The organism is Armatimonadota bacterium, from assembly GCA_016789105.1.
GTDB lineage: Bacteria > Armatimonadota > Fimbriimonadia > Fimbriimonadales > Fimbriimonadaceae > UphvI-Ar2.
Genome location: JAEURN010000010.1, coordinates 57,672 through 236,198 on the forward strand (window position 1 = coordinate 57,672; position 178,527 = coordinate 236,198).

Consider the following 178,527-nt stretch of genomic DNA (forward strand, 5'->3'; position numbering starts at 1 on the left):
GCAAACCGCCCGGATTGTTTTGGAGCACCCGGCGGCCATCGCCATCCCCACAGACCGGATTGCCGAAACCAGGCGGTTCCGGCTTGAATTGCCCAAGGCCGCCTACCAAAACCCATCGGATATCACCGAGCCGATCCAGCCGGTGAAGAAGGTGCAACCAGAGTCAGCCGCGCCGACAATCACGCTTTCAGCACCAGCGATTTTGCAAGACGCGAACGGGGGCACCAGCCTTACCATCAGCGCCGACCAATCGCTGAGCCAACCCCCGTCAGTCCAATACTTGACCCCCACCCAGTTGCAGCTTGTGATGCCCAACGCACGGTTTGCCCAAGCCTATTCCAAGCAGTTCGACGATGAGCGGTGGGTGACGGCAGTTTCGACCCTCGGCGACGGCCAAGCGGCGCTGCTGATCCAAACAAAAAGGGCCATGGCCTTTTCGGTCAGCACCAGCGGCTCAAAAATCATCGTGAGGCTCTCAGTCCCGCCGAGTTCCGGTCGGCTGGCCGGCAAAGTCGTTGTTATCGACGCCGGTCATGGAGGGAAAGACACGGGGGCCACGTTCGGTTCAGTCCGCGAAAAGGACCTCACCTTGAAGATCGCTCAAGCCCTGAGGGATGACCTGGTTGCCGCGGGGGCGAGCGTGATCATGACGCGGGACAGCGACGTCTATCCTTCCCTTGGCGACCGTGCCCAGTTGGCCAACCGCAGCAATGCTGCCGTCTTCATCAGCATCCACATCAACTCCATCAACAAAGATGACAGCCGGTCGGGGAGCATCACGTTTTTCCACAACCAAGACCCGATGGACCGCTTGCTGGCCGAATGCCTGCAATCAGAGATCGCCAAGGTCAACCGGATCCCCGATCTAGGGACATGGTCGGACACCCGCATCTACCAAAGCGGATTTAAAGTCTTAAGGGATAGCAATGTGCCTTCTGTTCTGGTCGAAATGGGGTTCATCAACCACAAAAACGATCGGGCCCAGATGACAAGTCCAGACTTTGCTGACCGGGTGGCCGCTGCGATGGTGAAAGGGATCCAAGTCTTTTTGGGGGAAAAGTAAGAACATGGCACGACGCCTGAACCGAAACGGCCTCGCCGTCACCATTATTGCCCTGAGTGCCATCACCCTTGCCGGGTTAGGCATCTATGCTGGCTCGACCAAGCCGGCACCGCATGCCGAAAAGACAGCCGCTTCCGCAACTAAACCAAAACCAACGGTGGAAGTGGAGGTTAAGCCCGACGACGAGCGCGACCAGGTGACGACCCTCACCCCCAAATATGTGGGGGATGATCTGAAGTTCGATAAGCAAAGCTCCACCCCTCCCGCCGGGGTCGACCCCAAGATGTGGGCTGTCAACCAATATTTGGGTACGTTGCAAGCGGTACCCAAAGAAGCCAAACTCCTCAGTTGCAAAGTGGAAAACCTAACGGCGACATTGGACTTCAACCAAGCCATCATGGCTGGCTACGGGACGACCGACGAAGGCGCGCTTGTGAACGGGATTTTGACCGTTATGGGTCAGTTCAAAGACATCCAGGCGGTGAAGTTCACGGTTGAGGGTCAGCCGATCGAATCGTTTGGGAACATCGACCTGAGCGAGGCCCAGCCCGTTCTGAAAATGCCGAATCACTAGACCCCGCCCGATTCGGGCAGATCGTCTGCGGGCTCCCCTTGGCGGGGGGCCCATTTCCTTTTGATGGCCTCCCAAATAGCGGTGGCAGAACCCGCCACAGCGGCGCCAACCGCCCACCCCAACAAGACCTGATAAGGATAGTGGACCCCGACGTAGACCCTGGATATCCCGGTGAGGATGGCTACTGCCAACCAAAAATATCCGGTTCCCCGGCTGTAGTAAAGGAAGGCTGTTGCCACGGCCGCCATGTTGGCGCTGTGGGCCGAGGCCGTACCGTAGCTGGTGAGACGGGCTACCCTTACAATGGCGTCGCCGACCTCGACACTTGGCCGCGGCATTTGGAAGACGTTCTTCAACACATCGCAGAGTTCGTTGGCCAGCGGCCAGGCCACCAGGGCGACGATGGCCGGCGTCCGGAGCTTGGGCTTCCAAAGGCAATAGGCCAAAAACGCCAGCAATGCAATCCGAACCGGCCACCACTTGTTCCCCTCGCTGAGAGAATAGAACAAGGGGTTGAGGGCGTCAGGCCAGCCGTTGACCCATCGGAACAGCACAAGGTCGAACGGGCGCACTCCAAGATTCTACTTGGCCGGGCTGTAACCCTGCGGGCGGCCGGACGATAGAATAGAGACCCCTTAAGATGAACGACCGCGTTACCGATTCCATCCTCGCCGCCATAGCGGGCGTCGCCTTAGGCAGCCCATTTGTCGGCCGGTCCGGGTTCACCCGTTTGACTGGCTATTCACCAATCCCCCACCGGATGACTCCGGATACGGCATTCGATGCGTGGCTCCTTTGGTCTGCCCATCGAACGGAAGTGCGGCCCGCCGACATGTTGGGTCAAGTGTTTTTGGATGGGATCGACGACAATTCCGGTGAGACGGCTTACGGACTGATGAATTTACGGCGGGGGTTCGGCCCCCCCATTTCCGGATCGTTCCAGAATCCTTTGGCTGGGGGGTCGCGGGGGATGTTGCGTGCAGTCGTTTGGGGATGGCTCTGGCATGGCGACCCGATCCAGGCGGCGCGCCATGCCTATCTCGATGCCTCGATCGACCATTCTGGCGATGGGGCCTGGATACCGGCCGCCCTGGCATTTGCGGTCTCATCCCAACATGCCGGATGCGGGTGGCAGCCGTTTTGGGATTCATTTGTTTCGGCCCTTCCCGATGCAAGCCAACTGCATCGGCTAGCTCCTTCGCTCTTGGAAAATCTGGGCCACCCAGAGGCGATCCAGTTCCTGTCAACCCAGTTTTCGGCGAAGTTCCCCGGATTAGACCGGGACTCGGCCTGCGCCACGGCCCTGTTTGCTCTGGCCGGGCTGCGGCACGGAGGATCAGCCGAATCAGCGATGCTCCTTGCGGGCGGGTGTGGAGGGGCGGGTGGGACATCTGCCGGCCTTGCCGCGGCTGTCGGTTCCTGGATTTTTGCGCCGTTGCCGGTCGAATACATCCAAGTCTTCGATGGCCTCTACGTTTCCACCCATGCCTTGCGGGGGGTCGAGCCCCCTCAATCGATCTCCGAATTCGCCGAAATGGTCGCCGCTGCATGCCCGGAGATCATGATTCCCACCGAATCCGCCCCTATTGCCGAATTGGAAGCGACGACAACGGAGACCGAAGCCGGCACGGCCGGTGAGCCAATCCAAAGTGCGGGGGAATCCGGCGAAGGGCCGGTGGATACCCCGGTGGAGATTCCCGCCGATCTGGAACCGGCTGATCCGGCCGAGACGGTTGCCGAAACAGCCGATCACATCCAAGAGTCTGCCGAATCCACGAGTCCAGAATCACAAACCGAGTCGGCTCAACCTGACGTGCCTGGGGAGGCAAAAACTGAAGACCAGGCGTCGCAAGCCGTTCGGCTAATCCTTGAAAAGGAACCCAATTGGTTTGCCACCGATGCCGGTTCGATCCGGGTAGCAACGACCTATTTCTCGCCGCCCGTGGCGGCCCCACCCAACCGTGAGCTCCTCATCAGCATCAAAAACACCGGGGATGTCGAGCGCAACCTGGAATTGGCCCTTTCTGGCCCCGACGGGTGGAAAATTGCCACGGCTCTGAAGCCGGCGAAACTGCCCCCCGGCTCATCGGCGGGATTTCCGGCGGTTGTCCAGCCCCTCCCAAGCACGGACCCCAACCTCCGGCTACTCATCGACAACCTGTGTGTTTTGATTCCGTTGGCGGCTCCTCAATGCTATTGGGCCTTGGGCCCATTTGAAAACATCGAGGGTGCGGCCTATTCCCAAGAGTTTCCACCCGAGAAAACGGCGAACCGCCAACAAGTTTGGGATCAACCGTTTAGCGGTCGCAGCAGCCTCGGCATCCGCTGGCAAATCTACGAGGGCGGGGGGACGGAATTCGACATCGAGCCCTTGTTTGCCGACGGCCCAGGCGTCGCCTACCTTTCTGGCGTGTTGACATGGCCGCTTGGGGGTTTGATTACCGTCCATGCCCAGTTTGCCGGCGGGCTGAAGCTTTGGGTGGATAACACGCAGATCCTCAGTTACAACGATGCCGAGCGGCGACACCATAGCCACCCGCAATATGCCGGACAGTTCACGACGGCCGGGGAAAGCCGGATTTTGGTCAAGCTCGTCCGCGGTCGCCACCCCGTGGAGCCCCTGAACTTGACTTTCTACGACGAATCCGGGCGCATCGTGTTGCCGCATACGGACGCCAGCCCCTGATGGGCCGTTGGATTGCCCGGCGGCTTTGGTTCGCAATCCTTTGGGCCGTTCGACGCCCAAGCTCGCGCCGGTCTCAGCGCCAAATGGTGGCGATGGTGCCGGAACGGTTCCGCGCTTCGTTTGTGAGGCGCATGATGGCCCAAGAACGGTTCGCCAGGCGCATCGGGCTGAAGGTTTTGACATTTGTTGTCAACCTGTTCCTTTTGAGCGTTTCGGCCGGCCTTTTACTGTCGTTTTTCTTGAACGCAACCGCCGAAGGCTGGTTCGTCATCCCAACCCAGGAAGCGTTGGGGCGGAGCCCAGCGCCAAACGGATCGCCTTCTTGGCCGGCGCGGTGAGGGCAATCGAATCCAATTCTTTCGGATCGACATAAGCCAGCCCCGCGTTGGTTTTTTCGAAATGGTGGACAAACACCTGCAAAGTGATTTGGTACCGGGTGACCGTGTGTTTGAAAGACCCCACAAGCCAGCAACCCGGGTAGGCGTCCGCAGCAGCTTCCGCTGTCTCAAAGCGGGGCGTTTGCCACAGCCCGGCCCACCAAGCCCCCGGCGGACATTGTTCAAGCCCGATGAGGCCCTGACAGACCGGGACGACCGCCGCATGAGAGAGTCGCACCCACTCCTTTCTTGGTTTTGGAGCCGGAAAGTCGGCCACGTTGCCCCCCTTTTGAGCCAGGCAATGAACCGAAACGGGGCATCGGCCGCATGCCGGTGTTCTGGGCATGCAAACCGTGGCGCCCAACTCCATCAAAGCTTGATTCCAATCACCCGGTCGTTCGGCCACAAGGTTGCCCCTGGCCCAATCCCATGCGGCCCTTTTGAGGCCGGATCCCGCCGCCGGGTCAGCAGAAATGCGGGCATAGACCCGCTCCACGTTGCCGTCCACAAGGGCCGCCGGCAACCCCTGGGCGATTGAAGCGACGGCTCCCGCCGTGTAGTCGCCAACCCCGGGTAGCGACCGCCACTGCTCAACCGTTGCGGGCCAGCCGTCGTTGGCGATGATTTGGGCGGCTCGGTGGAGGTTGCGGGCGCGGGAGTAATAGCCCAGTCCCTGCCATGCCGCCAGGACGGCCTCCTCCCGGGCTTGCGCCAAGCTGTGGACAGTGGGGAACGCTTGCATCCAGCGCCAAAAAAACGGGATGACGGCTTGAACGGTCGTTTGCTGCAACATGGCTTCGCTGACCCAAACGGCATACGGGTCGCAAGTGCGGCGCCAAGGCAGGTCGCGCCGATTTGCGTCGTACCAGTCCAGGATCGACTGCTGGAACGGGGTCATTCATCTTCGCCAAGACGGAGAGAGGCCAAGGCTGCGACGGGGTCATCGGCTTTGACCAAGGCGCGCCCGATGACCAGGTAATCGGCCCCGGCATCGAGGGCATCCTGCCCGTCCCCGACCCGGCTCTGGTCGTGCCGGTCTCCCCCGTCGGCTCGAATGCCCGGAGTAACGATGACCGCCTTCGGCATCCAAGCCCGCATATCGGTGGCCTCTTCGACGGAGCAAACCAGCCCATCGAGCCCAGACCTGATCCCCATTTCACTGAGTTTGAGCATATGGTCTTTGAGATCGCGCCCGACGCCGAGCTGCTCGGAAAGCATCTCTTCATCGATGGAAGTCAACACGCTGACCCCGACGAGGAGGGGGCGTACGTCTTCGGAATAGAACTTGGCTTCCTCGGCGGCGGCGGTGAGCATTGCCGGCCCTCCGCTCAGGTGGAGCGTGAGCATCCAGACATTGTGCCGGGCGGCCTCGCGAACCGCAATCCCCACACTGTTGGGGATATCGTGGAATTTGAGGTCGAGGAAGATTCTTTCAGCCCCGGCATCTTGCAGGCGATCGACCACGGAAAGGCCGTTGGGCAAGGTCAAAGCGTGGCCGATTTTGAAGGCACCACAATAAGGAGAGAGCCGTTTAACTGCGGCCAGGGCTTCATCCAGATTCCCGGTGTCCAAAGCTGCGATGATGTGGTGTCTGTTGCGCCGTGCCATGCCTTTCCCATTCTAGACGGAGAGCCATGCCATGATGGTTAAGTGCATTGCGAGCTGTTGATTGGCGGGCATTTTGTCGGCGGCCCATGCGACCAGTCGGTTGGCAAATCCCAGCATTACGCCCCCTACAATGGCAAATTGGTCGGAACCGCTGCCGAAGCGGGCTGGCCCGAGTGCAACGCGGCTTTGGATTCTGCAATCGAAGCGTTTGCCGGCTGGCGCCGGCAGCCGGCGCACGTCGTACAAAACCTTTTGGAATCTATCGCTAGGCTCGTCGATGAGCGGGCATCCGAACTGGCTGAATTGATGTCCGCAGAAATCGGCAAGCCTGTCACCCAGGCCGAAGCCGAAGTCCGCCGCCTCAGCCACACCTTCCGCCTGGCCGCCCAACTCCCCAGCCAGGCGAGTCCACGCATCATCGATGTTTCTTATGACGAGCGGTCGGATGGCGTGGTTTGCACGGCAAGCCGAGTCCCCATTGGCCCGGTGCTCGCGATCGTCCCATACAACTGGCCCCTCAATCTGGCGGCGCACAAAATCGCCCCAGCTTTGGCGGCAGGCAACACGGTTGTCGTCAAGGCTCCCACCACCGGGGCGCTGAGCACATTAGAATTGGGAAGGATCATCCACGAGGCCGGCTGCCCACCGGGCGTTGTCAACTTCCTCAACACCCCCGCCGCACTGGCCCAAAAATGTGCCCTCGACGAGCGGGTCAAGATGGTGAGCTTCACCGGGTCGCCCAAAGTCGGCTGGATGCTCAAAGAGATGCTCCCCCGCAAGCGCGTCTCATTGGAACTCGGGGGTGACGCCACTTGCGTGGTCGCGGAAGACGGCGATTGGCAAACCGCCGCGCAAAAACTTGTGGCCGGGGCGTTTGCGTATGCCGGCCAAATCTGCATTTCGGCCCAGCACATTCTGGTGCACCGGTCTGTTTACCTTGAGTTCAAGGATCGGTTTTTGTCCCTGGTCGAAGCTATCCCGACCGGTGACCCGCTCGACCGGGAAACGGTTTGCGGTCCCCTGATTACCGATGAGGCGGCCGAAAACGTGATGGCATTGATCGACGACGCCGAAGAATCCGGGGCAACGATTCTGACTGGTGGGCACCGCGTCGGCCGGGTCGTCGAGCCCACAGTCATCGAAAACCCGATGCGATCCATGAGGATTGGCCGCGAGGAAGCATTTGGCCCCGTCGTCACATTGCAACCGTTTGAGACCGACGACGAGGCGATTGCATGGGTCAACGCCTCCCAGTTCGGAATCCACACAGCTTTGTGGACAGCCGACCAAAACCGGTGGCAACGGTACTTTTCCGAATTGGAAACCGGCGGCCTGATCGTCAACGATTCGCCCAGCCTCCGGTTTGACGCGATGCCCTATGGTGGAGTCAAAAACTCCGGTTTTGGGCGGGAGGGGGTGTGGAGCACGTTTTTGGAGATGACGGAGGACAAGGTCCAAGTCCTCCGCCTTTGACCCAACGTCTCAGCCCTTTTTCCGTTTGAACGGGTCGCTGGAGACCACCGCCCAGCCATCGGGCGATTTGAACTCGAGTTTGAAGGCGAATTCATCATCCGACTTCTTCTTCAGCGTTGCACGGGCCAGCGTTTCTTGCCCCATCGCGACCCACGGATCGGATGTGAAGACGAGTTCTTCTCCCACCCACTTGCCATGCTCCACCCTGGGTTGGTCGGAAAGGTTGGTGTAGCTCGTCATCAAGTACTCTTTCTTGGCGGGATCCCAGGAGATGTAGGAAGTCTCCTTGAGCTCAAACCCCGCAAGCTTTTGGGAGTTGGTGGTCTTGATGAACGGCCCTTCCATAGAGACAGTCCATTCAGCGGTGTAATCCATTGCAGAGCCTTGAACATTGAACTCGCCGCTGGAAGTCCATGTCCCGACCATCCATGCGAGCTTTTGGATCTCAGGGGCAGGAGAAGCGAACTGGGCCTGGCAGCCAACGGCGGCCAGGGTAACGAGGGCGGCAATAGTTGATCTCATACGGCGTAGGTTTACCTGGATGCACTACTGATCTGTTTCCAAAAATTCCAAGCCGTCGACACGGACGACGATGGCGGTTGCGTTGTCTGATCCGCCTCCGACAAGGGCGTCTCCGACCAATCGCCAGGCCGCTTCACTCGGGTGGGCAGTTGCCAATATCCGGCCGATTTGATCGTCGGCGACATGGTTTGTCACGCCATCTGAGCAAACCATGAAGACATCTCCTTCGGCCAATGGGTGTTCAAAGAGGTCGCACGCAACATCCCTTTCGGTGCCCAGGGCGCGGGTGATGACATGCCGGTAGGGGTGGGCTTCGGCTTCTTCCCGGGTCATCATCCCGGCGGCCACGGTTTCCTCAACCCAAGTGTGGTCGGTTGTGAGTTGCTCCACTTCCCCATTCCGGAGCCGGTAAGCCCGGGAATCGCCGACGTTGACAATGAGGACGGCATCTTGCCGGAAGATCAAGGCGACAAGGGTTGTCCCCATGCCTTTGCGGCTGGGGATAGCCAGGCTGATGTCGTGGATGAACCGGGTGGCCGCCGTCACCGCCGCCCGGGTCGCCGCCATATAGTCCTCGCTCGGATGGCTGCGGTAGACATCGATAAAGGTTTTGCAGGCGATTTCGCTGGCGCATTGACCGGCTTCGTGGCCGCCCATCCCATCGCAGACGACGAAGACGTGGCCTTTGGCGGCCAGGTCGCTTTCTTTTTCTGCGATGAAGAACTCGTGTTTGTCCTCGTTGTTTTCGCGGACTTTGCCCATGTCGGTCTTGGCCCCAAAACTTAGGTGAGGTTTGACCCGCAGCCTAATTTGGGGCACGACGGCTTCAACGGTGATTTCTGCCGTGATTTCGTCCATGGGCTAGCCTTGCCCCGCAAATTGGAGATCCAAGACGTACTGCCCAAGGCGGATGCTGTCGCCAGGGTGGATCAAGGTTTTTTGGCCCGCCGCAAGCTTGGCCTCGTTGACGAACGTTCCGTTTGTGCTGCCGGTGTCGGTGATGTGGACGCCATCGTCGGTCACCTCGAATTCGCCATGCTGGCCGCTCACGTAGGGGTCGGATATCTGGATAGCGTTGGAATCTCGGCGGCCGAACGTGTGTTTCCCTTTGACCAAGGGGACTTTGACGCCATCGACAACCAAATGGGCGATGGCCCCGCTGGCCACCGGGGGGGCCGTCATGGCGGATGTTTTGCCACTCATGGCGGCGAGGGTTTTGTTGGCTTCTCCTGGCAGTCCCAGTTTCATCTCATAGCCGCCAAGGCTGACCGTTGCCCCGTTCTCCAAGGCCGTCCGACCGGAAATCCGGTTGCCGCCGACCATGGTTCCATTGGTCGAGCCCAGATCCTCGACGAAAACCGACCCGCCTTCCCAGGAAACCTTTGCATGTTGTCGGCTAACCCGCGTGTCCTCAATCAAGATGTCGGCCTGCCGGCCAATGGTCACCGCGCCGGGCCTAAGCTTGTGCTCGCGGCCATCGGCATCCACCAACACCGGCACTTGGACCGACGGGGCGCCGAATGCGTCCCCTTCCAGAGCCTTGTCGAAAATCAGCCCACATTCCACGCAAAACATCACACCGGGAGGGTTGAACGACTTGCAGACGGTGCATTGGACGGGTTTGATCGTCACCGTGGCTTCATAGGTCGGGGCACCCATGATGGTCCGGTTAGGGTCTACCGGTGTCCCCAATTGGGTTTTGTTGGGGTCAGTTGTTGGCGGCGGGGCCATTTGTGTGCGGTTGAGGTCGCTCATTCTGGAGTGCGTTTCCCGGTTAAAGTATCGGCTTTTTATTGTGACGGCGAAACCTTGGCAAAGGTGCCTTTGAAGAATTCATTGAGACAATGTGACATTCCGTATGGTGTTGGGGGTAGAAACAGGCATGCAAGCCCGCTTGGGCGGCCTCGTTGCCGCAATCCTGCTTTCGTCCCCCGGCTGGGGCAACTACGCGCCCGATGTTGACCAGATTTCGAAGACCAACCTCAAGGCGCACCTTGAATTCATTGCCAGCGACCTCCTCCTTGGCCGCGACACTCCATCGCAAGGATTAGATCTGGCTGCGCGGTACATCGCCTCGCACTTGGAGATGTACGGTGCCGAACCCGGCGGTGATAACGGGACATATTTCCAAATGATCACGCTTGGCCGGTCGGTTCTCAAGGCCGAAGGCACGGTCTGTGCGATCGATGGAAAGACCCTGGAATTGGGCACGGACTATGTGCCCGACACCGCAGTTGCCGGCGATGTCCAGGGACCGGCGGTTTTTGTCAAATCGGGTTGGACGAATGCGCAAAAGGGGATCGACCCGATGAAGGGGCTCAACCTCAAAGGCGCGATTGTTGTCACCGATGGCATGCTGCCGGACGGGGTTGCCCGCCGCGACACGTTCAATGACCCGAATTGGGAGTCCCCCGCCGTGGCCGCCAAACGGTATGGGGCCGCCGCTGTGGTGACGGTTTCGGGCTTGCCGGGTGGACAAGGGTGGAAGCGCCAGGTGGATCGCATGACCCAGGGCGGCAGGTTCGGCATCCAAAGCCCAGACCGCCCCGTAGGAGTTCCCTCGATCACCGTGTCGCCGGAAGTCGGCGAAACGCTCAAGAGTTCGGCCCTCAATGCGGTGCGGGCCGAGTTCCCACCCAATGCCCCGACGGTTTCCATAAAATTGAACGCGGTTAACGAAACCCAAACCACCCAAAACGTGATCGGGATCATCCGGGGATCTGACCCAGTCCTGAAAAACGAATTCGTGGCTCTGGGCGCCCACTATGACCATGTCGGGGTTGGCCAAGCCGACAACCGCGGCGACACCATTTACAACGGAGCCGACGACGATGGGAGCGGCACGGTTGCGATGCTGGAAATCGCGCGGGTCGTCGCCGCCGGCAAACGGCCGAAGCGGTCGCTGATTTTTGTATGGCACTGCGGCGAAGAAAAAGGCTTGTGGGGGTCCCAATATTTTGCGGCACACCCGACGATCGATTTCAGCAAACTGATCATCCAGGTCAACATGGATATGATCGGGATGTCCAAAAAGCCTGGGGACACCAACCCGGCAAACGCCGACCTCACCGACAGCCGCAGCATCTATGTGATCGGGCCCAAGCTCATCAGTTCCGACATCACGAAAACGCTCACCGCCGTGAACGATGCGACCGTGAAAATGAACCTGCTGGACACCTATGACACGACGAGCGACCCGAACCGCTACTACCAGCGGAGCGACCATTACAGCTACATTGCCAAAGGCGTCCCGGCAATCTTCCTGTTCAGCGGTTCGCACGAAAACTACCACCGCCCGAGCGACGAAGTGAGCCAAATCGACTTCGACAAACTCCAGACCACGGCGAAGCTCCTCTACGCCATGGCGTATGAGTTTGCGATGCAACCCGAACGGCCCCGGATCGACGGTCCCCTGAAGAGCCTGTTCGGCGGAACTCAGTAGTCCGCTGATTCAATTGGAGCCTCTCCCGGCCTTCGGAGGGGTGCAACAAATGGGTCGCCCGGGAATAGGGGTTCCTAAGCCCGGGTTCCAAGTCGGCGGCAACCCCTCCCTTCCCTCCCCAGACTTGGGGAGGGTATCCCTTTCCCAATCGATTGCCAAGATCGGCCGGATAGGGGAAATAGGTTTGCCGCATCTCCTTCCCACACTTGAGGAACTGAACTCAATCAAACCGGGGGCAGGACTTTGGTGGCGGCCAGGGCCAAGAGTTCGTTTTGAGAGTTGCGCGACTTGCCGCGCATCTTGGCCATGCGGACGGTGTGGCCCTCGGGCATCATCTGCCAGGCTTTGACGTTGTCTTCAAGAGCCAGGCCGATTGCCTTGTCGCGGAGATAGGCGATTTGGGCCGGATCCGAGACGGGGGCCAAGACCTCGATCCGGCGATCCAAATTGCGACGCATCATGTCCGCACTCCCGATGAAAGCTTCCTCCTCGCCGCCATTCTCAAAATAGTAGATCCGGCTGTGTTCCAAGAACCGCCCAACCACGCTGACGACGCGGATGTTTTCGCTGAGCCCGGGTACGCCAGGCCGCAGGCAGCAGATGCCTCGGACGACAAGATCCACCGGGATCCCCGCTTGGCTGGCTTCATAGAGGGCATCAATGACTTCGGTATCAACCAATGAGTTGAGTTTAAAGGCGATCCTCCCTTGGCCGGTTCGCCGGAACGCTTCGATTTCCCTGCCGATCCGGTCGATGATCTGTTCGCGGAGGTCGAGGGGGGCGACCAAGAGCTTCCGGTATTTGACTTGTCGGCTCTTTCCGGTCAGATAGTTGAAAAGTTCGGTGATGTCTTGGCAGATTTCGGGGTCGCTGGTGAAGAGGCCAAGGTCGGTGTAAAGTTTGGCCGTGCTGGGGTTGTAGTTCCCTGTGCCGATGTGGGCATAGCTCCGGATACCATCCTCGTCTTTGCGTACGATCAAACAAAGCTTGCAGTGGACTTTCATTTCGACCGTCCCGTAGGTAACATGGACGCCGCTCCGTTCCAGCGCGCGCGACCAAACCAAATTGTTGTTTTCATCGAACCGGGCTTTGAGTTCGACCATCACCGCAACCTGCTTTCCGGCTTCGGCGGCGGCAAGCAGGCTTTCGACCACGGGCGATTCTGCGCCGACCCGGTACAGGGTCTGTTTAATGCCAATGACCCGTGGATCGTTGGCCGCCGATCGCACGAAGGCATGGACGGGTTCAAAGTCGTCGTACGGCAAATGGATCAGCACATCCCGTTGGCGGATTTGGCCGAAAAGCTGTTCGGCATTGCAGACCGCTTCTGCCCGGTAGGGCAAGTGGGGTTCGAATTTGAGTTCCGGCCGGTCGAGGTGCGCGATTTCCCATAGGAAATCGAAGCCGATTCGCCCGTCCACCTCCACCGTGTCATCTTCTTGGAGTTCCAATTGCTCCATAAGGAGGCGGAGGCCGGCCCGGGGTAACCCCTGGTCGACTTCCAACAGCACCGGGTCGCCAAACCGGCGCATCCGGAGCGTCTTTTCAACGGCATCAATCAGGTCGGCGGCCTCCAGTTCGCGGATTTCGATGTCAGCATCGCGGACCACCCGGAACAGGTGGGCCCCCCGAACTTCGACCCCGGGGAAAAGATAGGAGAGGTGGGCGACGATCAAGTCCTCCAGCAAGATGAAGGATTGTGGGTCGCCGGGGATCGGGACAAGCCGGGGCAACAGTGGGGGGACTTTGACCCGCGCCCACTGGGTTTCTGCACCATCGCCGAGTTCGACCGCGAGGTTGAGGGAACGGTTGCTGATGAATGGGAAGGTCATGGCCGGTTCCATCATCAGCGGGGTAAGGAGGGCGAAAATCTCCCGTTCAAACGACAAAGTGAGTTGCTCGCGAACCGGCTCATCGAGTTCGGAGAAACCCATGATTCGGATCCCAGCCTCGTCGAGGCTGTCAGAAAGATCCCGCCAGACTTGCGCCGCTTGGGCCCGTAGAGGCTTGACAACCTCGGCGATCATTTGCAGTTGCTGCGAGGCCGATAAGCCATCGGGGGATAGCTGGCTCATGCCCGCGGCCTCTTGTTCGATCAGACCCGAGACGCGGACCATATAGAACTCGTCAAGATTCGACTCGAAAATCGCGAGGAACTTCAGCCGCTCCAGCAAGGGGTTTTCCGGGTTTGCCGCTTCTGCCAGAACCCGGCCGTTGAATTGCAACCAACTCCATTCCCGGTTGACGTAGCGGGGGTGCCCGGTCATTTGCCCTTGCCCACCATCCATTGTTCATCCAACGAATCGCCGAGTTCCAAAATCGCCCCTTCGCGCACGCCGTATTGGCTGACTTGGAATTCACTATGCCCGAACAGCCCCAAGATGTGCCGGAGGACCAGAGATCCGGCGAGCAAAGTGCGGGCGCGGTTGATTTTGACGTCGTACCGATCCACGATGACTTCGGTATCCAGCCGCGCGCAGTCCCAGGCCAAGAAGTCCAATTCTTCGACGTGCATCATCTTTTCGCCATCGGGATGCAAGGCGCGCCACAGCCCTCGGCTGACTCCCCCGCAGGCCACGATGCGTTTTACCGGCGGGTAGCCGGTGAGTTCGTCGCATTCGATCTCGATAATTTCTAGCGCCTTCTCAACGGCGTACCCGGTCGGCGGTTGATCCAGGCCGCTCCGTGCCCTCAATGCCCCTGATCCGATGGGGAGGCTGGCAAGCCTTTGGATCGAGCGGTTCTCGCATAGGGCGACTTGAACGCTCCCGCCCCCGGCTTCGACCATGAGCATCGGCTCATCCCCTTTGCAGTCGATCTGGCAGCTGCGGTAGCTCAACTCCGCTTCCCGGAGCGGGGAGATGATTTGGATAGCGATACCGAACCGCCGGTTCGCTTCTTCCAAGACTTCGTCGTGGTTTTCGGCTTGGCGCATCGCCTCGGTGGCGAAAAAAGCCGAAGCTTCGACTTTGTATTCGTCGAGAAGCGACCGGAATTGCGCCAAAGTCGCCATCAACTCTTTGACTTTGTCATCAGGGATCTCGCCATGCCGGCTGACGACCTCCCCCAAAGAAAGCCATTCGCTTTGGTTAACGAGCCGTTTAAGCCCCGAATTGGTGAGATGGCCGATCAGCAGGTGTGCGGTATTACTCCCCACGTCTGCGGCAGCGATCAGTCGGCCCATCCCCTCAGAGTATGGCAGACGCCGCCCGGGGCCTTACCAACGGGTGGTAACGGTGTATTTGATGGTTTTGACTTCGTTCGGTTTGAGATCGACGGTGAACTCGTACGTGTTGGCGTCCAGTTTCTTGGGCTGCATACTCATCTCGCTAAGTACGTGTTCCCACCAATGGCGTTCCAGGACGGTGACGCTTTCGGCGGATTCTTTACGGTTGCGAACCTCGATTTCAAAGGTTTCGACCGCGCCATGGATGTTGCCGTCGACCCGGAACCATTTGAAAGCCGTTCGTTTGCGTTCAGCGCGGATATCGAAAGCGCGGCCAACGGTGAGCGTGACTTCCTCATCCTTGGGGGTGTGGTCGATGTTGTCTTCGCCCAGCAACTGCAAAGAACCCGAACTATCGCGCTGGTAAACCTTCACCGTCCCCATGGGGAGCGGCATGCCCAGGTTGCTGGCTTTGTCGTTTTTGATCACCAACTGGATGAGGGGTTTGATCTCGCCCATCCCGACCTGCCCTTCGTTGGGTTGGTAGCCCCGGTAGTAGCGCATGGCGTCCACGACGAGCTTCTTTTTGACCGGCACGTTGAGGGCCTCTAGGAGGCTGACCTGCTTGATTTCGCGGTTGCGGACTTCGGTCGGCCGGGTGAGGGTGTACAGGTGGTAATCGGCAAACTGCTCTTCTTCGAATTGGTTGGCATCAGCGGCTTTGGCGGCCATACGGGCTCCACCACCCCCAAACCCCCCGGTGGGTTGGTTCGTCACCCGTTGCACGTCTCCCGCTAAAAGCTTGAGGATCCGGACGGAGAAGCTGGTTCCGCAGTTGTTGGTGAGCGTAACCCACCCTTTGAAATCGCCCTTCTTCCCTTGGTCATCCAAAGAAAGCACATAGTCCGACTTCCAGGACATTCCTTGGGTGATGTAGCTGAGCTCGACGTTGTTCGTCCCGGCTTGGGCAGAATCGAGCTTCCACACCAGGGTCGGCTTGGTGATGAGCCCGGCGGGGATTGAATCCACTTCGATCTCTCCACTGGGGTTCAAAATCACGCGGCCATCGGCCGTTTGAATGACCATGCCGTTCCATGTGTGGCTTTGCCCGCCGTTGGCATCGGAGACGATCTGGGTGGGCGCACTCATCAGGGTGCCGGTGAGGCGTTCCCGGCTGCCATCGGGGAATACACGGTTGAACGTGATCTGCGACCCAACTGCCTTGTTCAAGATCGCGATCGGGGAGATGAGGTCATATTGGTAGTTCTGCTCAAGAACGCTAAAACTGCCTGGCGAACTGAGGCTGCGGATCGCCACGCTGTTAGCCTCGATCATTTGGGCGACATCTTGGACGGCGACGTCTTGCAGGCCGGTCTTAAGTTCCAGGTTGCGGCTTTCCCGGACGAGCGCAAATCCGCCGTTGTAGATGGTGAGGTCGGTCGAAGTCGGCGGATTGGCGGCGATCATGCCCAAAAGTGCCCCGGCAATGCTCATACCCGAATGGACGGCCAACCGTTGCAGCCGGTTACGGTGACTCGGAGAAGGTCTGGGTTTGACGGCACAAGCTCACAAAATCGCAATGGGGGCAAAGCCTTTCCTTGAAATAAGGGTCAACATCCACCCATTCCCGGTTCAAAATCCCCTCTCCGAGTTCGGTGACCTCCAACTGGAATTGGGTGAGTTCATCCGATGAGAGTTGGGCGGTGGCCTTTTGGCCCGTCCGGACGGCGATGATGGAGGCAGTGACCGGGCGGCCCGGGAAATGCTCCTGCAGGATGAGTTGGTAGCACGCCATCGCCAGGTCGTCCCGGACTTCGGATTCGGTGACCGATTCCCGGCCCGATTTGTAATCGATAATCTCGATCGTGCCGTCTTCGTGCTCGTCGATGCGGTCAACACGACCAATGAGAACGAATGGCCCAAGGTCTCGGCGGAACAACTTTTCCACGACGATGGTTTGTGCGGTGACCGGTTCCCGGAGAGACCGTTCAACGTGCATTTCGACGATCTGTTTGCCTTCGGCCAGGCTTTGCATCATGTGATCCTGACTGGCATATCCGGCTTCGATCCAGCTTTCTTCCAAAGCAGCAACGGCTTCGGCGGTTGTGGTCACGCCTTGGTCATTCGAATCATGGAACCGCTGCAAGACGGAGTGGAGGCTTGTGCCAAAGCTGAAGTAGCTCTTGGACCGCAAATACCATTTGCCTTTGGGATTGACGTAAGTCCAATAGTATTTGACCGGGCAGGCCAGGTAGGTCGTCAGTTTGGTGGGGCTGAGGGTGGGTCTGCGAGCCATGGTCAAAACCCATCAAAGAGGGAGTCGCGGGTTTCGCCTGCGACAAGGTGGGTGCGGTGAGCGAGCGTGATCGCCTCGTCCAAGGGGATGTCGTCGATTTCTGTGTGCTTAAAGGCCAAAGCTGCCGAACTGAACCGGGCGGTTGCCAGCCCAAACAACCTTTGGGCGGGGTTCTGGGTCACTTCGGTCAACTGGATCTTTGGCATGGGAAGGAAGTTCCACCGGGTTTTGAACCACCCGGTTCTGGTGGCGATGACATGGTTGCTCTCGCTCCAACGCATAAACCGAGAGTAAACAACACCCGCCACTATGGCGAGGCCGGCCAGCAGCGTAGCAACAGCGAACGGCAACCAGGGCTGGGCCAGGAGCGGAGCGGTTTTCAAGGCGTCCGGTACATTGCGCCGAAACAGGGTGGCCAAGCCAAAGAGTCCGCCGCCGACGAGCAGAACGGGCCAAATTGCCGAACGCAAATGCCTCCAAACCGTTTTGGGGCTCACCGGCCTATATTCGGGATGATTGAGGTCGTATTTGGGGAGAGTGGATTTCAGCAGGTGCTCCCGCATCGGGTCTCGCAAGACCGGGGTTAGCAGGGGGGCGCTGTGGGTGTGTTGCTGGCTGCCCTCGCCCTCGCCGCCTTTAGATTCGTAAGCCATCCCGCCGGCGGTTGCCGCATACATCTTGCAAACCCCCAGCCATCTTTGGAACAAGTTCTGGTCGATGTGGACGGTTTGGATCCGGTTGACGGGGATCATGTTTTCGAAATGGTTGATTAGCCCATAGGCCCGCCTGAGCTTTCCATCCCGCTCGCTGAGCTCGAATCCGTAATACTTGACGAACGTGCCAATGATCGAGACCAGCCAGCCGAAGACCAGGAAGGCGAGGATTCCCAAGATCATGAATTTGAAGACCTCTGCCCCCTGCAAGTGGCTGGACTTGATCGAGCCCGACTGGGATTCCAACGCTTTGGTGAGCAGGGGTTGGAAAAAGCTCAGGCCCGCAACGGCCGCAATCATTGCCCCGGCCCGGTTTTCGCTCACACCCACCAAGAACAATTCGTAGAGGGTGGGTTTGTAGAGGATGAGCCGTTCTTCGCCCCGGTTGATCCGGCTGTAGCTCCGGGCTTGCTGGCCAAGGAGTTGGGCCTGCAGGATATGGGCCTGCTCTTCGTTCAGCGAGGAGATTGTCGCCTCGGGCTTGGCCCCGGCAGCGGTTTCAATTTCCAATTCGACGAGTCCAAGGATCCGATGGAGCCAATCCCGCTTGACGTTGATGTTTTGGATGCGGTCGAGCGGGATGGTGCGCAAGTTCTTGACGAAAATCCCGGACCTCACCAGCAATTTGCCCTCTTGCACGGCATACCCGTAGCTGAAATACCGGAGCAACGCGGGGATCACGACGAGCGCACCGACTGCCCCGGCAATCAGTTCCCCACTCATTTCGTCGCGGCGGCCGCCGTTCAGGACCATGTAGATCCCTGTGGCGATGACCAAAGCAAACCGTCGGATGAACCTTTGGAGTTCGATGACGGCGGTCAGCGGGTTGAGGCGGTTGAAGACGGTTTCAGGCATCTGTCGCCCCGGCTTCTGGTTGGGGTGCCGCCCCGGCGTCCGATGCGCGCACCAGGCTGCTGCGTAGAACTTCGGCCTCGTGTTGGCTGACGCCGGGAATGTAGGCAGCGGCAGTGTGCATGCCCCCGACAAAGATAGAAACGTGGACCAACCCGAGGGCCCGGGCGACCGGCCCGCTCGTGACGTCGACATGTTGCACACGGTTCCGGTTGACGAACCGCCAACTCTTCCAAAAAATCCCCTTGGCGACCGCCAGGTCTTCTTCACCCAACTCAAACCGGTAGCAGTCAAAGCTCTTGTCCACCAAGAATTGTCCGATGCCACCGACAAAGACGATGACAATAACCGGGAGGGCAAAGGGAAAGATTTTCCAGCCCGGCACTTCGTGGCGGAAAAGGACATCCAACCCGGCGGCAAGCCCGGCGAGGACGAGAGTCGCTATGGCATTACTAACCCGCCACAACGTCCGGACTTTTGGGTCGAGTTTCTGCCAAGTTTGGATGTCAATCGATTTCGGCATGGGCCGCCATTCCTTACGGAATGCCATTCTATCCGGCTTCGGAGTCCTTGAGCCATGCCATCACGGGCGAGGCATCGGCAGCTTGAGCAAGAGGCTCGATCTTCTCATCCCCGCGCACCCAACGGAGGATTTGGTGGGGGACTAGCTGGAGACCCATTTCGGCAACCGGGGGGGGCCAATCGAAATGGGCGTAGGGCCTCTCAACGGGGAGCAGCACGCCACGGGTCAATGAAAGGAGTCTTGCTTCTTCTGGGATGATTTCCAGAATCTGGGCCATGGACTCGCGGATCGCATCTTCGCGGCTGCCCGATTCTAGACCCGGGTTTTCCAGGAGCCGCCGCGTCTGCTCCGAAAGTTGTTCCACCGGGGTTGGCCGGTTCCGATCCCCTCCGCCATAAAGATCGAGGGTATTGGCGGATTCAAAATATTCGAGGTTAGGCGACCAACCGCGGCTGGTCATCCGTCGGGCGCAGTCCTCGTGCATGGTCACGATGACCTCGGTTGCCCCGTCCAACGCATCGGTTGCCGATTGGCTGGATGCCACTGGGATCTCATCGTTCCAATCGTCGAGCAACCGCCGCAGCAGGAGGTCGGCAAGGTCGAGCCTTTCGGGATTGGCGTCAAACAAGCGGATTCCAAACGGGACGTCGGGGTACCACCGGGCAAGGGTTGCGCTGACAAGGGGGGCGGTTCGCATGTTCCCAGCTCCCAGGACGGCGACGATGCGTTCCCTCACGCCGCAAAGTCTACCGGGGAGGCCGCACCGGGTCAGCGCAGCAGGCGCAGCCCATTGAGGATGACGATCAGGGTGGAACCCTCATGGCAAACCACGGCCACTGGCAGCGGCAGGTTGATGAGGAAAGACCCAAAGGTGAGGAAGCAGATCACCGCGCCGGCAAACACCAAGTTTGTGGTGACCACTGCTTTTGTCCGGCGGCCCAACCGGATCAGTTCCGGGATCCGATCCAACCGGTCGTGGCTGAGTACCACGTCGGCCGCTTCCAACGCCACGTCCGACCCGAGGCCACCCATCGCCACGCCCAAGGTGGCCAGGGCCAAACTGGGGGCGTCGTTGACGCCATCGCCGACCATCAGAACCGAACCCTGGTCAGAGAGGGCTTTGATCCTGTTGACCTTGTCTTCCGGCAAGAGCCCGGCCGAGATATCCGTCACCCCGGTGGCCTGCCCTACGGTTTGGGCGGTTTCGGCCTTGTCGCCCGTCAGCATCACCACCTGCCCAACCCCCAACCCTTTGAGATCTTTGACCACGGCCGATGCCTCCGGCCGGATTTCATCGGCGAACCCGAAAACAGCGCGGAACCCCTCCCCGGCCGCAAAAACGGTGGTTTCGCCCTTTGCCTTCCACTCGGCCGCCCGGGATTCCAAGAGTTCGGGGATGTCAAATCCGTTTTCGGTCAGCAAGCGGTCGTTGCCGACCCAGACTTCCCCGCCGCCGACGGTTGCGGAGAGTCCTTTGCCGGGGATGGTCTTGGCATTGTCGGCTTCGGGGATCTCGATGCCAGAGGCTTTGACTTCCCGCACCAAGGCGACGGCGAGCGGGTGGGTCGAATAGTTCTCGGCGGCGGCAACCTTGGCCAAGATGGGGGCTGACGCGCCGGGATCCTCACCCGGCTTCCAGATCGTGCCCCCGATTGCCGCCTCATTCAGCCGCGGGCGGCCCAACGTGAGCGTGCCCGTTTTGTCGAGGGCGACAATTGTGATCGAGGCGGCTTTTTCGATGAACTCTCCCCCCCGGACAAGGATGCCCCTCCGTGCGGCATGGGCAAGGGCAGAAAGCGTGGCCGCCGGAACGGAGATGACGAGGGCGCAGGGGCTCATCCCGACAAGCAAAATGAGGGCGGAGTAGAAGGAAGCCTGCATCCCCTGGCCCAACATCAACCGAATTCCCCAGCTCAGGGCAAATGCCGCCAAGACGACGATGGTGTAGGTTTGCCCGAACCATTGGCTGATCCGTTCGCCGCTCGCCTTGTTTTCTTGGGCGTCTTGGACCAATTCGACGATCCGGTCCAACGCACTGTTGCCCACCTGTTTGGTCACCCGAACCGTGAGCATCCCTTCCAGGTTTTGGGTGCCGCCCATGACCTGCCCGCCCACGGCAGCCGCGACGGGTGCCGATTCTCCCGTCATGGCGCTTTCGTCGATCGAGCTGATTCCGGAGACGATTTCACCATCCGTCGGCAAGCGGTCGAACGGGTTGACTTGGATGAGGTCACCCAGTTGAAGTTGCTCAACCGGGACTTCGACTTTTTGGCCGTCTCGGATGAGGAGGGCGTTTTGTGGCCGGAGCCGCACAAGGGCCTCGATGGCCGACTTGGTTTTGCCGAGGGCGAACTCTTCCAGGGTCGAGCTCAAACTGAACAGGAAAAGGAGGACGGCGGCATCCTCTGGGTGTCCGACTACGATGGCACCGGCAGCAGCAAGAACCATGAGGAGGTTGACATCGAACTGCCGCTCTCGCAAGGATTCCCAGGCTGATTTTAGGGCGAACCAGGATCCGGCGGCGATTGACACATAAGCCGCGGAGCGGAAGGATGGAAACCAGCACACGGCCATCCCAATTCCGCAGATGGCGGTCAGCACGGTTTGCAGGTTGATCCAATCAGGCCGCCGGCTCAAGACTGACACACATTACCCGCTCACCTTTCGGGAAGGGGGTTCTAAGCGCGTTGGCCCAGAACCCCCTCGGTCATTGGGCTTAGCGGTTGCCAGCCGCGCCCGCGGCCGCTAACGCACCCGTCATCATGATGTTGACAATCTGCAGGGCACAGCCGACGCAGAAGATGATGACGCCCCACTTGGCCCAGATGGCCTGGCATTTCTTCATCTCTTCGACATCAGGGAACCGGCCACTTTCCCAGGCGATCTGGTTGCCCTTGATGCCCATGTAAATGGCCATAAAGAACCCGACGCAAGGGATGAGCGAGACCAACCCCAAGTAGTACTTGTGGTTAAGGGCCCAGATCCAGTTCAGAAAGAATGCGCCCCAGTTCCAGCCTCCCAGGTCGGCTTCGGTTGGTTGCGATCCGCGCGGATAGTTGCTTTCCATGTTGTCCATAGTTTTCCTTCCTCAAGTCAGGCGGTTACCGTCCGCCTCGCATAAGTTCTTGAAAAGCCGGGTTGTTCATATTCACGGCCGCCCCGATGACAAAGCCGAGCACTAGGCTTACGATGCCAATGATCATGGCGACCTGTCCGTTCTTGTGCCCTTTCTTTTGTGCCATGTTCCCCAGGACGATTCCAGCGGTGCTGAACAGGCATGGGCAGCAGAGGAGCCCGATGACGGAGCAGATGATCGAGATGATGAATTCTGTGTTGCCCGCGTTCGGGTCGCTGAACTCGCGGGGGTAGTTGGTCGGGCCGGCGCTGTAGCCTTGGGACTGTCCCATCGGCTGGTTGGGGCTGAGGGGGCTGGCGGCCGCCGATGCGGCGGTTGGGAACATGATTCCGGCAACCATCGAAGCGACCACGCGGGCACCGGTGGCGGCATTTTCGAGTTGCGAATTGGGGGAAAGACGGTTGTCGGCCGCCCATTGCGAGAGGGTCGCCACGTCGGCAGGCCCATATTTGGAGCCATCGTTGCCGATGACAAAATACTGGTCGCCGCCCGATGGGGCCGGAGCCATCGCCGGTTGCATCGGCTGCATCGGCTGCATGGGCTGTTGCGGCTGCACAGGCTGCTGCGGCTGCGCCGCCATTCCGCCGCCGAAATTGAGCCCCGGCAGGCTGCCGGCTTGGAGCCGCGAACCGTCAGCCACAGATTCGAGCTCGGTGGCCGGGGTGATCCGCCCTTGGGCGATCCACTCGTTCAACACCTGGATGTCGGCGGGGCCAAATTTCTGCCCGTCATTCCAAATCACGAAGTACTGCATTTTCTCGTCCTCAACCAATCCCGGCCCAAACCGCCAGGGGCATGCGGGCGTTCCCAGTTACGGATTCAGGACGGTCGATCCCCCTGATTCGCTTCCCACCGCCACGCGCGCCACCAACCATCTTGAACCAAACCTATCGCAAAATGCCGCAATTTTGCCGACATAATGGTTAAAGTCGATGGCGTCGCGCAGCTACTTTTCCCGTATCCAACGTTCTCAGACTCCCGGAACGATCGGGCTGATCATCGCCTCCCTGGCTATGTTCATTATTCTGTGGATCCCCCAATTTGGCATTGCCCTAACCCTTGCGCTCGCTTTCGGATACGACCTGGGCAAGCCTTGGCAGCTCTTAACCTACCCCTTTGTCGAGCAAGGCGGATTCGGCCTCGGTCTGATCTTCTATGCGATCATCCTGGTCTGGTTTTACAACTTTGCGGGTGAATTCGAGCGCAAATTCGGCCTCAAATCGCTGCTTGCGCACTTTTTCGTGGCGTCGGCGTGTTGCGGGATTGTGGCGGCCCTTGTCCAACGGGTTGCGCCATCCCCAATCCCTTACCTTTCCAGCTTTTGGCTCCCGACCACTTTCTTCGTGGTCACGGTTTGCGGGATGGATCCGAACCGGTCCATGAGTTTGATGGGGTTCCCATTGACGTTCCGAACCTTGGCGATCCTCGAATTGGCCTTGTGCATTCTTAGTTACGGGATGGGCAACCCGATTTTTGGGATTGCCGTGAGCCTCCCGTTGGCTTTGGGTTGGTTTTACGGCCGGGGGCAACTCGGGAAGCTCTACCCTGGCATGGTCGACCGGGCTAAGCGGAAGAAACATGAGAACCGCGAATTCGACGAATTCCGTGGCAAAGTCCGCAACCGCGAAAAAGAACGGGCGGAGCGCGAACGGCTCCGCCAATTGTTTGAAGGGAGCATCGACCAAGATCCTCCCGGGGCCGAACGGTAACTTACTCGGCCAACGATTTTTCAATCGCCGCTACCACTTCTTCCGATTCCGGTTGAGTCCGGGCGCCGAAGCGGGTCACGGTCTTTCCATCTTTGCCAACCAAGAATTTGGCAAAGTTCCACTCCACGTCGTTTTGGTTGCTTGTGGAATGAACCAGCCACTTGTAGATCGGGTCGGCGTTTTCGCCTTTCACATCGACTTTTGCGAACATCGGAAATTTGACGTGATAGGTGGATTCGCAGAATTCCTTAATCTGGGCTTCGGTTCCGGGCTCTTGGCCGCCGAACTGGTTGCACGGGAACCCAAGCACGACCAATCCTTGATCCTTGTATTTTTCGTAAAGCGCTTCAAGCCCAGCATATTGCGGGGTGTTCCCGCATTTGCTGGCGACGTTGACGATGAGGACGGTTTTGCCGACATATTTTTTCAGCGCAACTTCTTCTCCCATGATGTCTTTGGCTTTGAAGTCGGCCAAGGTGGAATCCTTCATATTCTTTGGTGTCGTCTGTTTTGGCAGGAGCGCATAGGCGACGCCCGCAAAAGCGATCAAGATAGGGATGGAGATCAAAGCGGCTTTCATCATCTGTTGTTAATGATACGAGATGTCTTTGCGTTCCGGCAGCAGATCCATCGTACAATAAGGACTCGGCCCAATGCGCACCGCCCCAATTCTCCCCACCCTTGCGGTTTTCGCGTTCTTAGGGGCGGTTTGGGCCCCGACAAAAGGGGAGCCGAGCCCCCAAGATCCGTATTCGTCGCTAGACAAGCAGTATAAGGCCGATGTCGGCAAGTTGTTCGACACGTACTGCATGGACTGCCACTCGGGCAAAAATCCGCCAGCCGGCCTGGATTTTGAAAAATTCACCTCGGCGAAATCGGTGGCCGGCGCGCCAAAGCTGTTCCAAAAAGTCGTCCAGAACATCCGCAGCCAGGTGATGCCCCCGATGGATCCCTCGCCCACTTTGGATGAGCGGAACCGCATGGCGGACTGGATCTTTAGGGCCCTGAGCTTGGACGGCACTGCCGAGCAGCCGGGCCGAGTCACGATCCGGCGGCTCAACCGGACGGAATACAACTACGTGCTCCGAGACCTGCTGTACATCGACGGTGATTTCAGCAAAGATTTCCCGAGCGACGATGTCGGCTACGGGTTCGACAACATCGGCGACGTCTTGACATTGACCCCCCTCCACATCGACATGTATTTGAAAGCGGCTCGGTCGGCCGTTGAAAAGGCGGTTGTGGTGGCCAAACCGAAAATCCGGACAGCCTCCCTGGAAAAAGGCCGGTATGCCGAGCCGAACCGCATGGCTGAGGACGGGTTCGTGTTTTTAACGAACGGTGACTTTGTCTATGACTTCCCCGATTGCGCCCCTGGCGATTACGAGTTGCGGCTCGCGATGGGGGCTTCGGCGATTGCGGTCGGGCCGGCGATCGTCGAGGTTTACATCAACCGACAGCTCCTCCAGCGGATCCAGATCACCAAACCGGGTTTGAACGATATCGGGATCCCAATCCGGCTCCCGGCCGGGACGGCCACGGTCGGCCTGCGCTTCACCAACGACTATTACAACGCCAACGATCCCAACCCTGACCGCCGGGATCGCAACGTGCTGCTGCAAGCGATGACGTTGGATGGGCCGCAAGGCCTTTCCGGGGAAATCCCGGATTCCCACCGGCGCCTGTTGATCGCTTTTCCGACGGCAACCAAAAACCACATGGCGGCCGCTCGGGAGGTTCTGGACCGGTTTGCCTCGCGGGCCTATCGAAGGCCGGTCACCGCTGACGAATCTAACCGGCTTTTGGCCATCTATCAACTTGTGCGGGACAACGGTGACACTTATGAGCAGGGCATCCGAATCGGCATGGAGGCCGTGCTCGTCAACCCCAACTTCTTGTTCCGGGTTGAGTTGGATTCTTCTGCCGGCCCTCGGGAGCTCAGCGGGATCGAACTGGCGTCTCGGCTTAGCTTCTTCCTTTGGCGGTCGATGCCGGACGAAACCTTGGCCAAGCTTGGCGAAAGTGGTCAATTGAAAGACCCCAAGACCTTGGTTGCCCAAGTTAACCGGATGTTGGCCGACCCAAAGGCCGTCCGGTTTTCCCAGGACTTCTCCTCACAATGGCTCGAGATTGGGAGACTGGCCGAGCACACGGCCGATCCCGCTCAATTCCCCGGGTTCGATGATCAGCTTAAAGGCGACATGGCCCAGGAGGTCACGTTGTATTTCCAAGATATGTTGGCAAACAGCCGTCCGGTCACGGAGTTCCTCGAAGGAAAATCGACATACCTGAACTTCCGGCTTGCGCGGCATTACCAAATCCCCGGCGACTTCGACGAAGTGTTCCGCCGGGTCGACGTCTCGGCCAACCATCGAGGCGGGATCCTGGGAATGGGGGCCTTGCTCACGGCGACCAGCAACCCAAACCGGACTTCCCCGGTCAAACGGGGCAAGTTCATCATGGATCAACTTTTGGGCTCTGGCCCCCCGCCACCCCCGCCAAACGTCGGCGTGCTCGACGAAAGCAAAGAAGCGATCACCTCAACCCGGATCCGTGAGAGGCTGGCCCAACACCGGAAGGATCCCGCTTGTGCCAGCTGCCACCGCCCGTTGGACGGCTACGGGTTCACGCTCGAGAATTTCGATGCGGTCGGGGTCTTCCGCACGCAAGATGGGTCATTCCCCGTCGATGCGGCGGGGGAACTGCCCGGGGGGCGGTCGGCCGTTGGGTTAGACGGGCTCAAGGGTGAACTCAGGAGCCGGAACATGGACTTCGTACGCACGCTGACGGGGAAACTTTTGATGTTCTCGCTCGGGCGCGGCATGACGCCGAGTGACGAGGTTTGGGCGAATGCGGTTGCCAAAAAGCTCGGAAAAGACGCCACCCTGCCAAAAATCATCACAGAAATTATCCTGAGCGATTCGTTCCGGAAACGACCAGCCAAACAAGCCGTACAATGAGTAAGCCCGCCATGGATCAAAAGATCAGCCGACGCACCATTCTCCGGGGAGCCGGGGCCTTGGTTTCACTGCCGTTTTTGGAAAGTGTCGCCCCGCGGGCAGCGTTTGGGTCTACCGTGCCATCCCGCCCGGTTCGCATGGCGTTCATGTTCGTCCCCAATGGAATCAACATGGATCACTGGCGGCCAGCGGCACCCGGCCGCCTTGGCGAACTTCCGAGCACCCTGACTTCGCTCAACGGCTTGAAAAGCGAATTCAGCGTGATCAGCGGGCTGAGCCAAATGAAGGCCTTTGCCAACGGCGACGGTCCTGGCGACCACGCCCGGTCGGCCGCCACTTGGCTGACCGGTGTCCAGGCCCGGAAAACCGCCGGCACCGACATCCAATGCGGGATTTCGGTTGACCAAGTTGCGGCGAATGAGCTGGGCAAGCTGACCAAATTCGCCAGCTTGGAATTGGGCTGCGAGCGCGGCGCCCTCGCCGGCAATTGCGACTCCGGCTACTCCTGCGCCTATTCGAGCGCGATTTCTTGGCGGTCGGAAAATACTCCCAACTCCAAAGAAGCCAACCCACGCGTCCTGTTTGAGCGGCTGTTCGGGTCGCCGGACGACATCGAAACGGCGGAAGCTAGGGCCAAGCGCCAAAAATATGACCTCTCCATTCTCGACTTTGTCAGTCAGGATGCCGAAGCCCTCCACAAAAAGCTGGGCACGCGCGACCAACAAAAGGTCGAGGAGTATTTCAGTTCCATCCGGGATATCGAAGCCCGCCTGAAGAACTACGAATCCCAGGCCAAACAAATGAATCTGGATGGGTTGCAGGTTCCCCGCGGCACGCCCCAAGACCGGGGCGAGCACATCCGGCTGATGGGCGACATGATGGTTCTAGCCTTCCAGGCCGACCTGACCCGGATTTCGACCTTCATGTTTGCCAACGAAGGCAGCAACCGCGCCTACAAGGAACTCGGAATCGCTGATGGACACCACGACATCAGCCACCACGGGAATGCCGAGGACAAGCTGGCGAAGAAAGCCCAAATCGATCGGTACCACTTGGATCAATTCGCATACATCCTGGACCGCATGTCAAAAATCGACGACGGCAACGGAACCCTGCTGGACAACTCGCTGATCTTGTTTGGCGGGGGGATCAGCGACGGCAACCGGCACAACCACGACGACCTCCCCCTGATCTTGGCGGGGCGCGGCGGCGGCGGCGTGCCCGTGGGCCAGCACTTGGTTTACAACAACCGAACCCCTCTCACCAATCTGTTCTTGAACATGCTGGACAAAGTGGGAGTCCGCATGGACCACCTTGGAGATTCAACCGGGAAACTCCAAGGTCTGTTCTAAGGCCGACCCGTCAGAACTTTTCGGTTTCGGCCGTCCACACCATGACCGGGGTGCCCATATTGGCGCGGATCGTCCGGCCCTTGAAAATCCCGCGGACTTTGTGATCCACGCTTGAGACGAGGTCGCTTACTTCGCCGACCGCTTGGGCAAGTAATACGGCTTGGGCGCCTTGCATCGATCCGGTGTCGTTGTCGGCCATCGCCCCCAAAACCTGGTCAAGAGTCAGCCCGGATGTTGGATTTTCGGAGAGCTGCTTGGACTTTTCCATGCCGAGCCGGTCGGCCAGGTTTTTGAACTGCGCCTGCCCATCTGCCATCCCTTTTCCATCGACCGCGCTTTTGGCAATCCCGATCAAGGCGTCGCGCGCACCCGGGTCGTTCCATAGGTTATCAACCTTTGCCGCGTTCAATCGCTCGGCAGTGTTCTCTTGGGTGAAGATGTAGGTAAATTCTCCTTTTTCTAGGGAGATCGGGATTTTCCGCCCCCCTTGCAGGATGATGTACTTGAGCGTGATCTCGAGCCGGGCCGGCCGGTTGGTCACCGCCCCCAGCAAACTGGCTCCGCGAGATTTGGACACCTCGGCAACTGCCTTGGTGCCGAGAGGAATCACCGTTTTGCCCTGGATGACGACGTCTTTCAGCACGGCCATATCGACCGTTTCACCCTCTTTTGTTCCGCCTGCGTCGATTCCTTCAAGCAGAATCAACTCAACCGGCGTGCCTTTGGGCAGCGACACCGGAGCCGGCTTGGAACTCCCGGCAATGGCCTTTTCCCACGGCATGTGACCAGTGTTGGCTTGGGCCCATACAACATAGCCGAATCCGGAAAGAACTGCAATCCCGGCGAATGCCTTCCACCACTTCATCGCTTTACCTAAGGTTCAAACGCGCCAGGCCGCGCATCGGTTGCCAACGGCTCAGCGCGGCGAAAGGATTTGGACTTCGGCCCGCGAACCTGCACCCTGGTCTCCGACCACTGTGACGATGGCCGACTTGCCATCTTTGAGCGTCCCCACCAAGAGCGTCCCGGTTTTGCCCGATGGCTTGCCTTTGGCTTTCATTTCCTTTTCATAGAACCGGACCACATTTTCTTGCGGGTCGCTGGTCAACAACGTATAGAACACGGTCACCGATTTCGGGTCGGTTTTGCGGTAGGCGGTGTCGGCCTTGGCCACCGAACCGGGGTAGAGGGTCAACCCGTATTGCGCGAGATCTTGGTCGGGGAGGAGTTCGGTTGTGCTGCCATCGGCCCCTTCGATCTTCTGTGTCCCTTTCGCCTGGTTTGAAAACTGTTCACGGCGCAGGCCGGCACGGCGGGCCGCCTCTTCCGGAGTGACCTGTTTGGAAACCGGGGCGGGGGCACATCCGGCAATGCCCGCCACGGCCAAGACGGCGAAAAGGATCGGCTTCATGTGTTGAACAACAGACGTTCCACACCGGCAATGAGGATGTGGACGACCTTGATATGGAGTTCTTGGACCCGGTCGGCGTATTGTCCACCGGGCGTGGCAAGGCAAAGGTCGCACCGTGCCGCCAACGGGCTATCTGCCTTGCCGGTGAGTCCAAGGACGGTGACGCCGGCGGCCTTGGCGGCTTCGGCGGCGGCCAAGATGTTTTTGCTCGAACCGCTGGTGGAGAACAAGACGAGCACGTCGCCCGGTTTGCAGTGCGCCTGCACGGCCCGGCTGTAAACGTGTTCGAATCCATAGTCGTTGCCGACACAGGTGAGGTAGCCGGGATCAGAAAAGGCAATGGCGGCCAGGGCGGGGCGGTCGTGCCGGTACCGCCCGCTGAGTTCTTCGGCAAAGTGCATGGCGTCGCACATGGAACCGCCGTTCCCTGCCGACCAGACTCGGCCGCCCGACCGCAGGCAGTCGGCCACCATGCCGATCCCTTGTTCGATTTTGGAAAGCGCAGCCTCGTCAGTGATCAGGTTTGCAAGGGCCGCTTGAGCTTGCATCAGTTCCTCCAACACCATCGATCTCACAGGCCCAATCTCCTCTGAAGTGATTCTTGCAACATCCGGTCGGATTCTGGGTCATAGGGTTTGGCGATGGCCCAGTCATCGAGCCAGATCGGCTTGGTCCGAACCACCTCGGGCTCATCGACCCAACGCGGGATGGCGTGGGCATGGAGCGCCGGTTCTTGGTTGCCTAGGATTTCATAATTGACCCGGTCCGCCCCGGTTTCGGCGAGGATCGCATCACCGAGCCGCCCCAAATCGGCCCAGAATTTGGCCCGCGCCTCTGCATCCAATTCGTTGAGGTGCCCGACAACGGGGTCTGGATAGAGGAGGCAGTACCCCGCCCGAATCTGGGGATCGCCCAGGACGGCCCAGCCCGAGGGCATCCGGCCAAGGCAACGCGCCAGTGTTCCGGCTCGGCACTCTTCGACGAATCGGTGGATTGCTGTCATGGTCGAACCTGTTTGGCGACCCGGGCCACGTTGGGCAGCGGGTCTTTGACGAGAGCGACAAACGCTTCCCGATACTGTTCCGGACACCTGCCATTGAGTTCCAAGAGCGCGGTGATGCGGACTCCGGGGCGGGGGTCGCTGAGGGCCGCCCCGACGACATCAAGGCTGTTAAACATATTGAGGCGGCTCATGATGACGACGCCTGTCCGGGCTTTGCGCTCATCGGCCTCGGAAATCAAAACCTTCCCCAAGGCCTCGGCCTGTTGCGGACTGGTCAACACCAACCGGATGGCCGCATCCTTGACAAAGGGGTCGGGGGAATCCACATAGTTTGCCGCCGTCCCGACCGAACTGGGGTCACCGATTTCTGCGAGAGCGGCCATGGCGGTCCGTTGGGTGATGGGGTCGGCCTGGAAGAGCGTAGGCAGGATGGCATCGACGCAGCCCCGGGCTTTGAGGGTTCCGGCCGCCCGGATGGCAAGGTCGCGCAGAGCCGGCTTTTCTTTGATGACCCGCGGGAGGATTGCGGCGATATCGGCGATGTTGCCTTCAGCCCCGATCCTGATCACGGCTTCGAGTTCCTTATCGTTGCCGCCCAATGCTTTCCGCCCGAGCGCAGCCACGGCGTCGATTCCAATCCCATTGACGATTCGGGCCCAAGCGCGGACAGCCAAGCGGTCGACAGAGGCAAGCCGATTGGCCACCATCCATTCAAAGGCGGGAAGCCCGATCCCGATCAATTGGTTGACAGAGTCGTCCACCGCCTTTTGCGATGAGCCGACACGCCATCCGGTTGCGGTTTCATAGAGTTTTGCAATTTCCGAGTCCGCCGGTTTGGGAATGGATCCGGGGGCAGGTGGCGGCGCCGGTGCCTCCGATGGCCCTGGCCTTTGGGTTGTGGGCTCGTCGCTTCTGATCGCGGTTTGGGGGGCAACGACGGCCGCCCCATTGGACATACCACCGGGATACAGGTCGTCGCCATCAAGGTCGACGAACACGCCGAGCGACATCATCGACCGAGCCGCCTGGGCAAACCCGGGCTCCCCGGAATACCGGTCGATCCCGCCGGAATCGACAAAGATCCCGATCCCGTTGCTCACCCCGGTACCTGGCCGGGCATCGCGGGCGGCGTAGACATCATTGCCAGACCGATCGAGGAAAAAGGCCAAACCGTAGTCGTGCCCAATCCCTTGGGCCGCGCCGAACTGGGTCAGGTAGCCGTCATCCCCAGACAAGTCGAATAGGTAGGCGCTTGTCAAATGCATCGCGCTCGATTGGGCATAGTGGTAGGCGCGATAGTTGTCATGCCCTCCGGCATCGTAGAGCGAACCCAGCGAAAACCAGTAGCTGGCCGCCTGGCAATAAGTTTCCCCCAGATAGTTGTCATTTCCTGCGCCATCTGTGAGCAGACCGACACCGCCCGGCACGCCCCCCGCATCGTCCCGGAACCCCATCCCAAAGCCTTGGGCCTCCGAATAGTAGACATCGTCGAACAAGGGGGAGTTCAAGATGAGGCCCCCGGCCTGGTACAAGTCGTCGCCTTTTCCGTCAACCAACCACCCGAGCCCCTGGCTTCGTCCCACCCCTTGGCCCATCACGCCGATCTTATACAAATCGTCTCCGCCGGAATCGGAAAGGATGCCCAGGCCGAACATGCCAAAACCCTCACCGACCGATGACATCCGGTAGTAGTCGTTGCCTGCAGACTTTAACAAAACCCCAACCCCGGCAATCCCAGACCCAAAGTTGACGTTCTGACCTTCAAACCTATCGTCACCACCTTCATCGATGGCAATGCCGACTCCCAAAACCCCAGCCCCGACGCTGAGGTCGGGAACGCGGTAAGTGTCGTTGCCACCCAGGTCGATGAGCACCGACGTGTACCCCACCCCTGCACCATGCCGACCAGAGTAGGAATCGTCCCCGCCGAGGTCGATGGTGATCCGCGCGTCTCGCTCACCGTGGGAATCGGGTCCCACCCCGCCCACGACAACCGGCAGACCGGCGATGGTGTATCGGTTCTTCCCGGTCATGTCCCACTTACCCGCCTTTAATTTGGCCGATGCCTCTTGTGCGGCGGAAAGCACCGAGAGCCCCGCCCGGCAAATCAGGCCCAGGTCGACTTTTTTCAAGAGTTCCTGGCAACCCTCGATCGGCAGGACGGGCCCTTGGACATAGGAAATTGCGATGGAGCGGTCATCAGGCGCGAGCGCCGAAAGGCTCTCGATGAGTTGGCGTTGCTCTGATGGGGTCAGGGCAGAAACCGCTTTTCGGATGGCCGCATCGGCTGAGACCAAGGTTTCGGCAAGTGGCCGGATGGCGGCCAGTAGTTCTTCAGGGCAATTGCTGGTTTCGCCCGGGGGCACGGCAGGGATCGGGTCGCTCAGGGGGATTCCCGTCGCCGGGGTGACAACCTCGGCAAACACCTGCTTCCAATCCCGCGAGATCCCGAGGCGGTGGCAGTGCATGAGCTTGCCGCTGAATCCCATTGGGTCGCCCATCCCGTCGCGGATCCAATCGCTGAGTGCCATGGTCCGGAAAGGAGACCGGTCGCTTTTGAGGTCGTCCAACCGAAAATTGGCAAGATAGAGGGCGTCTTCAAGCCCGCGAACCTCCCGTTCGTCCAATTGGGCAGCCGCCATGCCGACAAGGCTTAGCGCGAGAACGGCCATCAGGGCTCGAGGCACCATCAATTGGCTAGTCTAACCGATGGACGGGTTCATGAGTTTGGCGACGGCTTGGGCAAGCGGGATTGACCGCAAGCGGGGCTCATCCAATGCCCTGGCGTCGAACGGGATTTGGTTGGGGGCCGCGGACGGCCCGATCATCAATCCGAGCCCCCCTGGGCAAAGGATGCCCACACGGATATGTCCAGCTTTGCGGATCGATTCCGCCAGGGGTTCCCAACCGAACCTGTCGAAACGGTTCAGGGCGAACTCGGCTTCCTCTGCCCGACCATCCAGCGACGCGGCTAATTTTTGGTCGATGAGGATGTCCGTTCCTTCCCCGCGGGCATGGGCGGCCACGGCCGATTCCGAAACGTGGATGCCGTCCCGGAATCCCTGTCGGGGCGCATGCCGGTAACCCGCCAAATTCGCCAGACCGGCTGCATAGAGCGAATCCGAATAAAGCGTGGCCGATTCACCTCGGGCGAGGGCCAGGTTCGGCAATTTGGGCATGAACCCAAAGCTGTGAGGCCAAAGGAGATTCGCTTTTGGCATTCCCTCGCCTTCCCGGATGCGGTTGAATTCCAAGCCATCCAACAGATTGAGCGAATCATCGATGAGTTGCCGCAGGGCCGGCTCGCCATCCCCTTGGGGCAAGTGCCGAGTATAGGTTTCTCCGAGGACTTCGCCAACTTTTTGGCAATGGATATCCAAAGATCCCCGTTCCCAAACCAGGGCGTGGACCGTGTCCTCACCGGGGATCGGAGTCAACGTTTTGGTGGCCAGTCGGGTGAATTGGGCGGTGGCTTCAGCCAGTTCGGAAGGCGGGATATGGCCGACCTCGCCAACGATTCCATCAGCGTCCACCGAGAGCAGGGTTAACTCAAAGCACACGCTCCGCTCTGGCGGTTCGATTTTGAGTGCGGCGGCGATCAGCGGGCCGTTTGCAGCCTCTTGCGCACCGTCCAGTCCGAGGAGGGCCAGCCGGCTATCAAGCGGCCCGATCCGGACGACCTCGCCGTAGCCGGCAAGCTGCTGCAATCCAGGCAGGAGGCTTTGCCAGACCGGCTCTTGTCCTTGGGTCATCGCCCCAGGGAAAATCCACACCTTAGCCGGCATTTTTGGGTCTCCGGTTGGCCAGCCAAAACACGAACAAAAACGCACTCATGCCACAAAAATCCAAGACGACATCCGCAACTTGGCCGGTGCGTGTGCCCGGCGAGAACCGTTGTTGGTATTCATCAAAGACCGCGATTGGCAAAGCCCACAGGTAGGCGAACAACACCGACCTGGACAAGTTGCCCGAAACCCTCAGGGCCACGTGGGCGGTGGCCAGCGCGGTCGTCCCGTATCCTATGAAGTGGAGCGACTTCCTCGTCGCGACGACGTAGTTTTGTGCGGTCTGCCACTCGCTGGCCGGCAGTCCGAACAGTCGCAAGTAGAAGTCTTGGAGCCAAGGGGTTGCCCCTTTTGGGCCGCTGGCATAGGCGATGAACAGCCCGAATCCGGTCGCCAAGACCAGGGCCAGGAGCCAAACCATCCCTTGCTGGCCCCGGAGGTTCCACACTAACACGCCGGCCAAAACCGCCAATCCGGCGACCGTCACCAACCAGGTGCGCCCAGGCACCAGTTCGACCATAGGATGCCCCACCGCCCACAAAAGCAAAAAGATGGCGCCATAGGCAAATACAAACAGGGCATGGTTGCGGAACGGAAGGCTTTCGCGGAACCCGGCCACGACCAGGCCGAGCACCAGGATCAACAACAGCGGGGCCTGGATTTGCAGGCCCATCGATCCCCATTTGGCCGACTGCAAAACGGCGAGCAGGGCAAACGCCCCTGCCGCCCACCACCGTAGGTTGCCGTTATCCACAGGATCATCCTACCGGGCAGCCGACAAGGGGCATAATCCCGATGTGCGAATCTTGGTGACCAACGACGACGGCATCCACGCGGAAGGGATCGCCGTGTTGGCGAGGGTAGCCAAGCAGTTTGGCGAGGTCGCCGTTTGCGCTCCAGACCGCGAAAAAAGCGCCTGCGGCCACGGCATGACGCTCCACGACCCGTTGCGGGTACGGCCCCACGAAGTCGAAGGATGCCGCGGCTATGTGGTTAACGGATTGCCGGTGGATTGCGTCAACATCGGTTTGGCCGAGGCATTCCCTGATGGGTGCGACCTTGTGCTGAGCGGGATCAACAATGGGCCGAACCTCGGGTTCGACATCACTTATTCCGGGACGGTGGCCGGAGCCATGGAAGGGTGCATCAATGGGATCGCCAGCATCGCCCTCAGCATGGCGGTTTTTGTCAGCGGCGCGCCGCTCCACTATGAAACCGGCGAAGCGTGGCTCAATGAAAACCTCGGCTGCCTGATCCCGCTGGCCCCGAAATCGGGCAGCTTTTTGAATGTGAACATCCCGGCCATCGCCTTTGAAGAAATCGAAGGGGTGCGGGTCTGCGGAATGGGGAAACGAGTCTATGAAGAGCGTGTGGAACGCCGCGACGACCCTTGGGGCCGGCCCTACTATTGGCAAGGTGGGGTTGCGGTCATGGACGGTTCTGAGCCGGGGACAGACGTCGACGCCATCCGCAACCACTACGTGTCGGTGACCCCAGTGTCTTTGGATTGGACTGACCACGCGGCACTCGGCTCCTTGGCGGAGGCGCTATCCGGGCCCTCGCCCCTCCATGGCAGGTGATTTCACTCATGACGTTTGAAGGGCAGCTGTTGCAAACGCTTTCGGGAGAGACCGTGCTCGAAGTTCTGCTGCGCCACCATATTCCGATTGGCTATTCCTGTCTGGCCGGTGAGTGTTTGAGTTGCACTGTCCGATGCGTTGCCGGGTCTCCACCACCAGAATCGCAAGAGGGCCTGACAAACCGGATGGTGCGGCTCGGGCATTTTAAGGCATGCCAATGCCCCGCCGACAAGGTGGATCAAGTCGCGCGGGCTTGCGGCTAATTCCTGCCCTTTTGACGGTTGAAATACCGGACACCATCGTTAGGCTTGAAGAATGTCCGGATGACCTTATCCCGGTTGTAGGCCAAGAATCCTCCGGTGGAAAAATCGAACTTGGTGATGACGCCATCGGGCCGGTAGGCGATCAAGATTGCTTTGCCGTCCGCCTGGGAATCGCGGAGGGTCTGCGCCATGAGGAGATACTGCGGCTGGGTGATTTGGCCGAATTCGCGGCCATGTTTTGAAAAGTGTTCCCGCAGGGCTTCTGGATCCCGAAACCCGATCTGGGTATTCACGTTGGGTGGCGCGGCAGGCGGCAATTCCGGGGCGGGCGGGGCGGCGGCGCACCCAGTCAGAACCCAAGCGAATGCCAAAACCAGCGGCTGCGCGCGCATTTCCTCAAGTATGCTCGCCGGCACGATGAGACGGGCCGCCATTGTTGCCTCGGTATTGGCCTTTGGGTTTGCCGGTGCCGACCTAACGCCTTTCAAGCCGACGACTTCCGAGTTGGCCGACCTTTACCGGCGCGCCGACACGTTGGGCCAAGGCTCGGCAAACCAAATCCTCAACTGGAACTTAGAGTTCACGTGGATCGACAACGACACGTTTTACTACCGGCGCGACGTCTCGGCTGGGATCTGGCGATTCACCACCTTTTCCGTGTCCTCCAAACAAAAGACCGACCTATTCGATCACAAAAAATTGGCCGACCAGTTGGCAACTCTTTCAGGTTCGGAGATACGCCCGGACCGGTTGGGCATCGAGATCACCCGCGTGACCGGCGAATCGGTCATTTTCAACTTCCAAGGAAAGCGGTACGCATGGAACCGCAAAGCAGAGACTTTGGCGGCCGCCGCCCGGCCCGAACCGGTTCCTTTGCAGAACCAAGGGGTTGTTTCTCCGGATCGGAAACTGGCGGCGCGCCTTCAAGAGGGCCACTTGGAAATTCGGGCAAACAAACCCGATGGGGAGTGGAAGCCGGTTCCAGGGGCCGAAAATCTCCAAACGGTCAAATGGTCGCCCGATTCCCAGTTTTTGGCCGCCCAAAGCCAGATTCCGGGAGACCGCCGCCAGGTTGCGGTTTTCGATTCCAGCAAGCCCGGCACGGTCGCCCAGCTGCGGATGCGGCTTTATGACCAGCCGGGAGACAAGCTCGATACCAGTGAAACGTATTTTTACGGCGTTGCCAGCGGCAAGCTGGTCAAAGCTGCGCACGAGCCCGTGATATGTGGCGGGCACCCCTGGGCCGCACCCCCCGAACTCAGCTGGTGGCGGCCTCCGGGGGCAAAATCGCCGTCCGCCCTGATCGAGTACGACATCCGTGGGTTCCAAGAGCAGAAACTGGTTGAGATCAACCCTGAATCTGGCGCAATCACCCCATGGGTGGACGAGGTTTCCCCGACATTCATCCACCTGAGCGGGTTCTTTTGGCAACGGCTCCCCGGGGATGCGGGGGTCGTTTGGAGGAGCGAGCGGGACGGCTGGGGACACCTTTACCGGTACGACAGTCCGGGCAAACCCTTCCAAATCACACAGGGCCAGTTCGTGGTTCGGTCGATAGAACGGCTCACTTCCACCGAGGTTTACTTTTCGGCCAACGGCCGCGAGCCTGGCGACCCGTACTTCATTCGCTACTATCGGGTCGGATTAGATGGCCGCAACCTGGTGGCCCTGACTCCGGGGGCAGGCACGCACAAGGCCACCTTTTCGCCAGATTTCAAGCACTTAGTGGATGTGCGCAGCACGGTCCAAAATGCCCCGGTGGCAGAGGTCCGCGACAGCGAAGGCAAGTTGGTGGCGGAACTCGAAGCCTCGGACGCCGGGCCCCTTCGGGGAGCGGGAATCCGTGGCCCCGTGCCATTTGTGGCCAAGGGCCGCGACGGGGCGACCGACATTTACGGGATCATCCACTTCCCCACCCACTTCGACCCAGGCAAATCCTATCCCGTGATCGAGGACATCTATGCCGGCCCCCACGATTCGTTTGTGCCGAAATCTTTTCGACCGGTCTTTTACCAACAGCGGCTCGCCGAGCTCGGTTTCATCGTTGTCCAAATCGACGGGATGGGGACGGCAAACCGCGGCAAGGCATTCCATGATGTCTGTTGGAAAAATATTGCCGATGCCGGGTTGCCAGACCGGATCCTTTGGATCAAAGCGGCCGCCAGCCAGTATCCCCAGATGGATGTTTCGCGGGTTGGGATTTTCGGCACTTCGGCCGGGGGTCAAAGCTCCACCGGCGCCCTGTTGTTCCATCCCGAGTTCTACAAAGTCGCCGTCAGTAGCTGCGGATGCCACGACAACCGGATCGACAAGTTCTGGTGGAACGAACAATGGATGGGCTATCCGGTTGGCCCGCATTACGAACAGCAGTCGAACATCACCAATGCGGCCAAACTGCAAGGCGACCTGCTGCTGATGGTCGGCGAATCGGATACCAACGTCCCCCCGGAAAGCACATTCAAGTTGGTCGACGCCCTGCAAAGGGCCGGCAAAGATTTTGAATTCGTTTATCTGCCAGGTTCAGACCATACGGCGGGCGGGCAATATGGAGAGCATAAGCGGAGGGATTTCTTTGTCCGTCATTTGCTAGGGGTTGAGCCCCCGCGGTGGAACTGATTGGCGACTTTCGTCCTGACCGGCCCCCCTGGTGCGGGCAAGACCACCTTGGCTACGCGGATCGCGGAGAAGGTCTGCCCGACCCTCCACATCCCCGTCGACGACTTGCGATCCTGGGTTGCTTCCGGTCTAGCTGAATCGGTCCCATGGACTGAAGAGACGGAGCGGCAGTTCCAAATTGCCGAAGAGGCCACCTTGAAGATTGCCCAAACGTATGCGGGCCGTGGCTTCCATGTCGTGATCGACCATTGCCGCAACATCGAACGCCTCAACATGGTTTTCTCTTGCCTTTCCCCGGTCAAAATCCTCGTCCTCCCCAGTCTAGAAACCACCCTCCGGCAGAACGCGGAGCGCCGAAACAAGGACTTTGACCCCCAAGTCTTGGTGGAGACGATCAAATTCACCCACAACGTTTTTTTAAATGCCGATTATTCTGGGTGGGAAGTTTTGCGGTCGCTCAACGATATCGACCGGTTCTTAGACTCGCTTTGAGATCTATTTGCCAAGCAGGGCCAATTGGCCAGGCCCCCGGCTGCGCACCATGGCCCGGCGAATTTTTCCACACCGGGTGCAAGTTTCTTTCAATTCTGCCGGTCAGTTGGGAACCACAGTGGCCAAAAGGGGATAATTCCGTTAGCGATGTCCGAACTCAAAGATTTCCTCTCCCAAAAAACGGCGCAGGCCGCCGAGTTTTATGTCCGCGACCTTGAGGCGCTGACTCACGAGCAACTCGATAAATCCCCGGGCGGTTCGGCCCGCGCCGGTTACGACTTCACCCATGAGGTGGTGGTGGTCAACAAACGGATCGCCTGCCGGCTGCGCAACGAGGATCCGGGCCCGTGGCCTTTTGGCGAAGGTTGGGCGGTTTGCCCCGATGGCGAGCGCAACAAAGAGCACCTGGCCGCACAGATCAAATCTTCGGCCCAAGAAATCGTCGATGCCATCCCCGGCGTGCCCGATGAAAAATTCAGCGAAGAGTTTGAACTCAACGGCAGCCCGACATCGTTCGCCGACATGGTCGGTTTGGCCTCAATGCACATCATGTACCACGGGGCCCAGCTCAACTACCTCCAAGCCATGGGCGGCGATTTGGAAATGCACTGGATGGATTAGCCCTTGACCTTGGCCGCCCGCTCCTCTATCTGCTGTTGGTGGTAGGCGCCGTGGGCCGTCATGATGCTGAACCCGTCGGTCAGGTTCATCTTGAACAAAGGCAAGATTGGGTTTTGGAAAGTCGCTCCGTTCAAGTCTTTCCCCTTGGCGTCGTCGAACAATGTCAAGAAGCGTTCGGCGTTCTCCAGATACCGCTCGTAGTCCTTGCGGGACCCTAGCCCGTTGGGGCGGAAACCGCCCGGCACGGGAACCGCCCTTTTTTCCGAGAGCGCGCCATAGATAAAACGGCCCAAAAAGGATTTGCGCGGTTCGGCCCCGCCATCTTTCGGGGCCCGAGCGGCGGCGGCCCCCATCCCGGCAATGTAGGGCTCGATCGAAAGGTTGAGATGTTCAAAGACCTGCCCAACAGACCAAACCCCAGGTTCTGGGGCGATGGCGAATTGTTCATCGGCAAACGCTGAGACAGCCCGTTTGCAGGCGTCTACGTGGCTTGCAAAGAGCGATTTTTGCTTGTCGAGGAAGTCTTCGGCGTTCATACAAGGGTTTTCTAAGGCGTCGCACGCGGGAAAAGTTCCGCAGAACCTGTGGAAAACAAATTGACTCGCCCCCGGCGTCTGCCCGGATACTCGCGTCCTTAGGTTCAGCCGCACTTTTCCTCCATGAAACTTAAACGGGTCAAGATTTTCGGGTTCAAGACGTTTGCCGACCGCACCGATGTGGAGTTGGACGGCAATATCATTGCGATCATCGGCCCCAATGGCTGCGGCAAATCCAACATCGTGGATGCGATCCTTTGGGGTCTTGGCGAGACGAATGCCCGGCACTTGCGCGCGCAGACGGCCAAAGAAGTGATTTTTTCCGGCTCAAGCCGGCGAAAGCCGCTGGGGTTTGCCGAGGTTTCCCTCCTGTTCGACAATGAAGATGGCTCGCTCCCGATCGACACGGCAGAGGTTTCGGTCACGCGTCGCCTGACGCGTTCCGGCGACTCGGACTATTCGATCAACAAGCGCGCATGCCGTTTGCGAGATGTGAACGACCTATTGGCCGATTCTGGGCTTGGCCGGGCCGGTTACGCGATCGTCACCCAAAGCGACATCGACCAAGCCTTGAGTGCGAGTGCCTTGCAACGCAGAGCTTGGATCGACGAGGCCGCGGGCGTCCAGCGGTACCGCACGCGCCGCACCGAGTCTTTGAGGAGGCTGGATCACGCCGAGGGCCATTTGCGGCGGATCCACGACATCCTCCACGAAATTGAGGTTCAACGTGAACCGCTCCGCGAAGAGGCCGAAGCAGCCAAACAGTACAAGGTCACCCTCAATGCCTTGAGGGAAATCGAATGTGCCTTGTTGGGCAAGGAGCTCGAGGAATCTCTGGCTGAAATCGAGGAATTGGAAAGGAGGATCTCTGCCACCTTGTCCGACGTCGAGCGGGAAAACGACCGGGCGGAATCGCTCCGATCCGCCCAAAAGCAGATCCTTTTCAAGATCGAGGCATTGGATGCCGAAGCCGAGCGCCAACGGGAAGAGCTGATGACGGCCCAGGGGCGGCTTTCCCAAGCCCAAAACCAGATCGAACTCGGCAAACAAAAGTTGGAGAGCCTCGCCCTGCTGGAGGCCACTCTGGGGCAGGAATCTGAATCCAATGCCGCCCAAACTGCCGAGGCTGAATCGGCGCTGGAACGCGCCCGGAAAGAGGCAAACGAATCGGCAAACGCACTGGAAGCCTTGGAATCCAGCCTCGGATCGGTGGATGCGGAAGCCCGTGAACTCGCCGCCTCCCTGAAAGCCCTTGATGGGGAGTTGGCCAAAGCGCGGCAAGCCCAAGCCGCCTACGAACGCCGGCAGATCGAAGCCGAGCACGCAAAGGACCGGCTCCGGACGGTCAAAAAGGAACTGCAAGGTGTATCAGAGTCGATTCCTGACCTGGAGGGCGCGGTTGCCGAAAACGAAAGCGCCCTTGAAACCTTGGGCTCGGCATTGGAAGGGTTTCGGGCGGAAATCAAAGTCATTGACGGCGAGTTACAAGCGATTGCTGGAAAGGAGGATTCGCATGCGGCTTCGATGCGCAAGCTCTTGGCCCAGATTGCCTCCCTCGACGGCCGACGCCGAGGCATAGAAGCGACAATCGAAGCGAATGAAGGTCTTTCACACGGCTCTCGTGCCGTGTTGGAAGCGGTTAAGGCGGGTCGGTTGCCCGATTCCTACACCCCCGTCGTTCATGCCATCCACTTTGAAGGCAACTTGGTCTCGGCCGTCGAAACGGCCCTGGGCGCGGCGGGCAACGACCTCATCGTCCCCGATGAATCGGCCGCCAAAGAAGCCATCCGATTCTTGAAGGAAAACCGGGCGGGACGGGCCACGTTCCAACCCGTGCCATTGATGCGGCCCCAAACCCCATCCCCCGAATTGCGGGATCTGCTCGGCAAGCGAGGCGTTGTCGGGTTGGCCAGCGAACTGGTCGGTTGCGCCCCGGCCCACCGCCCAGTGATCGACAGCCTGTTGGGGCGCACCGTGATTGTCGAGGATTTGGACACGGCCCTCAAATACGCGAAGTCGCGCGGATGGAGCCGCCTGGTGACGCTTGACGGTGAGTTGATCCACGCCTCAGGGGCGGTGACCGGCGGCACCCAGGCCAGCCGGGGCAACGGAATCATCCATCGGAAAGCCGAACTCGACCAGGTGTCAGACGAACTGGGATCATTGCAACAAAGGCTCTCGGAAATGCAAGCCTGGGATCCCAGTTCGGAGAAGCAAGCCCTGCAAGACCGCCGGTCTGAAGTCGCCGAGGCACTGGCGGCCCAACGTTCGGAGTGGGAGGAGGCTCGCACCTGGCTGATGAGCTTGAAGCACGAACTGGCTCAGACATTGTCCAGCCGGGACATGCTAGAGGCCGAAGCCGCCCGACTCGCTCAACCTCAGGATCAGATGGAGCCGGTGGATTTGGCCGGCATCGAGTTGCGTCGAGACGAGGCAGTGCAGCTCTTGGCGGCAAAATCGAGTTCCGCAGAATCCGCCCAGGCCCGGATTGTCGAAGCGCGGCAATTGGCGGCCGCCGCTGCTAACCGCCTGGAAGAAGCCGATCGGCGGCTGGCCGCCATCCGGGGCTCCGCCGAGCAGCGCCAAGCCCGCTTGGCCCACATCGGCCCCGAGCGGCAAAAATTGGAAACTTCGATCGCCGAGGCCAGTTCGGAGTTAAAAGGTTTGGAAGAGCGCGTCGCCGCTCTACGGGCCAAGAGCCTAACTTCCGCTGAACAGCGGAAGACGCTCAGCCAAGAAGCGATGACGGCGGGGCAGCAATCCGAAGAAGCCCAAAAGAGCGCGCAATCAGGCTCAGAAATCCTCCACCACTGTGAAATCAAGCGGGCCCGGGCCGATAGCCGGAGGTCGGCGGCAGCGGAACGGCTTTTGGAGGAATATGGCCTTTCGCCCGAAGAAGCCTTGGAGGAATCGGCCAGCTCGCTGGTGGCCCCCGACGCCCCCGCCTTGGTGGCCAAGCTTCGACGTGATTTGAAGGCGATGGGCGATGTCAACCTTGGCGCCATCGAGGCATTCGACCGATTGACCGAACGCCATGACGAACTCGCCGGTCAATCTGCCGATGTCGAAGAAGGTATGGCCGAGATCCGGGCCACGATCAAAGAACTGGACGATCGGACACGGCAACGATTTGTCGAGACCTTTGAACAGTTGCAGGCGGCGTTCGGCCAGGTGTTCGTCAAACTTTTGGGAGGCGGAGACGCCGAGATTAGTTTGAGCGACCCTGCGAACATCCTGGATTCCGGGGTGGAGATCGCGGTGACGATCCCCGGCAAACGCCGGCAGCCGTTGGAGCTTTTGAGCGGCGGAGAACGGGCGATGTCGGCAATCGCTTTCCTGTTCAGCCTCCTCAAGGTCAAGCCTTGCCCCCTGGTAATCCTTGACGAAGTGGATGCCCCGCTCGATGGCCGCAACGTTGAGCGGTTCATTTCGATGATGCGCGAGTTCAACGATGTCACTCAGTTCATCCTGATCACCCACAACAACGTGACAATCGAATCGGCCGATGTTTGGATGGGGGTGACCATGCAAGAGCCCGGATGCAGCACGGTCATCCCGTTCCGGGTGCCCGGATCTGGGTCGGGTGCGCCGGATCGAGCGAACCTCAGCCTTGCATAAACTTAACTCGATGTCGAATTTTGGCGGGGCAATAGGCTAAATTCCCGATATGCGCACTCGGATAGCGATTGCCGCCGCCCTCATCGGGGTGGCATCCCTCGGACACGCTCAAGCGGATCAGGCAACTCTGGACAAAATCGTCCAAGAGGGCAAGATGAACAACCAGGTGATGGTTCACTTGCAAGACCTCACAACCAACATTGGCCCGCGGTTGACGGCTTCGACCAACCTAGAAAAGGCCTATGCCTGGGCTCTGGCCAAATTCAAGGAGTACAAATTGGACAACGTCCACCTGGAAGAATGGGGAGAGTGGCCAATGGGGTTTGACCGCGGCCCCAGCACGGGCAAAATGGTTGTTCCCCGGGAGGTCAATTTCCAGTTCACGTCCCCATCTTGGTCCAAGGGGACGGACGGGCCTTTGCGCGGCCCCGCCGTGCCGGCACCGGAAACCATCGCCGAGTTCGACAAGTATTCGTCGCTCTATAAGGGGGCTTGGATCGTTTACAAAACCCCTCCTCCCCGGATCCCTCGGGCACGTCCCGGTGCGGAGCCTCCCCAACTGACGCCGGAGCAGGTGCAAGCCCAAAAAATCGAGGACTCGCTCAAGAAGGCCGGAATTTTGGGGCAGGTATTCCCGAGCCGCGACGAGCTGACCATCACTTCCGGAAACTACAACGTCGATCCGGCGAACATGCCAACCGACGTCACCGTGACGATCCGCAAATCGGACATGGAGCAGGTTTTTGGCCAACTCGACACGGGCAACAAAGTCGAACTCGAATTCAACTTGGACCATAAGTTCGTGCCAGGGCCCCGGAAGAATTACAACGTTGTCGCCGAGATTAAAGGAACGGAAAAACCTGACGAAGTCGTGATCTTTGGCGGGCACTTGGACAGCTGGGATGGCCCGGGCAGCCAGGGTGCGGCCGACAACGGAACTGGGACTTGCACGGTGATCGAAGCCGCGCGGATCCTGAAGGCGGTGGGTGCCAAACCCAAACGGACGATCCGGTTCATTTTGTTCACGGGAGAGGAACAAGGTCTGTTTGGATCGCGCGCCTATGTTGAGCAACACAAGGCCGAAATGGACAAGATCAGTTGCGTCTTCATTGAAGACGGCGGGGCCAACTATGAAGGCGGCACCTATGCCCTGGCAGAAATGGTGCCCATGTTCGACCAGATCATGGCGACGATGAACAAGGCGTTCCCCAACATGCCCGTGAAAATGAGGACCGTGGCCCAGATGCCCAGGGGCGGCGGGAGCGACCATGTCCCATTCAACGCGATCGGGGTTCCTGGTTTCTTTTGGGATGAGACCGGGATGTTCGATTATGGCTATGTCCACCACACCCAGCACGACCGGATCGAGTTGGTGCCCTACAACTACATGGTCCAAAGCGCCACCAACAGCGCCGTCGCGACCTATTCGATCGCTTGCGCCAAAACTCTCATGCCCCGCGCGCCCAAGGCGGCACCGGGGAACTGAACTCCTAAGAACCCGGCGTTTGGCCGAGAAGAATAGAATGCCCCGTGGCTTTTGCCACGGGGCATTTTTTGAGGACATGGAAGAGGGCCCTAAGCTGCCGACGGCTGGGCTTCGGCAACACCGGATCGGAGCGCGCCCAGCACGCTCGCGGGGGTGCAATGGCAATGCGAATTCCGAACGGCCGTGACCGTGGTTCTGGTGTTTAGGTGCTCAAACCAGCTCTCCAAGTCCGAACGCCTATCGCAAACTTCTTGCTCAGACGCTTCGGGCAGGATCAGTAGGAGTTCTGCCGTGGAGATCATCCCAAATACATCGTCTTCGCGGCATGACATTGCGATTTGCCGGCCGGCCTCTTCGGCGGCTAGAGCCACCTCGTCGTGGCTGCCTTGGACAGTGACCAGAACGCACCCGAACGCACCTTGCTTGGCGTAACCGCAGATCGCTTCCAGTAGCTCCATCATTTTTTCGGCGTCGGCGGCACTCTGGGGCGGCTCGGCCTCGACGCCAACCTTCTCCCGGATGGTCAGGACGACCGCTCCGAGCCTCAGGTCTCCAAGATGGTTGGCGGCAAAGACATCTGCTGCAAACGCCTTCTCAGTTCCGATCAGTTGCACACTGGCTTGTTGCAGGTTGCCTGAACTTTCGAGCGTATCCGCCCAAAGCCGCTCGCCGTTCTCCCGCGAATCCTTGTGGAGCAGTTCGATCCAACTCCGTCCAATCAGGCTATCGGGAGAGGCGCCAATCAGCTCTTGGCAGGATTGCGAGGCGAAAACGATGATGCCTTCCGCCGAAACAGTCAGGACGGTATCCACCGAGGCGTCGACCAACGCCTGAAAACTCATCCCGCCGTCTTGTTCGGTTTCCGGACGTTTTTGGCGGTTACTCCAATCCGTAACAACGGCGAGGATATCAGTGGTTCCGGATACCGTCATTCGAAACACCAAATTGCAAGCCCGGTCGGCCACGGTGCCGCAGAAATCAAATTCAAACGGCTTGCCGGTCAGGCGAGCCTGTTTGGCGCCGTGGGCCAATTTTGATTGGAGGTCTGCCGGAAAGACCTTCTGCCACGCCGATCCCCTGATCGCCTCATCGGGTCCAAAGATGCCCCGGTTGTCATAGACTTCGACAAGGCCCATCGCCCGGTCGAACTTCAACAACGTATCGGGAATGGCCTTGATCAAGGCCAGCCGGGCGAGGTCGTTTGCATTCAAAAGTTCGCGTCCAAGCCGTTCGGCGGTCACATCCCGGGCCGTTGCGGAACAGCTGCGGACGGCCCCGCCGCCGTCGATCACCGGCATGATTCGGGCGTCGAGCCACAGGCTCATTCCCGGTGCCGGTGAGAATTCCCAAGCCAGGCTCTCAATGGTCTCGCCAGAAAAGACTTTGCGGATGGTGGATTTGGCGGCTTCGGCGGTTGGGGTCCACCCGAGGCAGTCGATGACATTCCGGGAAACCGCCTTTTCGGCCGGGATCCTGGTGAGCCTTTCCATTTCACGGTTCCAGCGGAGGATCCTGCCATCGGATTCAAATTCAAAAATCGCCGCCGGCAAGTTGTTGACAGCACTCGTGATAGCGTCGGATTCCCTTTGTGTCGAGGCCGAAATGTCAGATTGGAACCCGCGGCTTGCTGACCCCATCACGCTTTGCACAACCAGCGTCGTGCTGCCATGCCGCAACGAAGACCGGATCAGGAATGCCATGCCGAGCATGCCCAAAATCGCCAAGCCCGCCAACCCGGTCGCGGTTTGGCTCAACTGGGCGGAGCGGGATTTGAGGGCGGCAGCCCCCCGGTCGGCGGAAGATTTCGCCGTTCTCAGCAACGTTTGGTCGACCCGAGAAGCCAACGCCTCTCGCCGGACTGCCGTCCAGGCGGATCCTGATTTGAAGGCGATATCCCGGTCTGCGGACCGGATTTGACCTTCGTGCTTTTGCAATCCAACCCTTTCCCGAAGGATGAGGTCGAGTTGGGACGTCTGGTCGAGCGATTCCAGGGTGGTGATGTCTTTTGAAAAATCAGAAAGGTGTTGGGCTGCTTCGGACACCGAACCCGACCAGAATGCCAGGCCTGCCGAGGCCAAAACGCACACGGCCAAAAGCGCCATGGCCACCCCGTGGAACCAAGCCCGGTGCCACAGGCGCACCGTTTTGAACACTTCCCCGGCGCCTTCCAAAGTGACCGGATCCAATTGATCCCAATCCAGTTTGCGGAGATTGGCACCCATTGTCAACCACCTGCCTCCCCAATGCGCTGGAGAACATCATCCAACGAAAACCCGTGGATGGCCAGGGTTTTGACCCTGGATTTGTGCCCGCTGGCGAGCTTGACGGCGGATTTGGGGATGCCAAGTGTTTTGGCTGCCAAAGACACGAGGGCGCTGTTGGCTTCCCCGCCGTGCGGAGGTGCATTCACCCAGGCCTTGATCGTGCCGTCCGGTTGCCGTTCCATTTTCACCAGCGAAGACTTGGGCGTGATGCGGACTTGGATCTCGCAGCCATTTTCGGGGTTCACTTTGCCGCCGCCTCACCGCAAATGTTCGGCAGTCTCACAAAAAGCTTTAGCTTCCGCCGCCGGAAAGCTTGGCTTTGACTTTATCCCGGTTGGCTTTTGCGGCGTCGTCGTTGGGGTCGAGCAAGAGATATTTGTCCCATGTCTCTAACGCCCTTTCGTAGAAGCCAAGCCTTTCATAGGAGTGGGCCAAGATGCGGTAGCTGTTGGCATGGGGCTTGGTGTCGAATTCCAAAGTGGGCTCCAAAATCGCCACGACGTTTTTGTAGGCCCGCTTGAGGAAATAGAACTGCGCTTCAGGATAGTACGCCTCGGGATTTTCTGGAAACTGTTGTTTGAACCGGACGTAGGTGGCCAGTTCGAGGTCGGGGCGCTCGATGTTGCCGTACATCCAGCCGAGGTCGGTGACCGCCTCATAATCATTCGGCCTCCAAATGATTTCCCAAGAGATGATCTGAATGGCGGATGGGAATTCACCATCGTTGAAAAGCGAATCTTTTTCTGCCGAAATGCGCCAATAGGCGGCCGCGGTGATCCGGCTGGCCCCGGGGGTGGAGGTCATTTCCTTGAGTTGTGCAGGCGCCGCACAGACCATGGAGCAGGCGGCAATGGCGGCAATGGCTTGGCGTTTCATTGGCTAAGGAGTTTGCGCAAGGTTTCCTGCACAGTCTTTGGGTCGGCACGACCTTCGGTTTTTTTCATGACTTGGCCCACAAAAAACCCAAAGAGCGATTCCTTTCCGCCCCTGAATTGTTCGACCTGTCCGGGGTTGGCGGCCATCACTTCCTGGACTGCGGCCTCAATGGCCGAAGAATCGTTGATGACGGTCAACCCCTGTTCTTGAATGACGGTTGACGGGAGCTTGCCCGTTTCAAAAATTTCCTCAAAGACTTGCTTGGCGATTTTTCCGCTGATCGTGCCATCCGCAATGAGCTGGATGAGTTCGACGATGTGTCTCGGGCGGACTTTGCTGGCGGGGCGCTCTGGTGTTCCGTCCCCCTGCGCGAGGCCGATTTGGTTGTGCTCGTTCAGTAGCCGGGCAAAGTCCCCGTTCATCCAGTTGCAAGCTTGTTTGGCATCGGCACCTTGGGCCACACACTGTTCAAAGAAGTCCGCCCAATATTGTTCGGAAACCAAAACACCAGCATCGTAAGCGCTGAGACCAAAGTCTTCTTCGTACCGTTTTTGTTTGGCAAGGGGCAGTTCTGGGATGGTGGCCCGGATCCGGTTGATCCGTTCGGAATCCAAATGCATCGGGACAAGGTCGGGGCATGGGAAGTACCGGTAGTCAGCCTCGGATTCCTTGACGCGCATCGGATAGCTACTGAGGGTTTGCTCGTTCCACCCCCTGGTTTCCTGGATCACGCGGCCGCCATCTTCCAGGAGTTTGGATTGTCGCTCCAGTTCATAGGCGATGCCGAGCTGGACGGATTTGAAGGAGTTGAGGTTCTTGAGTTCGGTTTTTGTCCCGTAGGTTTCCGAACCTTTTTTGCGGACGGAGATGTTGGGTTCGCACCGCATCGATCCTTGTTCGAGTTTGCCGTCGCAGACCCCAAGGTAGATGAGCATGGCGCGGAGTTGGACCATGTAGTCGCGGGCTTCGTCGGGGGATTCGATGTCTGGCGGGAATTCGGTGACGATCTCCATGAGCGGGACTCCGGCACGGTTGTAATCCACACCGCTCCCCCCTCCTGGGAGGTGCATGAGCTTTCCGGTGTCTTCTTCCAAGTGGACCCGCCGGATTTTGATCCGCTTGATGGCACCGTTAGTGGCGGGGATTTCCAGCCAACCGTTGTAGCCGATGGGGTTCGTCTCGCCATACTGGCTGACTTGGAACCCTTTGGGGAGATCTGGATAGAAGTAGTTTTTGCGGTGGAAGACCGAATCTTCGGGAACCGTACAATTAAGGGCCAGGGCGGTTTTGATGACCATCTCCACAGCCGCTTCGTTGGGTACGGGGAGGGTGCCGGGGAGTCCCAGGCAGATGGGGCAGGTCCGGGTGTTGGGCATGCCGCCAAATTCGGCCGGGCAACGACAGAACATTTTGCTCTCCGTCATCAATTCGGCGTGGACTTCCATCCCGACGCTGACCACGTATTCGGACATGGGTTTGAGTTTACTGTGCGTTCATGCGGCCTCTGGCCAATGACCCCACGTCTCCCTGAAGCCTGGTGCCATACTGAATTGCACGTTATGGCGTTCCGCGAAGGCCTCAGTTTCGACGACGTGCTCCTGCTGCCCCGGCGCACGGAGATCTTGCCCACCCAGGTGGACACGGGCTCGCAGCTGCTCCCGGGCGTCAACCTGTCCGTACCGATCGTTTCGGCCCCAATGGACACCGTCACCGAGGCCCGGTTGGCCATCGCCATTGCCCGCGAAGGCGGGGTGGGCGTCATCCACCGGAACATGCCGATCGATGAGCAGGCCCGCCAGGTGGATCGGGTCAAACGATCCGAGCACGGGGTCATCACCAACCCGATCCAGCTCACCGCCGACAAAGTGCTCCAAGAGGCTGTAGACCTCATGGAGCATTTCCATATTAGCGGGGTTCCCATCACGGATCAAGCCGGCAAGCTGGTTGGGATTTTGACCAACCGCGATATCCGTTTTGAAACCGATTATTCGAAGCCGATTGCGGACCGCATGACCAGCACGGGCTTAATCACCGGCGAGCCGGGAACCACGCTCGACCAAGCCCAGGAATTGTTGGCCCAACACCGGATCGAGAAACTGCCGATCGTGGATTCTGAGGGGTACCTCAAGGGACTGATCACGATCAAAGACATTGAGAAGGTGAAACGCCACCCCAATGCCACCAAGGATGACAAGGGCCGCTTGTGCGTCGGGGCGGCGATCGGGCCATTGCGCGAACCGTATGAACGGGCCAAGGCGCTGATGGAGGCCGGAGTGGATTTCATCGTTATCGATGCCGCCCATGGCCAAAGCATCGGCGTGGTCAATTGCGTGAAGATGCTCAAGGAAAGGCTCCCCGACCTCAAAGTCATTGCCGGCAATGTCGCCACCAAGGAAGGGGTGCGCGACCTCCACGCGGTCGGGGCCGATGCGTTGCGTTTGGGGATCGGGGCCGGTTCCATCTGCACAACGCGCGTGGTTGCCGGGGTGGGCGTTCCGCAGTTCACGGCGGTTTTGGATTGTTGCGAGGAGGCCAACAAGCTGGGCTTGCCCACCATCGCCGATGGGGGAATCCGGTCGAGCGGCGACATCGTCAAGGCCATCGCTGCGGGTGCGAGCACGGTGATGATGGGCAACATGTTTGCCGGGTGCGAAGAGTCGCCTGGTGAAATGGAGATCTATCGGAACCGGGCTTACAAGGTTTATCGCGGCATGGGGAGTATCGGGGCAATGAAGCAGGGCTCCAGCGACCGATATTTCGCGGTCAAGGAAGCTGGCTCGACCTTGGTACCGGAAGGAATTGAGGGGCGGGTTCCGTTCAAGGGCCCTCTGGGTGATACGGTGGCGCAACTGGTGGGCGGCCTTCGCTCTGGGATGGGTTATTGCGGGGCGTCGACGCTCACGGAATTGCACCGCAACGCCGAATTCATCAAAATCACCAATGCCGGGCTTTTGGAATCGCACCCCCACGATGTGTGGATCACCAAAGAGCCGCCCAATTACAGCAGCCCGTTCAACCAGTCTGGGGAGTGACAGACGGTTCACCTAGCAATTTTATGGGAAACTCCGCGAATATTCTTGTAATTGCTGAATCGGTTCAGTATAGTGATATCTATGAAAGCGCACTGGTGCGCCGCTCTGGCCATGGCGGCCGTAGTCCCGATTTGTTTATCGGGGTGCGGGGACGACAACAAATTGGATCCCAACGCCACGATCATGAATGTGGAGACGGCAAAGCAAGCCCGGACTTATTACGACCGGTACAACGGCGATTACAAGTCTTTGTCGGATGCCGACAAAAAGGCGTACCTCGAATTGTTCAAAGGTGACCAAACCAAGGCCGATAAAACTTGGGAGATCATGTCCACCCCGCCGCCGGGATCCGCCCCAACCGGTGCCAATCCCGATGCCACAGGCACCGTCCCCCCCGGGCCGGGCGACCCTCCTAAACAAGGCGGCAACTAACCCCGACAGGATTGCCCAAAGATGCGCAAACCCACCATTGCAGACGTAGCCAAACTTGCCGGGGTCGGCAAAGTCACGGTCAGCTATGTCTTGAACGGCCAAGCCGAAACGGCACGCATCAGCAAGCCGACGGCGGACCGGGTGGAACGCGCGGCAGCCCAGTTGAACTACAGGCCCAACGCCCATGCCCGAAACCTGGTGCGCCAAAGGGCAGACACGATCGGGGTCGTGTTCCAATATGCCGACTACTTCTCTTCGGCAAGCAGCTTTATTACCGAAGTCCTCAAGGCGGTATGCCAAGCCTGCACGGAGGCGGGAGTGGACGTGTTGTTGCACACCAAGCCGACAACAGACCCCATGGCCGAAGCAAATGCCTTGAGCGACGGTTGCGTGGACGCGGTAATCATGATCCGCGACGAAAACGACCCCGTTCACGAAATCCTTTTGGAGCGCGAGTTCCCCACCGTCCTGTTCTTCTGCCGTTCCGACGACCCGCGCGCCTCGTTTGTCTGTTGCGACAACTACGCCGGTGGCCGGTTGGCGGTCAGCCGGTTCGCCCATTCCGGGCACCAACGCATTGCGATGCTGATGGGTGGCCCCCGATCTGTTGACGCCAGCGACCGTTACCACGGATATTGCAGTGCGCTCAAGAGCGCGGGATTGGAGTTCCGCCCTGAATTTGCCGTCCCCGAAGGGAGGGTTCCCGAGTTGCTCCCCCACCTGATGCGCCGGGACGACCACCCCACTGCCGTTTTCGCATGGTCCGACGACTGTGCGATGGAGTGCATCCGATGCCTCCAACAATTGGGTTTCCGTGTCCCGGAAGACGTCGAAGTGATCGGCTTTGACGGCACCGAGGCCGGCGCCCGGTTTTCCCCACCCTTGTCGAGTATCCGGCAACCGATCCAGGACATCGCCGCCACGGCTGTCCAAGCGGCCAAGGATCTCGTCGAGGAAAACGCCCCCCGGCGGGTCATCCTGCCCCCGACCTTGGTCGAGCGTTCGACCACTCGCATGCAATCCCACTTGCACTCAAACAACTCTGATCCAGAGGTTCCCTTCAAATGAAAAAAAATGCATTCACCCTGATTGAACTGCTGGTCGTGATCGCGATCATCGCCATCTTGGCCGCCATCCTGTTCCCGGTTTTCGCCCAAGCCAAAGCGGCGGCAAAAGCTACCAACTCCATCTCCAACATGAAGCAAATCGGCACCGGTTTGCAGATTTATCTAAGCGATTACGACGACTACAACCCCCTGCGGCGCATGTCGTTGACCACGACGGCGGGCACAGGCGAGCTTTCTTGGAAGCAAACCTGCATGCCTTACATCAAAAACACGCAGATTTTCACCGACACGATGAACCCGGCGGCCCGGTATCCGGATGACACTTCGGACGATGCAATCCGCGCTTTGTGGGGCCAAGTCGTTGTTGGACCGAAGACCTCCCGCGGGTACGCCTACTACGACCAAGCGTTTTTTGTCAACCAAGATTGGAACTCCAAGACCTATTCCATCACCCAGCTGCAACAACCGGCCAACACGATCCTGATTGCCGAGCACAAACGGCTTTGGGTGGACTTGGGGCCGTGGCTGAACTGGACCAAGGTCGATCCCGATCCGGATGGCGTCAACCGTCTTGGCGGCTGGAGTTGGGGTGGCGGCAAATGGGAGGACAAGGCAATGGTCTTGATCTTCGGCGACAGCCACGCCAAACGCACGGCCATGCGGGCCACCTGCGGCAAGGACAACGAGCTGAACATGTGGAACTACCAGCGCAACACCCTGGCCACCCAATCGCTCGGCAACCTGACCTGGGTTGACACGTTCTGCCAAACCATGCCGGCCAACTTTTAGGCTCGCAGAGTTCCAAGCACTGACCTGGGCCGCACCCTTCGGTGCGGCCCAACCCTTCCACCACACCCCCTGATGATCCAGCCCCTCCTCCTGTTGGCCCTCAATTCAACGGCTTCGACCGCTCCTCGCGGAGAGGCCCTTCTGACCGAGCTCTCCAAAAAGTCGGTCGCTTACTTTTGGGAAAACTCCAACCCCCAAACCGGATTCACCCTGGATCGGGCTCCTAACTATCCGGGTGCGGCGGCCGAAAACGCGACGATCAGTTCCATCGCCGCAACGGGCTATGCCCTGAGCGCCTATTGCATCGGCGTTGACCGGGGTTGGCTGGGCAGAGCAGAAGCCAAAAAGCGAACCGTGCTGACCTTGGGGAACGTGTTGACAAAACTGCAAGGCAACAAGGGTTGGTACTTCCATTTCGTCGATTGGACGACCGGCAAACGCGAGTGGAATTCTGAATTGTCCACGATCGATTCCGCCCTGCTTTTCGCCGGGGTGGAAATGGCCCGGGGCTACTGGGCCGACCCCGAGGTGAGCAAACTGTGCGACCAGATCATGGGCCGGGTGGATTGGCACTGGTTCCTGACCGACGGCGGCAAGAACATGAACTCCCTGACCTTCAGTATGGGTTGGTCGCCTGAGAACGGATTTTTGGAAGCCCGGTGGAACGGCTTTTACGAAAGCATGTTCCTGTACATCATCGCGCTGGGCAACGACGACAAATTGGAACCGGAGATCTGGACGGCGTTCCGGCGGTCGCGTTTCCAATGGCAAGGCATCGACCTCTTGCACGGGGCCGCCTTGTTCATCCACCAGATGTCGCAAGCGTATCTGCCCATGCAAGGCAAACGGGACGTCTTGGGCTACGATTATTGGGTTGAGGGCCGCAACATGACCCTGGCCAACCGGCTCTATTGCAAGCTCAACCCCAAGGGCTTCAAGGCGTACGGCCCGGATATCTGGGGGCTTTCGGCGTGCGACATCCCCGGTGGCTATGGGGCACCGGGTGCCCCCGTGCCTTCGGGTGAGCCCTTCGACAACGGGACGCTTGCCCCGGCCTCGGCTGTCGCCAGCGTGATGTATACGCCGGAATTGAGCATGCAGGCGGCGGACGCCTACGTCACCCAATTGCCAGAAAGCTACGGCCGGTATGGGTTCACCACGGGCATCAACCCCAGTCAGGGTTGGAAATCCACCCACGTGATCGGCATCGATATCGGCCAGATGATGCTGGCGATCGAGGCCCACCAAAACGGGAAACCTTACAAGTGGATGATGTCCAACCCCCGCATTGCCAAGGGAATGAAACGCGCCGGATTCCACGAAACCCAAGAAGGCCCCTTGGAATCGCGCCCCCTATACCTGCAGCCGTACTGACCAAATTCAGGCGAACTGGGCGAGGATCTCGGCCGTTTCGGCCACTGCCGCATCAAAAATTTCAAGTGCCTGAGTGATTTGCGCTTCACTGACCACCAGAGGCGGCTCCATGCGGATGACCCTCGGGTTGTTCAGCGTGTACGCCGCAATCATCCCGCGCTTGACCAACTGCCCGATGACGAGTTCGCCGACTTCATCCATGGCGAATTCGACGCCAACCATCAGGCCCTGGCCGCGGACTTCTGAAATCAGTTCGTGTTTGGCGGCGACTTGCCTCAGGCCAGCCATCAGGGTCTCGCCTTTGGCTTGCGATTGCGCGACAAGGCCCTCTTCTTCGACCACTCGAATGGCAGCGAGCCCGGCGGCGCAGGCCAGCGGGTTCCCGCCGAACGTGGACGTGTGGGCCAACGGGTTTTGGCTGAAAACCGCTTCGCATACCGGCTGGGTGAAGCAGGTCGCCCCAATCGGCATGACCCCGCCGCCCAGGGCTTTGGCAAGGGTCATGATGTCCGGCCGGACACCTTCGTGCTCGCAGCCGAACATTTTGCCGGTTCGCCCGAACCCGGTTTGAACTTCGTCCACGATCAAGAGCGCCCCAACTTCGGTGCATCGATTGCGGATTGCTTGCAAATAGCCAGGCGGCGGGACATGGATGCCACCTTCCCCTTGCAGAGTTTCAACAATGAATGCGGCGGTGGTCTCATCAATCTCCGCAGCGGCCGCCCCGGCATCGCCGTAAGGAACGAACACTGCCCCCGGCATCAGGGGCTCAAACGGCTTGCGGTACTTTTCTCGGCCCGTCACGCTCAGCCCGCCGATCGTTTTCCCGTGGTATCCGCCTTCGGTGCTCACGATTTTGCTGCGCTGGGTTGCCCCCTTGGCGAACTTGAGCGCCGCCTCCACGGCTTCGGCACCGCTGTTGCTAAAGAACGAGAATTGCAGCCCCTCCGGTGTGATCTCCGCTAGCTTGGCGGCAAGGTCGGCTTGATTTTTGCTGAAAAATGTTTTGCCGCTGAGAGGGATTTGGTCCAGCTGGTCTTTCACCGCCTGGATCACCGTCGGGTGCCGGTGGCCCAAGGAGTAAACGCCATAGCCACCGAGGAAGTCGAGGAATTCACGGCCTTCGTGATCCCGCAGGATGCACCCTTCAGCCTGAACTTCGACCCCGAATCCCGCAAAGTTCATCAGCCGGGCCAGGTAGGGGTTTATGTAGTCGGCATACTTCCCCACGACCTCGGTGTGGAGCGCATCGGCGTTCATAGCATGGATTATACGGTTGCAGCGCGGCGAAGGTTGGCCCGGCGGCGATCGATGGAATTACTTGACGTTGAAGTACTTTGCCGCCGGATGGTGGACGATGATGGCGCTGGTGGACTGCTCCGGTTCGAGCATGAACTCTTCGCTGAGCTCGATCCCGATGTCTGCCGGTTGCAAAAGATCCATCAATAGGGTCTGGTCTTCCAGATTGGGGCAAGCCGGGTAACCGAACGAATAGCGCGACCCCTGGTACTTGGCCCCGAATAAGCCTTTTACATCCCCGGGGTCGTTGGCGCCGATGCCGAGTTCATGACGCATTTGTTTGTGCCAATATTCGGCCAGCGCTTCGGCCGTTTCGACACCCATGCCATGGGTGTAGAGGTACTCCTGATAATCGCCGGCGGCGAACTGGGCGCGTTCATGTTCGCTGACAGCATGGCCGACCGTGACGATGCTGAACCCAACCACATCCATTTGCCCGCTTTCGATTGGAAGGAAGAAATCCGCGAGGCAAAGGCGTTTGCCGGCGCTTTGGCGGGGGAAGGTGAAACGGCACCGTTCAGTCGCCGCGTCTTCGTGGTAAAGGATTAGGTCGTTTCCTGAACTTTGCGCCCAAAAGTAACCCCACTTGACGGCAGGACGGAGGACATTGGCTAATTCACGGCACTTCCGTTCGAAGATCGGGCGGACATTCATTTCGAGCCAGTCGTTGAACTGCGGATTTGTCAACCCTTCAGGCTTTTTGTATTGCCATTGCCCGCGCCACAAGGCAACTGGATTGATAAACTTATACAATTCGAATATGTCGAACTTCTCGCGCTTTTTAGCCCCATAAAAGGGCAGATCGGGGACGGTTTCGGCTTGTGGAGTTGGACTCTTGACCCCATCGAAAACATAAAGGGCCGGTTCGCGGCCGGGCAACCGGTGGGAGGCGACACGGGTCGCTTCTTTGGCTGGGGCGGCAACCTCATCACCCCCTTCCCCACACAATTCTCCCATCAACCGCAGGCCTTCGAAAGCATCCTGCGCGTAGAAGACCCGGCCTTTGTAAATGCTGCGGAGGTCTTCTTCGACATAGGCCCTGGTCAGGGCAGCACCGCCCAAAATCACCGGATACCCGTCGAGTCCCCGTTCGTTCATTTCCAGCAGGTTGTCCCGCATGACGAGGGTGGATTTCACCAACAGGCCACTGAGGCCGATGACTTGGCACTTGCGTTCTTGCGCCTCGACGAGGATTGTGTTGACGGGTTGCTTGATTCCGATGTTTTCGACCCGGAAACCATTGTTTGTTAAGATGATATCGACGAGGTTTTTGCCGATATCATGCACATCGCCGGCGACGGTTGCCAGCAAGATGGAACCCTTTTCCGATCCTTCGACCCGTTCCATGAGTGGTTCCAAGACTTTGACCGCCGCTTTCATCACCTCTGCGGATTGCAGGACGAAGGGGAGTTGCATTTTTCCGGCGCCGAAGAGCTCGCCAACCGTTTTCATCCCGTCAAGCAGGATCTCGTTGATGATTGCCAGGGGCTCGTAAGTTTTCAGCGCCTCGGCCAGGTGGGCATCCAGGTTCTTTTTGATGCCTTCGACAATATGCTTTTTGAGTTGGTCCTCAATGGTGAGGCCATCGAAGGGGTCGACGGCGGTGTCGGTCGTCCTGACGTCTTCGAACCGGTTCATCAATTCGATGAGAGGATCGTAAATGACTTCTCGGTTGTTCTCCATTCCCCTTGGTTTTGAACCTGGAGTATGGCATCTTGGCCCGACGGCCTAGAGGCTTTCCAGGCACGCGGCGATGGCTTCGCGATCCGGGATGTCGCGCAATGTGGCCGTGACTTCGCTATACCGGATCACGCCCTCCGTATCCACCACAAAGGCCGCCCGCTGGCTGGAAGGGCCAAGGCCGGCAAAATCCTCGAGCACGACGTCATAAGCCTGAACGACCTCGTGCCGGAAATCGCTGAGCAGAGTGATAGAAATCTCTGCACTTTTGGCCCAGGCATGCTGGACAAAGGCCGAATCCACAGTGATCCCATAGACGGCCGCCCCAAGTTCGGCAAAAATCTCCAAACCGCCGCTGTCATCGCAAAGCTGGGCGGTGCATGTGCTGGTGAAAGCCCCAGGGACGAACAGCAACACAACCGGCTGCCGGCCGATATGGTCGTGTAGGCGGACTTCGGCAAGCTTCCCTTTGGCATCAAGGGTCAAAAGGCAGAAATCGGGAGCGAATTCGCCGACTGGCAAGGGCATTTGGCCAAACGTATGGCCGGTTCAGGCGACCCACGGAAGCCAGGGCCGATGCAACCCCTTGGTGCGTTGGCGAGTCCAACTCACCGATGACCAAGTGTTTTGCCATCGCCGTGTTGCTGGCCCTGGTGCTGACCGGGTGCAATCCGAACGACACAAAGGATCTGGCCCAAGATGGCGGAAAGGTCGCCGAAACCGCCGTGCGTGCCGCTGGCAACGCCGGAGTGGCTGCAAAGGTCAACACCATGCTGGGCTTGCACAAAGATGTGGACATGTCTGGCCTGCATATCGAAGCCGATGGGGGAACCGTGACCGTGAGCGGCCATGTCGGTTCGGCCAAAGAGAAGAAACTGGTGTTGGATCTGGCTAATAAGACACGGGGCGTGGACAAAGTTGTCGACAAACTACGGGTGGAGTAGCTTCCACACGGGAGACACTTTCTACGACCCCATCGCTAGTCGCGCGGCTCCTTCCTTTTTTTTGTTTTTGCAAAGAACGAAAGCCCAACGAATGCCCCGCACGCAATTGCCGACAGGCCCATGACCACGCCAATTGGGATCGGGCTTCGGTCTCCTCGATCGATCCCCTTGTTTGCTATCGCTTCGAGCGACGGCAACGCGGATGCCCACTTGTATTGGGCGGGGAATGAATCACTGAGTCGATAATCGCTGACCGTTGAGCCTGTGGGCACAAAATTTTCAAATGCTTCAAACTTTTGGTTTGGGATTTGCCGGTAAGTGAGGGTCTCAAAATTAGCCGGAACCATTTTGACGATCGAAACGGTGTCAGCTTGTTTGAGAACGACCTTGTAGATCAGATTCTTTCCAAAATAGACATCAAATCCGTTGTCGGTTGCTTTTGCATTTTCGTTGTTGGGGTTGGGTTGTCCTACCAAACCTATTTCAGACTGGATCGATTTGACCCGGTCGGCAAGCGTGCCTTCACCGAGGAGCAAACGTTCTTCATAGGCTGTGCAAACGGATCGGTAATGTTCCGGTTTTCGGACGATGAGCATCCCGATGGCATTCTTGCTTCCGTGGTAGCTGGCGAATGCCGTGCTATCAACCATAAACCGATCCGGTTCCAGTTCCAAGGTCATTCCATTCACCGAAAGCAAAGGCCCCTCAAGTCTTTGCCCTTCGCGTTTGTACTGGACGATCTTCTTTGCCGTGTACCCGTTTGTCCTTTTCGCGACGGCGTTGCTGAATTGGGATTGGGTGTACTTGACGCCAAGCCGGTCGAGTTGTTGGCGCAATTCCGCGGCATTCAAGGCTTCCGGCGACCTGGCCATGGTTAACTCATAGGTGCACGTTTGCGCCAGGGCCAAATTGCCCGCGCCGGCCGTGAGTGTGGCGATCAATAATGTCTGTCTAATGGCTTGACGTCGGTTCATGTCTGGCACTCGAAAATCTCTTTACTATACGTGTAGTGGGAGTATTCATAACCGTTAACGTTACATGTGCAACCGCCTGTCGCGAGATTGTTGCACCTTCTCTTTCTCACTGTCACGGTAACGGTGGATGGGTTTGCCAGCTGGGTACACCACCCCGGACCGTTCACACATGCGTTTGCCGTGTAGGTCTCGACTTCGCACGCAAATTCATCTTGGCTGCAGTTATTCTGTCCAGGCACCAGTGGCGCACAGCTTTCAACTATGTTCTCAAAATTCTTAGATTCGCAATGGGTTAGTATCGCATAGGCACTCTGCGATACTCCTAATATCGTTGCAATGCCAATGGTGTACAATGCAATCAAGGGGATCCGACTTATTGTGTTTCGATTGTTCATTTCAGTTTACTCTCATCATTGTTTCGAAAAATACCTTCTGATCTTGACTCAGGTGACAACTTGTTCCGCGAAAAGCAATAGTTGAGCTATGAACCCATTTTGCGCTTCCGTCCCAGAATGAGACCACCGATCCGCCATTGCGTGAATCAGCGAGCCACTTGCCACCAAACGGCTCGGCGCCTGGGTAGAGGCGAGGTGAATAGATATCAAGATGATTACTGGTCAACATTTGAACCGCTGTACCGCTTGGCAATTCAAATGGGGCTGACTCAATGAGCCAGATGGTATTCTCCGTTTCGACAACTTCCGTAAAGAATAGGCACCCATTGAGTCCAAACCCATAACCCAGCGGAGGAATCCCGCCAGTTTTTCCCGTATATCTGGGATTCCTCAAGATTTCGCGTGATTTTGTGTAGGTGTAGAGTTTGTTTGGCCAATCTTGCCCCGGCAAACCCCTATGTGTAATATGTTTTCCATCGTAATCTTCGGAGTACAACCGCAATGCCGTTGTGATCTGATGTTGTTGGGCCAGCATCGCGGCCGTATTCGCCGAATCTTTGGCGCGGTTGTAAACAGGAAGAATGATTGCCACCAAAATCAGAATGATTGCTGACACGACTAAGAGTTCAGTTAACGTGAAGCCGCGTTTCATTTGGCCCCGATCTCCAAATCGAATGGGAGCCTGATCAATTTTTCGCCCTGGCGGTTGGTCATTTTCAGAGTCACATTCTTTGCAAGTTTGGCCGACCCATACCGGCTGGTGTCAAACCTCACCGATAGCTTCTTTGATTGGAACGGCCCAACGATCCACTTTTGCCGAGCGGAGCAACAGTCGCCCTCGTAGTCCAGTATGACTTTGTGGCCTCTCAAATTGATGAAGTCGATTTCCAACGATCCCCCATCCAGATGATTTTGTACATCAACAGAATCTGGTGCCGAAACGAAATAGGGGGGTGACGTGACGCAGATACCAAATGCGCCAGAAGCCATCAACACGGTAGCAAAGACGGCGGTTCGATGAACAACCATGCCGGCAGTATAGGCAAAGGACTTGGTGCCGCCAACAACTTGGGGGGGGGGGGCTAAAGACCTATAAAAACGCCCCCATCTTTCGAAGGGGGCGTTTGAAAATGTATCCGCGCGGCGTCCATATCTCCCGGGCAGTCACCCGCCAAGTACATCCGGCGCTGTAGAGCTTGACTTCCGTGTTCGGGATGGGAACGGGTATTTCCTCTACGCTATGGCCACGCGAAAACTCGTGTTGTGTTTTAGCCTTTCAAAGCGAAAAACACTTTGAAAGCTGCATATTGTTTGTTGACTGCCCGTAAAAGATCACCGGAACCTGCTCTGAAGCTTGTTTAAAAGCCCTCGACCAATTAGTATCGGTTAGCTGCACGTGTTACCACGCTTCCACCTCCGACCTATCACCATGTAGTCTTCATGGGGTCTTACTCTTTCGATGGGATATCTGATCTTGGGGTGTGCTTGGCGCTTAGATGCTTTCAGCGCTTATCACGACCCGACGTGGCTACCCAGCTTATGCCCCTGGCGGGACAACTGGTACACCAGAGGTCGGTTCACTCCGGTCCTCTCGTACTAAGAGCGACTCCCCTCAAATATCCTGCGCGCGTAATGGATAGGGACCGAACTGGCTCACGCCGTTCTGAACCCAGCTCGCGTGCCGTTTTAATCCGTGAACTCCGGAACCCTTGGGACCTTGTGCAGCCCCAGGATACGACGAGCCGACATCGAGGTGCCAAACCATGCCGTCGCTGTGAGCGCTCGGGCAAGATCAGCCTGTTATCCCCGGGGTAGCTTTTATCCGTTGAACCCTGACGTGCCCACGCACAATCAGAGGGTCACTTAGACCTACTTTCGTACCTGCTCGACTTGTTTGTCTCACAGTCAAGCGCACTCTATACCTATACGCTCAGCGGCTGATTTCCGACCAGCCTGAGTGCACCTTTGTACGACTCCGTTACTGTTTAGGAGTCGACCGCCCCAGTCAAACTACCCGCCACAGACTGTTTCCAACCCAGATGATGGGTCAGGTTAGCTGTTCAGATGTAGAAGGGTGGTGTTCCATTGGTGCCGAAGCTCCCACCTACGCTCTACATCCACACCCAAACAGCAATCTGAAGGTGTAGTAAAGCTCCACGGGGTCTTTCCGTCCTATTACGCGTAGCCCGCATCTTCACGGGCGCTACAGTTTCACCGGGCTTCTCGTTGAGACAGTGCCAAAGTCGTTACACCTTTCATGCGGGTCGGTATTTAGCCGACAAGGAATTTCGCTACCTTAGGACCGTTAGAGTTACGGCCGCCATTCACCAGGACTTCAATTCAATGCTTTGGTTACCCTGACATCTCCTCTTAATCTACTGGCATTGGGCAGGTGTCAGCCCCTATACTTCGGTTTTCACCTTAGCAGAGACCTGTGTTTTTGGTAAACAGTCGCCTTGGCTGCTTTGCTGCGGCCTCCCGAAGGAGGCGCCCCTTATTGCGAACTTACGGGGCCCATTTGCCTAGTTCCTTAACGAGAGTTCTCCCGAACGCCTTAGTCTCCTCGACTTCCCTACCTGTGTCGGTTTGCAGTACGGTCGATAACAGCTAGCCTCCAGAGCTTTTCGCGGCCCCGAATCCATCCAAGTGCTTTGCCCCGAAGGGCGAGGCTCACAACAACCAACGGTGTGTCTGGATCTCATCGAAACGTCACTCTTTTGAACTGTTACCGGGGCAGGAATTTTGACCTGCTATCCATCGGCTACGCCTTCTGGCCTGGCCTTAGGACCGCCTAACCTCCGTCTGACGAACATAGCCGGAGAAACCTTAGGGTATCGGCGTTGAAGATTCTCACTTCAATAATCGCTACTCGTGTCTGCATTCTCACTCGAACACGCTCCACCTGTGCTTCCGCTCAAGCTTCACTGCATGCCCGACGCTCTCCTACCGATTGACTTACGTCAATCCCGAAGCTTCGGTGGACGATTTGAGCCCCCTTACATTGTCCGCGCAGAATCACATTCGGCCAGTAAGCTGTTACGCACTTTTTAAAGGATGGCTGCTTCCAAGCCAACCTCCTGGCTGTTTACGCGATTCCACATCGTTTCACACTTAATCGTCACTTAGGGACCTTAGCTGTCGATCTGGGCTGTTTCCCTTTTGACCACGGACCTTATGGCTCGCAGTCTCACTGCACCGCTAATCATATGGCATTCGGAGTTTGGTTGGGTTCGGTAAGCGGGTAAGCCCCCTAGCCCATTCAGTGCTCTACCTCCACATGACAACACGATACGCTGCACCTCAATGCATTTCGGAGAGAACCAGCTATCTCTGCGTTCGATTGGCATTTCACCGTACTTACCACAGCTCATCCCGAGACTTTTCAACGTCAATGAGTTCGGCCCTCCATGAAGTGTTACCTTCACTTCAGCCTGGCCATGGCAAGATCACGCAGTTTCGGGTCTACTGATACCGACTTGACGCTCTGTTCAAACTCGGTTTCCCTCCGGCTTCGTCGCTGAACGACTTAACCTTGCCGGTACCAGTAACTCGCAGACTCATTCTGCAAAAGGCACGCCGTCACCCAGGACCGGATTACTCCGGACATAGGGCTCCGACTGTTTGTGGGTGACATGGTTTCAGGTTCTATTTCACTCCCCTCCCGGGGTTCTTTTCACCTTTCCCTCACGGTATTGGATGCACTATCGGTGACAAATTGTACTTAGCCTTTCCCGGTGGTCCGGGATGATTCACGCGGAATTCCTCGTGCTCCGCGCTACTCGGGTACATCCTGAATCTGATTTGTATTTAAGGTACGGGCCTATCACCCTCTATGGGAACGCTTTCCAACGTTCTTCCCCTATACGCTTCTAGTCTTCTTTTCTATTCCTCTCTAACTTTAGGTGCGAAACACTGATGTGCCTCGTCCCAAAGTTAGGGAGGAATAGTGGATGCCCCACAACCCCAGCCGGCATGCCGACTGGTTTAGGCTGATCCGCGTTCGCTCGCCGCTACTGACGGAGTACCTTCGGTATCTCTTCCACTGGTTACTAAGATGTTTCAGTTCACCAGGTGCCCTTCTCAAGAGCTATGGATTCACTCTTGGATGACGCGGCATTACCCGCGCCGGGTTTCCCCATTCGGAAATCTGCGGATCATCGGTTCTGTGCACCTTCCCGCAGCATATCGTTGCTTACACGTCCTTCTTCGGCAATTTGTCCCTAGGCATTCACCATACACCCTCTTTAGCTTTCGAACTAGCTTCTTTTTGAGTAGCTTCCGGTGTCTTTTACGCGCAGTCAACAAACCACTATGCAGCTTTCAAAATGCTCTCGGCCCAATCGGCCCCGCCTCACTTTCGGTCAGCGGCGAAGAGGAACTATACCAGCGCCCCCCGAGGGAGTCAAGGACCCCTGGGAACATTTCGGAAAACCGGGACCCTTAGCTCAGGGCAGATCCCCGGAGCATCCCTCAAAACCGGCAAATCTCCGCAACCTTGGTTCAAAACTGCCCTCAGGCATAAGAAAGGCGTTCCCGCCCAGGAGGCCCATTGGCCGCCCATTGGCCATCTCGATCGACCCTTCCGGCCCCGGCCCAGGGCTGCCCGGCGTTTTCAACTTCTTCAATGTGCGTTGGTTAAACGACTCCCAATACAAAAAAAGCCCCAAGGCCAAAAGCGAGCCGTGGGGCTATTAGAATTTTGCCGGCTTAAGCGCGGTTACGCCGCCGCAAAGCCGCTAGGCCCGCTAAAGCGAGCACTGCCATCGTTGCCGGTTCCGGCACTGCCGTTGGGTAAAGGAATTGCCGGCCAGCAAAATCGTCGTTCTGCAGGCTGTTCGTCAAAAAGAACGAACTGATGTTGCTCTCCATCATGATGTCCACCCCGGACTGGGCGAAAACGGACGTCGGGATCGAGTAGGTGCTCAAGCCCGCACTGGCCGCCGGGTTTGCGATGTTCACCATCCCGGCAAACGAGTTGGAAAGCGTCGCCGCGGCATTGTTCGGGTTGTAGTTGTCGTCCACAAACGTGCCGCCAGGGCCGCTTTGCAAATCAACATCGGCAAGACCCAGCGTGTGCCCGATCTCGTGGCGGAGGATGGTCTCAAACCAAGGCAGGGTCCAGAGGGCGTTCGTGTTCGCATTCAGGGTCACATCAGCCCCGGAAATGGGGGCCGCGTTGTAGTTCGCCGTCCCCGAGGTCAAGGTCACCGTCCCCGCCACCGCGCTGAAAAACGCTTCCGCCCGCAAGCCCGGGTCGCCATTGGAAAAGGTGCTGCCGGAACTCGCCCCGAACAGGTCGATCATCGCCCCCTGCCGCACGCCGCTGACCACCGATGTGGAGACGGCCGTGCCAAAGTCGGGGCGGAAACTGATCGTCGTCCCCAGGCCGCTGACCGGGTCGACCACTGTCCAGGCACTGAAAGCCCGCTCCACCGCTTGCTGGAACGCCGCGTCGGTCGGGGCCGCGCCAGACCAGGTGAACACGTTCTTAAACGAAGAATAGGATCCACCCAAAACCGAATAGGTCAATCCGCCGGATAGCGAGCGGTCAAGCCCACCCATCTGCCGGGGAGCGGCATCCCAACGATAACCGCCCGAAAGGCCGCTTCCGCCATAAAAACCGAATCCAAGGGCCGATCCGCAACCGGCAACAATGGCGAGGGCCGAAAAAGCAATCTTCATTTTCATATCTTCTCCAAGTTCCCCATCATAGAGGGTTTTGGTTAAGGTTGCCGCAACAATACCGCGTCCCGCGCGGAAATCGACCTCATGGAGACGGTTTGAAGATCAGAAATTGTCTTCCCAACTCCCCTTGGGGGCCTTGACCTTTCCAACCCCCTTTTGGCGGAATCTTCGAATGACTTTGGGGATCAACAATCCTGCGGCAACGGTTGCTAGGGGCGCAAAAGCAACGGCGAACGCGCTGGTCAGCCCAAACGCGAACGGGATTGCGACCAAAGGAACCGCTATGCCAAATAGCGAGACCCCGACCGCCTTCCCCGTCCACTTGGGATACACGGCATAGACAAGACCCGTCATGACGCCTCCGGAGACCGCGCCAGGGAGCAACCCGGTGAAGACCCCACCTGCAAACGTCGACTCCCACTTCATCAGGAAGGTCAGGAACAAGCCGGTGAGGAAAAATGAACCTGCCAGCAGAAGCCCCACCAGATAGGCAACCGGCCAAAGAAGGTACGGGGGCGGTTCGCTGGTTCCGATCAAACGGGCGGCGGCAAGCTCTTCCTGGCTTTCGGAGGTTGCGGAGGGTTCCTCCATCTCTCTCTTCATTCTACTGTCGAAGCGACTTCTCCACCAGGAACGGGGATACTAGAACCGTGCTTTTGGCCGCATTTGGACTTTCCATGCCCCAGCCGACCCTTTCCCCCTATGCCTTGCGGTGCCAAAACCTCGACCAGGCCGATGCCGTGCAGACCGCCTCCCCGGTCTTTTCGTGGAAGCTACGGGCAACCCGAGAGGGATTGCAGGATCTTTCGCAATCGGGCTACCAGGTGGTTGTCGCTACCAGTAAGAAGGCGCTTGAGCAAGGAGACCTTTGGGATTCGGGCCGGGTGGACAGTTCACAAACCTATGGGGTGACCTTCCAAGGCAAGCCCCTCCGGTCGGGCCAACGGGTGTGGTGGAAAGTCAGGAGTTGGGATCAGGCCGGGACAATGAGCGCCTGGTCTGCCCCCGCTGAATTCGGTGTCGGGCTCCTTAACAAATCGGATTGGTCGGCCCAGTGGATCCATGGGGGCAAACCCCAGGCGGTCACCGACCTTTTGGCTGAATCACATTGGATTTGGTACCCCGTCCCCGATCTTTCCCATGCCCCAGCGGGGAGCCACACCTTTACTCAGTCGTTTACCGTGGCTGCCGGGGGCCGGGCAACCGTGTTCGTCACGGCCGACAACCTCTTCTCCTTCCGTTTGAACGGTAAAGAAGTGATCCGCTCAACCGATCCTGAAGCCTGGTCTCAGGTTAAGGAAGCCGATCTGACCCCCTATTTGATTCCGGGAAAAAACCAAATAGAGGTTGTGGCGACAAATGCAACGGAAGGATATGCGGGGCTGATCGCGGCAATCGAAGTCTCTGATCCCGCAGGCTCGCGGATATTCCACACCGACGGCAGTTGGCTGTCGGACGGCCAACCAGCGATGGTCATCGGCAAAAACGGCGTGAGCCCCTGGAACACTATCCGCAAAGTGCAATTTGTTACTGCCCCGGCCCAATATTTCCGGAAGCCCATTCAAGTTGCCGGCAAGGTCGCCCGGGCCACCGCCTACGTCACGGCGCTAGGGATCGTCGATTTCGAAGTCAATGGCCAGCGTGTGAGCGAGGATCTGTTCACACCCGGTTGGACGGACTACCGGATTAGAACCTACTATCGGGCTTTTGACATCACCCGACTCGTCAAATCCGGCAAGAATGAACTGCGGGCGGTTCTGGGCCAGGGGTGGTTTGCCGGCTATGTCGGCTGGGCGGCCCAGCGAGAACACTATGGCGACACGCCGATGCTCAAAGCCCAGATCGAGATTGAATACGCAGACGGCCGCCGCGAAACCGTTGCCACGGATGAAAGTTGGGAATTCAGCGACGGGCCGATCCGCGACGAGCACTTTTTGCACGGGGAGAAGTACGACGCCCGGGTCGCCCCAAGCCATTGGAAGCCGGCCCTGGTCGGCCAGTGGGAAGCTTCATTGGAAGCATTTCCTGGCAACCCGGTTCGTGCCTATCAGGTGAGGACCCCAAAGACGGTCAGGGCGCTCGGCGGCGGAAGGTACTTGATCGACTTCGGCCAGAACCTCTCCGAATACTGCCGCATCCAAGTTCAAGAGCCGGCGGGAACGGTTGTGGCTTTACGCCATGGCGAGCGATTGGACACCCAGGGCAACCTTTACACTCAAAACCTCCGCCTGGCCCAAGCTGTCGACACTTACACCTGCCGGGGAGGCGGGGTCGAGGTGTGGAATCCGCGGTTCACCTTCCATGGGTTCCAATATGTCGAAGTCTCGGGACTCTCTACGGCCCCAGGGCCAGATACCGTGCAGGCGGTGGCGATTTCCTCGGCGACCCCGGAAACTGGATCGATGGAGACCAGCGACCCGATGCTGAACCAACTGCTCAGCAATTGCTGGTGGACTCAAAAAATGAACTTCGTCGACATCCCGACCGACTGTCCCCAACGGGATGAACGGCTCGGATGGACGGGCGACGCCCAGGCTTACATCCAAACGGCAGCGTATTTTTCCGATGTCCAGGCATTCTTCGATAAATGGCTGGTCACCTTGGACGATGCCCAGGGGGCAGACGGCAACTATCCCAAAGTTGCCCCGGTCATTTCGCATTTGGATGACGGCGGGCCAGCTTGGGCGGATGCCGGGGTGATCTGCCCGATGGAGGTCTATGAGACCTACGGGGATATCGCATTGCTACGCCGCCATTACCCGAATATGAAGCGGTTCGTGGACTTTTGCGAAAAGCGATCCAAACCAGACCTGCTGCCGCCGGACAAGTACCACATCTATGGCGATTGGCTCAGCATCAATGCCGACACCCCCAACGACGTGATCACAACCGCCTACTTTGCTGGGAGTGCTGGGCTGGTTTCCCGGGCCGCAGAAGCCCTTGGAAACTCGGGCGACGCAAAGAAGTACCGCGATTTGCGCGACCGTGTCGCTGCGGCTTTCCGTAACGCGTTTGTCTTGCCAGACGGGAAGGTCAAGGGAGATACCCAATGTGGCTATGTTTTGGCTTTGGGGTTCGACCTCCTGACTCCAGGGCAAGCTAAAGCCGCCACCGAACGCCTGGTTGAGAACATCAAATCGCGCGGTTGGCACCTCAGCACCGGGTTTGTCGGCACCCGCGACCTGATGCACGTGCTGACGAAAATCGGCCGCAGCGATGTTGCGTTCCGGCTGCTGCACAACACGAGCTTCCCGAGTTGGGGATTCGAAATCCAACACGGGGCGACCTCGATCTGGGAGCGATGGGACGGGTGGACCCCCGAACGCGGGTTCCAGGATGTTGGGATGAATTCGTTCGCTCACTACGCCTATGGGGCGGTTGCGGGCTGGATGTTCAAGACGGTCGGGGGGATTTCACCCCTTGAGCCCGGCTACGGCAAAATCCTGATCGAACCGCACATCGACCCCAATCTGACCTTTGCCAAAACCCGGTTCGAATCGATCCGCGGCCCCATTGTGTGCGAGTGGATTGGCACTCCGGCCAAGGGTCGCCTGACCGTCGAGATCCCTCCCAACGCCAAGGCGACAGTCCGGTCTCCTGACGGCCGGGTTTTTGAAATCGGGTCAGGGAGGCGGACAATCGCTTACGGTTTTTGATCCTGGCTGCAGTTGGCTGCCGGACGCTTGGTTCTGCCTTTCAAAAAGGCGTATCATCTTTGCCGATGACGCCTGCCATCGCGACCTTCGCCATCTTGGCTTGCATCCAAGAAAAACCCGACCAAAGCGGGCTCGCAACGCTTAAAGAAGCCATGGCGGTTTTGCAGGATGGCGACACATCGATCCTCACTGGCCGCCGCGAGTTCAGCGGAGAATTCGACGGCGATTACGTGGTCTACCGGGAGAAACATTCCCGGCTCCGGTACGACTATTGCGGTTATTTTGGGGACAACTTGGGTTTTATCTTGACTCCCAAGGCCATGGCAGAGATCGATGGCGACGGGAACCAGTCTTTGGTGGCACTGCCGAAATCTTGGGGTGCCCGCTCCGAGAATCCTAACACGGATTCTTACGGAGGGGTCGCCGTTTCGCTCCTCGCCCCAGTGGGGGATATCGGCACATTTGTGGATCTGAAAAAGGATGTCATCCCGGTGAAAGACAATCCTGGGGCGGTTGAGTTCACCCATGTTTCGGGAACCAAAGTCACGGTGACCCTCCTCAAAGACAAATCGGTTTCGATCTCCGTCCCGCAACCCGGGTTTGGCGGGTTCCGCCCGCCAACGACGGCCGTCGATACCATCCGGATCAAGGCCAAGGGGGTCAAGTTTCCCGATTGGTTGTTCGCCGTGAAAGCAACCCCGCCGAGGTAGACTCGCCCTCGCCGACCCGGGAGTGTAGCTCAGCGGTTAGAGCAGGAGGCTCATAATCTCTTGGTCGTGGGTTCGATTCCCACCACTCCCACCAAACTTGGTTGTGACGCGCACAAAATGGTAAATGTTACATTTTAGATAATGTGTAACGAACTCGATCATTTGGCATCTAAGCTGCCATGAGGGCTTTCCCCGCCACCATCCTCCTTCTCTGCGCATGCCTGAGCTTTGCCCAAGGCGGGCAAGGCGGGGCCGTCGGCACGGCCAACGATGGGCAGACGCAAGACTTCGACATGATCCTGACACCTGGCCAAAGCAGCGAGCTCAAGGTCGAGGCCAAGGCCGACGATATGATCTTGGCCGTGGTGGAAAGCGGTGCCTTTGACCCCGCGGTCGCGTTAGTCGCCCCGGATGGCAAGAAACTCGTGGAAAACGACGACATCCGCGAAGGCGACCAACGATCCCGTGTGATCTTCCGGTTCAAAGCCGACGGGACATACAAGCTGACCGTCTCGGGGTTCAAGGGGGCAGCCGGCGGCCCGTTCCGGATCAGCCTCAAGCGGTTCCACGCCCCCCTCTTGGAAGGCGGCTCGGCGTCGGCGGATTTCAGCGGCATCGACCCGGTGTGGAGGGCGATCCCGATCAAAAAAGACACGCCGACCGTGATCGCCACCTACGGTTCGGGCAACCAGGTGCCTTCCGGATACGACTCAACTGGCGAGCGCCTGGCCAACGAGGCGGATGCGATGACATTTGGAATGGGTGGCCGGTTCACCTACACATCACCCATCGACCAAGAGATCTATGTGTTCATCCCCCGGTCTGGTTACCGGGGGTTCACCATCGATGCGGTGCCGGTCAAGTTCCAAGAACTTGCCGTTAATGGCGAGGTTTCTGGGGAATTGGCGCGCAGCCAACAAATGGCATACCGCTTTCACGCGGCCGCCGGGGCTTTGTTGCGCACCCAGGCCGGACCGGGGCGGTCGGGGTTCCAAGTGGCTTTCCGCCCGGTCAAGCTGGATGACCCGAAGTCCGTGAACCCGTTTGGCTCCTTGCCGGGGATCTCGAAGAACTCGAATGCCGGAACGTATTTCGTCCGGGCGTCCGGGGTTTATGAAGCCATCGTGGCCCACACCGGCTTTCAACCCCAGGCTTTCCGATTTTCAATCTCGGAGTTCTCCCGGGCGTGGCAGCCGGAAACACAGTCCGATTCGCTCCCGATCGGCGAAAACCTCTACTACAAGTTCGATCTGCCCTTGGGGGTGTTGTTGGATCTATCGTCCACCAGTGCCGTGTTCGACATGAATATCTCTCTGCTTGACGCCGATGGGAATGCCATTGCCAACCAGGACGACAATGGCGATTCGCCCGACCCCAAGTTCCAGATGCTGGTCACCAGGCCTGGCACATACATTTTGCGGGTGGGATCTTATGGCAACGGCGGGGGCGGCGCGTTTTCAATCGAGAAGCACTTGACTTTCCCCAGCCAATATCGGAGCGGCGAAACGTTTGAACTTGGAGCCGACAGGCCTGCTTTGCGGCTGATCCCCGCTAAAAAAGGGCAGTTCTTCTACTTGGCGGTGACCGGGACATCCCGGGCGGAGTTGGCCTTCTATAATCCGGACGGCCGGATCCTGCCGGCCTCGCAGATGGAGGAACCAGGTGGGCGGCGCATCTTTTTGGTCAATCCGCAAAGCGACGGCGACATCCTGGTGACATTTTCGACTGCTGCCCCGGGCACGGTCACCGTTTCAAACGCCACCATCGGCGGCTAAACCGGCCGGATTGCCAGCCCGGATTCCGCCATGAACGACTTGAGTTCGGAAATCTGGGCCATGCCGTCGTGGAGGATGCCCGCCAGCAAAACCGCGTCGGCTTTGCCAACGGTGACCGCCTCAACCAAGTGGCCGGCATTCCCAGCCCCGCCGCTGGCAATGACCGGGACTTCGACAGCATTGGATACGGCTTCCGTGAGCTTCAGGTCGTAGCCGGACCGGGTGCCGTCGCCATCCATCGAAGTGAGCAGGATTTCGCCCGCCCCGCGTGCAACCAATTCGATGGCCCAGTCAATGGCGTCCAGGCCAGTGTCGTGCCGCCCGCCGTGGGTGAACACATGCCACCGGTCACCTGACCGCTTGGCATCGATGGCGGCGACGACACATTGGGAACCGAATATCTGCGCCGCTTCTTGCACCAATTCCGGGTTTGCGACGGCTGCTGAGTTCAAACTAACCTTATCGGCCCCGGCAAACAATGCCGCCCGGATATCGTCTACGATTTTCAAGCCGCCCCCCACCGTGAAAGGAATGAAGACATTTTCGGCCACCTGCCTTGCCAGGTCGATGACGGCCGGACGGCCTTCGTGGGTGGCGGTGATGTCGAGGAAAACCAATTCGTCGGCCCCTTGCGCAGCATAGAACCGTGCAAGTTCCACCGGGTCGCCGGCATCGCGGATTTCGACGAAGTTCGTCCCTTTCACAACCCGGCCCGCCTTGATGTCCAGGCAGGGGATGAGTCGGATTGGCTTCATGAGACCACCTGCCGGCGGACAATGCCGACGCGGCGACCGATCGGGTCGCGTCCGGCGAGTTGCAAGATGAAAACGTCGCCGTACTCATCGAATTCCCACGGGCCTGGATCCTCGGGATTCCGGAAGATGTGGTGGGCAAGCCGGGTGAGCAGCCCAGTCATCAAAACCTGCCGATCGTCTTCTTGGGGTTCTGTCCGGAGCTCGTCCCAACCGATTTTTCGGAGGCCGAATGTCCGGGCAAAGCTCCCGTCTTCATCCGACATCCACGCGATGCGCAGATGGAAATCTGGCCGTTCCGCGTTGTTGTTTTGTTCCAGGAACCCCCGGAATTCTCCGGCGGTCGTCATGCGCTCGCTGATATGGTCGAAAACGACTTCGCCTCCCATTTTCTCAGCCAAGGCATCGACCATATGGGGCAAAAATTGCAAATGCCGGAAGTCCTTGAGCCGGGCCTCGCTGGCATACCGCACCTTGACTAAGGCAGGGCATTTGGCCAATCTTTCCAAGATCTCCTTGGTTGGTTCAACCCCTTCTTCGAACAGGTCAGGGCGGAAAAAGGTCGGGTTCTTGTCTTTGAGCGCAACCGCCAGATGAACCCGGACATCGGTGAAGAGCAAGCCTTCCCTGGCCCCGATGCTCGCCTTTCCGGGACGGTTGTGGGGGTTTGCACTAATCATCCGATCCATCAATTCGGTTTGATCCGGGAGTTTGGTGCCAGTGGTGTAAAGCCAGTATTCGGTCAGAGCCAGGTATCCGGGTTCCCGTCTGCCGTTGAAGGCACGCCAGGCGAGGAGCCCGAAGGCTGCGAGAATCAAGGCGACCGGGATCAGCCAGATCACTCCGGCATCACCCCGGATGTCCAGTTCAGGGCCAACTCCGTTTCTGCCGCGGTGAGGTAAGTCCAACAGACGCTGCACAGCCCGGCTTCGTTGACCTTTGGATCTCGGCATAGCAGGCACATATCCGTTCGCACGGCCTCCTTGACGATCCTGGCCTGCCCCAAGGCCCAAACCAGTTGGTCGCGGGGGATCCCTTCCGGGTTGATGCGGCCATCCACTCCAGGATTCTACTCGTGCCCCCCTGGGTAACCTGGACTGATGCGCATCGCGACGTTCAATGTGAACTCGATCCGGGCCCGGATCCCCCGGGTTTTGGAATGGCTGGCGGAAGCCCAGCCGGATCTCGTCGCGATTCAAGAGACCAAAGTCGAGGATGCGAAATTTCCATTTGCCGAACTTGAGCCAACGGGGTATGAAATCACGATTCACGGGCAACCCCGCTACAACGGCGTCTGCTTTTTGACCAAAGGGCCGTTAGAGGATGTCCAGACCGGCTTTGGTGACCCCACGATGCCAGAAGATGCCCGAATCATCCGCGCCGTTTACCAGGGGGTCGAATTCATCGACACATACGTACCAAATGGCACCCAGGTCGGCACCGATAAGTGGGATTACAAGCTCGCCTGGCTGGACCGGTTTTCTCGCTATTGCGAGGAGACGATCGGCAAAGACGACAAAGTCGTCTGGCTGGGGGATATCAACATCGCCCCGACGGCGGACGACGTTTATGAAGCGGAACGGCATTTGGGCGGTGTCGGCCATCACCCGGACGAATTTGAACGCCTGAAACGGATCGTCGAGTGGGGCTGGACGGACTGCTTCCGCCGCCAAACCCCGGGGCCGGGTCATTACACGTTTTTCGATTTCCGGATACCGAACAGCGTCCAGCGCAACCTGGGATGGCGGATCGACCACATCTACGCTTCTCCAGCCGTCAAGCGGGCTTGCAAAAAGGTCTGGGTGGATTTGGATGCCCGCAAGAAAGACAAGCCGAGCGACCACGCGCCTCTAGTTGCCGATTTCGAGTTCTAGGATTTGAGTCGAGCCTGGTGAGGCGTTTTGGGATCAGCGCAACTGCCACGAGCCTAGTGCCATTCGACCCCTCCCATTCCCTCCCCAGTCCTGGGGAGGGAATGGGAATGCCGCCAATCAATTTGGGCGCCCCGGGGAACACAAAACATGGCCCGGACTTGCAATAGTAGGGTGCCACTGGCGGAGCCAGTGCCATTCGACCCCTCCCTAACCCTCCCCAGTCCTGGGGAGGGAATCATGAAATCTGCCAGTCACTTTGGATGCCCTGGGATTGCCAAGAAATTGAGAATCTCACGAGTTTCAAAATTCGATAAGCCAACAAAGAAATGAGCCCGGATTGGTGGTCCGGGCCGCATTTGGTTGGAGAGGAAGGAAATGAAGGAAATCGTCAGCGCATCATGGTTTCGGCGTAGGCCGTGAGCTCTTGGGTGTCCCGTTCGCCGAACAGGATGCAGGTGTTGCCTTGGACAGACCAGGACACGCAGTTGGTGTTGTTGAGCGTGCCTGACTTGACATTGGGGTTCGATGTCGCTTTGTCGAGCCCTTCGATCCGATCGGCACCTTGAATCATCAGGATGGCGAGTCCGCCAAGGCCATATTTGTCGCGCAGTCCATAGCGTAAGAACGGCCGGTTATCGAGATAGCCTCCCGAGACGCTTGTGCGTTGGAATTCGGACAGGTCGACGTAGTCAAGGGCCTTGACCCGGGGGGCTTCACCTCGGGGCATCGCGGCCGCCGGGTCAAGGAGCCCGGCGATTTGGGTGTTAGAAACGGTGCGCGACCCAAGGACGCGGTTCACCGTGCCCCCGGCAAATATCATGAGGAGCAAAGCCCCGCAAAACATCCAAGCCCAGCGGCCGACAAATGATTCGGTCGACTTGACGCGATCCAGGGCCTCAAGACGTTCGACGCACTTGTTCCATCCTTCGTCGTTGGCCACCGGCCGGCAATGTGCTCCCAAAGAACTCTTCATCGCGCGCGCCCATTCAAATTCGGCCCGCAGCTTTTCGTTGCTTTCAAGGAGCTGACGTGCCTCTGCCTCTTCGCCCGGCGCAAGTTCGCCGTCTGCTAGGGCGTGCATCAATTCAACTTCTCGACTCATGTTTCGCTTTCCTGTTTAATGTAACCCTCTTGGAGCGCATATCGTTCCAACTCCCGGCGGAGGATTGCCCGCCCTCTTGCAATTCGGCTCCGGACGGTGCCGACCGGCACATCGGTTGCCAAGGCGACTTCGTCGTAGCTGAGCCCTTCAAGGTCGCTGAGGAGAACCGCGACCCGGAAAATCTCCGGCACTTTTTCCAAAGCGGCTTCAAGTTCGGCCCCCACCATTTCGTCAAAGAGCTGGCGGTCGGGCAGGTTTTCTGCCGGCCCCACCGGTTCGTAGGCATTCTCATCGTCATCCAATGAGATGGGGCTCCCAAACCTCTTCCTCCGCCGGTACTTGTTGATGTACAGGTTGGTGAGGATCCTCAAGATCCACGCTTTGAAGTTTTCGCCGTCGAACCGTTCAAACGCCTCATAGGCGCGGACGATCGCCTCTTGGGCCAAGTCTTCCGCTTCTTCCCGATCCCGGGTCAGCCGGAGCGCGGTTCCGTACAGGGACGGATACACGGATTCGGCCAGACTTTGGAATCGGTCGCGGGGGCTCTTGGCTCTGGAGAAGAGCATGGATGCGACGCGATTCTACCTCTGGCCCGGTTCAACCGCGGAGAGGAGGGTTGCGTTCCCTTTTCAGGCAGAACCTGGCAAAATTCCTAGGCGGCCAGGTTGAACGACTGTTGGACTTTGTCCACTTCTTGCGCAACGACTTGCTGGATGATGGCGATTTGCTCGGCCGGCAGGCCGATGGCCCGGGCGAGTTTTTGGACATCGACAGGCGGGACGGCCCCCAAACCCTGGTAGCCGGCAAGGTTGGCGATCTGCACGGCGCTGGCGACGATTTGAGTCGTCTCCCCGTGTTGCGGGTCAGATTTGGGATCCAAGTGGTAACGGATGGCATTGCGCATCATCTCGTTCAGGTTCCAGCGTTCGGCCAATAGTCCGCCAACTTCGGCATGGTCGAACCCGAGGACATCTTGTTCGGCATCCTTCAAAGATTTTCCGGTTCGGATGCTCAGCTCAACGGCGGCATCGAATTCGGTGGGGACGAACCGTTCAAAGACCAGGAGCCCGATGTCATGCATCATGCCGGCGCAATATAGCTCTTCCCCTTTGGCCGGCAACTTGAGTTTTGCCAAGACACGGCAAGCGACAGCCGACGCAATCGAATGCCTCCAAAAGGCGATTTTGTCGAACTGTTTGGATTCCGAACGGCTCGACGAGAGTTGTTGGAAACTGATCCCGACGACCAGGCTCCGGATGCTGGTCATGCCGAGAAAGCTGATTGCCCGGCCGATGGTCGGCACATTAACCCCGCCGTAAAAGGCACTGTTGGCCACCTTCAAGATCTTGGCTGTCATGGCCGGATCTTGCTCAAACGCCTTTTCGAGTTCCTTTTGGTTGGAATTTGGGTCATCCGCCAGCCTCATGACCTCGCTCACCGCCTGCGGGAGCACAGGGAGGTTCTCGCTCCGGGCCATGCGTATTTCGAGACTGGCTAGTTGCACAGGGTAATAGTTGGTGGACTCACGTGCCCTCAATACCGGTATTTGAGGCATTTGCGTTTGATTCTTGCGCAACTTCCCCTGGGCCTCTGGCAAATCAGTGAAACCAATTGGCTGTGCCGGCTGTCTACTTTAGTGTAACAGACTCAACTCTTTGAGCCGGCCAGTTGAACATGGATTACTACAAAACGCTGGGGGTTGACCGAAAGGCATCCGACAAAGACATCAAATCCGCGTACCGCAAACTTGCCCGGAAATACCACCCCGACCTCAACCCGAATGATGCGGCGGCGGAAAAGAAGTTCAAGGAAATCAGCGAGGCCTACGAAGTCTTAGGCGACGAAGAAAAGCGCAAGCAATACGACCTCTACGGGGACGATTGGGAAAGGATCCAAGCGGGCGGGTTCAACCCAGGGTCTGGCGGCCAACAAGTGAACTTTGAAGATTTCGGGGGCTTTGGCTCGGTGTTCGAATCGTTGTTCGAGAACATGGGCCGTGGCGGAGGCCCCTTCCAACAGGCCCGCTCCCAACAAGTGGCCCCAAGCGACGTGACCCAGGCGGTGACGGTTTCTTTGGAAGAGCTGGACTTGGGCACGAAGAGAACCCTCACCTACAATGTCAGCGACGCCTGCGCCCAGTGCCATGGATCGGGACAAGTAACCTTGACCAACCGCGGGTTGGGGGTCTGCCCCAACTGCCAGGGAAAAGGGACTACAACCCGGTCGCGCCGGGTTGAGGTGACAGTTCCGGCGGGCATTGCCGATGGCAAGAAGCTGCGTGTGGCGGGCGGCGGCGGCCGGGGGAGCAACAACAAAGCCGGCGACCTCTTCGTAGAAGTGCGGCAAGCCGCCCACCCGGTCTTCAAAAGATCGGGGAACGACTTGGAGACCGAAGTGGAAGTCGATTACCTAGATGCAGCCCTCGGGGGTGAAGCCAGGGTGCCGACCCTGCGATCCAGCGGCACCATCACCATCCCAGCGGGAACCTCGAGCGGCCGGGTTTTCCGGCTCAAAGGCCAAGGGGTCGCCGGAGGCGACATTTTGGCCCGGGTGAAAGTCACGGTGCCTTCCGACCTTTCCGCAGCGGAACGACGGGCCCTTGAAACGGCCAGGAAATCGAGGGGCAAAGCCAGCGCATGAGGAAATCCCAGCAACCCGTTTTCATGATCGGGGTGGCGGCCCGACTCTGTGGCATCCATCCCCAGACTTTGCGGCAATACGAAAAGCTCGGGCTGGTCTCCCCTTCCCGCGTCGGGGCCAAGAACCGGCTCTACAGTGAAGAAGACATCTCCCGAATCAAGCAGATCCAGCGGCTCACGCAAGACCTGGGCGTGAACCTTGCCGGGGTGGACATCATCCTAAAACTCTTGGACGACATGGAAGATATGCGGGCCGAGTTCGAGCAGCAATTCATCGAATTTGCCCGCGACGCCGAACTGCGCATGGCGGCCATGTCCAAGAATGCGAACGCCCCCGTCCGCGTGGACTCCCCGTTGGTGCCCGTGCCGAAGATTACGGTTCGCCGACGGTTCGAATGAGGGCGGGCCGCCGGCCATAGGCTAGGGCCCGCCAGGCCCACTCGACCGGGCCCATTGTGTGGCGGCGCAGCCACAAATGAGCAAACCCAATGTTCGCCGCCCAAACCCCAAAAACCACAAAGTACAAAGCCCAATAATCCAGCTTGTTCATGAGCCCGAACCCCCAGCTGTAGAACAGGGTGCAACAAATCGCGCTTTGCATGAGGTAGCAAGTCAACGCCATGCGGCCAGGGGCGGACAAGAGCTTTGCCAGGCGGCCAGATGGGCAACGCTCCAACAGAATGGAACCCAGGACGGCAATGCCGATCGCCATTGGGGCATTGAGCCCGAACTCGATCACAGATTCATAGCTAGCATTTTGGGATTGGGCAACCCCCCATGCCGCGGCGACGTTAAGGATGAACCCAACAGCCCCCACGGCAAGGAGCCAAGTGGTCGCCAGTTTGCGTTGGGAAGGCCGCGAAAACAATCCTTGGGAAGCCATCCACATCCCAAAAAGGAACAAACCGCCCATTTCAAACATGAAGATCGGCAGCGAAGCCAAGATGAACCCAGCCTGCTCCACCCGCATCTGCATTTGTTCCAGATAGGTTCCGTGGCCGTAAACGAGCAGCTCCCGGGCCGGAGAGTACCGGTCGTAGAGCCGGCCCGGCGCATCCGAAACGCTCGCAAGGTTGCTCACCGTAATCAACCAACCCACCAAAATTGAAAAGGCCATGCTCAAGCTTGAAAGGACGACCAGCCAGTTGGGCCTGACCCGGGCAAAGAGGATCGCACCAAAAGCGATGAGCGAATACATAAGCAAGATGTCCCCGTACCACAGGAACACGATATGCAAGATGCCGATCAGCGACAAGAAAAGGGTCCGCCTGGCATAAAGCCCCGGCCACTTCCCCGCCGCCGATAGCTTTTGGTATTGCAGATACATCCCGGCACCGAACAGCAAGCAGAGCAATCCCCGCATCTTGCCGGTGACCAAGGCAACCCGGATGCCTTCCACCCAGAAATTCGTGTGCAACGCCCAGGTTTCTGGTCCAAACGAAGAGCCGAACGAAGCCAAACCAAACGACCAGATGTTGGCAAGGAGGATCCCCAGGATCGCCACCCCGCGCAAAACGTCGAGGCTCTCAACCCGTCCTTGGACGGTTGGTGCCGCAACTGGTGGCGGAATGTCACCCGGTGCGTGCAATTTCAAATTTTCCGGAAGTCGTTTTGAGTCGCTCGCTTAGGAATCTGATGCCGTCTTCGACGGATTTCATAAATTCGGGGATGCCGGGGTTGAACTCGTGTTTCATTCCCGGGATCAACCGAGTCTCGTGGAAAACTTTTGCTGCCGCCAGCGCCTCATCCAACCGCTGCGCCTGTTTGGGCGGGACAAGGGTGTCGGCAAGGCCATGGATGGTGAAAACCTCCGCCGATTTCCCATCGACGTAGTTGATGGGGCTGAGCGATTTGACCGACTCGCTGGCCGGATCATATTTTTGACCCGTGACTTGCAGGCTGACGAGCGCCGCCACGTTGGGGTCGAAATCCTTGGAGAGGTCGGTTGGGCCAAAGAGGTTGAGCACGTATTGAACTCGGCTCGATTGCCCAGGGTTGTCGGGGTCTTTCGCATCCCGGGTGTCGGTGAACCCGAGCAACAGGGAGAGATGCCCGCCGGCACTTGCTCCGGCGGCCCCCATTTTGGTGGTGTCTAGCCCGAATTTTGCGGCATTTGCGCGGAAATAGCGGACAGCCGCTTGGCAGTCGTCGATTTGGGCGGGCCACTTGCTTTGCGGCGCCAAACGGTAATCGACGGTAGCCGATGCAATCCCCGCTTTGGCCAGCGCCTCGCACAAGATCGCCATCTCTTGCCGCTTTCCACCTGTCCATGCCCCGCCATGGACGACGATGACGAACGGATCCCCTTTAGGGTTGTGGAGTTCGGGGGCATAGAAATCGGCCATCACCTGGTTCCCGCCGATATTGCGGTAGACGATGTCCTTTTGGATGGGGTTGCCAGCAAAGGCGAGCCCATAAACGAGTGCGGCCAACATACACCTATTCTAACGCGGCACACCCTCCAGAGGATTGATCCATTCGGGCCGATATGCCAAAATCGCAGCCCATGCCACGCAAATCCAGTGCCTTGATCACGATCGGGTGGCTGGAGCGCGTCTCGTTCCCGGACTGGGGGATTGACACGATCATCGCCAAAATCGATACCGGGGCCCGCACCAGCAGCATCCACGCGGAAAACGTTTCTGAACGGGAAGACGGTTTGCTCGAATTCGATGTCGTGGAACACATCGACCACGTTGACAAGTGGGTGCACGTCGTCTGCCCTTACGTCCGCAAGACGTCTGTCCGTTCCAGTTCCGGCCGGGCGCAAAACCGCTATGTCGTCAAGACACGGATGGTGCTGGGCGGCGTCGAAAAGGTGATTGAGATTACGTTAAGTTCTCGTAAGAAAATGCTGCGGAGGGTTCTCATCGGCCGGACAACCTTGGCAAAATCATTCGTCGTCGACGTTTCTCGGAAGCATTTGGCCTAAGGCAATGAAAATAGCGATCCTCAGCCGCAACCGCAACCTTTATTCCACCCGCCGGCTCCGGGAAGCCTGCGCCGACCGAGGGCACACCGTCAAGGTTCTGGACACCCTCAAGTTCAGCATGCTCATCGAGCAAGAACAACCGGAGTTGTTCTTCCGAGGGCGGCGGCTCTCGCACTACGATGCAATCATCCCCCGGATTGGAAGTTCGATCACCCAATACGGCTGTTCGGTGGTGAACCAGTTCCAACAGATGGGCGTTTTTTGTGCGAATACCTCGAGTGCGATTTTGAACACGCGCGACAAGCTCCGGTGCCTCCAAATCCTCTCGCGCCACGACATCGGCATGGCCCCGACCAGTTTCGTCCGTGACCGCAAAGACATTCTAAATGCCATCAATAATGTAGGGGGTGCCCCGGTCATCATCAAGTTACTGGAGGGCACGCAGGGCGTCGGCGTGATCTTGGCCGAAAACCAAAAGATCGCCGAGGCGATCATTGAGACTTTGCACGGGGCAAAGCAAAACGTTTTGGTTCAAAAGTTCGTCGCCGAATCCAAAGGCAAAGACGTCCGAGCGTTCGTCGTTGGCGGGCGGGTCATTGCCGCCATGCGCCGGGTGGCCCAAGGGCAAGAGTTCCGGTCAAACATCCACCGTGGAGGCAAAGCCGAGCCCATCGACCTGCCGGCCGATTATGAGCGGACGGCCATCGAGGCTGCCCGAATCCTTGGTCTTCGGATCGCCGGGGTGGACATGTTAGAAAGCCAGGATGGCCCCCAGGTCATCGAGGTGAATTCTTCCCCCGGTTTGGAAGGGATTGAGACCTGCACGGGGATCGACGTGGCGGGAACCATCGTGGACTACATCGCCGAGCAAATCGACTTCCCCGAATTGGACATCCGCGAGCGCCTTTCCCTTTCGGCCGGCTATGGGGTCGCCGAGTTGATCGTGCCAAATTCGCCGGAGTTCCATGAAGTGGCGATCCGCGATTCCGGAATCCGGGAACGGGACATGATCGTTCTCACTGTCGAACGCGGCGAAAGCCTGATCTCTAACCCCAAGAGCACGTTTGCTCTCCATGCCGGCGACCGGATCCTCTGCTTTGGCAAGCACGAATCGATGCGCGACCTCATCCCCAAGCAAAAACGGAAACGCAAGAAGAAACTCTTGCCCAACGTGGATCAGGCCGAATAAACCAGGGGATTGAGTTCGGTTGCCGCCAAATCTCCCGGTGCCAAGCCGGGGAACCAGGATGCGAGGTCGTTCTGGCGGTCTTGGGAGTCGGCTTGCCCCACCTTCGCCCCGTCTTCAAAGTAGATTGCCGTCATCACTTCCCGCATCTGGCTGCTCCGGTTGCCCGGCGCCCCGTGAAAAACCCATCCCGAGTGGAACGTGGCGTCCCCAGCCCGCATGTTGTTGGGCGGCGTGACTTCAAAGCCCCGTTCTCGGATGAGGTCACGAATGGTTTCATCGCTCTTGTCGCTAATCGGCAAGTTCCCCAAATAGCCCAACCCATGCGACCCGGATGCAAACATCATCGTGCCCATGTCGTCCCCGGCGTCAACAAGAGGCATCCACATCGTCACGGTGTTAGGGGTGTCGAGCGGCCAATATTGCTGGTCTTGGTGCCATGGGGTGGGCCCACCGCCCGGCTCTTTGAACAGCGACTGGTCGTGATAAAGCCTCACACCGCGCACGCCCATCAGTTCGGCAGCGATTTTTCCGATTGCAGGGGAAAGGATGCATCTGGCGACGGTCACACTGTGCCGCCAAAGGTTCGTGGTCTGCAAAAACGCCTGGCCATAGGTGTCGCGCTCGGCCAGGGGGCGTTGCTCTCGGTTAAGCCGGGCCGCGGTCTCCCTCACCGCGTTGCGGAATTCGGCGAGTTCATCGCCACTTAAGACCCCCCTCACCAGGGCATGCCCATCCCGGGCATAAGCTTGGGCCTGTTCTCCGCTCGTCATTTGTTGATTCTAACCCCCGGCGACCCTTGGAAGAAACCGATTCCTGGCCGTATACTGGAGTGGCATGGCCGATCCGAACGATGTCGCCGCCACCAAGCTGGTGAGGCAAGAATTCTCCAAGCGGGGCTTGGACACGACCCGCGCCGACCTCCGGGTTACTCACGGGGTCGCTTATATCCGGGGGAGCATCGGGACGATCAAAGGTGGCCCGCAAGATGTCCGCTCAGAAATCGAGCTGATTGCCAAAGTTTTGCGGACTCGGCCCCAGATCAAAGACGTCGTGGTCGATTGCACCATGCGCGGCGGCTAAGCCAGTTTTTCCTTCCAAAATTGCACCACGGACTGGGCCGTAGCGAACCCGTAGCCTGCCGCTTCGGGCGGGAGGTCTAAAAATCTGCCTGCGCCCCATTCCGGAGGGATCTCTTCTGGGGCGCCTTCAGGAACTCCCAGTCCAGCCAGGGTCAGGATTGCGGCGACCCACATCCGGGGAACGTTGGTGATCTCGTACCCTCCGCCACCGCAAGCCAAGACCGGCAAACCCGTCGCCCGAACCAGTTCAACCGCTCCGAGCCAATCTTGGACCGACACCTGGAGGTGGCCCAGAGGGTCGAGCGTATGGGCGTCGCACCCCATTTGGAGGACGATGGCTTCGGGACGGAACCAATCGGCATAAGGGAGGAAAACTTCACGGAATGCCCAAAGCCAGACGTCACCGGTTGTCCCCGCGTCGAGCGGGATGTTGACCACCGAGCCTCCCGCACCTTCTTCAGAAAGAAATCCCGTTCCCGGGTAGAGGGTTTTCCCGGACTCGTGGATCGAAAGAGTCGCTACATCCGGATCCTCTTGGAAAATCGCTTGGACGCCATCGCCGTGGTGCAGGTCGATATCGATGTAAAGGAGCCGATTGAAACGGCCTTTGAGAAGGCTGAGCGCAATGGCTGGGTCGTTGAAAACACAGAATCCGCTGGCTCGCTCCCTGTGGGCATGGTGGAGGCCCCCGGCGATATTGAAAGCCAGCGGGTCACCGGCTACGAGTCGGTTTGCCGCCGCGACGGCCCCGCCGCAATAGGCCATCGACGCTTCGAACATCTTGGGGAATGCTGGGGTGTCGCCCGGCCCCAATCCTGCTTCCGCCAATTGTTCCCGGCTGGCGCCCGGCCCCAGGCGCACCGTTTCCAAATATGCCTCCGTGTGGACACGGAGGATGTCCCGTTCCTCGGCATACCCGGGGTCGTATGTCTCGGTTTCTGGGGCCACTGATTTCAGGAGGGCCACCGTTCGGGCAAGTCGGACGGGCTTAAGGGGGTGCCTCGGCCCAAAATCGTATTCCATCATCCTGGGATGGAAGAAAAACCCGGGCACCATCGGCAGAGCTTAGCACGGGGCATAAAGCAGCGGCGCCCCTGCCGTTACCGGCTAGGGGCGCACCAGGGATGTTCGCTGTGAGGGTATGGGTGTGAAACCAGGTCAGGCCGATTTTTTGTCGGGGTCGTCTTTCAAGGCGTCTTTCGCAAGTCCATAGGCTCCGGCCATGCTAGCCAGGGTGACCGCGACAGCAACGAGGGTTAAGGTCATAGAATCCAACTCTTCCTCCACCCAATTGGGTGACACTGTGTTTGTTCCCGACCCAGGAGTGGGAATCCCATGGTCCCTCTAAGGCATTTACCAGGCTTTCAGCGAGTTCCGGCACCCTTACCGTCAGGAGGATTGCCAGCCGCAAAAGGTACGGGGGCGGACGGTATCCTGGTGCGATGCCCGGATTGGCCGCCCTTTCCTGTCTCACCTTGTTTACGCCGACGGTTTGGAAGACTGGCGACCTGGCGGTTGAAGTGGATCAAGCATTGGCAACGGTGCGGATCCTGGCGGCCGACGGATCTGAATACATGGCCATGCGTGGGATCGAAAGCCTGGCCTATGTGCTTTCCCAAAAAGAACGGCTCTCACTGACGGGGGTCAAGGGCGGCCAAAAGTTCGTCACGACATTCCAACCCGGCGGCGAGAGTGGCCAGATCCTGACCGAGACATCCTATCCTGGCAATGGCAAGGCATCGGCACTTGCGGACACCTACGAGTTTGACGCGGCCTTGGGAAACGCGGTCGAAAATAGCGGCCGGGCGCCGCAATGGTCGACGCCGCTGAGTCTGAGGTCTGGTAGCAAGGGGTTTGTCGCAATCTGGCCAGATCCGGCCAAGTTTGAACTCGCCACGCCCATGCCAGGGTTTCTTGGGGATGGGGCGATCGGATACCAAAATGCCGCACCGAGCCGGGATGGTCGTTGGGTCGAATCCCCAGTCCCCCGACCATATCCGGGCGGCACGTCCTACACCTATGTGATCCAGGCCGGGGTTTCGGAGAACCCTGTCTCCACCGTTCTTTCGTCGATTTGGAAGAGGGCCAGTTCTAGCCGGCGGAACCAAGCTTTTCCGCAGGTCGCACCGATGGCGGTTTGCATGGCAAACACATTGAAGTTCGACCGCCTCCCATTTGCCGACCCCTTCCAAGCGGATGCGGCACTGGGTGGGGGTCCAAGCCGTTGGGAACAGTTCAACAAGGGCCAACGGGGCAAAACCGAGACCGGTGGCGGCGGCGAAGAAGAAGAGGAATCCGGCGGCTCAATGAACGGCGTTTACGGATTTCCAGCTGGCCAGGGCGACGCCATTACCCTTTCACGCGGGGCCAACGCGATGCGTGCCGCCGCCGCCATGGACGCCTTGGGAATGGAACTCAAGCAATCTGACTGGCGGGGCCGTGCCATCCAGCTTACGAACGTCATCGCCGCCGGGAGCCCACCCGATGGATTCGCGGCAAAGGTCACGGTTGGCCCCCAAGATGTCAATCCACCTAACACGGCAAGCCCATCCTCCAGCCCCGACGAGGCGGCAACCGCCTTTTTTGCCGCAAAGCTGATTTCGCAATCCCCAGGCCATCCGGAAACCGCCGACCTCACCCCCCGTATCTTGGGGGTTCTCAGCCGGATGCCGGCCGGGGAGCCGGCCCCGGAGTTTGCCGCCTTGGTTGCCGCCGCGGCGCATTTGCCCGGATTGCCGACAGAAATCCGGCAAGCGGCCATTGGGCGTTCCGTAGCCCTCGAAGCCTCCTTTGCGGTCACCCCTGCCAATTCCCAAAACCCTTGGACCCTTGAAGCCCTCCTGTGGATGAGGCAATCCAACCCGGCGGTATTCGATTCACAAATTTCGAACCTGGTGACACGGTGGTTGCTTCGCCAATCCCTGTTCGACCTCCGAGACCGGGATGGCATCGCCTCCTTTGGAGCATTCCGGACTGGTGGCGGTGAAATCGGGCCTGACTCTCCTACGGTCGCCAGCTTGGTGGGCCGGGCGGGGATCGCACTAGGCAAGCCCGAATGGCTCGACCGAGCCGCGTTTGCGTTGCGGGCCAGCCACTCGCTCTACGCCGCGATGGCGGGCAACCCCTTGTGGGAGACCTTGCCGGGAGTTGAGTTTGGAACGGCGGCTCCCGGGTTTGGCAATGAAACCCCCGGCTTCCCCGACCGCCGGGAGAAGTTTGAATCGGCAGAAGGATTGCTGGTGGCGGCCACCTATGAGCTCCTCCGCGAATCTGGCGGCGCCTATGAGTTTGAAAGTGGGCAGACGGTTGGAGTAGACGGACTGAGTGCCGCGCCCGACGGTTCGCTCCGCAACACCCTGTTCTCCAACCCTGACCCGTTTTTGGGCCGGTTCCAATGGCCAGGCAAAGGGGCCAAATCCACGCCCCCAGCCGCTGCCGATGTTCCTGGATGGCCGTCGATCGCCCATCTTTCCTTGGAATTGCGGGAAGGCCGGTGGTTTGCCGTTGCTTCACCAGGTCTTTCCTTCTCTCAAGGATCCGAACGGCCTCGGGGCGACTTTTTTGTCGGCAACAAGCGGATTCCGGCCACTGTTGGCAGCAAGGGATTCGAAGCCGTCCTCCCGATCGGCCTGTTCGGTCCCGTCCGCTTCTCAAGCATCGCCGGGGGACTGCCCGTGGTGGCGGAATCTGCTTTGCCGAATGGTTCGCCGATCTCTTGGGCGGTGAATGCCCTTCCCTCTTGGCGCCGCACGGGCGATTTGCGCTGGCAGGGCTCCCTTGCGACCCCGGGCTTGATTTCGACTGCCGAAACAGGTGCCGGAACCGATTTGCCTTGGCTGATCGGCGAAATCAAGACCCCTTGGCTGACCGCTTCGGGCAAAACCCTTTCGTTCATGGCCAAGGGTGTCGGCGACTGCGACATTGTCCTGCTGGATCTCGACGTTGCGGCGGTCGTTGCGACTTGGTACCCCGGCGAGGGGAAATCTATGGCCGTCGCGTTCGACCTGAGCCCGATCCAGGGCCACCGCGTGGCCGTGGCAATTCGAGACCGGGATCGGGAAGGCTGGATTCAGGCCAGTGGCTTAAAGGTTCTGGACTAGAACCGGACGCTGTAGTCGAACCGGAGCTTCCAGTCGCGCAGATAGCTGTTGTCCGGGCGTCCGCGACCCCATTGGAGGTGCTCCAAGCTGAAGCTGAGAGACTGGTTGGGGCCAGGTTTTTGTGTGAACGAAAGACCGTAACTGTGGGCCAGCGACACATTGCCGCGGCGGATCCATTGTTGGAGTGAGTAAGTCAGCTGCAGCGGTGCCCCGCTATCGGCAAACAGTGTGGCGTTGGCCCGGGCTTCCCGGCGAAGTTCGTCGTTGACGTTGTCCCTCTTGATTTCGTTCCAGTTGAGGTCGAACTTGAGTTTGGGGTCGTTTTGGTACTTGACCGTCCAGCTGGACGTGCGTTCGTCCAACGGCGCAGAACCAAGCAGGACGCCGCCCCGATCTTGCAACGGGTTGGTCAGAGTTTTGTGTTCAAACGAGAACAACTTGTTGGGCCGGTACGTCAACGCGTAGTCCCTCAAAAAGAGGGTGTCGTTGTTCGGCATCGTCCGGACGCCATATTTGAGCGAGGCCTGGAATGGGGCCTTACCGGTTTTGTCGGTGGTGAGCAGGAATGACCGGTCGATTGCCCGGACACCGTCGCCTTGGTTGACTTGGCTCGAGTAAGTCCAGCCGAATCCGATGTTGCCCACCGCACCCGAGATCCCCATGTTGATCAATTCCTTTTGCCAGGCCAAGAAATCGCGCTGGGTGTCTGTGCGGTAGTAGAAATTGATATCGCCGACCGGGCCGATTGAGAACGGGGAGAGGTTCGCAAAGTTGACGTTGCCGAAATAGTTTTGGCGTTGGCCATCCCAGCGGTTGGTTTGGTAGCTGGCGCCCCCAAAATTGAGACCGGCGAACTTGCCGCCGCTGAGGCCGACCGACGTTTTCATGGTTCCGTCGTTGATGCCGTGGGCGTCTCGGTTGTAGCCGTAATCGAGTCGGATCCCTGAGCCGAAATCGACCCACAACCCATAGTTGCGGCGCACATCGTCCGGCTTGTCGCCGTCGTAGCGCACCCTTTGGTCTTCGACGCTGACCCCGATTCGGCTATTGATTTTTGTCGTGACTTTGTTGCGCGATTCGGTGGTTCGTGTCCCGTCATCGAACTTGGTTTCGCTTTGGACGGTGCTGAAGGTGGTGTTGGCGTTGATCGGCTTTTCGTAACTCACCGTGCGTTTCGACGCATCGGGCAGGTCTTGCTTGACGCCGTTGTAGGATTGGGCTTCTTGGGTGACCGTCACGCGGCCAGCTGACCCCATGTTGTGGGAAAACGAGTAGGCGCTGTAATGGGAATCGACAGAATCGAGCCCCGATTCGCTGAGAGATTCGTTGGTGTTTTGGTAACTCAGCGTCGTGAACTTGCTGAGATCCCACGATGCGGAAAACTGGCTGAATCCCCGGACTTGGTCGAGGATGCCGTTGACGGCATCGGCCCTTTGGTAGCCGAATTTCAGGCTGCTGTTGGGGGCATAGCTCGCGATGAGCTCTGATTGGTCGAAACCGATCAGACTTTGGAGGAGGCCGCGTTCCGAGTCGACGAGTTGGTTGACGTCGGTGAAACCAGAGTCCACCCCGCGCCGGAAATAGGTGACGTCAAATCCAAACAGCACGGCGTCGAGCCGTTGCCGGTAGGCACCGCCATTAGGCGAATCCGCGGACATTTGGCTGAATCCGAGTTTGCTGTTCTTTCCGAATTGAGTTGTGAAGTCCAGGTTCGACTTGTTGAGGCCGTCAATTGTCCCGAGCCTTTGCTGTTCGCTGAACAGGAGGTTGCGGTTGCCGCCAAACCCATCGGTGGTTGTTTGGTGCGAGAAATTCAGGTTGGTTTTGCCCCGGCTAACGGAAAACTCGTTCAATCTTAGGGTGCCCGATTGGTTGTCGATGGTGACCCGGTTCCAGTAGGACTGGAAGTCGCCGATCTTGCCCTGAATCCGCATTCCGTCCCGGTTGATTCCGGCGACGTTGGTGCCCCCGATATCTCGGCCATCCGGTTTGCCGGCCGGGTTGTACATGTGGGCAACGTCCCCGGCAATGGCCTGCCGGTCTTCGTTGGTCATGGCACCTTGGGCGCCAAAGACCTCGTCCATCTTGCGGGTGATGTGGCTGAGACTCCAGCCTCCATAGCCCAGGTTGAACGAGGTCCCCTTCATTTCGCCCTTGTCGGCAATCATTGAATCGACCGAGTAATCGGCCTTAAGCCACTTGTTGGCGACTCCGAGCGTGTAGTTGTTGCGGTCGATCCCGCGTTCTTTGGCCAGCTGGCCCTTGTCGGCCTCGCGCAGGTCGCCAAAGCGGGTGAATCCGGCATCGACCGACTGTCGGGACCAGGTTCCCTTTAACCATCCGTCGGTGATGCTGAGGTTGCTCCGCCAAACGCCTTGCTTGTCCTCAGTGCCTTGGACGCTGAGCATATGGAAATCGACCGCGGCCCCGCCGCCTTTGTAGCCGAGCCCGAGGTTTTGCCGCTCAAGCCCGCGCTCTTTTTGCAACTGCTGCCGGTCTTGCTCGCGCAAGCCGGAAAATTTGTTAAAGCTCGGGTCGACGACAGTTGAATCCCAGTTGAGGCTGACCCCCGCCAAAGTTGCACTGGCCGACCTCCAGTTGATCGACCCATTGGAGTCTCCGACCGACTGCACGCCGCCGCCAAACCCCATGCCACCGACCTTTGCCCCGGTCAGGGAGAACCCGGTCCGCTTGAGGCCTTTTTCACCCTGGAACTGCTTGATTTCATCCGGGCTGAACCCCGCGCCAGCAAACGATGAAAATCCGGCGAAGCGATCGTCGATATCTTGGTAGCTCAGCTTGACGTTGCCGCCCAGGACGTTGGTGGCGTAGTTTTGGACAATGGCTTTGCCGGTACCGGTTTCGGTGTCTGTTTTCGGCCCTTCGTCTCCGAGAAGGCTAGCGGTATCCGACTTCTGCCGGTCGTTCAGCATCATGACTCCCCTCAGGTTGCCGCCGCCGAACTTAAACGAGCTCGCTAACCCGAAGAGGTTGCCCGAAAGGACGGTTCCGTCGGCCATGCGCTCGGTGTATCCGAAACCGAGGACGGCCCGCGCACCGGGGGTGAGTTCAAAGGCGAACGAATTGGCCCCGTTAGCGGCCACTGCCCCATAGACCCCTTCGTTCTGCTTAGAATCGTCGTAGCGATAGCTGACAGTAACGGACTGGCCTGGCCGGTACGGAACTTTGAGATAGACGACGCCGGATGCGTAGTCCACGGTGTAATCTCGTTCGCGGCTTAGGCTGTGGCCGGCCAAGACGACCGTCTCGGATTTCTCGATTACGTTGCCAAAACGCAGGGGAACGGAGAGAGCGCCTTCCTTGAGCCGGACGATATCGAAACTAGATTTCCCGCCGACGGGGGCACTGGCCGAGGAGCCTTCCTTTGAAGGTGTGTCGAGCAGGGGGATTTGGGCCTTGCCGACAACCGGCAACGCGAGCAGTGCAAGTCCATATGCGCTCCAGCGTTTTGCCCTCAACATGCTGTCCTTAGATTATAGGCCATTCCTGGTTCATTTGAACCGGGATCCCCAAAAAACCCCGGCTATGAGCCTTTTGCCGACAATCCATGGGTAGTGACGCCTAAACAATTGCCAGGTTTCGCCCTTTAGGGGTAACCGCTGAAAACCGAGTGTCCAACGATGTAACCGGGATGAGAGACGAAGAGCGCCCGGTCGTCGTGAACCTCAGCATCGACGAGGCTTACGAGATCTTAAACCGGTGCCTGGGCAGTGCGGGTGACGACACCCCCCTGTTCCGGGATGCTCTGCGCCGCTTTGCCTGGGCGATCGAACGGTCGAATCAGGTCGATGAAGAAGCGGCCTGACGGCGGCCCCACGCGGTTTCCACGGCAATCGATTCCGTAAATATTTGATGAAATTCCTGTTCGGTTAATTGGACACATCCAAGGCGTGCCGTATGGCTGTTCATGATTTGGGAATCAAGGCATACAAATCCCAAATCTCTCAACTTTTTGAGCAATTCAAATAAAGCAATCTTGCCCATATCGGTATGCCGGGTAAACATCGAATCCGCCGAAAACCATCCGCCGACGGCTTCCCCAAAGATACCGCCCGCCAATTCGCCGCCGACCCAAACTTCGCAACTGTGGGCCCAGCCTTCCCGGTGGGCCTCTCCGTAGACACGAGCCAGTTCTGGGGTGAGCCAGTTGTCACGGGGACGGAAGCACGCGGCGACAACTTCGTCGAATGCCGTATCAAAGGTGACTTGGTAGCCCCCTTTGCGGATCTGTTTCGCCAAAGACCTGTTCACGCGCATGCTGCAACCGGGGAAAACGGCCCGCCCCCGTGTGAGATAGAACTGCACATCTCCGGAATCATCAGCCATCGGGAAAGCACCCTCCTGGTAAGCCGCCCAAAGCATGTCCGTCGTCAGTTGGCCATCCGGCATTGTCAAGAAGTATGCTCTCCCCAATGGACGCAAAGGAATTCTTGGCCAAACAGTTGGACACGACGGGCTACCAGTTGCAAGCGGTATTCGCCGGCTTCCCTGATGGGAAATGGGATGAAAGAACGTGCAATGAAGCCATGAGCGCCAAAGAAACGGCAGAGCACCTGGCCGAATGCTACGTGGCTTTCTTAGATCATTGCGAAGGCCGGGAACATGAGTGGGGTTCGTTCAAGCCGGCTTCTTCCGACCCCGAAAAAATTGTGGCCGAAATGTTCGAGCTGCGTGCCAAGGCCATCGCCACGTTCATGGCGCGCAATGGCGATGATGTGCTCGGCTGGGCCAGCGACTACATAGTTTTGCACGACCCGTACCATGTTGGCCAGATGTGCAGCCTGCGGTTAGAGCTCGGGGAGTTTTCTCCGTACAGCATCTACAAAATGGACTAGCACAAAACACCCGGGCGGAGCCTTTCCGGCTCCGCCCGGCCCGGGGTCAGTCGCAAGCCCAGTAGTATGTTCCGGCTGTGGGGTGGGCGTCGCCGGATCGATGCCCTTCCGGATCGACCACCGTGTTGTCGAAAAGCCCCGGGCCACTGGCAAATTTGGCGTGGCCATCGGCAAAAATCAACGATCCACCCCGGCTGGACCATTGTTTGTAATAATTGTAAGGGGCATCGCAATCATAGCCGTACCGCGAGCAATCGGGCAGTTCATAACCCTTCTTGCGGTCGAAAAACGCCATCATTTCTGCCCGCATGATCCGGGAGTTGGCGGGGTCTGCCATCGCGGTCTCGGTCACTGTCCAGCTTTCTGTGGCCCCCGGATCCCCCTGGTAACCCTTGCTGTATCCCGCGACCAAGGTGTGCAAGCACCTGGTGAACCGATAGCTACTGCCATAGGCCTCCCAATAGGTGGATTTCCCCGTCCCGGCCGTGGTGGCCGGCCCCCCGGCATCAAGCGGACTTTTGAAAATCTCGCGGCTTTTGGTGTAGGGGTAGAGCCAGACTTCGACACCTTCGTGCCCGGTTTGCAACGGTGCCGGGTCGGATTGGTAGGCCATAAAGATCGGCATGGTGTCATCGTAATCGCTGACATAAAGTTTGCTTGCGATGGCGATTTGGCGGGCATTGCTGAGGCAGGCTGTGTTTTTGGCCGCTTCCTTGGCTTGGGCGAACACCGGGAAAAGGATTGCGGCGAGGATCGCGATGATGGCGATGACCACTAGCAGCTCGATGAGGGTAAAGGCGTTTTTCATTGTTCAAAATTGCACAAATCAAAAGGCCCGCCCCCGCATTCCACGGAGCCGGGCCATTGCGTTACCCTTCATCGCTCCGCATTCCCTCCGCCGGCATGACCCGGATCAGGTTCAAGGGGATCGGGTGGGCAATTCCACCGCATCTCAGCCAGTGCACGTCGGCACCCCCTGCGGGCAAAACCTTTCGACTTTGCAACTGCATTCTACGCCAGGTTTCTGAATATTCGCTGATTGCAGGGCCCTGAAGCCCAGAGTCGCCGGGCGATTTCTGCCTAAAATCAGTTGGGGTTGATCAGAAAATGGGCAAATACACGATAGCGACGATTCCGGGCGATGGGATTGGCCCGGAAATCATGGAGGCGACGATCCAGATCCTTTCGGCAGCCGGGTTCGAGGCCGATTACGTACCGCTCGAAGCCGGGCTCTCGGCGATTGAAAAGGGATTGCCGCCGATGCCAGACGAAACGGTTGAGCGGATCCGGGAAATCGGGATCGCCCTGAAAAGTCCAACGACAACCCCGAGTGGCGGCGGCCATGCCAGTGCAAATGTCACTTTGCGCAAGAAACTGGATCTTTTCGCCAATGTGCGACCGGCAAAAACCTTGCCGGGGCTGAAAGGACCGTTTGCTGACAAGAATTTGGACATCGTGATTGTCCGGGAAAACACAGAAGATCTTTACGCCGGCATCGAATACATGGCCCACCCGGATGTGGCCCAATCGATCAAGGTCATCACACGCCAAGGCTCGGCGCGGTTGTTCGAGTACACGTTTAGGATGGCGGCCGAACAGCAACGTCAGTTGGTTACGGTTGTCCACAAGGCCAACATCATGAAGTTGAGCGACGGCCTGTTTTTGGAAGAGTTCTACAAAGCTGCAAAGAACCACCCGGAAATCAAGGCAAACGATATTATTGTCGACAATTGTTGTATGCAACTCGTTACCAAACCTGAACAATTCGATGTTTTGGTGACGGAAAACCTGTACGGCGACATCATCTCCGACCTGTGTGCCGGTTTGGTGGGTGGGTTGGGTATTGCGCCGGGTGCCAACATCGGCGAAAAGTGCGCCGTGTTCGAAGCAGTGCACGGCTCAGCCCCAGATATCGCTGGGCAGGGCGTGGCCAATCCGACGGCCCTGCTGATGAGTGCGGTGATGATGTTGCGGCACTTAGGCGAACAGGAAATCGCCTCCCGGATCCAGAACTCGGTCATGCGGGTCTGCCAGGATGGGAAGTGCCTTACCATCGACCTTGGCGGAAAAGCCGGCACCCAGGAATACGCCCGCGAGGTCATAAGCGCTAGCCAACCCTAACATGGAATCCGCTCCCCGAATCCTGCTCCTGGGCAGCCAGGGGATGCTCGGCTCGGATTTGCTCCAGTCCTTTTTGGCCCGGGGTTGGGCCGTGGATTCGCCGTGGGCCAATGACCTCGACCTCACCGATCCCAACCATATCGAAAAAATCCGCCGGCGCGATATCGGCCCGTACACACACATCGTCAACTGCGCCGCCTATACCGCGGTGGACAAGGCCGAAAGCGAGGCCATGGCCGCCATGCGGGTCAATGCCGTTGCCCCAGGCGCGCTCGCCTTTGCCGCCCGGGAATCCGGGGCCCGGTTCATCCACATGAGCACCGATTTCGTCTTCGACGGGTTCTCGCAAACCCCCTACCATGAAACCGACCCGACCAACCCGCTGGGGATTTATGGCAAATCCAAGCTGCAAGGCGAACAAAACGCGATCCGGGAAAATGATCAAACGGTCATCCTGCGCACCAGCTGGCTTTTTGGGGCCAAGGGCAAATGCTTCCCCGCCACCATGATCTCGAAGTATCGGGAGGGGGCGTCGCTACGGGTGGTGGACGACCAACGCGGGTGCCCGACTTCGACTGTCGACTTGAGTGAATCAATCTGCCAGGTGATCGAACTGGCCATCCCGGCAGGTGTTTACCACTGTTGTGGTTCTGAGAACCTCACATGGTATGGATTCGCCTCTTTGGCGATCGCAACGTATCGAGCCGCACACGGATTGGCCGAAGAGCCGGAAATAACGCCTTGCCAAACCCTGGAATATCCGACCCCGGCGCGCCGTCCAGCTTTCAGCGTCTTGGATTGCACCAAAATCGGCTTGGCCGGCGTTTCGGCCCACCGCCCATTGTCGGAATCGCTCAACGAGTTTTGTGCGCGTCTGGAACTCGGGCCATAAACATCCCAGCCCTCACAGAAAGCTCATGTGACCGGACTAATATCCAATCGATGACACAGGTGTTTGCATTCCTTGTGCTCCAGCAGTTGGCCCAACCCCAGGTTGAGATCACCGTTAAGGATGGGATCCGCACGATTGTCGCGAATGGTCTCCCGAATCACAAGACGGGCCAGTTCCCCAACCGCGAAAACCCGAATTCGATCCGGGAACAACGCTACCGGTTCCAGGTTCCGGCAAATCCCAAAGAGAACGAGCAAGCGACCCCTTTGGGTCACCAAGATTTCGGCATCGCCCTCAACGGCGTCCCGTTCGACCCCCTGACGGCCGAGTTTTGGAACAACGACCCGAAGTGGAACTATGAAGCCATCATCGGTGGGAAAGGTTCGCTGGGGATCGATCAGGCCAACGCCCATGTCCAGCCAACTGGCGCGTATCACTACCATGGCGTTCCGTGGCCTCTAGTCGTGGATTCAACGCGCATGACCTTGATCGGCTACGCGGCCGACGGTTTCCCAATCTATGGCCCCTTTGGCCCCACGGATCCGATGGATTTGAAGAGCCCCGTCAAGACCCTCAAAGGATCCTACCAACTCAAAAAGGGCACCCGCTCGATCGGGGGCACCTATGATGGCCGGTTCACGGCGGACTGGGAATATGTCCGGAAGTCAGGCGACTTGGATGAATGCAACGGCCGGTTTGGGCTGACTCCGGAGTACCCAAAGGGCACCTACTACTATGTTGTGACAGAAGCCTATCCCTACATTCCGCGGATGTTTAAGGGAAATCCCGATCCGAGTTTTAGGCGCATGGGGCCCCCACCGGGGGGGCCGGGTGGGCGGCCAGGTGGCCCGCCACCTCGTCCGGGCGGCGGCGGGGGCCAATAAACGCAGACCGGGCCGGAGGGTTGTGCCTCCGGCCCGGTCTCGCTTGACGATCTTGGGCTTTAGTGGTCGTCGAGCTTTGCCCGCACGCCGACCATATTGCTGCCGTCGACCAGGCCGTCGACTTCGGCGAGTCCTCCTGCCGCTATCGCGTCGAAGAACTCAGATTTGGACATCGTCACACCGTCGTGATCCCGATAGGTCGCGCTGGCGGACATGGTGACTGAGATGTTTTGGCCGAAGGTTCCGTTGAACCCTTCCCATTCCACCAAGGTCAAAGTGAAGGCGGAAGTCACCGGGTTCACGTTGCTGATGGTTCCCTTGGCCTCATCGGAATCACTGCCCCCGCCCGAGCTGCTGCGAAGGTCGAGCCTTTTGGCGGTCATCGTCCCATCGGCGTATGTCCCTTCAACCTTGATCGACGTGGCCGAAGATACGGCAGCGAAGAACTGGTTCTGGGTAAGCGGCTCGCCGGTAGAGCCCCGATAGATGGTGCTGCCATTGGTGGCGATATTGAGCGTCCCACCCGAGGTACCCGAGAATCCTTCCCACTCGGTCATGGCAATGGAAAGTGTCCCGGCAAAGGCGTTGCTTGTTATCAAGGTTCCCCGGGCTTCTTGCCGGTCGTCCCCGCCGGTACCGTCTTCCAATTTGGCTTTGGTGGCGGTCAGAGTGTTGGTCGCCGAATCGTAGCTGCCTTGGACTTCGACGCTCCCTCCGGTCAAAGCGGCGAAGAATTCATCGGCCGTGATGATCAAGCCCATCCGATTGAAGAACTTGGTTCCCGTACTGGTTGTGACGTTGATCCAGAGTTCGGCTGGGATAAACCCGCGCGTTTCTTGCGCCTTGACCTCCATGTGGTTCGAAGCCAAGTTGGCGTTGCGGACCTCACCTTCGACCCGGGCTTCTCCCGAAGCGCCCGGTCCATCTTCGATTTTGATTTTCGAAGCTTGGAAGGTGTGGGTGTCGGCAAAAAAGATTCCGTGGGCCTCGACCCTTTGCCCGTTCGCCAAAGTCGGCGACGGGGTGCCATTTTCGTTGAGCATGACGGTATCCGCCGACGTGGCGACTTTCACGACCCGCCCCTCGCGGTTGGTCAACTCAAAGGTTTGGGTTGGCGCAGTCCCTTGGAGGTTGCCCACTGTCCCTGAGATTTCGCGGCTGCGGTGGCGGGCCGGGTCGTCCAAACCGGGTCCGGAAAACAGGTTGACCGCTGGGACGATAAACCCGCCGGTGATATTCCAGTTGGCCAGGTCAAAGTCGAATGTGAGCGAACCGCCGGCAGCCACCGTTTGTGGTGTCGGCAAGGTTAAGGTCAATTGGCTCTTGTTTGTCCCGGAATTGAGCGACGGGGCAAACTGGAACGGCTGTCCCGTGGTTGATCCCGTGGTGTAAAGCACGACATCGCGCCCCATTTCAAATTTGACGGCCGTCACCGATTCCGACGGGAAAGACGAGGCGCCGAGGAACGTGAACAGGCTGTTTGTGCCGTCGTTGAGGGCGCTGAGATCCACCGGCACCCCGTCCGTCGATTCAAAGACCTGGGTGGTGCCGCTTGCGGTCACCACTTTCACTTCGTAAAACTTCACCCAAACATGGTCGTAACCGGTGTTCAAGTCATCGGTCACAAAGAGCGAGACTTGGTTGGCAAGGTTGACGGTGCTGCCGCCTCCACCGCCCCCACCGCAACCGACGGCGAAGATGAGGATGGCAAAGAGCATTGCCAATGGAACAAGGATTTTTGCAAAGCGAATTTTCATGGAAAACCCCGGACGGACAGCTCCGCCCACCTTTAATGACGGCACTTTTACGGTGATTAGCAGACGGATCGAAAAAAAATACATAATTTCCTTAGGCAAATAGTTGAGCGACGGCGACCCATCCCCGCAGCCGATCCAATCGGCGTCCTCTGTCCTGATGATCCGGCCGTCCACGGCCTTCAGCAATCCGGAAACTCTTGCCGACAATTCGTTCCAATCGCCGGCAACTCCAAAGGATGCGCTTGACCGTGTTCAAGGCGAATTCGATGGACTGGTTTGCGCCCTCGATTCGCGGGGAGTCGCGGTCACCGTGATCCAGGATCTGCCCGAACCGCCCACGCCGGATGCCATGTTCCCCAACAACTGGTTCAGTACCGAACCGGGAAGGCTGACCCTTTACCCGATGCTGGCCCCCAGCCGGGCCGCCGAGGCCAAGCCGGCAGTACTGGGGCATTTGCGCTCCCGATACCCGGAGGTGCTGGACCTCAGAGGTCTACCCCCGCTAGAAGGGACGGGGAGCCTGGTTCTTGACCGGGTCAACCGGCACGCCTATGCCGCCCGCAGTCCGCGAACCTCCCCGGTGACTCTTGCCCAATGGGCGCTTGAATCAGGCTATTCCTTTACCGTGTTCGACACCGCCGATGCGGAGGGTGTGCCGGTCTACCACACCAATGTGATGATGGCGGTCGGGACAGGCTGGGCCATCCTCTGCACGGAATCGGTGATCGGCAACGAAAGCCGGCTCGCGATCCTGGAACAACTCGAGGGCCGGGAGGTTATCGAGATCACCCCCAGCCAGATGGCCCGGTTTGCCGGCAACATGATCGAATTGCAAGGCGCCCATGGCCCGGTAATCGCCATGAGTGCCAACGCCTACGGTTCGCTCGAATCGGGCCAAATCAGGCAGCTGTCGCAACACGGAGAGCCGTTGGCCGTCGAGATTGCAACGATCGAGCAAATTGGGGGTGGCAGCGTCCGCTGCATGGTTGCCGAACTGTTCTAGCGGTTGAAGACCTCACGCAAAAAGTCTTGCAGAGCCATCCAACTCCGGCGATCGGCTTCGGCATTGTAGGCCGCCCCGCGGGAGTTATCGTTCCCTGCTTCTTTTTGCGTGAAGGCGTGCACGGCATTCCCGTAGTTGATAAAGCTGTAATCAACGTTCCCGGCCCGCATCTCGTCCAGGAAGGACTGGATTTGGGCAGGCGGGACGCTCGGGTCGTCTGCCCCGTTGCACACCAAGATCGGGCATTTGATGTTTTTGGCTTCTTCCGGTTTGCCACCATCGAGACCGCCGTGGAAGCTCACCGCCCCCACGATGTCGGCTCCCGATCGGGCGAGTTCCAGGGCCCCGGTTCCGCCAAAGCAGTAGCCGATGACCACGATTTTCGTTCCATCGACCCCTGGCGTCTTGCGGATCTGCTCAAGTCCTGCTTTGAGCCGCGACCGGTAAAGAGCCCGGTCGCCCTTGTACTTTCCGGCATATTGCCCACGTTCGTTACCGGTTGGCCGATTGCCCTTACCGTAAATGTCGACGGCAAAAGCCACGTATCCGAGTTTGGCCAGCATGTCGGCCCGCATCTTCTCGTTGTCGGTCAGTCCGCCCCATTGGTGAACGATCAGGATTCCCGGGGCCACAGCGTCTTTGTCTGGTTTGGCCAAGTAGCCTTCCAAGGCGAAATCGCCATCTTTGTAATCGACCAGTTGACCGTGAAACTGTCCCATCATCGCCAAGCCCGCCATCAAAACGTTGAGCATATTGTTTGTAACGGTGGATCCAGGCAAAACATCTCAACGAGCTTGGAATTTTCAAGGGGTAACGTGCAGGTGTGGGCGAGCTGAGCCGACGGGAGCGACTTGTCGCCGCCGCGTTTTACGGGGCAACCGCCCTCGCGACAATCGGCTGGTGGGCACTTTTGCTTCTGGTTCCCGCATCCCGCGAGTGGTTTTTCGGCCGCCGGTTTGCCGGCACTTTACCGATCGCGTTCCTCCTGCCAGATTTGGTTTCGGCGCCGCTCTTGGCGATATGGTTGGTGCCGACCGTGCTCAAAAGCTCGCCGTGGGCCAGGCTTGGCGCGGCCCTGCATGCCGGGGGCCAGGGCTATGCGTTCTTGATTGCGGTTAGCCTGGCCGCCCAAGACCCGACGGCCTATCCTGGGGTTGTCTGCATGATGTTTTCAAGCGGGGCAGCCCTTGCGTTTGCCATGAGGTTGAACCAAGCGCCGGTTTTGTGGGGGCCGTTCCGTTTTGCCCCGGCCCCACCCCGCGACGGGCGGGGCCATTGGGTCGAAGCCTTGAAGCAAACCGCGGCGATGTGGCTGGTGTTCCTCCTGCTCATCCCGGCGGGAATGGCGGCCGCAGAAGCTGCCCTGGGATGGAACTCCCAGTGGTGGAGCCACCCCATGCGCATGGCGATTGCGGTGCCGGTGTTCGTGGCTTGCGGATCCGTCGGGCTATGGTCGGGTTGGGTGATGACCCATCTTGGCGGCGGCACTCCCTTGCCGAGCGACCATCCCGCTCAGCTTGTGGTTGCGGGGCCATACCGGCTGATCCGCAATCCGATGGCCTTGGCGGGTATAGCCCAAGGGGTTGCGGTCGGCGTTGGAATCGGATCCCCCCTTGTGGCCTGTTATGCACTCACCGGTGCGGTTGCCTGGGAAGTTCTGACCCGGCCTCTGGAGGAGGCGCATTTGGAAAAGGTCTTCGGGGCCCCCTATGCGGCGTACCGTCAGGCGGTGCGGTGTTGGATCCCGAGCCCCCCTTACCGCCAATCCCAAGATAAACTGGGGCCATGAGCTCCACCCTTGGCCCGCAAGCCAAGCCGCGTCCAGTGCGCGCACCCCGGGGAACGGCCCTGAATTGCAAGAATTGGCAGATCGAAGCCGCCTACCGGATGATCCAAAACAACCTGGATCCCGAGGTCGCCGAGCGGCCGGAGGATCTGGTGGTCTACGGCGGGATCGGCAAAGCCGCGCGGAATTGGGAGTGTTTCGAGGCGATTCTGCGCACCCTTGAACGCCTAGAGCCCGACGAGACCTTGCTCATCCAATCGGGCAAACCGGTGGCCGTGTTCAAAACCCACCTTGGCGCACCGCGCGTTTTGATTGCCAATTCCAACCTTGTCCCCAAGTGGGCATCGTGGGAACACTTCCACGAACTCGACCGCAAAGGCCTGATGATGTATGGGCAGATGACGGCGGGGTCTTGGATCTACATTGGGTCGCAAGGGATTGTGCAGGGCACCCACGAGACATTCAACGAGTTGGGCCGCCAACATTATGGTGGCGATTGGTCAGGCCGGTTCATCCTGACGGCCGGCCTGGGAGGGATGGGCGGGGCCCAACCGCTGGCGGCCGTTTTGGCTGGCGCGCACTGCATTGCCATCGAATGCCAAGAATCCCGGATCGACTTCCGGTTGAAAACGCGATATGTGGACTGGAAGGCCACTTCAGTTCAAGAAGCCTTGGATCTGGTATCCGCCGCAACAGAACCCATCAGTATCGGGCTACTGGGCAACGCGGCCGAGCTCTTGCCAGAATTCCTGCGTATCGCCCAAGCGGGCGGCCCAAAACCGGGCGCGGTGACCGATCAGACTTCCGCCCATGATTTGCTGAACGGCTATTTGCCTGCTGGGTGGAGTGTCGCCGATTGGGAGCAGGCGCGTTCCGGCTCCGACGCAGAACAAATGCGCTTGCAACGGGCCGCCGCCGGTTCGTGCGCGGTGCATGTCCAGGCGATGTTGGGGTTCCACCGCATGGGCGTTCCAACAATCGACTATGGCAACAACATCCGGCAAGTCGCGCTCGACGAAGGCGTGGCGGACGCCTTTGATTTCCCTGGGTTCGTCCCGGCCTGCATCCGCCCGATGTTCTGCCAAGGCAAGGGGCCATTCCGCTGGGTGGCGCTTTCCGGCGACCCGGAGGACATCTACAAAACGGACGCCAAAGTGAAAGAGCTGTTCCCGTCGGACTTGGCCCTGCACCGGTGGCTGGATCAAGCCCGGGAGCGGATCGCCTTCCAGGGTTTGCCGGCGCGGATCTGTTGGCTTGGGCTGGGCGACCGCCACCGGGCTGGCTTGGCATTCAACGAAATGGTGCGGAATGGCGAGCTTTCGGCACCCATCGTCATCGGCCGCGACCACCTGGACACGGGATCGGTTGCCAGCCCCAACCGGGAGACCGAAGCCATGCTGGACGGGAGCGACGCGGTGAGCGATTGGCCTCTTTTGAACGCCATGTCGGCGGTCTCCGGCGGGGCGACGTGGGTGAGCTTCCACCACGGCGGCGGGGTCGGCATGGGCTATTCGCAACATTCGGGGGTGGTGATTGTCGCGGATGGCTCGGCAGAAGCGGAGGAGAAGCTGGCGCGGGTGCTGTTCAATGACCCGGCAATCGGGGTGGTGCGCCATGCGGATGCGGGTTACAAGTTGGCTCAGTCGGTGGCGCGGGAACAGGGGCTGGATATGCCGATGGGGACGATGTGATTGAGATCCAACCCGGCCGTTTGACCCTTGCCCAGCTCTGCGAGTTGGGCGGAAACCCCACTCCCATCTCCCTGCCCGAGTCTTCATGGGCGAAAGTGGAAGCCGGTGCGGAAACCGTTGCGAAAATCGTCGCCAAAGGCGAGCCCGCCTATGGCATCAACACGGGGTTTGGCAAGCTCGCCAAAGTCCATATCCCCGATAGCCAGCTTGCGCAACTCCAAACCAACCTGGTCCGGTCGCATGCGGTGGGCGTCGGCGAAATCCTAGATGAGCCCACAACCCGGCTGATTTCCATGCTCAAAATCGCTAGCCTGGCCCAGGGGTATTCGGGAGTCCAAAGAGGAACCTTGGAAAAAGCGGTCGCCATCCACAATGCTGGGATCTTGCCGTGCATCCCCAGTCAAGGTTCGGTCGGGGCATCTGGCGACCTCGCTCCGTTGGCCCATTACACCTTGGCCTTGATGGGCGAAGGGGAATGCGTGTATCAAGGAGAGCGCAAACCCGCGGCGGTCGCATTGGATAAGGCGGGAATATCGCCGCTAGAACTCCATGCCAAAGAGGGCCTGGCATTTTTGAACGGCACCCAAGTCAGCACCGCGATCGCGTTGAGGGGCCTTGCCCAGGTTGCGCAAGTTTTTGGCGCGGCAATCCTCTCCGGTGCCCTTAGTGTGGATGCCGCCAAAGGTTCCGACACTCCGTTTGATGAGCGGATCCATGCCGTCCGTGGCCACTCGGAGCAGTCAGAAGTCGCCGGGTATTACCGCGAACTGTTAGAGGGTTCCGAAATCCGGGCGAGCCACTTGGAGCATGACGACCGCGTGCAAGACCCCTACTCGCTGAGGTGCCAACCTCAAGTGATGGGGGCGGTGTTGCAACAAATCCGGTTCCAAGCCAGGGTGCTGACCGCAGAAGCCAATGGCGTGACAGACAACCCTCTGGTGTTCCCGGAATCTGGTGACGTTCTGAGCGGTGGGAACTTCCACGCCGAGCCCGTTGCCCTCGCCGCCGACGGCCTTGCCATCGCCTGCGCGGAAATCGGGGCTCTCAGCGAACGCCGGATCGCCCTTTTGATCGATTCCACGTTGAGCGGTTTGCCGCCATTTTTGACGCCAAATCCCGGGCTCAACAGCGGGTTCATGATCGCCCACGTGACCGCCGCGGCTTTGGCCAGCGAAAACAAAACCCTGGCCCACCCGGCCAGCGTGGATTCGTTGCCGACCAGCGCGAACCAAGAAGACCACGTGAGCATGGCGACCTTTGCCGCCCGGAAACTGAACCAAGTTGTGGCCAACGTGCGGCATATTGTCGCAATCGAGCTGCTCGCCGCGGCCCAAGGCATCGACTTCCACCGGCCGCTCAAATCGAGCTTGCCGCTTGAGAAACTTCATCACCTGATCCGGCAAATGGTTCCCCACTACGGCGAAGACCGCTACTTCGCGCCCGATATTTTGGAAGTTGAACGCCTTATCTCGCGAGGGGCCCTCACGGGAGGAACCCCTTTGGAGTCAGTGGTTTAGGCGCTGATTACCGCTTTTTCCGGCGCAAAATGGCGGGAATAGCCAAAGCCAGCAATCCAAGGCTTGCCGGTTCGGGAACCGACGTATTGCGGAACATGACCGAAACGTCGCCCGTGGCGGTGTCTTGAGCAATGGAGCTGAGATCCGTCGCCGCATAAATCCGATAGGATCCGGCAGTTGCGTTTCCGGTTCTCAGGATGCCGTTGAAGGTCACTCCGTTCTGGATTGCCGCCCAGCTCGTACCGTTCCATTTTTGCAATTCAACTCTGGCGTGGGTTCCCGCACCATTTGAATGCACGGCATAAGAGCCGAGGAACTCATACGAAAAGTCATTGGCTACGGTGAATTCTAGGATCAGTTCGTTCCCCGGATTCCTGCTCTGCCCCCCTGCGCCAACACCTGGGGCACCTGAGTAGCTTGCCATGTAGGAAGAATGGAGGGCGGCATCAATCTGGTCAAATTGCCCCAAAGTGCCGTTCAGGGTGTAGTTATGGTTGAGGTCGATTCCTACTGCGGCCTGCCACGGCGCGTTGAGATACGTGCCGCTAACCGAATCGTTATAGACCATCGATTTGGTTGAGGCGGCTTCCAGATCGGTATACGTTTGGAAGTCTTCAGCATGGATGGTGAAGTCACCGCCGTGCCCGTAATCGGTGAAGTAGCTAAATGTCGAGCTACGAGCGGTCAAAGTTTGCGCAAAGGCCGACGCGCTTGCACAAACAAGCACGGCAATTGCCATGTGACGGACGTTTGTCATTTCTCCCTTCCTTAGGTCTTCAAGACCGCGCTTGATGTCAAGACAGTCTGGCAAAGACCAGCATTCCCTAAACACTATATCAGGATTTACCAGTTTTTTCTTGACATGATTGCCCGCCTCAGCACAGGATTCTTCAACCGCTTCATTACCGGGCATATCCTGCGGGCCAGTTGGCGGTAGTGTGGAATGAAATGCTCGTCGAACCGACCAAACAGTCTTGGATGGGTCGCCACGACCCACTGGATGGCCAAGCCGGCAACCGTTGGCACCATGGGGTGCAAATGGGGCCGAGCCAAGAACCCGGGGCGATCAACATCCTGGGATTCGCCTGCGACGAGGGGGTTTTCCGCAACCAAGGCCGGATTGGGGCAAAACAGGGGCCCCAACACCTGAGGGCCGCGCTCGCCAATTTGGCGATCCACCAACCGCTACATCTCCGCGACCTCGGCGACGTGGCTTGCCACGACAAGAATCTGGAGACCGCCCAGGGCGAATATGCCGGATTGGCGATGGCCGCCATGCGGAAAGGGCAGTTTGTTGCCGGCCTCGGCGGGGGGCACGAGATCGGTTTTGCCAGTTTTGCCGCGTTCAACCAGGCTTGCCCGCAAGGCACGTTGGGAATCCTGAATTTCGACGCCCACTTCGACCTGCGTCGCGACAACCAGCGCACCAGCGGGACTTGGGCCCTCGACGCGTTCGAGCTTGCCGGCCCCCGGCTCAAGTACTGCGTTTTCGGGGTTGCCAGCGCCGCCAATACTTCGGCCCTGTTCCACACGGCCCAGCGACATGGGGCGCATTTCCGGCTGGACGAAAGGCTCACGCTGCTCCACTTGGAAGAGGCCCGAAAAGATTTGGAATCTTGGCTGGATCAGGTGGATCACGTGTATCTCACGGTTTGCCTGGACGTGTTCCCTGCCGGTTACGCACCCGGGGTCAGTGCCCCTGCGGCCTTAGGCATAGCCCCCGAAGTCGTGGAGGCTTTGGTGAAAGTCGCGATCCGCTCGCGCAAAGTCGCGCTGATGGATGTGGCCGAACTCAACCCGCTACACGATGTGGATTCCCGCACCGCCCGGCTCGGGGCTCGGCTGGTGTATCAGGCGGTCAACACTTTGGTGGGCCAATGACCGCCGACCTCCTGATCCGCCATGTGAACCTCGCCACGATGACCGGCGAGGGGTTAGGGGTAATTGAGAACGCCGCCCTGACGGTCACGGACGGGCGGATTTCGTGGATTGGGCCAGAATCGGCCGGAATTCAAGCGGAAACCGAGTTCGACGGGCAAGGCGGATGGCTTCTGCCTGGGTTTGTGGAATGCCACACCCACCTCGTTTATGCCGGGTGCCGCGCCCACGAATATTCGGCCCGGTTGGAAGGCCAGAGCTACCAGGAAATCTGCAATGCGGGCGGCGGAATCCTTTCGACCGTGCGGGCGTCCCGCGCGACAAGCGAGCAGGGACTTCTGGAAACGGCCAGGCAGCGGGCGCAAGATTTCGTGGCCCAAGGGGTGACGACGCTCGACATCAAGTCCGGCTACGGCCTGGATTTGGAGAACGAGTTGAAAATGCTCCGAGTGGCCCGCCAAGTCGGTGAAACCGTTAGTGTCAGAGTCAAAACCGGTCTGCTGGCCGCCCACACCCTGCCCCCAGAATTCGATGATAAAGAGGCCTATGTCGACTTTGTGATCGGTGAAATCCTGCCCAAAGTTGCCCGCCAGGGGCTGGCCGACTATGTCGATTGCTTCACGGAGTCAGTCGGATTCACTCCGGATCAGACCCGCCGCCTGTTCACGGCGGCCCAAGCGCTCGGCCTTCCCGTCCGACTCCATGCCGACCAGCTCAGCAACCTCGGGGGGGCCGGGCTTGCAGCCGAATTCGGTGCTTTGTCCGCCGACCATGTCGAATACACGTCAGAGGAATCTATTCAGGCGATGGCGAAGAGCGGCACGGTCGCCGTGTTGTTGCCAACCGCCTACTTTTTCTTGCGAGAAACCCAGGCGCCGCCCATCGGCCTATTCCGAAAAATGGGGGTTCCGATGGCCGTGAGCACAGACTGCAATCCAGGCACCAGCCCATCTACCAATTTGCTGTTGGCGATGAACATGGCCTCAACTCTGTTTGGCCTGACGACAACCGAATCTCTGAGGGGAGCCACCGTCAATGCCGCCCATGCGCTGGGCTTACAGAATGACATTGGCACCCTCGAGGTCGGGAAAGCGGCCGACTTGGCCCTCTGGCGGGTGGAGCACCCAGGGCAGTTGGTGGCCCGGATCCAATCCCCGCCGCTGGTGCAATCGTGGATCGCCGGAAAGCCGGTTCACTTTTCCAATTCGGCCAATGTCAGCGGGGCGACCCAAACCGATGTTTTCCCATCCTGAACTCCGGTCCAAATCGGGACGATGCGCCCGTCGTAGGCCGAGATATTGTTGTAGTCGCCGAAGAACCCCTTGGGGCTCATATCGATCACAGACCGGTTGACCCGCCGCTCTTTGAACGTTTGGCCGCCATCGGTGGACCAGGCCACGGTGACGTTGGTGTCGTTCCCTGTGCACCCCCGCCGGTCGTAGTACACGGCATAAAGGTTGCCGTTCGCTTGGTCAACGGCCAGCCAGGGGAAGAATTGCTGGCTGCCGGCCGAGTCTTTATTGACCCGCAGCGGCTTGGACCACGTTTTCCCGCCGTCGGTGCTCCGGATGAGGAATATGTCGCTATCGGCTTCGGCCGTCTCTTCCGAGTACATCACGTAGAGGTTCCCCGAGTGTTTGCCGGCCGATTGGTCCACCTGCAAAATCGGCATCCCATTACACCGGCCGATTCCGCTGACCATAATGTCCCAACCGCCCTTTTGGCTGGCGATGACTTGGTCTCGGGCCCGCCATGTCTTGCCGTCATCGGTGGATTGGTCCAGGAAGATTTTGCCGTCAAAGGCCCAAACCACTGAGATCGTTCCATCCGGCGAAATCGCGGGAACCGCCCCTTCTGGAGTGTTGTCGCTGTCCAAGCAGTCGCCGCTAAATTCGTTGATCTGCACCGGGGTGGTCCAGGTTGCCCCCTGATCTTTTGACCGGCTGAAGAGAATGTTGGATCTTTTGTCCGGGCTTTTGTCGGCGTATTTGTCGAACTGCGTCCAGGCGACGGCAATTTCTGGCTTTGAAGGGTGAGTTGCCGGCCAGGCTTTGTCTTGGTTCTTGGGGGCATTGGGGCCGATTGCGGTGGGGTTGCCCAAGGCGGTCCCCCGGAAAGGCATCCGCTGGCAAACAATGCATTCCAGCCACCGGTCGGCCGGGCCGGGGTTGGCCAGGTGCAGGTAATAGAAGTTCCCGAGCGAATCGCTCACAATGGCTGGGTCGCCATAGACGCCCCACGGAGACTTGAGTTTGCTTTGCACCCAAGTCTTTCCGCCGTCGGTGGAAACCGCCGCCTTGTCAATGATGCAACCGGCGACGACGACATTCGGGTTTTTGCGGCTGACCGCCACGCTGGGTTCACACGGGCTGAACCCTCCTTCGTTAGGGAAAACCTCGACATTCAAGAACGGGACCGTTTGGGCCAACAGGAGGCTGAGTGGGACGATCATGTGGGATTAAATACTGGCGGCTTGGGCCAAAAGTTCGCGAGGATCGACGGGCCGGTTTTCGGCGGCGCTAAGGATGGCGGCTTCGGCAACGGCGACGGCGGCCATGCCCTCCTGCCCGGTGACCGGCATGGGGGAACCGGTGCGGACGGCCGAGAGGACTGCCGACAAGTGACGGAAATAGGGGTCGTCAGCACTATCCATGTTTGCGGCGGCGACAGACCCAGAATCAGTGTGAACCCTGAGGCTCGGGGCTAGGCGGGAGTCGAATTCGACAATGCCTGCCGATCCGGAAACTTCAAGGGTAGCCCGGAAGCCGCTGGGATCCATCCACGTTGTCTCGCAGTGGCAGACCACTCCCGATTCGGTGGTGAGTGTGACCAAGGCGTAGTCGCCTTCGAATTTGGTGCCGCCGACGGGGTTGAATCGGACGCTTTTGGCATAGACTTGGGCGATCGGGCCAAAAGTCCAAAGGATCCAATCGTAGTCATGGATGGCCAAATCCAAAATGACTCCGCCGCTATGGGCCGGGTCGCGGAACCACCCCTCGCTACCGAGAGGGGCCCTGCCTCCCCGGCGCATCCGGCACAAGGCCGGCGACCCCACCGCCCCATCCAAAACAAGGTTGTGGATCCGGTTGTGCTCGGGGAAAAACCGGACTACGTGGCCGATCCCGAGCTGGATTCCCTTCCCCTCAGCCGCGGTGATCAATTGCCGGCATTCTGACAGGCGGCGGGCCATCGGTTTTTCGACAAGCGTGGGTTTTCCGGCATCGATGCTTTGGAGGGCGTATTCGACATGGAGATGCGTGGGCAGGCAGATGTCGACCAGCTCGGTTTGATCGAGGAGGTCTTGGTACGTTGCTGCTCTCTTTGCCCCGTGGTGCTTTGAAAACGCCCCGAGTTTGTCGGCATCCCGGTCAAACGCGACGAGTTCCACTCCGGGCATATTGGCGTAGTGCCGGGCGTGGACATTGCCCATGCCGCCCGTGCCGAGGATTCCGACCTTCATGGCCCTATGCTATCTCATCGGCCGGGGCGGCCGCACGGGTGGATTCCTTTGTTGCCGGTTTGTGGTTGGCCAGGGCAACCCCGGCCAAGAGGATGGCGACCCCAACGGCTTGGGGGAGGTTAACGGGAATCCCCTGGAAGGCCCAAGCGGAAAACGTGGCCACAACCGGTACGAAATACGCCGTCATGGAAGCCTTGGCCGGGCCGGCTTCCCGAACCCCCACATAGTAGGCGGTGAATGCGCCTGCTCCGGCGACAAACACCAGGTACGCCAAGCCAGCCCACCCTACCCATGTGACCCGGGAATAGTCGAATGTCACCGTGTCCATGACCGCATAAGGCAAAAGGATGAGGGCGGCGCCAGGATAGGTCGCTAAATACACGCCCACCGCGGGACGGTCTTGGAGCAGGGGCTTCATCATGACGACGCTGATCGCCCAGATGAGGGCTGAACCCAGGGTGAACGCCAAACCGAGGGGCGTCCAATGCCGCTCCCCAGACCCCATGAGGATGACGGTGGCCACTCCGAGGTAAGCGACCGCCCCCCCGACGTAAAGTTCCCACCGGCCCCGATCCCTGCCCTTCAAGACCGAGAAGATGCTGACCCAAATGGGAGCCGTGGCCAGGCAGACCGCCCCTTGGGCTGCGCCTACCCGGGCCATCCCTTCCAAGAAGAACACCATGTAAAGGCCAGTGCTCATGAACCCGGCAAAGAGGAAGGGCACCCATTCTTCCCGTTTGGGCCGGTAAGTTAGCCGCATCGCTGCGGCATAACTCCATAGGGCAAGACCCATGAACATATAGCGGAGGAGCATCATGACGTTGACCGGCAGATCGACCAACGAATATTTGATGACCACGAAGTTGCACCCCCAGGCGAATACGACAAAAACCAGGGCGGGGTGCGGGAGCCGCTCGGGCCATCGAGGCATCTCCTGCCGAGTCTATCGGAGTGCGGGCTGGGCCTTGGGACTAGGACGGTCTTGGCAATTGCCCGACCCTATCGCACACTATGGCGTCTAACGGCTTAAATGGCAGTCATCTCGCAGGAACAGATCACCCGCGTGGGCCGGGCATTTTTGCAAGGCCAGCTGTGGATGGAAGGTCAACAGATATCGCATCCTGAATCTGTGGATGTTGCGTTGGCCGCCGAAAGCTACCGGTATTTTTGGCGCCCCCGGCAGGTGGGAACCCTGCTACTGATCCCGCGGGACGTGGCGACCTTGCCTTCGGAATTGGGCTGCAAAGTCAAATCCGGTTGGGTAAAAGTCGATGGAAGCCAATCGCCCAACGGGTTTGTCCGATCAGCTTATTGCCTCGGTTTCGGCGAACCGGAAATCGTCCCAGGCCTCCCGACGGCCGCCACGGAAAGGAATCCCGCGTTTTGGCACACGTTGGCCGAGTTGGTCCAACGCCCCTATTCGGCGTCGTTGGATCTGATCCCAAGGCTCGAATCCAAAGTCAAAATCCTCCATGAACTCCACCGCCTGGGGATCTGGATCGGCCACCCCAGCTTCCACGCTGGGCAATGTAACCGGCCTTTGCTGGATCTGTGGTGGAAAGGTTCGGGCCAAACCTCCTATGAGGAATTGGGCCGACCGTTGATTGTTGCTTACGGCCGGGGGCTTTATGATGACCTCACTGCCTGCGACATCCCTGTCGCCGATTACCTTTACCACCCGCAGGGGTTGCACACCGACGAGCATGTGGCCCACCAGCGGCGAATTGTCGAACGCGTGCTCAAATTTTCTGTCTGACCCAATCCCGCCGGTAATCTGGACCCCTTATGGGAACGGTGCTGATTGGTTTGGTGACGGGGATCGTCGCCGGCGTATTGAGCGGCTTGTTTGGGATTGGCGGCGGCATTGTGATTGTGCCAGCCCTGATCGTCGCGCTCGGGTTCACGCAACACAAAGCCCAGGGCACATCGCTTGCCGCCCTATTGCTACCCGTCGGGGCTTTGGGCGCGTACCGGTACTACCAAGACAAAAACGTTGACATCAATGCCGCGGCTGGAATCGCGGTCGGCCTGTTTGCCGGAGCTTTGATCGGTGCCAATGTGGCCAGTTCGCTCGACCCGACGACGATGAGGCGGGTCTTTTCGCTGTTTTTGCTCGGGATCGCGGCGTACCTTTGGCTCAAGAAGTAAACACCGGGCCCTGCGTAGCGTCAGAATCACCGTGATGCTGGCTGCCGTCTTGAGTGCGATTGCCGTTGCGGCCCCGCCGGAAATCAATTTGGTAGACGGTCGGGTGATCCAACTGTCTGGCCGGCCGGCTACCGTTGTGGTGTTCATCTCTCACGATTGCCCCATTGCCAACGATTCGCAGCCCGCGCTGGAGCGGGCGTATCAACGGTTCAAGTCGAAGGCGGTTGCTTTTGTCGGCGTTTACATTGACCCCCGCCTCACGGCCCGAGGAGCGGCGGCCCACAAAAAGGAATACGGCTTTTCGTATGACCAATCGGTGGACACGCGCCACGCCCTGGTCGGATATCTGAAGGCAACCGTGACTCCGGAAGCGTTTGTCCTTGACCGTTCCGGCAAGGTCTGCTATCGCGGGAGAATCAACGACATGTACAACGACCTGGGTTCGAGGAAGGCCAAAGTGACGACCAACGACCTGGAAGACGCCATCGCGGCGGTGGTTGCCGGCAAGGCCCCGAAAACCGCCCGGACGAAGGCCCACGGTTGCGTGATCCCTGAGCTTAAAGACTTTGCAGGACTCTGACCTTGTGATCCCCCCGGGTACATTGCCTTTGTCCGGGCGCTTAGCTCAGTTGGTAGAGCGTCTCGCTTACACCGAGAATGTCGGGGGTTCGAGTCCCTCAGCGCCCACCAAGCCCCCGGTTCAACTTCAGATTTGGATTGGGAGAAAAGAGATTTGGGCCGCCGGTTGATTCCGGCGGCCCAAACTCGTTTTTTTAGTTGCTGACGAGTTCCTGTGGCTCGTCTACCGGCGGCGGAGCGTCGGACTTTTTGAAGATCACGTTACCATCGGCATCGACATCCGCCAGGATATGGTCGCCAGACACAAACGTGTTCATCAGCAGCTGTTCGCTGAGTGGGTCTTCGATGTACCGTTGCACGGCTCGGCGGAGCGGGCGAGCACCAAGGTTGGGGTCGTACCCCTTTTCGACGAGCAGATTTTTGACCGCTTCACTGAGGTCGACCGAGATTCCAAGATCCTTGGCGGATTTGTTGACCCGCTGCAGGTAAATGTCGGCGATCTGCAGGATTTCGTCCTTTTGCAGGTGCTGGAAGACGATAACCTCGTCAACGCGGTTGAGGAACTCGGGGCGGAACGATTTTTTCATCTCGTCCAGCATCTTGTTCTTCATCATCTCGTAGGTTCGCGGGTCGGTGATATCCATTTTGGAATCGCGGAACCCGAGCCCCTTTTCCAGCTCGATCGGCCGGACGCCGACGTTGCTGGTCATGATGATGATGGTGTTGCGGAAATCCACGTGGCGACCTTGGGAATCCGTCAGGTGCCCATCTTCCATGACCTGGAGGAGGATATTGAAGACTTCTGGGTGGGCCTTTTCGATTTCGTCGAGGAGGACGACGCAATAGGGGTTGCGGCGCACCTGCTCGGTGAGTTGGCCTCCTTCATCGTAACCGACATAGCCCGGAGGGGCCCCGACGAGCCGGCTGACGGCGAACCGTTCCATGTACTCGGACATGTCGATCCGGACGATCGAACTGTCCTTTTCATAGAGGTATTCGGCCAGAGTTTTGGCAAGTTCCGTTTTGCCGACCCCGGTCGGCCCGAGGAAGATGAAGCTCGCGATGGGGCGCTTGGGATCCTTGAGCCCGCTCCGGCTACGTCGGATGGCCCGGGCGACCGCGCTGACGGCTTCGTTTTGGCCGGTGATGCGTTTGTGCAAGTCCTCTTCCATTCTGAGGAGCTTTTGCGATTCGGCCTCGACCAGTCGGGTGACGGGGATCCCTGTCCAACTTTGGACAATTCCGGCAATTTCGGTCTCACCGACGACGGCATCGGGCTTTTCTTCGGCCCGCCAGGCTTCTTCACGTTCAACGATGGACGCGTTCAGGATGTCGTATTCCTTGTCCATGGCCTCGACTTCGTCCGGCTCTCCGTGCCTGCGCAGGTGTTCCAGGTCGGCGCGGATTTTGGCAAGCTTTTGCTTGTCGTTGCGAACATCGCTGGGCGGCAGGCTTTGTTGGAGCCGAACGCGGCTGGCAGCTTCGTCAATCAGGTCGATGGCCTTGTCGGGCAGGGTGCGGTCGGTGATGTACCGCATCGAAAGTTGGACGGCGCTGGTGAGGGCGTCGTCTGTGATTTCGACGTTGTGGTGCGCCTCATACCGTTCGCGGAGCCCCCTCAGGATTTCGACGGCTTCCTCTTCGTTGGGTTCGCGAACCTTGACGGACTGGAACCGCCGTTCCAGCGCCGCATCTTTTTCAATGTATTTGCGGAATTCGTCTTGGGTTGTTGCCCCGATGCATTGGAGTTCGCCGCGGGCAAGCGCGGGCTTCATGATGTTCGAAGCGTCGATGGCGCCTTCTGCGGCGCCGGCTCCAACGAGGGTGTGGAGTTCATCGACGAAAAGGATGACCTGGCCCTCGGCCTTGCGGACTTCCTCCATCACTTTTTTCATGCGCTCTTCGAACTCGCCGCGGTATTTGGTTCCGGCGACAAGCCCGGCCATATCCAGGGCGACCAAGCGCTTGCCAAGCAGCAGGTCTGGGATGTCCCCGCTGACGATGCGGAGGGCGAGGCCTTCGGCAATCGCGGTTTTCCCAACTCCCGGGTCGCCGATGAGAACCGGGTTGTTCTTGGTCTTCCGGGCGAGGATCTGCATCACCCGCTCGATTTCGGCCTGGCGGCCGACCACGGGGTCGAGTTTGCCTTCCCTGGCCAATTCGGTTAGGTCACGGCCAAATTCGTCGAGGGTCGGGCTTTTCGCCGCATTGCCGTTTTGGTTTTGCGAGTTGGCCTTGCTCGATTTTTCGCTGGCTGGGCTTTGCACTTCGTTGTCTTGAAGTGCCATCACTTCCCGTCGTGCGCGGTCGAGTTCGACTCCGAGCCGGGCGAGGACGCGTCCGGCCAATCCGTCGCCTTCGCGGATCAGGCCGAGCAACAGGTGTTCGGTCCCGATGTAGTTGTTGTTGAGGTTCCGGGCTTCGTCATAGGCCAAGTCAATGACGCGTTTGGCCCTTGGCGTGAGCGTCATATCCTGGCTGGGCCTGGATTCCCCCCGCGGGAGTTGCTTTTCGACTTCTGAACGGATTTTTCCGAGGCCGACCCCGAGCTTTTCCAAAACACGGGCGGCTACGCTGTCGCTCTCCCGCACCAATCCGAGCAACAGGTGTTCGGTGGAGACGTACCCCTCACCAAATTTCTGTGCTTCTTCTTGGGCGAAGAAAACCACTTTTCTTGCGCGTTCTGTGAACCGTTGCCACATGTTCTGTTTCTTTGCTCCTTAGCCGGGGTTTTCGCCCCGCTGTCACATCCTTAGACGACTTGCGGCATGGGGTTGTGCCCCCAGACCTATTCCCGGGGCTTCCCCCGCCTTTGGTTGGATTGTCGGTCGCCACACCCGCTTTGGATAGCCGGATACCCGCAAGGATACCGGGCCGGGAAATGCCGTCCCCGGCTAACGCGTTACGAATCCCAGCAATATTACGGGGAATGCAATGACTGGAAAAATCCCGTGTAGCAGATTTGCCGGGAACCATTTACAATGGAGGTGAGTCGAACGCTCGTCAGGGGCGCAGACCCCAAACCACCTTGTGACAACTGCCATGCGTAAATTCCTCCCCATTTTGGCCGCCCTGCTGGCATTGCCCGGCTTGGCATCGGCCGTCCCCGGAGAAATCCGAGGCGAATTAAAGGCCTTTGGCTGGGTCAAGCGCCCAGACGGCACCCGGATCAGTCTCGACGGGATGAAGTTCCCCTTCGTCGCCAAGCCTATCAAGACGGTGCAACTGTCTGACCGGAGCACGAACCCGAATTCTGCTGGCGAGGCCCTGCGCCAACGCCTGCTGGGCCCGCTTGGCAACCCGGGTGGCAACGGGGTCAACCGTTCCGGGGGCAAATCTGGCGGGCCGGATGCCCTGCAAACGGTCTACATGGCCAATGCCGGCGCCGGATACGGGGTCATTGAAGCCAATCCCAGTTCTCTCGACGATGTGACGATGACCAGCGCCGGGCTGGGCAAGGTTTGGCAACAGTTGACGTTCGGTTTCCAATACAGCACGGGTGGATTCACACCTTTCATCTGCCGGTGGCGATGCTTTGGATCGAATGTAGAGAACCCGACGCCCCAAAACGACTTCGCCGACGAGTTTGCGGATTTCGGGGTCAAGTGGGATGTGACGATTCCGGCCGGGTCGGCTTTCGTCGTGACCATTGATATCCACCAGGCCGTCGTGATTAGCAACGACACAACCATGTTCATTGCCGAGCAGTTCCGCGAGCCCCACTTGGTCGGCTTCCCCCCCCACGAAGATGGGGAAGGCGAGTTCCGGACCGGCAACGTCGATGTGGTCTTTAATGCCGGCGGAGAGCCCTCGGTCGGGCTCAGCGACAACACGTTTTTCTACGACTGGGATCCGCTTGACGGCAAATATGAGAACACCGAGATCGACCAGGTTGACACCGGCAAGTCGGATCTTGTTCTGGGTATCGAAATCAATACGAGCGGAACCCTTAATGACCTGACCGCGCTCAATCTGACCAAAGAAGCCGGCCGACAACCGATCGGGAACCTCCTTTCGGTCCTGAACGCCAACGACAACAACGTTTACGACATCCTGCCGGATTACACCGGGGGCCGCACCTCCCCTGTGGGCTCGATCATCGTCGACTTCCTCCAGCCGTTCCCCACCTACACGGGCATCCGCGCCATTGGCCGCGTCGGTTCCGATGTGTCGGGTGTGGACTTTGCGGTCGACCTGTGGGATTTTGTCGACAATAAGTGGATCCAACTGACGACGGGACCCTTGCCCCAAGGCTATCTGAGCTTCTCGGAAGGATACGGCGGAACGGTTGCCATGAGCCACTTCACCGGCATCATCAACTTCCCGCTGTTTGGCCCCAACCCGGGCATGCGGGCCCGGGTTCGTTACAAGAACACGTCAGATACCCTGCCCCGCAACTGGCACATGCTGACCGACCAAATCAAGCTCAGCGTCTTCACCGGCTGACCTGGCGAAAGATTGGTGCCGATGGCCCGCGGACATCATCCGCGGGCCATTCTTGTTGTCGGGGCATCGTTTGGGCAGGGGCGGCAGTAATATAGGGTAATGCAAGCGGCGTGGAAGGTCGGAGCCTTTGTTTTGGTGTTTGTCGGGCTCTTTGCCGGCATCCTCGCGGTTTTAAATGCGAGCCTGTTCGCCAAACCCAAGGACACTTATTACGCCCGGTTCGCCGATGCGGGAGGCCTGAATTCAGGCGCCGACGTGCTGCTGGCCGGGGTTTCCATCGGGCGGGTGGAATCGGTGGAACTCGCGGAAGACGGGGCGGCGTTGGCGACCTTGAGCATCGAACAGGGCCGGAAACTCCCCAAGAATCTGGTTGCCGTTTTGCCCACGAGTTTCATCGCCATCGGTGACCGCCAAGTGCTGCTCAAGCCGCTTGGAACCGGCACAGGGTTCTATGCCGCCGACAATATGGACTCCCCCATTCCGGGCCAGCTGCAAGGGCCGCTCGACGACATCCTCCCCGACACCGGCCAAACGATGGAGGAGTTGAACAAGACCATGGTCGCCTTCCGCGAGTTGCTCCAGGACAAAGAGCTGAAAGACGGTCTAGTCGGCGTAATGAAATCCGGTCAGGACACGGCCGGGAAGTTCGGCAAACTTGCCGAACACTTGGATGGCACGCTAACCCGCAACGACAAGCGGATAGACACCCTGTTGGCTTCGATGGTGGACACCGTCAAAAACGTGGAATCGGTGACCGCCGAACTGAATTCGTTTGCCAAAAGTGGAAAGCTGCAATCCCAAACCGAGCAGTTGCTGGCCACGATGAACGAGGCGGCGACAGAGGGCAAAGCGTTGGTTTCCGACCTGCGTGCCTACACCGCCGATCCTGATATCCAAGGCAACCTCAAATCCACCTTGGAAAACTTCAACAAGATGTCTGAATCTGGCGTGACCATTGCAGCCAACACCGAAGAAATTACCAAGAACGGCATCGGGATCAGCGAGCAGACCAAAGAGCTCATGACCAAGGCCAACAAACTGGCCGACGAAGTCGAAAAGCTCATTGAGGACGTGAAAGGGGCCGTCAAAAAGTTTGAAGGTTCCGGCGGTGCGTCCAGCCTAATCCCCAAAATCGATGTGGAGACCGGTTTGACCTACAATTCTGAGGGCTCGCGGCTGCGGGCAGATGTCAACCTCCAGATCCCGGCCGGGAAGGACAAGCTCAACCTTGGCCTTTACGATGCGTTTGAATCGAACAAACTGAACATCTTCTTTCAAAAGCCGCTTGACCAACGGACGGACCTTCGGTACGGGGTCTATGCGTCCAAGCCCGGCATCGGGGTATCTTATGCGCTTGCGCCGAACACGTGGTTCCAATCGGAACTGTTCGGCCTAAACGATCCGCAGCTGGACATCCGTCTCAAGCGCCGGTTCAACGAATCGATTTTCGGTTGGGTTGGCATCGACAAGGTGTTCGGGAAAAACAGCCTAGCGGTCGGGGTCGGCACCAAACGCTGAACCGCACACGAACGAGGTTTTCCGATGAAAGTCATTTTGAAGCAGGCAGTGCCCAAGTTGGGCAAAGAAGGCCAGGTCGTCACGGTTAAAGACGGCTACGCCCGCAATTTTTTGTTCCCGAACAGCATGGCCGTTGTCGCCGATAAGAAGCAACTCGGCGCGCTGGAGCGGCAACACGCTAAAGCCGCAGCCCAGCTTGAATCGACCAAGACCGATGCCGAGGCCATGGCCGCCCGGATGAACGGCAAATTGGTCAAGATCGAAACAAAATCCGGCCCCGATGGCCGGTTGTTCGGCGCTGTCACCAGCCAAGACATCGTCGATGCCGTCAAGAGCCAACTCAACGAAACCGTAGACCGGAAAGCCGTTCTCCTGCTCCGGCCGATCAAGCGACTCGGCACTTACGATATCGAGCTCAACGTCCACCGCAATGTGGATATTGAGTTTAAACTCAACGTCTTCGACCCGGAATTCATGGAAACCGAAGAGCACCTTCCGGAGTTTGAAGAAGCCATGGCAGAAGCCGAAATCGCCGCCACTCCAGAAGCCTCGGCTGATGAGAGCGGAGACGCTGCCGCCGACCAAGCCGAATAGCGGCCAAACCACCTGATTCCCCCGACAAAGTTGCCGGGGGAATTTTTGTTATTTTTGGGTCCTTCCCTGCTTCAATTCCCCCGGGATTGAACCGAGAATCCCTGTTAAGGATTCGGCAAGATCGGTCCGCATTTGCCAGCACATGTCTGATGTTCACCCGCTCTTCTATTGCCTAGCCGCCGTTGCGGCGGTGGGATTTGCCGGGTTGATTGTTTGGTCTTGGCGGTTCAAACACGCAATAACTTCTCTGGTGGCCGTGCTGGTTCTGCTGTCTGCGATCATTGGTTCAGGGGCATACTTCGGCAGGGAAATCGTCCGCCGGGAGACCCGGCAACTCCGTGATTCCGAGATGTTGGCAGCCCGCATCTTGGGCATCTCGATCCAAGCCAAGGGGCATTCACTCATCCGGCTGGATGGATCGACAGACTCTGCGAAAGCCGAATTGCAAAACTGGCTTGACCAGCTTCTCCGGCAAAACCACCAGGTGTCTTCGATCCAAACGGTGCGAAAAACCCCGTCCGGGGTTCCGCAGACCATCATCCGCGCTGGCAGCGCAGAAGACTCGGACTTGGCCGCAGGATCGGCGAACAACCTGGCTTTTGGCTGGCAGGGGACGAGTGGATTTGCCCCCAACGCCACCAGTTCCGGAAAGGCGCTCGCCGCCATCCCGATCAAAAACCCCAGGGGGGAGATCGAAGCGCTGGTGCTCGTGGCATTCAATGGGCCTTCCGGAACAGCGGCGGGTTCGCAAAGTCAAACCGGGATCCTGGTTTTAACGAGTGCGCTCGCCTTCATCGTACTGACCGGTGCGGCGGCCGCGTTCCGGATGTCGGACAGTCTGGCCCAAGCCCGGGTGGCCCGGATTGAATTGGCCGCCCAAGGAGAGCGGATCCGAGAGCAGATGGACATCATCGCCGAAAAAAACCAAGCGATGGCGGCCAGCCACGACGCATTGGCATCGGCCAACGCCAAGCTGCAATCCCTGGCCACACTGGACGGGCTCACCGGGGTGATGAACCACCGGTCCCTGATGGAATTCTTGACCACCAACATGAAGCGGAGCTCGGTGATCGGCTCACCAAGCAGCGTGATCTTGATGGACGTCGATAACTTCAAATCGTTGAACGACCAATACGGCCACATCGCCGGAGATGAGGCCCTGCGGACGATTGCCAGCGTGCTCAAGCAGTCTTGCCCCAAAGGGGCCGGGGTCGGGCGTTACGGCGGTGAGGAGTTCATGATGGTTCTGCCCGGGGCATCGGAGACCTCTGCCATTGCCGTCGCCGAAGAACTCCGCCGACGCGTCCAAATGGCAAAGACGACATCGCGAGCCGTCACGGTGAGCGTCGGGGTTTCCACGGTCTACTCCATGTCGAAATCGGAGCAAGCCTTGATCGACGAGGCCGACAAAGCGCTTTACCAAGCTAAACGGACGGGCAAAAACCGCGTGATCCACTTTGGCCACGGGCTCTTGGAATCAGCTTGAGGGCCCGGGGCGGCGGATTCCCCAAAAATACTCGGAACAAAAGGATCGGCGTGGACATTCACTGTTTGCCCGATGCCAACCTGCCCTCCTGCCGCGCAACTGCTCAAGCACCCGGATGACGCCACCGGGTCGGAAGCGGCCTATGAGCAGTTGGTAATCCGGGAATTCCCGAACTTGATCCGGCTCGCCCGGCGGTTGAGTTGGCCCGATTCCGATCTGGCATCCGACCTGGTCCAAGGGGCGGTGGTCAAGGGTTTGAGGGCCCTGCGCGAATCTAAATTCGTCATCGGTCCAAATAGCCGGGCTTGGCTCAGGCAAGCCGTCACCCTGGAATTCCTGCTCCACCGCCGGTCCCAAAAACCGGTGGCCCCATTGGATGCCGGGATCGAAGAGCGGCTCTCTGCCCCGCTATCGCAACCCTTTGGAAACGAGATTTCCGACGAAATCCTACGAGCCGTCCAAGACCTGCCAGAAGACCAGCGCGACCTTGTGGTCTTGGTGGACTTGGAAGGCATGGAATACCTTGAAGCCAGCAAAATGCTCGGGATCCCGGTCGGCACCGTACGCTCCCGTCTAAGCCGGGCCCGGTGGAAACTGGCCAACCGGCTCCGCTACCTCCTCCACCCAGAACGATGAACCACAGCGACCAAATCGAACCCTGCCACCACGTGCGCCACTTTGTGGAAAGACAAGCTGCCGGCCAGCCCCGCCGCTGGTGGAATCTGTTGGGGTGGCTCCATGTGCTGCATTGCAAAAAATGCCGCGAGGCCATGGATTTGTTCCGCGGGTACCTCTCGGCGGTCTCAGTCATGCCCGCACCGGCTTCCGAAGATCAGCCGATTTTGGATCGGATTTTGGGGGTAGCGTTTCAACCGGATGGCGCAGATACACATTAATACTTCTTAACATCTTAACAAACCACCACCTTCTTGGGACCTTTTCCTGAGATCGACGGACTCGATCATGTGAGGTGTGAAAGCTAAGAATGTTGGCCAATCCAGCAGTTTTATGTGCACTATTTTTGGCACAAATTAGACGGTAGATTGAAAAATCCATCGATCCGGAGCATCGGGCGAGGGCCGGACCATTCCGCCTCAAAATCCTTAACTGCTACTTAACATTTCCTAGATGCGAACTCTGGTCTAATGTTCGGAGCCATGGCCGCCCCGTGCGTGCCGTCGGTTCCTTTTTGGAGAATCCACGAACCATGCGAAAAGCGTTTACCCTCATTGAGTTGCTGGTCGTGATTGCGATCATCGCAATCCTCGCCGCCATCTTGTTCCCCGTCTTCGCCAAGGCCAAGGAAGCCGCCAAGAAGACTCAAGACCTGAGCAACATGAAGCAGATCGGCACCGCGCTCCAGATTTACCTGAGCGACTATGACGACACTTACATGCAGGCTTACTACTATCCGAACGACAGCGGTTCGGCTACCAACGCCAACGGGATCGGCGGCTATGTCCAATGGTCGGGCCTCCTGCAGCCGTACACCAAAAATATCCAGATCTTCGTCAGCCCGGGCGACCCGACGGGCGGTATGGCCCCGACCTGCTATGTCGGCAACAACAGCGGCTATGGTGCACCGGCCGGCCAATCCCCGCAAGCCACCTGCAGCACGATCCAAGACGTCCAAGCTCCGCGCCTGAGCTACACCGCCAACTCAATGCTCATGCCCCGCAAACGCCGCACCGTCGACCCGATGAACGTCATCGGTTCGACCGTGGTCGATGGGGTTGCGGAAACGATCCTCCTCGCCCCGCAAACCCACTACCCGACCTGTATCAACGGTGTTTCGGTTGCTTCCGGCGATGCCTTCAAAACCCACCGACCGGCCAACGGGATCCTGTTGCAGAACCAAAACGCCTTCCAAGGCGAAGCGGCTGCCGAAGTCGGTTTGGCTTGGTACTATGCGCTGGGTCTGACCCGGGCCAAGAGCGACCTTGCCGCGTGCAAGGCTGGCGCTCCGGCTGGTGCCAACGGCTTTAGCCACATCACTTACGCCCAACCGGATCGCTGGGGCACGGGTGCCAACTTCACCTATGCCGACACCCACGCCAAGTACAGCAACCTGGATGCCACCCTCAACCCGGATCGCTTCCAGTGGGGCAAACGCGCCTACACCGCTGGTGGTGGCGAAATCCGCAAAGCCGACGGTCTGACTTCGGTCAACTAAGCCTCGCGTCTCTAGTGAATGCACGGAAGGGGCCCCAGCAATGGGGCCCCTTTTTCATGATCCAGCGACTCCATTCCAACGAATCCAACGTGTCTAGACGAACGACGCCACAAAGTCCAAAGAGACCACCTATCAAAAATTTCGACCACTTAGATTTTATGAAGCGAGTTTGCTTTATGTGTATGCTCCATCTATGAAGCGTATTGCAGTTGCGATGGCGTTGCTCGGCTCAACCATTTCATTTGGCGCGGGAGGGATGGTTTTTACCGATACAATCAACAACGTCCGTCCAGACCACCCCAGCCTAGCGGGTACTTTTTGGGGTTGGAACTATCACACCAACCTAAGTGGTAACCAAGTAACTCCGCCTTCTGTTTTCCATAGTGCATCCTCTCTTCTTTCTATTTCCTATCTCAATTTGAGCACATGGGATGGCTCTTCAGCCTACAACAGTCCAAGCCAACCTGGGCGTTCAGGCTACATGGTTCTTGACCGGCACGATACATCGATCGACTTCCACGTGGGCGCATCGATCCGCGCCCAGGTCGAATACTTCGGCGGATACCACCAAACCAACATCTCGCCCGTACCGGGCATGATGATGGGGTTACAAGATCGCTACGGGCGATTCTTTGCCGTCGGTTTTGCGGAAGGAACTGGGGCCGAGCACTATCTCCGGATCATCAATAATCCTTTTACCGGGGAAGGCACGGATTGGGTTGAGATACCGCATTTTTCCCATCTTTACTACGACGATTCCGTTCGCAACGGAACAACGGTCGAACTCGTCATAGCCGGTTCTCGGGCCTCGGTATTGGTGAGTGGCCGTGAACTCCGTGTGAACGGCACAACCCTGACCCTCGATGCCGGCCCCCCGTTGAACAGCCTTATCTTTACAAGCTGGCAAACCTATGGCGGCGCTATCGTCGGCGACTACTGCCTCACGAGTTCTGGCTGGATCAAAATCTATAGCCTCAGCTACTACTAAGAAACGCTAAGCGGGATCAGCTTGCGCGATTTCTTTTCTTGAGCCTGGGTGTCGCGCACAATCTCGTTGTAAAGAGAATCCCGCTCCACCGGAATGCGGCCGGCTTCGGTGATCATTCGGGTCATGCGTTCCAACGTGAGCACCTGTTGCTTGTTGCCGAAGTCGCCTTCCTTGTAGGTGATCTCGTATTCGTGGACGAATCCGTCGGCATCGTCGGCCCCGTACCACAGCGCGGTCTGGGTGACCTCGGGGGTGTTCATGATCCAAAAGCTCTTGATGTGCTCAAAGTTGTCGAGCATCAAGCGGCTAAGCGCCACGTAGCGAATATCGATGTTGCCAGTTGGGGGCTTTTGGTCTTCCAATTCCGTTTTTTCGGGGTGGAAAGACAGCGGGGTGAAGCACACAAAGTGTCCGGTTTCATCTTGCAACTCGCGGAGTTGGATGAGGTGGCTGACCACTTCCTCGTCGGTCTCGATGTGACCGTAGAGCATGGTGGCGTATTGGGTGAGTCCCAATTTTGCTGCCGCCCGCGCGACGCTCTTCCACCCATCCCCGCCGAGTTTTTTGCCGAACAGTTCTCGGTGGACGCGGTCGCTAAGGATCTCGATGCCGCCTCCAGGGAGTGAGTCCAGGCCGGCTTCCATGAGGTCGGCCAGGGCTTTTTCGTGCGTGACGCCTCCCTTCTGGGCGATTTGTTCGATTTCGATGGCGGTGAACGCCTTGACGTGGGCGTTGGGATAGACCTCCTTCACGACCCGGCACAAGTCAAGGTAATACTCGTAAGGCAATCGCGGGTTGATGCCGCCGACCATGTGGATTTCGGTGACGTCGACATCCTTGTGCCAATGCAGACGTTGCCGCACTTCTTCAATGGTCATTTCGTAGGGGGCGGGCCCACCTTTTTTGGCATAGAACGAACAGAACTTGCAAAACTTGTTGCAGATATTGGTGTAGTTGATGTGCTGGTTCCGAACAAAGTAGGTTCGGGCGCCATGCCTCCGTTCTCGAACCATGTTGGCCATGTAACCGACCCCGGTCAGGTTCCTAGTCCGGCATAGACGAATGCCGTCTTCGGCAGAAAGCCGTTCCCCTTTTTCGACCTTGGCGTAAATGTCCATCAGGTCTTGGCCGACGATGCGTTCTGGTGCGATGCCCATGGCTGTCCATGAGTTTTCAATTTTCTTTGAAAACTAGTCCGATATTACCTGACCGACCGCCCTGGCTGTCCGAGTCTTGGGGCCCGGTTTTGGCTAAACTAACCGGCGTGAAGCGGATAGCGGTGCTGGGATCGACGGGGAGTATCGGCACCCAGACTTTGGATATCGTCCGGCAACACCCCGACCGGTTAGAAGTGGTCGGCTTGGTTGCCAATCGGTCGGCAACCGACCTGTTGGCCCAAGCGCAGGAATTCGGGGTTCGGAACATCGCGCTCATGGACGAGACCGCGGCCCGCCAACATGTTTTGCCCGGAGGCATGGAGGCGGTTTGCGATGTCGCCACGCTGGCCGAAGCAGACATGGTGGTTGTCGCGGTAAGCGGGGTCATCGGGCTAAGGCCAACGATCTTGGCGATCGAGGCAGGCAAGGACATCGCCTTAGCCAGCAAAGAAGTTTTGGTTGCGGCCGGGCAAGTCGTAATGCCTCTCGCGGCCAAACACGGTGTGACCCTCACCCCGATCGACAGCGAACATTCGGCGTTGTTCCAATGCCTGCAGGGTTACGAGCCCAGCCAGGTGGACAAGTTGATCCTGACCGCGAGCGGCGGTCCGTTCCGGGGCAAGCTCCGCGGGGATCTCGCCTCGGTGACAAAGGAGCAAGTTCTGGCTCATCCCACTTGGACGATGGGCGGGAAAATCACAGTCGATTCCGCCACCCTGATGAACAAGGGCTTGGAGGTCATCGAGGCACATTGGCTGTTTGGGACGGCGATCAACCAGGTGGAAGTCGTCGTCCATCCCCAAAGCATCATCCACAGCATGGTTCAGTTCAAAGACACCAGCATCTTGGCCCAACTCGGGTGGCCGGATATGCGGCTCCCGATCCAATATGCCCTTCTCTACCCGGAGCGCAAGCCGAACGCCTTGCAGCCCTGGAACCCGATCGAGACACCCACCCTGACGTTCGAGAAGCCCGATTTGGAGACATTCCGGTGCTTGGCCTTGGCTTATGAGGCCGCTGCCAAAGGTGGTACATCGCCCTGTGCACTGAATGCTGCGAACGAGGAAGCCGCCAACGCTTTCCTCAAGGATGCTGTCGGATTTTTGGAAATTGCCGATATCAATGAACAGGTTCTTTCAGCCCACGACGCCGTCGAACCGAGCTTGGAAAACCTGCTGGAAACAGACCGTTGGGCCCGCGCAACGGCCCGGGAGAAAATGGGGTTGAAAAACTAGCGCATGGAGCTCTTGAAAGCCGTCCTCCAGGGACTGAACGTCGGCGCCACCTTCTTGGTGGTCATCACGGTTCTGGTGGCTGTCCACGAATATGGCCACTACATCGTGGCAAAAATGTGCGGCATGCACGTGACGGCGTTTGCCGTTATGGTCGGCGGCATCCGCAAAACCGACCTTGCCGATCGGCTTGCCCGCCCGATGGCCCCTTCTTGGATTCCCTGGACGGTGGGGGCCGGGGTTGCCGCCATCTCTTTCCTCGGTGCCTTTTTCGGTGTCCTCCCGGTTTTCTATGGCGGCATGGCGTTCTTGGCGGTTGTCGGCCCGGTCTGGGTGATCTCCCGGCTTTGCGTTTTGTACCACCGGCCGTTCACTTCGGGGCTGATGACGCTTTTCAAGTCATGGGCCGTTGTGGCGGTGGTGGTTTTGGTCGGCACCCGGTTGCAGAATGTCGATGCCGGCTACGGTCTAAGCATGGTTTTGGCGGCATCGGCCTGCGCCGTTTTGATCAACTATTATTTCCCGGTTTTGACGGGGAGCGAGGGTGAAGCGAATGAAGGCCGGGGAAGCATCCTAGTCCAAGGGGAGAGGGTTCCGGTCCGGTTTCGGCCGGTTGCCTGCAAAACCAACCGCGAGGGCACAGAATTCTCGTTGCTCCTTTTGCCGTTGGGCGGTTTTGCCGCGATGAAAGGCATGCAACCGCAAGAAGACGGCAGCGAGACAAAGGTCGATCAGGGGTTCTTTTCCAAGCCCCCGCTGGCCCGGTTGGCCGTGTTGTTTGCCGGGCCGCTCTTCAGCGTCCTGTTCGGGATGGTGCTGATGTTCGCCACGACCATGGCCCAGGGCCTCCCCGATAAGCCGAGCACGACGGTCGGCTATTTGACAACCGGTCCAGCCAAAGCGGCGGGAATTCGGGTTGGCGACAAGATTGTGGCGGTCAATGGCAGACCGGTCGATTCGTTTTTTGAAGTGCTCTCCGTGGTGCGCAAATCTTACGACAAAGAGTTCAAACCCGTCGCCGTGACAATCGATGTCATGCGGGATGGCGCGGCGCAGAGCTTCACCTTCTTGCCGATGGTGACCCCCGGGGCCGAACCCATCTTGGACGAAAACCTTGAACCTACCGGTGAGAGCCAACGCCAGGCGCGGCTTGGATTCTTGCCGGAACCGACGTACAAACCGATCTCGGTGGACAAAGCGGCAACAGTTGCGGCCGTGATGCCGGTGGTGATGGTCCGGAACCTTTTTGCAACCTTCACAGATTTCAAAGTTGCCAAAGAAAATGTCGGCGGCCCGGGCGCGATGGTCGAACAAACGGCAGAAAGTGTCAAGCAAGGCTGGGTCAAAGTCATCGAGATGGCGGCCATCCTCAGCGTCACGCTGGGCATCATGAACCTGTTGCCGATCCCGCCGTTGGATGGCGGCCAAATGGCGATTGCTTTCTTTGAACTGATCCGCGGCAACCGCCGCCTGCCGATGAGTTTGCAGAACGCTCTGCATACGGTTGGTGCGGGGTTGGTTGTGCTCTTGATGTTGGCCGTATTTGCCATCGATGCTGGGCGTCGAAGCGAATTGAACCGGATCAAGGAAGAAACGGCGGTTGAATCGCGCTAGCCGAGCAGCCTTTTGAGGAAGTCGATCTCGCCTTTGACTTCTTCAACGGTTTTACTGACCATAGGCCGGAGCTCGATCCTTCCGGCAAATTCGATGTTCCGGAGCTGCCGCATCATCTCGGCCCAATCGGTCACGCCGTCTTGGACTGTCGACCACCGGCGGGCCCAGCCTTTGCTATTGGCATCTTCTGCCCCGGGGTGCCGGAGCAGTACATTGTCCCGCAGCGTGATGCAAGCCAAATAGTCCATCAAGATGGCCACGGTGTAATCCCAGGCTTCAAACCCTTCGAACAGCGCGCCGCCCGGATCGATTTGGACTCCGAAGAATTCGGGCGAGAGCCCCCGCACCAGGTGGAATGCGGCACTCGGCGACGGCAACAGGCTCTGCCCTGCCACGGGCAGGATGAGCCTCAAGTTATGCTCCTGCAGCATGGGGGCGAGCTTTTCCAGATTTCCCCGGCTTTTTGTGAGGCGCGAGCGGACGAAATAGCCCTTTTTGACAAGTTGGGCAATCGAAAACTCTCGGATTCCACACGCGGCCAAAAGTTTGATGAAATCCGGCTCGCCAATGAGTTGTTCCAGCGTGAGGTCGATTTGGACGGAATACGATTCGACCCCCGCTTGGGAAAGGGCGTTCACAAAATCCGGGAGCCCAGGATAGATGTCTTGGATCGTGACATTGAGCCCCTCGCCAATCAAGATCGAGCAGGTATCCGCGCCGGCCCCCCGGACGAGTTCTGCCGTCTTTTCGGCGGAAAGTTCGGCAAGGGTCTCCGGGTGGAGGCTCCAAACAATGTTCACGCAGGCAGTTTATCCGCTCCCCCGGGGCCAGCACCGCCGTCTGCAAGGGTGAGATGAACTACAAAGCCCTAGCCGCAGAATTCATCGGCGTGTTCGCGTTGTGTTTTGCGGGATTGCTCGCCATTGCCAATGCTGGTGCCGGCGCCACAAACCTGACTGGAGTCGCTCTGGCCCACGGTTTAGCGATATCGGTGATGGTTGCCGCCTTCGCTGCCGTGAGTGGGGCGCATTTCAACCCCGCAGTCAGTCTGGCTATGCTTGCAACGGGCCGGATCAAGGTGCCGGCATTCCTCGGATACATCGCCGCCCAGCTGCTTGGGGGCCTTGTTGCCTCGCTGGTAGCGGCATCGGCCCTGGGGATCCAAGTCGTGCGCGATGGGACGCCAGCGCTTGGGGAGGGTGTTTCCATGACGAACGGGATTTTGTTGGAGGCGGTGGCCACATTCATTTTGGTGGCAACGGTCTTCGGTTCGGCCGTCGACAAACGCAATTCCGGACAGGCCCCCCTCTATATTGGGATTTCGATCGTGGTGGGGATCCTTGCGATTGGGCCGATGACGGGAGCCGCCTTGAACCCCGCCCGGTTTTTGGGGCCGGCGTTTGTCGGAGGGTTTGGAGCAACGCCGATCGTGTGGATCGTCGGCCCGCTGCTTGGAGGCCTTGCCGCGGGCCTTTTGTTTGAAAACTTCTTGATGGAAAAGGAAGGCGAATAAAATAGGCCCGCCCCGCCCTGGTAGTCGTTTCCGAGGGCGGGGCGGGACGGTTAGGTTTTTTTTGTATTAAAAGACGATCGCAGCGTCTTCGGTTTTGGAGTCGGTTCCCCCGCCAAGGCCTCCGCCTTGGCCCCCGCCGCCGCCCGGCCGCCCGTTGCCCGGGCCGCCTTGGCCACCGCCTTGCCGGGGCTGTTGGCCAAGCGTGAACTCGAACTTAGCCCCGGTCAACGATTTCCACGTGGCCAACTGTCCGGAATCCAACACTTTCAGGAGCTTGTCCATCAAGGCATTCTGCTTGGCGCGCATCTCTTCCGGCGTCATCGGTTGCGGAGGCTGCGGGGGTTCGTTTCCGCCCTGACCGGGTTGCGGCGGTTGCGGCCGTTCGGCTTCGATGATTTGGCGCATCTGGTTGTGTTGCTCCTCGCTCAAGTTGAGCGCCTGAGCCACATCCGGCCGTTCAAAGGCCCGCGGGCCAGCCGACTGGATTTCCAACTGGTGGTACCGGCTGTACTGGCTGTCGTTGAGGATTGTTTTCAGCTTGGCATCGAACGCTTGCATCCGTTGCTGCATTTGGGGGTCCATCCCCGGGCCGCCAGGCCCACCAGGCCCGCCTTGACCACGTTGACCGCCTTGGCCACCGGGCCCGCCAGGTCCGCCTTGACCCCCGGGCCCGCCTTGACCACGTTGACCGCCTTGGCCACCTTGACCCCCAGGCCCGCCTTGGCCACCTTGACCTCCGGGCCCGCCTTGACCACGTTGACCGCCTTGGCCGCCTTGCCCTCCTTGGAAGCCAGGGCCACCTTCTCCCCCGGGTCCGCCCTGCCCCCGCGGCCGGAGCTCGTCAAGGGCTTGCTGGATTTGGGCGATCTGATCTTGCGAGAGCTTGAGTTCCTGCTGGACTTTCGGGTCGCGGAGGATCATGGGGCCCTGCGCACCGCCCATTTGGCCCCGCATCCCAGGTCCGCCTTGCATGCCTGGACCGCCTTGACCGCCCGGGGCACCTTGCCCGCCGCCGATTCCCGGCCCGCCATTCCCGTTGCGGGGGCCGGCTTGCTGGCCGTCCAGGGAGCCGCTTTGGTCAAGCCCATCCGTCGGGATGAGTGTTTCAGAAACCGGGGTCATTTCAGCGGTGGCCGATGGCAAAAGCGTGAGCCGCTCTGTTTGGTGGGTCGCCGGGGCGATGGCGATGACTCCGGCACCGGCAACGCCGAACAAACCGACGGCGGCCAATGCGATGGTTAAGGTTTTTTGAGCGTTCATCTCGTTTCTCCGCCTGGCGGCATCCGCCAAGGCTACAACGGGATTCTATGCCCGGCGTATGAGTTCGGTGTGAGGAACCCCGGTTATTCCCCGCCGCGGGGCCGGTTTCCTTGACCGCCGCCTGGCCCGCCACCGCGGCGGCCGCCGCCGCCGCCAAACATTCCGCCCATCATGGCATTGTCGAATTTGAACGGCGCCCCGAGGGCCGCTTTCCACTTGGCTTTAGAATCGGCATCGAGGGCGGCGACGAGTTTGACGTCGAGTTGCTCCTTCATCTTCATGGCTGCCGACATGTCGAATCCGCCGTTGCCGCCCCCACCTAGGGATTTCCAGGCCTCTTGCATGGCCGACTGCATGTTCTTGACTTCTTCATCGCTGATGGAAAACCTTTCCCGGAAGTTCGGGCTCATCAGCGACGAGGGCCCCAATGCTTGGAATACAAGTTGCTCCATCCGGGCCTCTTGTTTGTCATCCAGGATGTCCCGGATTTTTTGGGCTCGTTCCACCGATCCGTTGGCCATGCCTCGCGCCATACCTTGCATGTCGTTCGAGCCGCCATCCGGGGCGGCCGGCGGTTTCAACGCCTCTTCCAAATCCGCCTTTTGTTTGCTCGAAAGTTTGAGTTCGGCTTGGATTTTGGGGTCGTTCAGGATGAAGCCTCCCATGCCGATAATATCGAACTCGGGGTTCGCCATCCGGCCGCCGGAGTTGCCGGGCTGGGCTGGGCCACCCGGTGCCACGCCTCCGTTGGGGGAGAGTCCAGGTTGACCTTGGTTGGGACGACCTTGGCCACCCATGCCTCGGAAGCCGCCCTGTCCCCGCCCCCCTTGGTTTGCCGACCCGGGGCCGGTTTGCATCCCTTCGGGTTGGGTGCCCATCCCTTGGCCCATCGGGTTCCCGCCGGGTTGGTTATCTCCAACCGTTGGGCCGCCGGCAAGGCCATCGTTGGGGGCGGCGGGATTGGAATTGCCTGAATTGCCACCGAACACGAGTTGTTCTGTGGCATTGGACTTTGTGGATTGGACTTGTTTGAATCCCGCAAAGCCGAGGATGGCAACTCCGACAACGGCCCCAACGATGACGTAAATGTTTTTGCCCATATGGTTGTTGATGTCCCCGGCGCAGTGGGGGTTTCCGTAGCCCTAGGATAGCTGAAATCGGCGAAAAAAATGGCGGAGCGAGAGAGATTCGAACTCTCGATAGGTTGCCCTATACACGATTTCCAATCGTGCTCCTTCAACCACTCGGACACCGCTCCGCGCCGACCTACTATTGTGATCGGTTTGGAAGCTCGGAGGATAGACCCCTAGGCCCGGGATCAAAGCGGGTGGCCGTGAAATCCGGATTGTGGGGCGTAAAGGTGGATAGGGATTCGGAGTGATTCACGGAGGTTCTTGGCCATCGCCGCCATTCCCGGTTGTTCGGTCGCATAGTGCCCGCAGGCCAGGATTGTGAGCCCCGACTCGCTGGCTTCCAGGGCGATGTGTAGGGGGACTTCCCCGGTGACAAAGGCATCGGCCCCGGCGGCCAAGGCTGCTTTCCATTCTCCGGCGGCGGCCCCGCCGACCACGGCGACCGTCTCCACCGGCCGGTTATGTCCCAGCCAAATCTCACTCCGGCTTTGCAGGCAATGGTCGGTGTGTTGTTGGAAATCGTTTTTGGGATCGAGTCGGCCGATGCGCCCGGCGGGATATCCAACCGAGTCGGCGAGTGGCACCCAATCAAACGCCGGCGCTTCGTATGGGTGGGCAGTTCGCAGCGCCATTTCGACGGCGGGTTTCCGATTTCCGGGGACTGTCATTTCGATCTTGACTTCTGGCACCCGCTCGATTTGTCCAGGCTTGCCAACAACCGGTTTGCTCCCTTCTCCCCCGCAAAAGGTGCCCGTGCCTTCGGTGGTGAACGCGCACCGTCTGTATTGGCCGATCACGCCGGCCCCGGCGCTGCTGAGGGCATCGATCATGGTCTCGCCGGAATCAACCGGGACATACACGACAATTTTCCAGGTGGTTTCGCGCTCGGCGGATCCAAAAGTGCGGACATCGTGGAGGCCGATGAGGCCCGCCAAGGTGTCGTTGATCCCACCGGGGGCGCAATCCCAGTTGGTGTGGGCGGCGATGACAGATATCCCCGATTTGACCGCCTCAAAAACCCGACGTTGGTTCCAATCATCGGTGCGAACTGCTTTGAGCGGTTCCCAGACCAGGGGATGGTGAGCAACCAGCACTTGGGCTCCTTGGTCTGCGGCAAACCGGATGGCCCCCAATCCCGAATCCAGGCTCACCGCGAGTTGAGTGACTTCCGCATCGGGGTTGCCCGTTTGCAGGCCGATTTTGTCGAAGCCAAAGGCAAAATGCGGCGGTGCGAATTGTTCGACGGCAACAAGGACATCCCGGACGGTCACACGGATACGTTACCAAAAACAAAGCACCCCTGGGGCAGAAGCCCAAGGGGTGCCAACAAGGAGCGGAGGCCTTTTACTTGTCCCGCAACGGGAATCCGAGAGCCTTGAGGAGTTCGCGGCCTTCTTCGTCGTTTTGAGCGGTGGTGCAGACGGTGATGTCCATCCCCCGCATCTTGTCGAACGAATCGTAATCAATTTCCGGGAACACGAGTTGTTCTTGCAGACCAAAGGAGTAGTTGCCGCGGCCGTCGAACGACTTGGGCGAGAGTCCTTGGAAGTCACGGAGACGGGGCAAGGCCACCGTGTTCAGCTTATCGAAGAAGTGCCACATGCGGTCTCCGCGGAGGGTGACCCGGCAGCCGATCTTCATCCCCTCGCGCAACTTGAATTGAGCGACGGATTTGCGAGCAACGGTCGTCACGGGTTTTTGGCCGGTGATGACGGTCATGTCCCGGAGTGCGGAATCGAGTTCTTTTTCGTCGATCCCGGTTCCCATGTTGATCACGATTTTGGTGAGCCGGGGAACTTGCATGACGGAATCGTATTGGAACTTGTCGCGCATGCGTTGGACAACGGTTTCTCGGTAGATCTTTTTGAGCCGGGGTGCCGGGAGGGCACCTTGCGGGCCGGTGTTGGCGGCTTTGTTTTCTTTACGGGCCATGTGCGGTTACTCCTTGTCGATGTTGGGTTGGTCATTCAAGGTTTTGCCGCTCTTTTTGGCAAAGCGGACGGTTTTCCCGGCTTCTTTGCGTTTGCCAACCCGAGTTGGTTCGCCAGATTCCGGATCGATCAGCATGAGATTGCTGACGTGGATAGGCGACGGGATGCGGATCCGGTCGGATTTTTCGCCTTGAAAGCGTGCTTTTTTGTGTTTGATGACGGCGTTGAGGGGCAACGGCGCATCGGGGTTTTCAGGATTGTCTTTGAGAACGTACGCCCGGTTTTCCGTCGGGCTGATTTTGGCGATGAAGCCTCGTTCCCCTTTGTCTTTCCCAGCGATGATGACGACTTGGTCGCCTTGCCGCAAGCGGAGCTTGGGTTGTCCTTTGATTTTGAGTTCAGCTTTGGTCGGCATGGTTTAGAGCACCTCCGGAGCGAGGGAGACGATTTTCATGTAGTTACCATCGCGGAGTTCGCGGGCCACGGGCCCAAAGATGCGGGTTCCACGCGGCTCTTTGTTGGGGTTGATGACGACGCAGGCGTTGTCATCAAACCGGAGGGACGACCCATCGGCCCGGCGGACGGCTTTGCGTGTGCGGACCACGACTGCTTTGATAACGTCGCCCTTTTTGATGGGCATGTTGGGGGTAGCGGATTTGACCGAGCAGACGATGATGTCTCCGATACCGCCATATTTGGGTTGCGACCCTTTAAGCACCCGGATGCACATCACTTCCCGTGCGCCCGAGTTGTCGGCCACTTTGAGCCGTGAGAACTGTTGAATCATTGTGTTTCGCTCCTATAGTTCGGTAGAGGGCGTCCTGGGGGTTGCCAGGACGCCATGCCTTTGCCCGCCTGAGGTTGCGGACCACCTTGTAGAAAAGGCCCTACTTGACCTTTTCGATAATCCGGGTGACGCGCCAGTGCTTATCGCGGCTGAGCGGCCGGGTTTCCATGATTTCCACGGTGTCGCCGACATCGCAGCTGTTCTCTTCGTCGTGGGCTTTGACCCGGACGGACCGCTTGACGGTTTTGCCGTAAAGCGGGTGTTGGAAGCTGCTGCTGAGTTCGACAACGACGGTTTTATCCATCTTGTTGCTTTTGACCATTCCGCGCCGGACTTTCCGTGCGCCGCGAGTTGCCGTGTTTTCGCTCATGCCTTTTCACCCTTTTTCTTTTCTTCGATGAGGGTCAGGAGCCTCGCGATGTTGTGCCGCCGGGTTTTGAGGCTGGCGGTATCGGTGGTCTGCCGGAAGACGAGGTCTCGCCGGGCCTGGAAGAGCGCGACGCGCTCGGCTTTGACGAGTGCCTCGAGTTCGGGAACCGTTTTAGACCTGAGGTCTTTTGCCTTGAGTGCTTTCATAGGGTTATGGGTTCCGGTTTAGAGGCCGTTGGCTTCTTGGAACTCCTCCTTGGTCACGAATTTGGTTTTGATCGGCAGCTTGTGTTGGGCAAGCCGCATGGCTTCTTTAGCGACTTCGACCGGCACGCCGTTCATTTCGAACATGATGCGGCCGGGTTTAACGACGCAGACCCAACCTTCGACGCCGGCCTTACCCTTGCCCATGCGCTGCTCGAGCGGTTTTTTGGTGTAGGGCTTGTCGGGGAAGATGCGGATCCAGACTTTTCCGCCCCGTTTGATGTGGCGGGTCATGGCGATCCGGGCGGCTTCGATCTGCCGGCTCGTGATCCAGGCTGCTTCCAGGGACATGAGTCCAAAGTCGCCAAAATTGACGACATTGCCCCTTTGGGCTTTGCCGCGCATTTTGCCGCGGAACTGCTTGCGGAACTTGGTCCGTTTTGGCATCAACATCAGTCGTTCACCTCTGTGGTTTGGGGTTCCGGTGCGGAATCAGCGCGTGGCCCCCTCTCTTCGTTGCGTGGCCCCCGGTTGTCGTTCCTGGGCCCGCGGTCGTCGCGGCGGCGGTCGTCGTTGCGGGGTCCCCGGTTGTCGTCCCTCGGCCCGCGGTCGTCGCGGCCCCTTCCCTTGCCCCGCGGGTTGCGCTCGTTCAGGGCATCGGTCATGGCCTGCAGTTGCCGTTCCGGCAAGACTTCTCCCCGGTAGACCCAAACCTTCACGCCGACCGAGCCATAGATGGTGGCGGCGGTTGCGGTTCCGTAATCGATATCGGCGCGGAGGGTGTGCAAGGGGACTTTGCCGAACTTGTCGACTTCGACCCGAGCAATATCGGATCCGTTGAGCCTTCCGCCGCACATGATTTTCATGCCTCGGCCGTTCATGCGTTGGGCGCGAGTGATGGCTTGGCGCATGGCCCGGCGGTGGCTGATCCGGCGCTCCAGCTGGACGGCGATGTTTTCGGCGACGAGCATCGCGTCGAGCTCGGGCTGCCGCACTTCGCTCACGTTGACCTGCACCTGGGCGGTGGGGTCATCTTTGCGCATGATGCGGTTGAGGTCTTCGCTGATTTGGTCGATGCCTTTGCCGCCCCGGCCGATGACGGCACCGGGCCGACTGGTGTAGATGGTCACCTTGACGCGGTTGGCCGCTCGTTCGATTTCAACCCGGGAGATCAGCCCTTTGCTGATCTTTTCCTTGACGTATTTGCGGATGACGTTATCGCTGGCCAAAGCTTGGCGGTATTGCTTTTTGGGGTAGATCCAGTGGCTATCGTGGCCACGGATCACACCGATTCGGAATCCGACGGGGTGGATTTTCTGACCCATGTTAGTTCTTCTCCTCCCCTTCGGCTTCCGGGGCTCCGGCGGATTCTTCCGCCGTTGTTTCGTTTGTTGCTTCAGTTGCCTCGGCCGCTTCGGCTGAGGCTTCGACTGGTGCTTCGGCGGCGGTTTCTTCCACGGCCGATTCTTCGGTCATGGGCTCTTCTGCCGGGGCTTCGGTTGCCGCTTTGGCCTCCGCCTTCTTTTTGCCCTTGACGGCCAGTTTCGGCCGGGGCTTGGCGGGGGTGGTGGCGACCTTGGCCTGGGCGACCGGTTCGACATCCTCGACGACCACGGTGATGTGGCTCATGCGTTTGAGGATGCGGTTGGCGCGGCCCATGGCGCGAGCTTGGATGCGCTTGAGCACTGGCCCCTCGTCAACGCGGATCTCTGCGATTTTGAGGGTTCGGGCATCAAGGCCGTGGTTGGCTTCAGCGTTGCTGATGGCGCTGACCAAAACTTTGTGCAAAACGAACGCGCCCTTGCTGGGGTGGAACCGCAGGTGGTTGGCGGCATAAATGGCACCAGCCCCTTTGACCTCTTTGGCAATAAGGCGGACTTTGCGGGGTTGCACCCGGACGAATTTAGCGACGGCTCGGACTTCCATGATGGTTTCTCCCACCCGCGGTTAGCGGATGCGGACCCCCCGGTCTGGGATCGATCCGTCGTGGCCCTTGTAGGTGCGGGTCGGGGCGAATTCACCGAGTTTGTGGCCGATCATGTTTTCGGTCACGAACACGGGGACGTGTTGCTTGCCGTTGTGCACAGCAATGGTGTGCCCGATCATGTCGGGGATGATGGTGGATCGGCGGGACCAGGTCTTGATGACCTTCTTCTCGCCTTTTTCATTCATCGCGTCCACCTTTTTAATCAGGTGGTCATCGACGAAGTATCCTTTCTTGAGACTTCGTGCCAAGTTTTCTGTTACTCCAGGTCGTTTTTCAACGGCCCCGACCGGGCACGGTGGACAGGCTGGTTCTCAGCGTGGTTCCAACGAGATCGGCAGAGCCGCAAGTGAACTGAGTCTGGGCCACCCCCTAGGGGGCAGGTTACGACAGCAGTAGACGCAAAGGCGAAAGATACCCCGGCGGCGGGCCTGGGTTCAACGGACCCAGGCGGGAACGGGCCCGATGGCCCGAATTGACAGATGAGCGATGTGCTCCGGGCAAAAAGAATCGGAAAACTCTCTTTAGATTTCGCCGACGAATGCACTACACTTCAAACTTACGGTTGAAAACCACTATGATTACCCCCCACGCAAAAATACTTGCTCCACAATTTCGTCTCGCATCGCTGTTGCTTCCTTTGTTTTGACTAGCGGCTTGCTCGTTTTTGCCAGTCCAAAATCAGGAGGTATTCACTTAGATTCCCACTTATCGCCTGATGACAATCAATTGATGCTCGACTATATCAACAGCTTTCCAGAAAGTGAACGTGGTGGGGCATTTGTTTTAGTAACTGAAGACAACCGAGTCATCAGCAATTACGGCGGCGAGGAACAAAACTGGGAGGTCATCCAATTGCCTCCAGTCTCTTCAGATGACCCACCGCTGACTGATCCCGGCGGGACATCGGGGAGCACAGGCTCATCAGGTACGAGCGGCACTTCTGGTTCAACTGGCTCAACTGGAAGTGGTGGAACAACCGGTACAAGCGGCTCATCGGGAACCACCGGTACAACAGGTACGAGCGGGTCAACTGGGACTACTGGCTCCAGCGGAACGACCGGAACCAATGGCACAACTTCTGGCACTACAGGACAGGATCCAGGCCAATGTAAAGCCTCTAACGAAATTCGAGAATCAGCAGACCCCGAAGTGCCTTGCGACTGTTCAGGAGTTCTAGCTCAACAAATAACTTCTGGATACAATCCCAATCGGGGCTCTGGCACAGGCACATTTCGTAGAGTTACAAGTAATTGGGGCTTCAATGCCATATCTGGAGACGTGTTTTTGCCTCCCAATATCTCTATTGTGGGTGCTCAGGTTCCCCAACAAAATGGTGCGCCCGTAACCAACGGTCATTTCGACAGCCCACATGTCTATTTTTCAGGAGAGTGGGTTGATAATATTCAGTCGCCTGCGCCAAACTATTTGAATTATGAAGGCGGATTTAAGTTCGACTTCATTCCTTCGCCCGACGGTTTAAACCATTGGAGACCATTTGTTTCCAGACGTGGAAGCGGGCTCGGCTATGTGCAAGTCCAACCAAAGCAGTCCAGCAATCGCTTTATTAGCGGAGGCAAAACGTATAGTTCGGCATTACTCCAAACAAAGTTTGGATCGTTTGTTGCGGTGTCATTCACTTTTTCAGGCTTGACAGAAAAATTCACATTTGGATTTCTTGGAAATCAGCAACAATTTATGACTCCAACGCACACCAGAATGAATCGCATTGGCGCGATCGCGCAGGAAATCCAGTATTACGACATTAATAGCCAAACATGGGGATAAAAATCGGCCATTGACATTGAAAGAGACTCAAAGATTTGCGGTATTCGCTTCTCGAATACAAAAGTTACTTCATATGATGGCACGCAAATCACGGCATATGATATGGATCTCTCCAAAATTGAACAAGCAATTTCCAATCCTCCACATTCCAGACCCTCTGACGGGCAATTTTATGTCAACCAATTGCCAGGCAGTGGTTCTGTGCTCATCAACAACGGCGAGCCGTGGACAAATGAAAGTATCTCAATCAAATTGGGAGAATCCGAATGATGCTCAGTCTCATGATTGTGTGCCTTACTCAGACGCTTAAGATCAGCGCTATCCGTGCCTCGGGCCAAATCTTGGCGGCATCTCAGGCGGGCTATCTACAGATCATCAATGATCACCAGATTGAGTTCGTTGAATGGCATAACAATGTGCCTCTTGAGTCGAAAGTCTGTCGTGGCGAACCGATTGATTCCGGTCTACAAGGCACGCTGGCTTTCCACAATTTGGGAACAGTTAGTCTATTCTCTTGTGAAGACAGCCGATTCAGGGCAATCGAATTGCAGGTTCCTACCGGTGAAATTGTTGCCTCAGTTGATTCTGGGGTGATTGTTCTCAACGAGGGACGGTACTCATTGGTTACAGTTGATGGGAAGGTTCGGCTGCCAAAGACTCCTCTTCTGGACAAGCCAAGTACCGAATCCCGGTTTTCACAAATTGGCGACAACCTCTATTTACTGGCCACAGACCTGTCCTGGCCCATCACAGCGACCTTTATGCTTAGTAAAGGGGTCTGGGTCAAGGTACTTAGCGAACCGACCTCAGACGGTAGAGGCACAACCTTTGAACCAGCCTTCGAAGCAAAAGGAATGGTTTTTGGAACGGTTTTCCCAGGTGAATCATATTATCTTCGCCACTCGGTATCCGACTTAGCATCCCTCTATCCAGCAATGCAGGTTCGAGGCGAAGTCAATCGACTCTCTGGGCCCGCGGGAGCCAGGCCATTTCAAGCAAGTGCCCAGTTCCTCTATGGCTGTTCAACCCCAGATAGCCCGGAATCCGAAAAGAAAGTAAGCAGCACACCAATGTCCATTTGGCGATGGAATCTCGTCGGGCTAGATCGCTATGATGAACTAACGCTTGGATTGCCGAATAATCAAATTCCGAAGAGAATAATTCCGATTCCAAATTCTGACCAGTTTGTTGTTGTTGTTGCAAAGGATCGAATCGGGGGCTCGACTTCGTATTGGCACGTGGGAACATGATTTGCTGATCGAGCAAACAACGAGGGCCGCCGGGAAACCCGGCGGCCCTCGTGGATACCAGCAAGGAGCGTCTTACTTCTTCTTGCGGCGGCGGACGATAAACCGATCCGTGCGCTTGTTGGAGCGGGTGGGCGAACCGATCGCCTTGTTGCCCCAGCGGTCGACCGGGCCCTTGCGGCGGCCGACGGGCGATTTGGCTTCACCACCACCGTGGGGGTGGTCGCGCGGGCTCATGACGACGCCGCGGACGTGCGGCTTGCGGCCTTTGCCCCGGGTGATCCCGGCCTTCCCTTTGCGCTCGTTTTCGTGCTCGGAGTTGCCGACTTCGCCGATGGTGGCGCGGCAATCCATGTGAACCATGCGCATTTCGCCGGATGGCAAGCGGAGGGTGCAGTAGCTCCCTTCTTTGGCCATGACCTGGGCAGATGCACCGGCGGAGCGAACCATTTGGCCGCCACGACCGGGTTGGAGCTCCACGTTGTGAACCAGCGTCCCCAGCGGGATGTTCCGCAAGATTTTGCAGTTGCCGGGCAGGATGTCGGCATCGGGCCCGCTGAGCAGGACGGCTCCATCGGTCACGTTTTTGGGCGCGAGGATGTAGGTTTTGGTGCCGTCTTCATATTGCAGCAGGGCGATGCGGCAGGTGCGGTTGGGATCGTATTCGATGCCGATAACCGTGGCGGGCATGCCATCTTTTTGCCGTTTGAAGTCGATGATGCGGTAGCGCCGTTTGTTGCCGCCGCCGCGGTTCTTCATCGTGATGCGCCCGGTGTGGTTCCGGCCACCCTTCTTTTTGATGGGGGCGAGCAGGCTTTTTTCGGGCTTCTTCTTGGTGATTTCCTCGTAGGTTGCGGCGATTTTGTGTCGTCGCCCTGGCGAGGTTGGTTTGACTTTTTTGGTCGGCATGGTTAGACTCCGAAGCCCTCCAGGACTTGGCCGGGGGCAAGGGTCACGATGGCCTTTTTGTGGCCGGCGGTCTTGCCGGGTTTGCGTTGACCGACGCGCCGCGATTTACCCTTGACGTTGATGGTGTGCACGTCTTCGACCGTGATCTGCTCCTTGGGTTTTTTGCCTTCGTTGAAGATGGCTTCAACGGCGGCTTTGATTTGGATCTTGTTTGCGCGGGGTGCCACAACAAACGTGTATTTGCGGACGATGAGTTTTTCGTCTTTGATCCGCGGGTTGCCGAAGGCGAGCAGCCTGGTTTTTTCGGTGATGTGCGGGTACAGGATGATTTCGTGTGCGTCCATTAGGCGAGCCAACACTCCTCTGTTTTCTTCATGGCGTCTTCGGTGACCACGATTTTGTGGGCCACCAGCAGGTCGCGGGTGCTGAACGATGCGGCTTTGCCGTCCCGGCTGGGCGCGGTTCGCAGTTCCACGTTGGGGATGTTGCGGAAGCTTTTGACCACCGCGTCATCGTATTCGGGCACGACGATCAGCACGCGCTTGACGTCGGCCAGGCCGAGTGCGGCGAGAACCGCTTGGGCATCCTTGGTTTTGGGTGCCTTGAAGGCGATCTCTTTGCTGATGATGACATCGCCCGCGTTGGCCTTTGCACCGAAAGCGGCCATGATGGCAAGCCGGCGTTCCTTGCGGTTGACCTTTTTGCTGTAGTCGCGCGGCTTGGGGGCCAGCGCAACGCCGCCATGGGCATAGTGCGGAGCGCGGATCGTCCCTTGTCGGGCGTTACCGGTCTTCTTTTGTTTGTAGGGTTTGCGTCCGCCGCCGCGGGCTTCGCTACGGGTGCGGGTGCTTTGGGTGCCTTGCCGTGCGTTGGCTTCTTCGGCCACCACGGTCCGGTGGAGCACCATGTTGTTGACGGTGAGTTCGGCAAGGGGGCCGGCGAGCTTGTGCTTGCCGACTGATTTGCCTTTGTTATCAAAGATTTCAAGTTCTGCCATGGCGGTTACCTCTTGGCCTTGGTCACGCGGACCAGTCCATCCGGTGCGCCCGGAACGCTGCCGCTGACCCAGACGAGGTTGCGTTCTGCGTCAACCCCGACGATGCGGCTGCCTTTTTGTGTGACCTGGGCGTCGCCCATGTGTCCGGGCTTTTTGGTGCCTTTGAACACGCGTTGCGGCCCAGTTGCCCCGCTGGAAAGCGGTCGGCGGTGGGTCATGTAGCCGTGGGTCATGTGCTGGCCTTTGAAGTGGTGGCGTTTGACGCCGCCGGCAAATCCGCGTCCTTTGCTGGTTGCGGTCAGGTCGACCTTGTCGCCGGCGGCAAAAATGTCGGCGGTGATCGCCTGGCCAAGCTCGAACCCACCGGGGTTGTCAACACGGAATTCGGCAAGGTGGCGGAGGTTGGTGGTCAGCCCAGCCTTTTTGAGGTGGCCGTGCTTGGGAAAGCTGAGGTTTTTGTCGCTCATTTCCCCGTAACCCACTTGGATGGCATTGTAACCATCGGTTTCAACTGTTTTGATTTGTGTGACGTAAACAGGCCCGGCCTGGATCACGGTGACAGGGATTGCCTTCCCTTCTTCCGTGAACACCTGGGTCATGCCTACTTTTTTTCCAAGTATTCCTGAGAGCATTTTGCCTCCTGCAGCTTCTTTATGGGGCAGCTGGCCGTCTAATTGATGTCGCCCGATCCCCCGGTGGTTGAAACCGGTTGCGGGTCATCCCGGCCGCGCCTTATCACAAGCCGCGATCATGCTGGGCGGTTAGGCACCGCTTGCAGCAACGCATGATTTTGGCAGGTTCGCATCTATCACGCTAGGTCCCCCAAGTCGGAGCCGGAGGAGCCCATCCGCAGTTTTCAAAGAACAGTCCTTAGTTCAGCTGTTCGTCCATGTCAAACCTAAATGTCAGGTCGGTATTGGCGACTTTTGGGGAACTAATCCAGAAGATCGGCCACATCGTCGACGTCACAACCGATGCAATGATTGATTTCAAGTTCATGATGTGGAGGATCCTCCCCATCGCGGAATGCGGATTGCGGGCGTCGGGTGCGACCTTTTCGGTTAAGAAATCGACACTCGCAAACATCAACGAATGACTTTGATCGTGCGGGACAAAATCGTATCGCTGTATCCGCCGATCTCGCGGACGAGAAGTTCCCGTTTGGCCGCCGATGAGTTCACCGTACGTGTGAAACTCCAGGTGCCGTCTTGCCCGACATTGGCATAGCCGAGAACGAACCGGTCCAATTGGATTCTGACTTTTGCACCCGGCTTGCCGGTGCCGGCCACATTCAATTCTGTGCCGCTGACGATCCCATTGGGGATCGGCCGGGCAACCCGGAGGTTGCCATCGCTCTCCGGTCCCGGCCCCGGCGGTGGTTTGAGGGCGATGGGTTCCGCAAGGCGCACCATCCCCCAATCGAGGAACTCGACTCGGATGGCCCGCGGTGGCGGTGCGCCGATGAGCATCTCAAAGTCGAACTTCCCGCTCTCGCCGATTTTGACCGACCCCATCTCGGCGCCGTCACCCAAGACGCAGACTCTGGAACCGGGGGGGCCGCTTCCGACAAATTGGTTTTGACCCAGTTTGAGTGCGGCCGAGGGTGCCGGCGATTGCAGCAGGGGCGCTCCTGGCTTTGCGCCAAACGGCCAAACCGATCCGGATGCCTGCACGGGGTGGATGACCCCCTTGGAAGAGAGTGAGGCTCCTGCCCAACCAGCGGTGGCCACCGTCAGCAAGGCCGCCACCGAAGCTTTGAACACATCGTAACGGCGGAAATCTTTATCGAGGCGGTTATCCATCCCGGCCCCCTTCTGCTTTCTCCCGAGCTTCTTCGATCCACGCGTGGAAATTGACTCGGCGCCAAGGCTCTGGCGCAATGATCAGTTCGAGTTGTTCTGGGCTGAGGGCGGCAAGTTGCTTGAACGTCACGACACCGGCCCTCCGAAGGGAATCTTCGTAAACCGGGCCGATCCCCTTGATATCACGCAGGGGCTCGCGGGTGGCAGCGCGTTTGCGCGTGACGGGCTTTGCCTCAGTGGCGCCGGCACCGTTGTCCATCAAATAGGCGTAACCCGAATCGGCAATAAACCGCCCGTTTGCCACTGCCTTTGCTACTTCAAGCTCACTCTTCAAGGCGGCGACTTGCTCCATATGCGCCGCCCGATCGTTCATCAATTGGGCACCGAGTTCTTGTTTTTGGCGCTCGAGTTCTCGCACGCGGACGGTCAGGAGTTCGCGTGGTTCGAGGTTGCAGGCATCGGCGATTTTTTGCACCATTTTTTGGCGCAGGTAAAAACGGTCGAGCATCCACTGCACGATCCAACCGGCCAGGAATCCGGCCAGGGCGTAGAACCAGGGGTTATCGGGCATTGAGCGCCCATAGTGTACAGACTGGAATTGGCGGCAGGTGCCACCCAGAAGATAAAAAGCCGAAAACCAGGAATATTCCTGGTTTTCGGCTCTAATATCCGGCGAGCGGGCCGGTTAGACGGTTTTGATTTGGATATCGACGCCGCTGGGCAGGTCGAGCCGTTCCAGGGCTTCGATCGTCCGGTTGGTGAGGTCGTGGATATCGAGGAGGCGGTTGTGCACGCGCAGTTCGAAGTGCTCCATCGACTCTTTGTCGATGTGGGGTCCGCGGATGACGCAGAACCGCCGGATTTTCGTCGGCAGGGGGATGGGCCCGCTGATCCGCGCGCCTGTGCGTTTGCAGGTTTCGCTGATCTTCACGGCCGATTGGTCGAGGATACGGTGGTCGTATGCTCGAATCCGGATTCTAACTGTTGGCAGTCCGCTCATAGGTTTCTTTCAAATTTGTTGCCTCCCGGATCAAAATCCGGGAGGCGGTATTGGGCCTTTGTTATTCGTAGACCTTGGTGATGGTACCGGCGCCGACCGTCCGGCCGCCTTCGCGGATCGCGAACTTGGAGCCTTGCTCCATAGCGATCGGGGCGATGAGTTCGACAGTCATGGTGATGTTTTCACCCGGCATGACCATTTGAACCCCTTCGGGCAGGTGCAGGGTACCGGTGACGTCCGTGGTGCGGAAGTAGAACTGGGGCCGGTAGCCCGTTGTGAACGGGGTGTGGCGTCCGCCTTCTTCTTTGGCCAAGACATAGACCTCGGAATCGAACTTGGTGTGCGGCTTGATGGAGCCGGGTTTGCAGATGACCATTCCGCGTTCGATGTCTTTGCGGTCGATCCCGCGGAGCAGCAGGCCGACGTTGTCGCCGGCTTGGCAGCTATCCAGCAGTTTGCGGAACATTTCGATACCCGTGCAGGTTGTTTTGCGGGTGTCGCTGATCCCGACGATCTCGACTTCGGTGTTGACGTTGAGGGTGCCGCGTTCGACCCGGCCGGTGGCGACGGTACCGCGACCGGTGATCGTGAAGACGTCTTCAACGGCGCACAGGAACGGCTTTTCGGTATCGCGTTCGGGGGTGGGGATCCATGCATCGACGGCATCCATCAGGTCGTAGATCGGCTTGAGGGCGGCATCATCCGCGCCGGCGCCGGCTTCCAGCGCTTGGGTGGCCTTAACGGCGGAACCGCGGACGATCGGGGTGTCGTCGCCCGGGAACCCGAAGCTGCTGAGCAGTTCGCGGATTTCCATTTCGACGAGTTCGAGGAGTTCCTCATCGTCGACGAGGTCGACTTTGTTGATGAAGACGACGATGTAGGGAACGCCGACTTGGCGGGAAAGCAGGATGTGCTCGCGCGTTTGCGGCATGGGGCCGTCGGTACCGGAGACAACCAGGATTGCGCCGTCCATTTGGGCGGCACCGGTGATCATGTTTTTGATGAAGTCGGCGTGGCCCGGGCAGTCGACGTGCGCGTAGTGCCGGGTTTCGGTTTCGTACTCTTGGTGCGAAATGTTGATCGTGATCCCGCGGGCTTTTTCTTCCGGAGCGTTGTCGATTTCGTCGTAGTTGACTTTCTTGGAGAGGCCCTTGAGGGAGAGGCTGCCGGTGATGGCAGCGGTCAGGGTGGTCTTGCCGTGGTCGACGTGCCCGATCGTACCGATGTTCACGTGCGGCTTTGTCCGTTCGAATTTAGCTCTTGCCATTGTTTCGTGTTGTCCTTGTTTTCACATCCCACCCGGTTTTTTCCGCTTCGCGCAAAGCCGCTTCCGCAGAGCCACCCAGGATGATTTGCTCAATCCTGAGCCGGGCGAGACAATACCGCCAGTGCCGGACGGCCCTGGCGCGTGAGCTATGAATGATGCCAGATCAGGCGGCCGGAGTTCAACGGGACCCGGGCCATTTGGCGGAGCTAGGCCGGTTGCCGCGTAGCCATTTTGACCCTCTTCTTAGTCCCCGTTGACAATCGATTCCCGAAGGCGCTGCCTTCAAAGCAACAATGCCCCTGCTTTGAATGGCAGGGGCATTGCCGAGGGCGGCTAGGTTCAGCTGCCTTGGTTGTTTCGTTCGATGATTTCCTTTTCGATGCTGTTCGGGACTTGCTCGTAGTGGGAAGGCGTTACGTTGGGGGTTGCCCGGCCCTGCGTGAGGCCGCGCAAGGTTGTGACGTAACCGAACATTTCCGCCAGGGGCACGTGGGCGTTGACGATTGTCACGCCACCCATAGCGCTGTCCATGCCTTCGATCCGCCCGCGCCGACCGTTGAGGTCTCCGACGACGTCGCCAACGTTGCCTTCCGGCGTGGTGACTTCGACGTGCATGATCGGTTCTTTCAGGATCGGCTTAGCCTTCTTCATGGCTTCGCGGAACCCGATGATGGCGGCTTGCTTGAAGGCGTTTTCGTTAGAGTCGACGTCGTGGTAGCTGCCATCGGTGACGGCAACCCGCACATCCACGACCGGGTAACCAGCGACGACGCCGTTGCTCAGCGCTTCGCGGACACCCTTTTCGACAGCCGGGATGTATTCCTTGGGAATTGCCCCGCCGACGACCTTGTTTTGGAATTCGAATCCCTTGCCGACTTCGAGCGGGCTGATTTCCAGCGTGCAGACCCCGTATTGGCCAGAACCGCCGGTTTGCCGGACGAAGCGACCTTCTGCCGATGCGGTGGTGGCCACAGTTTCGCGGTAGGCGACTTGCGGTTTGCCTTGGTTTGCCTGGACGCCGAATTCCCGGTTGAGGCGGTCGACGATGATGTCAAGGTGGAGCTCACCCATTCCGGAGATGATCGTTTGGCCGCTTTCCGGGTCGGTGAAAACACGGAACGTGGGATCTTCTTCGGCAAGGCGGGCCAAGCTGGAACCAAGTTTTTCCTGGTCGGCGCGCGACTTGGGTTCGATTGCGACCTGGATGACCGGTTCGGGGAACTTGATGGCTTCGAGGACAATCTCGTTGGCGGCGTCGCAGAGCGTTTGACCGGTTTTGACATCGCTAAGGCCGATCACGCCGACGATTTCGCCGGCATAGACGGCATCGATGTCTTGCCGGTTGTTGGCGTGCATTTCCAGGATCCGGCCCACGCGCTCAGTCCGCGACCGGAATTCGTTGGTTTGCGGGTCGCGGTAAGAGACGGTGACTTGAGAGCCTTTTTTGAGCATCCCGCTGTAAACGCGGACATAGGTGAGCCGTCCGACGAATTTATCGGAAGCGATTTTGAAGGCGAGGGCGCTGAACGGCTCGTCATCGCTGGGCTTGCGCAGCTTTTCCTGATCCGTGTCGGGGTCGACACCGCGGATGGCATCCACGTCAAGCGGGGACGGCAGGTAGTCGGTCACGCAGTCGCAAAGGAACTGGACGCCTTTGTTCTTGAACGAACTTCCGCAGAGGACGGGGATGATCTTGTTGTTGACGGTTCCGTACCGGAGGGCCTTTTTGAGGTCTTCCATCGGGATTTCGTCGCCTTCAAGGAACCGTTCCATGATCGAGTCATCGAATTCCGCGATCGACTCCATCAGCTTTTCGCGCCATTCGGCAGCGGTATCGACAAGGTCTGCCGGGATGTCGGTTTCCTCAAAATCTTTGCCATCGTCGCTGGTGTAGATCGTGGCCTTCATGGTGAGGAGGTCGATGTACCCCTTGAAATCGCTTTCGGCGCCGATGGGGATTGCGACGGGTGCGGCGTTGGCCCCGAGCCGGTCGCGCAGTTTGCCGACGACGTCATAGAATTCCGCCCCGAGCCGGTCCATTTTGTTGACGTAGGCGATGCGGGGGACTTTGTATTTGTTGGCCTGCCGCCAGACCGTTTCGGACTGGGGTTGGACACCGCCGACGGCGCAATAGACGGCGACGAGCCCATCCAACACGCGCAGGGAGCGTTCCACTTCAACGGTGAAGTCGACGTGCCCCGGTGTGTCGATGATGTTGATCTTGTGTTCGGGCTTGTCGAGTTTGGATCCGCGCCAGAACGCCGAGGTGGCTGCCGAGGTGATGGTGATGCCGCGCTCTTGCTCTTGCTCCATCCAGTCCATGGTCGCCGCACCTTCGTGCACTTCCCCAATCTTGTGGGTCTTCCCGGTGTAATAGAGGATGCGTTCGGTTGTGGTCGTCTTCCCGGCGTCGATGTGGGCGGCGATACCGATGTTGCGGACAAGTTCAAGCGGGTGGCTTCTGGACATGTGTTGGGTTTCCTCTTGTTCGGGTTCGGTTCAAACTAGAACCGATAGTGGCTGAATGCACGGTTGGCGTCGGCCATGCGATGGGTGTCTTCTTTTTTCTTAACGGCGTTCCCGGTGTTGTTGTAGGCGTCGACGAATTCCCCAGCGAGTTTGTCGATCATCCCTTTGCCGCTGCGCTTGCGGGCAAACGTGACGAACCAACGCAGAGCCAAGGTGGACTTGCGCTCTTGGCGGACTTCCATGGGAACCTGGTAGGTTTGGCCGCCAACGCGCCGGGGCCGAACCTCCATTTGAGGCATGACGTTGGCCATGGCCTTTTCAAAGACTTCGAGCGGTTCGGCTTCGACTTTTGCCGCGGCCATTTGCAACGATGTGTAAACAATGTGTTCGGCCTTGGATTTCTTGCCATCGAGCATGAGCCGGTTGATAAACCGCTGGAGGAGGACGCTGCCGTGGACAGGGTCGGGCAAGATGCGGCGGACGGGGACGGGACCTTTTCGGGGCATGGTGTCTTCTCGGTTACTCCTGGTTACGAAGCCTGCTTGGGCCGTTTGGTGCCGTATTTGCTGCGGCTTTTCTTGCGGTTGTTGACGCCGCCGGTTTGTTGGGCGCCACGGATGATGTGGTAGCGCACGCCCGGGAGGTCTTTGACCCGGCCCCCGCGGACGAGGACAACGCTGTGTTCTTGCAGGTTGTGCCCTTCGCCCGGGATGTAGGCGGTGACTTCGACACCGTTGGTGAGCCGGACACGGGCGACCTTGCGCAGAGCCGAGTTCGGCTTTTTGGGCGTCATGGTGCGCACGTTGGTGCAGACCCCCCGCTTGAAGGGGTTGCGCTTCAGGGCCGGCGACTTCGACTTGATCGTCGATTTGGTTCGGCCTTTCCGGACTAACTGGTTAACGGTCGGCATTCAATCCTCTGGTCCTTGTTGCGCCATTTGGCTTCCTGGGCATAAAAAAAGCCCGGTCACTCGGACACGGGGCTCGGCAAAGTCGACTCGTTTTCTCTTTCGATTCGCTGTTTCTTGCTGCCCGAACCTCGTGGAAGTTGCTGGCAGGCACCGGTATCTGCATGAGACTCCCTGTGCCAGGAACGCGATGATACGCCCGAATTCACCCAGGTGTCAAGGTCCCGACCTGACTGCTAGGTCAAACGGGCTTCAGTCATCGCCGCAGCGGGCCGGGCCATCGGTCCCGAAAATATCATTTATTACTGATATTTCTGGAACAGTCACCTTGCTGACCCCGTTTTGATCCACATCTGGCCACAAACCAGAAGCTAACCCGAGAGAAAACCATGAGATTCAACACCTTTGCCGCCACCGCCATCGTGGCGCTGGCCTTCGCCTCCTCCATCGCCGCTGCCCCTGCCAAGAAAGATATTGTCGATACGGCAGTCGACAGCAAGCAATTCCCCACCCTGGTTTCCCTGGTTCAAAAAGCTGGATTGGTGGAAACCCTGAAGAGCAAAGGGCCGTTCACGGTGTTTGCCCCCACTGAGGAAGCCTTTAAAAAGCTTGACAAGAAGACTTTGGACGCCGTACTGAATGACAAGGAACTTTTGAAGAAGGTTCTGCTTTACCATGTAGTGCCGGGCAAGGTGATGGCCGCCGATGTCGTCAAGCTCAACGGCAAATCGGCCAACACCGCCCTCAAAGGCGCTGAGGTTCACATCAAGGTCAAGAATGGGACGGTTATGATCGACGGAGCAAAAGTCGTCAAAACCGATATCGGGGCGACTAACGGAGTCATCCATGTGATCGACACCGTTCTGGTTCCGAGTGCCGACGAGCTGGCCGGCAAATAGGCTTTTCCTTCCAACCCTACAACCCCAAGGCGCCCTCCCCCGGGCGCCTCTTTTTTTTTTGGGGTAGCTTGATTTCGATGGTGTGGTTCCGCCGCGGCCTGATCTTCCTTTTGATCGTTCTAGCGGTTGCCGGATGGGGTCAGGCAGAAACCGGGATTTCCGGTTTGGAGACTCCCCGGGCGACTTTGACCACCTTCCTCTCTGCCCTGAATGAAGTGCCGCCGGACACGGCGGCCGCCGCCCGTTGCCTTGACCTTGAAGATGTCCCCGCCCTCATCAGGGATTCCCAAGGGCCAAGGCTGGCCGTGCAGCTGTTCGGCATCCTCAACCGGACGAAGTTCATCGATATCGAATCGGTTCCGTCGAGCCCAGAGGGGGCCGATTACGTCATCCCTCTCCGCATTCGCATGGGTGGCGCAATGCGCGACCTCCCGCCGCTGGTGTTGAGGCGGGGATCGGACGGTGCCTGGCGCATCGCCCGGGAAACCGTCGGCGCAATCCCCGAAACCTGGTCGGCTGTCCAGGGTCAACCGGTATTGGGGGATTTGAAGGATTTGAAACCCATCCTCCCGGTGTGGGACGCTTGGGCGACGACCAACCTTCCCAGCTTTTGGCGCAGCAAGAGCCTTTGGGAAGTGGCCAATTGGAAATGGGCCGCACTGTTGATCGCATTGGCCATCGGTTACCTAGCCGGGGTCGTCATCCGCACGGCGGCGAAGCTGCTGCTCCGCCTGAGGACGGGCCCGTTTGGCAGCACCCTCCCCAAAGCTCAGTTGGATTCGGCGGGCCGGGGCATCGGCCTCTTCGTCATGGGCTCGGTGTTTGGGTGGTTTGTCCACTCCCTCCTCCTCCCTCAAGAACCAAATGCAGGGGCGATGCTGGTTGCCCTTGTCTTGCAAACGGTGGGGGGGACATGGGTCGCGGTGGCCGCCGTCGAATCGTTGATCAACCGGTTGACTCCGCGCGTTGCGGATTCGGACCGCGCAGAACGGCTTTTCTTGCCGATCCTGCGCAATCTTGGCAAAGTGGTAGTCGGCGCCATTGCCGTCCTCTTCTTTTTGCAGAAGATCGGGTTCGACGTTACGGGGTTGATCGCCGGACTTGGGATCGGCGGCGTCGTAGTGGCCCTTGCGGCCAAAGATTCCGTTGAAAACCTGTTCGGCTCATTCACTTTGATCTTCGAAATGCCGTTCCAGATCGGCGATTGGATCATCGCCGATGGGATAGAAGGGACAGTGGAAGAGATTTCGTTGCGGTCGACGACATTGCGGACTTTCCACGATTCCACCCTGCTCGTGCCGAACAGCAAGTTCATTGCGAGCCCGGTGGAGAACATGGGCCGCCGCCGGTACCGGCGGATGAAAGTGACGTTGGGCATCACCTACGATGCGACGCCGGACCAGGTTGAGAACTTCGTCAAGAGTTTGCGGGAGTACATCTTGGGCCACCCCAAAACGTGGAACGACAAGATCCACATCGTGTTCAACAACTACGGCCCAAGCAGTCTGGACATTCTGCTGTACCTGTTCATCGATGCGGCCGACTGGGGAGAGGAGCTGATGACCCGGGAGGAGATTTTGTTGGAAGTCATGCGGATTGCCGAACGGTGCGACGTGCACTTTGCCTTCCCGACCCAAAAAATGATCATCGACACCGAGAAGTCGTCGGCTTCCATGAGGATCTTGACCGACGAGTGAGCGGTTCACCTCAGGGACTGACCCATCCTCGTCTGCCAGCTACCCCGACAAGAACCCCAAGTCAGCTCCGGCTACGGATGAGCTTGGCGATTTTGGAGACGATGCCGATGGCGATGAAAATTGGCGCGACCTTTTCAACAATCGCAAATGCGGTGTTGGCATGGTCGTCCACCACCCGGGCGATGCCCCGTGTCCTGATCCCGACCTCATCGGTGACATCTTTGATGTTGGCCGCGATGTGGTCGGCCTTGTCGGCAAGCGAGTTGACCCGCCCTGTGAGCCCTTGGAGCATTTTGCGCAAATCAAGCAAGACCCAAAGCATGGCGACGCTGACGATGGCGAGGAGGCCCATCGCCACCGAACCCAGGACAAAGAACATCGTCGATGTCGTCACCCAAGACTCGGGAAGGTTCACTTGGCCATGATACTTGTTTGCGCGGTCAGATGACTTGGCCGCGGATTTGCGTCCTGCGCCCGGCGGCCAACTGCAGCGGGATTCGGAACCGGCCATCTTCCCCTTCGAGTTCGTCGGTTCCCACCCGGATGCGCCTCCCCCACAATCCGGCGACCACCAAGTGGGTTGACGCCGGTTTGTCGGACGGGTTTTCGATGACCATTTCGAACCATCTGAGCCGCGCGTCGAGCCTCAGCTCGCGGATGACGCCGAAATCGGCAACGAATTCTGCGCCGATCTGCCGCATCACGATTCTCCTCCCCACGCCATCCCAGGGGCGGACGATGTGCACATCGGAATCCATCATGTGGTGGCAGCCGAACGAGTAGCCGTCCTGCGTCCGGTTGGGAAGGACGTAGCTGGCGGCCCCGATCAGGTAGTGGGCATAACCGAGGCCTCCCGCCCCGGTGAAGTGGTTGTAGCCGGCGTGCTTGCTGCTAAGGTCCGGGCAATAGCACATGCTGGCGGCCCCATCCCCCCGGATCAGGGCCCAGGGGCCCATCATTCCCCCAAAGGCCAGCCGGACATACGCATCGGGCAAGGCGAGGTAATCGCGATCCATCATGCCGAAAAAGATCATCGAGTTCGGGATGGTTGTGTGGCCCAGGCATAGCTCCCCCCGGTCGAGGACGGCTTTGAGGCTGGTCGATTCCCCGTAATCGCCATACCGCTTGTCGCTGCCGTACCACCACCAGCTGGGAGCCAGGGAACGGGTTGCAAAAGCGCACCGGACTGTCCTTTCCAAGTGGTCGTCGTCATCCTGGAACCGGGCGGCGGCGGCAACTTCTTCAAAGCCCGACGTATCCATCACCGTTTCGCCGGCAAATGGGTATTTGAGGTCGATGAGCTCCCCGCTTTTGAATTCGATCCAGTGCCGAACCGTATCGGCCTCGGCGGCGAGTCCGTGGAGTTCAAGGTCTTCGGCTAGGTCGTAGAACCGCGCAAATCCAAGTACGCCGACTGATCGCACGTACAGGCGCCAACCGTGCTTGAAGAGGGCATCCACGGTTTGGGCGGCCAGCTTGAGGTATTCGGTTGGGGTGCGGCTGGTTTGCCCATAGTTGCTGGCGACTTTGGCCATGGCATGGTAGATATTCGCGACGCTGGGATAGGTCATTGGCCGGCCGAAATAGGCGGGTACCCCGCCGACCAAGATGCTGGCGACGGCGCCGTTCGCCGGGTTTTGCACCCGGCTCAACAAAAACCGCTCGACATAGTTGTCCAGGATCGTGACTTCGTTGGCGACGGGGTAGACGGCATTTTTCTCGGCAAGAAAAAGGGCGTCACCTAAGGAACATTCGAGCCCACTTGGTTCTTCGTAGTCGGCTGGGTCGGTGACTTTCATCGGGCGTTCGTCAATAGCCCCGATCTCGGCGGGAACGATGGCATGGGCCATATCGCCGGGGGCCTCCATGACTTGGTTCCGAACGATCCAATCGGCGCGCCGTTTGATGAGTTGTTCGACGGGGTCGGTGAACATCAGGTGGGCGTGGCACATCACGCCTTCGGAGTTTTGAAAGCTGACGATCATTGGCCCGGATTCCGCCGGTTTTACAAAGCAGAAACCGCCGTTTTCGTCCACGTCGACTTCGGTCGTCGCTTCCCGGCTGACATAGAATTTCGACACCGCCGTGCCTTGGACTTCCACCCCGATCCCAACATCGATGGGGGCGACAGCGCTGGGCAAAACCCGGATCGTCGGCCGGCTGCACGCGGCCAAGGTGTGGTGGACGCCATCGAACTTGTCGCTTTCACTGGCCACAAACCGGGTTTGAACGACCCGGGTGTCGCCGGGCTCCAAGATCAGGGATGTGTGCTCGTTGAACCAGGTCGGCCACTCTTCCCTTTCGATGGTTGCTTTGCTGTACACGTAGACGATGGGAATACCTTCCCACTGGTGCGGGGTGTTCAGGCTGCCGCGGACGTGGTTGAAGAACTCCCAGCCGGTTTTTTCCCCTGGGAAGGCGATCAATCCCGGGCTTTGGGCGGTCATGCGTTGGGCAAACAGCCAGCTTGCCCCTCCCCCGATGAATTTGTGGATATAGACCCGGCTTTGCCACAGCCGGGTGAGCTGCTCGTCGTTCCACCCAAACCCGTCGAAGTAGTTATTGAGGGCAAACGGGAGCCCCAGCTCACCGATTTCGACCGTCCGGCGGCCCGTGTTTTTGATTTCGATATCCCAAACAACTTGCGGGATCACCGATGGATCCTCCCAATATTTGCCCGTGACCTCCAAACTTTCAAGGAATGGGAATTCGTACTCGAATTCCAGGGCCGCATCCTGGCTTTCTTCGATGGACTGGGGGTTCTTGAGCCGCGCGCCACTGAGCCGGGAGCTGACCCAGTGCTCATCCGGGTTTGTGCGAACCGAAAGCAGGATTGTGCCCGGATAGTAGTCGTCCGCCCCTTCTTCACCAAATTGGAGAGGGGGCAAAACAAACTGGAAATCTTCGCCTTCGTCGGGCAGGGCCGGGTCGGTGGCCCACAACTGGTGGATGCGGCCATCGTTGCCGAACTCCATTGTGATGAGGGTTGCGGCTAATTCGGGCCGTGCGAACTCAAAGTCATCCATGCTGCAAAACGAGATTACCTGTGCCGGTCAGGCCGGGCGCATTCGACCGCCCAAGTCCGGCATACGGCGTTGTGGCAAGCCGGGCGGAGACGCACCCGCCGGGGGCGGACCAGGTCAAACAACAAAGGGTGGGGCGGCCTGGCTGCCACCCCACCCTTTGCACTAGGCGCCAACTTGTCAGTTGTCGACTTTTGCGATGGCCGCATCCAGTTTGGCGAGGCCTTCTTTGTCTGCCTTGAGGTTGACGAAGTTAGCGACGACTTTGCGGTTGCGGTAAACGATGACGGTGTTTTTGACTGAACCGTCGGTGTTGATCTTGTATGCCTTGACGGCTTCGCTGGTCGACGGGATTTGGGTGATCCCCACATTGCCGCCCTTGACCATCTTTGCGATTTCGCCGTTGTCGGAGACGCAGGCCTCGCACGCGGTGACCCGGACTTCGAACGCTTTAAGCTCGTGCTTGCTGTTGGCAACCTTGTTGTCAAGGTGGTTCAGCATGGCGACGATGTTGGATTGGTCGTCACCAGTGTTCCAAACTTGGATGGCCGGTCGATTGCCATATTTGCAAACCGGGCAGGTTTCAGTGCCCTTATCTGGCCCGGCGATGTGGGTGGGTTCGAACGCTGAGGTCATTTCGCCCGGTTGCAGGCCGCTCATGGGGGCAAGGGCAAGAACGGGCAGGGCCAAAAGGGCGGCGGCGGCAAATCCAAAGATCGCTCGTTTCATCGTGTGATTCCTCGGCCGCATGTGTGCGGCGGCACTAATCTATTCTAATGCGGCTAACGGGGTGAATGTTCCGCAACATGCCCAATGGCTTCCAATCCATCGATCATTTTCCGGCAATCGGAGAGGAGGTAGAAGCTCCCAGTGACGAGAACGAATTCGGAATCCAGATGGGCAAAAGCGTCTTCGAGCGATTGGTGCCAGTTTGTGATGGCGCAGGTAGCCGCCAAATCCCGTGGTGCCACGGCGGCATCCCAGCTGATCGGTACACACCGGATTTCGCCCCCCAGAAGCTTGAGGGCTTGGGCAACGGGCAGCGGGTCGTGACGTTGGATCATGCCAAAGAGGATGTTGGGTCGGATTCCAGGGTATTGCCCACGAAAGGTTCTGACCAATTCGGCAGCCGACTGCTCGTTGTGGGCGCCATCAAGGATCCATGTCCTGCCGCCCCGCCGCAAAACCTCGAATCGGCCGGGGATGAATGCGGTTTGGAGCCCGGTTTCCATGGCGGCACGCTGTTCTTCGATGGAGAGCCGGCCGGCGGTTGCCGCCAGGAAACACTGGGCGGCAATGCCGGCATTGTGGACTTGGATGGGAGCCCGCAGATGGCGGGGTTTAGGCAGATCGAACGTACCAAAAGCCGATTCCAATTTGAACCCGCTTCGATCTTTATCGGCCGTAACGATCCATTCTTTGCCGTATCGGTGGATAGTCGCGCCGACTTCTGTCGCTCTTTCCTCCATCGGGGCCATCGCTTCGGCGGTGATTTCACCCATGATCGCCGGGCGTCCGGGCTTGATGATCCCCGCCTTTTCCTCGGCGATTTCAAAGAGGCTCCCACCGAGCACATCCATGTGGTCGAACCCGATGCTGACGATGGCGCTGACGACGGGGTCGATGATATTGGTGCAGTCGAGCGTCCCGCCAAGACCGACTTCGACCACCGAATACTCGACCCCCATTGCCTCCCAATAGGCAAAGGCCATGGCGGTGAAGATTTCAAAAACGGTGCAGGTGCCGTACTGTTCGGCAGCGAGTTGGGCGGCAGCCTCCTTGGCCAAGTTGGCCATGCGGATAAAACATTGTTCGGCAATGTTCTCGCCGTTTGCGGCCATCCTTTCGCGAACCGTGTACACGTATGGGCTGACGCAAGACCCCGTAGTGAGCCCGGCGGCGCGCAACATGGCTTCGGCCATCGTCACAGTGCTGCCCTTCCCGTTGGTTCCGCCAATGTGGACGTGGTTTCTTTGACCGCCATTGGGAACGCCCATGACTTCGGCGAGCCGCGCCATGCGATCTAACCTCCGCCTCCAAGCAGCACCACGGATGGAGTAGATCCATTCCATGGCTTCGGACATGGTTTCCACGGTCTTTGATTTTGGCTCCTATTGGGGCGGGGGCACCCCCAATTTGTGGGTATTTGCTGTGACAATTACGCTGGGGGGCGGACACCCCTGGGCTGATTCCCGCCAATTGGGCGTAGGTAGACTCTTGAATCCGGCCTCGTAGCTCAGTGGATAGAGCGCCTCCGTCCTAAGGAGGGCGTCGGGGGTTCGATTCCCTCCGGGGCCGCCAAGATTTTGAACCTAAAACCAGCTTCCTAACCCCTTTCAAGGGACTCTCAGAAAGTCCAGGTCTCTCCAAGGTCTCTCCAAAACGCATTCCGAAGCGGTGTACAATCATGGAGGTATGGCGACAAGAGCGGACAGCGGAGAGGGTTCATGCCGAAAAATCCAGAGCGGCAAGCTCTCCGGAAAGTGGCGGGTTCAGTACCGCCTGAGAAAGCCAGACGGCTCACAGAAGCGCGTTTCGCGGGTGTTCAGCACGCAGAAGGAAGGGCTGGAGTTTCTTCGCTCGCTTCGCAAAGACGGAAGCCCGGTAGCTCACCAAATCACCCACGACCTCACGTTTGGTGACTGGCTCGGTTGGCTCATCAAGAATGACTGGATCGAGTCCCTCGACCCCAAGACGGTGCGGGACCGGAAGACTCGGTATGAGAAGTACGCCAAAGCGAGGTGGTCAGATGTTCCGCTCACTCGCATTGATCCGGTGGAAGTGAAGTCCTTCTACACCCACCTTCGTGAAAACGGAGTTGGCCAACACACGATTATTGCCCTTCGAGTGCTTCTGGTTCGCGCATTCAACCAGGCCATCGCTCCGTATGGTCGCGTCCCGCACTTCTGGCGTAATCCGTTTGCCCTTGAGCTCAAGACCCCGCCGCGCCGTGTCGCGGTCGCGCTCACTCCCAAAGAGGCGAAGAAGGCACTGGCATCCAAGGACCTCGATGACAAGCGTCGCGCCATGCTTGGCGTGTACCTACTTGCTGGTCTTCGGCTCGGAGAGCAAATGGCGTTGACGGTAGGGCAAATCAACTTCAAGGAGAAAACGATCCTGGTTGACCGGGCGGTGAAGCTCACGGAGAAGAGTGCTCAGACGGTGGGGCTACCCAAGGGAGACAAAGTGCGGATCGCTGTTCTGTGTGACACACTTGCGGCAATCCTGCGACCACTTTGCGACGGGAAAAGCGACGACGAGTATCTCTGGAGCACGGTCGAAGAGAATAAGCCACGGATGAAGGCTCTCACCTATGCCACGTGGCGGAGGCTCCGCAAAGAAGCCGGGCTACCCGAAGACATGAGCCCGCACGACTGCCGCCTCACCCACATCAACTGGATTGAGAAACTGTGCCCAGACGTCTCCACAACGACGTTGAAGGAGCACGTGGGTCACGCCGGGGTTGGTGTAACCGAGGTCAATTACACCAGACCCCTCGCCTCCGCACATGCCGTCCTTCGCGACTCACTAGATCAACTTCTAAAACAGAAGGCAGATAAGTAGCGGAGGTAACATCGCCGTATGACACATTTTGAACTGGGACGGACCAGATTTCCGACAATTCTCAGTACAATTGCGCTCTGCACATTCGCTACCGCGCAGAATTTGCGAGTATCCGATCTTCCATCACAAGCCCAGGCATATGTTCAAAAGTCAACGACGTCTCTGTCTTTTGTGGGATTTGTCAGTGGCGGTAACGAGGCCATTTTTTCTGCGAACGATGGGTTGATCCGTCATGTAAACCTTCGAACCGGCGAGTTGGTTCGAGCAATTGGTGGCTCGTCTAGACGAGACTCTGATCTCAGAAATTGGGCAAGCAAGTTACCCCTGCAGCCATTCACTAACAGGTTCCAGATGTATCGGCTGGCAGTGAGTCCAAATGGCCTCTACTACAGTTACACTGATGCAACAAACGTCGCTTGGGTCGTTGATACAAAGACAGGAAATGCAGTCTTTAGCTCTCAAACAGGAATTACGAATGGAGGTATGTGGTGGTCTGGCTCAGGAAAGTTCTTCTGTATGCCCATGATTTTTGTACTTCCCAACGACCCTCAAAAGAAGGAGAGTGTTTTTTCGCTTGTAGAATTTGACCCGCAGACAAGTACTGCAAGAATCGCTCGACCATGGTCCGTCCAAGAAGATAATGCTCCCGATGCGCATAAGACGCCTCGGAAACGATGGATGAATGCGACGTGGTGGTACGAGATGCCTGGTGGCTCGTTCTCAGTTTCTAACAACAGAACAGTTGCTCCCATTTATGGCTATTTCTTTAGTGAAGTAGACACATCAAATGATCAGGCGGTTGAGCTGCCAATTGCAGTCCTGAATCGGGACGACATAGTGATCAGCCCCAATTCGAACATCATTCTGGTCAATGACCGAAAAGGCAAGAAAGTCTGGCTGACGAAGATTGGTCAGGATAAGCCAGTAGTCATCGCGGACTATTCACCGGTTACCGCTGAGGGGTTTGATGGATCAATTACCCAGCTGCGTTGGGTTGGCACTGATAAATTTCTATTGACGTCCGTGAGCGCCAAACGGACTGCCCAAAAGATCGAGCGAGTAATAAGCGATTGGTCGCTGCGAGCCTTAGCGGAACCTGCCAAGGTCTTAGCAGATGAAGCACCAAAGTGGGCCAGCACAACATTTTCTTTCTCCCCGGATGGTAAGTGGGCCATTGACTCAATGTATATACGGAAAGTTGAAACTGGAAAAGGGTGGCTCGTAGAGTCAAACTTTGCCGTGCATCCCTCAGAAGCGACAATCAAGTTTACGCCAGTCGAATAAGTGAGATTTAGCACTCAGATTGCCTTTGACATGAGTCAGTGCACCTTGCGCACTTCGCTCGATGCTCTGTTTGTCGATGGAAAGAAGTAGTAGTTCAAGAACTTCGTTCCTGCTTCTCAAGGTAGTCCTGAAGTTGCCGGGCGGAAATCCGCCTGGCTCCTCCAACTTTGAATGACTGGAGCTTTCCTGCCTGAATCGCTTCATACAGGAAGCTCCGCGACAGTGACATGAGCTTTGCGGCCTCTGCCACCGTGTATGCGAGCTTCTGGTGTTGCTGGTTCATAGGGTGTCACCGGTATCAATAGAAACCCATGCGCTTGCGGTTGGACCTTCGGTTCATGACGCGAGTCACATCTGCGGCGTACTTCACGCCGAACAGCTCTTTCCACTGGTACGTGACCTGCTCGTCTTCAAAGTAATCTTCGACTTCGATGCCTTGATGTCCCATGTGCGCCCCGATCAGAGCCATCGCCGCCATCGGGTCGTGCGGAGCGAGCGATTTTACGGCCTCGACGATGAGAGCCATCGAGTACTGGGCCTCGCTTCTAGCGGTATACCCGTCGCCGTAGGCAAGGGCTTGATCGGAGCGAGCAATGGCGTTCCGAGCCCCATCAAGAAGCTGAGTAACGCTGGCGGGGAGTGATTGAAGTTCTGCCATCAGACGCCGTCCTTGTGGTCTCGTGAGGAGCTGTGTCGAGTTGGGTTGAAGTGCTTCGCGTGCCAGAGCATTACGATCAACCCGTTAGTTTCGGGGCACTTAGCGCGAAGACGAAGCACCATGTCGTTGGCAAGAGAGATCGCTTCGCCACGCAACAGCAGAGCACGCTCCTTGAGACCTTGTTCGTTGAGCTGGTACGAGAGTTGGAGAGCATTGGTCGCTCGGTCCAACCCATCCAGATACCAGAGTGGCAGTTTTGGCATTTTAAGAGTCTTCATTTTCAGTTCTCCAGCTCAGCTGACTGAGCTTCACTACATGAACGATTGTGGAGTTCGGATTTCCAAGTTCTCCACTCGGAATTTTTTTGGCACCATCTCAGCTCCATCCACCAACCATCGATACACCTGCGGATTCAAAGGTTTTAGCAAGGAAGCCGTATGAGCAGCCAGCGGGTGCAAGCTTTAGGAGCCGCTCGGCTCTCAGCTTTCCAGTAGTCACGATAAGGAGGTTGAAGTTGTCGAAGCCGTACAGCCGCTTGGTGTGCCCGCCATTCTGAAACTCGTGGTACACGACGAACTTCGACGCGAATTTGCTTGGCGAGACATGGCCCATGTCGCATTCAATGAGGACCGGCCCTTTGGGAGTAATCGCCATTCCGTCTGGTCGGACTTCCAGGGTTTTGCCTGCAACTTCAAAGGTGCGCCAGAGCATGGGTTCGTGCCGCCACTCGGTTGCACCTTTGGAGGTCAGAGCAATGCGAATGTTGGTGACGCTGAGGGCATGCCTGAGGAATCTGGGAGAGGGCTGACGAGTGGCAATGAGCCTTGCTGTCCGGTCACTCAAGACCTCGGGAGCGTTGACGCCGGGAACGTAGAGACTGCCACTAAAGTACGGGGTCTCGATCCGCCGGACAATGCCAAGTTCCCGAAGCACCCGGAGCCTTGTGTTAACTCTGGTGATCGAGCCGAACATTCCTAAAGCTAGGATTTGGTCGCGGCTCAAGACGTGCGAGAGGGCGAGTTCTCTAACAAGATCGGCGTCTCTTGGGGTGATGACCATCAGAACCAGTCCTCTAAGGAGCCGGAATCTTTTGAATCAGTCTTTGGCTTGCTAGGTCGCTTAGCCGGTTCGAGCTTTGCCTGGGCAGCACTCGGTTCAATAGTTACAGGGGACTGATAAGGTGCGTTCTCGTGAGATTCATGAATCTTGGAGAGGAAGAGTCGGCCCTCATGATCAAGCACTCCTCCGTTTCCAATTGGAGTGTTTATCTCAACCCCAACTAAGGGTTTGTTTCCTTTCTTCACCACGCAGGTTCCAACCGGGAGCTTGGTTAGATCAAGTGCCTTGCGGTCTCCGGTGAGGTCAGCGGACATGGTCTGGGCGTCATCCCGCCCGAGCCGGAAAGCCATCTTCAAGCCAACGTTTCCAAGGATAAGCGACCTGAGGCTTGTACCCACTTGGGAGAGTGTCTGGTGGGCGCAAATCACCGAGAACCCGAACCGCCGCCCTTCGGCAATGATCGAGGAGATGTCTTCGCTGGCGAAGTGGGAGAACTCATCCAGCACCAACAGAACAGGGTTTCGTTGGTGCTCGGCCTGACCAACCCTGGAGAACATCGTTTGGGTGAGGCAACCAAGAAACAGTGAGCCAAACATGCGGCCCACGTCAGCGGTTTCGTCCACTGCGAGGGACACAAGCAATATGCTCCCATCCTGATTTAAGTGATCCGTGAGGTTCACAGGTTTGCGGTCGCTCAAGATCGCCCGGAGTTTGCGAGTAGCAAACACCCCGGAGAGCTTGTTCATCACCGGCATGGCGAGAGTGGCTCTCCGGTCGTCGCGCATCTCGTGGAAGCGAGTGAGGAACGCTTTCACATTCTCCGACTCGGTGTGGTCGATGAGCCAGGCACGATACGCATCGTCGTAGAAGGCGGCTTCAAGCTGAGTGAGCGGTTCACCAGCTTCAGCGAGAGCTGTCAGGAAGTACCGAAGCGTCTCTTCAAGCTGTACTCCGAACGACTCTGAGCCTGCCTTGACGGTCGCGGCGACGTTGAGGGCTCGCTTGTGCGCAAGTCCCGCCCCGCCCAAGGGATCGAATCCCATGTGTGGCGACGAGTCGCGTAGGTCAAGGACCTTCACCAGTGAAGGTTCGACCCTCTCAGCGAGCAAACTCAGTACGTCGTTCACCTGATCCCCTCTGGCATCAATGAGAACCAAGGAGTCGCCTCTCAGAATCGCCCCAGCTATGAGGTGGGTGAGCGCGACTGATTTTCCACTGCCCGAGGCTCCAAGCATTAGGCCGTGAACCGCGAGTTCACGCCTCGAAATGCCGTACAGCCGTGTGGCTGGGTGGTCAGCGTAGTTCTGATAGTCAGCTTCGATCCCGATCCAGTGCTCGGGTCTATTGCTTCCGCTTTCGTGCATGTCGCTAACAAGAACGAACCGACCGGAGACAATTCCAAGTTTTAGTTCAGCCGAACTGTGCTGTCGCCTGCCACTTCAATTTGGCTTACCCTGCTTCCTTTGTCGACTGAGTGCATGTCCATGAGCGCCTCTTCAACGGTCATGCCGGAATGCAGAAGCATATAGAGGCTTTCGGCATTCTCCAGCGCCTCCACGTCCCGCACCTTTCGTGGGTAATAGAGCACACACTTTGCTCCCGAGAACAAGAATGCATTGACTAATGAGACGTGATAGCCGAATGTTGGACGCCGCAGAAATCCGTTGCAACAGGAGAGGAACAGTATATCTACCAACACCTTCTCTCTACAAATCATTGCGGGAGACACGTGGCACAGCCCGTTAGAGCCATCTGAGAGCAGCAGTCCATTGCTACCGTGCCTATCGTCTCCGTGCGTAACTATGTGAACTACCCGAGAGGTGCGGAGCGAATCTAGAAATCTATCAGCGCTTGCCTCGTTTCTCAAGAAAGGTCTGACTTCAAGTAACTCTCCCACACGAGCCGCTTCTTCGCATCCGAGGGGCAACTCGTGGAGGCCTACTTTCCTGAACCCGTCAGCAGCAAACACTGAGCTACCCACTCCGGAATCTTCACTCCTGACCCCCTGTGTATAGCTCCCTGACACCAAACCGACTAGTGATCCTAATGCAGTGAGGACTCCACGCTCATCAGTTAAAACCAGGGTTCCTATCTGCAAACCAGCGAGTTGGTCGTCGAGATACACTCTGACGCGGCCCAACTTCCTCACGCACCCTAACATTTCGCTCACCCGAAGGAGATCAGAAAGTGACCTAAGAGTTGCTTCGGTTGCCATACGATCACCACATCTCACATTGAGCAGATGCTTTCTAAGCTCCGCAGTTAGATGGATGGCAGAAACAGACCAAACACGGCTTCCCATCTTACTACTGTAAAGATGAACCCAGAACTGGTCCCTGTATACTTTGATTACTAAAGTGCCCTCGCGATATTCGTCCCTCTGAAGCTTTCTACTTAGCAATAACTGCGAGATGAACTTAAAGTCACTGACTTGAATGCGACTTGAACTCTCTGCTGTACCCGTCTCTACAAATGTGGACTCTACAGACGCGACTATCCACTCCTTGTTGCGAGGCTCTTCAGTCTCACTCAGCAATTGTGCAATTGATCCAAAACGATCTTCAATCTCAACTGCTCGATGGAGGCTAGAACCGCCGATTAGCAACAGCGCACTTGAAACTGACTCAAGTAGCTGGTTTAGACGAACAAGTTCGTGCTTGGTTCTCCTACCAATCTTTAAACAAAATCGCCGGACTGTCCTGACGAGCACATCCAAAAGTGACTCCACGCGAGGCAAGTGTCTTCGAAGTCGCTCTGGCTTACTGTTGCACCAAGTGCACCCCTTCCATAGTTCAAATCGGTCAATATCGCACTCCTGGCAAACCTGGCCGCCAAGATAGCAATGCGCAAGAATTAGATCGACAAGCGCGGAGAGATCGATAACCTGGTCGGGAACGCCGTCCAAGTGATGAAGGTAAGTAGCTTCAAGGTCGATTACTCCGTGAAAATTACCAGCACGATACCGAGTTCTAATTTCTAGGCCGATGATCCCCGTTCGCACCAAAGTGTTCGACGTCGATTCACCTGACCACTCTTGGAGCGTATGCCACACTCCATGCGGATCGCTGAGATCAAGTTCGACGAGACAAGATGCAGCATTAGCCCATGCCAGGGGCCGTTTTCCAATCCTTTCCCAAATGCGTAGAGATTGCACAAGTGCACTCTTTGCGGCATTGTGTTCTCCAATCCGAGCATAGCGACTGCCAACGTCGCCGTAGGCAGCTGCTAAGTTCTCCAGATTGATCTCGTCGCTTCCCAGACCTTTGATGATGTTGAGCTTTTGCCTAGCTAGCCGAAGGTCGGCGGCAAAATCATTATTCATGTGTGCCAGCAACATCTTTACAGTTAAGAGGTTGATCTGGACGATCTCATCGGAGCCGAGTTCCCCAAGCCTGGCCTCGCAATCCGTCACGAGGCTCAAGTCCGAAATGGTAAAGCCCACGATGGCAAGCTCTCGAACTGCGTTCGACTCTTGGACGGGCGAATCCGCATTGCGCACTGCTATTCTGCCGTGGGCCAGAGCTTCTTCCGTGTATCCAAGCTCGCCGAAGACTCGGACTGCCTCGATATTGATTAGGTGCGAAATCTCAGAACAATTTTGGTCTTTCTTTAGTAGGACTCGCAAATGTTGCTCGGCCTCATTAAGTTTCCCCGACTGCCTCAACAGTCGAATCGCGGACAACTCTGAATCAATCAAATCGCGTGCCGCCGAGCTCGAGAGTTTCTTTCAAGGCTTGAATCACACCTTGCGCAAACAAATTGTCTGTCGGAAGCCCCTCAAGTTTCGCGAGGGCGACCTCCGGTACTCCAGCCTCCATCGCGATCTTCAAGATGGGTACTACCGTTTGCGGAGTTAGCTCCAAGTGTCCAATCGAATCGATAGTCTGCGCTGGACAAAAAAACTGAAAAGTTTCATCGCGAAGTTCGTTTCCGTCCTTTATGCAGACGGTGGCAGAAAACCCCTGATTATGATCCTTGGGCAAGTCGGGCCAAATATCTAAGGATGCCGGAGGGTCGTCGAATTGAAGTTCGTGTCCAAAGCTATCTGTAACTTCCAGCGATACGATCACTTCGTCCAATTCTAAAGTTTCAAGTGGCTTTACGCTTTGTCGAAAATAGGAACGCTCACGGGTATCTCGTGATCCGCGATAGGCTAACTTGCTCGTGGATATGTCTCCAAGCATCTGAACAACGGAAAAATAAACTTGACTCCACCCAAAGTCACTCTTTCGCGAGCCTACGTTCTGCTCAAGTAGCTCTGTGCCGAATGCACGTGCAGGTGAGCCAGGTCTAGCCATTGTCCCAAAATATGCAAGTTCAACGGGAGAATACGCTACTAACTCGCCATTTGAATCCAGAAAATCAAAGAAGTCGTCACGGTTCTCGTGAAGACAGCTTAGGAAAGGTACAAGTATTCGATCAGGCATTCCTTGCGGGAAGCCAAAGTCGGTTGAGAGATCGAAGGAGTCGCCTTCTCTTGAAAACGGATACCTATACATGGGCATTCCTCTCCACGTCTAGTGCTAATGGTTCTAAACATTTCCGACATCTAGCAATCCATTTGCCTTCAGTGGTTGTGGTTGTTCGGAGTATTGCCGCTGACTGTCCTGCTGTAGCCTCTGTCGCAACAGCAACGCCCTCGAAAAGGAGCGACTGATCCTCTTCTACATGTTTCCGGTCTAGGTTGCATGTCAGATACAGATCGAAGGTCAAGGCCCAATCAACAGAATAAGTGTTGAGTATCGCAAGATGCTGATGAAAGTCAGGAGAGCGGTTCCCTACAATAGCAATGTATTCAGCGCCGCAAATGTCCGGAATTGTTCTCAAAAGAAGGGCGTACCAGCCATGCCGAGTCTTTTGGCAAGATTGAGTCCAGATATGGTTTCGTGCTTCTCTTAGAACGCCTTGATCGTCGATGCGAGCAGTTGTCGGAAGTGTAACGGAATTGATCAGTTCGACGCCGTTCTGATCGATTATCTCCTTTAGCTTTTTTTTCCGCCTGTACTCGTCAATGAGTAGATTGCAAATGGTGCGTTTGACGATTCCGGGTTGCATTGGAAAAGCACGGTTCTGCAATCGCAAGAACGTTTTTTGCAAAATATCCTCGAAATCGACAGTGTGTTGCTGTGGGCACAATTTTCGAGCCAATCCGAGACATTCCGGTTTGCGCAGGTAGTGTCCGAGCTCAATTTCGTTTTGAATTTGCACTTCGCCCATTGAAAATGACCCAGGCGGACTACCGCATGGGTCGGATCTTACCCCTTGGACCATTATCGCTCGCTGGAAGTGAACAGCCAGGACTTGAGGAGTGCCTCCAAGTCAGCTTCGAATGAACCTATATCAGGTGTCAAGATTCCGGCTTCTCTTGCCGCCCTGACCTTAGTGCAGGCCTGCTCCACAAGATAGAGCGTTGCCGGAAGTGTCCCATAGTGTTGAGCATATACTAACTCCATAATCGAACAGCGTCCGATCTTGAAGAAGGTGTTCGACTCGTCCATTTCAACCGCCGTTGCAACATGATTGAATATGTAGCAAGCCATGATTCGGTCTGGTATGCAGAGCCTGGAAGCAAATGCAAGCATCCAGTAGTGCTTGTCAGAGGCATGGCGATAGAAATCAGAGAAGGGCTTGACTCCCACTACTGGGCAATCTGAGGCAGGTTTTTGAGGTTCCATTGCCTCTTGCGTATATTCTTTGTTCCGACTCCTGTCAAGAGTCTGCTCGGTTACTGCATGAGGTGCTTGAAGCTCTATTGGCCGCGCAACTTACTTTTGGAAGATTCAACCTGATGGAGTAGCCCCGACGCAGTGGTTTTCAATGCGATTGCCATGTCCATCAGTGTCGGAATATCGAGGTGCTGAATTCCCTGCTCGACTTTCCACACGAATGCCTGAGTTCGGTCTAGCTTCTTAGCAAGCTCTCGCTGAGAAAGCCCTTGAGACTCCCGAAGCTCACGCAAGAGCCCGCCCAAGATGGCATGCTCCTCCCGCGCCGCGCTTCGAACCGTTCGTCTCAATACTCAAATCCCTTGTCAGCTGACTCTAGGGTAGAGTTGCATGTAAGGTAGACTCTTCCGAAGAGTCATTGTTTGAGCGCGAGCTACCGCTCCGATGACTGCCTGGTGAAATCATCATGAGTTTCGGATTGCAGCTGCTATTGCCAGCTTCTCTCGCGCTTTCAGGTCTTGGCTCCGGCGAACTGAAAGTTGACTTAGGAAGCGTCTACCACCCTGTTTCTGGCATGGTTACGGTGGATCAGGCAGGAACCGCCTCGTTTGTAGGGAGTCCAGCGACTATCATCGCTTCAACTGAAGCAGGAGAACCTCCGCTTTCGTTGGAGTGGCGCATTCAATCGCCAACCCGGCAAGGTGGCGTTCGAGATGACCTGATCGAATACTCTCTCGCCGCTAAGTCCAGCGATGGGAAAGTCGGCCTCTATGCAAAGAAGAAGCCAGGAAGCATCCTATACAGCACCCCCGGGGCTTACCGTGTTTCCCTTCAGATTCCCGGGGCTTCGACATCCATTTATGAGCGAGAATTCCGGTGTGTCACCGGCAGAAGCGGTTATGTTGCTCCCGAGCAATACCAACCACCTGCGATTGCAAGACTCACCGTTCACCCGAGCAGCACTGGAAGGGGCGCACAGTTCCGACTGACGAACGATGTTCCAGAAATCGAAGCGTTTTGGAAAGGCAAGCTCAAATATCGGTGGTTATCTGGCGGATCGAATTTACTCATTTCCGGTACGAACCTTTCCGCGACCGTCGATGCGTCATGGCTCTCTCGGATGAGAGTAGTTGGTCAGCCCCTTCCAGCAGGCGTCGCCGCGCACTACCAAAAGCTGCAGGAACTTGAATCTGGGCGATGGTTTGGCTGGCAGCCAACCGGAGTGGCCCCAGGAATGGTGGTTATTCAATCGGAGCTTGACGGTGTGCCGCACCGTCGGTTCGTATTCAACCTGAATGATCCGGCAGGATGGGGATTCCAGTCTCTCACCCCGAGCGTTCACGATTCCGCAAAGCTCAGCCAGCAACCCAGTCAGCCTCAGTTCCTTGGGACGCTTCAATCAGGGAGTCAACAAACTCCGCCTGGAAGCCTCTTCAACTCTCAACCTGCTACGCCGCCTAGCCGGGAAGATGACTCGACGAAGTGGGTCGCAAGTGTAAGCTCAGTCATCGGCAAAGGATATCGGTTCTGGATTACCAAGGACAGTCCATCGGCTTTGCCGAGCCGTATTCTCGGATATCTCCCGTTCAGCGAAGAAGAAGCAAGTCATGTTCTTCCCAAGGCGTCAAACAAAGAGAGCTTCCTCTTCGCTGGCCCTCATGCGCATACCTACCTGATTGTGGAACGGGGTGTGCCATGGGCAAGTGAGTACCAGCTTAACGGCAACGGTGCGAGCAACTTCTCGGTCTCGCAAGCAAAGCCCCTGTTCTACGCGACCAACTTTGACGATAAGGGCATCTACGATCCAAGCAAGTACACAGTTGCTCCTATTTTTGGGCCGATACGGTCGTCAGATACGGGAACACCCGTAACTTCACCCGGAACAAGCCATTCGGTTCGCCGGGTGCCACAAACCTATATCCCCTTCGAGAAGGCGCAGTTCAAGATTGAAAAGTCAGGTAATTACGCTTCGTTCGGGTACGTCGAGAATGCATTCCCGGTGGACTGCTATGGTACGACTTCCTTTGCTTCCACGTTCGATCCCCAAAAATTAGGACACGACAGACTCTCTTTCACCTTGATTCGTCGGGATATTAGCTCTAGAACTCCCTTAGCTCGTGCGCAAGTTGGAGAGCGGAAGGTCAGGAATCCGCTACTTCCTGGAATGGGTGACTACCTCCTTTACATTCCTACCTCCGCAGTTGGGAAGTCAGCACCTCAAGTGATCGTGAATTTCTCCACCAGGCAGCTTCGACTCATCGGCAAGCAGTATGCGGATGCGAACGGGGCTATTCTCGTCTGCGGATTCAGTCCGGAAAATGCCCTTTTCACAGACATTTTCCGATACCGTGACGCCCTGATCGCCCATGTCACCGAAACCCTTCCAGTTACCCAGAACTCAGTGATTTGGACAGGGCTCAGCGGAGGTGCGAACATTGCTGGAAACTCAGCCATCGCATTCCCTTACTTAACGAGGGGCGCAATTCCCATCGGCTCACCAGCAGATTTTGCCGCTGGAGCATTTTCAATCACAACGCCCGTGGTCAATTTCCATGGCAATCGAGACTCCCTCAATGGACTCGGACACTCAGGCATTCAGATCAAACTCGGGAAGAACTGGGCAAACATTACCTACCAAGGTGGTCACGTCTGGCCATCTGAATCCGAGTTTTCGGGAGCACTCACAAAACTGAACAGCATGCCCGCCCCGAGGTTGGATCGATCATGGTAAGCAAACTAATGCCCCAACGACTTCTTATCTGCGCCTCGCTCGTATTGCTTTCAGCTGCGAGTCAGGCTGATGTCGTCGGGAAAGTTAAGAGCATTGATCAGTCCGGCATCGCTCTTGATATCGGGCAGATACTCCCGTGGGGCACGAGAATCACCGCCGACCAGCGTCGAGTGATCCAGCAACAGTTACCCTCCGGGAGTCTTGCCAGAATCGTCCTGGTGGACGGCAAAGTCGTTTCAGCGCGTATCACCTCAATAAACCCCGCGCAGGTCACTGAGACGAGTTTGACGGCTCTCAAGCCATATTCCGGTGGATACTCATTTCAGGCAGGGCACAGTTTTTGGGGGTTCGTGCCCACGCAGACGGGTTTCAACCGAGGCAAAGGGCAGACCATCTACCAACTCGGTGGCGGATACGACTCGTTCCGATTCAAGTTCTGCTTCTCCGAGAAGGACGGCTCTGGCAAGCTCTGTTATCGGCTTGACGGCGGCGAACCAGTCGTTACACCAATCTCAAACACCGAACTGACCAGCATTGTAATCGACGTCAAAGGCGTCCAGTCCATTCAGCTCTGGGCAGAAGGGCAAACAGAGGACACCACGGGCACGGACAACTTCGTCATTGATCCGATTCTGATGAAACTGCCTTCGAGCGTTCCGGTACTCGCTTCGCCAGCCAACAGAGAGAATATCGAGCCATCAGAAGAGCTGCGTTGGCGATCTGTTTCGGATGCCGTTGGCTACCGAGTTGAACTCGAATGCGTCCGCCTCTACGACACTTCAGCGGCAAACCGTCAGAGGTTCTTCTCAATTCAAACAACCTCAGAGGTTCGAGTCGTGAGACTAGCAGATCTGAAGCTCCCCGACGGTGAATACCGTTGGCGTGTCCACTCACTCAACGACGTCGGAGTTATGGGGCAAATGACCGAGTGGTGGTCGTTCCTCCTCGAAGAAAAGGAGTAACGCCAGTTGAGTTACTCCTTATAGTTCCCACCCTCCACCCTGTTTGTTTGTCTCGACTAGGGTCGAGGTAACTTCCGGGGCTTCCGGCAGTCGTTTGTTGAGGGTCGCTACTCGGTGTTGTGGATAACTCCTCGCGCGCGCTTTTCTTTCAATATTTCTTTCTTGCTTTTGTTACGCGCGAGGATGGGGTGGACACAAATCGTCTCATTTTGAAGCGTCAACTTTGCCAGGCAGTGGATAACTCAGGTCGATTGCGATGAGGCCACGCGAAGCCAGTCGGGTTAGCCCTCGGTGAACGCTAGATCGCTTGATCCCGGTCCAAGCCTCTAGCTGCTCATAGGTTGCGGACAGGGGAATGTGAAACCGCCGCAGACCATAGGCGCGGCGGGAAATCACCAGGAGGAGCCGGAGTTCAGGGTTCGAGAGGATCGGGAGCAGCCGGTCCAAATGTGAGTTCGGGATCTTCGTCCACTCGGTCACTGGTGGCGGGAACTTCGGGGAGATACTTGGCATAGGTGAACTCTTTAGGAGGTGAGTAGTTGCCCCGAACTGCCTCGATGATGAAGGCGTTGGGGCGCTTTGCTTTGCGGTAAGGCAGATACAGGAGTTGCCGTTCGATCTCTTCCACCGGGTAGTCGCGGAGGAGTTGAGCAACCCCGGCGTTGGAGACGTTCAGCTTAAACAGTTCGGTTGCCACCGCCGTCATACGCTCAAGGGTGGTCATCGCACAGCTTCGATGAAGCGGCTGACCTGACGACTCATTCGGTCGAGGTGGCGGAAGAACGGCTCATCGACCTGAAGATTCGGGACTTCCCGGACTCCGATCTTGTGCTGGATCAGGAGCCGAGCGAACTCGGTTCCAGTGACCACCCGAATGCGAATCGGCTCGTGACTTCCAAGATGAAACTCGGCCGAGTTGGTGAGCCCGTGGGTGGAGATCAGGATTCCATAATCCGAGCCGGTGCGACGCACGACCCCTGCCAGTTCATCGAGCATCCGCACCCGAACCTCTTGCCCCACAAACTTCACCACGGTCTGCACGTCAAAGAGCCCGAGGCGGTCATCAACAGTGAATTCGTGCCCTCCGAGGTAGGTTTTCTCCTTGCGCTCCCTTCGACCCATGAACTGAATGGACTTGTATCCAAGTCGGTCGAGGAGTTGCCGCACCAGCAGCATTTGAACATGGAATGAAGACACGCGAACAATTGAGAGAAGGTCTTTCTCAAGCATGGCAGTGGGTTTATTTCTGAGTTGAGGAAGGAGTTACGCCGCGAGGGTGACGACTGGAAACCCACTTGCCTGGCTCAATTCCAGCGAAGGCAGGCTTCAGGTCTCCGAACTCGTCGTAGGCGTTGTCCGGAAGGCTCGGTTGACTCCGGGTCACATCGCAACAGAAAGGCGTTGGGAAGCGACCACCTTCTGCGATGAGGTCACGCGGGTCGATCCGGAATCCGAGTTCTCGCTCGACGGCTTCGGTGATCCGGGTGACCGTGAGGAACGACGGGTTACCGCCTCCTCTCAAGATTCGGAAGACGGAAGCGGGATGGACTCCAGCGTCTTGGGAAAGCCGAGAGGGAGCTTTGAATGAATAGCGTTTGGTATGGGCGAGAACATCCGCGAGGCGAGAGATCGTTTGGTCAAAGTGGTGGGGTGATGGTGTCATGGCGGTAGTCTCGCTCGGGTTGTTGGGAGTGCTCACAAATCCTCGCCCGAACGAAAACCGAACGCAAGAGCGAGAGTTTTTGCATGCTTCCGAAATGCATTGCAGGAGCGAAAATCACTTCACTCGTGACTTCCAGAGCCTATTTCCACCCCGGTCAGAACCCCGGCTAGAGGGGCGGCTAGGTCTAGCCTAGCCGTTTGAACCTGCGTACAGCGGTTCCAATACTCAACCCTCTTGCTTCGCAATCGGTCTTTCTTGCTCCTTCTGCTTTCGTTCACTCCCGTTCAACTCAATCATCAGTTCCAATCTTTCCCGATGGTCAAACCATCGAGGCTCTATCCCGAGCGGGGGCGGTCGCAGGGATGTTCTAAAAGCTGATTGACCTCTCAAGCCAAGAGACCGTGGAGGTCATGAGAGATGATCTTTCAAAACCAGAGTTCCCCGTGATCCGGGTACAGCTCGTTCGCGAATCGAGCGAGCGGCGAGAATCCATTTCGGGTCCAGCCACAGCGGCGAAAGTTGCCGAGCACTTCCTTAGTCTCTGCGACCGAGAGCAACTAATAGTAATGATGCTCACCGCGAAGAACGATCTGATCGGCGTTCACGTGGCGAGCATCGGCAACCTCACGAGCGCCATCGTCTGCCCAAGAGAGGTATTCAAAGCCGCGATCCTGGCGAACGCCTGTTCGATTATCGTCGCTCACAACCACCCATCCGGCGATCCGGAGCCGTCGCCTGAGGACTATGAGGTCACGAGGACGCTCAAGGCCGCCGGAAAGCTTCTTGGGATTCCGCTTGAAGATCACATCGTTATTGGAAGCCCGGGCCGGTACGTGAGCTTCAGAGACCTTGGGGAGCTACCGTGACAACTGAGCGAGCACAAGCCCATCCGCGAGTGCAATTGCTGGCAGTTCCATGCCCCGAGGCACAGTGCCGATCACGCCAAGTCATTGGCGAGGAATCCCATGAGCACTAACCTCAAGCATGCTGACTTTGAAGTCGAAAATCACGGAACGATCTTCCTCATTCGCCCGACCTCCGAAGCGGGAGAGGATCACTTTGCGGAACTTGATCCGTGGCAGCACACCTTCTTCGGCAACGCCCTTGCCGTGGAGCATAGATACCTTGAGGAAGTTGTACTCCTACTCCAGGAGGACTTCATCGTCCTTCCCGCCTAACCCAGACCCCGCCCGCGCGGGGTCTTCCGACTGATGTGGCTTCCAACGCCCACGGAAGCCGAAGTAGAACGCTTCCGCGAGCTTTTGCAGTCCACATGTGGGGTCGAATGCGATAGCGTGGAAGCGAGGGCGCTTAACGAACTCCTCATCCAAGTTCTGATCATCCAAACCAATGAAGTGCATTATCTACGCAAGGAAATCAACTGAATCTGGGGAACGGCAGGTTCAGAGTTTAGACGACCAGCTTCGCATCATGCGAGAAGTTGCACACCGGACCGGATATGTTGTGATTGAGGAGATTGCAGAGTCGCGTTCTGCAAAACATCCAAATAATCGACCTGGATTTAGTCGCCTACTCGAGCTCATTCGGACCGGGAAAGCAAGCGCCATCCTGGTTTGGCACGTGAACCGACTTACCCGGAACCCCCAGGAAGGAGGGACTCTGGGCCAGCTCCTTCTCGATGGCGAGATAGAGGTAATTCAAACGCCGGAGCGCAAATACGTGAGCGATGATAGCCCAATCTTTCTCGCTCTCGAATCCGCCGTAGCCGCCGGACAGAGTCAAAACTTGAGCCGAGATGTTACTAGGGGTATGGAGAGCAAGGCTGAAAAAGGATGGCTGCCAGGAAAGCCACCGCTAGGATATCGCAATAACCCTTGGACAAGGGAGATAGAACCGAATCCAGAAAGTTTTCCATGGGTTGAGAAAGCATGGCAACTCATTGTTGATTCGCCTCTTTCTGTTCGAGATATCTCCAATGCTCTCGATTCTGAGTGGCCGACCGTCGACAAAAAAGCCGCCGAGCACCGCTTCCGGAAGCTCTACGCTCTGTTCCGAAATCCCTTCTATGCTGGGCTCTTTCGATTTCAAGGCAAGCTCCACGAAGGAAAGCACCAAGCTGTTGTCGGCAGAGCGGAGTTTGAGTTCGTCCAGCAGAAGTTAAGCCGTTGCGGTGAAGCCGTCCGACCACAGCGTCACGAGCCACTGTTTAGGGGTCTTATTCGATGCGGGACATGCGGTGGACCGGCAACGGTCACAAAGGCTCAGAAGCAAGCAAAGGACGGTTCAATACTTCAATACGTTTATTATCACTGCACTGGTCACCGAGGGTGCAGGAAGCGGGTGGTCGAAGAGAACGTTATAAGGCAGGCGTTAATCGAGTTTGCTAAGAGTGTTTCCATCGCTCCTGCAGTTTCCGAATTCCTGCTAGCACAACTCCAGGGGATTAGGGCCGCACATGAAGCCACGACGATAGCGGCTTCCCGAAGATTGACAGGAAGCCGCGCGAAGCTGCAGGAACGGCTACACAGGCTCCATAGCATGCGAATGGACGGTGAGATTACGACAGAGGAATACATGTCGCTCAAGGCGTCGCTCAATGCTCAAACGCTGGAAGTAGATGCTGGCATCGAGAAGTGCCAGTCGCGAGCGGACGCTGTTCGCCTCAAGCTTCGGTGCGTTGTAGAGGCCGGCCGAGAGGCGTTTCGCCTCGAAGAGCATGAGACAGAATCTAACTTGAAGATTCTGGCTACCAGACTGCGAAACTCCGTTTACATTCGCGACCGTCAGGTTGAGATACGCATGGATGAAATACTTCAGAAGATAGCTTCGTTCAAACCGCTGATTAGTCAGTCTCAGAGCCTTGAACCAAGGAGTTCTGGCACTCCAATTCTCGATTGGTGCACGCCTTTGTGGGATGTTCTAAACGGATCATTCCAGCAACAGCTCGAAGAGCTGGATGAGGCGGCTCCACCAGTCATACCAAACGTGCCACAGGGTGTCCAGAAGGCTCCTTTATAAGGGCTATCCGACTTCACCGAGGGTGCCTGGAGGGGCACTACAAAGTGGCAGCCATTTTCTCAGAAGCACTTTCGATCTCGATGCCACTCCGTCGTAAGTCTCCCAAGCTTTCGGGAGAAAGCTCGCAGAAGCATTCGAGGAGCACAGACCCTTCGACGGAAGTTGAATCTGTGCTGCTTTGAGAGGCACGTGGAATAATGGTCCAATGATGGCTAGAGATTCCGTTCCTTCTCATCACCGGGATTCAAGTTCCCGTCTGTTCACCGCTCCCACTTACGTGAGGTTCAAGCCGTGATTGGCGAGTACGCGGACCCGGCCCTGCTGGATCGTGACAGACCATATATCCGGCTTACGAATGAACCGGGAGCTAGTTTCCACTTCGTGTATCTGGCCGAGCTAGAACCGCTCTTAGCCGGAGCCTTTCTGAAATCTAAGGGTAGCCGTCTCCATCGCGGTGACCCGATCCAAACCCGGATGTCCGGAAGACTTCTGAAGGTAGTGGATAGTGATGGAAACGTCGCCGACGCCTCGAATATCAACTGGACCTGGCCAGTGGAAACTTCGTGGACGGATTTGGGACCATGCTTCGGACCACAAGAGATCACTTTCACGTTCAGCGATAAGCGCGGCAGTAGAGCTAAGTACGGGGCAACATTCATTTGCCCTCCAGAGCATGGATACCATTTTGAGACGAGATTTGTGTCTCAACAACTGCAGGAGCACCTGTCCCGACGAGAGTATGGAGAAGTGATCGCGCATCAAGTAGCTCCATTTTTTCTAATAGACGACCTGCTGGTCGGCTTCAACTATTTTCTGGAGAAGATTGGGCTGAAGAGCAAAGATCAACGCGACCCCATTGATTCTCGAATTCAAAGTTATCTAAAGCGCCAGTTCACAGCGATGACTCTCTATGCAGCGCACACGTCGGATAGGGATTTGATTGCAAGACGGCTGTATGGAATCAGTGATCGCTTGCACATTGCCCTTGCTTCAATTGTTCGCTGTTTGCCGGAAATCGCACAGCGCGGAAACGCGGTTGCCACAGACTTTGTAGTGACCCAAGTATGGAATCTTTTTCCAGCGGACGCCCCTGATCCAAGACAATATGAAAAGACGCCTCAAGCCCAGAATCGGAGCAACACGGATGCCAGCAAATCGCCACCATCCCCCGAACAGACCCGGAATCGCGAAAGCATTCAGGAGAAAGACCGAATCAGCAAGGCAGATGATGTCAACGAAACTGGACGAGTTACAGTTACGGCCTTAACATCCGCTCTCAGCAGAAAGTTTCCTGGCGTTGCTCCTGCGGAAAGCGTCAACCAGATTTTCGTTTCGTCGGCTGATGACGAAGCAACAAAGCAGGATATTGCTATCGCACTGCGCTATCAATGTCCCAGTACTGCGGAGAGTCCTCACAGGTGGTTTGTTGAAATGCTTCCGAAAGCGCTTGCCTTGATCGCCCGGCAAACGTAAGGGTCAAGTTCTGGAACTTGAGCGACTTGCAAGTCGGCTACTTAGCAGCCCGGTAAACTACCTTGCAACTGCGCCTCTCCGGATTTCGCCACAGCCTGGGCAGGTTGTAGAAAACCGCCTAGAATGCGGGTTGAGACTTGTACAAATATGGCTGACCAATTCTTCAATCAACCAATACTAAACTCGCCGTACGATTATCCGGCGAGTCATTGGAAGCTGGATGAGTCCGGACAGCCGACTCAGGAGATCGTCGCACAGCGCAGGCGGGCGGACTTCATTACGCCTATCCCAAAGCCCAAGCTTAAGAAGAATCAACCGAAGCAGCAAGCCCTGGTGATGGACGAGGGCTTGGGACTGTCTGACGAGAAGCAAGCCTACGACCACGCTGAGATCATCAACACCGTTCGTCGGGAAGTTGATCTCTGGAGGAAGATTAGCGATCCGAACCGATGGGGAGTGACTCCGGAGACAGCCCGGTTGCTCCAACATTGGCGAAGCTACGAGTTCCAGGGAGTGCGACCGTTCTTCTGTCAGGTTGAGGCCGCCGAAACTGCGATTTGGCTGACGGAGGTCGCACCGAGCTACAAGGTCGGCAAAGACATTCTGGATCGACTGGAGCGAGTAAACACTGAGGCGAATCCTGGACTTCTACGGCTCGCCCTGAAGCTAGCAACTGGAGCAGGCAAAACCACCGTGATGGCAATGCTGATCGCGTGGCAGACGCTAAATGCCGTTAGACGCCCGAACTCCAAAAATTTCACCCGAGGTTTCCTCATCGTTGCCCCTGGGATCACGATCAAGGACCGATTGCGGGTTTTGATGCCGAATGACCCGGACAGCTATTACGCGGATCGGGAGCTTGTACCGGCTGACATGCTCGAAGACCTCCAGAAAGCGAAGATCGTAATCACCAACTATCACGCTTTTAAACTCCGGGAGCGAGTCGAAATTTCCAAGGGTGGGCGAGCCTTGCTCAAGGGGTACGGCGAAGACATTCAGACGCTGGAAACTGAAGGTCAAATGATCCAGCGCGTGATGCC

169 protein-coding genes, 4 tRNA genes, 2 rRNA genes and 1 riboswitch (1 of these 176 cut by a window edge) are annotated in these 178,527 nt (G+C 58.2%); of the genes, 73 read left to right on the forward strand and 102 right to left on the reverse strand.

All coding sequences use genetic code 11. From position 1 onward, the window contains the following. Positions 1-1,063 carry the 3' portion of an N-acetylmuramoyl-L-alanine amidase gene (locus tag JNM28_11975; protein ID MBL8069160.1) on the forward strand. The gene continues 524 nt to the left of window position 1, outside the view, so only the last 1,063 of its 1,587 coding nucleotides appear in the window; its start codon lies off the left edge, out of view; its stop codon occupies positions 1,061-1,063. A gap of 4 nt (positions 1,064-1,067) precedes the next feature. Further along, positions 1,068-1,637 carry a GerMN domain-containing protein gene (locus JNM28_11980; GenBank protein ID MBL8069161.1) on the forward strand — a complete coding sequence of 190 codons (570 nt, stop codon included), beginning with the start codon at positions 1,068-1,070 and terminating at the stop codon, positions 1,635-1,637. Here the strand turns inward: JNM28_11980 and JNM28_11985 are convergent. Beyond that, positions 1,634-2,209 carry a phosphatase PAP2 family protein gene (locus JNM28_11985; GenBank protein ID MBL8069162.1) on the reverse strand — a complete coding sequence of 192 codons (576 nt, stop codon included), beginning with the start codon at positions 2,207-2,209 and terminating at the stop codon, positions 1,634-1,636. The two genes, JNM28_11980 and JNM28_11985, sit on opposite strands and share 4 nt — an antisense overlap. A 68-nt stretch (positions 2,210-2,277) precedes the next feature. On the opposite strand from JNM28_11985, the gene JNM28_11990 reads away from it, so the two are divergent. After that, positions 2,278-4,323, forward strand: a complete 2,046-nt coding sequence (locus JNM28_11990) for a hypothetical protein (protein MBL8069163.1) — start codon at positions 2,278-2,280, stop codon at positions 4,321-4,323. Positions 4,324-4,590: 267 nt separating this feature from the next. Here the strand turns inward: JNM28_11990 and mutY are convergent, their stop codons facing one another. Both mutY and pyrF read right to left on the reverse strand, forming a co-directional pair. Beyond that, positions 4,591-5,598 carry an A/G-specific adenine glycosylase gene (gene mutY / locus JNM28_11995; protein ID MBL8069164.1) on the reverse strand — a complete coding sequence of 336 codons (1,008 nt, stop codon included), beginning with the start codon at positions 5,596-5,598 and terminating at the stop codon, positions 4,591-4,593. Beyond that, the gene (gene pyrF, locus JNM28_12000; protein ID MBL8069165.1) at positions 5,595-6,308 is read right to left on the reverse strand and encodes an orotidine-5'-phosphate decarboxylase; all 714 of its coding nucleotides are present in this window, start codon (positions 6,306-6,308) and stop codon (positions 5,595-5,597) included. The genes mutY and pyrF overlap by 4 nt, the downstream gene beginning before the upstream one ends. A 42-nt stretch (positions 6,309-6,350) precedes the next feature. Here pyrF and JNM28_12005 point away from each other — a divergent pair, with 42 nt between their 5' ends. Further along, entirely contained in the window at positions 6,351-7,781 is a 1,431-nt protein-coding gene (locus JNM28_12005) for an aldehyde dehydrogenase family protein (protein ID MBL8069166.1), read from the forward strand. 9 nt (positions 7,782-7,790) lie between these two features. Here JNM28_12005 and JNM28_12010 read toward each other — a convergent pair whose 3' ends face one another. From JNM28_12010 to JNM28_12020, 3 genes are read right to left on the reverse strand one after another with little or no spacing between them, the layout of a single operon-like run. Further along, entirely contained in the window at positions 7,791-8,303 is a 513-nt protein-coding gene (locus tag JNM28_12010) for a DUF1579 family protein (GenBank protein ID MBL8069167.1), read from the reverse strand. Positions 8,304-8,327: 24 nt separating this feature from the next. Continuing rightward, positions 8,328-9,161 carry a Stp1/IreP family PP2C-type Ser/Thr phosphatase gene (locus JNM28_12015; protein MBL8069168.1) on the reverse strand — a complete coding sequence of 278 codons (834 nt, stop codon included), beginning with the start codon at positions 9,159-9,161 and terminating at the stop codon, positions 8,328-8,330. A gap of 3 nt (positions 9,162-9,164) precedes the next feature. Next, positions 9,165-10,058, reverse strand: a complete 894-nt coding sequence (locus tag JNM28_12020) for an FHA domain-containing protein (protein MBL8069169.1) — start codon at positions 10,056-10,058, stop codon at positions 9,165-9,167. Positions 10,059-10,185: 127 nt separating this feature from the next. Between JNM28_12020 and JNM28_12025 the strand changes: the two genes are divergently transcribed. Continuing rightward, positions 10,186-11,745, forward strand: a complete 1,560-nt coding sequence (locus JNM28_12025; protein ID MBL8069170.1) for a M20/M25/M40 family metallo-hydrolase — start codon at positions 10,186-10,188, stop codon at positions 11,743-11,745. Between the two features lie 224 nt (positions 11,746-11,969). Here JNM28_12025 and ppk1 read toward each other — a convergent pair whose 3' ends face one another. From ppk1 to JNM28_12075, 10 genes are all read right to left on the reverse strand, one after another. Further along, on the reverse strand, positions 11,970-14,012 hold the full coding sequence (gene ppk1 / locus JNM28_12030; protein MBL8069171.1) for a polyphosphate kinase 1: 2,043 nt from the start codon (positions 14,010-14,012) through the stop codon (positions 11,970-11,972). Further along, a complete protein-coding gene (locus tag JNM28_12035; GenBank protein MBL8069172.1) occupies positions 14,009-14,929 on the reverse strand; it encodes a hypothetical protein in 921 nt (306 codons plus the stop codon). Before JNM28_12035 ends, ppk1 begins: the two co-directional genes overlap by 4 nt. Positions 14,930-14,962: 33 nt before the next feature. Beyond that, a complete protein-coding gene (locus JNM28_12040) occupies positions 14,963-16,378 on the reverse strand; it encodes a DUF4139 domain-containing protein (GenBank protein MBL8069173.1) in 1,416 nt (471 codons plus the stop codon). Between the two features lie 58 nt (positions 16,379-16,436). Continuing rightward, complete coding sequence (locus JNM28_12045; protein MBL8069174.1) at positions 16,437-17,207, reverse strand: PD-(D/E)XK nuclease family protein; 771 nt, start codon at positions 17,205-17,207, stop codon at positions 16,437-16,439. Between the two features lie 2 nt (positions 17,208-17,209). Next, entirely contained in the window at positions 17,210-18,775 is a 1,566-nt protein-coding gene (locus JNM28_12050; protein ID MBL8069175.1) for a PH domain-containing protein, read from the reverse strand. Beyond that, positions 18,768-19,295, reverse strand: a complete 528-nt coding sequence (locus JNM28_12055) for a PH domain-containing protein (GenBank protein MBL8069176.1) — start codon at positions 19,293-19,295, stop codon at positions 18,768-18,770. Before JNM28_12055 ends, JNM28_12050 begins: the two co-directional genes overlap by 8 nt. 28 nt (positions 19,296-19,323) lie before the next feature. Next, on the reverse strand, positions 19,324-20,031 hold the full coding sequence (locus JNM28_12060; protein MBL8069177.1) for a hypothetical protein: 708 nt from the start codon (positions 20,029-20,031) through the stop codon (positions 19,324-19,326). A gap of 32 nt (positions 20,032-20,063) precedes the next feature. Next, positions 20,064-21,941: a cation-translocating P-type ATPase gene (locus tag JNM28_12065; protein MBL8069178.1), complete on the reverse strand. Its 1,878-nt coding sequence runs from the start codon at positions 21,939-21,941 to the stop codon at positions 20,064-20,066. Positions 21,942-22,011: 70 nt separating this feature from the next. Further along, positions 22,012-22,371 (reverse strand): ribonuclease G, encoded by a 360-nt coding sequence (locus JNM28_12070; protein ID MBL8069179.1) that lies wholly within the window; start codon positions 22,369-22,371, stop codon positions 22,012-22,014. 25 nt (positions 22,372-22,396) lie between these two features. Next, a complete protein-coding gene (locus tag JNM28_12075; GenBank protein ID MBL8069180.1) occupies positions 22,397-23,185 on the reverse strand; it encodes a hypothetical protein in 789 nt (262 codons plus the stop codon). Between the two features lie 178 nt (positions 23,186-23,363). On the opposite strand from JNM28_12075, the gene JNM28_12080 reads away from it, so the two are divergent. Continuing rightward, positions 23,364-24,140, forward strand: coding sequence for a hypothetical protein (locus JNM28_12080; GenBank protein MBL8069181.1), 777 nt, complete (start codon positions 23,364-23,366; stop codon positions 24,138-24,140). A gap of 1 nt (position 24,141) precedes the next feature. Here the strand turns inward: JNM28_12080 and JNM28_12085 are convergent, their stop codons facing one another. Further along, positions 24,142-24,720, reverse strand: coding sequence for a glutathione peroxidase (locus JNM28_12085; GenBank protein ID MBL8069182.1), 579 nt, complete (start codon positions 24,718-24,720; stop codon positions 24,142-24,144). 73 nt (positions 24,721-24,793) lie between these two features. Here JNM28_12085 and JNM28_12090 point away from each other — a divergent pair, with 73 nt between their 5' ends. Together JNM28_12090 and JNM28_12095 are read left to right on the forward strand one after the other, a co-directional pair. Then, positions 24,794-27,100, forward strand: coding sequence for a DUF1592 domain-containing protein (locus JNM28_12090; protein ID MBL8069183.1), 2,307 nt, complete (start codon positions 24,794-24,796; stop codon positions 27,098-27,100). Positions 27,101-27,111: 11 nt separating this feature from the next. Next, positions 27,112-28,452 (forward strand): DUF1552 domain-containing protein, encoded by a 1,341-nt coding sequence (locus tag JNM28_12095; GenBank protein ID MBL8069184.1) that lies wholly within the window; start codon positions 27,112-27,114, stop codon positions 28,450-28,452. A 10-nt stretch (positions 28,453-28,462) separates the two neighbouring features. On the opposite strand, the gene JNM28_12100 is transcribed toward JNM28_12095, so the two are convergent. From JNM28_12100 to JNM28_12130, 7 genes are read right to left on the reverse strand one after another with little or no spacing between them, the layout of a single operon-like run. Then, positions 28,463-29,317 carry a hypothetical protein gene (locus JNM28_12100; GenBank protein MBL8069185.1) on the reverse strand — a complete coding sequence of 285 codons (855 nt, stop codon included), beginning with the start codon at positions 29,315-29,317 and terminating at the stop codon, positions 28,463-28,465. A gap of 51 nt (positions 29,318-29,368) precedes the next feature. After that, a complete protein-coding gene (locus tag JNM28_12105) occupies positions 29,369-29,863 on the reverse strand; it encodes a hypothetical protein (protein MBL8069186.1) in 495 nt (164 codons plus the stop codon). After that, a complete protein-coding gene (locus JNM28_12110) occupies positions 29,860-30,429 on the reverse strand; it encodes an SIS domain-containing protein (protein ID MBL8069187.1) in 570 nt (189 codons plus the stop codon). Before JNM28_12110 ends, JNM28_12105 begins: the two co-directional genes overlap by 4 nt. 5 nt (positions 30,430-30,434) lie before the next feature. Continuing rightward, the gene (locus JNM28_12115; GenBank protein ID MBL8069188.1) at positions 30,435-30,866 is read right to left on the reverse strand and encodes a hypothetical protein; all 432 of its coding nucleotides are present in this window, start codon (positions 30,864-30,866) and stop codon (positions 30,435-30,437) included. Continuing rightward, the gene (locus JNM28_12120) at positions 30,863-33,556 is read right to left on the reverse strand and encodes a HEAT repeat domain-containing protein (GenBank protein MBL8069189.1); all 2,694 of its coding nucleotides are present in this window, start codon (positions 33,554-33,556) and stop codon (positions 30,863-30,865) included. The genes JNM28_12115 and JNM28_12120 overlap by 4 nt, the downstream gene beginning before the upstream one ends. A 12-nt stretch (positions 33,557-33,568) precedes the next feature. Further along, on the reverse strand, positions 33,569-34,651 hold the full coding sequence (locus JNM28_12125) for a hypothetical protein (GenBank protein MBL8069190.1): 1,083 nt from the start codon (positions 34,649-34,651) through the stop codon (positions 33,569-33,571). After that, the gene (locus tag JNM28_12130; GenBank protein ID MBL8069191.1) at positions 34,641-35,405 is read right to left on the reverse strand and encodes a VanZ family protein; all 765 of its coding nucleotides are present in this window, start codon (positions 35,403-35,405) and stop codon (positions 34,641-34,643) included. The genes JNM28_12125 and JNM28_12130 overlap by 11 nt, the downstream gene beginning before the upstream one ends. Positions 35,406-35,448: 43 nt before the next feature. Here JNM28_12130 and surE point away from each other — a divergent pair, with 43 nt between their 5' ends. Together surE and JNM28_12140 are read left to right on the forward strand one after the other, a co-directional pair. Then, positions 35,449-36,231: a 5'/3'-nucleotidase SurE gene (surE, locus tag JNM28_12135; GenBank protein ID MBL8069192.1), complete on the forward strand. Its 783-nt coding sequence runs from the start codon at positions 35,449-35,451 to the stop codon at positions 36,229-36,231. 8 nt (positions 36,232-36,239) lie between these two features. Beyond that, the gene (locus tag JNM28_12140; GenBank protein MBL8069193.1) at positions 36,240-36,494 is read left to right on the forward strand and encodes a 2Fe-2S iron-sulfur cluster binding domain-containing protein; all 255 of its coding nucleotides are present in this window, start codon (positions 36,240-36,242) and stop codon (positions 36,492-36,494) included. Here the strand turns inward: JNM28_12140 and JNM28_12145 are convergent. Beyond that, entirely contained in the window at positions 36,491-36,886 is a 396-nt protein-coding gene (locus tag JNM28_12145) for a hypothetical protein (protein ID MBL8069194.1), read from the reverse strand. The genes JNM28_12140 and JNM28_12145 overlap by 4 nt on opposite strands. A 25-nt stretch (positions 36,887-36,911) precedes the next feature. On the opposite strand from JNM28_12145, the gene JNM28_12150 reads away from it, so the two are divergent. The 3 genes from JNM28_12150 (at position 36,912) to JNM28_12160 (ending at position 40,223) form a co-directional block, all read left to right on the forward strand. Beyond that, positions 36,912-39,110 (forward strand): S9 family peptidase, encoded by a 2,199-nt coding sequence (locus JNM28_12150; GenBank protein MBL8069195.1) that lies wholly within the window; start codon positions 36,912-36,914, stop codon positions 39,108-39,110. Next, the gene (locus tag JNM28_12155) at positions 39,111-39,602 is read left to right on the forward strand and encodes an AAA family ATPase (GenBank protein ID MBL8069196.1); all 492 of its coding nucleotides are present in this window, start codon (positions 39,111-39,113) and stop codon (positions 39,600-39,602) included. A 147-nt stretch (positions 39,603-39,749) separates the two neighbouring features. Further along, positions 39,750-40,223 carry a DinB family protein gene (locus JNM28_12160; GenBank protein MBL8069197.1) on the forward strand — a complete coding sequence of 158 codons (474 nt, stop codon included), beginning with the start codon at positions 39,750-39,752 and terminating at the stop codon, positions 40,221-40,223. On the opposite strand, the gene JNM28_12165 is transcribed toward JNM28_12160, so the two are convergent. Beyond that, positions 40,220-40,759, reverse strand: a complete 540-nt coding sequence (locus JNM28_12165) for a DinB family protein (protein MBL8069198.1) — start codon at positions 40,757-40,759, stop codon at positions 40,220-40,222. The two genes, JNM28_12160 and JNM28_12165, sit on opposite strands and share 4 nt — an antisense overlap. Positions 40,760-40,882: 123 nt before the next feature. Here JNM28_12165 and smc point away from each other — a divergent pair, with 123 nt between their 5' ends. Together smc and JNM28_12175 are read left to right on the forward strand one after the other, a co-directional pair. After that, positions 40,883-44,377, forward strand: a complete 3,495-nt coding sequence (gene smc, locus JNM28_12170; GenBank protein MBL8069199.1) for a chromosome segregation protein SMC — start codon at positions 40,883-40,885, stop codon at positions 44,375-44,377. A 49-nt stretch (positions 44,378-44,426) separates the two neighbouring features. Then, the gene (locus JNM28_12175; protein MBL8069200.1) at positions 44,427-45,863 is read left to right on the forward strand and encodes a M20/M25/M40 family metallo-hydrolase; all 1,437 of its coding nucleotides are present in this window, start codon (positions 44,427-44,429) and stop codon (positions 45,861-45,863) included. 89 nt (positions 45,864-45,952) lie between these two features. Here the strand turns inward: JNM28_12175 and JNM28_12180 are convergent, their stop codons facing one another. From JNM28_12180 to gatB, 4 genes are read right to left on the reverse strand one after another with little or no spacing between them, the layout of a single operon-like run. After that, a complete protein-coding gene (locus tag JNM28_12180) occupies positions 45,953-48,085 on the reverse strand; it encodes a PAS domain-containing protein (protein ID MBL8069201.1) in 2,133 nt (710 codons plus the stop codon). A 2-nt stretch (positions 48,086-48,087) separates the two neighbouring features. After that, a complete protein-coding gene (locus tag JNM28_12185) occupies positions 48,088-48,372 on the reverse strand; it encodes a DUF167 domain-containing protein (protein MBL8069202.1) in 285 nt (94 codons plus the stop codon). 46 nt (positions 48,373-48,418) lie between these two features. Next, positions 48,419-49,003 carry a hypothetical protein gene (locus tag JNM28_12190; GenBank protein ID MBL8069203.1) on the reverse strand — a complete coding sequence of 195 codons (585 nt, stop codon included), beginning with the start codon at positions 49,001-49,003 and terminating at the stop codon, positions 48,419-48,421. Beyond that, positions 49,000-50,475, reverse strand: coding sequence for an Asp-tRNA(Asn)/Glu-tRNA(Gln) amidotransferase subunit GatB (gatB, locus tag JNM28_12195; protein MBL8069204.1), 1,476 nt, complete (start codon positions 50,473-50,475; stop codon positions 49,000-49,002). Before gatB ends, JNM28_12190 begins: the two co-directional genes overlap by 4 nt. Positions 50,476-50,562: 87 nt before the next feature. On the opposite strand from gatB, the gene guaB reads away from it, so the two are divergent. The 5 genes from guaB to JNM28_12220 all read left to right on the forward strand — a co-directional run bounded on the left by guaB (position 50,563) and on the right by JNM28_12220 (position 55,697). Next, a complete protein-coding gene (guaB, locus tag JNM28_12200) occupies positions 50,563-52,035 on the forward strand; it encodes an IMP dehydrogenase (GenBank protein ID MBL8069205.1) in 1,473 nt (490 codons plus the stop codon). A gap of 81 nt (positions 52,036-52,116) precedes the next feature. Then, positions 52,117-52,467, forward strand: coding sequence for a hypothetical protein (locus tag JNM28_12205; protein MBL8069206.1), 351 nt, complete (start codon positions 52,117-52,119; stop codon positions 52,465-52,467). Positions 52,468-52,488: 21 nt separating this feature from the next. Beyond that, complete coding sequence (locus tag JNM28_12210; GenBank protein ID MBL8069207.1) at positions 52,489-53,535, forward strand: LacI family DNA-binding transcriptional regulator; 1,047 nt, start codon at positions 52,489-52,491, stop codon at positions 53,533-53,535. Further along, the gene (locus tag JNM28_12215) at positions 53,532-54,323 is read left to right on the forward strand and encodes a prepilin-type N-terminal cleavage/methylation domain-containing protein (protein ID MBL8069208.1); all 792 of its coding nucleotides are present in this window, start codon (positions 53,532-53,534) and stop codon (positions 54,321-54,323) included. Before JNM28_12210 ends, JNM28_12215 begins: the two co-directional genes overlap by 4 nt. Positions 54,324-54,395: 72 nt before the next feature. After that, complete coding sequence (locus tag JNM28_12220; protein ID MBL8069209.1) at positions 54,396-55,697, forward strand: hypothetical protein; 1,302 nt, start codon at positions 54,396-54,398, stop codon at positions 55,695-55,697. A 6-nt stretch (positions 55,698-55,703) separates the two neighbouring features. Here the strand turns inward: JNM28_12220 and JNM28_12225 are convergent, their stop codons facing one another. From JNM28_12225 to JNM28_12235, 3 genes are read right to left on the reverse strand one after another with little or no spacing between them, the layout of a single operon-like run. Then, positions 55,704-56,957: an aspartate aminotransferase family protein gene (locus JNM28_12225; GenBank protein MBL8069210.1), complete on the reverse strand. Its 1,254-nt coding sequence runs from the start codon at positions 56,955-56,957 to the stop codon at positions 55,704-55,706. Positions 56,958-57,014: 57 nt separating this feature from the next. Continuing rightward, positions 57,015-58,679, reverse strand: a complete 1,665-nt coding sequence (locus JNM28_12230) for a B12-binding domain-containing protein (GenBank protein ID MBL8069211.1) — start codon at positions 58,677-58,679, stop codon at positions 57,015-57,017. A 45-nt stretch (positions 58,680-58,724) separates the two neighbouring features. Next, on the reverse strand, positions 58,725-59,204 hold the full coding sequence (locus tag JNM28_12235) for a redoxin domain-containing protein (GenBank protein MBL8069212.1): 480 nt from the start codon (positions 59,202-59,204) through the stop codon (positions 58,725-58,727). A gap of 86 nt (positions 59,205-59,290) precedes the next feature. On the opposite strand from JNM28_12235, the gene JNM28_12240 reads away from it, so the two are divergent. Continuing rightward, positions 59,291-59,620, forward strand: a complete 330-nt coding sequence (locus JNM28_12240) for a BON domain-containing protein (GenBank protein ID MBL8069213.1) — start codon at positions 59,291-59,293, stop codon at positions 59,618-59,620. A 35-nt stretch (positions 59,621-59,655) separates the two neighbouring features. Here JNM28_12240 and JNM28_12245 read toward each other — a convergent pair whose 3' ends face one another. The 7 genes from JNM28_12245 to JNM28_12275 form a co-directional block, all read right to left on the reverse strand. Next, on the reverse strand, positions 59,656-60,561 hold the full coding sequence (locus JNM28_12245; GenBank protein MBL8069214.1) for a hypothetical protein: 906 nt from the start codon (positions 60,559-60,561) through the stop codon (positions 59,656-59,658). 429 nt (positions 60,562-60,990) lie between these two features. Next, complete coding sequence (locus JNM28_12250) at positions 60,991-61,641, reverse strand: prepilin-type N-terminal cleavage/methylation domain-containing protein (GenBank protein MBL8069215.1); 651 nt, start codon at positions 61,639-61,641, stop codon at positions 60,991-60,993. Further along, positions 61,638-62,018 carry a hypothetical protein gene (locus JNM28_12255; protein MBL8069216.1) on the reverse strand — a complete coding sequence of 127 codons (381 nt, stop codon included), beginning with the start codon at positions 62,016-62,018 and terminating at the stop codon, positions 61,638-61,640. Before JNM28_12255 ends, JNM28_12250 begins: the two co-directional genes overlap by 4 nt. 106 nt (positions 62,019-62,124) lie before the next feature. After that, positions 62,125-62,241, reverse strand: a 5S ribosomal RNA gene (gene rrf / locus JNM28_12260). Positions 62,242-62,345: 104 nt separating this feature from the next. After that, positions 62,346-65,244: ribosomal RNA gene (locus tag JNM28_12265) — 23S ribosomal RNA — on the reverse strand. 452 nt (positions 65,245-65,696) lie between these two features. Continuing rightward, complete coding sequence (locus tag JNM28_12270) at positions 65,697-66,671, reverse strand: PEP-CTERM sorting domain-containing protein (protein ID MBL8069217.1); 975 nt, start codon at positions 66,669-66,671, stop codon at positions 65,697-65,699. Between the two features lie 105 nt (positions 66,672-66,776). Next, positions 66,777-67,265: a hypothetical protein gene (locus JNM28_12275; protein ID MBL8069218.1), complete on the reverse strand. Its 489-nt coding sequence runs from the start codon at positions 67,263-67,265 to the stop codon at positions 66,777-66,779. Positions 67,266-67,324: 59 nt separating this feature from the next. Between JNM28_12275 and JNM28_12280 the strand changes: the two genes are divergently transcribed. From JNM28_12280 to JNM28_12295, 4 genes are all read left to right on the forward strand, one after another. After that, the gene (locus JNM28_12280) at positions 67,325-70,330 is read left to right on the forward strand and encodes a family 78 glycoside hydrolase catalytic domain (protein MBL8069219.1); all 3,006 of its coding nucleotides are present in this window, start codon (positions 67,325-67,327) and stop codon (positions 70,328-70,330) included. A 65-nt stretch (positions 70,331-70,395) separates the two neighbouring features. Next, on the forward strand, positions 70,396-71,040 hold the full coding sequence (locus JNM28_12285) for a hypothetical protein (protein MBL8069220.1): 645 nt from the start codon (positions 70,396-70,398) through the stop codon (positions 71,038-71,040). Positions 71,041-71,058: 18 nt separating this feature from the next. Then, a tRNA-Ile gene (locus tag JNM28_12290) sits at positions 71,059-71,134 on the forward strand. Positions 71,135-71,219: 85 nt separating this feature from the next. Then, entirely contained in the window at positions 71,220-72,815 is a 1,596-nt protein-coding gene (locus tag JNM28_12295; GenBank protein MBL8069221.1) for a PPC domain-containing protein, read from the forward strand. Here JNM28_12295 and hisF read toward each other — a convergent pair. From hisF to JNM28_12310, 3 genes are read right to left on the reverse strand one after another with little or no spacing between them, the layout of a single operon-like run. Next, positions 72,812-73,570 carry an imidazole glycerol phosphate synthase subunit HisF gene (gene hisF / locus JNM28_12300; protein ID MBL8069222.1) on the reverse strand — a complete coding sequence of 253 codons (759 nt, stop codon included), beginning with the start codon at positions 73,568-73,570 and terminating at the stop codon, positions 72,812-72,814. The genes JNM28_12295 and hisF overlap by 4 nt on opposite strands. Beyond that, positions 73,567-74,409 carry a hypothetical protein gene (locus tag JNM28_12305; protein MBL8069223.1) on the reverse strand — a complete coding sequence of 281 codons (843 nt, stop codon included), beginning with the start codon at positions 74,407-74,409 and terminating at the stop codon, positions 73,567-73,569. Before JNM28_12305 ends, hisF begins: the two co-directional genes overlap by 4 nt. Continuing rightward, a complete protein-coding gene (locus JNM28_12310) occupies positions 74,406-74,627 on the reverse strand; it encodes a hypothetical protein (protein ID MBL8069224.1) in 222 nt (73 codons plus the stop codon). The genes JNM28_12305 and JNM28_12310 overlap by 4 nt, the downstream gene beginning before the upstream one ends. Before the next feature lie 40 nt (positions 74,628-74,667). On the opposite strand from JNM28_12310, the gene xth reads away from it, so the two are divergent. Continuing rightward, a complete protein-coding gene (gene xth / locus JNM28_12315; GenBank protein MBL8069225.1) occupies positions 74,668-75,441 on the forward strand; it encodes an exodeoxyribonuclease III in 774 nt (257 codons plus the stop codon). A 388-nt stretch (positions 75,442-75,829) separates the two neighbouring features. Here xth and JNM28_12320 read toward each other — a convergent pair whose 3' ends face one another. From JNM28_12320 to JNM28_12330, 3 genes are all read right to left on the reverse strand, one after another. After that, positions 75,830-76,543: a hypothetical protein gene (locus JNM28_12320; protein MBL8069226.1), complete on the reverse strand. Its 714-nt coding sequence runs from the start codon at positions 76,541-76,543 to the stop codon at positions 75,830-75,832. After that, the gene (locus tag JNM28_12325) at positions 76,540-77,109 is read right to left on the reverse strand and encodes a sigma-70 family RNA polymerase sigma factor (GenBank protein MBL8069227.1); all 570 of its coding nucleotides are present in this window, start codon (positions 77,107-77,109) and stop codon (positions 76,540-76,542) included. The genes JNM28_12320 and JNM28_12325 overlap by 4 nt, the downstream gene beginning before the upstream one ends. An 86-nt stretch (positions 77,110-77,195) precedes the next feature. Continuing rightward, positions 77,196-78,020 carry an HDOD domain-containing protein gene (locus JNM28_12330; GenBank protein MBL8069228.1) on the reverse strand — a complete coding sequence of 275 codons (825 nt, stop codon included), beginning with the start codon at positions 78,018-78,020 and terminating at the stop codon, positions 77,196-77,198. Between the two features lie 197 nt (positions 78,021-78,217). Here JNM28_12330 and JNM28_12335 point away from each other — a divergent pair, with 197 nt between their 5' ends. Both JNM28_12335 and JNM28_12340 read left to right on the forward strand, forming a co-directional pair. After that, positions 78,218-79,183, forward strand: coding sequence for a J domain-containing protein (locus JNM28_12335; protein ID MBL8069229.1), 966 nt, complete (start codon positions 78,218-78,220; stop codon positions 79,181-79,183). Then, positions 79,180-79,581: a helix-turn-helix transcriptional regulator gene (locus JNM28_12340; GenBank protein ID MBL8069230.1), complete on the forward strand. Its 402-nt coding sequence runs from the start codon at positions 79,180-79,182 to the stop codon at positions 79,579-79,581. Before JNM28_12335 ends, JNM28_12340 begins: the two co-directional genes overlap by 4 nt. On the opposite strand, the gene JNM28_12345 is transcribed toward JNM28_12340, so the two are convergent. Further along, positions 79,556-80,770 (reverse strand): DUF418 domain-containing protein, encoded by a 1,215-nt coding sequence (locus JNM28_12345; protein MBL8069231.1) that lies wholly within the window; start codon positions 80,768-80,770, stop codon positions 79,556-79,558. The genes JNM28_12340 and JNM28_12345 overlap by 26 nt on opposite strands. Further along, complete coding sequence (locus JNM28_12350; protein MBL8069232.1) at positions 80,754-81,617, reverse strand: alpha/beta hydrolase; 864 nt, start codon at positions 81,615-81,617, stop codon at positions 80,754-80,756. Before JNM28_12350 ends, JNM28_12345 begins: the two co-directional genes overlap by 17 nt. Before the next feature lie 71 nt (positions 81,618-81,688). Here JNM28_12350 and JNM28_12355 point away from each other — a divergent pair, with 71 nt between their 5' ends. Both JNM28_12355 and rimK read left to right on the forward strand, forming a co-directional pair. Next, positions 81,689-82,114, forward strand: coding sequence for an ATP-dependent zinc protease (locus tag JNM28_12355; GenBank protein MBL8069233.1), 426 nt, complete (start codon positions 81,689-81,691; stop codon positions 82,112-82,114). A 4-nt stretch (positions 82,115-82,118) separates the two neighbouring features. Further along, a complete protein-coding gene (rimK, locus tag JNM28_12360; GenBank protein MBL8069234.1) occupies positions 82,119-83,303 on the forward strand; it encodes a 30S ribosomal protein S6--L-glutamate ligase in 1,185 nt (394 codons plus the stop codon). Here rimK and JNM28_12365 read toward each other — a convergent pair. After that, entirely contained in the window at positions 83,291-84,073 is a 783-nt protein-coding gene (locus tag JNM28_12365) for a phytanoyl-CoA dioxygenase family protein (GenBank protein ID MBL8069235.1), read from the reverse strand. The two genes, rimK and JNM28_12365, sit on opposite strands and share 13 nt — an antisense overlap. 64 nt (positions 84,074-84,137) lie before the next feature. On the opposite strand from JNM28_12365, the gene JNM28_12370 reads away from it, so the two are divergent. Next, on the forward strand, positions 84,138-84,383 hold the full coding sequence (locus JNM28_12370) for a hypothetical protein (GenBank protein ID MBL8069236.1): 246 nt from the start codon (positions 84,138-84,140) through the stop codon (positions 84,381-84,383). Here JNM28_12370 and JNM28_12375 read toward each other — a convergent pair. Beyond that, complete coding sequence (locus tag JNM28_12375; protein ID MBL8069237.1) at positions 84,380-85,438, reverse strand: acetoin utilization protein AcuC; 1,059 nt, start codon at positions 85,436-85,438, stop codon at positions 84,380-84,382. The genes JNM28_12370 and JNM28_12375 overlap by 4 nt on opposite strands. 386 nt (positions 85,439-85,824) lie before the next feature. Between JNM28_12375 and JNM28_12380 the strand changes: the two genes are divergently transcribed. Further along, complete coding sequence (locus JNM28_12380; GenBank protein MBL8069238.1) at positions 85,825-88,482, forward strand: hypothetical protein; 2,658 nt, start codon at positions 85,825-85,827, stop codon at positions 88,480-88,482. On the opposite strand, the gene JNM28_12385 is transcribed toward JNM28_12380, so the two are convergent. Next, positions 88,479-91,964 carry a hypothetical protein gene (locus tag JNM28_12385; GenBank protein ID MBL8069239.1) on the reverse strand — a complete coding sequence of 1,162 codons (3,486 nt, stop codon included), beginning with the start codon at positions 91,962-91,964 and terminating at the stop codon, positions 88,479-88,481. The genes JNM28_12380 and JNM28_12385 overlap by 4 nt on opposite strands. Before the next feature lie 149 nt (positions 91,965-92,113). Between JNM28_12385 and JNM28_12390 the strand changes: the two genes are divergently transcribed. Further along, positions 92,114-92,308, forward strand: a complete 195-nt coding sequence (locus JNM28_12390) for a hypothetical protein (GenBank protein ID MBL8069240.1) — start codon at positions 92,114-92,116, stop codon at positions 92,306-92,308. On the opposite strand, the gene JNM28_12395 is transcribed toward JNM28_12390, so the two are convergent. Beyond that, on the reverse strand, positions 92,284-92,892 hold the full coding sequence (locus JNM28_12395) for a leucyl/phenylalanyl-tRNA--protein transferase (protein ID MBL8069241.1): 609 nt from the start codon (positions 92,890-92,892) through the stop codon (positions 92,284-92,286). The two genes, JNM28_12390 and JNM28_12395, sit on opposite strands and share 25 nt — an antisense overlap. 23 nt (positions 92,893-92,915) lie before the next feature. Between JNM28_12395 and JNM28_12400 the strand changes: the two genes are divergently transcribed. Beyond that, positions 92,916-93,338: a DinB family protein gene (locus JNM28_12400; protein ID MBL8069242.1), complete on the forward strand. Its 423-nt coding sequence runs from the start codon at positions 92,916-92,918 to the stop codon at positions 93,336-93,338. Positions 93,339-93,384: 46 nt separating this feature from the next. Here the strand turns inward: JNM28_12400 and JNM28_12405 are convergent, their stop codons facing one another. After that, positions 93,385-94,146, reverse strand: a complete 762-nt coding sequence (locus JNM28_12405) for a prepilin-type N-terminal cleavage/methylation domain-containing protein (protein ID MBL8069243.1) — start codon at positions 94,144-94,146, stop codon at positions 93,385-93,387. A 64-nt stretch (positions 94,147-94,210) separates the two neighbouring features. Further along, positions 94,211-94,325: riboswitch (TPP riboswitch) on the reverse strand. A gap of 120 nt (positions 94,326-94,445) precedes the next feature. Here JNM28_12405 and JNM28_12410 point away from each other — a divergent pair. The 3 genes from JNM28_12410 to JNM28_12420 are packed head-to-tail and all read left to right on the forward strand — an operon-like array spanning position 94,446 to position 97,235. After that, a complete protein-coding gene (locus JNM28_12410) occupies positions 94,446-95,459 on the forward strand; it encodes an isocitrate/isopropylmalate dehydrogenase family protein (protein ID MBL8069244.1) in 1,014 nt (337 codons plus the stop codon). A gap of 1 nt (position 95,460) precedes the next feature. Then, positions 95,461-96,351 (forward strand): dTDP-4-dehydrorhamnose reductase, encoded by an 891-nt coding sequence (rfbD, locus tag JNM28_12415; protein MBL8069245.1) that lies wholly within the window; start codon positions 95,461-95,463, stop codon positions 96,349-96,351. Positions 96,352-96,401: 50 nt separating this feature from the next. Continuing rightward, the gene (locus tag JNM28_12420) at positions 96,402-97,235 is read left to right on the forward strand and encodes a YHYH protein (protein MBL8069246.1); all 834 of its coding nucleotides are present in this window, start codon (positions 96,402-96,404) and stop codon (positions 97,233-97,235) included. Between the two features lie 59 nt (positions 97,236-97,294). Here the strand turns inward: JNM28_12420 and JNM28_12425 are convergent, their stop codons facing one another. Next, positions 97,295-98,992 (reverse strand): DUF4382 domain-containing protein, encoded by a 1,698-nt coding sequence (locus tag JNM28_12425; protein ID MBL8069247.1) that lies wholly within the window; start codon positions 98,990-98,992, stop codon positions 97,295-97,297. A 103-nt stretch (positions 98,993-99,095) separates the two neighbouring features. Between JNM28_12425 and JNM28_12430 the strand changes: the two genes are divergently transcribed. Then, positions 99,096-99,995, forward strand: a complete 900-nt coding sequence (locus JNM28_12430; GenBank protein MBL8069248.1) for an amidinotransferase — start codon at positions 99,096-99,098, stop codon at positions 99,993-99,995. Here the strand turns inward: JNM28_12430 and JNM28_12435 are convergent. Then, positions 99,992-100,747 (reverse strand): dienelactone hydrolase family protein, encoded by a 756-nt coding sequence (locus JNM28_12435; GenBank protein MBL8069249.1) that lies wholly within the window; start codon positions 100,745-100,747, stop codon positions 99,992-99,994. The genes JNM28_12430 and JNM28_12435 overlap by 4 nt on opposite strands. Before the next feature lie 71 nt (positions 100,748-100,818). Between JNM28_12435 and JNM28_12440 the strand changes: the two genes are divergently transcribed. Genes JNM28_12440 through hutH form a run of 3 tightly spaced genes read left to right on the forward strand, consistent with a single transcriptional unit; the run spans position 100,819 to position 104,989 of the window. After that, positions 100,819-101,784 (forward strand): hypothetical protein, encoded by a 966-nt coding sequence (locus JNM28_12440; protein ID MBL8069250.1) that lies wholly within the window; start codon positions 100,819-100,821, stop codon positions 101,782-101,784. Then, the gene (gene hutU, locus JNM28_12445; GenBank protein MBL8069251.1) at positions 101,781-103,472 is read left to right on the forward strand and encodes a urocanate hydratase; all 1,692 of its coding nucleotides are present in this window, start codon (positions 101,781-101,783) and stop codon (positions 103,470-103,472) included. Before JNM28_12440 ends, hutU begins: the two co-directional genes overlap by 4 nt. Then, entirely contained in the window at positions 103,469-104,989 is a 1,521-nt protein-coding gene (hutH, locus tag JNM28_12450; protein MBL8069252.1) for a histidine ammonia-lyase, read from the forward strand. Before hutU ends, hutH begins: the two co-directional genes overlap by 4 nt. 7 nt (positions 104,990-104,996) lie before the next feature. Here the strand turns inward: hutH and JNM28_12455 are convergent, their stop codons facing one another. Next, positions 104,997-105,902 (reverse strand): PEP-CTERM sorting domain-containing protein, encoded by a 906-nt coding sequence (locus JNM28_12455; protein MBL8069253.1) that lies wholly within the window; start codon positions 105,900-105,902, stop codon positions 104,997-104,999. Positions 105,903-105,937: 35 nt separating this feature from the next. On the opposite strand from JNM28_12455, the gene hutG reads away from it, so the two are divergent. Together hutG and JNM28_12465 are read left to right on the forward strand one after the other, a co-directional pair. Beyond that, positions 105,938-106,870: a formimidoylglutamase gene (gene hutG / locus JNM28_12460; protein MBL8069254.1), complete on the forward strand. Its 933-nt coding sequence runs from the start codon at positions 105,938-105,940 to the stop codon at positions 106,868-106,870. Next, positions 106,867-108,120, forward strand: coding sequence for an imidazolonepropionase (locus JNM28_12465; GenBank protein ID MBL8069255.1), 1,254 nt, complete (start codon positions 106,867-106,869; stop codon positions 108,118-108,120). Before hutG ends, JNM28_12465 begins: the two co-directional genes overlap by 4 nt. On the opposite strand, the gene JNM28_12470 is transcribed toward JNM28_12465, so the two are convergent. From JNM28_12470 to JNM28_12480, 3 genes are read right to left on the reverse strand one after another with little or no spacing between them, the layout of a single operon-like run. Next, on the reverse strand, positions 108,060-109,319 hold the full coding sequence (locus JNM28_12470; GenBank protein MBL8069256.1) for an exo-alpha-sialidase: 1,260 nt from the start codon (positions 109,317-109,319) through the stop codon (positions 108,060-108,062). The genes JNM28_12465 and JNM28_12470 overlap by 61 nt on opposite strands. Before the next feature lie 6 nt (positions 109,320-109,325). Then, complete coding sequence (locus JNM28_12475) at positions 109,326-110,327, reverse strand: Gfo/Idh/MocA family oxidoreductase (protein MBL8069257.1); 1,002 nt, start codon at positions 110,325-110,327, stop codon at positions 109,326-109,328. A gap of 4 nt (positions 110,328-110,331) precedes the next feature. Next, entirely contained in the window at positions 110,332-111,258 is a 927-nt protein-coding gene (locus JNM28_12480; protein MBL8069258.1) for a DMT family transporter, read from the reverse strand. 99 nt (positions 111,259-111,357) lie between these two features. Here JNM28_12480 and JNM28_12485 point away from each other — a divergent pair, with 99 nt between their 5' ends. The 4 genes from JNM28_12485 to JNM28_12500 all read left to right on the forward strand — a co-directional run bounded on the left by JNM28_12485 (position 111,358) and on the right by JNM28_12500 (position 113,165). Next, complete coding sequence (locus JNM28_12485) at positions 111,358-112,083, forward strand: hypothetical protein (GenBank protein ID MBL8069259.1); 726 nt, start codon at positions 111,358-111,360, stop codon at positions 112,081-112,083. 29 nt (positions 112,084-112,112) lie between these two features. Then, positions 112,113-112,475: a sulfite exporter TauE/SafE family protein gene (locus tag JNM28_12490; GenBank protein ID MBL8069260.1), complete on the forward strand. Its 363-nt coding sequence runs from the start codon at positions 112,113-112,115 to the stop codon at positions 112,473-112,475. A 34-nt stretch (positions 112,476-112,509) separates the two neighbouring features. Continuing rightward, a complete protein-coding gene (locus JNM28_12495; GenBank protein MBL8069261.1) occupies positions 112,510-113,055 on the forward strand; it encodes a redoxin family protein in 546 nt (181 codons plus the stop codon). Positions 113,056-113,089: 34 nt separating this feature from the next. Beyond that, positions 113,090-113,165 (forward strand) — tRNA-Val (locus JNM28_12500). Between the two features lie 83 nt (positions 113,166-113,248). Here the strand turns inward: JNM28_12500 and JNM28_12505 are convergent. Continuing rightward, positions 113,249-115,756: an ATP-dependent Clp protease ATP-binding subunit gene (locus JNM28_12505; protein ID MBL8069262.1), complete on the reverse strand. Its 2,508-nt coding sequence runs from the start codon at positions 115,754-115,756 to the stop codon at positions 113,249-113,251. A 340-nt stretch (positions 115,757-116,096) separates the two neighbouring features. Between JNM28_12505 and JNM28_12510 the strand changes: the two genes are divergently transcribed. From JNM28_12510 to JNM28_12540, 7 genes are all read left to right on the forward strand, one after another. Next, positions 116,097-117,500, forward strand: a complete 1,404-nt coding sequence (locus tag JNM28_12510; GenBank protein MBL8069263.1) for a hypothetical protein — start codon at positions 116,097-116,099, stop codon at positions 117,498-117,500. Between the two features lie 99 nt (positions 117,501-117,599). After that, the gene (locus tag JNM28_12515; GenBank protein MBL8069264.1) at positions 117,600-119,018 is read left to right on the forward strand and encodes an MCE family protein; all 1,419 of its coding nucleotides are present in this window, start codon (positions 117,600-117,602) and stop codon (positions 119,016-119,018) included. A 24-nt stretch (positions 119,019-119,042) separates the two neighbouring features. Further along, entirely contained in the window at positions 119,043-119,612 is a 570-nt protein-coding gene (locus tag JNM28_12520) for a 50S ribosomal protein L9 (protein ID MBL8069265.1), read from the forward strand. Positions 119,613-119,754: 142 nt separating this feature from the next. Continuing rightward, the gene (locus tag JNM28_12525; protein MBL8069266.1) at positions 119,755-121,098 is read left to right on the forward strand and encodes a GGDEF domain-containing protein; all 1,344 of its coding nucleotides are present in this window, start codon (positions 119,755-119,757) and stop codon (positions 121,096-121,098) included. A gap of 72 nt (positions 121,099-121,170) precedes the next feature. Then, the gene (locus JNM28_12530) at positions 121,171-121,734 is read left to right on the forward strand and encodes a sigma-70 family RNA polymerase sigma factor (protein ID MBL8069267.1); all 564 of its coding nucleotides are present in this window, start codon (positions 121,171-121,173) and stop codon (positions 121,732-121,734) included. A gap of 571 nt (positions 121,735-122,305) precedes the next feature. After that, positions 122,306-123,271, forward strand: coding sequence for a prepilin-type N-terminal cleavage/methylation domain-containing protein (locus JNM28_12535; GenBank protein MBL8069268.1), 966 nt, complete (start codon positions 122,306-122,308; stop codon positions 123,269-123,271). Between the two features lie 193 nt (positions 123,272-123,464). Further along, complete coding sequence (locus JNM28_12540; protein MBL8069269.1) at positions 123,465-124,259, forward strand: hypothetical protein; 795 nt, start codon at positions 123,465-123,467, stop codon at positions 124,257-124,259. Here JNM28_12540 and JNM28_12545 read toward each other — a convergent pair. Beyond that, positions 124,256-125,416 (reverse strand): CofH family radical SAM protein, encoded by a 1,161-nt coding sequence (locus tag JNM28_12545; protein ID MBL8069270.1) that lies wholly within the window; start codon positions 125,414-125,416, stop codon positions 124,256-124,258. The genes JNM28_12540 and JNM28_12545 overlap by 4 nt on opposite strands. Positions 125,417-125,523: 107 nt before the next feature. Here JNM28_12545 and JNM28_12550 point away from each other — a divergent pair, with 107 nt between their 5' ends. Beyond that, complete coding sequence (locus JNM28_12550) at positions 125,524-126,651, forward strand: 1-deoxy-D-xylulose-5-phosphate reductoisomerase (protein ID MBL8069271.1); 1,128 nt, start codon at positions 125,524-125,526, stop codon at positions 126,649-126,651. 3 nt (positions 126,652-126,654) lie between these two features. After that, positions 126,655-128,262, forward strand: a complete 1,608-nt coding sequence (locus JNM28_12555; GenBank protein ID MBL8069272.1) for a site-2 protease family protein — start codon at positions 126,655-126,657, stop codon at positions 128,260-128,262. Here the strand turns inward: JNM28_12555 and JNM28_12560 are convergent. Then, the gene (locus JNM28_12560; GenBank protein ID MBL8069273.1) at positions 128,259-129,062 is read right to left on the reverse strand and encodes a hypothetical protein; all 804 of its coding nucleotides are present in this window, start codon (positions 129,060-129,062) and stop codon (positions 128,259-128,261) included. The two genes, JNM28_12555 and JNM28_12560, sit on opposite strands and share 4 nt — an antisense overlap. A 53-nt stretch (positions 129,063-129,115) precedes the next feature. On the opposite strand from JNM28_12560, the gene JNM28_12565 reads away from it, so the two are divergent. After that, positions 129,116-129,775, forward strand: coding sequence for an aquaporin (locus JNM28_12565; GenBank protein ID MBL8069274.1), 660 nt, complete (start codon positions 129,116-129,118; stop codon positions 129,773-129,775). 66 nt (positions 129,776-129,841) lie between these two features. Here JNM28_12565 and JNM28_12570 read toward each other — a convergent pair whose 3' ends face one another. The 13 genes from JNM28_12570 to rpsS form a co-directional block, all read right to left on the reverse strand. Continuing rightward, the gene (locus JNM28_12570; GenBank protein ID MBL8069275.1) at positions 129,842-131,035 is read right to left on the reverse strand and encodes a hypothetical protein; all 1,194 of its coding nucleotides are present in this window, start codon (positions 131,033-131,035) and stop codon (positions 129,842-129,844) included. Positions 131,036-131,118: 83 nt separating this feature from the next. Beyond that, on the reverse strand, positions 131,119-132,135 hold the full coding sequence (locus JNM28_12575; GenBank protein ID MBL8069276.1) for a hypothetical protein: 1,017 nt from the start codon (positions 132,133-132,135) through the stop codon (positions 131,119-131,121). Between the two features lie 70 nt (positions 132,136-132,205). After that, positions 132,206-132,293 (reverse strand) — tRNA-Ser (locus JNM28_12580). A gap of 60 nt (positions 132,294-132,353) precedes the next feature. Then, positions 132,354-133,439 carry a Nif3-like dinuclear metal center hexameric protein gene (locus JNM28_12585; protein ID MBL8069277.1) on the reverse strand — a complete coding sequence of 362 codons (1,086 nt, stop codon included), beginning with the start codon at positions 133,437-133,439 and terminating at the stop codon, positions 132,354-132,356. Between the two features lie 73 nt (positions 133,440-133,512). Further along, positions 133,513-134,100, reverse strand: a complete 588-nt coding sequence (rplE, locus tag JNM28_12590; GenBank protein ID MBL8069278.1) for a 50S ribosomal protein L5 — start codon at positions 134,098-134,100, stop codon at positions 133,513-133,515. Between the two features lie 6 nt (positions 134,101-134,106). Further along, a complete protein-coding gene (rplX, locus tag JNM28_12595; protein MBL8069279.1) occupies positions 134,107-134,514 on the reverse strand; it encodes a 50S ribosomal protein L24 in 408 nt (135 codons plus the stop codon). Positions 134,515-134,517: 3 nt separating this feature from the next. Next, complete coding sequence (gene rplN / locus JNM28_12600; GenBank protein MBL8069280.1) at positions 134,518-134,886, reverse strand: 50S ribosomal protein L14; 369 nt, start codon at positions 134,884-134,886, stop codon at positions 134,518-134,520. Between the two features lie 100 nt (positions 134,887-134,986). Beyond that, positions 134,987-135,256, reverse strand: coding sequence for a 30S ribosomal protein S17 (gene rpsQ, locus JNM28_12605; protein MBL8069281.1), 270 nt, complete (start codon positions 135,254-135,256; stop codon positions 134,987-134,989). Next, positions 135,253-135,462 (reverse strand): 50S ribosomal protein L29, encoded by a 210-nt coding sequence (gene rpmC / locus JNM28_12610; protein MBL8069282.1) that lies wholly within the window; start codon positions 135,460-135,462, stop codon positions 135,253-135,255. Before rpmC ends, rpsQ begins: the two co-directional genes overlap by 4 nt. A gap of 18 nt (positions 135,463-135,480) precedes the next feature. Further along, on the reverse strand, positions 135,481-135,912 hold the full coding sequence (gene rplP, locus JNM28_12615) for a 50S ribosomal protein L16 (GenBank protein ID MBL8069283.1): 432 nt from the start codon (positions 135,910-135,912) through the stop codon (positions 135,481-135,483). After that, the gene (gene rpsC / locus JNM28_12620) at positions 135,912-136,784 is read right to left on the reverse strand and encodes a 30S ribosomal protein S3 (protein ID MBL8069284.1); all 873 of its coding nucleotides are present in this window, start codon (positions 136,782-136,784) and stop codon (positions 135,912-135,914) included. Before rpsC ends, rplP begins: the two co-directional genes overlap by 1 nt. Position 136,785: 1 nt before the next feature. Next, complete coding sequence (rplV, locus tag JNM28_12625; protein ID MBL8069285.1) at positions 136,786-137,385, reverse strand: 50S ribosomal protein L22; 600 nt, start codon at positions 137,383-137,385, stop codon at positions 136,786-136,788. Positions 137,386-137,406: 21 nt separating this feature from the next. Further along, the gene (gene rpsS / locus JNM28_12630) at positions 137,407-137,694 is read right to left on the reverse strand and encodes a 30S ribosomal protein S19 (protein MBL8069286.1); all 288 of its coding nucleotides are present in this window, start codon (positions 137,692-137,694) and stop codon (positions 137,407-137,409) included. A gap of 406 nt (positions 137,695-138,100) precedes the next feature. Here rpsS and JNM28_12635 point away from each other — a divergent pair, with 406 nt between their 5' ends. Together JNM28_12635 and JNM28_12640 are read left to right on the forward strand one after the other, a co-directional pair. Continuing rightward, positions 138,101-139,231 carry a hypothetical protein gene (locus JNM28_12635; protein ID MBL8069287.1) on the forward strand — a complete coding sequence of 377 codons (1,131 nt, stop codon included), beginning with the start codon at positions 138,101-138,103 and terminating at the stop codon, positions 139,229-139,231. 266 nt (positions 139,232-139,497) lie between these two features. Continuing rightward, a complete protein-coding gene (locus JNM28_12640; GenBank protein MBL8069288.1) occupies positions 139,498-140,481 on the forward strand; it encodes a hypothetical protein in 984 nt (327 codons plus the stop codon). A 72-nt stretch (positions 140,482-140,553) separates the two neighbouring features. On the opposite strand, the gene rplB is transcribed toward JNM28_12640, so the two are convergent. Genes rplB through rplC form a run of 4 tightly spaced genes read right to left on the reverse strand, consistent with a single transcriptional unit; the run spans position 140,554 to position 143,016 of the window. After that, entirely contained in the window at positions 140,554-141,387 is an 834-nt protein-coding gene (gene rplB, locus JNM28_12645; protein ID MBL8069289.1) for a 50S ribosomal protein L2, read from the reverse strand. Positions 141,388-141,389: 2 nt separating this feature from the next. Next, positions 141,390-141,731, reverse strand: a complete 342-nt coding sequence (gene rplW / locus JNM28_12650; protein ID MBL8069290.1) for a 50S ribosomal protein L23 — start codon at positions 141,729-141,731, stop codon at positions 141,390-141,392. After that, positions 141,731-142,384 (reverse strand): 50S ribosomal protein L4, encoded by a 654-nt coding sequence (gene rplD, locus JNM28_12655; GenBank protein MBL8069291.1) that lies wholly within the window; start codon positions 142,382-142,384, stop codon positions 141,731-141,733. The genes rplW and rplD overlap by 1 nt, the downstream gene beginning before the upstream one ends. A 5-nt stretch (positions 142,385-142,389) precedes the next feature. Further along, positions 142,390-143,016, reverse strand: coding sequence for a 50S ribosomal protein L3 (rplC, locus tag JNM28_12660; GenBank protein ID MBL8069292.1), 627 nt, complete (start codon positions 143,014-143,016; stop codon positions 142,390-142,392). Between the two features lie 257 nt (positions 143,017-143,273). On the opposite strand from rplC, the gene JNM28_12665 reads away from it, so the two are divergent. Further along, positions 143,274-143,480 carry a hypothetical protein gene (locus JNM28_12665; GenBank protein ID MBL8069293.1) on the forward strand — a complete coding sequence of 69 codons (207 nt, stop codon included), beginning with the start codon at positions 143,274-143,276 and terminating at the stop codon, positions 143,478-143,480. On the opposite strand, the gene JNM28_12670 is transcribed toward JNM28_12665, so the two are convergent. The 7 genes from JNM28_12670 to JNM28_12700 all read right to left on the reverse strand — a co-directional run bounded on the left by JNM28_12670 (position 143,470) and on the right by JNM28_12700 (position 149,832). Further along, a complete protein-coding gene (locus JNM28_12670; protein MBL8069294.1) occupies positions 143,470-144,186 on the reverse strand; it encodes a hypothetical protein in 717 nt (238 codons plus the stop codon). The two genes, JNM28_12665 and JNM28_12670, sit on opposite strands and share 11 nt — an antisense overlap. Next, positions 144,179-144,757, reverse strand: coding sequence for a hypothetical protein (locus tag JNM28_12675; GenBank protein ID MBL8069295.1), 579 nt, complete (start codon positions 144,755-144,757; stop codon positions 144,179-144,181). Before JNM28_12675 ends, JNM28_12670 begins: the two co-directional genes overlap by 8 nt. Positions 144,758-144,871: 114 nt before the next feature. Further along, on the reverse strand, positions 144,872-145,186 hold the full coding sequence (gene rpsJ, locus JNM28_12680) for a 30S ribosomal protein S10 (protein ID MBL8069296.1): 315 nt from the start codon (positions 145,184-145,186) through the stop codon (positions 144,872-144,874). Positions 145,187-145,247: 61 nt separating this feature from the next. Next, positions 145,248-146,453 (reverse strand): elongation factor Tu, encoded by a 1,206-nt coding sequence (tuf, locus tag JNM28_12685; protein MBL8069297.1) that lies wholly within the window; start codon positions 146,451-146,453, stop codon positions 145,248-145,250. 339 nt (positions 146,454-146,792) lie between these two features. Beyond that, positions 146,793-148,922 carry an elongation factor G gene (gene fusA, locus JNM28_12690; GenBank protein ID MBL8069298.1) on the reverse strand — a complete coding sequence of 710 codons (2,130 nt, stop codon included), beginning with the start codon at positions 148,920-148,922 and terminating at the stop codon, positions 146,793-146,795. 35 nt (positions 148,923-148,957) lie between these two features. Continuing rightward, positions 148,958-149,428 carry a 30S ribosomal protein S7 gene (rpsG, locus tag JNM28_12695; GenBank protein ID MBL8069299.1) on the reverse strand — a complete coding sequence of 157 codons (471 nt, stop codon included), beginning with the start codon at positions 149,426-149,428 and terminating at the stop codon, positions 148,958-148,960. Between the two features lie 23 nt (positions 149,429-149,451). Beyond that, a complete protein-coding gene (locus tag JNM28_12700; GenBank protein ID MBL8069300.1) occupies positions 149,452-149,832 on the reverse strand; it encodes a 30S ribosomal protein S12 in 381 nt (126 codons plus the stop codon). A gap of 386 nt (positions 149,833-150,218) precedes the next feature. Between JNM28_12700 and JNM28_12705 the strand changes: the two genes are divergently transcribed. Both JNM28_12705 and JNM28_12710 read left to right on the forward strand, forming a co-directional pair. Continuing rightward, on the forward strand, positions 150,219-150,728 hold the full coding sequence (locus tag JNM28_12705) for a fasciclin domain-containing protein (GenBank protein ID MBL8069301.1): 510 nt from the start codon (positions 150,219-150,221) through the stop codon (positions 150,726-150,728). Positions 150,729-150,805: 77 nt separating this feature from the next. Further along, complete coding sequence (locus JNM28_12710) at positions 150,806-152,425, forward strand: mechanosensitive ion channel family protein (GenBank protein ID MBL8069302.1); 1,620 nt, start codon at positions 150,806-150,808, stop codon at positions 152,423-152,425. A gap of 61 nt (positions 152,426-152,486) precedes the next feature. On the opposite strand, the gene JNM28_12715 is transcribed toward JNM28_12710, so the two are convergent. The 4 genes from JNM28_12715 to JNM28_12730 all read right to left on the reverse strand — a co-directional run bounded on the left by JNM28_12715 (position 152,487) and on the right by JNM28_12730 (position 157,532). Further along, positions 152,487-152,840, reverse strand: a complete 354-nt coding sequence (locus JNM28_12715; GenBank protein MBL8069303.1) for a hypothetical protein — start codon at positions 152,838-152,840, stop codon at positions 152,487-152,489. A gap of 25 nt (positions 152,841-152,865) precedes the next feature. Beyond that, the gene (locus JNM28_12720; protein ID MBL8069304.1) at positions 152,866-155,451 is read right to left on the reverse strand and encodes a hypothetical protein; all 2,586 of its coding nucleotides are present in this window, start codon (positions 155,449-155,451) and stop codon (positions 152,866-152,868) included. A gap of 177 nt (positions 155,452-155,628) precedes the next feature. After that, positions 155,629-156,177, reverse strand: coding sequence for a hypothetical protein (locus JNM28_12725; protein MBL8069305.1), 549 nt, complete (start codon positions 156,175-156,177; stop codon positions 155,629-155,631). A 53-nt stretch (positions 156,178-156,230) separates the two neighbouring features. Then, complete coding sequence (locus tag JNM28_12730; GenBank protein MBL8069306.1) at positions 156,231-157,532, reverse strand: hypothetical protein; 1,302 nt, start codon at positions 157,530-157,532, stop codon at positions 156,231-156,233. 141 nt (positions 157,533-157,673) lie between these two features. Between JNM28_12730 and JNM28_12735 the strand changes: the two genes are divergently transcribed. The 3 genes from JNM28_12735 to JNM28_12745 all read left to right on the forward strand — a co-directional run bounded on the left by JNM28_12735 (position 157,674) and on the right by JNM28_12745 (position 160,296). Continuing rightward, positions 157,674-157,749 (forward strand) — tRNA-Arg (locus JNM28_12735). 114 nt (positions 157,750-157,863) lie between these two features. After that, a complete protein-coding gene (locus JNM28_12740) occupies positions 157,864-159,012 on the forward strand; it encodes a tyrosine-type recombinase/integrase (GenBank protein MBL8069307.1) in 1,149 nt (382 codons plus the stop codon). An 18-nt stretch (positions 159,013-159,030) separates the two neighbouring features. Beyond that, entirely contained in the window at positions 159,031-160,296 is a 1,266-nt protein-coding gene (locus tag JNM28_12745; GenBank protein MBL8069308.1) for a hypothetical protein, read from the forward strand. Positions 160,297-160,390: 94 nt separating this feature from the next. Here JNM28_12745 and JNM28_12750 read toward each other — a convergent pair whose 3' ends face one another. The 9 genes from JNM28_12750 to JNM28_12790 form a co-directional block, all read right to left on the reverse strand. Continuing rightward, entirely contained in the window at positions 160,391-160,579 is a 189-nt protein-coding gene (locus JNM28_12750) for a helix-turn-helix domain-containing protein (GenBank protein ID MBL8069309.1), read from the reverse strand. Between the two features lie 15 nt (positions 160,580-160,594). Beyond that, entirely contained in the window at positions 160,595-160,954 is a 360-nt protein-coding gene (locus JNM28_12755) for a hypothetical protein (GenBank protein MBL8069310.1), read from the reverse strand. A 375-nt stretch (positions 160,955-161,329) separates the two neighbouring features. Then, positions 161,330-162,013: a replication-relaxation family protein gene (locus tag JNM28_12760; protein MBL8069311.1), complete on the reverse strand. Its 684-nt coding sequence runs from the start codon at positions 162,011-162,013 to the stop codon at positions 161,330-161,332. After that, positions 162,013-163,377 carry a type IV secretion system DNA-binding domain-containing protein gene (locus tag JNM28_12765; protein MBL8069312.1) on the reverse strand — a complete coding sequence of 455 codons (1,365 nt, stop codon included), beginning with the start codon at positions 163,375-163,377 and terminating at the stop codon, positions 162,013-162,015. Before JNM28_12765 ends, JNM28_12760 begins: the two co-directional genes overlap by 1 nt. 41 nt (positions 163,378-163,418) lie before the next feature. Further along, positions 163,419-165,695, reverse strand: a complete 2,277-nt coding sequence (locus JNM28_12770) for a CHAT domain-containing protein (protein MBL8069313.1) — start codon at positions 165,693-165,695, stop codon at positions 163,419-163,421. Between the two features lie 7 nt (positions 165,696-165,702). Next, complete coding sequence (locus tag JNM28_12775) at positions 165,703-166,512, reverse strand: hypothetical protein (protein MBL8069314.1); 810 nt, start codon at positions 166,510-166,512, stop codon at positions 165,703-165,705. Continuing rightward, a complete protein-coding gene (locus tag JNM28_12780; protein ID MBL8069315.1) occupies positions 166,505-167,230 on the reverse strand; it encodes a sigma-70 family RNA polymerase sigma factor in 726 nt (241 codons plus the stop codon). The genes JNM28_12775 and JNM28_12780 overlap by 8 nt, the downstream gene beginning before the upstream one ends. Before the next feature lie 53 nt (positions 167,231-167,283). Then, the gene (locus JNM28_12785) at positions 167,284-167,652 is read right to left on the reverse strand and encodes a hypothetical protein (protein MBL8069316.1); all 369 of its coding nucleotides are present in this window, start codon (positions 167,650-167,652) and stop codon (positions 167,284-167,286) included. A 110-nt stretch (positions 167,653-167,762) separates the two neighbouring features. Beyond that, positions 167,763-167,984 carry a helix-turn-helix transcriptional regulator gene (locus tag JNM28_12790; GenBank protein MBL8069317.1) on the reverse strand — a complete coding sequence of 74 codons (222 nt, stop codon included), beginning with the start codon at positions 167,982-167,984 and terminating at the stop codon, positions 167,763-167,765. Between the two features lie 161 nt (positions 167,985-168,145). Here JNM28_12790 and JNM28_12795 point away from each other — a divergent pair, with 161 nt between their 5' ends. Both JNM28_12795 and JNM28_12800 read left to right on the forward strand, forming a co-directional pair. Then, positions 168,146-170,410, forward strand: coding sequence for a hypothetical protein (locus tag JNM28_12795; GenBank protein ID MBL8069318.1), 2,265 nt, complete (start codon positions 168,146-168,148; stop codon positions 170,408-170,410). An 8-nt stretch (positions 170,411-170,418) separates the two neighbouring features. Then, the gene (locus JNM28_12800; GenBank protein MBL8069319.1) at positions 170,419-171,372 is read left to right on the forward strand and encodes a hypothetical protein; all 954 of its coding nucleotides are present in this window, start codon (positions 170,419-170,421) and stop codon (positions 171,370-171,372) included. A 412-nt stretch (positions 171,373-171,784) separates the two neighbouring features. On the opposite strand, the gene JNM28_12805 is transcribed toward JNM28_12800, so the two are convergent. From JNM28_12805 to JNM28_12815, 3 genes are read right to left on the reverse strand one after another with little or no spacing between them, the layout of a single operon-like run. Further along, a complete protein-coding gene (locus JNM28_12805) occupies positions 171,785-172,096 on the reverse strand; it encodes a hypothetical protein (protein MBL8069320.1) in 312 nt (103 codons plus the stop codon). Then, on the reverse strand, positions 172,093-172,602 hold the full coding sequence (locus JNM28_12810; protein MBL8069321.1) for a restriction endonuclease: 510 nt from the start codon (positions 172,600-172,602) through the stop codon (positions 172,093-172,095). Before JNM28_12810 ends, JNM28_12805 begins: the two co-directional genes overlap by 4 nt. A 10-nt stretch (positions 172,603-172,612) precedes the next feature. Next, entirely contained in the window at positions 172,613-173,035 is a 423-nt protein-coding gene (locus JNM28_12815; GenBank protein ID MBL8069322.1) for a hypothetical protein, read from the reverse strand. Positions 173,036-173,445: 410 nt separating this feature from the next. Here JNM28_12815 and JNM28_12820 point away from each other — a divergent pair, with 410 nt between their 5' ends. From JNM28_12820 to JNM28_12845, 6 genes are all read left to right on the forward strand, one after another. Next, positions 173,446-173,901 (forward strand): JAB domain-containing protein, encoded by a 456-nt coding sequence (locus JNM28_12820; protein ID MBL8069323.1) that lies wholly within the window; start codon positions 173,446-173,448, stop codon positions 173,899-173,901. Between the two features lie 99 nt (positions 173,902-174,000). After that, positions 174,001-174,213 carry a hypothetical protein gene (locus JNM28_12825; protein ID MBL8069324.1) on the forward strand — a complete coding sequence of 71 codons (213 nt, stop codon included), beginning with the start codon at positions 174,001-174,003 and terminating at the stop codon, positions 174,211-174,213. A gap of 33 nt (positions 174,214-174,246) precedes the next feature. Beyond that, entirely contained in the window at positions 174,247-174,420 is a 174-nt protein-coding gene (locus JNM28_12830; protein ID MBL8069325.1) for a hypothetical protein, read from the forward strand. After that, positions 174,386-176,014 carry a recombinase family protein gene (locus tag JNM28_12835; GenBank protein MBL8069326.1) on the forward strand — a complete coding sequence of 543 codons (1,629 nt, stop codon included), beginning with the start codon at positions 174,386-174,388 and terminating at the stop codon, positions 176,012-176,014. Before JNM28_12830 ends, JNM28_12835 begins: the two co-directional genes overlap by 35 nt. A gap of 291 nt (positions 176,015-176,305) precedes the next feature. Continuing rightward, positions 176,306-177,487, forward strand: a complete 1,182-nt coding sequence (locus JNM28_12840; GenBank protein MBL8069327.1) for a hypothetical protein — start codon at positions 176,306-176,308, stop codon at positions 177,485-177,487. A gap of 147 nt (positions 177,488-177,634) precedes the next feature. After that, positions 177,635-178,527: DEAD/DEAH box helicase family protein (locus tag JNM28_12845; GenBank protein MBL8069328.1), on the forward strand; the 893-nt coding region annotated here is incomplete at its 3' end.

Coding starts and splice junctions, on each gene's coding strand:
- JNM28_12270 (MBL8069217.1), bottom strand. CDS start 66,671: ATGAAGATTGCTTTTTCGGCCCTCGCCATTGTTGCCGGTTGCGGATCG.
- rpsJ (MBL8069296.1), bottom strand. CDS start 145,186: ATGAGCGGACTGCCAACAGTTAGAATCCGGATTCGAGCATACGACCAC.
- JNM28_12145 (MBL8069194.1), bottom strand. CDS start 36,886: ATGCGCGCGCAGCCGCTGGTTTTGGCATTCGCTTGGGTTCTGACTGGG.
- hisF (MBL8069222.1), bottom strand. CDS start 73,570: ATGAAGCCAATCCGACTCATCCCCTGCCTGGACATCAAGGCGGGCCGG.
- JNM28_12465 (MBL8069255.1), top strand. CDS start 106,867: ATGACCGCCGACCTCCTGATCCGCCATGTGAACCTCGCCACGATGACC.
- JNM28_12070 (MBL8069179.1), bottom strand. CDS start 22,371: ATGGACAACATGGAAAGCAACTATCCGCGCGGATCGCAACCAACCGAA.
- JNM28_12015 (MBL8069168.1), bottom strand. CDS start 9,161: ATGGACGAAATCACGGCAGAAATCACCGTTGAAGCCGTCGTGCCCCAA.
- JNM28_12725 (MBL8069305.1), bottom strand. CDS start 156,177: ATGAAACGAGCGATCTTTGGATTTGCCGCCGCCGCCCTTTTGGCCCTG.
- rimK (MBL8069234.1), top strand. CDS start 82,119: ATGAAAATAGCGATCCTCAGCCGCAACCGCAACCTTTATTCCACCCGC.
- JNM28_12810 (MBL8069321.1), bottom strand. CDS start 172,602: ATGCTTGAGAAAGACCTTCTCTCAATTGTTCGCGTGTCTTCATTCCAT.
- JNM28_12395 (MBL8069241.1), bottom strand. CDS start 92,892: ATGCCGGATGGCCAACTGACGACGGACATGCTTTGGGCGGCTTACCAG.
- JNM28_12565 (MBL8069274.1), top strand. CDS start 129,116: ATGAACTACAAAGCCCTAGCCGCAGAATTCATCGGCGTGTTCGCGTTG.
- JNM28_12745 (MBL8069308.1), top strand. CDS start 159,031: ATGACACATTTTGAACTGGGACGGACCAGATTTCCGACAATTCTCAGT.
- JNM28_12125 (MBL8069190.1), bottom strand. CDS start 34,651: ATGCCGGCTAAGGTGTGGATTTTCCCTGGGGCGATGACCCAAGGACAA.
- JNM28_12055 (MBL8069176.1), bottom strand. CDS start 19,295: ATGCCGAAATCGATTGACATCCAAACTTGGCAGAAACTCGACCCAAAA.
- rplE (MBL8069278.1), bottom strand. CDS start 134,100: ATGGCCCGTAAAGAAAACAAAGCCGCCAACACCGGCCCGCAAGGTGCC.
- pyrF (MBL8069165.1), bottom strand. CDS start 6,308: ATGGCACGGCGCAACAGACACCACATCATCGCAGCTTTGGACACCGGG.
- gatB (MBL8069204.1), bottom strand. CDS start 50,475: ATGTCCGAATACGTGGTCAGCGTCGGGATGGAAGTCCACGCCGAATTG.
- rplC (MBL8069292.1), bottom strand. CDS start 143,016: ATGCTCTCAGGAATACTTGGAAAAAAAGTAGGCATGACCCAGGTGTTC.
- rplV (MBL8069285.1), bottom strand. CDS start 137,385: ATGGAAGTCCGAGCCGTCGCTAAATTCGTCCGGGTGCAACCCCGCAAA.
- fusA (MBL8069298.1), bottom strand. CDS start 148,922: ATGTCCAGAAGCCACCCGCTTGAACTTGTCCGCAACATCGGTATCGCC.
- JNM28_12235 (MBL8069212.1), bottom strand. CDS start 59,204: ATGCCCTTGCCAGTCGGCGAATTCGCTCCCGATTTCTGCCTTTTGACC.
- mutY (MBL8069164.1), bottom strand. CDS start 5,598: ATGACCCCGTTCCAGCAGTCGATCCTGGACTGGTACGACGCAAATCGG.
- JNM28_12400 (MBL8069242.1), top strand. CDS start 92,916: ATGGACGCAAAGGAATTCTTGGCCAAACAGTTGGACACGACGGGCTAC.
- JNM28_12175 (MBL8069200.1), top strand. CDS start 44,427: ATGCGCACTCGGATAGCGATTGCCGCCGCCCTCATCGGGGTGGCATCC.
- JNM28_12455 (MBL8069253.1), bottom strand. CDS start 105,902: ATGCCCGGTAATGAAGCGGTTGAAGAATCCTGTGCTGAGGCGGGCAAT.
- JNM28_12525 (MBL8069266.1), top strand. CDS start 119,755: ATGTCTGATGTTCACCCGCTCTTCTATTGCCTAGCCGCCGTTGCGGCG.
- JNM28_12510 (MBL8069263.1), top strand. CDS start 116,097: ATGCGTAAATTCCTCCCCATTTTGGCCGCCCTGCTGGCATTGCCCGGC.
- JNM28_12730 (MBL8069306.1), bottom strand. CDS start 157,532: ATGTCCGAAGCCATGGAATGGATCTACTCCATCCGTGGTGCTGCTTGG.
- xth (MBL8069225.1), top strand. CDS start 74,668: ATGCGCATCGCGACGTTCAATGTGAACTCGATCCGGGCCCGGATCCCC.
- JNM28_12780 (MBL8069315.1), bottom strand. CDS start 167,230: ATGGGCGAAGTGCAAATTCAAAACGAAATTGAGCTCGGACACTACCTG.
- JNM28_12095 (MBL8069184.1), top strand. CDS start 27,112: ATGGATCAAAAGATCAGCCGACGCACCATTCTCCGGGGAGCCGGGGCC.
- JNM28_12120 (MBL8069189.1), bottom strand. CDS start 33,556: ATGGTGCCTCGAGCCCTGATGGCCGTTCTCGCGCTAAGCCTTGTCGGC.
- JNM28_12100 (MBL8069185.1), bottom strand. CDS start 29,317: ATGAAGTGGTGGAAGGCATTCGCCGGGATTGCAGTTCTTTCCGGATTC.
- JNM28_12480 (MBL8069258.1), bottom strand. CDS start 111,258: ATGCCTCGATGGCCCGAGCGGCTCCCGCACCCCGCCCTGGTTTTTGTC.
- JNM28_12835 (MBL8069326.1), top strand. CDS start 174,386: ATGAAGTGCATTATCTACGCAAGGAAATCAACTGAATCTGGGGAACGG.
- JNM28_12470 (MBL8069256.1), bottom strand. CDS start 109,319: ATGATCGTCCCACTCAGCCTCCTGTTGGCCCAAACGGTCCCGTTCTTG.
- rpsC (MBL8069284.1), bottom strand. CDS start 136,784: ATGGGTCAGAAAATCCACCCCGTCGGATTCCGAATCGGTGTGATCCGT.
- JNM28_12020 (MBL8069169.1), bottom strand. CDS start 10,058: ATGAGCGACCTCAACCGCACACAAATGGCCCCGCCGCCAACAACTGAC.
- tuf (MBL8069297.1), bottom strand. CDS start 146,453: ATGGCAAGAGCTAAATTCGAACGGACAAAGCCGCACGTGAACATCGGT.
- hutG (MBL8069254.1), top strand. CDS start 105,938: ATGCTCGTCGAACCGACCAAACAGTCTTGGATGGGTCGCCACGACCCA.
- JNM28_12410 (MBL8069244.1), top strand. CDS start 94,446: ATGGGCAAATACACGATAGCGACGATTCCGGGCGATGGGATTGGCCCG.
- JNM28_12010 (MBL8069167.1), bottom strand. CDS start 8,303: ATGAGATCAACTATTGCCGCCCTCGTTACCCTGGCCGCCGTTGGCTGC.
- JNM28_12225 (MBL8069210.1), bottom strand. CDS start 56,957: ATGAACGCCGATGCGCTCCACACCGAGGTCGTGGGGAAGTATGCCGAC.
- JNM28_12545 (MBL8069270.1), bottom strand. CDS start 125,416: ATGGGCATCGCACCAGAACGCATCGTCGGCCAAGACCTGATGGACATT.
- JNM28_12750 (MBL8069309.1), bottom strand. CDS start 160,579: ATGAACCAGCAACACCAGAAGCTCGCATACACGGTGGCAGAGGCCGCA.
- JNM28_12140 (MBL8069193.1), top strand. CDS start 36,240: ATGACGTTTGAAGGGCAGCTGTTGCAAACGCTTTCGGGAGAGACCGTG.
- JNM28_12765 (MBL8069312.1), bottom strand. CDS start 163,377: ATGCACGAAAGCGGAAGCAATAGACCCGAGCACTGGATCGGGATCGAA.
- JNM28_12075 (MBL8069180.1), bottom strand. CDS start 23,185: ATGCAGTACTTCGTGATTTGGAATGACGGGCAGAAATTTGGCCCCGCC.
- JNM28_12555 (MBL8069272.1), top strand. CDS start 126,655: ATGGAGCTCTTGAAAGCCGTCCTCCAGGGACTGAACGTCGGCGCCACC.
- hutU (MBL8069251.1), top strand. CDS start 101,781: ATGAGCTCCACCCTTGGCCCGCAAGCCAAGCCGCGTCCAGTGCGCGCA.
- JNM28_12025 (MBL8069170.1), top strand. CDS start 10,186: ATGCAAGCCCGCTTGGGCGGCCTCGTTGCCGCAATCCTGCTTTCGTCC.
- rplW (MBL8069290.1), bottom strand. CDS start 141,731: ATGGACGCACACGAAATCATCCTGTACCCGCACATCACCGAAAAAACC.
- JNM28_12190 (MBL8069203.1), bottom strand. CDS start 49,003: ATGAAACGCCAAGCCATTGCCGCCATTGCCGCCTGCTCCATGGTCTGT.
- JNM28_12285 (MBL8069220.1), top strand. CDS start 70,396: ATGACGCCTGCCATCGCGACCTTCGCCATCTTGGCTTGCATCCAAGAA.
- rplD (MBL8069291.1), bottom strand. CDS start 142,384: ATGGCAGAACTTGAAATCTTTGATAACAAAGGCAAATCAGTCGGCAAG.
- JNM28_12485 (MBL8069259.1), top strand. CDS start 111,358: ATGGCAGTCATCTCGCAGGAACAGATCACCCGCGTGGGCCGGGCATTT.
- rplX (MBL8069279.1), bottom strand. CDS start 134,514: ATGCCGACCAAAGCTGAACTCAAAATCAAAGGACAACCCAAGCTCCGC.
- rplB (MBL8069289.1), bottom strand. CDS start 141,387: ATGCCGACCAAAAAAGTCAAACCAACCTCGCCAGGGCGACGACACAAA.
- rplN (MBL8069280.1), bottom strand. CDS start 134,886: ATGATTCAACAGTTCTCACGGCTCAAAGTGGCCGACAACTCGGGCGCA.
- JNM28_12385 (MBL8069239.1), bottom strand. CDS start 91,964: ATGTTGAGGGCAAAACGCTGGAGCGCATATGGACTTGCACTGCTCGCG.
- rplP (MBL8069283.1), bottom strand. CDS start 135,912: ATGTTGATGCCAAAACGGACCAAGTTCCGCAAGCAGTTCCGCGGCAAA.
- JNM28_12295 (MBL8069221.1), top strand. CDS start 71,220: ATGAGGGCTTTCCCCGCCACCATCCTCCTTCTCTGCGCATGCCTGAGC.
- JNM28_12335 (MBL8069229.1), top strand. CDS start 78,218: ATGGATTACTACAAAACGCTGGGGGTTGACCGAAAGGCATCCGACAAA.
- JNM28_12240 (MBL8069213.1), top strand. CDS start 59,291: ATGACCAAGTGTTTTGCCATCGCCGTGTTGCTGGCCCTGGTGCTGACC.
- JNM28_12205 (MBL8069206.1), top strand. CDS start 52,117: ATGAAAGCGCACTGGTGCGCCGCTCTGGCCATGGCGGCCGTAGTCCCG.
- JNM28_12495 (MBL8069261.1), top strand. CDS start 112,510: ATGCTGGCTGCCGTCTTGAGTGCGATTGCCGTTGCGGCCCCGCCGGAA.
- JNM28_11980 (MBL8069161.1), top strand. CDS start 1,068: ATGGCACGACGCCTGAACCGAAACGGCCTCGCCGTCACCATTATTGCC.
- JNM28_12220 (MBL8069209.1), top strand. CDS start 54,396: ATGATCCAGCCCCTCCTCCTGTTGGCCCTCAATTCAACGGCTTCGACC.
- JNM28_12670 (MBL8069294.1), bottom strand. CDS start 144,186: ATGGATAACCGCCTCGATAAAGATTTCCGCCGTTACGATGTGTTCAAA.
- JNM28_12090 (MBL8069183.1), top strand. CDS start 24,794: ATGCGCACCGCCCCAATTCTCCCCACCCTTGCGGTTTTCGCGTTCTTA.
- JNM28_12710 (MBL8069302.1), top strand. CDS start 150,806: ATGGTGTGGTTCCGCCGCGGCCTGATCTTCCTTTTGATCGTTCTAGCG.
- JNM28_12535 (MBL8069268.1), top strand. CDS start 122,306: ATGCGAAAAGCGTTTACCCTCATTGAGTTGCTGGTCGTGATTGCGATC.
- JNM28_12475 (MBL8069257.1), bottom strand. CDS start 110,327: ATGAAGGTCGGAATCCTCGGCACGGGCGGCATGGGCAATGTCCACGCC.
- JNM28_12350 (MBL8069232.1), bottom strand. CDS start 81,617: ATGTTGGCCGCACTCGTTTATGGGCTCGCCTTTGCTGGCAACCCCATC.
- JNM28_12250 (MBL8069215.1), bottom strand. CDS start 61,641: ATGAAACGCGGCTTCACGTTAACTGAACTCTTAGTCGTGTCAGCAATC.
- JNM28_12105 (MBL8069186.1), bottom strand. CDS start 29,863: ATGAAGCCGATCCTTTTCGCCGTCTTGGCCGTGGCGGGCATTGCCGGA.
- rpsQ (MBL8069281.1), bottom strand. CDS start 135,256: ATGAGCGAAAACACGGCAACTCGCGGCGCACGGAAAGTCCGGCGCGGA.
- JNM28_12355 (MBL8069233.1), top strand. CDS start 81,689: ATGCCACGCAAATCCAGTGCCTTGATCACGATCGGGTGGCTGGAGCGC.
- JNM28_12570 (MBL8069275.1), bottom strand. CDS start 131,035: ATGAACGCTCAAAAAACCTTAACCATCGCATTGGCCGCCGTCGGTTTG.
- JNM28_12320 (MBL8069226.1), bottom strand. CDS start 76,543: ATGAGTCGAGAAGTTGAATTGATGCACGCCCTAGCAGACGGCGAACTT.
- rfbD (MBL8069245.1), top strand. CDS start 95,461: ATGGAATCCGCTCCCCGAATCCTGCTCCTGGGCAGCCAGGGGATGCTC.
- JNM28_12740 (MBL8069307.1), top strand. CDS start 157,864: ATGGCGACAAGAGCGGACAGCGGAGAGGGTTCATGCCGAAAAATCCAG.
- JNM28_12815 (MBL8069322.1), bottom strand. CDS start 173,035: ATGACACCATCACCCCACCACTTTGACCAAACGATCTCTCGCCTCGCG.
- JNM28_12820 (MBL8069323.1), top strand. CDS start 173,446: ATGAGAGATGATCTTTCAAAACCAGAGTTCCCCGTGATCCGGGTACAG.
- JNM28_12045 (MBL8069174.1), bottom strand. CDS start 17,207: ATGGCTCGCAGACCCACCCTCAGCCCCACCAAACTGACGACCTACCTG.
- ppk1 (MBL8069171.1), bottom strand. CDS start 14,012: ATGACCGGGCACCCCCGCTACGTCAACCGGGAATGGAGTTGGTTGCAA.
- JNM28_12115 (MBL8069188.1), bottom strand. CDS start 30,866: ATGACAGCAATCCACCGATTCGTCGAAGAGTGCCGAGCCGGAACACTG.
- JNM28_12505 (MBL8069262.1), bottom strand. CDS start 115,756: ATGTGGCAACGGTTCACAGAACGCGCAAGAAAAGTGGTTTTCTTCGCC.
- JNM28_12370 (MBL8069236.1), top strand. CDS start 84,138: ATGGCCGATCCGAACGATGTCGCCGCCACCAAGCTGGTGAGGCAAGAA.
- JNM28_12515 (MBL8069264.1), top strand. CDS start 117,600: ATGCAAGCGGCGTGGAAGGTCGGAGCCTTTGTTTTGGTGTTTGTCGGG.
- JNM28_12330 (MBL8069228.1), bottom strand. CDS start 78,020: ATGGCCCGGAGCGAGAACCTCCCTGTGCTCCCGCAGGCGGTGAGCGAG.
- JNM28_12830 (MBL8069325.1), top strand. CDS start 174,247: ATGTGGCTTCCAACGCCCACGGAAGCCGAAGTAGAACGCTTCCGCGAG.
- JNM28_12825 (MBL8069324.1), top strand. CDS start 174,001: ATGAGCACTAACCTCAAGCATGCTGACTTTGAAGTCGAAAATCACGGA.
- JNM28_12325 (MBL8069227.1), bottom strand. CDS start 77,109: ATGCTCTTCTCCAGAGCCAAGAGCCCCCGCGACCGATTCCAAAGTCTG.
- JNM28_12050 (MBL8069175.1), bottom strand. CDS start 18,775: ATGCCTGAAACCGTCTTCAACCGCCTCAACCCGCTGACCGCCGTCATC.
- JNM28_12435 (MBL8069249.1), bottom strand. CDS start 100,747: ATGCTCAACGTTTTGATGGCGGGCTTGGCGATGATGGGACAGTTTCAC.
- rpsG (MBL8069299.1), bottom strand. CDS start 149,428: ATGCCCCGAAAAGGTCCCGTCCCCGTCCGCCGCATCTTGCCCGACCCT.
- JNM28_12775 (MBL8069314.1), bottom strand. CDS start 166,512: ATGTATAGGTATCCGTTTTCAAGAGAAGGCGACTCCTTCGATCTCTCA.
- JNM28_12165 (MBL8069198.1), bottom strand. CDS start 40,759: ATGAACGCCGAAGACTTCCTCGACAAGCAAAAATCGCTCTTTGCAAGC.
- JNM28_12180 (MBL8069201.1), bottom strand. CDS start 48,085: ATGGGTGCCAATCTCCGCAAACTGGATTGGGATCAATTGGATCCGGTC.
- guaB (MBL8069205.1), top strand. CDS start 50,563: ATGGCGTTCCGCGAAGGCCTCAGTTTCGACGACGTGCTCCTGCTGCCC.
- JNM28_12275 (MBL8069218.1), bottom strand. CDS start 67,265: ATGGAGGAACCCTCCGCAACCTCCGAAAGCCAGGAAGAGCTTGCCGCC.
- JNM28_12160 (MBL8069197.1), top strand. CDS start 39,750: ATGTCCGAACTCAAAGATTTCCTCTCCCAAAAAACGGCGCAGGCCGCC.
- JNM28_12150 (MBL8069195.1), top strand. CDS start 36,912: ATGAGACGGGCCGCCATTGTTGCCTCGGTATTGGCCTTTGGGTTTGCC.
- JNM28_12640 (MBL8069288.1), top strand. CDS start 139,498: ATGATGCTCAGTCTCATGATTGTGTGCCTTACTCAGACGCTTAAGATC.
- JNM28_12530 (MBL8069267.1), top strand. CDS start 121,171: ATGCCAACCTGCCCTCCTGCCGCGCAACTGCTCAAGCACCCGGATGAC.
- JNM28_11990 (MBL8069163.1), top strand. CDS start 2,278: ATGAACGACCGCGTTACCGATTCCATCCTCGCCGCCATAGCGGGCGTC.
- JNM28_12425 (MBL8069247.1), bottom strand. CDS start 98,992: ATGAAAATTCGCTTTGCAAAAATCCTTGTTCCATTGGCAATGCTCTTT.
- rpmC (MBL8069282.1), bottom strand. CDS start 135,462: ATGAAAGCACTCAAGGCAAAAGACCTCAGGTCTAAAACGGTTCCCGAA.
- JNM28_12795 (MBL8069318.1), top strand. CDS start 168,146: ATGAGTTTCGGATTGCAGCTGCTATTGCCAGCTTCTCTCGCGCTTTCA.
- smc (MBL8069199.1), top strand. CDS start 40,883: ATGAAACTTAAACGGGTCAAGATTTTCGGGTTCAAGACGTTTGCCGAC.
- JNM28_12035 (MBL8069172.1), bottom strand. CDS start 14,929: ATGGGCCGACTGATCGCTGCCGCAGACGTGGGGAGTAATACCGCACAC.
- JNM28_12405 (MBL8069243.1), bottom strand. CDS start 94,146: ATGAAAAACGCCTTTACCCTCATCGAGCTGCTAGTGGTCATCGCCATC.
- JNM28_12380 (MBL8069238.1), top strand. CDS start 85,825: ATGCCCGGATTGGCCGCCCTTTCCTGTCTCACCTTGTTTACGCCGACG.
- JNM28_12665 (MBL8069293.1), top strand. CDS start 143,274: ATGTCAAACCTAAATGTCAGGTCGGTATTGGCGACTTTTGGGGAACTA.
- JNM28_12490 (MBL8069260.1), top strand. CDS start 112,113: ATGGGAACGGTGCTGATTGGTTTGGTGACGGGGATCGTCGCCGGCGTA.
- JNM28_12365 (MBL8069235.1), bottom strand. CDS start 84,073: ATGACGAGCGGAGAACAGGCCCAAGCTTATGCCCGGGATGGGCATGCC.
- JNM28_12805 (MBL8069320.1), bottom strand. CDS start 172,096: ATGACCACCCTTGAGCGTATGACGGCGGTGGCAACCGAACTGTTTAAG.
- JNM28_12375 (MBL8069237.1), bottom strand. CDS start 85,438: ATGGTGCCCGGGTTTTTCTTCCATCCCAGGATGATGGAATACGATTTT.
- JNM28_12755 (MBL8069310.1), bottom strand. CDS start 160,954: ATGGCAGAACTTCAATCACTCCCCGCCAGCGTTACTCAGCTTCTTGAT.
- JNM28_12340 (MBL8069230.1), top strand. CDS start 79,180: ATGAGGAAATCCCAGCAACCCGTTTTCATGATCGGGGTGGCGGCCCGA.
- JNM28_12540 (MBL8069269.1), top strand. CDS start 123,465: ATGAAGCGTATTGCAGTTGCGATGGCGTTGCTCGGCTCAACCATTTCA.
- JNM28_12420 (MBL8069246.1), top strand. CDS start 96,402: ATGACACAGGTGTTTGCATTCCTTGTGCTCCAGCAGTTGGCCCAACCC.
- JNM28_12085 (MBL8069182.1), bottom strand. CDS start 24,720: ATGAAAGCCGCTTTGATCTCCATCCCTATCTTGATCGCTTTTGCGGGC.
- JNM28_12705 (MBL8069301.1), top strand. CDS start 150,219: ATGAGATTCAACACCTTTGCCGCCACCGCCATCGTGGCGCTGGCCTTC.
- JNM28_12720 (MBL8069304.1), bottom strand. CDS start 155,451: ATGGATGACTTTGAGTTCGCACGGCCCGAATTAGCCGCAACCCTCATC.
- JNM28_12215 (MBL8069208.1), top strand. CDS start 53,532: ATGAAAAAAAATGCATTCACCCTGATTGAACTGCTGGTCGTGATCGCG.
- JNM28_12800 (MBL8069319.1), top strand. CDS start 170,419: ATGCCCCAACGACTTCTTATCTGCGCCTCGCTCGTATTGCTTTCAGCT.
- JNM28_12575 (MBL8069276.1), bottom strand. CDS start 132,135: ATGGGCAAAAACATTTACGTCATCGTTGGGGCCGTTGTCGGAGTTGCC.
- JNM28_12255 (MBL8069216.1), bottom strand. CDS start 62,018: ATGGTTGTTCATCGAACCGCCGTCTTTGCTACCGTGTTGATGGCTTCT.
- JNM28_12110 (MBL8069187.1), bottom strand. CDS start 30,429: ATGGTGTTGGAGGAACTGATGCAAGCTCAAGCGGCCCTTGCAAACCTG.
- JNM28_12080 (MBL8069181.1), top strand. CDS start 23,364: ATGGCGTCGCGCAGCTACTTTTCCCGTATCCAACGTTCTCAGACTCCC.
- JNM28_12040 (MBL8069173.1), bottom strand. CDS start 16,378: ATGATCGCCGCCAATCCGCCGACTTCGACCGACCTCACCATCTACAAC.
- JNM28_12230 (MBL8069211.1), bottom strand. CDS start 58,679: ATGGAGAACAACCGAGAAGTCATTTACGATCCTCTCATCGAATTGATG.
- JNM28_12210 (MBL8069207.1), top strand. CDS start 52,489: ATGCGCAAACCCACCATTGCAGACGTAGCCAAACTTGCCGGGGTCGGC.
- JNM28_12760 (MBL8069311.1), bottom strand. CDS start 162,013: ATGGTCATCACCCCAAGAGACGCCGATCTTGTTAGAGAACTCGCCCTC.
- JNM28_12700 (MBL8069300.1), bottom strand. CDS start 149,832: ATGCCGACCGTTAACCAGTTAGTCCGGAAAGGCCGAACCAAATCGACG.
- JNM28_12520 (MBL8069265.1), top strand. CDS start 119,043: ATGAAAGTCATTTTGAAGCAGGCAGTGCCCAAGTTGGGCAAAGAAGGC.
- JNM28_12675 (MBL8069295.1), bottom strand. CDS start 144,757: ATGCCCGATAACCCCTGGTTCTACGCCCTGGCCGGATTCCTGGCCGGT.